The organism is Rhodoferax sp. GW821-FHT02C08 (assembly GCF_059421805.1).
The window spans coordinates 110,720-341,405 of record NZ_JBWKVR010000001.1 but is presented as its reverse complement, the minus strand read 5'-3'; the positions used below and the strand labels follow the sequence as shown (position 1 = coordinate 341,405).

The following is a 230,686-nucleotide window of genomic DNA, read 5'->3' as shown; positions in this document are numbered from 1 at the left end:
ATGCAAGAGATAACACCATGAACGCTGCAACACCAAGCCCGCTTGTACAGGCGCGCGCGCCAGGCACCTTGGGCCTCGGCCTGCTGGTGGCGCTGGTGGTGGGCTCCATCATTGGCAGTGGCATCTTCGGGTTGCCGCAGAACATGGCGGCGGGCGCCGGTGCAGGAGCCATCCTGTTGGGCTGGATCATCACCGGTGTAGGCATGCTGACCCTGGCCCGCGTGTACCAAATCCTGTCGCTGCGCAAGCCGGAGCTGGACAACGGCGTCTACGCCTATGCCCGGGCCTTGTCGGGCGAATACGTGGGTTTCAATTCGGCCTGGGGCTACTGGATCAGCGCCTGGATTGGCAACGTGGGCTATCTGGTAGCGGCCTTTGGCGCGCTGGGCTATTTCTTCCCGGTACTGGGCGAAGGCAACACACCCGCCGCGGTGCTGGGCGCTTCGGTCGCGCTGTGGGTCATCCATGCACTGGTGCTGCGCGGCATACAAGGTGCAGCGGTGCTGAACGCCGTGGTCACGTTGGCCAAGGTGGTGCCGCTGCTGCTGTTCATCGTGCTGGTGGCCATGGCCTTCCAGGTGGATACCTTCCGGCTGGACTTCTGGGGCGATGCCAAGCTGGGCTCGGTGCTGGACCAGGTCAAAAGCACCATGCTGGTCACCGTGTGGGTGTTCATCGGCATCGAAGGGGCCAGCGTCTATTCAGCGCGTGCGAGCGACCGCAAAGATGTGGGTCGCGCCACCGTCATCGGCTTTTTGCTGTGTTTGCTGCTGCTGATGGCGGTATCGCTGCTGTCGCTGGGCATCACCACCCAGCCTGAATTGGCCGCGCTGAAAAACCCGTCCATGGCCGGCGTGCTGGAGAAAGCGGTAGGCACCTGGGGCGCGGTGGCCATCACCCTGGGCTTGATCGTTTCGGTTGGCGGTGGCTTCCTGGCCTGGACGCTGCTGGCGGCGGAGTCGTTGTTCACCCCTGCAGGTGGCGGTGTCATGCCATCCTGGCTGTCCCAACAAAACCGCAAAGGTGTGCCCGCCAACGCGCTGTGGCTGACCAACGGCATGGTGCAGGTGTTTTTGCTGGTCACGCTGTTCTGGAAGGCGTCCTACCTGGCGTTGATCTCGCTGTCCACCGCGATGATTCTGGTGCCGTATCTGTTCAGTGCGGTCTACGGCCTGGTGCTGACCTGGCGCGGCGAAGGTCCGCGTGCCGCGCAGCACCGCAGCGACATCGCCGTCACCGGCTTGGCCATGGTGTATTGCCTGTGGCTGCTGTACGCCGCCGGGCTGAAGTATCTGCTGCTCAGCGCCCTGCTCTACACCCCCGGTGCGCTGCTGTACATCGTGGCCAAACGCCAGCGCGCTGAAAAAGCCTTCACCCCTTGGGAATGGCTGGTGCTGGCGCTGCTGGTGGCGCTGGCCCTGGTCGCCGCCTACCTGCTCAGCATGGGCCAACTCAGCTTATAGAACCGGACGCATCACCATGACAACCCTTCCCAAAGGCCTGTACTCCGAAGTCGGCCGCCTGCGCAAGGTGCTGGTTTGCCGCCCTGGCCTGGCGCAAAAGCGCCTGACCCCCGCCAACTGCCACGAGCTGCTGTTTGACGATGTGCTGTGGGTGGCACAGGCCCGCAACGACCATGACGCCTTCACCTCGGCCATGGCCGAGCGCGACGTGGAAGTGCTGGAACTGCACGACCTACTGGCCGATACAGTCGCCATCCCCGCCGCACGCACCTGGCTGCTGGACCGCAAGCTCGGCCCCAACTTCGTAGACGCAGAAACTGCCGCGCAGCTGCGCCCCTGGCTGGAGACATTGCCGCCCGTTCTGCTGGCCCAACACCTGATCGGCGGTGTGGCCCGGGCCGAGCTGCCGTTTGAAATGGACGGCCTGCTGGCCCGCTGCGCCAGCCCCGCCGACCTGCTGCTGCCACCGCTGCCCAACACCTTGTTCACTCGGGACAACAGCTGCTGGATCGGCTCCGGCGTGGTGCTCAGCCCCATGTACTGGCCAGCCCGGCGCCAGGAAACGCTGCTGATGGCGGCGGTGTACCGCTTCCATCCCACATTTGCAGGCAGCGTCACCGAATGGTGGGGCGACCCGGATACAGACCACGGCCTGGCCACGCTGGAAGGCGGTGACGTGATGCCGGTGGGCCACGGCGTGGTACTGGTCGGCATGGGCGAACGCAGCTCGCCACAGGGCGTCAGCCAATTGGCCCGGCGCCTATTCGCACAGGGTGCGGCCACCCATGTGCTGGCCGCGCAGTTGCCCAAATCGCGCGGCGCCATGCATCTGGATACCGTGTTCAGTTTTTGCGATGTGGACTTGGTGACGGTGTTCCCCGACGTGGTGGATGCCATCCGCGTGCACAGCCTGCGCCCCGGCAAAACCGAAGGTACGCTGGACGTGCGCACCGAAACACAGCCCTTCCTGGATGTGGTCGCCGCAGCCATCGGCCTGCCCCGGCTTCGCAGCGTAGCCACCGGCGGCGACAGCTATGAGGCCGAGCGCGAACAGTGGGACGACGGCAACAACCTGCTGGCGCTGGCCCCCGGTGTGGTCATGGCCTACAACCGCAACACCTACACCAACACCTTGCTACGCAAGGCCGGGGTAGAGGTCATCACTGTGCCCAGCGGCGAGCTGGGGCGCGGGCGGGGCGGCAGCCACTGCATGTCCTGCCCGATCGAACGCGACCCCCTCTAACCAGAGAACCCCCCATGGCCTTCAACCTCCGCAACCGCAGCCTGCTGACGCTGCAAGACTTCAGCCCCGACGACATCCGCTATCTGCTGGACCTGGCCGCCGACCTGAAACGTGCCAAGACAGCCGGCACAGAACACCCTAGGCTGCAGGGCAAGAACATCGCGCTGATCTTTGAAAAAGCCTCCACCCGCACCCGTTGCGCCTTCGAGGTAGCCGTGCACGATCAGGGCGGCCATGTGACCTACATCGACTCGGTGGGCTCGCAAATGGGCCACAAAGAATCGCTGAAGGACACGGCCCGGGTGCTGGGCCGCATGTACGACGGCATCGAGTACCGCGGCTTTCACCAGAGCGTGGTGGAAGACCTGGCGCGCTTTTCCCACGTGCCGGTGTGGAATGGCTTGACCGACGAAGCCCACCCCACCCAGGTACTGGCCGATCTGCTGACCATGCAGGAGTTTGGCGAAAAGCCGCTGCACGAGCTGTCGTTCTGCTACCTTGGCGACGCACGCTTCAACATGGGCTGCTCGCTGCTGATTGGCGGCACGCAGATGGGCATGGACGTGCGTATCGCCGCTCCGCCAGAGCTGCAGCCACCGGTAGCACTGGTGGCACAGATGCGCGAGTTGGCCCTCAGCACCGGCGCCCGCATCACCCTGGAGAGCGACCCGCTCAAAGCCGTGGCGCTGGCCGACTTTGTCTACACCGATGTGTGGGTTTCCATGGGCGAGCCGGACGAGGTGTGGAAGAAGCGCATCGACCAGCTGCTGCCCTACCAGGTCAACGCCGCGCTGATGCAGGCCACCCATAAGCCGCGCTCGCGCTTCATGCACTGTCTGCCCGCCTTCCACAACCTGGACACCGAGGTGGGCCGCCAGGTCCACGAGCGCTATGGACTGAGCGAGATCGAGGTGACCGACGAAGTCTTCGAGTCCGATGCCTCCATCGTCTTCAGCCAGGCCGAAAACCGCTTGCACACCATCAAGGCGGCCCTGGTGGCCACGCTGGCATGAAGATCGTCGTCGCTTTGGGCGGTAATGCGCTGCTGCGGCGCGGCCAGGCGCTGAGCGCCGACAACCAGTTGACCAATATCCGCCGCGCCGCCACCCAGCTGGCACGCATCGCCCACACCCACACGCTGGTGCTGACCCATGGCAACGGGCCGCAAGTGGGGTTACTTGCACTGCAGTCCGCCGCCTATACCGCACTGGACACCGCCGTGGAAAGCTACCCACTAGACGTGCTGGGGGCCGAGACCGAGGGCATGATTGGCTACCTGCTGGAGCAGGAACTGGCCAACCTGCTGCCCGCCACGCGTGCCATCACCACGCTGCTGACGCGGGTGGAGGTCGATCCGTTGGACCCGGCCTTTGCCCACCCCAGCAAACCCATAGGTCCGATATACACCGCCAGCCAGGCGGCGCAGCTGGCAGCCGACAAGGGCTGGAAGATGGCCGCTGACGGCGACAGCATGCGGCGCGTGGTCGCCTCACCCCAGCCGCTGCGCGTGCTGGGCCTGGATGCCATCCGCTGGCTGCTGGAGCACGACGCGCTGGTGATTGCAGCCGGGGGCGGCGGCATTCCTGTTGCCAGGGGCGCCGACGGCCGCAGCCTGCAGGGCGTGGAAGCGGTCATTGACAAAGACTTGTGCAGCAGCCTGCTGGCCCGCGAGCTCCAGGCCGACTGCCTGGTGATCGCCACCGATGTGGCCGCCATCTATCTGGACTGGGGCCAGCCCAGCCAGCGTGCCCTGGGCAAAGTCACGCCCAAAGAGCTGAGGCAACACAGCTGGCCTGCCGGCTCAATGGGGCCCAAGGTCGCTGCCGCCTGCGCCTTCGTCATCGCTACCGGCCGCCGCGCCGTCATCGGGTCGCTGGACGACATCGAAGCCCTGCTGGCCGGCACCGCTGGCACCCAGGTTCGCCCTGATCCCATAGGTAGACCCGTCGCACGATGATTTATAAAGAAAAGACCTCTAGCGCAATCTCTACCTGCGCTAGCAGCTATAAAAACCATAGTAAACACGGGCTGCGCAAAAGCGCAATGCTGGTGGCGGCCTTGCTTCTGGCGGGCTGCGCGTCAATGGCGCCGCCCTACGAGGCCCCCGCGCTGCCAGTCGCAAACCAATACGCACCCGAGACCAACCAGGACGGCGCCTCAGCCGCCGCCATCGGCTGGCGCGACTACTTTCGCGAGCCCGCGCTGCAAAGCCTGATCGCCCAGGCGCTGGCGAACAACCGCGACCTGCGCACCGCAGTGCTACGGGTCGATGAAGCCCGCGCCGCCTACGGCATCCAGCGCGCAGAGTCCTACCCCACTTTGGCAGCCCAGGCTGGCGCCACCCGCTCGCGCACCCCGGCGGACCTGAGCTTTACCGGCAAGCCGCTGCTGGGCAGCCAATACCAGGTGGGGCTGGGCATGGCCAGTTGGGAGATTGACTTCTGGGGCCGGGTCCGCAGCCTGCAAGACGCCGCGCTACAGAGCTACCTGGCCACCGATGCGGCCCGCCAGGCGGCCACCGTGGCCCTGGTCGCCCAGGTGGCGAACAGCTACTTTGCGCTGCGCGAGCTGGACGAGCGCATCGCACTCGCCCAGCAAACCACCACCAGCCGGGCCGAGAGCCTGCGCATCTTCCAGCGCCGGGTGGCGGTGGGCGCCACCTCGCGGCTGAACCTGACGCAGGTCGAAACACTGTTCACCCAGGCCCAGGCGCTGGCGGTCCAGTTGCAACAGGCCCGCGCCAGCCAGATGCACGCGCTCACGCTGCTGGTGGGCACGCCCGGCGATGTCGAATCCACCGCCGGCTCACCCGGCGTGGCGCTGGAACTGCGCGCCGGCCTGCCGTCCGACCTGTTGCTGTTGCGCCCCGACATCCGGGCCGCCGAGTACCAGCTCCAGGCTGCCAACGCCAATATCGGTGCCGCACGCGCCGCCTTCTTTCCCCGCGTGGCTTTGACCAGCAGCTGGGGCACGGCCAGCGCCGAGCTGGACGGCCTGTTTGCCGGCGGCAGCCAGGCCTGGAGCTTCGCGCCCAGCATCACGCTGCCGATATTCGATGCCGGCCGCCGCCGCAACAACCTGGCGCTGACTGAGACCCGCCGCGACATCGCATTGGCCCAGTACGACAAAGCCGTACAAAGCGCCTTCCGCGACGTGTCCGATGCCCTGTCGGCCCGCCGCTGGCTGACCGAGCAGACCGCCATCGCCCAGACCACCCTGGCCACCCAGACCGAACGCGCCCGCCTATCGCAAATGCGCTTTGACAACGGCGCCGCCGCCTACCTGGATGTGCTGGACGCCCAGCGCGACCTGCTGGCCGCCCAGCAGCAGCTGGTGCAAACGCGCTATGCCTTGTTGGCCAGCCGCGTCAGCCTGTATGCCGCCCTGGGCGGCGGCGCGCTGGAACCAACCCCTCTTTCCCTCAACGGCACCCCATGACGAACGAACTCACCGTGGCCGCCCCACCGGCGCCCCCCACCCCAGCCCCTCCGTCGCCATCGCCTGGCCCGAAATGGAAGCCCTGGCTGGTGGCTGCGGCCCTTGCGGGCGCGCTGGCGGCAACCGGCTACTTTGCCTGGCATCTGCTGCGGCCGCAGGGTCCGGGCCCGGGCTTTGTCAGCAGCAATGGGCGTATCGAGGCCACCGAAATCAATGTGGCGGCCAAGCTTGGCGGCCGTGTGCAAGACCTGCTGGTGGACGAGGGCGAGCTGGTGCAGGCCGGGCAGGTGCTGGGCCACATGCAGGTGCAAACGCTGGAAGCCCAGCGCGATGAAGCCCGTGCGCGTGCACAGCAGGCCGTGACCGGCATAGACACGGCAGTGGCCCAGGTGGCCATGCGCGCCAGCGACCGCCTGGCCGCACAGGCCGTGGTGGCGCAGCGTATGAGCGAGTTCGATGCAGCGCAACTGCGTCTGCAACGCTCGCAAATCCTGGCCCGCGAAGGTGCCTCGTCCGAGCAGGAGCTGGACGACGACCGCGCCCGTGTCCGCAGCGTGCAAGCGGCGGTGGATGCTGCCCGCGCCCAGGTGGCCGCCGCCAGCGCCGCTATCGCTGCCGCCGAAACCCAGGTGACTGCCGCCCGCTCTGCAGTGCTGGCCGCCAACGCCACCGTGGTACGCATCCAGGCCGATATGGACGACAGCGCCTTGACCGCACCGCGTGCTGGCCGGGTGCAGTACCGCATTGCCCAGCCCGGTGAGGTGGTCGCAGCCGGCGGCAAAGTGCTGAGCCTGGTGGACCTGGCCGATGTGTACATGACCTTCTTTGTGCCCGAGGCCAACGCCGGCCGGCTGGCGCTGGGCAGCGAGGTGCACCTGGTGCTGGATGCCGCACCGCAGTATGTGATTCCCAGCAAGATTTCGTTTGTGGCCAGCACCGCGCAGTTCACACCCAAGACGGTGGAGACCGCCAGCGAACGGCAAAAACTGATGTTCCGCGTGAAGGCGCAAATCGACCCCGCCTTGCTGCAAAAACACCTGCAACAAGTGAAGACCGGCGTGCCAGGCATGGCCTGGATCAAAACCGACGCACAAAGCGCGTGGCCTGCGGAGTTGACCGTCAAGGTGCCGCAGTGACCGCAACCCCGGTTGCGCAGCTGGCAAGCGTCCATCTGCACTACGGCAAGACGCAGGCGCTGATCGACATCACGCTGGACCTGCCCGCCGGGTGCATGGTGGGCCTGATCGGGCCGGACGGCGTGGGCAAATCCAGCCTACTGTCTTTGCTGGCCGGCGCCCGGGCGGTGCAGCAGGGCCAGGTGCAGGTACTGGGTGGCGACATGGCCAGCACCGCACACCGCAACAGCGTGTGCCCGCGCATTGCCTACATGCCGCAAGGCCTGGGCAAGAACCTTTACCCGACCTTGTCGATAGAGGAAAACCTGCAGTTTTTTGGCCGCCTGTTTGGCCACAACAGCGCCGAGCGCCGCCGCCGCATCGACAGCCTGACGCGCAGCACCGGGCTGCAAGAGTTTCTGTCGCGGCCAGCAGGCAAGCTGTCTGGCGGCATGAAGCAGAAGCTGGGCCTGTGCTGCGCACTGATCCACGACCCCGACCTGCTGGTTCTGGACGAGCCCACCACCGGCGTGGACCCGCTATCGCGCCGCCAGTTCTGGGATCTGATCGACAGCATCCGCAGCGAGCGCCCCGGCATGAGCGTGGTGGTAGCCACCGCCTATATGGAAGAGGCCGACCGTTTTGACTGGCTGGTAGCCATGGACGCCGGCCGCATACTGGCCCAGGGCACGCCCGCCGAACTGCGCGCGCGCACCGGCACCGAGACACTGGAAGCCGCCTTTATCGCCCTGTTGCCCGAGGCCCAGCGGCACGACCACCATGCCATCCACGTACCGCCGCTGGTGGAAACAGCCCAGCCCGAAATCGCCATTGAAGCCCAGGGCTTGAGCATGCGCTTTGGCGACTTCCTGGCCGTGGACAGGGTGGACTTCCGCATCCGGCGCGGGGAGATTTTTGGCTTTCTGGGCTCCAACGGCTGCGGCAAATCCACCACCATGAAGATGCTGACCGGCCTGCTGCCCGCCACCGAAGGCCAGGCCCTGCTGTTTGGCAGCAAGGTGAACCCCAAGGACATCGCCACCCGCAGGCGCGTGGGCTATATGTCGCAGGCGTTCTCGCTGTATGGCGAGCTGACGGTGCAGCAAAACCTGGTGCTGCACGCGCGCCTGTTCCAGGTGCCCGAGGCCGAGATTCCCGGCCGCGTGGACGCCATGGTGCAGCGCTTCAATCTGCGCGAGGTCTTGGACAGCCTGCCGGAAAGCCTGCCACTGGGCATACGCCAGCGCCTGTCGCTGGCGGTGGCCATGGTGCACAAACCTGAGCTGCTGATTCTGGACGAGCCGACTTCCGGCGTGGACCCGGTGGCGCGCGACATGTTCTGGCAGCTGATGATCGACCTGGCCCGCAACGACCTGGTGACGATCTTCATCTCCACCCACTTCATGAACGAGGCCGAGCGCTGTGACCGCATCTCGCTAATGCACGCCGGCCGCGTGCTGGTGACCGACAGCCCGGCCAGCCTGGTGCAAAAGCGTGGCGCGGAAAATCTGGAGCAGGCCTTCATCGCCTATCTGGAAGAGGCCGCACCTCCCGCACCCAAGGCCGATGTCGCACCTGTAGCGGGCAAAAGCACCGAAGCGGCCCCCCGCACACGCGGCTTCAGCTTTGCGCGCGCCTGGAGCTATACGCTGCGCGAGGCGCTGGAGTTGCAGCGCGACCCGGTGCGGGCCGCACTGGCGCTGCTGGGCACGGCATTCTTGATGTGCATCATGGGCTATGGCATCAATCTGGATGTAGAGAACCTCTCCTACGCCGTGATGGACCAGGACCAAACGGCACTGAGCCAGAACTACGTGCTCAACCTCTCCGGTTCGCGCTACTTCATCGAGAAACCAGCCATCACCAGCTACGCCGATCTGGACCAGCGCATGCGCAGCGGCGAGCTGTCGCTGGCCATCGAAATACCCCATGGCTTCGGCCGCGACATAGAACGCGGCACGCCGGTGCAAATGGGGGCCTGGGTCGATGGCGCCATGCCCGCCCGGGCCGAAACCGTGCGCGGCTATGTGCAGGCCATGCACGCAACCTGGCTGGCCGACATGGCCGCCCACAGGCTGGGCCAGTCGGTGGCAGCACCCGCCAGCATCGAGACGCGCTACCGCTACAACCCCGATGTCCGAAGCCTGCCCGCCATGGTGCCGGCTGTCATCCCCATGCTGTTGATGATGATCCCGGCCATGCTGACGGCACTGTCGGTGGTGCGCGAGAAAGAGATGGGCTCCATCATCAACCTGTACGTCACCCCGGTCACCCGCAGCGAGTTCCTGCTGGGCAAACAGCTGCCGTACATCGCGCTGGCCATGTTCAATTTTTTCTTGATGGCGGCGTTGGCCGTGACCGTGTTTGACGTGCCCATCAAGGGCAGCTTTGCCACGCTGACACTGGCCGCCCTGGTGTTTGTGCTCAGCTCTACCGGCATTGGCCTGCTGGCGTCCACCTTCACCAAGAGCCAGATCGCTGCGATATTTGTCACCATGATCGGCACCATCATCCCCTGCGTGCAGTTTGCGGGCCTGACGAATCCCGTGTCCTCACTCGAAGGCATGGGTGCGGTGGTTGGACACATCTATCCCGCCACGCACTTCTTGACGATCTGCCGCGGCGTGTTCAACAAGGCGCTGGATTTCTCCAACCTGGGTGCATCGTTCTGGCCTCTGCTGATCGCCGCCCCCGTGATCCTGCTCATGTCCATATGGCTGCTGAAAAAGCAGGCCCGCTGAATGCGCATCCCCAACATCTACCGCTTGGGCGTCAAGGAATTGTGGAGTCTGGTGCGCGACCCGATGATGCTGGTGCTGATCGCCTATACCTTCACCCTGTCGATCTATGTGGCGGCCACGGCCATGCCGGAGAGTCTGCACAACGCACCGATTGCCATCGTGGACGAAGACGGATCGCCGCTGTCGGCGCGCATCATTTCCAGCTTGTACCCCCCGCACTTCAAGCCCCCCACCATGGTGTCGCTAGCCGAAGTGGATGCGGGCATGGACAGTGGCCAATACACCTTTGTGCTGGACATTCCACCCAACTTCCAGCGTGATGTGCTGGCAGGCCGCACGCCCATCTTGCAGCTGAATGTGGATGCCACGCTAATGAGCCAGGCGTTTACCGGCAATGGCTACATCCAGCAGATCGTGACCAGCGAAATCAACGAATTTGTGCAACGCTACCGCAGCACTGCGGTAGCGCCGGTAGACCTGGTGCTGCACATGCGCTTCAACCCAAATCTGGAGCAAGCCTGGTTCGGCTCACTGATGGAGATCATCAACAACGTCACCATGCTGTCCATCATCCTCACCGGCGCTGCACTGATACGCGAGCGCGAACACGGCACGTTGGAGCATCTGCTGGTGATGCCGGTGACGCCCATCGAGATCATGCTGGCCAAGGTGTGGTCCATGGGTCTGGTGGTGCTGTTGGCTGCGCTAACAGCCTTGGTGTTTGTGGTGCAGGGCGCTTTAGGCGTGCCGATCGAAGGGTCGGTGGCGCTGTTCATGCTGGCGGCTGCGCTGCACCTGTTTGCCACGACATCCCTGGGTATCTTCTTGGCCACCCTGGCGCGCTCCATGCCGCAGTTCGGCATGCTGCTGGTATTGGTGCTGCTGCCGCTGCAGATGCTGTCGGGCGGGGCCACCCCGCGTGAAAGTATGCCGGCCCTGGTACAAAACGTGATGCTGGTGGCCCCCACCACCCACTTTGTGTCCGCTGGTCAGGCGATTTTGTACCGGGGCGCCGGCCTGGCGGTGGTATGGCCGCAGCTGCTGGCCATTCTGGTGATTGGCACTGTATTTTTCTTTGCCTCCCTGGCCCGCTTTCGCAAGACGATCAGCCAGATGGCCTGAGTGTGTCCCCAGGGGCTGCAATGGATGGCTTGACCTGCATCAACAACAGAAAACAAGCTGGCGTCAGACTAAACAGCACAGCAAAAATCTGAAGTGCTGCGGAAGCCTCGTGCGCGAACGACCTCAATCCAGCGAAAGCCCCTATGACAACTTCAATTGTTCGCAGCGCCCTGGCTGCCCTGCTGGTGGCGAGCGTCATCATCTCCGCTTGGTCGGCAGATTCCGCCAGGCCAACATAGTGGCGGACCGTATCCCGCCAAGCCTGAACACCACCGGCCTGACCCAGGCCGAAGCGCAACAGCGCCTGGCGCAAGACGGCCCCAATGCGCTGCCCACCTCCAGGCCGCGCAGCCTGTTGCGCCTGGTGGTTGATGTGGTACTGGAGCCCATGTTCCTGCTGCTGGTGGCCTGCGGCGCGCTCTACATGCTGCTGGGCGACCACCAGGAAGCACTGATGCTGCTGGGCTTTGTGTGCGTGGTGATGGGCATCAGCTTTGTGCAGCAGCGGCGCACCGAACGCTCGCTGGACGCGCTACGCGACCTGTCCAGCCCACTGGCGCTGGTGCTGCGTGGCGACCAGCCCCTGAAAATCTCAGCCTGCGACCTTGTCTGCGGCGACGCGGTGCTGCTGGACGAGGGCGACCGCGTGCCTGCCGATCTGCAACTGACCCACACCGCCAACCTCGCACTGGACGAATCCCTGCTCACCGGCGAATCCGTGCCGGTGCAGAAGCAGGCCGGTGGCGCTGCAGCAGCGCAGGCCTTCTCAGGCACGCTGGTCACGCAGGGCAGCGGGCAAGGCCTGGTGGTGGCCACCGGCGAACGCAGCACGCTGGGCCGCATAGGCAAGTCACTGGAAGGCATCGCCAGCGAGACCACGCCCATCCAGCAGGAAACCAAACACGTCGTCAAAGCCGTGGCCATCGTGGGTATTGCCCTGGCGGCTGCGCTGGCCGTGGCCTACGGCCTGCTGCGCGGCGACTGGCTGGGCGGGCTGCTGGCCGGACTGACGCTGTCCATGGCAGTGCTGCCCGAGGAACTGCCGGTGATCCTGACGCTATTCCTCGGCCTGGGCGCCTGGCGCCTATCGCGCCAGCAAGTGCTGGCCCGTAACATCCCCGCCGTGGAGCTGCTGGGCGCCACCACCGTGTTGTGTGTGGACAAGACCGGTACGCTCACGGCCAACCGCATGGCGGTACGGCGGCTGTGCGCCGGCGCAGAGACCTATGACAGCCTGCAGGCTGGCAATGCGCCGCTGGCCGAGGGCCTGCATGGCGTGCTGGAATATGCGGTGCTGGCCAGCCACCGCCGCGCCTTCGACCCCATGGAAACCGCGATCGTTGACGCAGGCGCGCGCCTGCTGGCGCATACCGAACACCTGCACGCCAACTGGACATTGGTGGACGACTACCCACTGTCGCCAGAAATGCTGGCCATGTCGCGTGTATGGCAGTCGCCCGATCTGCGCGAACGCATGATTGCAGCCAAGGGCGCGCCCGAGGCCATCGTGGACCTGTGCCACCTACCCGAGGCACAACGCCAGCAGATTGCCGCCCAGGTCGCCACCATGGCTGGCGACGGCCTGCGCGTACTGGGCGTGGCCAGTGCCATGTTCCCCGCCCAGCCCCTGCCAGACAACCAGCACGACTTCGACTTCGTATTCCTGGGCCTTGTGGCGCTGGAAGACCCGGTACGGCCCGATGTGCCCCAGGCCATCGCCGAATGCCACGCCGCCGGCATCCGCGTGGTGATGATGACCGGCGACCACCCGGCCACCGCCTTGTCCATCGCCCGCCAGGTCGGCCTGCCCAGCGGTGCAGCGCCCATGACCGGGCAGGAGCTCGCCGCCCTCAGCGACACGGAATTACAGGCCCGCCTGGCGAACACCAACGTGTTTTGCCGCGTGCAGCCCGAGCACAAGCTGAGGCTGGTGCAGGCCTTCCGCGCGCGCGGTGACGTGGTGGCGATGACCGGCGACGGCGTGAACGACGCGCCGGCCCTCAAGGCCGCCCACATCGGCGTGGCCATGGGCGCGCGCGGCACCGAGGTGGCCCGCCAGGCAGCCGACCTGGTGCTGCTGAACGACGACTTTGCCTCCATCGTCACCGCCGTGCGCTATGGCCGCCGCGTGTTTGCCAACCTGCGCAAGGCGATTGTGTTCGTGGTGGGTGTGCACCTGCCCATCGTCGGCCTGTCGCTGCTGCCCGTGCTGCTGAGCTGGCCCCTGCTGCTGATGCCGGTGCACATCTTGTTTCTGCAGCTGATCATCGACCCGGCCTGCTCGGTGGTGTTCGAGGCCGAGCCGCTGGAGGCTGACGCCATGGCCGTGCCACCGCGCCCGGCCAGCGCCCATTTGTTCGACCGCAGCGTGCTGCTGCGCGGCCTGTGGCAGGGCCTGGGCCTGCTGGTACTGCTGCTGGCCGTATATGCCACCTCCCGGATGCACTCAGAGGGCGTGGCCCGGGCCCTGGTGTTCAGCGTGCTGGTTTTGTCCAACCTGGGCCTGATCTACGCCAACCGCAGCTGGACCCGCCCCTCGTGGCGTAAGGACGCCGCACGCAACCGCTACTTTGGCTGGACCTGCGCCGCCACCGTGCTACTGCTGGGCGCGGTGCTCGGCTTCGCCCCGATCCGCCGCCTGTTTGCATTCGAGCAGCCCGCGCCGTGGATGCTGCTGGCCGCGCTGGGCCTGGCCGCCGCCAGCCTGCTGTGGTTCGAGGCGGTGAAGTGGGCCATGGGGCGGCAGATTGAGCTCCCTCCAACACCCCTCAAATCCTCCAACTGAATATGTCTACACCTTCACCGCAACCCATGGCATTCCTGGCCCATGCCACACGGCACCTGTTCTTCACCGGCAAGGGCGGTGTCGGCAAGACCTCGCTCTCCACCGCCGCCGCGCTGGCACTGGCCGATGCCGGCAAACATGTGTTGCTGGTCAGCACCGATGCGGCCTCTAACCTCGACGAGATGCTGGGTGTTGAACTGCGCAACACGCCGACGGTTGTGCCAGGCGCGCCCGGCCTGTGGGTCTTGAACATCGACCCCGACACGGCAGCAGAGGCCTACCGCCAGCGCGTATTGGCACAGATGGGCGTGGCGGCCAGCGTCGCCGAACTTGCCACCGTGCGCGAGCAGCTGTCTGGCGCCTGCACCACCGAAATAGCCTCTTTCGACGAGTTCGCCACGCTGCTGTCCGAGCACGATGCGCGCTTCGACCACATCGTGTTCGACACCGCACCCACCGGCCACACCCTGCGGCTGCTGAGCCTGCCCCAGGCCTGGAGCGGCTTCCTCGCAGGTAACGACCGAGGTGCCTCTTGCCTGGGCCCGCACTCGGGTTTGAAGATGCAGGAAGAACGCTTCAAGGCAGCGCTGGCGACGCTGAGCGATCCAAGGCAAACCACGGTGGTCCTGGTCACCCGGGCGGACAAGGGCGCCATCGCCGAGGCAGCCCGCAGCGCTGAAGAGCTGAAGGGGCTGGGCCTGCGCAACCAACGCCTGGCGATCAACGGTGTGTTCCATGCCAGACAACGCGACGATGCCGTCGCCAACGCCATCGAGGCGCTGGGCCTGCAGGCCTTGCAAGACATGCCCGCGTCCTTGCGCACCTTGCCCCAGGACACGATCCCGCTGCGCGCCTTTGACACCATTGGACTGCCCGCTCTGCGCGCCTTGCTGTCATCCGGGCAAGCACTGCCCATCGCGCCCCCGCCCTCGCCGATGGAACCCGCTACCGCTGGCCACGACCTGGCGGCATTGGCCGACGCGCTGGCCGCCACAGACCATGGCCTGGTGATGGTGATGGTGATGGGCAAAGGCGGCGTGGGCAAAACCACCATTGCCGCAGCACTTGCCCTCGGTTTGGTGCAGCGCGGCAAAACCGTGCACCTGAGCACCACCGACCCGGCCGCACACCTGGCCGGCACGCTTGGCGGTGCGCTGCTAGGCCTGCGCGTGGACCGCATCGACCCCAAGACGGAGACACAGCGCTATATCGACAAGGTCATGGCAGCCAAGTCGCCCGGACTGGACGCGCAGGAGCAAGCCCTGCTACTGGAAGACCTGCGCTCACCCTGCACCGAAGAGGTGGCCGTGTTCCATGCCTTCTCGCGCATAGTCAGCGAAGCACGCAGCGCCTTTGTGGTGCTGGATACCGCTCCCACCGGGCACTCCCTGCTGCTGATGGACGCCACCGGCGCCTACCACCGGCAGATGCTGCGCGAATTCGAGGGCAAAAATGCCGGCCACGTCGTGACGCCGCTGATGCGGCTACAAGACGGCAGCTACACCAAGATCATCCTGGTGACCTTGCCCGAAGCGACTCCGGTGTCGCAGGCCGCTGCGTTGCAGGACGATCTGCGCCGCGCCCACATCGAACCGTATGCCTGGGTACTCAACAAAAGCGTTCTGGCCGCCGGCACCCACGACCCATTGCTCGCGGCAAGGCTGGTGGGCGAACGCAAGCAGATAGAGCGCATGGCGGCTGGGCTGGCAAAGCGCAGCTTCGTGGTGCCATGGCTGAGCCAGCCGCCGATTGGCATCGCCCCGCTGAGCCGCATGGTGAGCAAGCGCATGGTGAGCAAGCCTTAGCTACCGGCTTACCGCATGGGCGCATGCCGCTGGAACACTGCATTCTTCCCCCCGTGCTGCCTGCGCCGTCAGACGGCCAGCGCGGTGCGCCGGGCCTTGCGCACATTGAAGGCGCTGGCAATCAACACCGCCTGTACCAGCGCCAAGCCCACGAATACGCTGGTGTAGCGCTGGTGGTCCATCAAAGTACCAAACACCAGGGGCGACAGCGCCTGGCCAATATCCAGACCTGAATACACCACGCCATAGACACGCCCGGTGGAATTGGGCGGCGTGGCCCGCTTGACGATGAGGTCCCGCGAAGGCCCGCCGGTGCCGGCGGCAAAACCCATCAGGCCGAACAGCACGGGCACGCTCCAGGCCGGCACATCCACCAGGGCCAGCACCAGGGCGAAGCTGGCCGCGACGCCAAAGCCCACGCCCACAATCCGCTCGCAGCGCGTGGGGTCGGCCGCCAGAAAGCCGCCCAGCACCATGCCTCCAGAGCTGCACACCATGTAAATGGTTAGGCACATGGCGACCATGCCCAGCGGCACAGCATGCAGCTGGCGCGCGGCTTCGGGCGCAAAAGCCTGGACCACGCTCAGCGCGATGGCATAGAAAAAGAAGAAGGCAAAGCACATCCACACCGCCGGTATACGCATAAAGCCCATGCTGCCGCCCTCCAATACAGGCGCGCCGGCTTTCACCGCCGGCAACACAGACAAAGCCAGCTTGTCGCGGTTCACCCACAGCACGGCCAGTACGGCGAAGGCCAGGGTGCCAGCCGCGGCCAGAGCCGTGCGCCAGGAGAACGCCAGCGCAATCGGCACCAGCATGGCCGGCGCCAAGGCCCAGCCCAGGCTGCCGGTAATGCCGTGCACGCTATAGGCATGACCCAGGCGCGGTGCGCTGATCTTGCGGTTCAGCAAGGTGTAGTCGACCGGGTGGAACACGCCATTGCCAATGCCGGCCAACACAGAGAAAGCCGCCAGCATGGCGTAGCTGGTGCTGGCCGAGAAGCCAAAAGCCGCCAAACCCAGCAGCCCCAGGCCTGCAAACAAAATAGGGCGCGGGCCGAACCGGTCCACCACAAAGCCCGAAGCCATCTGCACCGCGCAGGAAACGACGAAGAAGATGGTCATCAAGAAACCCAGTTCCGCGTAGCTGACATTGAAGTCCTGCTTCAACCAGGGGAACAGAGGCGCCAACAGCAGCTGGCTGAAATGGCTGATCATGTGGGCCGTGCCCACCAGCCCGATCACGGAGGCCTCGTGGCGCAGGCTGGCAGTGGGAGGCAAGGGTAAGGAGGTACTGGAGGTAGACATGCGGCTATCGTAGTATTCGCCTGCATCTTCTGGAATGCATTAAATAGACAGTTTTCATCGAATTTACGCCAAACCCACCATGCTGCGCAGAGGCCCGCTCACATCCGCCGACCTGGGAGACTTCCAGAACTTCACGCCCAGCCCTGGCCGGCCGGTGCGCAGCCGCACCCAGATGCAGCCAGCGGACGCGCATTTCGAGCCGCACCAGCACGCCTGGGTGCAGCTGGCGTATTGCGACCAGGGCTTGATCCAGGTGACCGCCATGGAGCAGCAAGGCCACACCAGCTTCGTGGTGCCGCCGTCGCGCGCAGTCTGGATACCGGCCAACACCTTGCACGCCGTGACCATGTTGGAAAACGCCCATCTGCGCACGGTGTACATGCACGCATCGGCCACGCCTGCCGGCTGGACCCAGGCGCGTGCGCTGGTGGTGTCGCCGCTGCTGCGAGAACTCATACAGGCCCTGGAAGGTATGCAGCCCGGCCCGCGCGAGGACGCCCTGACGCTGCTGACCCTGCAGGAAATCAGCCAGGCCGCGCCGCACCACCTGGCCATTCGCCTACCCCAGGACAAGCGCCTGCGCGCCCTGTGCGACGCCGTGTTGCGCGACCTGGCCCGCCAGGCCACGCTGGCCGAATGGGCCTCGCATATCGGCGCCAGCGAACGTACCATTGCCCGCCTGTTCCGTGATGAGTTGGGCACCAGCTATCTGCAATGGCGCCAGCAGGCGGTGCTGGCCCATGCCCTGCCCTTGCTGGCGCGCAGCATGCCGGTAAGCCAGGTGGCCCAGGCCTGCGGCTATACCAGCGACAGCGCCTTCGCCGCCATGTTCAAGACCGCCATGGGCCATACCCCCAGCCAGTTCCAGGCCTGGCAATCCTGAGTTCGTGGTTACTATGCTTTTGATAGCTGCCTGCGCAGAAGATACCTGCGCCAGCGGCCTATTTCATTCAAAAGTTTAGGACTGCAAAGCCCACACTGCCGCGCTGCGCGCATGGATGGCCGTGGTGTCCAGCAGGGGCACACTGGCATCGGCCACGCCCACCAGCAGCGAAATTTCGGTACAGCCCAGGATGATGGCCTGCGCACCCTGCGCCACCAGCTGGGCCATCACCTTTTGGTAAGCCTCGCGGGATGCGGGCTCTATGCGGCCCAGGCACAGCTCTTCGTAGATCACGCGGTGCACGGTGTCACGCTCTGCCGCTTCAGGCACCAGGACACGCAGGCCGTGGCGCTCGCGCAAGCGGTCGCGGTAGAAATCCTGCTCCATGGTGAAGCGGGTTCCGATCAGGCCCACGGTGTGCCAGCCCGCCTGCTGTATCTGGGCGCCAGTCGGGTCGGCGATGTGCAGCAGCGGAATCGAGACGGCCGACTCGATCGCCGCCGCCACCTTGTGCATGGTGTTGGTACACAGCACCAGGCAGTCGGCCCCGGCGGCCGCTAGCGCGCGGGCGGCGCCCGCCAGCAGCAGCCCGGCGGCATCCCAGTCACCCGCATGCTGCAGTCGCTCGACCTCATGGAAGTCCACGCTGTACAACACCACCTTGGCCGAATGCAAGCCGCCCAGCTGCTGCTTCACGGTTTCGTTCAGGATGCGGTAGTAGGGAATGGTGGACTCCCAGCTCATGCCGCCGATCAAGCCTATGGTTTTCATACAAATTCCGCCAGACAAAGGGCTGGAGATACTAGGCATTTCAGGCCGCCAGCGCAATATTTATCTGCGCAAGCAGCTACACAATCAATAGCAATTTCGCCATAAAAAAAGGCCAGACAAAGCTGGCCTTTCGGTGCACGCCAGCAGCCCCCAGGGCTGCAGCGGCTTAGACGATGGGGTTGCGCAGGCGGATGTGCAGTTCGCGCAGTTGCTTCTCGTCCACGGTCGAAGGCGCTTGCGTCAGCAAGTCCTGCGCACGCTGGGTCTTGGGGAAGGCAATCACGTCGCGGATCGACTCGGCGCCGGTCATCAAGGTCACGATGCGGTCCAGGCCGAAAGCCAGGCCGCCGTGCGGGGGCGCGCCGTATTGCAGCGCATCCAGCAGGAAGCCGAACTTGTCTTGCGCTTCTTCGGGCGTGATCTTCAGCGCGTCGAACACCTTTTGCTGCACGTCGGCACGGTGGATACGCACCGAGCCGCCCCCCATTTCCCAGCCGTTCAGCACCATGTCGTAGCCCTTAGAGATGCACTTCTCGGGCGCGGTGACCATCCAGTCTTCGTGGCCGTCCTTGGGCGCAGTGAACGGGTGGTGTGTGGCGGTGTAGCGCTGTGCGTCTTCGTCGAATTCGAACATCGGGAAGTCGACCACCCACATCGGGCGCCAGCCTTTTTCGAACAGGCCGTTCTTCTTGCCGAATTCGCTGTGGCCGATCTTGATGCGCAGCGCGCCGATGGCGTCGTTGACGATCTTCGCCTTGTCGGCACCGAAGAAAATCAGGTCGCCGTCTTGCGCGCCGGTGCGGGCCAGCACTTCGGCCAGGGCCTTGTCGTGGATGTTCTTGACGATCGGGCTTTGCAGGCCGTCGCGGCCCTTGGCCAGCTCGTTGACCTTGATGTAGGCCAGGCCCTTGGCGCCGTAGATCTTGACGAACTCGGTATAGCCATCGATGTCGCTGCGGCTCAGGCCGCCGACTTCCTTGGCGCCGCCGGGCACGCGCAGGCCGACTACACGGCCGTTCTTCATCGTCGCCGCACCCGAGAACACCTTGAAGTCCACGTCGGCCATCACGTCGGTGAGTTCGGTGAATTCGAGCTTGACGCGCAGGTCAGGCTTGTCCGAGCCATAGCGGGCCGCCGCTTCCTGGAAGGTCATCACCGGGAACTCGCCCAGGTCCACACCCAGCGTGTTCTTGAACACGGTGGTGATCATGCCCTGGAACATATCGCGGATTTCCTGTTCGGTGAGGAACGAGGTTTCGATATCGATCTGGGTGAATTCTGGCTGGCGGTCAGCGCGCAGGTCTTCGTCGCGGAAGCACTTGGTGATCTGGTAGTAACGGTCGTAGCCGGCCACCATCAGCAACTGCTTGAACAGCTGAGGGCTTTGCGGCAGCGCGAAGAACATGCCTTCGTGCACGCGGCTGGGCACCAGGTAGTCGCGCGCGCCTTCAGGCGTGGACTTGCCCAACATGGGCGTTTCGATGTCCACAAAACCATGGGCGTCCAGGAACTTGCGCACTTCCATCGACACGCGGTAGCGCAGCATCAGGTTGTTCTGCATGTACGGGCGGCGCAGGTCCAGCACGCGGTGGGTCAGACGGGTGGTTTCCGACAGGTTGTCGTCGTCCAGCTGGAACGGGGGCGTAACCGAGGGGTTCAGCACCGTCAGCTCGTGGCACAGGATTTCGATCTTGCCGCTCTTCAGGTTGTCGTTGACCGTGCCTTCGGGACGCGCACGCACCAGGCCCTTGATCTGCACGCAGAACTCGTTGCGCAGGGTTTCAGACACGGCGAACATCTCGGCACGGTCCGGGTCGCACACCACTTGCACATAGCCTTCACGGTCGCGCAGGTCAACGAAGATCACGCCACCGTGGTCGCGGCGACGGTTCACCCAGCCGCACAGGGTGACGGTTTGGCCCAGCAGGGCTTCGGTCACGAGACCGCAGTAGGTGGTACGCATTTGAGATTGCATGGCTATCGATTTCTGGCGCCCCGCGGGGCGCAATGGTTACAAAGAAGGCAGGCCACCAGGGCCTGCCACGCCCATCACGTCTTAATGGGGCTTGGCGAGGTGGGGTGCAACGACGTTAGGCACAACCACCCCCATGGAAACAATGTATTTCAGCGCCTCGTCCACGCTCATTTTCAGCTCAATGCAGTCGCTGCTCTTGAGCATGATGAAGTAGCCGCCTGTCGGGTTGGGCGTGGTGGGCACGTACACGCTGAGGTAGTCGCCCTGCAGGTAGTTCGCTGCATCGCCACCTGGCACACCGGTCACGAAGGCAATGGTCCAGGCACCGTCGCGCGGCCATTGGATCAGCACAGCCTTGCGAAAAGCATTGCCGGTTTCCGAAAACAAGGTGTCCGACACCTGCTTCACACCCGAATAGATGGAGCGCACGATGGGAATGCGGTGCAGCAGGTTGTCCCACCAGCCGACCAGCTTCTTGCCGATGAAATTGCTGGCAACGCCGCCCACCAGCAACAGCATGGCCAGGGCCAGCAAGACGCCGAAACCCGGAATATGGAAGCCCAGCAATTTGTCGGGCTGCCAGCTGTCCGGCAGGATCAGCAGGGTCTGGTCCAAAGTGCTGATGATGGACTCCAGCACCCACACAGTGATCGCCAGCGGCACGATCACCAGCAGGCCAGAGAGCAACCATTTACGGATCGCGGCCATCATGGCTCTCAGCTACCCGATCCCGTGCCACCGGACGCAGTAGGCGCCGGTGCAGGCGCCGCCACCGGGGCTGCGGCTGCCGGGGTGTCGGCGGACTTGGTGGCGCTGGTCGGCTCGGTGGCTGCAGGCTTGCTGTCGTCTACCTTGGGCGCTGGCGTGGACGTGGCGCCGCCGCTCTTGAAATCGGTTACATACCAGCCCGAACCCTTGAGCTGGAAACCCGCGGCGGTGACCTGCTTGGTCAGCGCAGGAGCGCCGCAGCTGGGGCAGTCGGTCAGCGGAGCGTCGGACATTTTTTGCAGCACGTCTAATGCGTGCCCGCAAGACTCGCATTTGTAAGCGTAGATAGGCATGGCGTAGAAGGCTCGGGTTGAAGTCGCAAAACCTATGATTATAGTTTGCCCGGGTGAAAACCCGGACTCAGAAGAGGAAGGGCGACAGCAATGCCACACGCATCACCAGCAGGCCCAGGCCAAAGCCGATGGCGCCAAAAATCAGGCCTTGCAACAAACGGTTGGTACGCTTGTGCTCGGCAAGCAGCTCTTCGATCTGCTTGCGCTGGTCGCCGCCCCGGTCTGCGGCGCCCTGCTTCAGGTAGTCCACCAGCAGGCGTGGCAGCTCCGGCAGCAACTTGGCGTAGCGCGGGGCTTCGTTTTTCAGCTGCTCGAAGAAAGCCTTGGGGCCTACCTGGTCCAGCATCCACTTTTCCAGGAAGGGCTTGGCGGTGTTCCACAAATCCAACTCAGGGTCCAGCTCGCGGCCCAGGCCTTCGATATTGAGCAGGGTTTTCTGCAACAGCACCAGTTGAGGCTGGATTTCCACCTGGAAGCGACGCGAGGTCTGGAACAGGCGCATCAGCACCATGCCCAGCGAGATTTCCTTCAAGGGCCGATCGAAGTAAGGCTCGCACACCGCACGGATAGCGGCCTCCAACTCGTCCACCCGGGTGTTCGCAGGCACCCAGCCGGACTCGATATGCAGTTCGGCCACGCGCTTGTAGTCGCGGCGGAAGAAAGCCGTGAAGTTCTGCGCCAGGTATTCTTTGTCGAACTCGGTCAGCGTGCCGACGATGCCGAAGTCCAGCGAGATATAGCGCCCGAAGGTTGCCGGCTCTACCGACACCTGGATATTGCCCGGATGCATGTCAGCGTGGAAAAAGCCGTCGCGAAACACCTGGGTGAAAAAGATGGTCACGCCGTCGCGCGCCAGCTGCTTGAAGTCCACGCCCGCAGCCCGCAGGCGCTCGGTATGGCTGATGGGGATGCCCGTCATGCGCTCCATCACGATGACCTCGGTGGCGCAGAAGTCCCAGAACATCTCTGGAATCAGTACCAGGTTCAGGCCTTCCATGTTGCGGCGCAGTTGCGCGGCACTCGACGCCTCACGTACCAGATCCAGCTCGTCATGCAGGTATTTGTCGAACTCGGCCACCACCTCCAGCGGCTTCAGACGCTTGCCGTCGGCAGACAGGCCATTGATCCAGCCAGCCATGGTGCGCATCAGCCCCAGATCGCTCTCGATCGCGGGCAGCATACCGGGGCGCAGCACCTTCACCGCCACCTCGCGCAGCCGGCCGTTGCGGTCCTTCAGCACCGCAAAGTGCACCTGGGCGATCGACGCACTGGCCACCGGTGTGTGGTCAAAGCTTTCAAAAATAGCGTCCAGGGGCTTGCGGAAGGAGCGCTCTATGGTCGCCACCGCAATTTCCGAGGGGAACGGCGGCACGCGGTCCTGCAAACGGGCCAGCTCGTCGGCCAGATCCGGCGGCAACAGGTCGCGCCGGGTGGACAGCACCTGGCCAAACTTCACGAAGATGGGACCCAGGCGCTCCAGCGCTTCACGCAGACGCTCACCGCGCGGCGCCTGCAGATTGCGGCCAATCGACAACACACGGGCCAGCACGGCCAGCCAGGGCTTTTGCAAACTGGTCAGTACCAGCTCGTCCAGGCCGTAACGGAATACGATCCAGACGATATAGGCGCCGCGAAAAATCCGGCTCATGTGTGCGCCTTGTCGGCGCTGGCGGCCATGCGCTGGCCCAGGAATTGGTGCAAAGCCCCCACGACACGGCGTGCCACCTGGCCGGCCGTATGGGCCGCGGTATCACCGATGATGCGGGACAGATCTTCCTCCAGGTCCCAGCGCACATGGTCTACCAGCCAGTTGACCTCGGCCGCCAGTTGCACATCGCCTTCGATGCGCACACCCGGCTTATCGGCATTCAGCGCCTGCTGCAGCAGGGACAAAGGCGAAGATTCGGTCACGGTCAGCGTCAGGCTGGGCTGCAAACCGGGCTCGGCCCGGTCCAGCAAACCGGCCGGGGTGGCCCGCAAAGCCATGTGGAAATGGCGCCACTGCACCAGCACCACCTGCCCTTTTTGCCGCGTGAGCCGGGCCATGGCCTCGGGCTCCTGCTGCAGCACGTGGTTGAGCAGCAGGACAACGCGGTTCTGCACCTCGTCCACCACCCAGGCGGGTGGCTGCAAGCTCTCAGTGACACGGTTGAAAAGGTTTTCGAACAAAGAAAAAGGGGACTGTGTTGCCATAGTCCCCCATTATCCCGGATAGAAACAAGCTGCTCTTACTGCAGGGCCTGTACCCCGGCAACGAGCCAGCCACTGGCGCCGCTCTTGGGCTTGGTCATATTCCAGACCTCGCGGAACGGGCTGGGGCCGGCGGATGGTTCTTCACGGATCATGCCGGAGAACTCAACGCTGGCCATGTAGTCGTTGCCCAGATCTTCGATGCCCAGCAGCTTGGCATCCAGCATGACCACGTCGGTCTTGTTGATCTGGGCACCGATGTGCAGCTCGCGCTCGTTCAGCTGGGACTGGATCTCACCCAGCATGGTGTCGGTCATCATGGCCCGCAGCGACGCGATGTCGGAACGATCCCAGGCCGACTGCAAGGTGATGAAGTTGTTCTTGGCGGAGCGCAAAAATCCCTCAGCATCGAAGCCCGCCGGCACACCCCAGCCCTGCGGACCGGCCAGCGCCGAGCCGATCATCGAGGTAGAACCACCCGCAGCCTCCAGCGGCAGCACGTTGCTGCGCTCGAATGGGCGTGCAGATGCATCGTTGCCCACGTTTTCAGGGCGATACACGCTGGGTGCCATGGGCGCAGCAGCACCCTGGAAGGCATACGGGCTGGCCGAAGCGGCCGCACTCGCACTCTTGCGCGCCCGGAAAACACCCCACAGCACCATGCCCGCCAAAACCAGCAAGGCGATCATCAGAAACTGGCCCATCTCGGCACCCAGACCCAAGGAATGGGCCAGCCATGCCAAACCCAAACCTGCCGCCAAACCACCCAGCATGGCACCCCAGGGACGGCGTGGCGCTGCCGCAGTTGCGGGCGCTGCCGTTGGCGCGGGGCGGGTTGCGTTGGTGGTGCTTTGCATCGGTGCGACGGGCGCCGCAGGCGTGGCTTCACGCTGGATGACATTGCTGGACTGCTTGCCAACCGACCTGCCGCCGCCCAAACGCGCGGCCTCGGCATCCACGACCGACGTCAACGCCACGGTCACAGCCAAAACCAATGCCCACACTTTCATACCATCTCCATTTGAATTATTCAGACGCCACTGCCAAGCAACGCAAGGTATACGGCCGAGTTATACGGGAACACGGCTAGCACTTGATACCCACGTGTAAAGCCACCATGCCACCGGTAAGGTTGTGGTAATCCACATGGCCAAAGCCGGCGCCCTGCATCAGGGTCTTCAGTTCCTGCTGGCCCGGGTGCATACGGATGGACTCGGCCAGGTAACGGTAGCTGGCGTCGTCACCCGCCACCAGCTTGCCCAAACGGGGCAGCACCTTGAAGGAATACCAGTCGTACGCCTTCTCCAGAGGTTGGGCCACTTTCGAAAATTCCAACACCAGCAGCTTGCCGCCGGGCTTGAGCACGCGGCACATCTCGGCCAGGGCCACATCCTTGTGGGTCATATTGCGCAGGCCAAAGGCCACGCTGACACGGTCAAAGCTGGCATCTTCGAACGGCAGCTTTTCCGCATCGCAGACCATGGTGGGCAGCACGATGCCCTTGTCGATCAGCCGGTCGCGGCCGGTACGCAGCATGGCTTCGTTGATGTCGGTATGCACCACGCGCCCGGTCTTGCCGACCTTCTTGGCAAACGCCATGGACAGATCACCCGTGCCGCCGGCGATATCCAACACCTGGTGGCCTTCGCGGATGTCGGCCACCAGCACGGTGTAGGCCTTCCAGGCGCGGTGCAGCCCGGCGGACATCAAGTCGTTCATCAAGTCGTACTTGCTGGCCACCGAGTCGAACACGCCGCGCACATGGCGGGCCTTTTCGCTCTCGTCCACCGACTGAAAACCAAAATGGGTAGAAGTCATCTCAGCGCACCGTTTCAATAAAATAGGGCTGTAGCGCAGGTAATTCCTGCGCAAGCAGCTATCAAAAGTATAGCCGCCAGCAACTCAGTGGCTGGCGCAGCCATGGCCCTTATTGTCGACCATGGGCGCATCGCGATCCAGCCCGGCGGCGGCCAGGCGCTGGTCGTATTCGGCCCAAAGCCTTTCTTGTTCCGCCCCCAGGAAATACAAGTAGTCCCAGGTGAAGATACCGGTGCTGTGGCCGTCGGAAAACGTGGGCTGCACTCCGTAGTTGCCTACCGGCTCCAACCCCACCAGGGTGACTTCGCGCTTGCCGGTCTGCAGGGTTTCCTGGCCTGGGCCATGGCCTTGCACCTCGGCGGAGGGCGAATACACGCGCATCAACTCGAACGGAATGCGGAAGCTGGCGCCATCGGAGAAGCTCACTTCCAGTACCTTGGACTGGCCGTGCACGGTGATGTCTTGTGGGGTCGGCGATCCCGCCGTCAAGCCGGCCATCAGACCAACACCCGCTCAATGCCACCGTTGTTGGCTTGCGCCACATAGGTCGGCAGCCACTGGTCGCCCAGGATCTGGTTGGCCATTTCGACCACGATGTAGTCGGCTTCCAGCAGGCCGTTCTGCAAGTCGTTACCGTAGCGGCTCAGGCCTTGCAGGCAGCTGGGGCAGCTGGTCAATATCTTCAAATTCTCTTGCGGACCCACCTGGCCGGATTCGCGCAGCGCGGTTTCGGACTTGCGCAGCTCTTCTTCCTTGCGGAAGCGAATCTGTGTGGAGATGTCGGGCCGGGTCACGCCCAGGGTGCCGGACTCGCCGCAGCAACGCTTGCTCTCGGTCACTTGGTCGCCCAGCAGCGCCTTCACCGTCTTCATCGGCTCCTGCAGCTTCATCGGCGTGTGGCAGGGGTCGTGGTACAGATAGGTGCCGCCGTTGCCCAGGGTGATGCCCTTCTCCAGCAGGTATTCGTGGATATCGATGATGCGGCAGCCGGGGAAAATCTTGTCGAATTCATACCCCTGCAGCTGGTCGTAGCAGGTTCCGCACGACACCACCACGGTCTTGATGTCCAGGTAGTTCAGCGTATTCGCCACACGGTGGAACAGCACCCGGTTGTCGGTGATGATCTTGTCGGCCTTGTCGAACTGGCCGCTGCCCTTTTGCGGGTAGCCACAGCACAGGTAGCCAGGCGGTAGCACGGTCTGCACGCCGGCATGCCAGAGCATGGCCTGGGTGGCCAGGCCGACCTGGCTGAACAGTCGCTCCGAGCCGCAGCCGGGAAAGTAGAACACCGCTTCCGATTCGCTGGTGGTTGCCACCGGATTGCGGATGATGGGCACGTAGTCCTTGTCCTCGATATCCAGCAGCGCGCGCGCCGTCTTCTTGGGCAGATTGCCCGGCATCTTCTTGTTGATGAAGTGGATCACCTGCTCTTTGATCGGCGCGGTGCCCAGGCTGGCACGCGGTGCGGCGGTCTGCTTCTTGGCCGCAGGACGCAGCAGGTCATTGGCCAGGCGCTGCACCTTGAAGCCCACGTCCACCATGGCCGAGCGCACGAACTTGATGGTCTCGGGATTCGTCGCGTTCAGGAAGAACATGGCTGCGGCATTGCCGGGGCGGAAGCTCTTCTTACCCATCTTGCGCAACAGGTTGCGCATGTTCATGGTCACATCGCCGAAGTCGATCTTCACCGGGCAAGGCGACAGGCATTTGTGGCACACCGTGCAGTGGTCGGCCACGTCTTCGAACTGCTCCCAATGCTTGATGCTGACGCCGCGCCGGGTCTGCTCTTCGTACAAGAAGGCCTCGACCAGCAGCGAGGTGGCCAGAATCTTGTTGCGCGGGCTGTACAGCAGGTTGGCGCGCGGCACGTGGGTGGCGCAGACGGGCTTGCATTTGCCGCAGCGCAGGCAGTCCTTCATGCTGTCGGCAATCGCGCCGATATCGCTCTGCTGCATGATCAGCGACTCGTGGCCCATCAGCCCGAAGCTCGGGGTGTAGGCATTGGTCAAATCGGCCTCTAGCGCAACACCTGCCTGCGCGTGCAGCTGCGAATTTCGTAGCAGCTTGCCTTTGTTGAAGCGGCCTTCGGGGTCCACGCGCTGCTTGTAGTCGGTGAACGGCTGCATCTCGGCGTCGCTCAGAAACTCCAGCTTGGTGATGCCGATGCCGTGCTCGCCGGAGATCACGCCGTCCAGGCTGCGGGCCAGCGCCATGATGCGTTTGACGGCCTCGTGGGCGGTCTGCAGCATCTCGTAGTTGTCGCTGTTGACCGGCAGATTGGTGTGCACATTGCCGTCGCCGGCGTGCATGTGCAGGGCCACCCAGACCCGGCCCTTGAGCACGGTCTTGTGGATGGCGGTGCATTCGTCCAGGATGCCCTTGAAGCCAGCACCGGTGAAGATGTTTTGCAGCTGGGCGCGGATCTGCGTCTTCCAGCTGGCGCGCAGGCTGTGGTCTTGCAGCTGCGGAAACAGGGTTTCCACGCCGTCCAGCCAACCCTGCCACAGGGCACGGGTCTCGGCCACCAGGCTCTGGGCCTGCACCACGCGTTCTTCCAGCAGCTCGGGGGACGGCACATCGCCATCCTCGTCGCCCTTGCTCAGGGGCAAATTGCCGCGGCTGAAGAACTCCTGCAATGCGTCGCACAGCTCCAGCTTGTTCTTCAGGCTGAGCTCGATGTTGATGCGCTCGATGCCGTCGGTGTACTCGGCCATGCGCGGCAGCGGGATCACCACGTCTTCGTTGATCTTGAAGGCGTTGGTGTGCCGGCTGATGGCGGCGGTCTTCTTGCGGTCCAGCCAGAACTTTTTGCGCGCCTCGGGGCTGATGGCGATGAAGCCTTCGCCGCTGCGCGAATTGGCGATGCGCACCACTTCGCTGGTCGCACGGGCCACGTCGTCGGCGTTGTCGCCGGCAATGTCGCCAAACAAGGCCATTTTCGGCAGGCCGCCGCGCTTGGATTTGGTGGTGTAGCCCACAGCCTTCAGGTAGCGGTCGTCCAGATGCTCCAGGCCGGCCAGCAGCACGCCGGTGCGCTTTTGCTCGGCGAACATGAAGTCCTTGATCTCGACGATGCTGGGCACGGCGTTCTTGGCATCGCCAAAAAACTCCAGGCAGACGGTGCGGGTGTGCGCCGGCATGCGGTGCACCACCCAGCGGCCGCTGGTGATCAGGCCGTCGCAGCCTTCTTTCTGGATACCGGGCAAGCCGGCCAGAAACTTGTCGGTCACGTCCTTGCCCAGGCCTTCCTTGCGGAAGGTCTTGCCGGGGATATCCAGGCGCTCGGTGCGTATCTTGGTTTTGCCGTCGGCCTCGAAATATTGCAGCTCGTAGCTGGCCACTTCCACGTCGTGGATCTTGCCCAGGTTGTGGTTCAGGCGGGTGACTTCCAGCCACTGCGCGTCGGGCGTCACCATGCGCCAGGAGGCCAGGTTGTCCAGCGCCGTGCCCCACAGCACAGCCTTCTTGCCGCCCGCATTCATGGCGATATTGCCGCCTATGCAGGAGGCCTCGGCTGAGGTCGGGTCGACCGCGAACACATAGCCGCCGCGCTCGGCCGCATCGGCCACGCGTTGGGTCACCACACCGGCTTCGCTGTAGATGGTGGCCACCGGGTGGTCGACGCCGGGCAGAGTCACCATTTCCACCTCAGTCATGGCTTCGAGCTTTTCGGTGTTGATCACCGCGCTGTTCCAGGTCAGCGGGATCGCGCCGCCGGTGTAGCCGGTGCCGCCGCCGCGAGGGATGATGGTCAGGCCGAGTTCGATGCAGCCCTTGACCAGGCCGGCCATCTCAAACTCCGAGTCCGGGGTCAGCACCACGAACGGGTATTCAACGCGCCAGTCGGTGGCGTCGGTCACGTGGCTCACGCGGCTCAGGCCGTCAAACTTGATGTTGTCCTTGGCGGTCAGCTTGCCCAGCACGCGCGCGGTCTTGCGGCGCAGATCCGCCACCTGGGTAAAGGTAGCTCCAAACTGGGTGACGGCCGCAGTGGCGGCCACCAGCAGCTCGCCCACCAAGGCATCGCGCTCACTGTCGACATCAGGCTTACGGCGCTTGCCCACCTCGTCCAGGCGGTGGTGCAAGGCATCGACCAGCTGCTTGCGGCGCTTGGGGCTGTCCAGCAGATCGTCTTGCAAATAAGGATTGCGCTGCACCACCCAGATGTCGCCCAGTACCTCGTACAGCATGCGGGCCGAACGACCGGTGCGGCGCTCCTGGCGCAACGAGTTCAGCACATCCCAGGCACGTGCGCCGAGCAGGCGAATCACGATCTCACGGTCGGAAAACGAGGTGTAGTTATACGGAATTTCGCGCAGGCGCACGGCCTCGGGCGCTTGCGACAACAGGGTGGACAAGGCGGTGGGAGCATTCATGGAGATAACCTGGGTGGGCTGCAGCGCCCATGGGCCTGGGATGACAGTTCGGGTAGCAATTTTAGGGCAGCGCTCTATCACCCCGCCGACAGCAGGTTGTCCAGAGGCGACAAACGAATTAAAAGAGGACGCGGCTGCGGATGGTGCCGGGCACGTGGGCCAGCTTCTCCAAGGCCAAATCACTGGACGCAGCGTCTATATCTATCACCACATAGCCAATCTTCTCGTTGGTCTGCAGGAACTGGGCGGCAATGTTGATGCGGTTGTCGCTGAACACCTGGTTTACCGCCGATAGCACGCCGGGCACGTTGTGGTGGATGTGCAGCAAACGGTGCTTGCCGGAATGGCTGCTGAGCGCCACCTCGGGGAAGTTGACCGACGAGGTGGAGGTGCCGTTGTCGCTGTACTTGACCAGCTTTTCCGCCACTTCCAGGCCGATATTGGCCTGCGCCTCCATGGTGGAGCCGCCGACATGCGGGGTCAGTATCACGTTGTCCAGCCCTCGCAAGGGCGACTGGAACTCGTCCTTGTTGCTGCGTGGCTCTTCGGGGAATACGTCGATGGCGGCACCCAGCAGCTTCTGGGCTTTCAGGGCCGTGGCCAGGGCATCGATATCCACCACTGTGCCGCGCGCGGCGTTGATCAAAATGCCGCCCTGCTTCATCGCGGCAATCTCGGCCGGGCCAATCATCCACTGGGTGGCCGCGGTTTCAGGCACATGCAGGGTGACGATGTCGCTCTGGCCCAACAGCTCGTGCAGATTCGCCACCTGGCGCGCATTGCCCAGCGGCAGCTTGGTCACCACGTCATAAAAACAGACCTGCATGCCCAGGGCCTCGGCCAGCACCGACAGCTGGGTGCCGATGGAGCCGTAGCCGACGATGCCCAGGGTCTTGCCGCGGATCTCGAACGAATTCTCGGCCGACTTGAGCCAGCCGCCGCGGTGCGCGACCGCGCTTTTCTCTGGGATGCCGCGCAGCAACAGGATCGCCTCGGCCAGCACCAGTTCGGCGACCGAGCGGGTATTGGAAAACGGCGCATTGAACACCGCAATGCCGCGCTCGCGCGCAGCCTCCAAGTCCACCTGGTTGGTGCCTATGCAGAAGCAGCCCACGGCAACCAACTTGCCGGCATGGGCAAACACGTCCGCCGTCAGCTGGGTGCGCGAGCGGATGCCGATGAAATGCGCATCGGCAATCTTCTCCTTCAGTTGCTCTTCTGGCAAAGCACCGGGCAAGCTCTCGATCTGGGAATAGCCAGCACTGCGCAGTACCTCCAGCGCGGAAGGGTGCACGCCCTCCAGTAAAAGAAACTTGATCTTGCTTTTGTCCAGAGAGGTCTTGCGCATGCGTTGCCCGGCGTCAGGTAGAGAGGAAGGGGCGATGATCCTAGCATGCTGCACCGCAGCAAACGCACCCGCCGAAAGGCGGCATTGCTGGCACCAGGGCTATGCGCGCTTGGGGCAAAAACTCCAGAAAAACGCAAACAAACGCAATGAAACGCAGCCATACGAACGGGTTTTCCCGCTATAGATTTCGTCAGTTACGCGCCAAAATTTCACTGTTTTGTCATAAGCGGCACCTAGCATCGACCCCTTTGACGCTCTTACCGTTCCCCCAGGAGACTCCATGCAATTCAACCGTTTAGCGCTGGCCGCAGTGGCTGCCACCGCTGTTCTTTCCGCGCAGGCACAGACCGAGATCCAGTGGTGGCACTCCATGAACTCGGTCAATGGCGAATGGGTCAACGACCTCGCAAAAGACTTCAATGCGAGCCAAAAGGAATACAAGATCGTGCCGACCTACAAGGGCCAGTACGACGAATCCATGACTGCCGCGATTGCCGCCTTCCGCGCCGGCAACGCGCCGCACATCCTGCAGGTATTTGAAGTGGGCACCGCCACCATGATGGCCAGCAAGAAGGCCATCGTGCCGGTCGGCCAGGTCATGAAGGACGCCGGCGAGAAGTTCGACCCCAGCGTCTACATCCCCGCCGTGGCCAGCTACTACACCGCAGCCAACGGCCAGATGATGAGCTTCCCGTTCAACAGCTCGACCACCGTGTTCTATTACAACAAGGACGCGTTCAAGGCCGCCGGCCTGGACCCTAACAAAGCCCCCAGCACCTGGCCCGAAGTGGCGCTGGCGGCCGCCAAGCTCAAGGCCAGCGGCCACAAATGCCCACTGACCATCGCCTGGCAGGGCTGGACCCAGCTGGAAAGCTTCTCCACCTGGCATAACGTCGAGTTCGCCACCAAGGCCAACGGCCTGGGCGGCATGGACGCCCGCATGAAGATCAACTCGCCGCTGCATGTGCGCCACATCGAGAACCTGGGCAATATGGCCAAGCAAGGCCTGTTCGTCTACAAGGGCCGCGGCAACATCCCTGAAGCCAGCTTTGTGTCCGGCGAATGCGCCATGACCACCACCTCCAGCGGCTTCTACGGCAACGTGAAGAAGAACGCCAAGTTCGCCTTTGGCGAGTCCGCCTTGCCCTACTACCCCGATGTGCCCGGCGCACCGCAAAACACGGTGATCGGCGGCGCCAGCCTGTGGGTACTGGCCGGCAAGAAGTCGGATGAATACAAGGGCGTGGCCAAGTTCTTCACCTATCTGTCGAACGCAGAAGTGCAGTCCGCCAGCCACAAGCGCACCGGCTACCTGCCCGTGACCACGGCCTCATTCGCACTGACCGAAAAGTCGGGCTTCTACCAAGAGAACCCCGGCACCGATGTCGCACCGACCCAGATGATCCGCAAGACCACCACCAACTCGCGTGGTATCCGCCTGGGCAACTACCTGCAGGTGCGTGCGATCGAGGACGAAGAACTGGAACAAGTCTGGGCCGGCAAGAAGTCCGCCAAGGAAGCCCTGGACTCCATCGTGCTGCGCGGCAACGAGCAACTGGAACGCTTCGAAAAAGCAAATAAACAGTAACACCCCCAGGCTACACGCTGCGCGTTTTCGCCACCCCCCTTGAAGGGGGCGAACCCAGTGGCCCGGCAGAGCCGGTTCCACGGGTTCCTGGGCTGAAAACCGTTGCGCTCAACACGCGTGGTAGTGAACAACAAAAACAAAGCTAGCTGAACATCCATGGAAAAACGCGTCGTCTTTAAATCGGCCTGGCTGCCCTGGGTGCTGATCGCGCCCCAGATGGTGGTGATCTGCATCTTCTTTTTCTGGCCCGCGGGCCAGGCCATGCTGCAATCGCTGCAGCAGTCTGACGCGTTTGGCACCTCGGTGGACTGGGTCGGGCTGGACAACTTCCGCAACCTGTGGAACGACGCCAGCTACATGGCCTCGTTCCAGACCACCGCCGTGTTCTCCATCCTGGTAGCGGTGCTGGGCATAGGCCTGTCGCTACTACTGGCCGTGTTTGCCGACCGCGTGGTGCGCGGCAGCAGCATCTACAAAACCTTGCTGATCTGGCCCTATGCGGTTGCACCTGCAGTCGCTGGCGTGCTGTGGCTATTCATGTTCTCGCCCAGCATCGGCATCGTGGCCTACTGGCTGGGCCTGTTGGGCATCGACTGGAACCACCTGATGAACAGCCGCCACGCCATGGCCCTGGTGGTGATGGCGGCGGTGTGGAAGCAGCTGTCGTACAACTTTCTGTTCTTCCTGGCGGGCTTGCAGTCGATTCCCAAGTCGCTGATCGAAGCCGCGGCCATGGACGGGGCGCGGCCCTGGCGCCGCTTCTGGACCATCCAGTTTCCGCTGCTCACCCCCACCAGCTTCTTTCTGCTGGTGATCAACATCGTGTATGCCTTCTTCGACACCTTCGCCATCATCGACTCCACCACCCAGGGCGGACCGGGCAAGGACACGGCCATCCTGGTCTACAAGGTGTACTTCGACGGCTTCAAGGCCATGGACCTAGGCGGCTCGGCCGCGCAGTCGGTAGTGCTGATGGTGATCGTGGTCGCCATGACCGTGGTGCAGTTCAAGTTTGTCGAAAAGAAAGTGAATTATTGATGGCTGCTTATTCCATGACTCAACGGAACGGGGCAGACACACCTAGCGTGGGATACCACGGAACCGGCTTTGCCGGGCCGTCGGTATCGCCCCCTGCAGGGGGTTGGAGTAGCGACCTGCGTGCTCGGCTTTTCCAGCCGACTCCGGGGCAGTGCGCGCAGCCTGGGGGGGTGCTTTAGCATGGTTGAGCGCCGCACCACCATGGGCATGCTGGCCCATGTGATTCTGATTCTGGGCGTGCTGATCGTGGCCTTTCCGGTCTACATCACCTTTGTCGCCTCTACCCACACCGCATCCGAGATGGTGCAGCGCCCCATCCCCGTGCTGCCCGGCTCCCACCTGGTTGAAAACTACACAGCCGCATTGCAAGGCACAGGCGCCCACGGCGGCTCCAACGCGGCAGTGGGCCGCATGATGGTGGTCAGCCTGGTCACCGCCCTGGTGATTGCCATAGGCAAGATCGCCATTTCGCTGCTGTCGGCATTTGCGCTGGTGTACTTCCGCTTTCCGTTCAAGCAGTTCTTCTTCTGGATGATCTTTGTCACCCTGATGCTGCCGGTCGAAGTGCGCATAGGCCCGACCTACAAGGTGGTGGCCGACTTGGGGATGCTGGACAGCTACGCCGGCCTGACGATTCCGCTGATTGCCTCGGCCACCGCCACCTTTTTATTCCGCCAGTTCTTCATGGGTGTGCCGGACGAGCTGGTGGAGGCCGCACGCATGGACGGCGCGGGCCCCATGCGCTTCTTCTGGGACATCCTGCTGCCGCTGTCACGCACCAGCATGGCCGCGCTGTTCGTGATCCAGTTCATCTACGGGTGGAACCAGTACCTGTGGCCGCTGCTGGTGACCACCAACGAGAACATGTACCCGGTGGTGATCGGCATCAAACGCATGATCTCCGGCGGCGACGGCCAGACTGAGTGGAACCTGGTGATGGCCACGGCCATTCTGGCGATGTTGCCACCTGCCTTAGTGGTGATGCTGATGCAAAAGTGGTTCGTTAAAGGCCTGGTGGATACAGAAAAGTAATTTAAAAGAAATTGGGCTCTAGCGCAGGTAACACCTGCGCCAGCAGCTATTAAAAGACTAGCAGAACAATTTATGGCCGCCATCACACTCAAGAACGTCATCAAGCGCTACGGCAAAGGCGCCAGCGCCAACCAGGTGATCCACGGCGTCAACGCCGAGATTGCAGACGGCGAATTCATCGTCATCGTCGGCCCCTCGGGCTGTGGCAAATCCACCCTGTTGCGCATGGTTGCCGGGCTGGAGGAAGTCAGCGACGGCACCATCTCCATCGGCGGGCGCGTGGTCAACAACCTGGAACCCAGCGAACGCGACATCGCCATGGTGTTCCAGAACTATGCGCTGTACCCGCACATGACGGTGTTCGACAACATGGCCTACGGCCTGAAGATCGCCAAAGTATCCGAGGCCGACATCAAGACCCGCGTAGACAAGGCCGCCAAGATATTGGAGCTGGGCCAGTTCCTGGCACGCAAGCCGCGTGAGCTGTCCGGCGGCCAGCGCCAACGCGTCGCCATGGGCCGTGCCATCGTTCGCCAGCCGCAGGTGTTTCTGTTCGACGAGCCACTCTCCAACCTGGATGCCAAGCTGCGCGCCCAGACCCGGCTGGAAATCCAGAAGCTGCACCGCGAACTGGGCATCACCAGCCTGTTCGTCACCCACGACCAGGTCGAGGCCATGACGCTGGCGCAGCGCATGATCGTGATGAACGGCGGCGTGATGGAACAGTTTGGCACGCCCGAAGAGGTCTACACCCGGCCCGCCAGCACCTTTGTCGCCAGCTTCATAGGCAGTCCGCCCATGAACCTGCTGAAGACTGCCCCCAACACCAGCCTGGGCGGCCCGGCCGACGCCATCCTGGGCATACGCCCCGAGCATCTGCAGCTCAGCGCCGACGGCTGGCCGCTGACCGTGGAAACCACCGAAATGCTGGGCGCGGAACGCCTGACCTACGCGCGTCTGGGCGCCGGCCCCAGCAGCGAGCTGCTGATCATCCGCACCGAAGAAAGCGAAGCCGCACCCGCCATCGGCAGCACCATCCACGCCACGCCGCGCACAGATAAGCTGCACTGGTTTAATAGCGACACCGGAAAACGCTTAACCCCCTGAATTCCATGCAAATCACCGCAAGCAACTGGCCCTACCCCCGCTGGGTCGCCCACCGTGGCGCGGGCAAACTGGCTCCTGAAAACACCCTCGCCGCATTTCGCCTGGGAGCACAACACGGCTACCGCATGTTTGAGTGCGACGTCAAACTCAGCGCCGACGGCGTGCCGTTTTTGCTGCACGATGACACGCTGGAGCGCACCAGCACCGGCAAAGGCCTGGGCGGCGACCATGCCTGGAGTGCACTGGCCCAGCTAGACGCTGGCAGCTGGCATTCGCGCAACTATGCGGGCGAAACCCTGCCCACGCTGGACAACATCGCCGCCTTCTGCCTGCGCAACAGCTACTTTTTGAACATCGAGATCAAACCCACGCCTGGTGTGGAACGCCTCACCGGCGAAGCCGTGGCGCACCACGCGTCCCGCCTGTGGCGCGGCCATGCCGTGCCACCGCTGCTCAGCTCTTTCAGCACCGAGTCGCTAGAAGGCGCCAAAGCCGCCCAGCCCGCTCTACCACGCGGCCTGCTGCTGGATGAACTCTGGGACGGCTGGCTGGAAGCCGCACTGGAGCTGGGTTGCGTCGCCATCATCTGCAACCACACGCTGTGGAATGCCGACACCGTGGCCCGCGTCAAAGCTGCTGGTCTGCGCACCTCCAGCTACACCGTCAACGACGCCGAGTCCGTGCAGCGCCTGCTGGCCCTGGAAACCGACGGCGTCATCACCGACCGCGTGGACCTGTTCTCGCCCGCGGATTGAGGCGCACACCCTGCTGCGGCAGTGTTTGCTAGCATTGCAGCGCATGCCAGCACGCTCCACTTCCCGTTCAGCCGCTCCCGCTTTGACACCGCTACTGCAGCGCTGTTCACGGGCAGTCGTGCGGCTGGGTGTGTGGCGCACCACGTTGCTGTTCAGTGCCAGCATTTCCCTGATGTCGCTGGCGCTCACCTGGCTCTATATCCGCCTGATGGGTTACGGCGAAATGGGCGAAGCCTTCTACATCTCGCTGCTGGTGCCACTGCCCATGACACTGCTGCCCGGCAGCCTGATCTTCGCGCTGGTGGCCGCATTGGAACAGGCCCGACACACAGCACACACCCTGTCCATGACCGATGTGCTGACCGGCCTGCACAACCGACGCCACTTCATGCAAACCGCCCAGCGTGAGCTGGACCTGGCCCAGCGCCACGACCTGCCCTTGGCCCTGCTGATACTGGATATCGACCACTTCAAACGCGTCAACGACCAGCACGGCCATGACGTGGGTGACCAGGTACTGGTGGAAGTAGGCCGGCGCTGCGCCCAGGTGCTGCGCACCACCGATTTGCTGGCGCGCTGGGGCGGTGAAGAATTTGTGGTGCTGCTGCCCAATACCGGCTACGAACAGGCCCACCAACTGGCCGAGCGCATGCGCGAAACCGTGGCCTACTCGGCCCAGCTCTACGCCGCGCAAGGCGCTGTAAGGGTGACAATCAGCATAGGCGCGGCCGGCACCGTGACCCAGTCTTCCACCACGCTGGACACCCTGGTACAACAGGCCGACCGTGCGCTGTACGACGCCAAACGCGCGGGCCGCAACCAGGTCTGGCTGGCCACACCGCCCAGCGGTTTTATGCCTAGCCCGCTAGCGGCCGGTCAATAACCACTGGCTGCTGGCGCAGGCCAGCACCAGCGCGGCATAGGTCGCCATCTTGCCGTCATGGCCGAAAAACCAGAGCCCGCCCAGCAGCACCAGCAGGCACACTACAAAATTGATAGCTGCTTGCGCAAGTAATCCCTGCGCTACAGCCCTTTTTTTCATAAATATGCGGGCGAGCAGCGCCGTCAGCAGCCCTACAACCAGGGCAGGTGCGGCGAAGTTCAGCAGGTGAATCAATGAATCTATGGGTCCCATAGCGGCAATTTTGAGGCTTTGGCCGCGAACTGGCGAATTCGGGCCGCACAAATTTTATAATCTGGTAATGGCAGTCTGGGCATTAGGCATTAACCACACCACCGCACCCTTGGATTTGCGCGGTCGGTTTGCGTTCGCCCTGGACCAGATCGCGCCCACGCTGCAAGGCTTGCGCGCCGCCCTGGCCGGCCCGGAAGCCGCCATCATCTCCACCTGCAACCGCACCGAAATCTACTGTGCGGGCAACCAACAGGCCTTGGACCACACGGTGGACTGGCTGGCCCACAGCGGTGGCGTATCGCCCGCCTTGCTGCGTTCGCACTCCTACACCTTGCAAGACGGCCCCGTGGCGCGCCACGCCTTCCGCGTGGCCAGCGGGCTGGATTCCATGGTGCTGGGCGAGCCGCAAATCCTGGGCCAGATGAAGGACGCAGTCCGCGTGGCCGAACAAGCCGGCGCCCTGGGCACCACCCTGAATCAGCTGTTCCAGCGCTCGTTCGCCGTGGCCAAGGAAGTACGCACCTCCACCGAGATCGGCGCGCACTCCATCAGCATGGCGGCGGCTGCGGTGCGCCTGGCCAGCCAGTTGTTTGAAGACCTGGGCCAGGTCCGGGTGCTGTTTGTCGGCGCCGGTGAAATGATCGAACTGGCGGCCACCCACTTTGCCGCCAAGAACCCCAAATCCATTGCCATCGCCAACCGCACGCTGGAACGCGGCGAAAAACTCGCCACCCGTTTCGGCGGCGAAGTCATGCGTCTGGCCGATCTGCCCAGCCGCCTGCATGAATTCGACGCCGTCGTCAGCTGCACCGCCAGCACCCTGCCCATCATCGGCCTGGGTGCGGTTGAGCGCGCCTTGAAACTGCGCAAACACCGCCCCATCTTCATGGTGGACCTGGCCGTGCCGCGCGATATCGAACCCGAAGTCAAGGCGCTGGAAGACGTGTACCTCTACACCGTGGACGACTTGGCCCACGTGGTGCAGAACGGCCAGGCGAATCGCCAAGCTGCGGTAGCGCAGGCCGAGGTCATCATTGACGCCGGCGTGCAAAGCTTTCTGCACTGGATGGACCAGCGCGATCCGGTGCACGGCGTGGTGCCGCTGATCCAGCAGCTGAACGCCCAGGCCGACGAATGGCGCGCCGCCGAACTGGCCCGCGCGCGGCGCCTGCTGGCCAAGGGCGACGACATCGAAGCCGTGCTGGACATGCTCAGCAAAGGCCTGACGCAGAAGATGCTGCACGGCGCCATGGCCGAGCTACGCGCCGGCGATGCCCACAGCCGCGAGCACACAGTGCAGGCCATCCACAAACTGTTTTTGCGCAAAGAGCGTTAGCGACGCTGTCGCTTGCGCTTCCGGCCCTGGCTTTTCAGGGGCCTTCATCTCCCTCCATTTAAGTTACCTCGTCACGCCCCACCCCAGACTGCATAAACGCCCTGCCCAGGGATACCGTGGAACCGGCTTTGCCGGGCCACTGGTATCGCCCCCTGCAAGAGGGTTGGCGAAGCGCAGCGTAGCCTGGGGGTGAGCCACAATTTTTATGAAACCCTTTCTCCGCCAACAGCTTGAGCGCTACGCCTTTCGCCTTGCCGAACTCGACTTTCTGCTGTCCCGCGAGGACATCATGGGCGACATGAAGCAGTTTTTGCTGCTGTCACGCGAACACACCGAGGTGGGCCAGGTGGCGGCCCGTTTTGCCCGCTACACCCAGCGCGAGTCCGACCTTGCCGCCGCGCAGGAAATGAAGAGCGACCCCGACATGGCCGAGATGGCCGAGGAAGAAATCACCTCGGCCCAGGCCGAGCTGACCCGACTGGAAGCCGAACTGCAGCGCATGCTGCTACCCAAAGACCCGGACGACGCGCGCAATGCCTTCATGGAAATCCGCGCCGGCACCGGTGGTGATGAATCTGCCCTGTTCGCCGCCGACCTGCTGCGCATGTACACCCGCTACGCCGAGCGCCAGGGCTGGAAGACCGAGATCGTCAGCGAGTCGCCGAGTGAGCTTGGCGGCTACAAGGAAGTAGTGCTGCGCATCGAGGGTGACGGCGTCTACGGCCAGCTGAAATTCGAGTCCGGTGGCCACCGCGTGCAGCGCGTGCCCGCGACCGAAACCCAGGGCCGCATCCACACCAGCGCCTGCACCGTGGCGGTGCTGGCCGAGCCGGACGAGCAGGAAGCGATCAAGATCAACCCGGCCGACCTGCGCATCGACACTTACCGCGCCAGCGGCGCCGGCGGCCAGCACATCAACAAGACCGACTCGGCTGTACGCATCACCCACATCCCCACCGGCATCGTCGCCGAATGCCAGGATGGCCGCAGCCAGCACAGCAACAAGGCGCAAGCGCTCAAGGTACTGACGGCGCGCATCCATGAAAAGGACCGCTCAGAACGCGCCGCCAAGGACGCCGCCGAACGCAAGGGCCTGATCGGCAGCGGCGACCGCAGCGACCGCATCCGCACCTACAACTTCCCGCAAGGCCGCTGGACCGACCACCGCATCAACCTCACGCTGTACAAGCTGCTGTTCATCATGGAAGGCGACCTGGCCGAACCGCTGGGCGCGCTGCGCGCTGCACAAGAAGCCGAACAACTGGCCGAACTCGAAGTCGGCACTTAAACCCCAAGGACCCCATGGCACGCTCCATCAATAAAGGCCCCAAGCCCAGCGGCGGCTACGCCAAGGTCTCCAGCAAATCGCTGAAAGACGCGCAGGAAAAAAGCGCCAAGCGCATGGCCCCACGGCCCGAACACCCCGGCCTGGGCAAAGTGGCACGCGCTGTCAAGCGCCCACCAGCCTCGGTGTATGGAGATACCGTCGCCACACTGCAAACCGCCCTGCTGGGCGCACAAAAGCACGGCATCGACAAGCTGGATGCACGCATGCTGCTGCTGCATGTATTGGGCAAAAATCCCTCCGATTCCGCCTGGCTGATGGCCCACAACAACGACGCCTTGAATCCACTGCAGGCCGCAGTCTTTGGCACGGCTTGTACCCGCCGCCGCGCAGGCGAACCCGTGGCCTATATCACCGGCCAGCGCGAATTCTTTGGCCTAGCGCTACAGGTGGATGCACGGGTACTGGTACCGCGCCCCGACACCGAAACCCTGGTGGACTGGGCGCTGGAACGCCTCCAGGGCCAGGCCACGCCCCAGGTACTGGACCTGGGCACGGGAAGCGGCGCCATCGCCCTGGCCATCCGCCACGCCACGCCACAGGCGCAGGTCACGGCGGTGGATGTCAGCGCCGATGCCTTGGCCGTGGCCCAGGCCAATGCACAGCGACTGGCGCTGCCGGTGCAGTTTCTGCACAGCAGCTGGCTGGCGCAGGTGTCCGGCAGCTTCGATCTGATCGTCTCCAACCCACCTTATATTGCCGATGCAGACCCGCATCTGCCCGCCCTGGTACACGAGCCGCTAGGCGCCTTGACCGCCGGCACCGACGGGCTGGACGACATCCGCCAGATCGTCCGCCAGGCGCCCGCGCATTTGCAGGCCGGTGGCTGGCTGCTGCTGGAGCACGGCTACGACCAAGCCGCCGCTGTGCGCGCTTTGCTGGAACAAGAGGGCTTCACGCAGGTGCAATCCAGGCAGGACCTCGCCGGCATAGAGCGCTGCAGCGGTGGCCAGCGACCCATCTGAAATTTATAAGATATTGGCCGCTGGCGCAGATAGAACCTACGCCAGCAGCTACATAAAACATAGCAACCAGCCCTAGCCCATGTGGGGGCACAGCAGCGTACGCATTCCGCCGCAACGTGCGCAGTGAAATAATAGCGGTTTGATTTTCAAGGAGCCCCGCCATGAGCGACGCACAACAACGTATTGATGCACTGGTCAAATCCAACGACGTACTGCTATTCATGAAGGGCAATGCCAGCTTCCCGCAATGCGGTTTCTCGGGCCGCGCGATCCAGCTGCTGAAAGCCTGTGGCGTGGATGCCAAAACGGTCAAGACCGTGAACGTGCTGGAAGACGACGAAATTCGCCAAGGCATCAAGGAATACAGCAACTGGCCCACCATCCCCCAGCTCTACGTCAAGGGCGAATTCGTGGGCGGATCGGACATCATGATGGAAATGTACGAATCCGGTGAACTGCACCAGGTGCTGGGCACCAAGGCCGCCTGAAGCCCAGCCAACCGCCTATGTGGTGCTGAATCCACATAGGCTGTAATAAACGGTACTTTTCCACGGGTTCCACCATGGTGTGCTGGCACGGCTTATGCTGAAATGAAGCTGTGCCAGCAACCAAGGAGTCTTTCATGGAATCCCGCAGTCTTGTTCCGCATGTACCGCAGTTTCAACTGCCCGTCGCCAATGTGCGCAGCGTCTTCCAGACGCAAGAAGTCGAACGCAAACTGGCCAAACTCCCCAGCCGAGAGCACGAAAACCTGCGCAGCACCTACGAGCGCATGCTGGAGCGCGGCCCCGAACGCTTCCAGGTCAAGCCCTCAGGCGTGCCGGAGATGTCGGCCCTGTACCAGGCCCTGCCGAACTTCACCGACGTGCTGGACGACGTCAAACGCCATGTGGCCCTGAGCCAGGACAGCCGCGATGGGCTAGAGGTCACGCCCATTCTGCTGCTGGGCCTGCCGGGCATAGGCAAAACCCATTTCGCCAAGAAGCTGGCCGACCTGCTGGGCACCGGCATGAACCTAGTCCCCATGAGCTCCATGACGGCGGGCTGGCTGCTGTCCGGATCGTCATCCCAATGGAAAGGCGCCAAACCCGGTAAGGTATTCGAAGCACTGATAGACGGTGAATATGCCAACCCGGTGATCGTGGTGGACGAAATCGACAAAGCCAGTGCCGATGCCCAATACGATCCCTTGGGCGCACTCTACAGCTTGCTGGAACACGACACGGCGCAGAACTTCATGGACGAGTTCGCCGAAGTCGCAATCGACGCCAGCCAGGTGATCTGGATCACCACGGCCAACGACCCGCGCGGCATTCCAGAGCCGATTCTGAACCGGATGAACGTGTTTGAAATCGAGCCGCCCTCACCCGAGGCCGCGAGGCAGATTGCCAATAACCTCTACCAATCCATCCGCTCGGAGCATGGTTGGGGTGAGCGGTTTGCACCCGAACCGAACAGCGATCTGCTGGACGCCCTGGCAGAACTTGCCCCGCGTGAAATGCGCCGTGCGCTGATGACCGGTTTTGGTAATGCCCGCCTGGATGGACGCGATGCCATCAAGGTAGACGACCTACCCCGTGCCTCGCAACACAAAAGCCGCATGGGCTTTATCCAGTAAGGCCCCAGGCCACTTAGTTGGCCTTTTGCCGCTGTAGCAGCTGCGCGACAAAGTTGGACGGAATCGCATAGCTGATGCCAGAGGGTTGGCTGATCGCCGACTCTTTGGTACCTTTGACAAACACCATATTGACGATGCCCACCACTTCGCCGGTCTCGGCATCAAACAGCGGGCCACCACTGTTGCCCGGATAGGCCGTGCCATCCAGCTGAAAAATATCAAAGCTGCCGTCACGCAAACTACGGATAGAACGCTCGGTCAGCTGCGCACCCGTGGCCGCTGGCAACACGATCGCTGTAATCGATGACACCATGGCGCGATGGGTCACCGAAGAAAAACCCAGCGCCCCTCCAATGGGAAAGCCCATGAACGCCACGGACTGCCCTTCACGCACACTCTTGGAGTCACGTAAATTCAGTGCGGCAACCGGCGCGCCTTCAAACCGTAGCAAAGCCAGATCGTGGACGCGGTCCACTTCCAACACCGATGCGGCGCGCATCTGCAGCTCCCCTTTGGAATCTCGTATCTGCAACGCCAAACTGGCTCCTGCAGGATCCTCTGCCGGCCCCATCAGTACGTGGGCATTGGTGACAGCAAGATTGCCGTTCTCAACCACAAACCCCGTTCCGCGCAAAGAAAATCGGGGACTGTTGGTACTCTTGTAATAGCCCACGATAACAACCGAGGGCTTTACGCGGGGAATCACATCAGCCAGTTCCGCCTGAGCGGTGCCCTGAACAAAAAGTGCAAGCAAAACCACATAACGAAAATATGTGCATATTTTCATGCGATTTACTATTCGTATATGCCGAGAAGCTGATTACACATCAAAGTGTCTTGAGTGCAGACTCGACCTCTTCATGCGAAGCAAAATCCTTACCCAATTTATTCAAGTCTTCCAACAAGGATTTGGCTTTTTGTTTATCACCTGATTTGATATATATTTTTGCCAAATTCAGCTTAAGCACTGCATTACCAGGCTGCAGCGATAAAGCCTTGTTTTCTATCTCAATTGCTTTGGCGTAATCACCCTTATCAGCCCACAACATGGCCAAGGTATCCATGAAGGAGGGTTGATTTGGTATCAAATTGATAGCCTTTTCGGCAAAACCTATAGCCGAATCTTTTTTCAGCTGCCCCGAAACCCACGCCAAATTATTGTACGCAAGAGCATTAGAGGGCTGCAATTGCACAACATTGGTGTAATATTTTTCAGCAACCGTATAGTCTTTTTTTGCCAAAGCATCATCAGCCATATACAACATAAAAGCTGTATCTTTTGGATGCTCCTTGAGCCAAGTTGCTATAAATTTATCAGCATCTTGTTTGTTGCCGGAAGCCACCAGAGCTGCGTGTATTTTTATAGCAGCTCCCAGCGAGTTGGTTTGCTTCAATCCCAATCGGTAAGCTGCAAGCGCTTCATCCCACTTCTTTTGCTCGGAAAATATGTCACCCTCCAAGATATATCCGATATTTTCTTTGGGGCGTTGTCGCTGTATCGTTCTCGCAGTAGTAATTGCATTTTGATAGCGATCAGAGGTCGCATCCAAGAACGCCAGAGCACGCTGAGCATCCAATAGGTCAGGCTTCAACTCCAATGCCTTCTGTAAATTTTGAACTGCTGCTTCTTTGTTTTTGGCAGCCAGATTCACATTCGCCAAACGCATTTGAGGCAAAGGAGACAAAGGTTGCAAGGTTGCTAATTTATTGAAGGTTGCAATCGCCTGGTTTGTATCTCCAGATGCCTGCAAGGCACGCCCAAAGGCGTCTAACAACTCAGGACTTTCCGGCAATGCCGTTGTTGCGTCCTGGGCTGTTGATAAAGCCGCTTTGGCATCCTTGTTTGCCAGATAATAATCCACCAACAAAACACGTGGTGCTGGATTTGATGTATCAGCAGAAATAGCATTCGCAATCAATTTGGAGACTTCCTCCTTGCTGCCTCCGGCTTCTTTGCGGACCTCGGCCAGAGCTAGCAAAGCCTGCATATTCTTTGGATCCTTCGCAAGAATCGCGTTAAATCGCTTAGATGCCTCATCCGGCTTTTTTTCCGCAATATCCAGAGCGGCAAGACTTGCTACAGCGGGAAAATAATTGGGATTTAATTTGGAAGAAGCCTCAAAACTTTTTCTTGCCGCAGCCACATTACCCTGTGCAAATAGTATTTTGCCGCGTAAATTTTGTGAAATAGGGTTTTCGGGAACCTTTTTCTCCATCGCAGAAATCGCAGCCAAGGCTTTATCGTAATCCTGCTTGCGTAAATACTCTCCAATCAACGCCATATCGGCACTAATTCCCCTATCAGATGCAGAAATATCACGCAACTCCACAAATGCAATGTCGCCTTCGCCGGCAGCCATATGCGCCAAAGCCAGCGATGTTCTCTTCATTGCATTTTTAGGATCGACCTTGGAAGCCTTTGCAAAATAATCAACCGCCTTCTTGACATCTCCATTTTGCATATAGGCTTCACCAGCCACAGAGTACAGCGTGACATCCACAGGCTCCTGACTTAATGCTGGCTCCAATGTAGCGATCGCCTTGGATACCTGCCCCGTGCGCAGATAGACCATAGTCAACATACGACGCGCCAAAGAAAGCTCTGGCGCGGCAGTCAAGGCCTTGTTTAAATAGATTTCCGCCTGCAACATTGAATTCAACTGAAATTCAATAGCCCCGGCTAATTGCAGGCCACGCGTATATGTAGGAGCAACCTTCAGCAGTTGCTGAGAAAACTCTCTTGCCGCCTTATAGTCTTTCTTCTGATAAGCCAACTGGGTTTCAAAATATTTGACTTGTGGACTATTGGGGGCGATCGCTTTCATCGCCTCCAATTTCTTAGCAGCCTCGTCTAATTTTTCCTGCTGCATCAGCAGCACCAGCATACCCATATAGCCAGGCAAATAACCGGGCTTGGCCTGCACCGACTTCTCATATAAAGCCAGAGCTGCATCCTGATCATTGGATGCACTCAACACCAAATCACCCTTCAGCTTCAAAGCATCGGCATTACTGGGGGATTTTTTAATAACCGCATCAATCGATGCCAGAGCGCCCGGCATATTATTTTTAGCGGCCTGCCGACGGACGCTCATGATCAAAGCATCGACATTTTCAGGATCTTCGGCCAAAGCAGCATCCAACGCCGCCTGCCCGGCCCCCGCCATTCCTTGCTCAAAAAATGCCGTGCTCAACGCTAGCTGCAACTCAACTTTTGCAGCAGCAGTTTCAAGCTGGGTTTTCGCAAAACTGTCGGTTACTTTCTTGAATTTGCCCTGGGCTAACGAAGCTTTCGCAAGCTCCGGCACAACCAGATCGTCGGAATATTTCAAAGCCCGTGCCTTATCCAACTCCACCTCGGCTGCTGCCGAATCGCCCAAATTCAACAGTGTTTTACCCAATAAAAATCGAGCCTCAGGTAAATTGGGGTTAATTTGCAATGCATTTTTAATTTGAATGATTGCAGCTTTTTTCTCGTTTTTCTCCAGGCTTTGCTTCGCAGAGGCCAGATAACTCTCAGGCTTGTCATTGCCACAGGCAGTCAAAAATGCAGCCACGGCCACTGCACACAAAATACCACGAGAATTTTTATATCGCTGAATCATTATTACATCCAAACAAAATCAAAATGCATGCACTTTTACTTCAGACCTAGCCGATGCATAATATCGTACAAGGTTGGTCGACTTACGCCCAACAACTCCGCAGCCTTCACGATATTTCCATTTACACGCCCTAGTGCTGAAATAATTGCATTTTTTTCTGCACTCTCACGCACGGTACGTAAATCCAAAGAATCATCAGCTGCTTCAGAAACAACAGATTCCAACCCCACGTCTTCCGGAGTAATCTTGTTTCCATCCGCCATAATTACTGCACGCTTGATGCAGTTTTCCAACTCCCGGATATTGCCTGGCCATGTATGGTTCTCTATAACCCGTACACACTCCTCGCTCAAATTCAACGAGCCGCGATTTTGCTCACGCGCAAACCTGCGTACAAAAGAATAAGCCAACAAAGCTGCATCACCATTGCGGGCGCGCAATGGTGGAATATTGATGACAATTTCAGCCAAGCGGTAATACAAATCCTCTCTGAACCGGGACTCTTTGCTCAAGGCTTTCAAATCCTGGTGGGTCGCACAAACAATCCGTACGTCAACTGGAATCTCTTGACGCCCCCCCACCCGTTCAATGGTCCGCTCCTGGATAAAACGCAGCAGCTTGGCCTGCAGAGAAAATGGCAAGTCCCCGATTTCGTCCAGCATCAAGGTGCCGCCGTTGGCCATCTCGATCTTGCCGAGCGTGGTCTTGGCCGCACCGGTGAACGCACCTTTCTCGTAGCCAAATAACTCGCTCTCCAGCAGGTTCTCCGGGATGGCCGCGCAGTTGATGGCAACAAACTTTTCGCCCTTGCGCTGCGATGCCTGGTGCAGTCCCCGCGCCAGTACCTCCTTGCCGGTACCACTTTCACCCAGCAACATGACGGTAGCCGTGGTGTTGGCGACCTTCTCAATCGTGCGGCATACGCGCAGCATCTCGGGGTCACGCGTCACCAAGCCCGCCAAGGCGTCTGGCTGGTACATCTCCTGCAAACGGCGATTTTCTTTTTGCAGTTCGAACATGCGAAACGCACGGTCAATCGTCAAATTGAGCAACTCCGGCTCAAACGGTTTGGCAAAGAAATCATAAGCGCCCAATGCAACCGCCCGCAAGGCGTTGGCCTGGTCATTCTGCCCCGTCAAAACGATGACCTTGGTATCGGGTTCCACCGCCAGAATCTGCTCCAGCAATTTAAAGCCCTCGCTCACGCCGTCAGCATCCGGCGGCAGCCCCAGATCCATGGTGACCACGGCCGGGCTGTGCCTGCGCAGTTGCACCAGAGCACTGTCTCGGTCGTTGGCGGTCACCGACTCAAATTTGTCCACGGACCACTTGATCTGCTTTTGCAGCGCGAGGTCGTCCTCCACAATCAACAGGGAACGGGCGTTATCACTGCTCATATCGCCCCCATCTCATGCAGGTCAGAACCTTGATGTACCTCGAACAACGGCAACAAAATTGTCACAAGCGTTCCTTTGTTTTGCGCGCTGCTTACCAAAATCTTCCCCCCCAATTCCTGCACATACTGAAAGCTTTCATAGGCGCCAATGCCCATACCCGCCTGTTTGGTTGTTTGAAATGGCTTGAAGAGCCGTTCTTGCACAAACTCTTCCGACATACCGTGCCCTGTATCGCCTATTTCCACCCGGGCCTGGCCGCTGGCGCGGTCCAGTTTGACCCATACTCGGCCTGATGGATCTGTGGCATCGAAAGCGTTCTGCACCACGTGACCGATGATGCGCTCAAGGCGCTCCTCGTGCCCACGCGTAAGAACCTTATCGATCAATTCCACCTCCAACTGCCGACCTCGTTTGAGGGCCACAGAGGCAATGCGCTGAACAATGATAGCCAGATCGACCCCGACAACGGTTCCCGGCGGTGTGGCACCTTCGCGCAATTGGAGCATCAGCTGGCGCATTCTGTCTAATGAATTCTCTACCGTCATCAGCATGTCCTGCTGAAACTCCGGGTTGTCGTGCAGACGCTTGGCATTCTTCAACATCAAGGACAGCTGGGTGACAATATTCTTGAGGTCGTGAACCACAAAAGCCGACATGCGGTTGAAGGCGTCAAACTTGCGCACCTCCAGCAAGGCCTCCGTAGCCCGCATCTGGGCCAGGTAGCTGGCCGCCTGGCGACCAGCGGTTTTCAGCAAATCGTTGACCTCCCAGTTGACGTCTATATTGGTGCGCGCACTGGCCAGCACCACAAAACCGATCATCTCCCCCCCTGCTGTCAAGGGCACAATCAGCCAGGCTTGCGGTAATTCCTGCAACCAGGTTGGCAATTTCAAATCGCCATAGCGTTTGGAATAAGTACGAAACTCTTCCAGATTGATCACCCAACCGCTGCTGGCCAGGAACTGGCAAAAAGAAGACTCCGCCTCTTCCTTGACCGGGCTGGATGCCAGGTTCCAGCAGGCCGTCTGGCGGAATGCAGCTTCGCTGCCGCTCTTCATCCATAGGCTGCCGCCCGGGCTTTCCAGCATGTCCGCAAGTGCCCGCACAACCTGTTGGCCCATGTCATTCGGCGATTGGTTGCTAGACAAGGTTTGGGTGAACTTGAGCCATTCTTCCCGATAGTCATAGCGGTAGCGAAAGAAGTGCTTGCCCACAAACACTCTCAGCTTGGCCCGGAACGCGCCCGACAGGGTCAGCACCAGAAGTGCAATCAGCGCAGAAAAAACCAGCCCCTGCTGCAAGGCGCGCCCCCATTCGCCACCAAAGTAGCGTACGTAATAGCCCACCGCTGAAATGAAGATCAGATAAGCCCCCGCCACCAGCAAAGTAGCGGAATGGAAAGCGGCCTTTTGCGAAACCCGGATATTCGCGATCCAGTCGCTGCGCCGCAGGGTGGACAGCAGCAACAACACCACCATCAGACCATGGACCGCCCCCCGAATACTGAGCGCATCGAGGTCAATCCGTTTGAACAGCACGGCCTGGGAATACAGGTACAGGTCGAACAGGAAGATGCCTGCAATCCCAAGACTCAGCGGCTTGATGTTCCAGCGCGAATCCTCGCTGACATTGCTATAGACCTGCTCCAGCAAGACCAGCCCCATCACCGGCAAAGCGGTTGCAGCCATCAGATACAACCAAACCGCATCTCCGAAATAAGTGACCTGGAATACCAGCAATAGCGGAGCGGCCACAGCAAAACATAAGGCCGCCAAAGTCACCCATGGCAACCAGCCCATGCCGGGGGGATATTGACCTTCACGGTTGGCACGGCATAGCGACAGCATGAAGCCAAACCAGCAAGCGTAACGCGCCACATCCGCCAACCCGCCCAATAGCTGCCACACCGCTTGCGGGTGCGAGCCAAATACAAACTGCAGCCAGCCCCACACGGCCGTGAAGCCTACCGCCGCCATCAGATAGACCGAGGATGCATTGCGGGGTGCACGCCAGTAGCCAAGGCCCAACAGCCGCATGCCGAAAGCGGTGTACACCACCGCAGCCAGTGCATAACCCAGAGAGGTCAACGTAGTGGTTTGGCTATCCATGCAACAGAACGCGGGGTACGGTGGATAAGCGCGACAGCAGGCGCTTATGGTTCAGCGGGCGCCTTTTGCCAGCAACACCACGCCCACGGTTTCAAAAAGAATGACGATGTCCAGAAACAGCGAGTGGTTCTTGACGTAATACAGGTCGTACTGCAGCTTCTCAGCCGAATCTTCCAGTGTGGAACCATAGTGATAGCGGACCTGGGCCCAACCCGTCACGCCGGGTTTCACGCTTTGACGCACGGCATAGTAAGGAATCTGACGCGTCAACTGGTCCACAAAGTAAGGCCGCTCCGGCCTGGGGCCGACCATGCTCATGTCACCGTTCAGCACGCAGAACAGCTGCGGCAGCTCGTCAATACGCACCTTGCGAATGAATTTGCCGACCTTGGTCACACGGTCATCCTGGGCAGCGGCCCAGCGCGGGGTGCCGTCCTTCTCGGCATCGGTACGCATGCTGCGGAACTTGATGACATTGAACAAGCGGCCATTGAAGCCCACGCGTTCCTGCCGGTAGAAAATCGGCCCGGGACTCTCCAGCATCACCAACAACATGGTGACCAACATGATCGGCAAGGTCAGCAAAATCAGCACCACGGCACTGAAAATATCAAACAGGCGCTTTACCGCCGAGCGTAAGCCGCCTTGACTGAAACCATCGCCAAAAATCAGCCAACCGGCGTTAACGGAATCCAGCCGAATCTGGCCCTTGGTCTTCTCAAAGTGCGTGGCCACGTCCACCACCCGCACACCATGCAACTTGCAGTCCAACAGCTCACGCAAAGGCATGCTGCCACCGCGGCGCTCCACCAGGGCCACCACGATCTCGTCCACCTCCAGCTCCAGCGCCGTATCGGTCAAGGATTTGTGCTTGGACAAAATCCCCCAGGCCGACACCTCGGACTCCGCCTCATTCGGGCTGGCGTAATAGCCCACCACGTCCACATGGGGGTCTTCATTCTTCAGCGTCTTACCCACCAATGCCGCACGCGGTCCCGTGCCGAATACCAGCACACGGTGGCGCATCATGGACTGGGGTGTGGAATGGGCTACATAGACCCGGTGCAAGAGCACGAAAACGAAACCGGCCATGGCCGCCATGGCCAGGTTTTCCCGGCTCGCCAGGCTGCCCGGAAACAAGGAAAACACCGCAAAAGTCAACGGTACGGCGAACACCAGCGACAGCATGGCCCGTGCACGTGATTGGTTCAAGGACCGGTTATGGATACGCTGGTAAAACCCCAGAGCCGAATTGATAACCAGCATGCCCAGTGACAGCAGACTGGCCTGCCCCAGCAGAGCCACCACCGAGGTCAAATCCTCACCCCGCCAAACCACCACGACCAAAACTGCAGCAATGACCAAACCCAGGTCAAGAAATATCTGCAAAAGTGTTTGTTTATGCAGGTAATGGTTAAAAAGTTTAATCACGACCGCCCCCTAGTAACAACACGCAGCTACCCCCTGGTCTGTGACGGGACACGCTATTTTGCGAAGGGGATACCGAAGCCAGCGCAAACGTGGTCCGCGGGCCATTCTGCAGGGGAAAATTCATCGAATGTCTTGAACTACGGAGTTATTCTTATTCGCTTTACAGCATACTTTCATCGATTTTTCGGTGATCACAAAGCTGTCCTCTCTTGCTGCGTATTCTCCATTATGGGCTGTTTTTGATACATATCGATTCAATGCCGGATGTAACAGGCGGCACATCGCAGCATTCAAACGCCCTCACTCCGTCCAACAGGCGGAATGCCCACGCGCACACGGCAAAATCCAGCCGTATGGATACACATGTACTGGTCGCCGGTGGCGGCATCGGAGGAATGGCGGCGGCACTGGCTTGCAGCCTTGCGGGCCAAAAAATCACCTTGTTTGAGCGTGCCAGCACCTTCAGCGAAGTTGGTGCAGGCATACAGATAGGCCCCAACGTCGTGCGCCAGCTATACCAATGGGGACTGGACGAGGCCTTGCAGGGAGTGGTCGCTTTTCCACACCGGCTGCAGGCCCGCGATGCACGCAATGGCGCGGAGCTAGGCGTTCTGCCTCTAGGGCAGACCATGCAGCAGCGCTACGGCGCCCCTTACGCCACGGTGCACCGTGCTGACCTCCACACCCTGCTGCACACGGCAGTGCAACAGCGAACCGACGCACAGCTGCACACGCAGCGCACCCTAAAGCAGTTCCAGCAAAATGACGGCGGCGTACAGGTAGGCTGGACAGAGCACGCCGGCACTGCCACCAACGACCATGCCGGTCATGTGCTGGTCGGAGCTGATGGCCTGTGGAGCCCCGTGCGCCAGTGGCTGCTGCATGGCGGCCCACCGCGCGCCACCGGCCACCTGGCCTACCGCGCCCTGGTGCCCCAGGCCCAGCTGCCGGCACATCTGCGCTCCCAGCAGGTCACGGCCTGGCTGGGCGACAAGCTACACGTGGTGCAGTACCCCGTACGCCGGGGTGAATGGCTGAATGTGGTGGCGATTGTGCAAAGCCTCTGGCCCGGGCCCGCCGACAGTCTGGAGCAATGGGACCACAGCGCCAACGCCGCCGACCTGCGTGCCAAGCTGATCCAGGCCTGCGCGCCACTGCAAGACCTGGTGCAAGCCATAGACAGCTGGGGCCTGTGGGTGCTGTGCGACCGCCCGCCCATGGCCGGCGCGCACCAGCATGCGCAAGGCCGGGTGGCGCTGCTGGGCGATGCGGCCCACCCCATGCGCCCCTACCTGGCCCAGGGCGCGGGCATGGCGATTGAAGATGCGGCCGCGCTGGCCGCCGCGCTGGGCTCGGGCCAGCCTATCCCCGCTGCGCTGCAACACTATGCGCAACAGCGCTGGCAGCGCAATGCCCAGGTCCAGGCCCGGGCCGTGCGCAACGGCCAGATATTCCACGCCACCGGCTTGGTACGCTGGGGCCGGAACCGAGCCATGCAGCTGGGGGGAGAACGGCTGATGGACCAACCCTGGCTGTACGGCTACACGCCACCTGCACCGTAATTGCTACAAACTTCATAGCTTCCAGCGCAGGTAATATCTGCGCCAGCGGCCTGCAAAGCTTACAAATTGGTACGTAGCGTCCAGATCTCCGGGAACAGCACCACGTCCAGCATCTTGCGCAGATAGCTCACGCCGCCCGTGCCACCCGTGCCGCGCTTGAAGCCAATCACCCGCTCCACCGTGGTGACGTGGCGGAAGCGCCAGAGGCGGAACGCGTCTTCCAGATCGGTCAGCTTCTCACCCAGTTGGTAAATGTCCCAGTGCTCGCGCGGATCGCGGTAGGCCACCAGCCAGGCCTGCTCCACGGCGGCGTCGGCCACATAGGGCTGGGTCCAGTCGCGCTGCAAGTGGCCGGCCGGAATGGCCAGTCCACGCCGCGCCATCAGGCGCAGCGACTCGTCGTACAGCGAAGGTACCTCGTACGCGGCCTGCACCAGCGCCAGCAAATCCGGCCGGTGCGCATGCGGCTTGAGCATGGCCGCATTCTTGTTGCCCAGCGCAAATTCGATGCAGCGGTACTGCGCACTCTGGAAGCCGCTGGAGCTGGCCAGGTAGGGCCGCATGGCGCTGTACTCGGGCGGCGTCATGGTGGCCAGCACGTCCCAGGCATGGACCAGCTGGGCCATGATCTTGGACACACGGGCCAGCATCTTGAAGGCGCTGTGCAGATCGTCCGCCGCCACACAGCGCATGGCCGCGTGCAGCTCGTGCAGCATCAGCTTCATCCACAGCTCGCTGGTCTGGTGCTGGACGATGAACAGCAGCTCGTCGTGCGCGGGCGACAAGGGCTTTTGCGCGCCCAACAAGGCGTCCAACTGCAGGTAGTCGCCGTAGCTCATGGACTGGCTGAAGTCCAGCTGGGCTCCCTCCTGGCGAACGATGTCTATAGGTTTTGTCATGGTATTCAATCAGTTGAGGACAGAGCAACGCGCTTCACCGCGTGAAGGTGCGTTGCTCTGTCCCGCAATGCTTCAGGTAACCGCGTGCTTCTGGTTGAACTCGGGCCGGCGCCATTCTTCGCTTTCCAGCACCTGCTGCAGCTGGTCCACCGCATTCCATACGTCTTCATAGCCCAGGTACAGCGGCGTAAAACCAAAGCGCAGGATGTCCGGGTGCTGGGCGCCATTGCCAGCACGGTAGTCGCCAATCACGCCACGGGCGATCAGCGCCTGCACGATGGCGTAGGCACCTTCGGCCTTGCTCAGGCAGACCTGCGAGCCACGTTGGGCGTGTTCGCGCGGAGTTGCCAGGCCGAGCCCGTGGCCGGCGCAGCGCTGCTCGACCAGTTCAATGAACAAATCGGTCAGGGCCAGCGACTTCTGGCGCAAGGTCTGCATGGCGCTCTGGTTGGGCACGATGCGGCCGGCCGCGTCGAACACATCCAGCCCGCATTCCAGCGCCGCCAGGCTGATCATGGGCTGGGTGCCGCACAGATAGCGCGTCACGCCGGGGGCCGGCCGGTAGTCGGGGGTGAACTCGAACGGCGTGGCGTGGCCCCACCAGCCGGCCAGCGGTTGCCAGAAGCGCTCGGCATGCGCAGTGTTCACCCACACAAAGGCCGGCGCGCCGGGCCCCCCGTTCAGGTATTTGTAGCCGCAGCCGACCGCGAAATCGGCCTTGGCAGCCGTCAAATCCACCGGCACGGCGCCGGCACTGTGCGCCAGGTCCCATAGCATCAGCGCACCGGCCTCGTGCGCCGCTTGCGTGACGGCCGGCATGTCGTGCATGGCGCCGGTGCGGTAGTTCACGTGGGTCAGCATCAGCACCGCGACCTGCGGAGTCAAAGCGGTAGCGATCTTTTCGGGCTCAACCAGCTGCAGCGTGAAGCCATGCTGGCGGCACAGCGATTCGGCGATGTACAGATCGGTAGGGAAGTTGCTGCGCTCGCTGACCACCAGCTTGCGCTGCGGCGCATCAGCAGCCGCCATGTTCAGCGCGGCGGTCAGCACCTTGAACAGGTTCACCGAGGTGCTGTCGGTGGCCACCACCTCGCCCTGGCCCGCACCGATCAGCGGAGCAATCTGGTTGCCCAGGCGCTGCGGCAGGTCGAACCAGCCGGCGCTGTTCCAGGACTTGATCAGGTCGGTGCCCCACTCCTGCGTCACCACCTGGGCAACGCGGGCGGCGGTGGCCGCGGGCAGCACGCCCAGCGAGTTGCCGTCCAGGTAAATCACGCCGGGTGGCAGGCTGAAATGGGCGCGCAGCGGCGCCAGGGGGTCCAGCGCGTCCAGGCGCAGGCAGTCATGCAAAGTCGTCACGGTTCTTCCTTCTCAGATTCAAAGTGAGCGCAAAACAGCGCGTACGGGGGATGCGTCGGCGGTCATCAGCTTCAGCGGCAGGGCGATGAGTTCGTAGTCGCCCTCGGGCACGTCATCGAGCACCAGGTTTTCCAGCACCCGCAGGTTCAGGCGGCGGATGGTCTGGTGGCTGTCCAGGGTCTTGCTGTCAGCCGGGTCGATGCTGGCGGTGTCGATGCCGATCAGCGTCACGCCCAGCGCAGCCAGGCGCTCTACGGTGTCGGGGGCATAGGCGGCCAGGTCGCCATCCCAGCGGTCCACCGGCATGTGCTGGTAGGTGCGCACCAGTACACGGGGCGGCAGATCCTGCACGGCATGGGCCAGGTGCTCCCACAGCACCAGCGGACCACGGCCTATGCAGTGGATGACGCGGCAGGGGCCTAGATACGGTGCAAGGTCGACCGCGCCAATCGCCTGGCCTTGCGGGTCGTAGTGCAGCGGCGCATCGGCGTGGGCGCCGACATGCGGCGACAAGGTCAGCGCACTGACGTTGACCGGGCAGGCCGGCGAGATGCTTGCCGTCCACTGCTGTTGGTACGGCGTATCACCCGGAAACACCGGGCTGCCAGGGGCGACGGGGGGTGAAATATCCCAGAGGTTTTGCATAGTGCGGCGAAGGTATCACCGCTAAAAACCGCGTGGTGTCGGTTATTTCCAACAGCCGGTAAATTCTGAAACCCGGCCCGCATCGGCAAGCCGTGGTGCGCGAACGCTACTGTGCCGCCAGGGCATTTCATATACAAAAATAGCTTCTAGCGCAGGTATTACCTGCGCTAGAAGCTATTAAATAGATAGCACCCAGCCTGCCGGCCAGGTGGCTTGCAACTTATGCCACCCGTCCGAGCAGCAGGTATTCCATCAACGCCTTCTGCACGTGCATGCGGTTCTCGGCCTCGTCCCATACCACCGACTGCGGGCCATCGATTACATCGGCCTCGACCTCTTCGCCCCGGTGGGCGGGCAGGCAGTGCATGAACAGCGCGTCCGGCTTGGCGGCGCGCATCATTTCGGTATCCACGCACCAGTCGGCAAAAGCTAGTCTGCGCGCCTCGTTCTCGGCCTCGTAGCCCATGCTGGTCCACACATCGGTGGTCACCAGGTCGGCGCCGGCGCAGGCCTGCATAGGGTCCTTGAAGACCTTGTAGCTATCGCCGGAACGCAGGCCGGCCACCGACTGGTCCACCTCGTAGCCGCTGGGCGTGCTGACGTGCACGGTAAAGCCCAGGATCTCGCTGGCCTGCAGCCAGGTATTGGCCATGTTGTTGCCATCGCCCACCCAGGCCACGGTCTTGCCCGCGATGCTTCCGCGTTGTTCGATGTAGGTGAAGATGTCGGCCAGGATCTGGCAGGGGTGGAACTCGTTGGTCAGGCCGTTGATGACCGGCACGCGCGAATGCTCGGCAAAGCGCTCGATCTTGGTCTGCTCAAAAGTGCGGATCATCACCAGATCGACCATGCGGCTGATGACCTTGGCGCTGTCTTCGATGGGCTCGGCCCGGCCCAGCTGGCTGTCGCCGGTGGTCAGGTGCACCACGCTGCCACCCAGCTGGTACATGCCGGCCTCGAAGCTCACGCGGGTGCGGGTGGATGCCTTTTCAAAGATCATGGCCAGCGTACGGTCCACCAGGGAATGGTGTTTTTCGTAGGACTTGAACTTCTTCTTGATCAGCGCCGCACGCTCAAACAGGTAGGCGTATTCCTCGGCGCTGAAGTCGCTGAATTGCAGGTAGTGCTTCATACGGGTTCTGCCAAAAATTGCTTGACCAAGGGGCACAGAATGCTGACCAGTTCATCGGCCTCGGCGGCCGTCATGATCAGCGGCGGCACCAGGCGGATCACGCTGTCAGCGGTGACGCTGATCAGCAGGCCGGCATCCACCGCACGCTGCGCCAGTACGCCGCAGGGGCGTGCCAGCTGCACGCCAATCATCAGGCCCTGGCCACGCACTTCCACGAAGCCTTCCACGCCTGCCAATTCACGGCGCAACGCGGCTTGCAAGTGTGCCCCCACCGTGGCCGCGTTCTCCAGCAGGCCCTCTTCTTCCATGATGCGTATGGTTTCCACACCGGCGCGCATGGCCAGCGGATTGCCGCCGAAGGTGGTGCCGTGGTTGCCCGGCTGGAAAATGTGGGCGGCCTTGGGGCCTGCGACCACCGCGCCCACCGGCACGCCCGAGCCCAAGCCCTTGGCCAGCGGCATCACATCGGGCTTGATACCCGCCCACTGGTGGGCAAACCATTTGCCGGTACGGCCCATGCCGCATTGCACTTCATCGATCATCAGCAGCCAGTCGCGCTCATCGCAGAGCTTGCGCACCTGCTGCAGGTATTCGATGCGCATGGGGTTCACGCCGCCCTCGCCCTGGATGGTCTCGAAGAACACCGCCGTCACATTGGGGTTGCCCTCGGTGGCCTTCTTCAAGGCCTCGATATCGTTCAGCGGCACGCGGATGAAGCCTTCGACCATGGGGCCAAAGCCCTTCTGGATCTTCTCGTTGCCGGTGGCGCTGAGCGTGGCAATGCTGCGGCCGTGGAAGGCTTTTTCATAGACCACGATCTCGGGGCGCTCGATACCCTTGTCATGGCCAAACTTGCGCGCCAGCTTCAAGGCGGCTTCGTTGGCTTCCAGGCCGGTGCAGCAGAAGAACACATTCGTCAGGCCCGACAGCTCGACCAGCTTGGCGGCCAGCTTTTCCTGGTTGGGCACATGGTAGTAGTTGCAGCTGTGGATGATCTTGCCGATCTGGTCCTGCAAGGCGGGCACCAGCTTGGGGTGGTTGTGGCCCAGCGTGTTGACCGCAATGCCGCCCAGACCGTCCAGGTAAGACTTGCCATTCACGTCCCACACGCGCACGCCTTGGCCATGCGACAGCGCAATCGGCAGTCGGCCATAGGTGTTCATGGTGTGGGGTGAGGAAGCCTCAATGAAAGCGGTCATGCAGTTCTCCAAAATAAACGGGGATTCAGGGTCAACAGAACCGCTGAAACGCAATTTTAGGCGTAGAGATTGCACGGTTTTTTGACAATTGCGCATTACTGCAATGCCTGACGGACTGGAAAGCCCCCACAGAAAAGCCCCAAGTCTTATATAAGATACAATTCTTGTGCAGTGCAACAGAGCACCGCAAACAGGCCTATTGCCGCTATGATTCGGTCCATTGCTGCCTCGCAGAACTCCCATCTGGGATGCACCAAACCCCTACTCAAAAGCCCCACCTGATGGTTTCCAACGCTGCCAAAGAAGTCTTTATCCAAGGTGTCACGAGCAACGGAAAAACCTTCCGCCCCAGTGACTGGGCCGAGCGCCTAGCCGGCGTGTTGAGCCAGTTTCGCCCCGGTGGTGCCCAGCCCGGCAGCCACCTCAGCTACTCCCCCTGGTGCGTGCCCACCACCATCAACGGCATCAAGTGCGTGATCTTGAACCACGAACTGCGCGACTACGACGTAATGGCCTGGGACTTCGCCATCAACTTCGCCCGCGACAACGGCCTGCAAGTGGCCGAGGCCTGCCTGATCCCCGACGCCACGTCCAAATAAAGCGCGGACAGCCCCTCATCGGGGCATGCAACACAAAACCCAAATTCCATAACGAAAAAACCGCCAGAGCTTGCGCTCTGGCGGTTTTTTGCTGTGCTGGCAGCGCACCCACAAAACGGCGGACTAACTAGCTCACGCTCAGCAGTCCGGGCGGTTTGCTTAAAAAATTAAGCGGCTACAGGTGCGGCGCCCAGCGCCTTCACCTTGGTGCTCAGACGGCTCTTATCGCGAGCTGCCTTGTTCTTGTGGAAGATGCCCTTGTCGGCAACCGTGTCCACCACAGCTTGCATCTTGGCAAACAGTTCGGTGGCTTTGGTCTTGTCGCCAGCGAGAACGGCTTTTTCAACGTTCTTCACAGCGGTACGGTATTTGGAACGCAGCGAGGTGTTCGCGGCATTGATCTTGATGTCCTGGCGGACGCGCTTGCGGCCGGAGGCCAGGCGGGGGTTCTTTTTCTTAGGCTTGGTTGCCATAATATATTCCTTAGGTGTTAGAGGATGTTGCCAGCAAAGCTCACGATTATAGCAGGCAGCAGCGCCCCTGGCGGCCTGGCCCATCTGGCGGGCTACACTCGCCGGGTGAGTCTCTTCAAATCTGCATCCACCATCTCTCTGTTGACCCTGGCCTCCCGCGTGGGCGGCCTGGTCCGCGACCAGCTATTTGCCGCCACCTTTGGCGCCAACGCCATGACCGACGCGTTCTACGTGGCGTTCCGCATACCTAACCTATTCCGCCGCCTGTTTGGCGAAGGCGCGTTCAGCCAGGCCTTTGTGCCGGTGCTGGCGGCCAGCAAGGCCATCCATGGGCAGGACGCCACCAAGCAGCTGATAGACCACGTGGCCACCTTACTCACCTGGGTGCTGGCCCTCACCTGTGTGCTGGGAGTAATAGGGGCGCCGCTGCTGGTCTGGGGCATGGCTGGCGGCCTGCAACAGGAACCACAGGCCTATGCGGCAGCCACCGTGATGACGCGCTGGATGTTCCCCTACATCCTGTTCATCTCGCTGGTGTCCATGGCCTCCGGCATTCTGAATACCTGGCGCATCTTCGCCGTGCCGGCCGCCACGCCGGTGCTGCTGAACATCGCCATGATCGCCGCGACCTTCTGGGGCACGCCCTGGTTCCGCAACCACGGCATAGAACCTATTTACGCGCAAATCATCGGTGTGATGCTGGGCGGCCTGCTGCAGCTGGGAGTACAGATTCCCGCCCTGAAACGCCTGGGCCTGTTTCCAAGCATAGGCATCAGCTGGACTGCCGTGCGCACTGCCTGGGCGGATGAAGCTACCAAAAATGTAGCAAAATTGATGGTCCCTGCGCTGCTGGGCGTGGGTGTGGCGCAGATTTCCATCTTCATCAACACCCAAATCGCTTCCCGCCTAGCGCCCGGCAGCGTGAGCTGGATCAGCGGCGCCGACCGCTTGATGGAATTCCCCACAGCCATGCTGGGCGTGGCCCTGGGCGTGGTGCTGATGCCCCAGCTGGCCGGTGCTCGCGCGGCCAACGACCCCAAGCAATATTCCGCCATGCTGGACTGGGGCCTGCGCCTGGTGGTGCTGCTGGCCGTGCCCTGCTCGGTGGCGCTGCTGACCTTTGCCACGCCGCTGGTGGCCGTCATCTTCCATTACGGTGTGTTTGCCGAAAGCGATGTGGAACAGACCGCCCGCGCCCTGATGGGCTGGGGCGTAGGCCTGCTGGGCGTGGTGGCCATCAAAGTGCTGGCCCCCGGCTTTTATGCCAGCCACAATATGAAGACGCCAGCCCGCATTGCGGTGGCTGTGTTGGTGATCACCCAGCTCTTCAACTTTGCGCTGGTACCGGTATTCCAGCACGCGGCGCTGACCTTGTCGGTCGGCCTGGGCGCGATGGTGAACGCCAGCTGGCTGCTGATTGGGCTGCGCCAGCGCGGCAGCTACCAGCCTCTGCCGGGCTGGTGGAAGTTCATTCTGCAGGTGCTGGCGTCCAGCGCCTTGCTGGCAATCTTCCTGCTGTGGGCGGCAAATGCCGTGCCCTGGACCCACTACCAGCACGCAAAATTGGAACGAATTGGGCTTCTAGCGCTGGTATTACTTGCGTCAGCAGCTATTTATTTCGTAGCACTATGGGCATCCGGCTTAAAGATACGTAAACTTCTGCGGCATTGAGTCCGGTAGCTTGACGACGCCCCCACGCTCCACTACAAAGACGTTATGCAGATCCGCTTCGAAGCACCCACCGCACTTGAATACTTTGCCTCGTTGGTGCAAAGCGACGAACAACTGCCCTTGCTGGAGGCCGCGGCCAGTCTGGCGCAAGACGAATACCCCGAATTGGACATGGAACAGGTGCTGGGCGATATGGACCAGCTGCTGGCCCGGCTGAAGCGCCGCCTGCCGCCCGACTCCGCCCCGTTGCAGCGCCTGCGCTCGCTGAACCAATTCTTCTACCGCGATCTGAACTTTGGCGGCAACGTCAACGACTACTACGACCCCGACAACAGCTACCTGAACGCGGTGCTACGCACCCGGCGGGGCATCCCCATCTCGCTGGCCGTGCTGTGGATGGAGCTGGCCCAGGGCATAGGCCTGGCGGTGCGTGGCGTGGCCTTCCCCGGCCACTTCATGGTCAAGGTCAACCTGCCCAAGGGCCAGGTGGTGATGGACCCATTCACCGGCCAGTCGCTGAGCCGCGAAGAACTGTCCGAGCGGCTGGAGCCCTTTATCCGCCACAACGGCCTGGTGGACGACTTCGAAGCCCCGCTGGGCCTGTACCTGCAGGCCGCACCGTCGCGCGACATCCTGGCCCGCATGCTGCGCAACCTGAAGGACATCCACACCTCGCAAAGCGACTGGGTCCGCGCGCTGGCCGTACAAAACCGCCTGATCGTGCTGCTTCCCGAAGCCTGGAGCGAATACCGCGACCGGGGCCTCGCCCACGCTGCGCTGGGAAATAGCGCCCAGGCGGTACTGGACCTGGAGAAATACCTGATCTGCTCGCAGGACGCGCTGGACCTGGACAGCATCTCCGAGCGCTTGAGCAGCCTGCGCCGCGCCCGCAACTAGGCGTAACTCCAGTACGCCGGTCCATGCCTCACGCCGCCAGCGCCTGGCCTCACCGTGGGCTACGTCGGCTGGACCTTTGGCTGCAGCGCACCACCCAGGCCGCCTCCCTACTCGTGCTGCCGCTGGCCGTGCTGCTATGCCTGCAATGGCCTTTGCGCGATGCCATCCACGCCTATTCACGCGAAGCCAATGACATGGCCCAGCTGCTGTTTGGCATCTACGTCAGCATCGCCATGACGGCCGCCACCCGCAGCCACGCCCATTTGACACCCGAGGTGCTAGCCCAGCACTACCCTGCCCGGCTTCGCCAACGGCTGCTGCGCTGGGCCAGTGCAGGCCTGGTGCTGCCCTGGGCCGGCTTCATCATCTACACCGCCGCTCCCATGGTGTGGCAGTCGCTGCGCCAACTGGAAGCCTTTCCGGACAGCTTCACGCCCGGCTACTTCATCCTGAAAATTGGTGTGCTGCTGCTCGCCGGGCTGCTGGTGCTGCAAACCATCGTGGACCTGTGCCTGCCCCCAACGGCGCAGCCCACCGATTGATGGGCAATACCGGTCTGTGGATGCTGCTGGCCACGGCCATCGCCATGGCGACCAGCGGCCTGCCGGCCTGGGTGGTGCTGGTCGGCACCGCCACCCTGTTCTCGCTAGGCGGCCTGCTGACGGGCGCCCTGGCACTACCCCTGTTGTACGCCCTGCCCTTGCGTCTGCTAGGCCTGCTGGAGCACGACCTGCTGCAAGCTCTGCCACTGTACGTGCTGGCAGGCGCCCTGCTGAACCGCCTGCCGCTGATGGACATCCTGTTCCGCGTGGCCTTGCGTTTGCTGCACCGCACACCGGCCGCGCCGTATCTGGCCGGCATGGGCCTGGGCGCATTGCTGGCCCCCATGAACGGCTCGGTAGGCGCCAGCATCAGCATGCTGTCGCGCGCCGTGGGCCAGCGCCTGGCGGCGCAGGGCGTAGCGGCCGAGCGCAGCGCGGCCCTGGTCTGCAGCGCCAGCACCTTGGGCGTGGTGATACCGCCATCCTTGGTGCTGATACTGCTGGGCGACGCCATGATGCGCGCCCATACCGAAGCCGTGAACAGCACCGGACAGATGGTGCGCATTCTGAACACGCAGGACGTATTCCACGGTGCGCTGGGCCCGGCCGTAGCCCTGGCACTGCTGTTTGGCGCCGTGACCTGGTGGCGCAACCGAGGTGCTGCGCCTGAGCCAATCGGCCCAGCGCCCGCCGTGAGCCGCAAGGACTGGCTGCTGGCGATGGCCAGCGTGGCCGGCATCCTGGCGCTGCTGGTATCTGTAACGCTGGGCTATCTGTATGCGGTAGAAGGCGCGGCCACCGGCACCCTGGTGTTGCTGCTGGGCGGTCTGGCATCGGGCAGTCTGACGCGGCCAGTGTTCAAGGCCATTCTGCAAGACACACTGGCCATCAGCGGCTCGCTGTTTGCGCTGCTGGTAGCAGCCACCAGCTATACCCTGGTACTGCGCGGCTTTGGCACAGATGTATGGATGGCCGATGCGCTGCAGCACCTGCCCGGCGGCGCCTGGGCTGCTACCTGCGTCAGCCTGCTGATGCTGCTGCTCAGCGCCTTCATCCTGGATGCATTCGAGATCATCTTCGTCATCATCCCCATCACCATGCCGCCGCTGCTGGTGTTGGTGCCGGATGCCACCTGGGTCGCCGTGCTGGCGCTGCTGGTGCTGCAGATGGGCTTTTTGCTGCCGCCGTTTGGCTACGCCATCCTGATGGCCGGCAGCGTGCTGCGCCAGCGCCTGTCCATGCGCGCGCTCAGCCGGGCCTTGTGGCCGTACCTGCTGGTGCAGGCCGCAGTGATCGCGGCCGTGCTGCTATGGCCACAGCTGGTGTGGCATGCCGATAACGCCAGCACCGAACCCCAGCTGTCCGAGCAGGAAGTCCAGCAACTGCTGGAACAACAGCGGCTGGACAGCGAAAAGGAATAGGTTGGATCAGTGCGCCAGCGCCATAACCGCGCGCTTGCGGTACAGCACCAGGGTGGCAATCAGCCCGCACACGGCCGCAAACGACATCCACATGGCCGGCGCGGCCTTATTGCCAGTGGCCTCAATCAGGCCTGTGGCGATGGCCGGGGTAAAGCCACCAAAGATCGCCGTCGCCAGGCTGTAGGCCAGCGAGAAGCCCACGGTACGCACCTCCACCGGCATCACCTCGGTCAGCGCCACCACCATCGCGCCGTTATAGCTGGCGTACAGGAAGGACAGCCACAGCTCCACCGACAGCATCTTGGAGAAGCTGGGGTCGGCCGTCAGCCAGGCCATGGCCGGGTAGGCGCTGACGATGGTCAGCACAGTAAAGAAGATCAGAATCGGGCGCCGGCCAATCCGGTCCGACAGCGCGCCCATCACAGGCAGCCAGATGAAGTTGGAAATACCCACACACAGGGTCACCACCAGCGCGTCGGTGGTGCTCAGGTGCAGCACGCTTTTGCCAAACGTGGGTGTATAGACCGTGATCAAGTAGAACGACACCGTGGTCATGGCCACCAGCATCATGCCGGCGATCACCAGGCCCCAGTTGTCCAGCATGGAACGGAAGATGGCGCGCGTGTCAGGCCGGTGCTTGCGCTGCTTGAACTCCTCGGTTTCCTGCAGCGAGCGGCGCAGCACAAACAGCACCGGCACGATCAGGCAGCCGATGAAGAAAGGTACGCGCCAACCCCAGTCGCCAATCTGCAGCGGCGTCAGCCAGATGTTCAGCGCATAGCCCAGCGCAGCGGCGACGATGATGGCCACCTGCTGGCTGGCAGACTGCCAGCTCACATAAAAGCCCTTGTGGCCCGGCGTGGCCATTTCGGCCAGGTAGACCGATACGCCGCCCAGCTCTACGCCCGCCGAGAAGCCCTGCAGCAAGCGCCCTGTCAGCACCAGGGCCGGCGCCAGATAGCCGATGCTGGCATAGCCGGGCACACAGGCGATCAGCACCGTGCCAGTGGCCATCAACGCCAGGGTCACGATCAGGCCTTGGCGCCGCCCCACGCGGTCCACATAAGCGCCCAGAAAGATGGCGCCCAGCGGCCGCATCAAAAAGCCCGCGCCAAAGGTCATGAAGGTGAACATCAGCGACGCAAACTCATCCGCCGCGGGGAAGAAGGTCTTGGCAATGTAGGTTGCGTAAAAGCCGAACAGGAAGAAGTCGAACATCTCCATGAAGTTGCCACTGGTCACCCGTAAAACGGTGCCGAACTTCGATGCAGAGGGAGCGGTGGAGGTACTCATGCGGGGCTCTCGAACGGTGGCGGTATGCACCATCCGTAGCGGGGAGGCGACATTACAGCGCGATTAATTGTCTAGACAATTTTATCGGCGCACCCGCCAAACTACCCGGCCGTTACCCCAAGTACACAAGACTTTACCTACTCCCGGACCGGGGGCGTATCGGCCAGAAACAGCGCCTGCAAATCGCTCAAAAAGTCGAAACCACGCTCGGTGGGCCGTACGCGTACACCGTCGCGCTGCAGCAGGCCCTTGCTCTCGCCCTCGGCCAGCCCCTTCTGAATGCGCGTGAGTGGCAGACCGGTACGCTCGGTGAACTGCGGCAGCTCGAAGCCTTCGCGCAAACGCAAGGCGTTCAGCATGAATTCGAACGGAAGCTCGGCGCGCGCAATGTCTTCGTCCTGGGTCACGGCATTGCCGGCCAGGGCGTTGTCCATGTATAGCTTGGGTTCGCGAAAGCGCACCTGGCGCACGATGCGGTGGGCAAAGCTGAGCTTGCTGTGCGCGCCCGCGCCAATCCCCAGGTAGTCGCCAAACTGCCAGTAGTTCTGGTTGTGCACGCAGGCGTGGCCGGGCAGCGCGTAGGCAGACACCTCGTAACGCTGCATGCCGGCGGCCGTGGTCATCTCGGTGATCTTGTCCAGCATGTCGTAGCCCAGGTCGTCCTCGGGCACCTGCGGCGGGAACTTGGCGAAATAGGTGTTGGGCTCGATGGTCAGCTGGTAGATGGAGATATGTTTGGGCCCCAGCGCAAGCGCTGTCTGCATATCCCGCTCTAAATCTTGTAGCGTCTGACCGGGCAGCGCGTACATGATGTCGAGGTTGAAAGTGTCGAATGACTGGGCCGCCTCCTGTACAGCCGCCAGCGCCTGGGCGCTGTCGTGCACGCGGCCCAGGGCCTTGAGGTGTTGGTCGTTGAAGCTCTGCACGCCGACCGACAAGCGCGTCACGCCGGCGCCACGGTAGGCGCGGAAGCGATCTTTCTCGAAGGTGCCGGGGTTGGCCTCCATGGTGATTTCGCAGTCCGGCTCCAGCCGCAGCCGGGCGCGGATGTCGCCAATCAGCCGGTCTATCGCCTGCGGCGAAAACAGGCTGGGCGTGCCGCCGCCGATGAAGATGCTGTGCACCGTACGGCCCCAGACCAGCGGCAGCGCGGCCTCCAGGTCGGCCATCAGCGCGTCGATGTAGCGCTGCTCGGGCACTTCGCTGGTCGGTACAGGAGCCGCCAGGCTGGCGGCAGGGTGCAGGGTCTGTGCGCCATCAGCCCGCAACTCATGCGAGTTGAAATCGCAGTACGGGCATTTCTTCAGGCACCAGGGCAGGTGCACGTACAGCGACAGCGGCGGCAGCGCGGCCAGCTGCAGCAGGCCGGGGCGCATGTAGTGCTGCAGGTCTTTCATCACATCCAACGCTCACGTATCAGGGCCAGCATGGCGCGGGACGACTGGCCGCGGTGGCTGTTGGCGTTTTTCACCTCAGGGCTAAGCTCGGCAAAGGTCTTGCCGAACTGCGGCAGAAACATCACCGGGTCGAAGCCAAAGCCATTCTCGCCCTGCGGTGCACGGGTGATCTCGCCCACGGCACGGCCCACGGCGATCAGCGGCTCGGGGTCCTGCGGGCTGCGCACCGCTACCAGGGTGCTGACCAGTGCGGCACGGCGGTTGTCTATGCCCTGCATCTGCTCCAGCAACGCGCGCACATTGTTGTCGTCGCCCTTGGGGTAGCCAAACTGGGTGGCGTAGTAGGCGGTCTGCACACCCGGCAGGCCACCGAATGCATCGACGCACAGGCCCGCATCGTCGGCCACCGCCGGCAGGCCGCTGTGCTCGGCTGCATGCCGGGCCTTGGCCAGGGCATTCTCGACGAAGGTGTGGAAGGGCTCAGCGGCTTCGGGAATGCCCAAGGCACCCTGCGCCACCAACTCCACACCCAGCGGGGCGAACAGGGCTTGCAGTTCAAACAGCTTGCCCGCGTTATTCGATGCCAATACGATTTTCATAAAAATATGCCTTCAGCGCAGGCAGTACCTGCGCAAGCAGCTATTACTTCGATAGCGCCTGCTGTTGCAGAGCCATCAGTTCCAGAATGCCTTTTTCCGCCAGGCCCAGCAGCGCGTCCATCTCGGCGCGGGTGAAGGCCACGCCCTCGGCCGTGCCCTGCACTTCGACGAAATGGCCGGCGCCGGTCATCACCACGTTCATGTCGGTGTCGCAGGCGGCATCTTCGGTGTATTCCAGGTCCAGCAGCGGCGTGCGATCCACGATGCCGACCGAGATGGCGGCCACGCTATGGGTAATGGGTGTGACCTTGATCTTGCCGGCCTGCAGCAAGGTGCTGACCGCGTCCTGCGCCGCCACAAAGGCGCCGGTGATGGCAGCGGTACGCGTGCCGCCGTCGGCCTGCAGCACGTCGCAGTCCAGGTGGATGGTGCGCTCGCCCAGCAGCTTCAGGTCGAACACAGCCCGCAGGGACCGGCCGATCAGGCGCTGGATCTCCTGGGTGCGACCGGTCTGCTTGCCGCGCGCGGCCTCGCGGTCGCTGCGGCTGTGGGTGGCGCGCGGCAGCATGCCGTACTCGGCGGTCACCCAGCCCTCGCCGCTGCCCTTCTTGTGGCCGGGCACTTTCTCTTCCACGGAGGCAGTGCACAGCACCTTGGTGTTGCCGAACTCGATCAGCACCGAACCTTCGGCGTGGATGGTGTAGCCCCGGGTGATGCGCACCGGGCGCAGCTGGTCGGCGGTACGGCCGCCATTACGGACAAATTCGGTCATGGTCTGGTTCCAAAATGGGTGATAAGTGTGCCAACCCCTCTCCAAGGCGCAGAAAAACCGGCTGCGCCGGGCTCCTGGCCCCGCCCTATGAGGGGTATCAACCTCGCTTGATCGCAGAGCGGCGGATGGCTTCGTTGATCTCGGCAATCGAGCGTTCTATGGCAGCGTCATCCAGCTCATCCAGCCCACTGCCGGGTCCGCTGGCCTGGATGGACGAAGCAAACACGCCGTCCTGTATGGATTCGGTGGAAATGCCCCGCGTGGACTCAAAGGGGTCCGGGGTTTCCCACTCGATCGCCATTACGGTAACGTTGTCGCTGGTGGCGCCCGCCTTGCGCAGCGCCTGCTCCACCAGATCGGGCACAGCCTCAGACACCGGTGACTGGCTGAGAACGCGCACGATGTCTTCGTCCGGCAAGCTATCCCACAGCCCATCCGAGCACAGCATGATCTTGTCACCCTGGTGCAGCACGATAGGCCCGGTGATATCGAACACCGGCCGCACCGACGCGCCCAGACAGGTATAGAGCACGTTGCGGTTCACCGGCCCAGGGGGCGTGCGTCCATCGGAACGACTTTGCTCGGCGTAGGAGTGGTCGCGGGTGCGGGTGAGCAAAAGGCCGTCGCGCACCACATACAGGCGCGAATCGCCGCAGTGCACCCAGGTCGCCGTGCTGCCCTGCACCACCGCCGCCACAAAAGTGGTGCGTGGCGAATCCAGCATGCCGGTACGGCCCGCGTAACGCAATATCTGCTCGTGCGCGGCCAGAATGGCAGCGGTCAAAAATTCGGTGACATTGGGCAGCGAAGGCTGGGCCTGCTTCTGGTACAGCGCGGAGGCGGACTGCAAGGCCAGCTGTGCCGCCACCTCGCCCTCCGGGTGGCCTCCCATGCCGTCGGCCAGCAGGAACAGACCGGATTCACGGGTGTAGCAATAGCCCATGCGGTCTTCGTTTTTGGCGCGGCCGCCCTTGCGGCTGACCTGGAATACAGAAAACTTCACTTGGGTGTGGCCCCGATGCCGGTGGCATCACGCACGTTCTTTTTGGTGTCCGACACCAGGGTGTCGAACTGCAGGCGCAGCTTTTCAGCCACGGACAATTTGGTATAGCGACGCTCGCCTTCACGGCTGAGCTCTTTTTGCAGCGCAAATACCGACTGCGGGCGCGACAGCGGGTCTACTGACATGCACCACTCCACCACTTCTATCAGGTTGTCGGAGTAGATGCCACGCAGGCGCGACAAGGCCAGGGCCAGGCGGTCTTTCTCCAGGCGCTGCGGCGCCTCGTTCGGCGGATAGCCCTGCATGCAGGCGTAGATGCAGGCGCCGATGGCGTAGATATCGGTCCACGGGCCCATGGAGGCATCGCGCCGGTACATCTCTGGAGCGGCGAAGCCGGGGGTATACATGGGACGGATGAAGTTGCCTTCCTTGTTCAGCACTTCGCGGGCCGCACCAAAATCGATCAGCACCGCCTTGTTGTCGTCGGTGATGAAGATGTTGGCCGGCTTGATGTCCAGGTGCAGCATCTTGTGCTGGTGCACGATGCGCAGGCCGCGCAGGATCTCGTCGAACAGGCTGCGGATGGTGGATTCGCGGAACACCTTCTGCTTGCGCAAGTCACGCGAGGTGATGATGAAGTCCTGCAGGGTCGCGCCCTCCAGGTAGTTCATCACCATGTAAACGGTTTCGTTCTCGCGGAAGAAATTCAGCACGCTGACCACCGAGGGGTGGGAAATCTGCGCCAGCGAGCGGCCTTCTTCGAAAAAGCTCTTCAGGCCCAGGCGGTACAGCGACAGCTTTTCGGGTGGCACCTGGGGCAGCAGCTCGCCAGCGGCACGGGTCGCCAAAGACGAAGGCAGGTACTCCTTCAGGGCCACCTGCCCGCCTTCGTTATCGCCGGCCAGATACACCACGCCGAAGCCGCCGGAGGACAGGCGCCGGACAATGCGGTAACCCCCTACAACAGTGCCTGGCGGTAGCGTGGCCGGTTTGATCTTGGACATAAATTTGGTGGGGAGAGCGGCTCTGCAACGTAACCCAGTTATTCTCGGGCCATTGCAACGATAAGTACCATCTAATGCCAGTTTACAGCATGACCGGCTATGCCAGTGCCCAGCACAGCAGCGCCGCCAACACCCCGGAATCCGAATCCAAAAGCAACTCTGCGCGCCGCCTGGGGCTGGAAATCCGCTCAGTCAACAGCCGCTTCCTGGACCTGACCTTCAAGCTGCCCGACGAGCTACGCAGCCACGAACCCGCGCTGCGTGAGCGCGTCATGGCCAAGCTCAAGCGCGGCAAGGTGGAAGTGCGCGCCGCTATCGAAAACACCGCCAGCGGCAGCCTGCCCGACCCATCGCCGCGCCTGATGCAACGCGTAAATTCATTGCAGGACTCAGTCAAGGCCTGGTTGCCCCAGGCCGCGCCGCTCAGCGTGGCTGACGTGATCCGCCTGGCGTCCAGCGAACAAGGTCCGGCCCACGACTGGGCCGACGACCTGCTGAACCTGTCCGACACGGTGCTGGCTGCGCTGGTGGAAGCCCGTCAGCGCGAAGGCGACCGGCTCGCCACCATGCTCAAAGGCCATATCACCCAGCTGCGCGCCCTGGCCCAGAAGGCCGTACCCCTGGTGCCCCAGTTGGTAGAGCAGCAGCGCCAGCGTTTCCTGGAACGCTGGAAGGAAGCCATGGCGCTGACCGATGGCGCCACCTTGCCCGAAGCCGCGCAAGACCGCGCGCTGACCGAAGCGACATCCTTCGCCATCCGCATCGACGTGGCCGAGGAACTGACCCGCCTGCACTCGCATCTGGACGAGATGGAACGCATCCTGAAGAAGGGCGGCGAAGTCGGCAAGCGCATGGACTTCCTGATCCAGGAACTGCACCGCGAAGCCAACACCATGGGCAGCAAGTCCGCCGCGCTGGAGCTGACCAAGATTTCCGTGGATATGAAGGTGCTGATCGAGCAGATGCGCGAGCAGGTGCAGAACGTCGAATAACAACGAGGCATGGCCCGCCTGCCCGTCAGGGTGGCTGCCATGCCCCAAGCCAACGCTGGTTTTTAGAAGTTGATTTCCGCGCTGGCGTGCAGGGTGCGTGGCGCGCCCTGGATCAGGCCGTAGCCCCAGCTGCCCAACCAATATTTGGTGTTGGTGAGGTTGGCTACGTTGGCCCGGAAGGTCACGTCCTTGCCGTCCAGCTTGGTCACGTAGCGGGCACCCACGTCATACAACTTGTAGCTGCCCAGCATATGGGTGTTGCTGCTCTCCAGCGCCTGTTGGCCCACATGGCGAACGCCGCCCGACAGCACCATGCCCCGCATCTGCGGCACCTTGTATTCCACTTGCAGGCTGGCCGTGACATCCGCCACATTTTGGGCACGCTTGCCATTGACCGCCGAGTCATCGCTCTTGTTGCGGCTATTCATCAGCACCGTGCTGCCCATCAAGGCCCAGTCGTGGGCCAGCTCCGTACGGCCGGACAAGTCCAGGCCCTGGTAGACCAGACCACCTTCCTGCACATAGACATTGCTGCTGTTGGTGTACTCAAGCCCGCGTTCAATACGGAACAGCGCCGCCTCGGTAGACCAACCCTTGCCCTCTTTCTTCACGCCGATTTCGTACTGTTTGCTCTTCAGCGGGCCAAAGGTTGCGTTGGCGTTGGTGGTGGTCAGCGGAGCCGTGCCGCCCTGTTCCAGGGATTCAACATAGCTGGCGTAATACGACAGGGTGGCGTCCGGCTTCCAGATCAAGGCCAGCGTGGGAGACCACGCAGACTTGGCATAGTGGTTTGCCAGAGAGCCATCGGTATCGTAGTTGTAGGCATTCTGGGTGTAGTTGCTGTGGCGCACGCCAATGATGCTGTTCCACTGCGGAGTCCACTGGATGGTGTCACTGGCGAACACGCCCACGTCGCGGGTGTTGGAGGCCTCTCCCAGGGTCTGGTCCACCGCATTACCTGGGTTGGCCAGCGCCACAACGTGGTACAGGTTGTTGGTGCCCAGGGTGTCGTCGCCAAAGTTCACGCCGTTGATGCGCTTGCCGCGCTGGATGCTGGTGCCAAACGTCAGGTCGTGGCCGATGGAGCCGGTTTGCACTTTGCCGGTAAACATCAGGTTCGCCGCATCGCTTTGCTGTTTGCTGTACCAACGGTACAGATCATCGGTGTAGTTGCCCGCGTTGTCGGTCACCGTGAGGAAGCTGTCGTAATTGGTGCGCGTCTGGCGCATGCCACGGTAGCCTACGCTCATGTCCCAGTCCTTGGCGAAGTTCCAATGCAGCTCGGTGCCGATGGTGCCCATCACGGTCTGGTGGTAAGTGAAGTCCTGGCTCAAAGCCTGGCTGCCGTCCACCGGCGTGGGTGTAGACACACCGTCGGCCAGGGAGATGGCAAACAAGGAACTGCTCACCTTACGCTTTTGGTACAGGCCGTCGATGGACCACTGCAAAGTAGGCGTCAGGCGCACGTCGAAAGCCGCCGAGACCGAATCCCGTTTGATGGGGGAATTCAAATAGGTGTCGCCACCTTCATGCACGGCGTTCACACGCAGACCCATGCGCTCGTCTTCACCAAAGCGGCGGCCAATATCGGCCTGCAGCACGTACTGAGACTCGGTGCTGTAGCCCAGCTTGACCGACGACACCGGATTTTTGCCCGCGCGCTTGGTTTGGTAGTCGGCAATACCGCCGGGCGAGCCAAAGCCATACATAAAGCCCGACAGGCCTTTGAGCAGGCTGATCTGCTCGAAGTGCTCCAGCGGCAGATCCATGTTCCAGACCACCGTGTTCAGGCCGTTGATCTTGATTCCGTTCAGCATGTCCAATGGCAGGCCACGTATGGCGATCTGCGAGTTCTCGCCCGAAATACTGTTGTTCAGCGCGGATACGGCGGCATCCGCCTTGAACGCCTCGGCCAACGTGGTGGCCTGCTGGTTGGCGATGAACTCCTTGGTGGCCACACTGGTGGAAAAGGGGGTGTCCAGCAACTCCTTCGTCCCCAAGGCCCCTGCACTGCCTACCGAAGCGCGGTAGCTAGGAATAGCCGTCTCGCCCTCTTGCACCGACTTCACCACCACCGCGGGCAGCGTACCTTCCTGCGCATACGAGGAGGCCGACAAGCTCAGCAAAGCCAGGGCCAAGGGCGTCAAGCAGGCCCGCCCAGCGGGTTGGCGGACATCCAACAAGGGGTTCATAGTTCCATTTCTCCTGATTCAAATAAATAAACAAACAAACAACAAAAAGTGAGCGCCTGAACCAGGCACTCACAATGCGAAAAAAGAGGAAAGCGGCTAGAGCCGCATCACACGGCGACCGGCAGCGCCGCTTTAGCGCCTGGCACCATGCGGCTGCGCTCCGGCCGGTCTGCCAGCATCGATTCCAGAATTTCCACGGAACGCACGGCCAGCACCGACAACAAGGTATCGCTCAAGCCGTGGCTGTCTTCACAGCAACCTTGCAGGTAAATCCGGGGCAAGAAGTTCTTCGTGGTATGCAGGCGGTAGTCACGCCCCACGGTGTAGCCGTCGATGTATTCGGCCAAGCCGCCCAGCAGGCGTTTATGGTCATCGCGCCGGTAGCCGGTGGCCAGCACCACGGCATCGAATTCGGCTTGCTCCGTCGCCCCGCTGGTCTGGTGGCGTAAAGCCAGCTGGATGCCCGTACCGGTGGCACGCGCCTGCGTCACCTCTTTGCCAGACCACAGCTGGCAGCGCTGCACACCGCGCACCCGCTGTTCGTACAGCAGCTTGTAGATATGCTGGATCAAGTCCAGGTCCACAACCGAGTAATTGGTGCTGCGAAAGCGCTCCAGCGTGGCACGGCGCACATCCTGCGGCTGGTGGTAGATAACGTCGGTAAATTGCGGATGGAAGATCTCATTCACGAACGGGCTGTCGTCCGCCGGCATCAGCACATCGCCACGGGTGATCAAGGTCACCTCCGCATCGCCAAAGCGCCCTACCAGGTCCAGGTACACCTCGGCCGCGCTCTGCGCACCGCCCAGCACCGCAATGCGCCGCGGCGTGCCCTGGCTGTGCACCAGGGCATCCAGCCGCTCCAGATAGTGCGCGGCATGGAACACGCGGGCGTCTTGCAGCGCTTCAAAAGCGGCCGGAACCGCCGGCACGCCGCCAATGCCAAACACCATATTGCCCGCCGTGCGCGCGTAGCTGCGACCGTCCAGACCGCGTGAATGCACGCGCAAACGGGTGATCTGCTCGCCTTCACGCACCGGCTCCACATCCACCACTTCTTCGCCGTAGTGGCAGAGATGGTCGAAGTGCCCGGCCACCCACTGCAGATAGTCGTTGTACTCAATGCGCGAGGGGAAGAAGCTCTTGAGGTTGATGAACTCCTTGAGCCGCCCTTTTTCATGCAAGTAGTTGATGAAGGTGAAGTGGCTGGTTGGATCGCGCAGCGTGGCCAGATCCTTGAGGAAGGACACCTGCATATCGCTGCCCTCCAGCAGCATGCTGCCGTGCCAGACGAACTCCGGCTTCTTTTCAATAAAGCAGCAGTCCAGCGCCTTCTTGCGCGGATGGGCCGACTCTTCCATCGCCAGGGCGATGGCCAGGTTGGACGGACCAAAACCAATACCAATGAAATCGTGCTCGACGCTAGAAATACCCATGTTCATCCTTTTGCCAAAAATAGGCAGGAATGCACGCCGGGCTGCGTGCACCTTGCTGCTAGCAAATACATGAACATGACGAACGGCCTGGGCAAATATTTAATGCCAAATGCAAATAATTCGCAGGCAGCGTTTACCGGGTTACGCGCCATTCACTACAAAAACAATAGCTGCTTGCGCAGTTGTTATCTGCGCTAGAGGCCTAAAAAGCTTGAAGTTTTTGTGTCTAAGGCTAAGCCCGCACCGTCTGCCCATGCGGACCCGCTAACCACTGCCCCTGCGCATGCACCTCGCGCTCCAGCACCAGCAGCGCGGCCCGCTTGTGCGGAAAGTCAAACTGCCGCAGGTAGGCAAAACCGTATTGCTGCAAATAACCAACCATGCGGACGTTGTCGGCACGCGGCTCGCACACCACGGCCTGGGTGCGCGGATCGTCCAGCATCAGGTAATGCGTCAACGAGGGCAGCCAGGCGGCCACGTACTGCGGACCACGGGCCCAGTCCTCGCCCACCAGCATGTGGATGCCGCGGTCATGGTCGCCCACCGGGTAGAACGGCGCGATGCGGTCCTCCTTGGCCCAATAGGCCTCGTAGTAAGCGAACGGCCGGCCGTCCAGGCATGCCACCAGCGGGTGCACATGCGGGTCAGCCAAGGCATTGGCGATGAAGGCGCGGTGCTTGTCCAGGTCGCCCTGCTCCTCCCAGAAATACGCCACGCGCGGGTGGTTCATCCAGCGGTGGAAAGGCTCCAGGTCCGTTTGCGCATCCAGCGTACGCAGGCTCAGCCACTGGTTCAGCCAGGGGATGAAGCGCTGGTACACGGTGCCCGTAGTTTGTGGCGGGCGGCGTGGGTGGCGCTTGCCCTGGCTCATCACATAGTCCAAGGGGTAGGCCGCACTGCTGCTGCCGTGCAGCCACAGCTCGGGCTGCTGCAGCAGGCTGGTGCGCGGCATCTGCACCGTTCCGTTGGCCGCAGCCACAGCAAGGCCCTGGCGCAGCAGGGCGGGCAGCGCCTCCGCGTAATCCGAAAAATCCAGCTCCAGCGCCGCCACGGCCGCGTCCGCGGCAAACACGGCGTGCAGCGCGGCCAGCAGAGCCCAACGACGCTGTGCCGCATCTGTGGGCTGCCAAGCCAGGATGGCGGCGCGGCGGAGGGACCCTTCGCGCACACCCAGCGCCAGAACCATGGCAGCCTGCCCGTCGAGTTGCACCTCCACCGTGGAGGCATGCAGCAGGGTGCGGATGCGCGTGCCGCCGTCCAGAGCGAAGTGGTATTCCAGTGAGAGGTTTTCTTGCATGTTTTTCCTTGGGTGTGATCAGGCCCATGCCGGGCTGGCGGTGGCAGTGCGTGCCCCCAGCGCAGCGGCAAGTTCGGCCACGGTTTGGTGATGGAATACGTCAGCCAGTCCCAGCGCAATACCCTGCTTGCGCGCTTGCGCGACCAGTTGCACACAGCGCAGCGAGCTCGCCCCTTGGGCAAAAAAGTTGTCCTGCGGCTGCAGCAAAGGCAAACCCAGCACCTCCGCCACCAGGGCGGTCAAACTGGCTTCCAGCGCTGGCTGCCGTGGCAAGTGGGCCGTAGCTTTGGGCGAGCGGCTTGTGCGCACTGGTGCCACCGGCCCCAGGCTGGCGTGCAATGCCTGGTCCGGGGTGGCCACCAATGTTGCGAGCAGGCGCGGATAGTCGCTCCAGAGGCTCTGCGCAAAGCTGGCATCCACCCGCTCCACTGCATAGGAGAAGGCGCCGCGCACCTGGCCACCTGCGTCTTCGGCAACATCGAGCTCCAGGTCGAACACCACATTGCGCCGGGGCACGGGGAAGTCCTCCAGCCGCAAGCCCGGCAGGGTGGACAGGCTTTCCACGCGGGGCCGCAAATAGTTGTAGAGCACCTGGAATACCGGGTTGCGCCCCGGCACGCGCTCTGCCCGCAGGGCCTGCACCAGCTGTGCAAATGGCAGGCCGGCATGGGCTTGCGCGCCCAGCAAGCTGTCTTGCACGGCCCGTACCAACACGGCAAAGCTCTGGCTTGGATCGACGCGGGCACGGACGGGCTGGGCATTAAGAAACAGGCCTACCAAGGCCTCGGTTTCCACCCGGTCGCGGTTGGACGCCAGAATGCCGATGCAATGGTCGGCCTGCCCGGTATGCCGGTACAACAAGGCATGGAAGACAGCTTGCAGCAGCATGGACAGGCTCACGCCCCAACTCTGCGCCAGGCTGCGCGCTTGTTGCACCAGCACAGCATCCAGCGCAAACAACAGCTGTTCAGCCCGCATGCCGGGCTGGGCGGGTGCATCCGGCGGCGCGGGCAACACCAAGGCTGGCAAGGCCACCAACTGGGCACGCCAGTACGCCAGATCGGCAACCGGAACGCGGTCCTCCTGCTGCTGCCAGACACAGTAGTCGGCGTAGTCCAGCGTCGGCTCGGGCAGCGCGGCGGCATGGCCTTGCAGCTCGGCGCGGTACAGCGCCATCAGGGTGTCAAACACCAGGCCCATGGACCAGCCATCGGCCACGATGTGGTGGATGGTCAGCAGCAGCACATGGTCTTCGGCGCCCAGACACAACAGCCGCGCACGCAGCAACGGCCCTCGCTCCAGATCAAAAGGCTGCAACGCCTCCTCCTCCGCCAGACGCCGCGCCTCCGCCTCGCGCGCAACGGCCGGCCACTGCGATACATCCACCTGGGCCAGTGCCACCGCTGCAGGTGGGGCAATGCACTGCACCGGCCGGCCGTCGCGGCCCGCCGGAAAGCTGCTGCGCAGCGCGCCATGCCGTGCCACCAACGCATTCAGGCTTGAATGCAAAACAGACCGCTGCAGCACACCACTACAGCGCAATGCGCTATGAATGTTATAGCTTGCATCGCTAGGATCGCTACGCCACAAAAACCACAAGCCTTGCTGCGCATGGGACAGCGGCACCGGCCCACCGGGCATGCGGCGCGGGATAGGTGCCAGCACCTCGCTGTGGCATTCGGTGGCCACGCGCTGCGCGAAGTCGCCCAGTGTCGGCGCCTGGAACAGCAGCTTCAAGGGCACGGGCAGGCCCATATTGCGCTGCACGCGGGCACAAACCTGGGTAGCCAGCAAGGAATGCCCCCCCAGCGCAAAGAAATGCTCGTCCAGCCCCACACGCGGCAGCTGCAGCACCTCGGCCCAGATCGCCGCCAAGGCCTGCTCCATCGGCGTGCCCGGCGCCCGGTACGCCCTCTCCTGCGCTCGCGGCTGCGGCGCCGGCAACGAGCGCCTATCCAGCTTGCCGTTGGCCGTCACCGGCAAGGCGTCCAGCTGTATCAGCTGCGCCGGCACCATGTATTCGGGTAGTTGCTGCGCCAGTTGCTGGCGCAGCTGTTCTTCTTGCAGTGGTTCTTGCTGCTGCTCTTGCTGCTGGGCCACCCAGTAGCCCAGCAGCTGCGCACTGGCGCCCTCCCCGTGCACCACCACTGCGGCTTCACGTACGCCCACACAGGCCAGCAGCCGGGCTTCGATCTCGCCCAGTTCGATGCGCAGGCCGCGCAGCTTGACTTGGTGGTCCAGTCGGCCCAGGTAGTCCATGCCGCCGTCGGCTCTCCAGCGGACCTGGTCGCCGGTGCGGTACAGGCGGCTGCCGTGGCCCCAGGGGTCGGGGATGAAGCGTTCGGCGCTCAGGCCAGGGCGCTGGTGGTAGCCGCGGGCCAGTTCGGGGCCACCCAGGTAGAGCTCTCCGGCTACGCCCACGGGCAAGGGGTTGAGGCTGTCGTCCAGCACCCAGGCGCTGCGGTTGCCCACGGCCGTGCCTATGGGCAGATAGGGGCTGTGCTGCCACTGTGCCGGATCGCTGTCCGGGGTGGTGGTCCACAGCATGGGGGAGATCACGGTTTCGGTGGGGCCGTAGCCGTTGATCAGGGTGGCCGGGGCGAAGACCTGGCGCACGCGTTCGAAGTGTTCGCGTGACAGGGCTTCACCACCAAAGGCGAGAACGCGCAGGGCCGGGGCCGGGGTATCCGGCGCAGGATGCTGCAGCAAGCTGTGGGCGGCTTCGGCCAGCTGGACCAGGTAGCTGGGGGGGAAGGCGGCAACGGTGGTGCCGTGGCGGGCCATCTGGGTGCAGGCCTGGGCCGGGCTCCACAGGCTGGGGTCGCTGATGAGGAGCTCGGCTCCGAACAGCAGGGGCATGAGCCAGTATTCATGGGCCAGGTCGAAGTTGATGGAGGCGAAGTGCAGGACTTTGTCCTGCGGCCCCAGCTGGTAGCGCTGGCCTATGGCCTGGCAGTGCCGGGCCAGGGGGCCGTGTTCGACGCAGACGCCTTTGGGCTGGCCGGTGGAGCCGGAGGTGTAGATGAGGTAGGCGCGTTGGGCGGGGTGGATGGCCACGGCGGGTGCGGTGGCGGGCCATGCCCCTTCCGTGTCTTCGGTGTCTTCGATGTAGAGGATGTCCAACTGTTCTGGCGAGAACTTCAACCAGGGGGCGTCCAGGCTGCGCTGGGTGAGCAGGTGGCGGATGCCGGCGTCCTGGCACATATAGGCCAGGCGCTCCGATGGGTAGCCGGGGTCCAGGGGGACGAAGGCGCCGCCGGCTTTGAGGATGGCCAGGAGGGCGATGACCATGTCCGGGCTGCGCTGCATGCTGAGGCCGACGCGGACTTCGGCGCCTACGCCGTGGGCGAGGAGGCGGTGGGCCAGGCGGTTGGAGCGTTCTTCCAGGTCGTGCCAGCTGACGACGGTGTCGCCCTGGCGCAGGGCAACTCGGGGGCCCAGGGTGTGGGCCTGGGTACCCAGGGCCTGGGGGAGTGGGATGAAGGCTGACGGCTTTGGGTGCAGGGCTGCGGTGTTCCAGTGCTGCTGTTGGTGCAGCTCCGCGGGGCTGAGCAGGCGCAGTTGGTCCAGCCGGGTGTGGGGGGCCTGGATGGCGTGTGCCAGCAGCACGCCCAGGTGTGCGCCCAGGCGCTCTACTGTCGCTGCTTCGAATAGCTCGCAGGCGTAGACCAATGTGCACGTTAGCTTGCCGTCAGCATATTCCTCACTGGACAGCGTGAGGTCGAACTTGGCCACCGGGTTGCCTTCGGACACCTCTTCCACCTGCAGGCCGGGCCACTGGGGTGTCTGTCCATGGCTTTGGTGGTTGGCCATGACCTGGAACAGCGGGTGGTGGCTACCGCTGCGTGCGCCGGGCAGGGCTTCGACCAGCTGTTCAAAAGGCAAGTCCTGGTGCGCCTCTGCGCCCAGCAGGGCATTCTTGACATCGGCCAGCAGGGCTGCAAATGTCTGTCGCCCCGCAGGCTGGGTGCGCAGCACCAGGGTGTTGATGAAGAAACCTATCAGGCCCTCGGTTTCGATCCGGTTGCGCCCGGCCACCGGCACACCCACCCGCACATCCATGGCGCCGCTGTAGCGGTACAGCACGGCCTTGAAACCGGCCAGCAAAACCATAAACAGCGTAGCGCCCTGCGCCTGGGCCAAAGCCCGCAAAGCACCGACCACATCACCGGGCACGACAAACCGGTGGCGCGCACCCGTCAGCAAAGGCGCGGCGGGCCGGGGCCGGTCTTGCGGCAGAGCCAGCACAGGATGCGTGTCACCCAGCGTCTTGCGCCACCATTCCAGCTGGCGCGCGCCCTCGCCCGCTTCCAGCCAATGGCGTTGCCACAGCGCAAAGTCGGGGTATTGGATAGGCAAACACGGCAGATCTGCTGGGCGGCCAAGACCCGCTGCCGCATAGCCCTGGGCCAGCTCTGCCAACATCAGCTGCGCGGACCAGCCGTCGGAAACGATGTGATGCAGCGTCAACAGCAGCAGGTGCTCCTGCGGGCCGCAGCGTAGCAAAACCACACGCCACAACGGCCCACTGGCCAGATCAAACGGACGCATGGCCTCCGCCTCGGCCTCGGCTTGTATCTGCTCCGGCGTGGCCCCCACCATGTCCAGATGGCGGACAGGTAACGGCGCAACCCGATGCACGGTCTGCAGTGCCTCACCTCCCGGCCCCATAGAGAAACTGGTGCGCAAGGCCTCGTGGCGCGCGGCCAATGCATTCAGGCTGGCGGCCAATGCGGCAGTATCCAGAGCACCGCTGAGCTTCAGCCGGCCCGCCATGTTGTAGGCCGGGCTCAACGGGTCCATGCGCCACAAGAACCACAGCCGGGCCTGCGCGTACGAGGCGGGCAGCGGCGCGCCACCGTCGATGTGCGGTGGAATGGGCAACAGGCTGAAGTCGATATGCTGCTCCGCCAGGCGTTGCAGGAAAATCTGGCGCTGTGCCGGTGCCAGCTCGGCAAATCGGTGTGCCAGTTGCAGCAAGCGGGGCTGGCTCATGCCTCCTCCATGGCGCCGAACAAGGCATCCAGTGCATCCAGTTGGGTGTCGTTCAAAGCGCTGCTGCGCGCCTCGTCCACTGCCACGGAAAATCCGGCCAAAGTGGCTGCTTCAAACAGCCGGCGCAATGGCACACTGACCTGCAGCTCGGCCTTCAGGCGTGACACCACCCGCGTCGCCAGCAGCGAATGCCCCCCCAAGGCAAAGAAGTTGTCGCCACGGCCAATGGCATCCAGCCCCAGCAGCTCGCACCATAGGGCCGCCACGCGTTGCTCGGTATCGCCCACCGGGACATCGCTGTCGCGGCTGCTCCATACCGGGTCCGGCAGGGCTTTGCGGTCCAGCTTGCCACTGGGCGTGAGTGGCATGCGCTCCAGCACAAGCAGCTGCGCGGGCACCATAAAAGCCGGCAGTTGCGTAGCCAGAAATTCCAGCAGTGTGGCCGGAGCCACATCTTGCTGCAGCACGACATAGCCGATCAAGCTGTCGCCACCATGCGCGACCACCACGGCCTCGCGTACGGCGGGGTGCTCCTGCAGCCGGGCTTCGATCTCGCCCAGCTCGATGCGTAAGCCACGCAGCTTGACCTGATGGTCCAAGCGGCCCAAGTACTCGACTACGCCATCATCGCGCCATAGCGCCAGGTCGCCCGTACGGTATAGCCGCGCGCCACTGCGAAACGGGTCTGGCACAAAGCGCTCGGCCGTGAGCGCGGGCCGCGCATGGTAGCCACGGGCCAAGCCTGCGCCGCCAATGTACAGCTCGCCCGCCACGCCCGGCGGCAGAGGATTGAGCGCGTCGTCCAGGATGTGGATCTGGGTATTGGCGATGGGTTTGCCGATGGGCACGGTACTGCCATCGTCGCCCTGGCAGGTCCAATGGGTCACGTCGATGGCGGCCTCGGTCGGGCCATACAGATTGTGCAGACCCGCCTGTGGCAGGCTGTGCCGCACCCGCGCGGCCAGCTCGGCGGGCAAGGCCTCACCGCTGGCCACGATATGGCGCAGGCTGCTGCAAGCCGTACAGCCCTCATAGGCCATGAAGGCCTGCAGCATAGAAGGCACAAAGTGCAGGGTGGTCACGCCGTGCTGTTTGACCAGGTCTACCAGGCGCGCCGGGTCGCGGTGTGCCCCTGGCTCCGCAATCGCCAGGCGCGCGCCCACCATCAAGGGCCAGAAGAACTCCCACACCGATACATCGAAGCTGAACGGTGTTTTCTGCAGCACCGTGTCCGATGCATCCAGGCAGTACGCCTCTTGCATCCACTGCAGGCGGTTGCGCAAAGCGCCGTGGGTATTGCCCGCGCCCTTGGGCCGGCCGGTGGAGCCCGAGGTATAGATCAAGTAAGCCAGTTGCTCGGCATGTACCTCGCGCGCAGGCCGCTCCACGGGCTGTGTGGACAAGTCCTCCTGGTCCAGACACAGCACGGGGGCCACGCCGGCTGCCAGGCTGGCGCGCAAGGCGCTATGCGTCAGCACCAGGGCGGGTTGGGCATCTTGCAGCATGTAGGCCCGGCGCTCTGCCGGATAGTCCGGGTCCAGCGGCACATAGGCTGCACCCGCCTTGAGCACGGCCAACAAGCTGACCACCAGATCCAGCGAACGCTCCATGCAGATAGCCACGCAGGCGTCAGGCTGTACGCCCAGGTCCAACAGTCGGTGCGCCAGCTGGTTGGCACGCTGGTCCAGGCTGCGGTAGCTCATGCGCATATCGCCGAACAGCAGCGCGATGGTTTCGGGCTGCCGCTGCGCCTGGCGTTCGAAACAGCGGTGCACCGCACTGTCGTCCGCATAGCGGGTGTCGGTGGCGTTCCACGCAGCCAGTTGCAAGAGTTCCGCAGCAGCGGGCAGTGCCAGCGTGCCCACGGGACGCTGCACGTCTTGCACCAATCCGCTCAGCAAAACGACAAGATGGGCATGCAGGCGCTGCACCTCCGCCAGGCTGAAGTGCGCCTGGTCAAAGCCATACTCGATGGACAAGCTATCTGACTGGGTAACCACCAGGGTCAGCGGATAGCTGGTGGATTCGGTATTCACCAGGTCCGAGAAGTGCAGAGAAGTTGCGTCACGCTCGGTCCACTCACGGCCCACCGGGTAGTTTTCAAACACGATCAGGCTGTCGAACAGCGCCTGGCCGCCCTGCCCGGCCCAGCGCTGGATCTCGAACAAGGGTGTATGTTCATGCTCACGCAAAGCCAGGTTTTCGGCCTGCACACTGCGCAGCCAATCGCCAGCCGATTGCGCGGACTGCGGCGTCAAAACCACGGGCAATGTGTTGATGAACAGACCCAGAACTTGCTCCACGTCAGGCAGCTCGGCCGGGCGCCCCGCAACGGTTGCGCCAAACACCACGGTTTTCTTGCCGGTATAACGCTGCAGCAGCAAAGCCCAGGCCCCCTGGACCAGGGTATTGAGGGTCACGCGGGTGGCACGGGCACAGCGCTGCAGGTCTGCTGTTTCGGCAATGCTCCAGCCGGCGTGCCAGCGGCCATAGCCGGTGCCGCTATGCCGCGGTGCCGCCATGGCACCGGCCAGGAGCACTGGTTCATCCAGGTGGGCAAGACGGCTTTGCCAGAAGCCACGGCTGGCCTGCATATCTTGGCGCGCCAGCCAGGCGATGTAGTCACGGTAGCGCAGCCGGGATACCCGCTGCACCGGCACACCGGCATAGTGGTTCAGCACCTCGGTCCACAGCTGGGCTGTACTCCAGCCGTCCAACAGCAAATGGTGCCGGGTCCAGACCAGGCGGTACAGGCTGTCGCTCAAACGCACCAGGGCCAGGCGCATCAGCGGCGGCGCGGTAAGCACAAACGGGCGTTGGCGCTCTGCCAGCCCCAGGTCTTGCAGCGCCGTGGCCTGGTCGGCTCGGTCGCGCCAGTCGTAGAGCGCCATCTCCAGACGGGCGCTGCGGTGCACCACCTGCTGCGGTTGCGCCAGGCCTTCATGCCAGAAGGCTGTGCGCAAAATATCGTGTTGCTCCACTGCCGCCTGCCAGGCTAAGGCCAGACGCCGCACATCGGGATTGGTCAAGCTCATCGCCAGCTGGTTGACATAGGCACCCTGCTGCGGTTCCAGCAAGCTGTGGAACAAGAAGCCTTGCTGCAGCGCAGTGGCGGGGTAGATGTCCTGCACTTCGCGCGCGTTGGCGGGCAACTGCTGCAGCTCGGCAGACTGCAGGGCAGCCAATGGAAAGTCGGAGGGCGTCAAGCCGCCGGACTGGGGCGCGCAGCAATGCGCAACCAACTCTGTCAACGCAGCACCATAGGCATCTGCCAGTGCTTGCACGGTATGCGGGTGGTACATGGCACGGCTGTACACCCAGGTCAGCGACAGCACACCATCTGCAACCTGGCCATGGATCGCCAGCCAGTTCGACAAGGGGCCACTGCCATCCCGCTCGGCACCCGACTGGCCGAACGCTGGGCGCAACCACACGCCGCCTGACACGGTGGAATCAAACTGGCCCAGGTAGTTGAAGATGACCCTCGGCTGGGGCAGCCCAGCCAATTGCTCGCGCAGCGCCGGCAGCGCCAGCGATTGCAGCAGGCCAAAGCCAATGCCCTTGTTTGGCACGCCACGCAGGGTTTCCTTGACGCTGCAAATGGCTACGCCATCATCTTCCTCCACCGCCAGGCGTACCGGGAAATGGCTGGAGAACCAGCCCACGCTGCGCGAGAGATCCGCCGAATCGAACAGCGCCTCACGGCCATGGCCTTCCAGCTCCAGTAACACCTCGGGCACGTTCATCCAACGGCCCAGCACGCGTGCCAGAGCAGTGAGCAACAGGTCGTTGACCTGGGTGCGGTAGGCCGCAGGCGCCAGCTTCAGTAGACGCTGGGTGGTGTCGCGGTCCAGGTGCACTACGGCCTGGGCGGCATCGCGCACCAGCCCGGTCGTGGCAGACATATCGCGGGGTGGCTCGGTACCCCGGTAGTCGGCAAGGGTCCGCCAGTAAGGCAATTCGGCGGCCATGGCATCGGTCTGGGCATGGCGCTCCAGCAATGCCGCCCAGGCTGCACAAGAAGTGCCCGGCGCAGCCAAATTTACGGGGGCGCCCACCTGTGTTTGGCGGTAGGCGGTTTCCAGATCCTCCAGCAGCACGCGCCAGGACACGCCGTCCACGGCCAGGTGGTGGATGGCCATGAACAAGCCTTGTGTGCCATTGGCCTGGTTCGCCAACACTGCGCGCATAAGCACACCGCCATGAATATCCAGACTGCGCTGCGCCTGGTCACACAGCTGGTCGAACGCAGCAGCATCCGCTACGTCGCGCACCCACAGGATTTCATCGGTGCCATGCGGTGTGTCTGCATGTGCTTGCCACTGCCCGTCCGCCGCTTGCCGATAGCGGCAACGCAAAGCCTCGTGTTGGGCGCGCAGCGCGGCAAGGGCCTGGCCCAGGCAACGCGCATCCAGGTACTCGCGTACTTCGAAGCGCAGGGCTTGGTTCCAGTGGCTCCGCTGTGCGATGTCCAAGGCCAGGAAATTCTTTTGTGCAGGCGTCAGCACAAGCGTGCCTAGCGACGGGGTCGCAGCGGGCACAAAAGTAGGTGCCGACACCGGTTGCGCCACGCGCGCCAAGGCTGCCACGGTCTGGTTTTCAAACAGCTGCTTGGGCGTGAGCTTCAAGCCCTGCTTGCGGGCGCGGGCAATGATTTGCAGACTGAGTATGGAGTCGCCGCCGAGCTCGAAGAAGTTATCGCTCAGGCCCACCTCTTCCAGGCCCAGCACTGCTTTCCAGATGCCCGCCAAAATCTGCTCTGTATCCGACATGGGTGCATGGCTGCTGCTGGCAGACTGCTGCGGCAGGGGCAAGGCCTTACGGTCCAGCTTGCCGTTCACCGTCAGCGGCATGCGCTCCAGGGCCAACCAATAGCTGGGCAACATGTAGTCGGGCAGCCGACGTGCCAACACGCTCTTCAGCGCAGCCATATCCAGGTTGCAGCCGTTGGCGGGCACCAGATAGGCCAACAACTGGCGGTGGTTGGCGTCACCATGCAAAGCCACGGCCTGCACTTCGGCTGTAGCCACGCCGGGCAAGGCCCGCAGCGCCACGGCCACCTCGGACAGCTCCACCCGGTAGCCGCGTATCTTGACCTGCTCGTCGGCACGGCCCAAGAACTCGACCGCCCCGCTGGGCAGCAAACGCACCCGGTCGCCGGTGCGGTACACACGCTCACCCTGCGCATAAGGGTGGGGAATGAACCGCTCAGCAGTCAACCCAGGCCGCCCCAGGTAACCACGCGCCAGGCCGGGGCCACCCAGATACAGCTCACCCGCACTGCCCAAGGGCACGGGGTTCAGGTCGGCATCCAGCACATATGCCTGCCCATTGGGCAGCGGCGCTCCCACCGGTACGCTGGCCGAGCCGCTGCGGTCCGCCAAAGCAGCATCCTGGGTGAGGATGCCGACCGTGGTTTCGGTGGGGCCATAGTGGTTGAAAACGCGGCAGTCGGGGCGCAGTTGCACCAGCTTGTCGTACAGCTCCCAGGGCAGGGCCTCACCGCCCAGCACCAAAGCATGGCGCGGCAGCACATCCGCAGGGCGGGCCGCCTGCAGCAGGCCTTGCAAATGGCTGGGTACGATCTTCAACACGCCCACCTGGTGCTGGACCATATAGGCGGCAAAACTGTCCGGGTCGAAAGCCCGCTCCGCAGAAACCAGGTGCAGCAAACGCCCGGAACACAAGGCACCAAACAGTACCGTGTGGCCAAGATCGGCCGCGACGGTGGACACCATCGCCATACTTTCGCCCGGTGCCAGCTCCAGCCGGGCCAGCATGCCCACCACATAGTCGGCCAAGGCGCCGTGGCTGACCACCACGCCCTTGGGCTGACCGGTGGAACCCGAGGTGTAGATGAGGTAGGCCGCCGTGCCCGGCTCCGGGCGCAAAGCCAGCGGACTGGCATCCAAAGTGTTCCATGCCGCCTCGGCCCCCAGGGAAATCGCAGTTGCACCCGCAGCCTGCGTGGCCAACATACCGGCACTATCGGCCAGTACGCACTGCACATCCGCGTCCCGCAGCAAAAATGCCGTGCGCTCGACAGGTAGCAAGGGGTCCAATGGCAAGCAGGCCGCCCCTGCCTTCAGCACCGCCAACAAGCCCAGCACCAGCGCGGGACAACGCGGCGCGCACACGGCGACCCGCTGCTCCGCGCCCACGCCGCGGGCCCGTAGGTAGCGGGCCAAACGGTTGGAGGCAGCATCCAGTTCAGCAAAGCTGATTGTTTGATCTTCAAAGCGCACAGCCGCAGCATCCGGATGGGCAGCCACGCTCTGTGCCCAGGCACCCAGCACGCTGAAGTCCGCGCAATCCAAGGTTTCCGCACGCAGCATGAAGTCAGCAGGCGCAAGTGGTAGCGTCAACGCGGCCAAACAGGCTTGCGGCCCGGCTGCGATTTCCGCCAGCAAATGGGTATAGGCCTGCGCAAAGCCGGCAACGCGCGCAGAGTCAAACAAGGCCGTGGCGTAGCTGAAAACCGCCTCGATGCCCTGCGGGCTATCGGTCACATCCAGCGACAGATCAAACCGCGCGGCATGGTCTGGCAATGGCAACAACTGCAGCCGCAGGCCGGGCAATTCGATCCCTTGGGGCAACGCGATCTGCTGGGTGAACTTGGCCTGCACCAGCGGGTTGTGGCTCAGGCTGCGCTCTACCTGCAAAGCGTCCACCAGCACGTCGAAGGGAAGGTCCTGGTGCGCCTGCGCACCCAGAACTGCCGTCTTCACCTGCGCCAAGAAATCTTCGAAGCGCAGCGCTCCGTTCAGTTGTGCACGCAATACCTGGGTATTGACGAAGAAGCCCACCAGCCCCTGCGTTTCAGGCCGTGACCGGCCGGCGACCGACACGCCCACACGCACATCTTTCTGGCCGCACAAGCGCGACAGCAGCAATTGGTAGGTCGCCAGCAGCAGCATGAAAAGAGTGGCGCCATTGCGCTGCGCCAAGGCGCGCAGCGCGTCGGACAAAGCTGTGTCCAGTGCAAACACATGGCGCGCACCTTGCAAGCTGCGCACCGCAGGCCGAGGCCGGTCCAGCGGCAAGGCCAACAACGGATGCTCGTCGCCCAGCGCATCACGCCACCATGCAAGCTGGCGCTCTCTTTCGCCCGCCTCCAACCAATGCCGCTGCCAGAGTGCGTAGTCGGCGTACTGTATGGGCAGATCGGGCAGGGCCGGCTGCCCACCTTCGCAAAACGCCCGGTAGCAGGCCGCAAACTCACGCAACAACAACTCGACCGACCAGCCGTCGGAAACGATATGGTGCTGAACCAGCAGCAGGCGGTGTTCCGTCGCGCTAAGACGTAGCAAACGTGCACGCAGTAGCGGCCCGGTGGACAAATCAAAAGCTTGGCCCGTCTCCAGCGCGGCCCAGCGTTCCATTTCCCGCTGTTGGGCAGTTGCGTCCAAGTCCGACAGGTCCGTGTGAGCCAAAATCAATGGCAACGGCGCGTGGATGCGCTGCTGCGCCTGCCCATCAACACTGGCGTGGAAGGTGGTGCGCAAAGCCGCATGCCGAGCCACCAAGGCATCCAGACTGGCTTGCAATGCGGCATGGTTGAGCTGGCCCGTCAGGCGCAGCATCGCGGGAATATGGTAAGCCGCGTTACCTGGCTCCATCTGCTCCAGAAACCACACCCGCTGCTGCGCAAACGACAAAGGCAATACCGTGCCTGCACCGGTGGGCACGATGGGAAGACGAGAAAAGTCGACGCCTTTCTGTGCCAGGGCTTGCAGAAAGCTTTGCCGCGCGGCCGCCGGCAATGCCATGAAGCGGCGGGCCATTTCAGCTTTCATGTTGTGCTGCACATCGGTTGGCTGGCCAAGTTGGGAATCAGTGGGCACGGGGGTTTGGATGGGGGTCATGGGTTCAACTCTCCAGGGCTTCTAGCAGTGCTTGCATATCCAGCAGGTCTTGCGCTTCGCTTTGCTGCGCAGCACCTGCTTCACGCGCCAGTACGGCGGCCATATCTGCAAGGACGGGGTGTTCAAAAAATACGGCGAGAGACAGGTCCACGACAAGCTGGGTACGGACCCTGGCACAGACCTGAGTAGCCAGCAGGGAATGCCCACCCAGCGCAAAGAAATGCTCGTCCAGCCCCACACGCGGCAGCTGCAACACCTCGGCCCAGATCGCCGCCAAGGCCTGCTCCATCGGCGTGCCCGGCGCCCGGTACGCCCTCTCCTGCGCTCGCGGCTGCGGCGCCGGCAACGAGCGCCTATCCAGCTTGCCGTTGGCCGTCACCGGCAAGGCGTCCAGCTGTATCAGCTGCGCCGGCACCATGTATTCGGGTAGTTGCTGCGCCAGTTGCTGGCGCAGCTGTTCTTCTTGCAGTGGTTCTTGCTGCTGCTCTTGCTGCTGGGCCACCCAGTAGCCCAGCAGCTGCGCACTGGCGCCCTCCCCGTGCACCACCACTGCGGCTTCACGTACGCCCACACAGGCCAGCAGCCGGGCTTCGATCTCGCCCAGTTCGATGCGCAGGCCGCGCAGCTTGACTTGGTGGTCCAGTCGGCCCAGGTAGTCCATGCCGCCGTCGGCTCTCCAGCGGACCTGGTCGCCGGTGCGGTACAGGCGGCTGCCGTGGCCCCAGGGGTCGGGGATGAAGCGTTCGGCGCTCAGGCCAGGGCGCTGGTGGTAGCCGCGGGCCAGTTCGGGGCCACCCAGGTAGAGCTCTCCGGCTACGCCCACGGGCAAGGGGTTGAGGCTGTCGTCCAGCACCCAGGCGCTGCGGTTGCCCACGGCCGTGCCTATGGGCAGATAGGGGCTGTGCTGCCACTGTGCCGGATCGCTGTCCGGGGTGGTGGTCCACAGCATGGGGGAGATCACGGTTTCGGTGGGGCCGTAGCCGTTGATCAGGGTGGCCGGGGCGAAGACCTGGCGCACGCGTTCGAAGTGTTCGCGTGACAGGGCTTCACCACCAAAGGCGAGAACGCGCAGGGCCGGGGCCGGGGTATCCGGCGCAGGATGCTGCAGCAAGCTGTGGGCGGCTTCGGCCAGCTGGACCAGGTAGCTGGGGGGGAAGGCGGCAACGGTGGTGCCGTGGCGGGCCATCTGGGTGCAGGCCTGGGCCGGGCTCCACAGGCTGGGGTCGCTGATGAGGAGCTCGGCTCCGAACAGCAGGGGCATGAGCCAGTATTCATGGGCCAGGTCGAAGTTGATGGAGGCGAAGTGCAGGACTTTGTCCTGCGGCCCCATCTGGTAGCGCTGGCCTATGGCCTGGCAGTGCCGGGCCAGGGGGCCGTGTTCGACGCAGACGCCTTTGGGCTGGCCGGTGGAGCCGGAGGTGTAGATGAGGTAGGCGCTTTGGGCGGGGTGGATGGCCACGGCGGGTGCGGTGGCGGGCCATGCCCCTTCCGTGTCTTCGGTGTCTTCGATGTAGAGGATGTCCAACTGTTCTGGCGAGAACTTCAACCAGGGGGCGTCCAGGCTGCGCTGGGTGAGCAGGTGGCGGATGCCGGCGTCCTGGCACATATAGGCCAGGCGCTCCGATGGGTAGCCGGGGTCCAGGGGGACGAAGGCGCCGCCGGCTTTGAGGATGGCCAGGAGGGCGATGACCATGTCCGGGCTGCGCTGCATGCTGAGGCCGACGCGGACTTCGGCGCCTACGCCGTGGGCGAGGAGGCGGTGGGCCAGGCGGTTGGAGCGTTCTTCCAGGTCGTGCCAGCTGACGACGGTGTCGCCCTGGCGCAGGGCAACTCGGGGGCCCAGGGTGTGGGCCTGGGTACCCAGGGCCTGGGGGAGTGGGATGAAGGCTGACGGCTTTGGGTGCAGGGCTGCGGTGTTCCAGTGCTGCTGTTGGTGCAGCTCCGCGGGGCTGAGCAGGCGCAGTTGGTCCAGCCGGGTGTGGGGGGCCTGGATGGCGTGTGCCAGCAGCACGCCCAGGTGTGCGCCCAGGCGCTCTACTGTCGCCGCTTCGAATAGCTCGGACGCGTAGACCAATGTGCACGTTAGCTTGCCGTCGGCACGTACTTCGGTCTGTAGCACCCAGTCAAACATTTCCAAAGCAGACAAAGGCCATTCAGATGGACAAAAAGCCACGCGCACCGCAGCGGCCTGCCGATCGCCTTCCATGGCTCGCCAAAGCACGTCCAAGGGTATGTGGTGGCCGCGACTTGCCGCCAAGGCAAGGCCTACCGCTTGCCGAAGATCTGCAAAAGATTGCTGCGCTACAGGAGAGGCCTGCAACAGCAAGAAGGCCTTCTCACCGGGCACCGCGATACGAATATTCGCCTGGCCGCTGTAGCGGTGCAATACCGCTAAAAATGCTGCGAGCAAGGTCAGCTCCCCGCCCTGCCCCACCTGCACATCTGGCGTTAAAACATGGCGCCGCATCAGGCGCGATGGCACTACCGGACGAGGCCGGGCGTAGGGCAAAACCAATTCGGGATGCCCGTGTTTCCAATGCGCACGCCAATAGGCAAGGTGCTGCTCAAACTCGCTCGCAATCATGGTGTCGTCTCATGTATCGCAGCCCAAATGACGGCCGCACAGTGTGAAGACGAACCAAGCAAACACATTTTTAGTGCACGGCTGCGCCACGGCCTAATGATTTGCGGCGCTCAATCGTCTATAGGCTGATGCCCACTCTCGTGAATTCCATGAAAAACTCCCCATCCCAGAAGAGCCGGCCGGCGACCCGACTGCTGCTCTCCTTACTCCATCTTTCACGCTGGCCTTTGGTCGTAGCCATGCTGGCGTGCATCGTCAATGGGCTGTCCAGCGTCTCGCTGGTAGCGCTGATCAACCAGGCCATCACCGCCCCGTCCGAAGGCCTTTCCGCGCTGGCTTGGCGTTTCGCCGCATTGGCAGTACTCACCTTGGTGAGTCGCATCGTCAGCGGCGTGCTGTTTGCCCGCCTCAGCCAAACCACGATGGGCAAGATGCGTGAACATATTTCGCAACGCGTGGCCCATGCCGCATTCAGAGACCTGGAAACACTGGGCGCGGCACGTGCACAGTCCATCGTGACCGAAGACGCCACCAATGTCTCCATGCTGTTCTTTGCGCTACCCAATCTGTTGATCCACGGCTCCATCGTTGCCGGTTGCCTCGCCTATCTGGCCTGGTTGTCCTGGCCGGTATTTCTGTTGGCCAGCGCGGTAGTGGTGGTAGGTTCGCTGGGCTACCGGATGGGTGATGTGCGGGCCATCCGGGCACTGGAAGCCGCCGGCCTGGCCCAGGACCGATTGTTCGGTTACTTCAATGCCTTGTTCACCGGCGCCAAAGAGCTCAAGCTGCACCACGAGCGGGTCAACAGCTTCATGCGGGAGTCACTTAACCCGGAAATCGATGCAGTCCGCCAGCACCGCACAAAAGCGTTTGCCTCCTACGCAGTCGGGGTGGGCTGGATCCTTTTCTTGTTCTATGTGTTCTTGGGCGTGGTGATCTTCCTGCCCAACCAGTTTGCCGCGATGGACGCCACAGTGCTGGCCGGCTATGTGATCGTGTTCCTGTTCATGCTGATCCCGCTGGACGGCCTACTGAACAACCTCCCCACGCTGAATGCGGCCCGCGTCTCGCTGGACCGCATTGAAGACGTTCTGCTGGAATTACCCGAGGCTCAAAACGAAACCCCAGCGGTTGCCATTTCCCACTTCCAGAGCCTGAGCATCCAAGGGCTGACACACCGCTACTACCGTGAGAAAGAAGACGGCGTATTCCAATTCGGCCCCATCGATCTGGAATTCAAGCCTGGAGAACTGACCTTTCTGGTGGGTGGCAATGGCAGCGGAAAAACCACGTTGGCCAAACTCCTGGTGGGTCTGTATGCGCCAGAAAGCGCCGACATCCGCCTGGACGGGAAGACCGTTACCGACGCCAACCGCGCGCAGTATCGGCAGCTGTTTTCAGCGGTCTTCTCAGACTTTCATTTGTTCGAGTCGCTGTTGGGCATTGGCACGGGTCAACACGATCTGGATGCGCGTGCCAATGCCCTGCTGACCAAGCTGCATCTGGACCACAAAGTGCGCATCACTAACGGTGCCTTCTCAACCCGCGAACTCTCCCAAGGCCAGCGCAAACGGTTGGCTCTGGTGGTGGCGTATCTGGAAGATCGGCCGTTCTACCTGTTCGACGAATGGGCTGCAGACCAGGACCCGGTGTTCAAGGCCGTTTTCTACCAGGAGTTGTTACCGGAACTGGCTGCTCGCGGCAAAGCTGTTCTGGCCATAACCCACGACGACCGCTACTTCCACCTGGCAGACCGTTGCATCAAACTGGAAAACGGTAGGGTGATGGAAACCACCACACACCAGGAAGCGATCCCTGTTGCCGCCTGAGCGGTCAAGAACTTGTCGGCAGATGCAGATCACTGCGCTGGGATGGAAACACCCCTTGCTGCCTGCAACATCGCATCCCTCATTTGGTGGGACAGCTGCACCGCCGACATGGGGCCTGCAAAGCCCCAGATGTTGCGCGGCATCAGCGCCATATGCCCCAAGGTACGTGCCGGTACAAAGCGCCAAATGGGAGATGTCAGCTTTTGCGCGATACCGACCTCCGGGCCGGTCGCACTGATCAAGAGTACGGACAAATCGCTCTGCTTCAGCAGATCTTCGGAGGACACAAAAGTCGTGCCCTCTTTGGTAGGCCAATGCGGCCACAGCTTGACGCCCAAGGCCTGGGCCACACCACCCGCCATGCTGTTGGCGGTGTAGCTCCAATACATGTCCTGCAAGCCCAGCTCCTGCAATACAGCCAGGCGCTGGCCACCCAAGCCGGCATCCAACAGGCGCGCGCGGTCACTGGCCAAGGCCGCTTGCACCGCCTGCCGCACCTTCTTGCCTTCCTCGACACGGCCAACAAGCTCCGCAAAGCGGTCGAATATGTTTAAAGCGTGGTCTAGCTGGTTCACCTGCATATCGTTGGCGTAGAAATTGAACAGCACCGTGGGTGCGATACGCTGCAAGGCATCAAACAAAGCCGCGTGCCGAAAGGTAAGCCCCACAATCAGGTCCGGCTTGAGGCGCGCAATGGCCTCCAGGCTGGGCTGCTGGCGCGTACCGATATCGGGCACATGGATAAATCGGGCCTTGTCATAGCCCACCCATTCGCGGTAGCGGTTGGGGTCCACCATGCCGACCGGTGTGACATCCAGCGCTGCCAGCGACTCCGCAAACATGAACTCCAGCACCACGATGCGTTGTGGCTGCTGTGGCAGTGTGGCACTGCGCATGCCCACCACGTCCGCAGCAAGCGCAGTGCCTGCCCACCAACACAGCAATGTCAGAAAAAACGCCCGCATCATGTACGCAGCAAACGCATCTGTTCTGCGACAGCAGGTGCGGGAAGAGTCAACAACATGGGACAGCTGGAACACAGCATTTTTTCTCCGGGTAACAAATAGCGCAGGCAGCACGTGCGCCGCACCCGCAAGGGGTCGGGCAGCTCAGGGTTATCGGGTTTGAGGTAACGGATCACCTGCCACAAAGGGTTAGGCAGCCCAGTATCGAAAAACTCTGCTCGATTCAGCAAGAAGCTCTGATCCAGCTGGGCTTGTGAACTTTCCAGGGCGGTGGATAAAGCGTATTCCAAGGTATGGCCTACGTTGCTCCACAGTACACGCGGAGCCATGCGTACCGCGCCGGCCAAGGCCTCCACCAATGGCGCAAGGTGCTCTACAAACAACGAAGCGTAGCGCACGGCCGGTTCATCAGACACGCCCCCCAAGGCATCGGTCGGCAGATACAAGGCCTGTGGCATGCCATTGCGCAGCAACAGCACGCTGTCCTCCCAGGGCATGTACAGGGGCCGCTTCAACACCAACGCTGCCGCAACGGCCGCAGGCACTACCAGGCTGAAATAGTATTTGCTCCACTGAGACAGCAGCGCACGCGCATTGTCACCGTCGTAGTGCTGTCGCATCGCCGCCAACAGCAAAGGTAGATGCTCAACCAAGTGGCTAACGGGTACCCGCAGGCCTGGGCCTGGGTCGGCCCGGTCGTCCCTCAGATGGACGGCCCGGCCAGCGGATGCACATGCTGGCGGCAGCAAGGTTGCCAGACACGTCACGCACGTGCTCCCTGGCTACGCGAGCGGTTACCGAAAGCCAGCATACCCAGCAGATACGGCGCCCCCATCAAAGCCGTCATTGCCCCTGCGGGTACCTCGGTCGGTGCCAGCAAGGTTCGACCTAAAACATCCGCCAAACCCAACAAAATAGCCCCCAACAGCATGGCCGCCGGCACACGCTGGCGATGGGCATGGAAACCCAACAAGTTCGCAAAATGGGGCGTTACCAGACCCACGAAGACAACCGGCCCCACACTGGCCACCGCGGCGCTGGCCAGCATGGTTGCCAACACCAGCGCCACCAGGCGCAGCCTGGCCACAGGTACACCGAGCGCCGCCGCACTCTGCTCGCCCAGCATGAGCAAATCCAATGGCCGCACGAGCAAATACACCAATGGAATCGCCAGCACCAGCCAGGGCAGCAGGGCCGCGGCATCGGCAGCGCTGCGCCCATAGGTGCCACCCACCAGCCACACCAGAAGACGCGCTTGCTCCACGCTGTTTTCCACCATCAGCCACTGCGAAAGCGCCACACAGAGTCCCCCAAGCGCAATGCCGGTCAAGGCCACCGGCAATGCCGCCAGCCGATGGCGGCGATTCAACAGCAGCGTGATGGTCAGAACCACTCCCCCGCCCGATAGCGCTGCAGCCAGCATCAACGGGCGCGACAACATCGGCGTGGCCACCAGTGCCAACAGCACCGCCAAACCCGCCCCCTGTGTCACGCCCAGAACCTCGGGGCCAGCCAGCGGGTTGCGCACCACGCTTTGCAATAAGGCCCCGCTCGCTGCCAGCAAAGCCCCTGCCATCATCGCCGTCAACAGGCGGAATAGACGCAAGTCCACCAACATCGCCGCAACCGCGTCCTGACCGGAGAAAGCATCCCACCAGCGTGCCGGACTCAACCAAGTCTCACCATAGGCCACAGCACATCCGGCAATGGCCAGTAGCAGGACAAGGCACAGCCCCACAAAGCCCGCAAAGGACGGTTTGAACCGTAGTGCACGCGGGCGCTCTACCTGGGCCCCAGCCAGGACACGGTTGCGGTGGATCAGCACCAACAGCAGCGGAGTCCCCACAACAGCCACCATCACTCCGGTAGATACGGTGGCATCCAGGTGCAGCGCCAGCACCGCACTGTCTGCAGCCAACAAAATCACACCACCCCACAGCGCAGCCAATGGCAGCAAACGCTGCAGCCGGTGAATGCCCGCGGCCCGCAGCATATTGGGCGCGATCAAGCCTATGAAGCCCATGGGACCGGCCACACTGATCGCGCCCGCAACGAACAGCGTGGCAACCACCATGGTGATGAAGCGCAGCGGCTGCAGCGGCACACCAACCATGCGGGCACCGTCGTCGCCCAATGCGGTCACTTCCAGCGAACGCAGCAGCAGTGGCGCTACTGCCAGCGGCACGCACAGCCACCACAGCACCGTCAGCAAACCCTGGGCACCAGGCTGGTACAGCACACCATTGCTCCAGAGGGCCACACTGGCAATGTCATCCTCAAAAATGGTCAGCAACACCGTGGACACCGCGGCGAACATCAAGGAACAGGCCGTACCCGCCAGTACCAGGCGCAGAGGGGATGCCTGCCAACCGCCCGCCGTCAGCATCGCCAGAGTGGCCCCCAGCAAACCACTGGCAAACAGCAGCGGCACGGAAGCCACGCCGCCCAGGGCGGGCAGCATGATGGCGGCAAACACCCCCAGTTGCGCACCGCCGGTGACGCCCAATAAATCCGGCGCCGCCAAAGGATTGCGCGTCAACGCCTGGAACAACACCCCGGATAAGGCCAGCGCAGCCCCTGCCAGCAAGGCCGCCAGCACACGGGGCAGCCTCAGATCAAACAGCAGCAAATGCGCAATCTGCCCCACAGGCGCCGCCGTATCGGACTGCAGCCAGGCCATCACATCCGGCCCCAAGCGCAAACCGGAAAGCAGCAGCGTGCACAACACGCCCAGCATCCCCAGCAGGCTGGGGCAGCCCAAACCCAAACGGGGGTAGGACAGAGTTTGCGCGGTCATGCAGCACGCTGAAGCGCCTGCGCCACAGCGGACCCGCCGTACGAGGGCAAGCACACGGGCTCACCACTCTCAGGGTGGTCCAGCCGCATCATCGGCAAACCAAAGGTTTCTGATAGACAGGCCGGGCGGATCATGGCGTCTGGCGTGCCCTGGTGCAATATCTGCCCGGCACGCATCAGCACGATATGGTCGCTAAAGGCGGCAGCCTGGTTCAGCTCGTGCAGCACCCACACAATCGTCAGGCCTCGCTCGCGGTTGAGCCGGCGCAGCTCCCGCAGCACTTCGATCTGGTGGTGGATGTCCAGATAGGTCGTGGGTTCGTCCAGCAGCAGAATGCTGCACTCCTGGGCCAAGGCCATGGCAATCCAGGCGCGCTGCCTCTCGCCACCTGACAAGGCCGCCACCTGGCGGTCGGCATATGCCTGCAAGCCCGTGGCCGCCAAGGCGTCCGCCACGCTGGCACGGTCCGCGCTGCTGGGGCCTGAAAACATGGAGCCGAAGGCATAACGCCCGTAGGCGACCAGTTCTGCCACCGTCAGCCCTTCGGGAATCTGGTTGAACTGGGCCAGCATGGTCAGCGTCTGCGCCAGCGCCCGGCGTTTGAAGCTGACCAGTGGCCGTCCCCGCACCCGAACCTCTCCCTGCTGCAGAGCCTGCAGGCCTGCCAGACTGCGCAACAAGGTACTTTTGCCACATCCATTGGGGCCGCACAGCGCAGTAATCTTGCCCGGCGCAATATCCAGGCTCAACCCGGCCAGCACTGGCTGATCCTGGTATGCCACGTGGACGTGGTGTGCCGACAAGGCCGGCACGATGGACGCCATGCCAGTCCTATGGCTCATAAAAAATCACCGATGTTGCAAGGCATGCTGTCACGCCGCCTGCCCATGCCCTTGGGCCATGGCCACCAGCACCTTGCGCGGCCCCTTGAAGGGTGCGCGCGCATGGGCTGCCAGCATGTTGTCCAACATCAACACATCCCCTTGCTGCCATGGAAAGACCACCTTGTGCTGCTCCAGTACGGCGCGCACGCGGTCCAAGTCCTGGTCGGGAATCGGACTGCCATCGCCGTAATACACGTTGCGCGGCAGGTTCTCCTCGCCCACGCTGTCCACCAGCACCTCACGCGTATCGGGCTCCAATGCGGAGATATGGAATAGATGCGCCTGGTTGAACCACACTGCATCCCCTGTCACCGGATGCCGGGCCACCCCCTGGCAACGCTGCCGGGTGCGCAACTCGCCGTCGTCGGTCCATTCAAATGCGATGTGCTGTTTGGCGCAATAGACCTCCACCTCAGCCCGGCTATCGGTGTTGAATACCCGCTGCCATGGCAAGTCCAGACCGTTGCCGTAGTTGCGCACGTACATCAAGCCTTTTTCCGCGAACCGCTGGCGGATGTCCGGGTCCATGGCGCGGTAGACCGCACGGCTGTCGGCAATCGGAGTCTGCCCTCCCTCCTGGGCTGCGAGGTCGCAGTAGAACCATATCTTCATGGGCCATTCGCGGGTGTAGGCCTGCTCGTTGTGCAGGGGAATATGCTGGTGCGCGGGATACTCCGTCGAGGTATACACGCCGCCATGCACCTTGCTGCGGGGCGTGGAGCCAAACTCGTAGTTCAGCAACGGATGCCCAAACGACGCCGCAAAAGCGCGAAAAGCCTCGGGACCGCCCACCTCAAAGCCGCTGAACAAAACCCCGCCCACATGCTGTAGATGCTGATCCACCACCTCTTGCAGTTGCGGCTGCACCTGCGCCAAAGCAAGGCCGGGCCGCGCGGGACTGACACGCATAGGAAAACCGGCTTCAATGCGGAGCTCAAACGTTTCAATAACGGGTACTTGCATCTTCAGATGAATCCTTCAAATAAGTGGAAGACAGGGCCACGGCAGCGCAGTAGCCATCAAAGAAGGGCAGCATTTCCACCCGGATCCGGTTGGCATCAAAAGGCAGCACGGCCTGGCTCTGCACGCACCCGCTCGCCAACAGGGATAGCAAAGGCATGTGCTCACCCGCAATGCCTACGCCCACAGCTTTGAGGGCGGCCTCCTTGCCGACCCACAGGCGTAGCAGTTCCGCATGCTGGGCCGCTGGCTCCAGGCTCGCCAAGCGAACTCTCTCCAAAGGCGTGCAGATGTATTCGGCCAGGCCGTCTGTCGCCATCGGCGCTCTTTCTTCAACGTCTACCCCAACCTGCCCGGCCTGGGTCACGGCAATCAGACCCCAGGCGCCTGCATGCGACAGATTGAAATCCAGCCCTCGGATGCCCTGCAGCACGGGCTTTCCAAATGGCGTTCGCACAATTTCTTGCATGGGAGCGCAGCCATATTCCTGCGCCAACACCTGGCGCAAGGCAGCCCGTGCACACGCATAGCGCGCGCGGTCATTGCGCTGCTGCAGGCGCTGCAACTCCTGGTGCTCGGAGGATGCAAGCATGCGCAGCACCGTCGCATCCGGCTCACAACCCAGACGCACATATACCGGCCAGCAACGCACCCGCCCCTGGAATGCAGTTTGAACATCCTCCAAAACATAGCCGCGCTCCACCACCTCCATCACACCCCCTCCGCTACACGGTGCAGCACGCAGGTTTGCAGCCTTTGCAGCAAAACGCGTTGATGCCGGCGCAGGTAAAAATGGTCACCGTCGAACATCTCCAGGCTGAAGTGCCCCACGGTCTGTTGCTCCCAGGCGGCCAGCGCAGACTCGCTCACACAGGGATCGCTCTTGCCGCCAAACACATGGATTGGGCAGGCCAACGGCCTGCGAGGAGCATCTTTCCAATCGGCACACAAACGGAAGTCCGCCGCCAGTACGGGCAGCACCAGATCCATGAGTTCCTGGTTGTCCAGCAATTCCTCTGGCATGCCGTTCAAGTGGCGTAATTCATCTTTCAGCTGTACTGGCTCCCGCAAGGCACGGTAACGATGCACGTCTCGCCAGCCAGGCGCGGCAGTACCGGAAATACACAGAACGACCGGAGCAGCGGCTCCCATGCCGACCAATGCATGGGCCAGCGCATAGGCGACCAACCCACCCATGCTGTGACCGAACAGTGCGTAGGGTGGCGCTACCTGCCCACACAACTCCAGCGCCAGTTGCTCCGCCAAGGCATCCAGACTCTGCGCAAAAGACTCGCCCATGCGGCTTCCACGGCCAGGCAACTCCACCGGTCGGATGTCCAGACCCGCTGGCGGGTTATGGCACCAGGGCGCGTACATGCTGGCGCCCGCCCCAGCACAGGGAAAGCACAGCAACTGCATGGGCACTTAGGCCTGGCCTTGGGCTGCCAGATGCTGGCGCAGACTCAAAGGACGCATGTCCACCCACACCTGCTCGATATGGGCCAGGCAATCCTGCTTGTTGCCGGCAAAGCCGGTGTCTTGCCACCCCGCCGGCAAATCCTTGTAATCTGGCCAGATGGAATACTGCTCTTCGTGGTTGACCACCACGCGGAAATTCGTGTCTTTGCTGTCAAAACCCATGTGCGTTCTTTCTAAACCTGCTCGGCCACATTGGCCGCGGTATGTTGGGTAGACGAACGGCTGCGCGATTTTTTTACACCGTCCCGACTGGCACGGTCTGGCGACGGCATGCCCAGCACACAGGTCTGGCAATGCTCGGTGACTTCACGCACCATGAAGTGCACCAAGGTCTGAGATACACCCAACTCTGCGGCCGCGTCTTTGAGCGAATGCTCGTCAATGCGCACCATTTCAAAGGCCTTGCGGGTACGCTGCGGAAAGCGGTCCAGGGCCTTGGAAACCTGCCGTAGCAAATCGCGGTGCATGGCTATTGCCTCCGGCCCAGCAGCCGGACACGGCACCTCCAAACCATCCTCCGCGTCGATGTAGTGGTAGCACTCGAATGTGCGACGCCGGTAGTGGTCTATGGCCAGGTTGCGCACCACGCGGATCAGATAGGCCAAAGGCTGGCGCAAAGATTCGGGGGGCGCCGCCTCCGCTATCTTGATGAAAACATCGTGCACCACGTCCTCGGCACGGCAACGGCAAGCCGTGATGGCGTTTGCAACATTGATCAACAAGTTCCGATTTTCAATGAGTACGGCTCCGAGCTCGCCTGCCTGTACCAATGCTTCCTGACGCTGTATGTGTTCCATGTCTGTCCAATAAGTGGTTTATCACCTGGACACGCAGTGTATTTTAAATACGAATCATTATTATTTATATTTGTATTATTTGGTAATCTTTCATCCCTAGAAAGATGCATGGACCATCACCAACGTATGTAGACAAGGAGAGTCCATGCATGCACCCCAAACAGATCTTGGTGCACAAGGACAATTGACGGGCATGCGCGCCCTACGCCACGGGCCTCAACGAAAAGCGGTTTTTGGAATACCTGGCGTCAGCGCAGGCAAGGCATCAATTGAGGGTATACAGCTGGCCGGCACACCGCATCCACGAGCGATCGAGAAGGCTCAAGCAAAAGCCGCGTCCGAGCAGTTTCCACACGGGAATTGCTATCATAAACGCAGCTTACAACGCAGATATTACCTGCGCCAGCGGCTCTTTTGTTTAAGAAATCCGCACTGGAATTCCGCGCTCCGCCATGCGCGCCTTGGCCTGGCCTACGGTGTATTCACCGTAGTGGAAGATGCTGGCGGCCAGCACGGCATCGGCACCGCCCAGGCTCACACCGTCGGCCAAATGGTCCAGGTTGCCCACGCCGCCAGAGGCGATCACCGGCACGCTGACTGCGTCGGCCACGGCACGCGTCAAGGCCAGGTCGAAACCGGACTTGGTGCCGTCGCGGTCCATGCTGGTGAGCAGGATTTCACCCGCGCCGCGGCGCGCCATCTCGGCGGCCCAGGCCACGGCGTCTAGGCCGATGTTCTTGCGGCCGCCATGGCTGTACACGTCCCAGCCCGGGCCGCGGATGGCTGCGTCCTCGGCGCTGCGGCGCTTGGCGTCGATGGCCACCACGATGGCCTGGGCGCCGTACTTGGCCGAGGCCGCGTCAATCACATCCGGGTTGCTGATGGCAGCAGAGTTGAAGCTGACCTTGTCGGCACCGGAATTCAGCAGCCGGCGCACATCTTCCACGGTGCGCACGCCGCCGCCCACGGTCAAGGGGATGAAGACTTGTGAAGCCACGGCCTCGATGATGTGCAGTATCAAATCGCGACCGTCGCTGGTGGCGGTGATATCCAAAAAAGTCAATTCATCCGCGCCCTGTTCGTTGTAGCGCGCGGCGATTTCCACCGGGTCCCCGGCATCGCGCAGCTCCACGAAATTGACGCCTTTAACGACGCGGCCGCCGGTCACGTCCAGGCAAGGGATGATGCGTTTGGCCAGCATGGCGACTCCAACAGAACAACAAAAACAGGTTAATCGAGGCTTAGGCGTTGCCAGCCGGCCCACTCGGCACCGGGCTCCAGCTGCACCGGCGTGTTGACTTCGGCAGCCTCCACGCACACCATGTGTAGATAACCGTCGGCCGGCATATCGGCCATAGTGGCGCACTTGGCAGCGCCCGGGTTCCAGACCACGGTGTCACCCAGGTTTTCACTCTGGGCGATGCGCAGCTGCTGCGCGCCATCTACCAGAACCAGGGGTTCTGCCGGGGTTTGGTAAACGCGGTCCACCTCGCCGTCGAAACTAACCACTCCTGGCTCCAGCCGATTGGTTTTAGCCACATCGTCCCAGTAGGGCTGGGCGGCCAGGCCGTGCAGACGCAAACCTGCCAGGTCTTGCACGTTGAGGTAGGTATGCAGGGCCAGGGCAAAGTCCAGTGGCGTGCTGCCCAGGTTCTGCAAGCTAAAGCCGAACTCCACCACGCCCGGCGCCAGATCGACGCGCAGCGTGGCACGGAAGGCATAGGGCCAAATAGCCAGCGTGTCCGCATCGCTGTGCAGCTCGAACTCCAGAGCGTCCACAGTCTGTGCAACAGGCGTCCAGGATGTGTTGCGGGCAAAGCCGTGCTTGGGCAGCGGGCCGCGCATATTGAACTGGGGGAAGCACACAGGCACACCGCCACGGATGGCGGTCTTGCCATCGAACACCGAACGCGGGCTGAGGTACAGGCGCTCTACGCCACCACTAGTCCACGACAGCACGTGCGCACCGTGCAAGGCGACCAGCACGCTGTCGCCACTGCTGTGGCGCAGACGTAGGCAGGGCTGGTTGTGGAAGGTCTCGGCGCTGATCTGCAGATCAGACATCGCCGTAGAAGGTGTCGGCGCGCTCTTGGGCGGATGCGAAATCCAGGTCGCCGGTGTAAATGGCGCGGCCACAGATCACGCCTTCAATGCCTTCGTCTTCGACTTCGCACAGACGCTCAATGTCAGCGATGTTGCTCAGGCCACCGGATGCGATCACGGGCGTGTTCAATGCCTGGGCCAACTTGACCGTGGCATCAATGTTGATGCCGGCCAGCATGCCGTCGCGGCCGATGTCGGTGTAGATGAAGGATTCGACGCCGTAGTCCTGGAACTTCTTGGCCAGGTCCACAACCTCGTGGCCGGTGAGCTTGCTCCAGCCGTCGGTGGCAACCTTGCCGTCCTTTGCGTCCAGACCCACGATGATGTGGCCGCCGAACGCGGTGCAGGCGTCCTGCAGGAAACCGGGGTTCTTGACCGCGGCCGTGCCGATGATGACGTAGCGCAGGCCCGCGTCCAGGTAGCGCTCGATGGTGTCCAGGTCACGGATACCGCCACCCAACTGCACGTCAATCTCGCCACCCACTTCTTTCAGAATCTTGCGTATGGCCATTTCGTTCTTGGGCTTGCCCGCGAACGCGCCATTCAGATCCACCAGGTGCAGGCGCCGGGCGCCCTTGTCCACCCAGCTACGGGCCATTGCGGCGGGGTCTTCGCCGAATGTGGTGGTTTGGTCCATGTCGCCTTGTTTGAGGCGCACGCAATGGCCGTCTTTCAGATCTATCGCAGGAATGAGAAGCATGGTGCCGTGAACAGCAAGTGGAGAAAGAGAGATTAAGGGACCCAGTGCAGGAAGTTGCGGTACAAGGCTAAGCCGTGCTCAGCACTTTTCTCTGGGTGGAATTGGGTTGCGAAAATATTATCACGTGCGACGGCCGCAGTGAACGGCTCGCCATACTCCGCCAGGCCTGCGCTGTGGTGCGCATCCGACGGTTTAACATAAAAACTGTGGACAAAGTAGAAGTAGCTATTGTCCGGTACTTCGCCCCAGACTGGGTGGCGCTTGCCACCAGGGCTTTGCTGCCGTACCTGGTTCCAGCCCATTTGCGGCACCTTGAAGCGGCTGCCATCGGCCTGCAGGCGGCCGGCCAAGTCAAAGCGCAACACGCGCCCGGGTATCAAACCCAGGCCGGGAGTGTCTTGTTCTTCGCTATGGTCCAGCAGCATTTGCATGCCCACGCACACGCCCATCAGCGGCTTGTTGCGAGCGGCGTCCAGCACGGCTTCCTTCAGGCCTGAATCATGCAACTCGCGCATGCAGTCGCGCATCGCGCCCTGGCCGGGCAGGACCACACGCTCAGCGGCGAAAACTTCTTCCGGTTTGGAGGTGACCACCACCTGGTAGCCACTGGCGGCCGCCACGTGCATCACGGCCTGGGAGACGGAGAACAGGTTGCCCATGCCGTAGTCAACCACGGCAACCGTTTTATTTGCTATCAATGTCATAGCTGCTTGCGCAGAAGGAATGTGCGGTAGAAGCCGATTCTACTTTTAAATTTACAAAGAGCCCTTGGTGGACGGGATCATGCCCACGGAACGCGGGTCCAGCTCCAGCGCGGAGCGCAGCGCGCGGGCAAAGGCCTTGAATACAGTTTCCGCTTGGTGGTGGGCGTTCACGCCCTTCAGGTTGTCGATGTGCAGGGTCACAAAAGCATGGTTCGCAAAGCCCTGGAAGAACTCGTAGGTGAGCTGGCTGTCGAACGTGCCGATCATGCCGCTGGTGAACGGCACGTGCATTTCCAGGCCGGGCCGACCCGAGAAATCGATGACCACACGGCTCAGTGCCTCGTCCAGTGGCACATAGGCATGGCCGTAGCGGCGGATACCCTTTTTGTCGCCAACCGCCTTGTGCACAGCCTGGCCCAGGGTGATGCCCACGTCTTCCACTGTGTGGTGGCCGTCGATGTGCAGGTCGCCCACGCAGGCGATGTCCAGGTCGATCAGGCCGTGGCGGGCGATCTGGTCCAGCATGTGGTCGAAGAAGCCGATGCCGGTGCTAAGCGACGCCTTGCCGGTGCCGTCCAGGTTCAGCTTGACGGTGATTTTGGTTTCGGCCGTGTTGCGGGTGACTTCGGCGGTGCGTTGCAAAACAGGTGCGGTGGGGGTAGTCATAGGGATTTTTGAAAGGCTGCCAACAAGCGTTCGTTCTCTTCGGCGGTACCCACCGTGAAGCGCAAACAATTGGCCAGCAATGGGTGCATTTTAGAAACGTTCTTGACCAGCACGCCCTGGGCCTTCATGGCGTCAAAGGTTTTAGCGGCATCGGGGACGCGCAGCAGCAGCATATTCGCCTCGCTGGGCCAGACCTTGACGCCGGGCAAAACGCCCAACGCTGCGAAAAGAATAGCACGCTGCGTACGAATATCCTGCGCCTGCGCCGCAAACACCTCGGTGTGCTCCAAGGCGAACAAGGCACACTCGCAATTCAGCAGGCTGACGTTGTAGGGCGGCCGCACCTTGTCGATTTCGGTCACCAGCGCCTGCGGGCCTACCAGATAGCCCAGGCGCACGCCGGCCAGGCCGAACTTGCTCAGCGTGCGCATCAGCAACACGTGGCTGTGGCGCGCCGGGTTGCGGCGGATCACGTCCAGATAGCTTTTGCTGGAAAACGGTTGGTAGGCCTCATCGATCACCACCAGGCCGGGCGCGGCCTCGATGATCTGCGCCATGGCGGCCTCGTCCCAAAGATTGGCGCTAGGGTTGTTCGGATAGGCCAGATAAATGATGGCCGGCTGGTGCGTGTCGATGGCGGCCAGCATGGCAGGCATATCCAGCTCGAAGTCGGCTGTCAGCGGCACGCCGACGAATTCCAGGCCTTGCAACTGGGCGCTCATGGCGTACATCACAAAGCCGGGTAACGGAGCCAGCACCTTGGCGCCCGGCTGGTCGCAGACGATAGACAGCAGGGAAATCAGCTCATCCGAGCCGTTACCCAGCAACAGGCCGTAGCCCTCGGGCAGGCCGGTGTAGGCAGCCAGCACCTGGCGCAGATAGTCCACCCGACCATCGGGGTAGCGGTTCAGCGCGACAGCGCCCAGGCGCTCGCCGAGTTCGGCCTGCAGGGCGGGCGACAGGCGGTGCGGGTTCTCCATGGCGTCGAGCTTGACCATGCCGGAGGCGTCTTGCACCAGGTAGGAATGCATGGCCCGGATGTCGGGGCGAATGGTATTCAAAGGGTTTCTCATGCGGCTCTCTTGGCGTAACGCTGCGCCAATACTGCGCAAACCATCAACTGGATCTGGTGGAACAACATCAAAGGCAGCAGCATCACGCCCACGGTGTGTGCGGCAAACAGCACCTTGGCCATGGGCACACCGCTGGCCAGGCTTTTCTTGGAGCCGCAGAACACGATCGTCACCTCGTCTTCGGTGCTGAAGCCCAGCATGCGGCTGGACCATGTGGTCATGGACAGGGACAGCGACAGCAGCAGGCAGCAGGCGGCCACCAGGCCCAGCAGGATGGGCAAAGGCACCTGCTTCCACAGGCCCTCGATCACGGCCGCGCTGAAGGCGGTATAGACCACCAGCAGGATGGAGCCCTGGTCGACAAACTTCAGCCCGGCAGCGTGCTTTTTCACAAAACCGCCTACCCAGGGCTGCAGCAGTTGCCCGGCCACAAAAGGCAGCATCAGCTGCAACATGATGCGGCCCACGGCCTCCAGCTCACCCGAACCCGACACCCCGCCCGGCACCACCAGCCAGCCGACCAGCAGCGGCGTGATGAACACCCCTATCAGGCTGGACGCCGAGGCGCTGCAGACGGCCGCCGACACATTGCCGCGCGCCATGGCGGTAAAGGCAATGGCGGACTGCACTGTGGCCGGCAAGGTGCATAAAAACAGCATACCCACCGCCAGGTCCGGCGTCAGCATGGTGGAGAAGGCCGGCTTGAGCAGCAGGCCCAATACCGGGAGCAGCGCAAATGTGCAGGTCAGCACCAGTAAATGCAGGCGCCAATGGCTCAGCCCGGCAACGACGGCGGCGCGCGACAGCTTGGCACCGTGCAGAAAGAACAGCAGCGCAATGGCCGCAGTCGTCAACATCTCGAATCCCTGGGCCACCGCGCCTTGAGCCGGCCAGAGGCTGGCCAGTGTCACGGTCGCAAGCAGGCACAAGGTGAAGTTATCGGGGAGAAAGCGCGGGCGTTTCATGGTACGGGGATGGCGACTCGCCATGCCGCTACGCATTTTGTAGCTACAAGCGATGGAAGGATATGCGGTGGCTGGGCATTTTATGTCGATGCCCAAAAGTCCATGGTTTGTCGGATGTTTTTCAGTGAGGTGCTACTTGCATGGCAATTGCTTGCAATCACTGGATATTTTGATTTTCTTTAAAAATGGGATATATTCCCATTTAACAAAACCACCCATACCAACATGCTCTTCACCACCCCGGAGCCCGGCCAGGCCAGCATGTACACGGCGGCGACCAATGCAGCGCCCACACCGCCTATGGTGGTATTAACGGCCACGGAATCCGCCGGCCCGTCCTCCCTGTTGAACATTCTGGACAACCGGGCACTGCAGCGCTGGGACATCACAGAGGGCCGTATAGGCATTCCCGTCACGCTGGCAATGCAGCTGATCGACCTGGACAACCACGGCACGGCCATCAGCGGCGCGGAGGTGTATTTGCGCCACGGCAGCAGTGACGACGCGGCCAAAGCCACCAGCGCGCTGCACGGCGTGCAGTGCACCACGGCGGCCGGCAAGGTCACATTCAAAACCTTGTACCCGGGCAGCAACCCGACGCAACAGCAATTGCACATGCAGGTACTGCTGCCAAATACCGTGCCTTCGTCGCGCACGCTGACTTCGGCCAGCACCCAGCTGCACTTTCCTCCGGCAGCCGGTGAGGCCACGCAGATCCAGCTCCTGGCACCAGCTAGCGAAACCCTGAGCATGAGCGGCGATGCCCATGCCGGCTTCTTCGCCAGCATCGTGATTGGCATCACCAGTACCGAGACTTAACGCAAATCCGCTGTCGCCACAAAGCTGCCGCTGGCCGCACTCTGCTCGCCCCGGCCCAGCATGGCCATGACCTGGAACACCTGGCGGGGCGTCACAGGCGCACTGCCGGTGGCGCCGCTCAGGTAGTCGCGCAAACCGGCGTAGTACAGCAGGTAGTTGCCTGCCACGTCGGGTGTGGTCTCGCCTACCTCTTCGCCGTCCAAATGGCGCGTCAGTTGGCCGGGAAGGCGGTCAAAGCCCCAGTCACCCAGCAACTCCAGCTGGGGGCGGCCACCGGCCTTCAGCGCATCCTCCTGCGGGTCCAGGCCGAACTTGGTAAATGAGCCGCCGGTGCCATGCACGGCAAAACGCGGCCCGGGCGTGGTGACGCAGGAGCTGGCGTGCAGCACCACGCGCAGGCCGGGGTGCACAGACTCGTAGCGCAACTGGGCATGGAAGTAGTCGTTCGTCTCGGTGTGCTCGCGCTGGCGCGCCACATCCAACGAGATATCGTCGGGCACGCCGAACAACTGCAACGCCTGATCCACCAGGTGCGCACCCAGGTCCAGCCAAAGGTCGGAGCCGGGAATGTTCTGCTCGCGCCATTTGCCAGGCACTACATGGCGGAAGCGGTCAAAGTGCGATTCGAAATGCGTGATCCGCCCCAGCTGGCCGCCGGCCAACACCTGCTGCAGCAGCAGGAAGTCGCCGTCAAAGCGCCGGTTCTGGTAGACCGTCAGCACGCGCTGCTGCTGCGCCGCCACGGCCAGCAGGTCCTCGGTTTCCGCCAGGGTCACGGTGCAGGGCTTGTCCACCACCACATGCTTGCCCGCCAGCAACGCAGCGCGCGCCAGCGGGTGGTGGCTGGTGTTACTGGTGGCGATGACAACCAGATCAATGTCCGGGTCGGCAAACGCCGCCTCGGGCGTGGGCACCACCTTGACGCCCGGCCAGTCGGCCAGCACCTGCTCGGGCCGGCTGGAACAGATGCAGGCCAGCTCCAGCCCCGGCACGCCGGCAATCAGCGGTGCATGGAAAACCTTGCCGGCCAGGCCATAGCCAATAACGGCCGCGCGGATGGGGCCGGACAAAGGAGTGAAAAGTGCTTGGGTCATAGGTCTCCGTTTCTATAAGTAGTTCAAGGGCTGGGCGGGCGATAACCCAGCCGGGTTCCGGGCAACAAACCACCTTTGGCCGAGTAGACCACCGGGCAGTTGGCCACAATCCGCAAAGGGGTGAGCGTGACATCGCCACGCTCCACCGCATCCAATATCTGCTCTTCCGAGCGCAGCTCGCGGTGCGTGCGCCCGGCCTGCCAGGCCACGGCATGCAAATGCCAGAGCGGCGAGTACGACTTGTCGGTACTGGCATAGCCCACCGGATCGGGCATGGACGGCAGCACATTGCGCTGGCTACCGTCAGGGAACACGTAGATGCGCTCCACTAGCGAGGGCTGGCCGGGCTTCAAGGCCAGGGCCAGCCCGGGCACGAAATTCATATCCTTGGCCCGGGCCATGGCGGCATCCGACACATCGGTGCTGATGTACTGCACCAGGCCGCCCTCGTACCAGGCACTCACCAGAGGCAGGGTCACCTCGGTGGCCAGCGCCGGTGCCGCAGGGGCAAGGGGCGCAACAGGCGAGGTGGCACATCCAGCCAGCAGGGAAGCGAGCAGCACGGCAGACACGAGGGATGGACGAAGGGACGCAATAGGCATGGTGGGCGCCATCATAGAGCGGGCCAGCATCCGCTGCCGACCGGCAGCACTACGTCAGCGGGCATGTAAGACAAAGCCGCGAGCTACTGCACCACCTTGCCAAAACTCTTAATATGAAGCTTGCGCCCCTGGGGCAAAGCACAGCTGTATCCATCCCACGAAGTGAGGTCTCACCATGTCGATCCCCCAAAACATCGCCCGCCTGGCCATCGCCAGCGCCACACTCCTTGGTGGCAGCTTGCTGCTGGCATCTGCAGCCACGGGTACGACCGTCGCCACCCATGCCAGTACGGCAGACACCCAGTTGGTGGCCAGCTTCAGCATCTTCGCCGGCTCGCCGGAAAACGCCCAATCGCTGGTGTCTGGTTTGCGCACCGGTAACCTCATCACCCTGGAGCCCAGCCCGAGCGGCCCCAACGCCATGGCGCCGTCAGCCAGCCTTACCCCGGCGACCGGCAAGCTGGGCTACGGCAATGTCCGTATCGCCCTGTCGCTCGCCAAGGCACAGCTGGCCAAGGACGGCATTAGCAACCCCACGCCCCTGCAGCTGTCCACCGCGCTGAACGGCGTGCTGACGCAAAGAGCCGACGGCATGGGCTGGGGCAATATCGCCCACAGCATGGGGACGACGCTGGGCTCGGTAATGGGCAACTCGCATGCCAACAAGAGTGGCCAACACGCCAGCCTCCATGCCAAGGCCAAGACCGAGGACATCGGGCTGGACAATGGCGCAGGCCAAGGGTCTGGCTCAGGCAAGAGCGGTAACGCGGGTGGACATGGCAACGCCGGCGGCAATGGAAACGGAGGCAATGGAGGCAACGGCGGCGGAAAGAAATAAAACAGCTGCGTATCTGCAACCTACCGGCTTCACACGCCCTGGTTACGCATCCAATCGGCGGTCTGGAAAAAGCTGTCGCGCAGGCGGGCGCGCAAGGCCTCGTCCACACCCGTCTCGCCCATGGCCTGGTCCATGCAGGCCAGCCACTGGTCGCGCTCCAGGATGCCGATCTTGAACGGCATGTGCCGCGCGCGCAGCCGCGGGTGGCCAAACTGCTCGGTGTAATACTGCGGCCCGCCCAGCCAGCCGCACAAGAACATAAACAGCCGCTGCCGCGCGTTGTACAGGGTGGCGCCGTGCGAGGCCCGCAACGCGGCATAGCCGGGCTCCAGGTCCATCAGGTCATAGAAGCGCTCGGTCAGCGCTTTAACCCGCTCTTCGCCGCCAATCCATTCGAACGGGGTGGCGGCAGGTGGCTTTTCTTGGATTTGCATGGACTCAGAACAAAAAAGGGCCGCAGCGCAGATAAACCGTGCGCTGGCAGCTATTAAAAATGCAGCATAGCGCCACTGTGCGGGGCCAAGCCATGGCGGGTATTTTCGACCACCCGGGCTATTGCATCGATGTTTTAAAAAAACTATCGACTACATACATTTGATTGACTTAACAGATAACCAGGCTCTCCCTACCATTTCAACCTAGACATCCCCTCACCACCCCACAGGAGAAAGCACCATGAAAGAGTTGAAAACCACCGCCGGAATTTTGATCAACACCTCGGGCCTGGTGATTCTGTTGTCCAACCTCGCACTGTGGCACGCGGGCTGAAGCCCGGCGCAGCCGAGATATCTTGGCTGCCTTTTTCTGCATGTATGAAATAGGGCACTAGCGCAATTGCCACCTGTGCCAGGCGCTATCAGCAGCATAGCAATCAGGTGACTGAAAAGGCACGGCTATCATCCAGGGCCGCCCTACTCTCACGCCACCCATGGACTTTCTTGCGCCACTGACCCAGCCTCTTTTCTCCCTCGCCGGCATGCCCATGTCCTTTGGCGATATCTTGGGGTTCATCACGGGCGTGCTGTGCGTATGGCTGACGGCGCGGGCGCATATCTGGAACTTCCCGGTGGGGATTCTCAGCAGCGCCATCCTCGGCCTGGTGTTCTTGCAGCAACGCCTGTTTGCCGACGCCTCGCTACAAGTCGTGTTCATCGTGCTGTCGGCACAAGGTTGGTGGCAATGGCTGCGCCCCCAGCACACATCGCACGCCCCCCAGTTTGTCGGCACCAGCCTGCGCGAGCAGTTGCTGCTGCTGGCGGTAGCAGCCGCCACGACGTTGCTTTTGTGGCAGGTGCTGTTGTGGCTCAAGGGCGCGGCACCGCCCATTGACGCGCTGATCACCGCGCTCAGCCTGTGCGCGCAGTGGCAGTTGAATCGGCGCCAAACCTCCAGCTGGGCCTGGTGGATTGCGGTGGACCTGATCTCCATCCCGCTGTATTGGAGCCGCGAGCTGCCGCTGATCTCGGGCCTGTCCGTGGTGTTCTTGCTGATCTGCCTGCGCGGCTGGTGGAACTGGCGCGGCCAGACCCCTCGCCTGGCGACCACCAAGGCCTACGCATGAGCCGCATGGACTACCAACACGGCCTGGTGATAGGCAAGTTCTACCCGCCGCACCTGGGCCACGTGTACCTCATACGTACGGCAGCGGCGCACTGCCAACACGTCACCGTGGGCGTTCTGGGCTCCAGCGTGGAGTCGATCAGCATCGCCCAGCGCGTAAGCTGGCTGCGCGATACCTTTGCAGACGCACCCCATGTGCGCATCGTCGGCGCGCTGGACGATGTACCGGTGGACTACACCAGTCCGGCCATCTGGGCGGCCCACGTGGCCATCATGCGCCGGGCCGTGCAGGAGGCGGACCGCACATTCGGCAGCGGAGCAACACCTGCCGTGCCGGTGGACGCAGTATTCACCTCCGAGCGTTATGGCGACGAGCTGGCACGGCAGTTCAGCGGTGCCCAAGCCTGCGCCCATATTTGCCTGGACCAGGCCCGCGCGCTCTACCCCGTCTCGGGCACCGCCGCACGCGCCGACCCAGCCGCACAGTGGGACATGCTGCCGCCCGCCGTGCAGGCCGGGCTGGCCCTGCGCGTGGTGGTCTTGGGGGCCGAATCCACCGGCACCACCACCTTGTCACAAGACCTGGCCGCCAGCCTGCGCCAGCGCGGCGGCGTGTGGGCGCGCACGGCCTGGGTAGCCGAGTACGGCCGCGAATACAGCGTGAACCTGTTGGCCCTGGCACGGGCACGCAATCCATCGGCCGGTGTGGCCGACATCGCCTGGCAGTCCAGCGACTTCAGCCACGTCGCAGCCGAGCAGTGCCACCGGGAAGAACAGGCCGCCCGCCATGGCAGCCCGGTGCTGGTGTGCGACACCGACGCCTTCGCCACCCGCCTGTGGCACAAGCGTTACATGGGCCGGCCCAGCACCAGCGTGGCGGCCATCGCCCAGGCCATGCCGCCGCGCGCCGTGTACCTGCTGACCAGCGACGCCGGCGTGACCTTTGAAGACGACGGCCTGCGCGACGGCGCCCACCTGCGCCAGTGGATGACCGGCCGCTTCCGCAGTATGCTGGCCGAGCAAAGCGTGCCCTGGGTAGAGCTCACCGGCTCCAGCGCCGAACGCTGCCGCCATGCACTGGACGTGGTGGACACCTGCCTAGCCAAAGCCTGGCAGTTTGCCGCGCCGCTGTAGATTTGTAAGAAATCAGGCGCTGGCGCAGGTAGCACCTGCGCTAGCAGCTACTAAAGATATAGCAACTACGCCGCCGCCCGGCGCAGCGTCTCCACCACCGGCCGACGCAGCACTTCGCGCAGGCCCCACCAGCCAGCCGCCAATGCCAGCACGGCACCGGCCAGCGCGCCGAACAAGGGCACCCACAGCGAGCCGCTCCAGGCGAAGTCGAACACGTAGCGGCTCAGGGCCCAGCCCACGGCCACGGCGACCAGGCTGGCCAGGAAGCCGGCCAGCAGGCCCACGCCGGCCAGCTCGGCCCGCTGCACCTGGCGCAGCAGGCTGCTAGGCGCACCCAGCGCGCGCATGATGGCGAACTCGCGGGCGCGCTCCTCGCGGGTGGCGGTGATGGCGGCAAACAGCACCACCAGGCCGGCGGCCAGGGTGAAGCCGAACAGGAACTCCACCGCACGCACCACCTGGTCCAGCACGCGCTGCAGCTGGCCCAGCGTGATACTCAGGTCCACCGCCGTGATATTGGGAAACTGGCGCACCAGCTGGTTGTCAAAACCCTTGGCTGTAGGCGCCTTGAAGGCCGCGAGGTAGGTGACGGGGATGTCTGGCGGCATCTGCGCCAGCGGGTAGATCACGAAGAAGTTGGCGCGCATGGAGCCCCAGTCCACCTTGCGCAGCGAGGTGATCTTGGCCTCGCTGGGCTGGCCGCCAATGTCGAAGCGCAGGGTGTCGCCCAGGTGCAGGCCCAGGGTCTTGGCAATGCCCTCCTCCACGCTGATGGCGCCGGCTTCCTGGTCTGCCCAGTTGCCGGCAGCCAGGGGGTTATGGGCTGGCCGTTCAGCCGTGTTGGACAGGTTGAATTCACGGTCCACCAGGCGCTTGGCGCGGTCTTCCACGTAGTCGTCCGGGCTGACGGGCTTGCCGTTAATGGCCACCAGGCGGCCACGGAACATGGGGAACCAGTCGTAATCCTTCACCCCGGCATCATTCAGGTTCTTGCGGAAATCGGCAGCCTGGTCGGGCATGATGTTGATGACGAAGCGATTCGGCGCATCGGGCGGCGTGGCCTTGCGCCAGCTCTGGATCAGGTCGGTGCGCAGCAGCACCAGCAGCACCAGGGCCAGCAGGCCCACGGCCAGCGCGCTGACCTGCACCACGGCATAGGCCGGGCGGGCCGACACCTGCCGCGTGGCCAGCACCAGCCAGCGCGGCGCGGTGGCCTCGTTCACACTGCGGCGCAGCAGCTTCACCGCCACCCAGCCCAGGCCGGCAAACACCAGCACCGCGCCGGCGAAACCGCCCACGGCGATCAGGCCCAGAGTGATGTCGCTGCTGGCCGCCAGCAGCAGCGCGGCAAAGCCCAGCACACCCAGGCCCAGCACGCCCACGGAAGCCGGCTTGAGCCCGCCCACATCGCGACGTATTACCCGCAGCGGCGGCACCGAGGCCAGCTGTAGCACTGGTGGCAGGCCAAAGGCGAACAGCAGGGTCATGCCCATACCCAGCCCCAAGGCCGCGGGCCACCAGGTGGCAGCGGGCAGACTGGCATCCACCAGGCCGCTCAGCAACAACACGAACAGGTAGTGCACACCAAAGCCAATGGCCACGCCCAGCAGGCTGGCAAAAAGGCCCACCAGCGCGAACTCGAAGGCATAGCTCAGCGCAATGGTGCGCTGGCTCTGGCCCAGCACGCGCAGCATGGCACAGTCGTCCAGGTGGTTGGCGGCAAAGCCGCGCGCAGCCAGGGCCACGGCCACTGCGCTGAGCAGGGCCGAAAGCAGGGCCACCAGGTTGAGGAATTTATTCGCGCGGTCCAGCGTCTGGCGCATCTCGGGCCGGCCGGTTTCCAGCGACTCGATACGCACGCCGTGGATGTCCGGCTTCTTGACCTCGGCCGTGGCCCAGTCCACATAGCGCTGCACGGCCGAGTCCGGTCCGGCCACGGCAAAACGGTAGGTGATGCGGCTAGCAGGCTGGACCAGGCCGGTAGCGGCCAGGTCGGCCTCGTTCAGCATCACGCGCGGTGAAAACGACATGAAGCCGCTGCCCCGGTCGGGCTCGATGGCGATGGTCTTGGTGACACGCAGGCGGGCGTCACCCAGCAGCAGGCTGTCGCCCAGCTTCAGCTCCAGCGCCTCCAGCAGGGACGCATCCACCCAGGCCGTGCCCGGCGCCGGGATCTCGCGCGTGGTGTGCAGGGGGCCATCGGCGCTGTCCGCCACCGTCAGGCTGCCGCGCAGCGGGTAGCCGGCGGCCACGGATTTGAGCGCCACCAGCTTGCTGGCGCCGCCCTGCGCGTCCTCGGCCCGGGCCATCGTGGCCAGGGTCAGGGTGCCTACGGACTGCAGGCCCTGGGCCTGCGCCTGGGCCAGAAAGCTAGCCGGCATGGTGTTGTCACTGACCACCACCGCGTCACCACCCAGCAGCTGGCGCGCATCGCGCTGCAAGCCGCCCTGCAAGCGGTCGGCAAAAAAGCCCACGGCGCTGAGTGCGGCTACAGCCAAGGTCACGGCCACGATCAACAGGCGAAGTTCACCCGAGCGCAGATCGCGCCACAGCGTACGCCAGCCTAAAGCGATAAAGGGGGATTTCAACGGAGAGCTCCTAAACAATGCGCCATTATTCACGCGGGCCCTGACCCACGCAGCGCCAAGGGCTCTACGCCACCGCACCGGACATGGCCTCAGCATTGGCACATAGGTGACATGTAGAGCGGGATAACCCGCTGAAAAAGCAACGAACGTTCGTTCTAAATTGCATGGACTGCAAACAACTTCCAGGCGTCTATTGCAGTGCTCACACCAACTAGAAAGAGACTATCCATGCATTTTTCAACCAAGACTCCGATAGCGCTGGCGCTCTGCGCCCTCCTCCTCAGCCCCTCTCTATGCGCAGCCGACACCTATACCCAGACCACCTACCCGGTGGTGCTGGTGCACGGTATATTGAATTTCAATGCCAGCGACAGCAACACCTTCTGGTACGGCATACCCGCATCGCTGCGCAGCAGCGGCGCCACGGTATACGTTACCCAGCAATCGGCGGTGAATTCTGCGGTCACACGGGGCGAGCAGTTGATATCGCAGCTCAAAGCCCTGCAAGCTACCTACGGCTATACCAAGTTCAATCTGGTCGGCCACAGCCAGGGCGGGCTGGTGGCCCGCTATGTGGCTTCGGTCGCGCCAGAGCTGGTGGCATCGGTCACCACCGCTGGCACGCCACACCAGGGATCGGATGTGGCTACCGCAGTGAACTCGACCAATAGCGTCACCAAGACCGCCATTGCCGCGGTGGTCACTGCGCTGGCCAAGTTTGTGGCCTGGATCAACGGCGACAGTAACCTGCCGCAAAACGCAATGGCCATGCTGGGTTCGCTGACCAGCAGCGGTGCCGCCACCTTCAACGCAAGCTACCCGGAAGGAGCCCCCACCACCAGCTGCGGCAGCGGCAGTGCCAAGGTCAATGGCATTTACTACTACTCGATGGGCGGCACTTCATCTTTCACCAACGCGCTGGACTATGTGGATTACGCGCTGGCGTTGACCTCGGCTTTCTTCAATGGCGGCGCCAACGATGGCGTGGTGGGCCGTTGCTCCAACCACTGGGGCACTGTGCTCAAAGACAACTACGCCTGGAACCACCTTGACCTGGTAAACCAGAGCTATGGTCTGCGCGGCCTGTTCTCGCCCGATCCGAAGGCCTTCTACCGCAGCCAGGCCAACCGTTTACAAGGTCTCGGGCTTTGAATCGAGGGCGCTGGCTCTGGCTGGTCGCCGGGCTGGTGGTTGCGGCTCTGTTGGCGCTACTGTGGCAACCCGCCAATACCTCTAAAACCCACCAAGCCGTAGAGCTAACACCCTGGGCCAGCCACCCGGCCGCGCGTCCCGTCCCGGAGGCCGAAACCACCACTTCAACCGAGCGCTCCACCGCTGAATTCGTCACCTGGCTGGCGGAGGAAAGCTCGCTGCGCGGCGCCCAGCTGGACGGCGACTGGGGGCTAGACGCCCAGGGCAAGCTGCACCCGACCCTGGCGCTCAGACGGCGCTTCGACCAATTGCTGACCCTGCTGGGCGAAACCACGCTGGAACAGCTGCGACAGTACATCGAAGCCACGGTACGCGCCCAAGCCGGACCACAGGCCGCCGCCGAGGTGTTGGACATCTGGCGGCGCTATGTACAGTTGGTGGGCACCCCATTCCAACAGGTGGTGGACCCACGGGACTGGCGCACTTGGCAGGCGGCCCTGACCGAGCAGCACCGCATACGCTATGCGTTACTGGGACCAGCGTGGGCCGACGCCTTCTACCGCGACGAGGAGCAGCAACTGGCGCAACAGATCCAAGTCGCACAGTCCAACAACAGTACCACCCCTGTCACCGAACCGCCGCTGATCCGCCGCGCGGAGCTAACCCCTCAGCAAAGCCAGAACCTGCAAGCCGCCGAGGCCGAATGGGACCGCTGGAAAACCCGCGTCAACGAAGCCAAGCAGGCCGTCGCCCAGATACAGCTGGCTCCCGAACTCTCGACACCGCAGCGCGAAGCCGCAGTCAACCGCTGGCTGGCCGAGCGTTTTGATGCCAAAGAACAGCGCCGGGTGCGCGCGCTGATAGAGGCCAACGAGGCACTGCCCTAGAGGCTGTTTGCAATTTATTTGAAACCCGAGTCCGTACCGCCGTGGACCGCAGGGAGTTATGCAGAGCGTCCCTAACGACCTCGCACACAAGCCAGCACCGCCAAGGCTGACACCGCAAACCCGGCCAACGCCAGCGGCGATAGATGCTCGCCCAACAGCGCAAAGCCGAGCAGCGCTGTCACGCCCGGAATCAAATAAAACAAACTGGCCACCTGTGCGGCTTGGCCCCGACGCACCATCACAAACAGCAGGCTGAACGCGCCAATCGAATTCACCAGCCCCAGCCACAGCACGGCAGCCACCAACTCGCCATGCCAGTGCACAGCAAAACCTTCGACAGGCCCTGCCAGCGCAGCGGCGGCGATGGTGGCCACGGCCATCTGCACACAGGCGCCACTGCGCAAGTCCATGTCGGCGCAAAAGCGCTTTTGGTATAGCGTGCCAGCCACCAGGCCCAGCAGCCCGAACAGGGTGACAGCCACCGCCGCCGCACTGGTACCGCCGCCCGGCGCCTTGCCGGCCACCACCAGCGCCACTCCCAGTACCCCACCGGCGAGCCCCAGCAGTTGCTGGCGACCCACCCGCTCACCCAGCCAAACATGCGCGCCCAGCGCCGTGGCCAGCGGCATCATGCCGATCAGCAAACCAGCTACCCCGGCCGGCAAGCCCAGCCGCAGTCCGCAGTACACACCCGAAAAATGCAACGCCTGCATCAGTAGACCGACCACGGCCAGATGCCCCCAGTCGCGTGCCCGCTGGGGCCAATGCGCGCGGCCCACCCAGGACACCAGTCCCAATACCAGGGCCGCCAGGCCAAACCGCAGCACCAACAGGGTGAACGGCCCTACATGCGGCAGCGCCAGCTTGCCGGCCACATAGCCCGTGCTCCACAGCAGGATGAAAGTCAGCGGCAGGCTCGCGTCGGCCAGCCCCTGCATGCGCGGTGCCAGGCCAGAGGTAGAAATCGTAGAGAAAGTGCTGGATACAGCCATGGTCAACTCCTTGCGGCGCCACAGAAAGGCCGCCCTGCTAATGTAGAAACTGGAGTCGCTGGACACAATCCACCACAATGGCGCATCAGAGTTTCCAAAAGTAGAACAACCATGGGCCGCTTGGAAGACCTTGCCACCTTTAGCCGCGTGATCGAAACGCGCAGCCTCTCGGGTGCCGCGCGCCGCCTGGGCAGCACCAAGTCGGCCGTCAGCAAACAGGTGAACCGCCTGGAAGCCCAGCTCGGCACCCGGCTGCTGCACCGCACCACCCGCAGCGTGAGCCCTACGGACGACGGCCACCGCGTCTACGAACGCGCGCAACGCATGCTGGAGGACGCCCAGGCGCTGGAAGCCGAAGTCGCTGGCGGGCAGGCGCTGCCCCAGGGCACGCTACGGCTGAGCACCTCCACAGCCTTTGGCAACCAGCAGTTGACGGCGCTGATGACGCAGTTCTGCGCGCGCTACCCGCAGTTGCGCGTGGTGGTAGGCCTGAACGACCGCTATGTGGACCTGGCCGAAGAAGGCTTCGACGTAGTGCTGCGCCTGACCGCCAGCCCCAGTCCCGGGCTGGTGGCACGGCGGCTCGCGCCCATCCTGTACCGGCTATGCGCTACACCGGCCTACCTGGAGCAGCACGGCACACCCACCACGCTGGAGGCGCTGGCCCAACACCGCTGCCTCACCTTCGGCTACCTGCATACGCCCACGCAATGGCGCTTTCGCCACACCACGCAAGGACACGAAGAGCTGGTGGACGTGCAATCGGCGCTGCGGTTTGAAAGCGGCCTCACCACCAATAGCAGCGAAGCTCTGCGCGTGGCGGCCCTGGCTGGCATGGGCTTGGCGGTACTTCCTACCTACGCCGCCGGTGCCGATCTTCGCGCCGGCCGCCTGGTCCACCTGCTGGAGGAGTGGCAACCCGTGGGCCGTCCGGCCGATGCCGACACGCTGTATGCCGTCTACCTACCCAGCCGCTTTCCCAGCCCCAAAGTGCGCGCGTTGATCGACTTTCTGCTGGAGATGCTGGGCGACGTGCCACCCTGGGACCGACCCGACCCGGCATGACGGCCTGCGGCACGGGCATACTGGCCGCTTTGCTTTTCTGGAAGCTCCCCATGTGGCAACCCAGCCCCCACTATCCCGACCCAGCCATCCAAACGCTGGACCCGCGCTTTGAACCCTACCGTCTGTATGCCGCCGCCGTGGAGCGCCTGGCCACCGGCATGCGCTGGGCCGAGGGGCCTGTGTGGTTCGGCGATGGGCGCTATCTTTTGTGGAGCGACATCCCGAACAACCGCGTCATGAAGTGGGAGGAGCAGACCGGCGCGGTCAGCGTGTTCCAGCAGCCGTCCCACTTTGCCAACGGCCATACCCGCGACCGCCAGGGCCGGCTGGTCCGCTGTGAACACGGTGGGCGCCGCGTGGTGCGCACCGAGTACGACGGCAGCACCACGGTGCTGGTGGACAGCTTCAATGGCAAGCCGCTGAATTCGCCCAATGACGTGGTGGTGAAGTCCGACGGCACGGTGTGGTTTACCGACCCGCCCTTCGGCATCCTCGGCCACTACGAGGGGCATGACGCCACACCCGAGCTGCCCACCTGCGTTTACCGTTTCGACCCAGCCACTGGCCTGTGCACGGTGGTGACGGATGCGGTGGCGCGCCCCAATGGACTGTGCTTTTCACCGGATGAGCGGCTGCTGTATGTGGTGGAGTCCGGTGCCTCGCCCCGGCGCATCCGGGTATTTGACCTGGCGGCCAATGGCAGCCAGTTGGTGAACGACCGCGTGTTCTTCACCTGCGAAGAGGGCGTCAGCCCCGACGGCTTTCGCTGCGATGTGGACGGCAATCTGTGGGCCGGCTGGGGTGGCGGCCCTGAACACGACGGCGTGATGGTGTTCGCCCCCGACGCTACACCAATAGGCCACATCGCCCTGCCCGAGCGCTGCGCCAACCTGTGTTTTGGTGGATTAAAGCGCAACCGCCTGTTTATGGCGGCCAGCCAGTCGGTCTACGCCCTGTATGTGAACACCCAGGGTGTGGCCGGCGGGTAATTTATAAGGAATATGCCTGTAGCGCAGATAAAACCTGCGCCAGTAGCTATGGTATCAATAGCAATTCAATTCAGGCTTCAGCGCCATCGGCCAGCTTGACTTTCACCTGGGTCAACAGTGAAATGCGCTGCTGGCCCGGTTTGCCTGGTCACGTGCCGGCAGCGCAATGTTCAACGGCCAGGTGCTATTTGGAGACACCACAATGGCCGCAACAGCCCCCTCGCAGACGATCCACCCCAGCCTTGCATCCCTGTTCGACAACCGCAGCCAGACCGATCTGGCGCTGATCGGCAGCGCCTACCTGGCGGGGCTGAAAACCGGGCTGGAACAGGCCGGCAGCCGCACCGGCGATGACCGCAGCGAGCCGGCCACGCCGACCTGCATCCACAAGATTCCGCTGTTGCCGGTAGCCATAGATGGCAAACGGGCCGCGGCAGAATCGGTGAAAGACTTCGACGGCAAACCGCTGATCTACCTGCTGGACGAAGCCGCCCGCGACGGCGAGCTGCTGCGGGTGTTCTCGCAGACCGGCAAAGCCATGCGCCACCTGGAAGACAACCCTGGCAACCCCAAACCGGCGAAGAAATCCAAGGCGCCACCGGTAACGCTGGACACGTCCTCATCTCCGCAACAGATCGCCAATGCCATCGGCGGCGCGGTGTTCCTGTGGGAGAACATCAACTTCTCGGGTTGGCTATGGCGCTTTGGCGCAGGCACCACCAGCAGCCCCGGCGGACGCCAGGCGGGCAATGGCAATATCAGCGACTTTCGTACCGCGGTGTTTTTGCAGAACATCAACGACAAAGTGTCTTCGGTGTCGAACCAGAGCGAGGTCTGGGCCAATCTGCGGCCGCAGCGCTCGTTTGTAGTGCTGCACCAGCACATCAACTTCGCGGGAGCCCAGCTGTGGGTGCCGGAGCGGCAAGGTTTCAGCGACCTGCGCCAGTTCGGCTGGAACGACGTGGCCTCGTCGCTCTCCTACGCGCTGACGCCGAACTAAGCCGGCTCAGGCCGGCACGTAGCGCACTGCGCGGGGGTCGCGGCACAGGCCCCAAAGCTGCAGGCCGGCGGTTTCGGCGATCTGGATGGCCAGCGCCGTGGGAGCCGAGATGGTGGCCAGCGCCGCCACATTCAGGCGCGCGCATTTACGCACCAGCTCGTAGCTGGCCCGGCTGGACATCAACACAAAGCCTGGCTCGCCCAGGCGCCCGGCGCGTGCCAGTTGGCCCAGCAGCTTGTCCAGCGCGTTGTGCCGGCCCACGTCTTCCAGCACATCGGTCAGCACGCCTTCAGGTGTGGCCCAGCCTGCCGCGTGCAAGGAGCCGCAGGCAAGGTTCAGCACCTGCAGGGGCGGCATGGCTTGCAGCGCCTGCAGCACGGTTGTAGCCTGCAACTGAGCGGCCCAGGCCTGTGGCGGCATGGGCCTGGGCTCCAGGTCCAGCGCGGCCAGGCTGTCGATACCACAGGTTCCGCAACCGGTGCGACCGGCCAGGCTGCGGCGGCGTTCCTTCAGGCGCTGGAAGCAGCGGGAGGACACATCCAGCTGCACTTCACAGGCGTCGGCACCGGCCTGCACCTCGATGCCATAGCAGTCGGCCACGCTGTCCAGAATGCCTTCGCTCAGCGCAAAGCCGAGTGCAAACGCTTCCAGATCTTGCGGCGTGGCCATCATCACCGCGTGCGAGATGCCATTGAACACCAGGGCCACGGGTACTTCGGCAGCCACCTGGTCGGCCTGCTCCAGGTCGGCAGGAAAGCGCCGTACGGCCACGGACACCAGGGGTGGTGGCAGCTCAGCCATGCAAGGCCTCCACACAAAAGCGCCGGCCAGCCTCGGTCAGCCCGGCCATCCAGCGTTCATCTTCCAGGCGCAGCGTGACCCAGCCCGGGCCGGGCTGGCCGCCCAGGCTGGCCTCGCCCATCAGCGTGAGCGCACGCATCAGCACGCTGGCACCCAGGCCCAGGCGCTTGCCCAGGCGGGGCAGGGAAATGGGCTCAGGCTCGGGCAGCAAAGCCAGCAGAATGGCCTGGTGCAGCGCGTCCACGGATTCAGACCGCAGCCGCGTGAGGTATGGCGGGCTGGCCCAGCTTTTGAGCCGCAGGCGCAGCCGGTTTCTGGTGCGGCAGCATCAGCACCGGAATGCACTTGGAGGTGGGCGTACCGGCATTCGCCGCCACAGAAGATAGCGGCACCAGCGGATTTGTCTCGGGATAGTAGGCCGCCACGCAGCCGCGTGGGATGTTGTAGGCCACCAGCTTGAAGCCATCGGCCCGGCGTTCCTGGCCGTCATCCCAGACGGTGTGGAAGTCGATCCAGTCGCCGTCTTTCATACCCAGCGCGCGGATGTCATCTACGTTGGCAAACACCACGCGGCGTTGGCCGTAAACGCCACGGTAGCGGTCGTCCGCGCCATAGATGGTGGTGTTGTACTGGTCGTGCGAACGGGTGGTCATCAGCGCGAACACGATGGCGTCGCCCTTGCGCTCGCGGGCGCGTTGCAGCGGCGTGCCGGTGGGCACGGCATGGGTTTTGAACACGGCCTTTTTGGAGGCGGTGTTCCAGACCCGCTCGCTGGCCGTATTGCGCAGCCGGAAGCCCCCGGGCACCTGGATGCGCTGGTTGAAGTCCTTGAAGTCGGGGAACACAGCCTCGATCTTGTCGCGGATACGGCTGTAATCTTCCAGCAGCCACAGCCAGGGTGTCTTGCTACGCCCAGCCAGAGTCGTGGCGGCCAGCCGGGCCACGATGGCCGGCTCGGACAGCAAATGTGCAGACGCGGGCGGGTTGATGCCCATGGAGATATGCACCATGCTCATCGAGTCTTCCACCGTCACGCCCTGCGCGCCGCCGGCCTGCATGTCGATCTCGGTACGGCCCAGGCAGGGCAGGATCAGCGCGGCCTTGCCATGCACGATGTGGCTGCGGTTCAGCTTGGTGGTGACATGCACCGTCAAGTCACACTTGCGCAGCGCCTTCCAGGTCTGCACGGTGTCGGGCGTGGCCGTGGCGAAATTGCCGCCAAGCGCAAAAAACACCTTGCCCTTGCCGTCCAGCATGGCCTGGATGGATTCCACCGTATCAAAGCCATGTTCACGCGGTGGTGTGAAACCAAAGACCTTCTGCAGATTGTCCAGCAGGGCCACGGGTGGCTTCTCCCAGATGCCCATGGTGCGATCGCCCTGCACATTGCTGTGGCCGCGCACTGGGCATAGGCCCGCGCCAGGGCGGCCGATGTTGCCGCGCATGAGCAGCAGGTTGGTGATCATCTGGATGGTGGCCACCGAGTTCTGGTGCTGGGTGATGCCCATGCCCCAGCAGGCGATCACGCTCTTGGCCTGGCGATACACCTCGGCCGCAGCGCGGATGTGCTCTGCGCCCAGGCCGCATTCGGACTCCAGCAGCGCCCAGGACTCGGCGCGCAGATCGGCCAGCAGGGACTCGAAGCCGGTGGTGTGCTCGGCAATAAAGGCATGGTCCAGCACATCCTCACCTGCATCCTGCAGTTCCACCAGGTGCTTCATCATGCCTTTGACAAAGGCGAAGTCGCCGCCTATGCGCAGCTGGAAGTAATGGGTGCTGATGGGCGTGTCGCCCAGGGTGGCCATTTGCAGCTTGTCCTGCGGGTCGGCAAAGCGCTCCAGGCCGCGCTCGCGCAGCGGGTTCAGGCTGACGATGCGCGCACCTCGCTTGGCGGCGTGGCGCAGTTCGCCCAGCATGCGCGGATGGTTGGTGCCGGGGTTCTGGCCGAAGATGAAGATGGCATCGGCTTGTTCAAAGTCGTCCAGCGTAACCGTGCCCTTGCCTATGCCCACGCTTTCACGCATGCCGCTGCCACTAGGCTCGTGGCACATGTTCGAGCAGTCGGGGAAGTTGTTGGTGCCGTACTCGCGTACGAACAGCTGGTACAAAAAGGCAGCTTCGTTGCTGGCCCGGCCCGATGTATAGAAGATGGCCTGGTTCGGGTCAGGCAAGGCATTCAGGTGCCGGGCGATCAGCGCAAAAGCGTCGTCCCAGGCGATAGGCTTGTATTTGTCGTCGGCCGGATCAAAAACCATGGGCTCGGTCAGCCGGCCCTGGTCTTCCAGATAGAAGTCGCTCTGGGTGGCGAGCTCGGTGACGGTGTGCTGCGCGAAGAAGTCTGCCGTCACGCGCCGGGCCGTGGCCTCGGCCGCCACGGCCTTGGCGCCGTTTTCACAAAATTCGAAAGTGGATGCGTGGTTGCGGTCCGGCCAGGCACAGCCCGGGCAGTCAAAACCGTCGGGCTGGTTGGCATGCAGCAAGGTCTTGGCGCCTTTCAGGGCCACGTCCTGGTAAACCAAGGCCTTGCCCACGCTCTTCAGCGCGCCCCAGCCGCCTGCGGGGCCGGTATAAAACTCAATTTTTTGTTCGCTCATGGGAGATTCTTTCGTCTCGTTTTATACGGCCTTGCGCCCTACCCTGGTAGCTAAGGGGTTTTAAAGCTGTTCACCGCCGCGCCCAACGCGGTGGCTTGCTCGCGCATTTTCATGGCCGCAGCGGCGGACTCTTCTACCAGCGCGGCATTTTGTTGTGTCATTTCGTCAATCTCGGCCACGCTGCGGTTGACATCGGCAATGCCGGCGCGCTGCTCGTTGCTGGCCAGCGCAATTTCATCGACATAGCCCACCACCTGCTGGATGGAACCGGTGATGTCGGTCATGGACCGCTGGGCTTTCTCCACCAGCTCCCCCCCGGTATCGGCGGTTTGCACCGATGCAGCAATCAGGTTGCGGATCTCCTTGGCGGCGGTGGCGGACCGCTGCGCCAGGCTGCGCACTTCCGAGGCCACCACCGCGAAGCCACGCCCCTGCTCGCCCGCACGGGCCGCCTCTACGGCCGCGTTCAGGGCCAGGATATTGGTCTGGAAGGCGATCCCGTCGATCAGGCCGATGATGTCGTTGATGCGGTGCGCGCTGGACTTGATCTGCCCCATGGTGTCCACCACCTGGCCCACAATACCGCCACTGGTCAACGCCAGTTGGGCCACGGAGCCGACCAGAGCGTTCACCTGGTTGGCCTTGTCGGCCGTTTGGCTCACCGTGGCGGTGAGTTCAACGATGGCCGAGGCGGCGGAGTTGATCTCGCTGGCCTGCTTTTCGGTACGCGATGCCAGGTCGTTGTTCCCATCGGCGATCTCGCTCGTGCCGCTGGCCACCATGGACGCCGCCTGGCGCACATTACCCACCAAGCCGGTCAGGCCGATGCTGATGCCGTTGATAGCTAGCAGCAACTTGCCCACATCGTCACGGTCGCGCACGTCCACCTGGTTGGTCAGATCGCCGCTAGCCAGCCGCAACGCGGCCTGGCGCCCCTGGTTCATGGGCTCGGTGACGTGGCGCTGTATCAAGAAATAGGTCAACCCCCACAGCATGGCCATGGAAAGCAACGTGAAACCGATGCTGAGCGGGTCCAACAATTTGTCGGTGGCCGCATGAAAGGCACAGGCCAACACCCCATAGGCCAGCGCCAGGGTGGTCGCCATGCGGGGCGCCACATGGACCGGCGCCATATCGCTCACATCCAGGCCCACGTACAAAATACCCACCACCTGGCCGGAGGCATCGCGCACCGGGTCGTAGCGGGTCATGCACTGCTTGCCAAAAATCGTGGCGTAGCCCACATAGGACTTACCGACCAGCGCCGCCCGGTAGGCCGGTTGGGAGCGGTCCAGCGGGGTGCCGATAGCACGCTCGCCGTCCTGCTTGCGCACGGAGGTCGTGATGCGGATGAAGTCTTCCCCCGTGCGCACAAAGATCGTGGCCCGCATACCGGTTCTTTGGGTAAAGCCGTCGGGCACGGAGAAATCCAGATTCAAAACCCGGTTTCCACAGCGCAGTACCGGCGTCTTCTTGCCCTGTACATCGATCTGCTGCGATGCGTCCACTACAAATCTCTCGGGCAACGTAGCCGCGAATGCCCTGGCTGCAGATTCGATACGCTGCTTCAATGTTTTGAATGGCTGCATTGCGTAAACCTCGTCTCGTCTGAAAAGTGAAAAAGCCTGCCAGGCGCTGTTTAACACAGCAACCGGCAGGCTTTGGGCAAAGTAGCTTCAGTGGAAGAACTTGGCTACGCTTTGCAGGGTGCGGTAAATACCCCAGATCAATGGCACGCCTACGGCCACCCACGCCAAAGCCACCAGCACCGGACTCACGGCATGGTCGTTGACCACGCCGCTGGAGCCGACTTCGGAGGCAGCAGCTTTTTCGTGCGCCAGGCGTTTTTCATGGGCCAGCTCTTCCGGCGTCATGAAATGCTTGTCGGCCACCGGCTTGACCAGCAGATTGCAAATCAAACCAATGACCAGCATACCGACCAGGATGTACATGGTCTGGTTGTAAACCTGCTCGCGGGGAATGCCCAAGCCCAGTTGGTATTCGCGCATGTAGTTCACGACCACTGGCCCCAGGATGCCCGCCGTAGCCCAGGCGGTCAGCAGGCGACCATGGATGGCCCCCACCATTTGCGTACCGAACAGGTCGGCCAGATAGGCTGGCACGGTGGCAAAGCCACCGCCGTACATGCTCAGAATGACGCAGAAGGCACCCACGAACAACACGATATTGCCGGCGGCCGCGCTGCCGGGTACGCTGAAATACATCACGCCGCCCAGCACGAAGAACACCACATAGGTCAGCTTGCGGCCCAACTTGTCGGACAGGCTGGCCCAGAAGAAGCGGCCACCGATGTTGAACAAGCTCAGCAGCGCGGTGAAGCCGGCCGCCACGGCAGCAATTGCCGCCAGCTGGGTTTTGTCCAGCTCGCCAAACTTCTGGCTCACGCCAATCAAAGTCCCGCCAAATACCTCTTGCAACATCGGCGACGCCATACCGATCACGCCAATGCCGGCGCTCACGTTCATGCACAGCACCATCCAGACCAGCCAGAACTGGGGAATGCCCCAGACCTTCTTCACGTGCACGTGGCGCTGGGTGATCATGGCGTTGTTGACCTGGGCGGGCGGCGGCGTCCAGCCTGCGGGTTTCCAGCCGGTTTCAGGCACGCGGTAGGTCAGGGCGCCGCCCATCATGAACACGAAATAGACCACGGCCATCACCACGAAGGTCTGGGCCACGCCTACGTTCGTGGGGGTGGCGAAATATTTCATCAGATCAGCGGCCAGTGGCGAACCGATCATGGCGCCACCACCAAAGCCCATGATGGCCATGCCGGTGGCCATGCCACGGCGGTCCGGGAACCACTTGATCAAGGTCGATACCGGCGAGATGTAGCCCAAACCCAGGCCCACGCCACCGATCACGCCCGAGCCCACAATCATGAGCCAGAACTGGTGCAGGTACACCCCAATTGCCGATAGCAGCATGCCGCCACACCAGCAAACGGCCGACACCACGCCCGCCTTGCGCGGACCTACGCGCTCCAGCCAGCCACCCCACAGCGCGGCCGACGAACCCAGCAGCACGAAGAACAAGGTATACATCCAGCCCAGGGTGGAAATCTTCCAGTCACAGTTGGTGGTAAACAGCTCTGCCCAAAAACCCACTTCGGGGCCGCACTTGATGGCCTCCTTGATGCCCAAAGCCTTGGACAAAGGCAGCCAAAACACCGAAAAGCCATAGGCCATGCCGATGCATAGATGGATCGCCAACGCAGCCGGCGGCACCAACCAACGGTTGAAACCGGGGCCCGCAATAATGCGTTCCTTGTCTAAAAATCCTGCCATTCAGTCCTCCATTGCAGAAAAAGCCCGAAGCGGGCCGCAACAGTCTACACAATCAGTTACACAAAGAACGAATAAGGCGGTACAAGAATCATTCCTATCTGAAGGGTTATTCAGGCGCCAGAAACAAAACCGCCCCCAAACGGGGGCGGCAAAATGAGCGGCAAAGCTCAGGTGTTCTTGGAGATCGTAATCGACGGGAACTTGGACGAAAAGTCCTTGTTCTTGCCGGCAATCGACACCGCGACCTGGCGGGCAATGCGCTTGTAAATCGCTGCAATTTCGCCTTCTGGATCAGCAACCACCGTAGGCTTGCCACCGTCTGCCTGTATGCGGATCTGCATGTTCAAGGGCAAGGCCCCCAGGTAGTCCATGCCGTTGTCGGCCGCCATCTTCTTGCCACCATCGGCGCCAAAAATATGCTCCTGGTGGCCGCAGTTGCTGCATACGTGGACAGCCATGTTTTCCACGATGCCCAAAATGGGCACACCGACTTTTTCAAACATCTTGATGCCCTTGCGCGCGTCCAGCAGCGCAATGTCCTGCGGCGTAGTGACGATGACCGCGCCGGTCATGGGCACGCGCTGGCTCAGCGTCAACTGGATGTCGCCAGTGCCAGGGGGCATGTCCACCACCAGGTAATCCAAGTCCTTCCAGTTGGTCTGGCGCAGCAGCTGCTCCAGCGCCTGGGTAGCCATGGGGCCGCGCCAGACCATGGCCTGGTCCTGGTCCACCAGAAAGCCGATCGACATAGCCTGCACGCCGTAATGCTCCATGGGCTCCATGGTCTTGCCATCGGCGCTTTCGGGCTTGCCTGCTATGCCCAGCATCATGGGCAGGCTGGGGCCGTAAATATCGGCATCCAGCAGGCCGACCTTGGCGCCCTCGGCGGCCAGTGCCAGCGCCAGGTTAACCGCCGTGGTGCTCTTGCCCACGCCGCCCTTGCCCGAGGCCACGGCAACGATGTTCTTCACGCCCGGCAGCAGCTGCACACCGCGCTGCACCGCATGTGCGGCGACTTTGGTGGTGACGGTAATGTTGACGCTGCCCACACCGTCCAGACCCTGCACCGCTGCGGCCAGGGCCGCCTGCAAGGCTGCTTCCTGGCTTTTCGCGGGGTAACCCAGCTCCACGCCGAACACCACCGCACCGCCAGTGACGGTCAGATGGCGGATGGCTTTGGTGGAGACGAAATCGGTGCCGGTATTGGGGTCCACCACGGTTTTGATGGCATCCAGCACCTGCTGTTCTGAGAGAGGCATGCATAACTCCTAAGGGGCGCGTAGTCTATTTCAAACCAGCGCGCCCCTGCCCCGTAGGGGCTTACCGCTCTTGCCCGTAGGGGCCTGCCACGCTTATTCGTCGCTGCCGATGCCAAACAAACTCAACAGACTGCTGAACAGGTTGAAGATCGACAGGTACAGACCCACCGTAGCCAGCACATAGTTGGTTTCACCGCCGTTCACGATACGGCTGGTATCCATCAGGATGAAGCCCGCCGACAGCAAAGCCACCATGGCCGACACCGCCAGGCCCAGCGCGGGTACTTCCATGAACACGGCCGCCAAGCCGGCCAGCAGCGCAATCACCATGCCGGCAAACAGGAAGCCGCCCAGGAAACTGAAGTCGCGCCGCGTTGTCACCACCCAGGCCGACAGTGCCAGGAAGGTGACGCCCGTGGCCGCCAGTGCCATCGCCACGACTTCTCCGCCGCCAGGCAAGGCCAACGAGCGTGCCAGCACCGGCCCCAGCGTGTAGCCCATGAAGCCGGTAAAAGCGAACACCGCCGGCAAGGCCCAGCCGCTATTTTGCAACTTGTACACCGCAAACAGCAGGCCGAAACTACCCGCCAGGCTGATCAGCAAACCGGGCGACGGCGCCTGCAGCACCAGGCTGGCCGTGGCAATCACGGCGCTGAACAGCAGTGTCATCGCCAGCAAGGCATAGGTATTGCGCAGCACGCGGTTGACGGGCACGGTCTGTGCCACCGCCGTGGTGACCAGTCCGCGGCCCGGGTGGGTGCGAACGGTTGAGTTGAGGTTTTCCATGGTCTTTCTCCAAAAAAGGAAACAAGCCTCAACCATACGCCGCTCATTACTTCTTAAAAAGCAGATAATTTAGAACAAACTATTCATAAATACCTGAATATGGAACAAAGCTTCAGCTACCGGCACCTGCACTATTTCTGGGTTGTTGCGCACGAGGGCGGCATGTCGCGCGCTGCCGATCGTCTGGGCATGGCGGTGCAAACCATCAGTACCCAGGTACGTGAGCTGGAGCGTTCGCTGGGCGTAACCCTGCTCAAACCCGACGGCCGCGGCCTGGCGCTGACCGAAGCCGGCGTGGCCGCACTGCGCCAGGCCGACTTGATCTTCCAACTGGGCGAGCAGTTACCCGCCACGGTGCGCGATGCCGTCAGCGCGCCGTCCGTGCGGCTGGCCGTGGGCATCTCCGACGGCCTGCCCAAGCTGGTCGCCCGGCGCCTGCTGCAGCCGGTGATGCAGGAGCCGCGCCTGCACCTGATCTGCCATGAAGATGAATTCGAGGACCTGCTGGGCGACCTGGCCCTGCACCGGCTGGACGTGGTGCTGGCCGACCGCGCCGCGCCGCCCAACCCCAACCTCAAGGTCTACAGCCACCGGCTGGGCGCGTCCGACATGGCCTGGTACGCGCCGCCGCATCTGCTGGACGCAGCTACGCAGGACTTCCCCCGCAGCCTGGCCAAAGTACCGGTATTGCTGCCCACCACGCATGCCGCCGTGCGCCCCCGGCTGGACCACTGGTTCGAGCACCTGGGCATCAAGCCGCATATCACCGGGGAATTTGAAGACAGTGCCTTGCTGGCCACCTTCGGAGCCGAAGGCATGGGCGTATTCGCGGCGGCCGAATGGGTCCATGAAGACCTGACCACCCGCTATGGCGTACAGCGCATAGGGGCGTGCCAAGGGGTAGAAGAACAGTTTTACGCCATCGGAACCGAGAAGAAGGTGCAACACCCGCTGGTGCAGCGCCTGCTACCGGCCAAGAAACCCGCCTCTTGAATAAATAAGACCGCCAGCGCAGATAAAACCTGCGCCAACAGCTACACATTCAATAGCACGCAAGGCGCATGCGCCAGCCCCCTAAACCCTAATCAGGCCGCGCCGATGGCACCGGCGATGTCCAGCCTCGTCCGCGCCATGCGGATGCGCGGAGCACGCCACACCGCCGCTGGCCGTGCAATCTGAAAGTCCACCGACGGCTCGGCACTCAGCCGCACGTTGACCGCGTGCGGCGCAGTCCAACTGGCGGGGGCTTGCAGCCACACGTCTTCGCTGCGGCCATCCTGCGTCAACCACAAACGACCGGTGCTGACACGGAGCACCATGCCTGCGGCCAAACGCAGCGCCACCACATCGGGTGTGCGCAGTTCGAAGTGTTCAATTTTGACCATTGCCGTCTCCTGAAGAATCACCCACCACGGCTTGCGGTGGAGTGGCATTCACTGTAATCTTGGCACCTATACAGTACCGGTACAGTTCACCGAATAACTACCGCCACTGGCCTGCTCAAATTACCAATACAGTCCATGCCCACGTCCTCCACCGATCACAGCGCAACCCTGGGAGCGCAGACCACCCTGGTAGACCAACTGGTGCAGTGGGCCGAGCAGCGCATCCAGCAGCACGTGTTTCGCCCCGGCATGCGCATGCCTTCGGTGCGAGAGCTGGCGCAGGAACGGGGGGTGTCGCGTTTTACGGTGGTGGCAGCCTACGAGCGGCTGGTGGCGCGTGGGCACCTGCTGGCACGGCGCGGGGCGGGTTTTTTTGTGCGCGAAGCCGCGCCGCCGCCCAGCACGCGCGCCAGGTCGGCTCCTGCCCGCGCCAAACCGCAGCAGGCCATCAACATGGGTTGGATGGTGCGCAACATGACCAGTGGCATTCCGGCCCACCTGTCGCCAGGCTCGGGCTACCTGCCGCCCGATATGTGCGGTGGCGACCTGCTCAAAATGGGCCTGCGGGCGATGGCCAACCACAGCACCAGCCAGCAGTTGGCGCAGGGGGCTTCGGCCCAGGGCTATGCCCCGCTGCGTACGCAAATCCAGCGTACGCTGGCGGAGCGCGACATCGAAGCCCATCCATCGCAAATACTCACCACCACCGGCGCAGCCCAGGCCATAGACCTGGTATTTCGCATGATGCTACGCCCAGGCGACACTGTGCTGGTGGGCGAACCCGGCTGGTGCAATCCGCTGCTGTGGCTGCAAGGCGTGGAGGTGGTGGGTGTCCCCTATACGCCGCAAGGACTTGACGTGCAGGCCCTCACCACGCTGGTAGAAAAGCACAAACCAAAGTTGATGTTCCTCAACCCCGTGCTGCACAACCCCACCGGCACATTGCTGAGTGCCGCCACGGCCTACCAGATTCTGCGGTTGGCCGAGGCCCACAACATCCTGGTCATCGAAGACGATATTTATTCCGACTTTCTGCCCCAGGGCATGGCCGTGACGCGCTTGGCCAGCCTGGACCAGTTACGCCGCGTGGTGTATGTGAACAGCTTTTCAAAAATGCTTGCGCCCAACATCCGCGTGGGCTATCTGGCCGGCCCGGCTGAACTGGTGGACACCTTGACCACACACAAGCTGTTGACCGCGCTGACCACCCCCGAGATCAATGAGCGCATTGTCTACAAGGCGCTGACCGAGGGCAGCTACCGCAAGCACTGCCAGCGGGTGCACGCAGCTCTGGACAGCTTGCGCGAGCCTGCGTTCAAGCGTATGCAAGACCTGGGACTAAAGGCTTTTTGCCAGCCGCAGGCCGGTTTTCTGGGCTGGTTCGATACCGGGGTGGACACCAACCACCTGGCCGCCTTGGGGCTGGACGCGGGTTACCTACTGCGTCCAGGCGCACTGTTTTCGCTACAGCAAACTCCCAGCCCATGGATGGGCGTCAACATCGCCACCAGCCAGGACCTCGGCATGCTGGCCTGGCTGGAAAAAACCCTGGAACAACTACGCAGCCGTGGACAAAAATAAAGCGAAACCAGCCTGCTGCGCAGATGACATAAGCATGTTCCGCTACACATTCAATAGCATGCAAAGCAAGCACGCCAGCCCGATAAACCCTGATTGACGGCGGCCTGCGTGGCGCCGTCCAATGCAGCCATGTCCTCCACACTCCCCCACACACCTGCGGGTTTATTGCTCACCGGCGGCGGCGCCCGCGCAGCCTACCAGGTGGGCGTGCTGGAGGCCATCGCCGACCTGCGCCTGGCCTGCGGCGCGGGCGACCAGGGCAATCCCTTTCCCATCATCACCGGCACCTCGGCCGGTGCCATCAATGCCGCCGCGCTAGCCTGCGGCGCGGACAACTTCGACAGCATCGTGCGCCAGATGGTGGGCATCTGGAAGAACTTCACAGCCGACCAGGTCTACCGCACCGATGCCATTGGCGTGATGCGCAGCGGCGCGCGCTGGCTGACGCTGCTGTCGGTGGGCTGGATGTTGGCCAAGTGGCGCAAGGTCCACCCGCGCTCGCTGCTGGACAACAGCCCTTTGCACGAACTGCTGAAGCACCTGGTGCCGCTGGAGCGTCTGCCGCGCCTGGTGCGCCAGGGCCATGTGCGGGCACTGGCCGTCACTGCGTCCAGCTACAGCTCGGGCGAGCATCTGACCTTCTTCCAGGGCAGCACCGACCTCAAGCCTTGGGTGCGCTCGCAGCGCCAGGGCGTGCGCGGGCGCCTGCGGCTGAACCACCTGCTGGCCTCCTCGGCGATTCCCTTTGTGTTTCCGGCCACTCCGCTACAGATCCACGGCCATACAGAATACTTTGGCGACGGCTCCATGCGCCAGTCGGCACCGGTGGGTGCGGCCATCCACCTGGGGGCCGAGCGCGTACTGGTCATCGGCGCGGGCCGCATGCACGAACCGCGCGAAGACGCCTCGCTCAAGCCCAATGACAGCTACCCCTCGCTGGCGCAGATCGCCGGCCACGCGCTGGCAAATATCTTCCTGGACGCCCTGGCGGTGGACGTGGAGCGGGTACGGCGCATCAACCATACCCTGTCGCTGATACCCGCCGAGCTACGCCACAACAGCGCCCTGCGCCCGGTGGAGTTGCTGCTGATCGCGCCGTCGCAGCGCATCGACCAGATCGCCGCACGCCATCTGCACGACCTACCCCCCGCCATTCGCACCATGCTGGGCGGCCTGGGCATGCGCTCTCAGCCGGAAGACGCCAAAGGCTCGGCCCTGGCCAGCTATCTGCTGTTCGAATCCAACTTCACCCGCGAGCTGATGGCGCTGGGCTATGCCGACGCGCAGCGCCAGCGCGCCGAAATATGCCGATTCTTCCGCTGGACCGATCCCCTGGCCGACCCCGCAACACCCCGGGTCGAGCGGCGCAAACACGCATTCCGCTGAACCGCCCCGGCCCGCTGGCAACGGCCCCACCCGAAGCGATAGCCCCCGACTAAAATCAAAGGCTGTTCTGAAAGCTAGTCTGTCCATGCCACGCCAACTCTTCGTCACCACCGCCCTACCCTACGCCAACGGCAACTTCCACATCGGCCACATCATGGAATACATCCAGGCCGACATCTGGGTGCGGTTCCAGCGCATGCAGGGCAATGCGGTGAACTTCGTCGGTGCCGACGACACCCATGGCGCGCCCATCATGATCGCCGCCGAAAAAGCCGGCAAGACGCCGCAACAGTTCGTCGCCGACATCGCCGCCGGCCGCAAGCCGTATCTGGACGGCTTCCACATTGCTTTTGACAACTGGCACAGCACCGACGCGCCGGAAAACCACGCCATGGCGCAGCAGATCTACCGCGAGCTGAAGGCCAACGGCCTGATCTCCAGCAAGGTGATCGAGCAGTTCTTCGACCCCGAGAAGAACATGTTCCTGCCGGATCGCTTCATCAAGGGCGAATGCCCCAAGTGCCACGCCAAAGACCAGTACGGTGACAACTGCGAAGTCTGCGGCTCGGTCTACGCGCCCACCGACCTCATCAAGCCGTACTCGGCCCTGTCCGGCGCTACGCCCGAGCTGAAAAGCTCGGAGCATTTGTTCTTCCAGCTGTCCGACCCGCGCTGCGTGGCGTTTCTGGAGCAGTGGACGCAAGACGGCCGCCTGCAGCCCGAGGTAGCCAACAAGGTGAAGGAATGGTTCACCGTGCGCACCAACCCCGACGGCAGCACCAGCGAAGGCCTGGGCGACTGGGACATTAGCCGCGACGCGCCCTACTTCGGCATCGAGATCCCGGACTCGCCCGGCAAGTACTTCTACGTCTGGCTGGACGCACCCGTGGGCTACCTGGCCAGCCTGAAGAACCTGCTGGACAAGCGCGGCGAGAGCTATGACGCCTACATGGCCAACCGCGCGCTGGAGCAGTACCACTTCATCGGCAAGGACATCGTCACCTTCCACACCCTGTTCTGGCCGGCGATGCTGAAGTTCAGCGGCCGCAAGACGCCGGACTCGGTGTTTGTGCACGGCTTCCTTACCGTCAACAACGGCGAGAAGATGAGCAAGAGCCGCGGCACCGGCCTGGACCCGCTGAAGTACCTGGGCCTGGGCATGAACCCCGAATGGCTGCGCTACTACATCGCCGCCAAGCTGAGCGCCCGCAACGAAGACATCGACTTCAACGCCGACGACTTCATGGCCCGCGTGAACAGCGACTTGATTGGCAAGTACGTCAATATTGCATCTCGTGCGGCCGGTTTCCTGAGCAAACGCTTCGGCGGCAAATTGGGCACGATTTCGGCCGATGGCGCAGATTTGATCAGCACCATCAGCTCTCAAAAAGAGAGCATTACCACAATGTATGAGCAGCGCGAATACGCCAAGGCGCTGCGCGAAACCATGCTGCTGACGGACCGCGTGAACTCCTATGTGGACGCCAACAAGCCCTGGGAACTGGCCAAGCAAGAAGGCATGGACACCCGCCTGCAGGACGTGTGCAGCACCTGCATCGAAGCCTTCCGCCTACTGACCATCTACCTGAAGCCCGTGCTGCCCGCGCTGGCCGCACAGGTGGAAGCGTTCCTGAACGTGGCTCCACTCGGCTTTGCCGATGCCGCCACACAGCTGGGCGCAGCCCATGCGATTGGCGACTACAAGCATTTGATGCAGCGCGTGGACATCAAGCAACTTGATGCATTGTTTGAGCCTCCAGCGCAGGCAGAACCTGCGCAAGCAGCTACAGAAACTGTAGTACCTGGTGGCGAGGAGATTGCACCGACCATCACCATCGACGACTTCGCCAAGGTCGATCTGCGCATCGCAAGAATAGTGAACTGCGAGCCGGTGGACGGCTCCACCAAGCTGCTGCGCCTGACCCTAGACGCCGGCGAAGGCCGCATGCGCGATGTATTCAGCGGCATTGCCGCCCATTACACGCCGGACCAGCTGATCGGCAAGCTCACCGTGCTGGTGGCCAACCTGGCGCCGCGCAAGATGAAGTTTGGCATCAGCGAAGGCATGGTGCTGGCCGCCAGCCATGCGGATGAAAAAGCCCAGCCCGGCGTCTACGTGCTGGAGCCCTTCCCCGGAGCGCAACCCGGTATGCGCATCGGCTAAGCATGGCCTCCCCGCTTGCCCGCTTCCGCCCGCGTCTGTGGGACGCGTTGCGCGGCTATAGCGGGGAGCGTTTCGCCAAGGACGTGGGCTCGGGCATCACGGTCGGCATCGTGGCCCTGCCGCTGGCCATGGCGTTTGCGATTGCCAGCGGCCTCACGCCCCAGGCGGGGCTGTGGACGGCCATCATCGCCGGCTTCATCATCTCCGCGCTCGGTGGCACCACGGTGCAGATTGGCGGGCCGGCGGGCGCCTTCATCGTCATCGTCTACGGCATCGTCGAGCGCTACGGCGTGGCCAACCTGCTGATCTCCACCGCCTGCGCGGGCGTGCTGCTGTTCGGCCTGGGCCTGTTCAAGCTGGGCACGCTGGTGCGCTATGTGCCGGTGAGCATCGTCATCGGCTTCACCAATGGCATTGCGGTGCTGATTGCGCTATCGCAGCTGAAGGACTTGCTGGGGCTGGACATTGCCAAGATGCCGGGCGACTTCTTCTCGCAGATCAAAACCATTGCCGCCCACCTGGGCAGCGCCAACCCATATGCCTTCGCGCTGGGCGCACTATGCATCCTGGGGCTGGTGGTCTGGCCGCGCATATTCGTGCAGGGTTCGCCGGTGATACGCCTGCTGGAGGGGCGCACGGTGCGCACCTTCGCCCGCGTGCCAGGGCCCATCATGGCGCTGGTCAGCCTGTCGCTGCTGGCCTGGGGTCTGGACCTGCCGGTAGAGACGCTGGGCAGCCGCTTTGGCCAGATTCCGGGCGGCCTGCCGGCGTTTGCGCTGCCCGACTTCAGCTGGGCCACGGTGCGCCTGCTGGTGACGCCCACCATCACCATCGCTCTGCTGGGCGCCATCGAGTCGCTGCTGTGCGCCCGCGTGGCCGACCAGTTGGCCACCGACCCACACCATGTGAAGCACGACCCCAACCAGGAGCTGATGGCCCAGGGCGTGGCCAATTTCGTGGTGGCTTTCTTTGGCGGCATGCCGGCCACCGGCACGATTGCGCGCACGGTCACCAATATCCGCTCCGGCGCCACATCACCCATCGCGGGCATCGTGCACGCCCTGGTGCTGGCCGTAGTGGTGCTGGTGGCCGCGCCGCTGGCCCTGTACATCCCGCTGGCGGTGCTGGCAGGCATATTGCTGTTCGTGGCCTGGAACATGGGCGAATGGCATGAGTTTGTGCGACTACGCAACTTCAGCAGCCACTACCGCACGCTGTTGCTGGGCACCTTCTTTCTGACCGTGGTGTTCGACCTGACCGTGGCCGTGGAGGTGGGCATGGTGCTGGCCTGCATTCTTTTCATACGCCGCATGAGTTCGCTGTTCCGCGTTGCACCGCTGCCGTCCAAACCGGAGGTGTTGGCATTCAAGCTGTATGGCGCGCTGTTTTTTGGTGCGGTGGCCAAGATCGACCCCATTGTGCGGGCGGTGGAAAAACACCCTACGGGCATGCGGGTGGAGCTGGACGCATCGCAGCTGATCTCGCTGGACGCAACCGGCCTGGACGCGCTGGAGCAGCTGTTCAAGGTGGTGCTGCAGCACGGTGGCCAGCTGCACATCCGCCATGTGAACCCCCAGCCACGCGGGCTGATGGAGCGCTCGGGCTTTGCGGCGCGGCTGAACGGCTTCCAGCCGGCGCCGGCCACTCGGTACTGAGATTGCGTTAACGCCGCTCGGTGTCCGGGTCGGTGACGGACAAGGTGCGCAGCACCCGCATGTCCGGGTCAAACACCACGGTGAACACCATGGACTGGTTGGGCGGCAACAGGTAGCGCCAGTCGTAGTCGGTCTCGTGCTTGAGCACAAAGGGCGTGATCTTCATGGGCTTGCCCAGCATCCGGCGCACCTCTTCCATGGCCATGCCGGGCTGCACCTTGGCGAAGTTTTCCGGCGTCAGCACCTGGCGCAGCGCGGCCATCTTGCCGTCCGGGGCTATGGTGACCATGAAGTTACGGTGGCCGGCGGGTTGGCGGTTGTATTCAAAGATACGGGCGCCACCGGGCGCGTCCCAGATGTTCTCGGGCGTGCCGAACTGGGCGCGCACATCGGCCTCGGTGGCCACACCTTCTTCGAGCTGGTCTATACGCTGCGCATCACAGCCCAGCAGGCCCACCACGGCGGCCCAGATCGTCGCCATCAACGCCATTCGCCAAATCCTTTGCACCACACTCGCCCCCGGTAAAATCACGCCCATCCATGCCCGTTCTGCGGCATGCCAGAGCCAACACTGAGGTTTAGTTTATGCCCTTCTTCCGCCGCGCCGACTACACGTCCGAAACCACGGATTTCATCGAACAGCTGAAAGCCCAAAAGCCCCAGCTGGAGGCCCAGCAACTCGCAGGCCGTGCCCTGCTGTGGGACAAAAAAGTGGACCGCGACGCGCAGGCCGAATTCCGCGCCGGCCGGGTCGAGCAGAAGCCCTACGTCTACCAAACCAATAGCTAAATAGAAAAAAGCTTGCAGCGCAGGTAGTACCTGCGCAAGCAGCTATTTATTCCATAGCAGCAATGGCATCCGCCAAGCCCGCACACGCGGACGCAGAAGCATTGCCCGCAGGCAGTGTCGCCGCCCTGGAAAGCATGCCCGCAGTGGTTGACCAGGTGGCCTTGGCGCGCCTGTACGGCGAGCCGCTGTTTGCCATGCCGTTGGACCTGTACATCCCGCCCGACGCGTTGGAGGTGTTTCTGGAGGCCTTCGAAGGCCCGCTGGACTTGCTGCTGTACCTGATACGCAAGCAGAACTTCAACATCCTCGACATTCCCATGGCGCCGCTGACGCGCCAGTACCTGGCCTATGTGGACGAGATCCGCAGCCGCAACCTGGAGCTTGCAGCCGACTATCTGCTGATGGCGGCCATGCTGATCGAGATCAAGTCGCGCATGCTGCTACCACCCAAGAAGGTGGCCGAGGGTGAAGAGGCCGAAGACCCGCGTGCCGCCCTGGTGCGCCGCCTGCTGGAGTACGAGCAGATCAAACTGGCCGCCGCCCGGCTCAACGCCCTGCCGCAGTTCGGCCGCGACTTCCTGAAGGCCCAGGTCTACATCGAACAGGCTCTGCAGCCCCGCCTGCCCGAGGTCCACATCGCCGATCTGCAAGAGGCCTGGCGCGACATCCTGCGCCGAGCCAAGCTGGTGCAGCACCACAAGATCAGCCGCGAGGAACTGTCGGTGCGCGAGCACATGAGCTTTGTGCTGAAAGTGCTGCAGGGCCGCAAGTTCGTCGAGTTTGAAGAACTGTTCGACCCCGCCAAGGGCATGTCGGTGCTGGTTGTGACCTTCATCGCCCTGCTGGAGCTGGGGAAGGAAACCCTGGTGGAAATCGTCCAGGCCGAGGCCTTTGCGCCGATCTACGTGCGCCTAGCCTACGTATCTGTGTAACACCCCCAGGCTCCAGTGCGTAGCACTTTCCGCCAACCCCCTTGCAGGGGGCAGTACCAGCGGCCTGGCAAAGCCAGTTCCGCGGTACTTCTGGAACGGCGGCTTCGCGAAGCTTGCCTAAAAGGCTTTCAACCCTTGAACTGTTTGCGGTAGCGGCCTGGCAAGTCGGCCACGCGCATCAGCATGGGCAGGTCGGCGGTGTTGAAGTCCGGGTCCCAGGCCGGTGCGCCCAGCACCTTGGCGCCCAAGCGCAAGTAGCCGCGGATCAGAGCCGGTGGCTCGATGTCCAGGCTGCTGTCGAACTGGTGCAAAGGCAGCGGCAAGCGGGGTTGCACATGGTATTCAATCGGTGCCATATGGCTGGCCTGCAGCTGGCGCCAGATGCTGGCTGCCGCGTCGCCGCTGACCAGGCCGTTGTGCAGCATGGGGATGCTGGCACAGCCCACCATGGTGTCGAGCTGGTTGCGCTGCATGAACTCGGCCAAGGCACCCCACAGGGCCAGGATCACGCCACCATGGCGGTGCGCGGGATGCACGCAGCTGCGGCCCAGCTCCACCATGCGGCTGCGCAGGCTGCGCAAGCGCACCAGGTCAAATTCGGTATCGCTGTAGGTGCTGCCCACGCGCTTGGCCTGAACCGGGGTGAGCACGCGGTAGGTGCCAATCACTTCCTGGGTGGCCACATCCCGCACCAGCAGATGCTCGCAAAAGTCATCGAACAGGTCCACATCGTGGCCCGGTACGCGGCTGGACAGGCGTGCGCCCATTTCCACCGCAAAAACCTGGTACCTCAGGCGCTGGGCTTCGCGGACTTCGTCCTGCTGCCGCGCCCAGGAAACCACGAACCCCGCCCCAGGCTGCGCATCCGCACTGCGGCCCGGTGCTTCCAACCGTTCTGAGGGTCGATGAAGTGACCCCCGAAGCAAAGACGCAGGCGTCAACGGCGAGAGTGCAAAGGTGGGGGTAGGCAGTTCTTTCATGGACTTCTCCTGTGTTGGAGAGAGTCTGAAAGAGCGTCATGACAACACCGTGTAGGTTTTATGGCGTCAGCGTGACATTACAACTGATACATCTCGCAGTGGCGCCGAGCAGGCTAAAAACGAAGGGCCGCAACATGGCGGCCCTTGCTTAGCTGTAGAGACTCTCAGCGCAAGGTCGCCGCGATCCGCTCGGCGCAGGCCTGGGCCTGCTGCGCGTCGCGGGCTTCCACCATGACGCGCACCAGGGGTTCGGTGCCGCTGGCGCGTATCAGCACGCGGCCGTTCTTGCCCAGCTCGGCCTCCACCGCCTTGGTGGCAATTGGCAGCTGGGTATTAGCCTTCCAGTCCTGGCCAGGCTGCAGACGTACATTCACCAGGGTTTGTGGGAACAGGGTCAGGTCGGCCAGAAGTTCAGACAGGCTTTGACCGGCGCGCACGCAGGCTTGCAGCACTTGTAGCGCACTGACCAGGCCGTCGCCCGTGGTGTGCTTGTCCAGCGCCAGCAAATGGCCGGAGCCCTCGCCGCCCAGCAACCAGCCACGCTTTTCCAGTTCTTCCAGCACATAGCGGTCGCCCACCTTGGCGCGCACCAATTCCACGCCCTGTTCCTGCAAAGCCAGCTCCACGGCCATATTGGTCATCAAGGTGCCCACCACACCGGGCACGGCATCGCCCGCGCGCTTGCTGGCGGCCTTGCCGCCCCGCGACAGGCGCTCTTTCACCATCAGGTACAGGATCTCGTCGCCGTTGAACAGCCTGCCCTGGCTGTCCACCATTTGCAGACGGTCGGCATCGCCATCCAAGGCCACACCGAAGTGGGCCTGGTGGGCTTTGACGGCCTCTACCAGGGCTTGGGGATGGGTCGCACCCACCTTGTGGTTGATGTTCAGACCATCGGGTGCGCAGCCGATGGCGATAACCTCGGCGCCCAGCTCGTGGAAGACCTTGGGCGCAATGTGGTACGCCGCGCCGTGGGCGGCATCCACCACGATGCGTAAGCCTTTCAGCGTCAGCGCGTTGGAGAAGGTACTTTTGCAGAATTCGATATAACGGCCAGCGGCATCGTCCAGGCGGCGGGTCTTGCCCAGCGAGGCGGAATCGGCCCACACCGGAGGTTTATCCAAGGCCTCTTCGACCGCCATTTCCCAGGCGTCGGGCAGCTTGGTGCCTTCGGCGCTGAAGAACTTGATACCGTTGTCCGGAAAGGGGTTGTGGCTGGCACTAATGACGACACCCAGGCTGGCACGCTGCGCGCGCGTCAAATAAGCCACGCCCGGCGTGGGCAGCGGTCCCAGCAAGACCACGTCGACACCGGCAGAGTTGAAGCCGGACTCCAACGCGGACTCCAGCATATAACCGGAGATACGGGTGTCCTTGCCAATCAGCACGGTGGGACGGGCCTCGGTCTGCTTCAGCACGCGCCCCACGGCATGGGCCAGGCGCAGTACAAAATCAGGGGTGATGGGAGCTTGGCCGACGGTGCCTCGGATGCCGTCGGTGCCGAAATAGGTACGGGTCATTTTTTTCCTGTTCTTATGAAATGCGTGCGATTACATCGCAGTTTTGCTAGTTTTCTAATAGCTGTCTCAACCAGCGCTCGCCGCCCGCCAAACCTTGAGAGCCTGTACCGTCTGGGCCACGTCGTGCACGCGCACGATACGGGCACCACGCTCCACCGCCAGCAAGGCGGCCGCTATGCTGGGCACCAGCCGCTCCTGCGGGGGCAAAGCGCCACCACCAGCTCCCATCAGAGCCAAAGAAGATTTGCGAGACCAACCCACCAAGAGCGGATACCCCAAGGCCAGCAGTTCAGACTGGCGCGCCAGCAAGGCAAAGTTCTGCTCCACGGTTTTGCCAAAGCCAACACCAGGGTCGAGTGTAATACGAGCCTTTTCAACCCCCAGCGCAGACAAACCCTGCGCTGAGCGCTTCAAAAACAATAGCACCTGCTGCACCACATCGCCTTGCATGGGTGCGGCCTGCATGGTCAGAGGTTCACGGTGCATATGCATCAGGCAGATCCCGCATGACGGATGGCTGGCCACGATGTCAGGGCCTCGGTACTGCGGCGCGGCGGGGTCCGTCCAACGCAGCGCCCAGATATCGTTGACGATGTCCGCTCCGGCATCCAACGCGGCCTGCATGACCTGCGGCTTGTAGGTATCTACCGAAATAGGCACGCCCAAGGTGGCTGCCGCACGCAACACGGGCAGCAGGCGTGCCAACTCCTGCTCTACCGGCACCGGCTGGGCGCCAGGGCGGGTGGACTCCGCGCCCAGGTCCAGAATCTGGGCCCCGTCGCGCAGCAACTGCTCACAATGCGCCAAGGCAGCCGAGGTGACTGCATGCTGGCCACCGTCTGAAAACGAGTCAGGGGTGAGGTTGACGATGCCCATGACCTGGGGCTGATCCAAATTAACCTGAAAGCGGGAGGTTTGCCAATACATGAGCGCTCAATACCGAGAAGGACTACTTCAAAAACAGAAAAGGGCCCTTAGAGGGCCCTTTTCAACCGGCGCAGCGCTCAGGCTGCGGTAGGTGCTGGGTCAGTAGTGACAGCAGGTGCTCCGCCGCTGCCACCATTGCTGCCGCCACCCGTTGGTGTGCGCGGCGTCCAGTCCTTGGGAGGACGCGGCTCACGGCCGGCCATGATGTCATCAATCTGGTCGATATCGATGGTTTCCCATTCCAGCAAGGCCTTGGCCATGGCGTGCATTTTGTCGGCGTTGTCTTCGATCAGCTTGCGCGCCAAGGAGTATTGCTGATCGATGATGCGGCGGACTTCGCTGTCCACCTTTTGCATCGTCTGTTCGCTCATATTGGTGGTCTTGGTCACCGAGCGGCCCAGAAACACTTCGCCTTCGTTTTCGGCGTACACCATCGGACCCAGTGCATCGGTCATGCCGTAACGGGTCACCATATCGCGGGCGATGGAGGTGGCACGCTCGAAATCGTTGCTGGCACCGGTGGTCATCTGGTTCATGAACACTTCTTCGGCAATACGACCACCGAACAACATGCTGATCTGGCTCAGCATGTATTCGCTGTCGTAGCTGTAGCGGTCTTGGGCCGGCAAGCTCATGGTCACACCAAGCGCGCGGCCACGGGGGATGACGGTAACTTTGTGCACTGGGTCGCACTTGGGCAGCAGCTTGCCGATCAGGGCGTGGCCAGACTCGTGGTAGGCCGTGTTGCGGCGCTCTTCCTCGGGCATGACCATGCTCTTGCGTTCCGGGCCCATCAGGATCTTGTCCTTCGCCTTCTCGAAGTCCTGCATTTCCACTACACGGGCATTGCGGCGAGCAGCCATCAGCGCAGCTTCATTGCACAGGTTGGCGAGGTCCGCACCCGACATGCCGGGCGTGCCGCGAGCGATGATGCTGGCATTCACGTCCTGGCTAACCGGTACCTTGCGCATGTGCACATGCAGGATCTGCTCACGACCACGGATGTCCGGCAGGGTTACGTAGACCTGGCGGTCGAAGCGGCCTGGGCGCAGCAAGGCCGCATCCAGAATGTCAGGGCGGTTGGTAGCAGCCACTACGATCACGCCGAGGTTGGTTTCAAAACCGTCCATCTCGACCAGCATCTGGTTCAAGGTTTGTTCACGTTCGTCGTTACCGCCGCCCAAGCCGGCGCCACGTTGGCGGCCAACTGCGTCGATTTCATCAATGAAGATGATGCAGGGTGCATTCTTTTTTGCGTTCTCGAACATGTCGCGAACACGGGCTGCGCCCACGCCGACGAACATTTCGACGAAATCAGAACCGGAAATCGAGAAGAAAGGCACCTTGGCTTCACCAGCAATGCCCTTGGCCAACAGCGTCTTACCAGTACCGGGAGGGCCTACCAGCAGCAACCCACGCGGAATACGGCCACCCAGTTTTTGAAATTTTTGCGGGTCTTTCAGGAAGTCCACGACTTCCTTGACCTCTTCCTTGGCCTCGTCGCAACCCGCCACATCGGCAAAGGTCACAACGTTGTTGTTTTCGTCCAGCATGCGGGCCTTACTCTTGCCGAAGCTGAACGCACCACCCTTGCCGCCACCTTGCATCTGGCGCATGAAGTACACCCAGACGCCAATCAACAGCAACATGGGGCCCCAGCTGACCAGTAGCGTGGTGAGCAAGGAACCTTCTTCGCGGGGCTTGACGTCGAATTTGACATTGTTGGCGATCAGATCGCCCACCAAGCCACGGTCCAGATAAGTGGCATTGGTGCGGATACGGCGGTCATCATTGGTGATGGCCACAATCTCGGTACCGCCCTGGCCTTCCTGTATGGTTGCTGTCTTGATGTGCTTGTTACGCACTTCGTCCAGAAACTCGGAATAGCCAAGATAGCCAGACCCCACGCTAGCGCGGGTGTCGAACTGTTTGAAAACCGTGAATAGCACCATCGCAATGACGAGCCAGACGGCAATTTTGGAAAACCACGGATTTTTCAAGCAAGGCTCCGGTAGAAAGACTTCAACGTAAGTGCGTACTATTTTAGGCGTTTCAAGGCCACGCACCGTATATCTTGACTATGGCAGCCATAGGCGTAACAAGGGTTTAACGGCACAACTACGCAATCCACCGTACTGTTACGAAACTGTTACGAAACTACTGTTGGGCTTTGGCCACTGATTTCAAGCCCAAACCCACCAAGAACGTCTCCGTGGACTTGTCACGCGAAGCTTTGGGTTTCATGGGTTTCACCGTATGGAAAGACTGTTTGAACAGCTTCACCAGCGGGTCGTAAGCGCCTCCATGGAACAACTTCACCACCAAAGCCCCCTGGGGTTTCAAATGGCTTTGGCAGAAATCCACGGCCAACTCTACTAAGCCCTCTACCCGCGCCGCATCCGCCGAATGGATGCCCGACAGATTCGGCGCCATATCGGACACCACCACGTCCGCCAGACGGCCACCCAGCTCCTGGGCCAGCTTGTCCAGCATGCCCTGCTCGCAGAAATCGCCCTGGAAAAACACCACGCCCTCGATAGGCTCCATGGGTAGCAGGTCGATGGCAATGATGCTGCCATTGAGCTCCCCCACCGCAGCACCACCACCCACCGCCGTCTTGGGCGACAGCTTGCGGCGCACATACTGGCTCCAGGCACCCGGACTGGACCCCAGATCGACCACCACATGCCCCGGCTTGATCAACTGGAAGGTCTCGTCAATTTCCTTCAATTTGTAGGCCGCACGGGCCCGGTAGCCTTCTCTTTTGGCCAATATCACGTAGGGGTCATTGACGTGATCATTCAACCAAGCCTTGTTGACTTTTTTACTTTGTGTTTTAACTTTCATCTTGGCCTTGATAATACGGAAATGTCTCAAATACAACTTACCCCTGCCCAGCGCAAGGTTCATCGCGCTGAAGCCCACCATTTAAACCCGGTGGTGATGGTTGGCAGCGACGGCTTGACCCCCGCTGTCATCAAAGAAGTCAACCTGGCGCTGAACGCCCACGGCCTGATCAAGGTGCGTATTTTCTCGGACGACCGTGTCGCCCGCGAAACCATGTACCAAACTCTGGCGGATGAACTCGGCGCAGCCCCCATCCAGCACATCGGCAAGCTGCTGATACTCTGGCGCCCGCAGCCGGAAATCACCAAGGAACGCAAGATCGACGAAGACCGCATGCCCGGCCCGCGCGATTTCAAGGTGCTGAAACATAGCACGCGCGGTGGCCAGCGTCCTGAAGTAAAAACTTTGCGGGTTCTGGGCAACCAGCGTCTGACGGCTGGCGGTACGGTGAAACGCGCCAAGCCGAAGCCAAAAACCAGCCTCAAAAAGCGCAGCCAGACCTGATCTAGGTCCGCGGGGCCGACACCTTCCAGAGTGTCGCGCCCGCTGCCAGCCACTGCAGCAGATACAAGCCTGTACCCAGGCTATGCCAAAGCTTCAAGTTCTCCCGCGCCACGATGTGCGGGGATACGGCAAACTCCACCAGTACCGCGGCAAGCAGCCCAAAAGCTATAAAAATAGTAGCTACTGGCGCATGCTTTACCTGCGCCAGAGCCTCATTTGACCTGGAAATCAACAGAAGCAACAAGGTACAGGCCATCGACAGCCAGGTTTGCGCCGTAAACAGCTTGGCTGCCGTACTGCCGGCCAGGGCCGGGGTCGGCAGCACCATGAACAGCAGCGGCACCACCATGAAACCCAGCGTGGTCAGGCTGCCCCACCACAGGGCCGCCAAACCGATGGGCAAACGCTGGCGCATGGCTTAGATGTAGCTGACCGCCATCACTTCATAGCGCTTGATACCGCCAGGCGCATTCACCTCGGCGGTATCGCCGACTTCCTTGCCGATCAGGGCGCGGGCAATCGGGCTGGACACGTTGATGCGGCCCAGCTTCAGGTCGGCCTCGTCTTCGCCGACGATCTGGTATTGCACGGCCTGGCCGGAATCTTCGTCTTCCAGATCGACCGTGGCGCCGAACACGACGCGGCCACCGGCATCCAGTGCTGCGGGATCAATGATCTGGGCGGCGGACAACTTGCCTTCCACTTCCTGGATACGACCTTCGATAAAGCCCTGGCGGTCCTTCGCGGCTTCGTATTCGGCGTTTTCGCTCAAGTCGCCCTGGGCCCGTGCCTCGGAGATGGCCGCGATCACCGATGGCCGCTCCACGGTCTTGAGCTTGTGCAGCTCGGCTTTCAGCGTCTCAGCGCCGCGCTTGGTAATAGGGATAGTAGACATAGAAAAATCCGGGTTCTGTTTTAAGCCACCAATCAAGCAAGCAGTTGGGCGTGCATTTCCTGTACCGAGATCACATCCAGATCGTCCAGGTACTGCATGCCTTCCACCGCCGCTTCGGCACCAAAAATGGTGGTGAAGGTGGTGACGCGGGCCAGCAAGGCCGAGGTGCGGATATGGCGGGAATCGGCGATCGCATTGCGGCGCTCTTCCACGGTGTTGATGACCAGGGCAATCTCGTTGTTCTTGATCATGTCCACGATGTTGGGCCGGCCCTCGGTGACCTTGTTCACCACGTTGCAGGCAATGCCCGCCGCCTGGATCGCCGCCGCCGTGCCCTTGGTGGCCAGCAGGCTGAAGCCCAGAGCTGCCAAACCGCGCGCGACTTCCACGGCACGGGCCTTGTCGTTGTTCTTCACCGACACAAAGGCCACGCCGGAGCGCGGCAGCTTGGTGCCCGCACCGATCTGCGACTTCACAAAGGCTTCGCCAAAGGTCTTGCCCACACCCATCACCTCGCCGGTGGACTTCATCTCGGGGCCGAGAATCGTGTCCACACCGGGGAACTTGACGAAGGGGAATACGGCTTCCTTGACGCTGAAATACGGCGGCGTCACTTCCTTGTGGATGCCTTGCGCGTCCAGCGACTGGCCGACCATGCAGCGGGCCGCCACCTTGGCCAGCTGGATGCCGGTGGCCTTGCTGACAAAGGGCACGGTACGGGATGCACGCGGGTTCACTTCCAGCACATAGATCACGTCCTTGCCATCCACGTTCTGGATGGCGAACTGCACGTTCATCAGGCCGACCACCTTCAGCGCATGCGCCATGGCCGTGGTCTGGCGCTTGATCTCGGTCACCGTCTCGGCCGACAGGTAGTACGGCGGCAGCGAACAGGCCGAGTCGCCGCTGTGCACGCCGGCTTGTTCGATGTGTTCCATCACACCGCCGATGAACACGCGCTGGCCGTCGCAGATCGCGTCCACATCGCATTCGATGGCGTCGTTCAGGAAGCGGTCCAGCAGCACCGGAGAGTCATGGCTGACCTTGACGGCTTCGCGCATGTAACGCTCCAGATCGCGCTGCTCGTGGACGATTTCCATGGCGCGGCCACCCAGCACATAGCTGGGGCGCACCACCAGGGGATAACCCAGGGCAGCAGCCTTTTCCAGCGCTTCCGGCTCGGTACGGGCCGTGGCATTCGGTGGCTGGCGCAGGTCCAGCGCATGCAGCAGCTTCTGGAAGCGTTCACGGTCTTCGGCCGCGTCGATCATGTCGGGGCTGGTGCCGATGATGGGCACGCCGTTGGCTTCCAGGTCCAGCGCCAGCTTCAGGGGCGTCTGGCCGCCGTACTGCACGATCACGCCGAAAGGCTTTTCCTTGTCGACGATTTCCAGCACGTCTTCCAGCGTCAGCGGTTCGAAGTACAGGCGGTCGCTGGTGTCGTAGTCGGTGGACACGGTTTCGGGGTTGCAGTTGACCATGATGGTCTCGTAGCCGTCTTCGCGCATGGCCAGCGCGGCGTGCACGCAGCAGTAGTCGAACTCGATGCCCTGGCCAATGCGGTTCGGTCCGCCGCCCAGCACCATGATCTTCTTCTTGTCCGTCGGCGCGGCTTCGCACTCGCCACCTTCGGCCTCGTAGGTCGAATACAGGTAGGCGGTGTCGGTAGCGAACTCGGCCGCGCAGGTGTCCACGCGCTTGTAGACGGGGCGCACGCCCAGCGCACGGCGGGCGTTGCGCACCGCAGTGTCGGTGGTCTTCAGCTGCTTGGCCAGGCGGCGATCGGAGAAGCCTTTTTGCTTCAGGGCGCGCAACGTGGCAGCGCTGATGTCGGCCAGCGACTTGGTTTCCAGCTCCAGCTCAATCTTCACGATCTGCTCGATCTGCACCAGGAACCAGGGGTCGATCTTGGTCAGCGCAAACACTTCGTCCACGCTCATGCCCTGGGCAAACGCGTCGCCCACGTACCAGATGCGCTCGGGGCCGGGCTCACCCAGCTCTTTTTCCAAGACTTCACGGTCCTGGGTTTTCTCGTTCATGCCATCCACGCCGACTTCCAGGCCGCGCAGGGCTTTCTGGAAGGATTCCTGGAAGGTCCGGCCCATAGCCATGACTTCGCCGACCGACTTCATTTGCGTGGTCAGGCGCGCATCGGCGGTGGGGAATTTTTCGAACGCGAAACGCGGAATCTTGGTGACCACGTAGTCGATGCTGGGCTCGAAGCTGGCGGGCGTAGCGCCGCCCGTGATGTCGTTGCGCAGCTCGTCCAACGTGTAGCCGACCGCCAGCTTGGCCGCCACCTTGGCAATCGGGAAACCCGTCGCCTTGGAAGCCAGGGCCGAGGAACGCGAGACGCGCGGATTCATCTCGATCACCACCATGCGCCCGTCCTTGGGGTTGATGGAGAACTGCACGTTGGAGCCGCCGGTGTCCACACCGATTTCACGCAGCACCGCCAGGCTGGCGTTGCGCAGCAGCTGGTATTCCTTGTCGGTCAGGGTCTGGGCTGGTGCCACGGTGATGGAGTCACCGGTGTGCACGCCCATGGGGTCCAGGTTTTCGATCGAGCAGACGATGATGCAGTTATCGGCGGTGTCGCGCACCACTTCCATCTCGTACTCTTTCCAGCCCAGCAGCGACTCTTCTATCAGCAGCTCGTTGGTCGGCGAGGCTTCCAGGCCGCGCTTGCAAATCGTCTCGAACTCTTCGGCGTTGTAGGCGATGCCGCCACCGGTGCCGCCCAGCGTGAAGCTGGGGCGGATGACGGTGGGGAAGCCCAGGGTCTTCTGCACATCCCAGGCTTCCTGCATGCTGTGGGCGATGCCGGAACGGGCCGAGCCCAGGCCGATCTTGGTCATCGCGTCCTTGAACTTCAGGCGGTCTTCGGCCTTGTCGATGGCTTCGGGCTTGGCACCGATCAGCTCGACTTTGTACTTCTCCAGCACGCCGTTGTGCCACAGGTCCAGCGCGCAGTTCAACGCGGTCTGGCCGCCCATGGTGGGCAGGATCGCGTCCGGACGCTCCTTGGCGATGATCTTCTCGACCGTCTGCCAGGTGATGGGCTCGATGTAGGTGACGTCGGCCGTGGCCGGGTCGGTCATGATCGTTGCCGGGTTGCTATTGATCAGAATGACTTTGTAGCCTTCTTCGCGCAGCGCCTTGCAGGCTTGCACACCCGAGTAGTCGAACTCGCAGGCCTGGCCGATGATGATCGGGCCAGCGCCAATGATCAGAATGGATTTAAGGTCGGTCCGCTTAGGCATTTTTTGTTTTCTCCATCAGTGCGGTAAAGCGGTCAAACAGGTACGAGATATCGTGCGGGCCGGGCGAGGCTTCGGGGTGTCCCTGGAAGCAGAACGCCGGCTTGTCGGTACGGGCCAGGCCTTGCAGCGTGCCGTCGAACAAGGACACGTGGGTGGCACGCAGATTGGCCGGCAGGCTGGCCTGGTCCACGGCAAAACCGTGGTTCTGGCTGGTGATGCTGACGCGGCCATCGTCCAGGTCTTTCACCGGGTGGTTGGCGCCATGGTGGCCGAACTTCATCTTGAAGGTCTTGGCGCCACTGGCCAGGGCCATGATCTGGTGGCCCAGGCAGATGCCGAAGGTGGGGATGCCGGTTTCGATCAGCTCGCGGGTCGCGGCAATCGCGTAGTCGCAGGGCTCCGGGTCGCCAGGGCCGTTGGACAGGAATACGCCATCGGGCTTCAAGGCCAGCACGTCTTTGGCGCTGGTCTGGGCCGGCACCACGGTGATGCGGCAGCCGCGGCTGGCCAGCATGCGCAGGATGTTGAACTTGACGCCAAAGTCATACGCCACCACGTGGAAGCGCGGCGCGGTCTGGTCACCATAGCCTTGGTGCAGCTGCCATTCGGTCTGGGTCCAGGCGTAGGACTCCTTGGCCGACACCACCTTGGCCAGGTCCAGGCCGGCCATGCTGGGCGCAATCTTGGCGGCAGCCACGGCTTGGGCAATCGCCTCGGGCGTGACGTCGTGGCCCGCGGGCAGTGCCAGGATGCAGCCGTTCTGCGCGCCATGGGTACGCAGGTGGCGGGTCAGCTTGCGAGTGTCGAGGTTGGCGATGGCGACCGTCTTCTGCTGGACCAGGTAGTCCGACAAAGTCATGTGGCTACGGAAGTTGGAGGCGACCAACGGCAGATCTTTGATGACCAGACCGGCGGCGTGCACTCCGGAAGCTTCAACGTCTTCCACATTGACACCGTAGTTGCCGATGTGGGGGTACGTCAGGGTGACGATCTGCTGGCAGTAGCTGGGGTCGGTGAGGATTTCCTGGTAGCCGGTCATGGCGGTGTTGAACACCACCTCGCCCACGGTGGAGCCTGCGGCTCCAATGGAATTGCCAACAAAGACCGTGCCGTCTGCGAGCGCCAGGATGGCGGATGGGAAGGTTCCCTGAAGAGACAAAAGCACTGGGTTCTCCGAAATAGTTACGGGTACGCCCAAGCGGTCCAAGAGAAAACTCTTGCAAATGCTCTGAAAGGGGGTTCGGTGAGACCGGCGCTAGGCGTACGTGGATGCGGGAAAGCCCATCATTATAGCTCACCCCCAAGCTGCGCCCACTAGTTCCAGATGCGCCAACCCCCTTCCCTAAGGCCCGGCAAAGCCGCCTTCATGGGTTACTGCGAAGGGCAGTTATCGCCGGTCAACGGCCGATAGATGACGCATGCAGGCAAATTGCCGCCGCCGCCGCCACGTTCAGCGACTCCTCTCCGCCCGGCTGGCCTATGCGCACCGCAATCTGGGCGCGCGCCTGCAAGGCTGGCCCCACGCCCTGCCCTTCGTGGCCCATGGCCCAGGCGCAGGGAAAGGGCAGCTTCTGCTCTTGCAAAAGCGCGCCCTGGTGCGAACTGGTGACCACCAGGGGCACGGCCAGCGCATCCAGCGCCTCGGGCTCCAGGCCTTCGATCAGCCGCAGGCCGAAATGCGCACCCATGCCGGCGCGCAGCACCTTGGGGCTCCACAGCGCCGCCGTGCCCTTGAGCGCAATGATCTGCTTGAAACCAAAGGCGCCGGCGCTGCGCAGGATGGAGCCGACGTTGCCAGCGTCCTGCACCCGGTCGAGGATGACGCTGGCCGCAGTCGGATCCAGCGCGGTGGCGCTGGGCAGGTCGATGACAAAACCCATGGGCGCCGGCGATTCCAGGCTGCTCAGGTCGGCCAGCAGTTTATCGACCATTACTATGGTTTTAGTAGCTGCCTGCGCATATTGCGCCTGCGCCTGCGGCCAAAAAGACTCTGCAAAAATCGCCAGTGCGGGTTTCCATCCACGGGCCAGCGCGGCGCGGCACAGATGGTCACCTTCGAGCCAGACGCGGCCCTGCTTGCGGTAGGCCGTGCTGTCCTGCGACAGGCGGCGCAGCTCTTTCAGCAGCGGGTTGTCACGCGACTGGATGTAGGTAATAGGGTCAGAGCTCATCGCAGTACCTGGGTCACGGGGGCAAATGTTTTTCGGTGCAGTGGACAGGCGCCGTGGGCCTGCAGCGCCGCCAGATGCGCGGCCGTGCCATAGCCCTTGTGCCCGGCAAAGCCGTACTCCGGGTAGGTGAGATCCACCTGGGCGCACCAACGGTCGCGCGTCACCTTGGCCAGGATTGAGGCCGCAGAGATCGCCGGCACCAGGGAGTCGCCTTTGACGATGGCCTCGCTGGTCATGCGCAACGTAGGCAGGCGGTTGCCGTCCACCAGCACATGGCCAGGCTTGAGGCGCAGGCCCTCTACCGCGCGCTGCATGGCCAGCATGGTGGCTTGCAGAATGTTCAGGCGCTCGATCTCCTCCACGCTGGCTTCGGCAATCGAGCAGCACAAGGCCTTGGCCAGGATTTCGTCGAACAGCTGCTCGCGCCGCTTGGCGGTGAGCTTCTTGGAGTCGGCCAGGCCACGAATCGGGTGCAGATCGTCCAGGATCACGGCCGCAGCCACGACCGGCCCGGCCAGCGGGCCGCGCCCGGCCTCGTCCACGCCCGCAACCAGACCGCGCGGACTCCAGGCCAGCGGAACTTGCTCAGGCGCTGATGATTTCTTCGATGGCATGGGTGGCAAGCTGTGCGGTGTCGCGCTGCAGCAAGTGGTGCAGCGCGGTGAATTTTTCTTCAAGGGCAGCGATTTTCGCAGAGCCCTTGGCGTCCAGCCACTGCAGCGTAGCCTCGGCCAGAGCCTGGGGCGTGGCGGCGTCCTGCAGCAGCTCAGGCACCACGAAGTCGGCGCACAGGATGTTCGGCAGGCCGACCCAGGGCTGCAGCTGCTTGCGCTGCATCAGCTTCCAGGACAGCCAGTGCATGTTGTAGGCGATGACCATGGGCCGCTTGAACAGCGCGGCCTCCAGCGTGGCCGTGCCGCTGGCGATCAGGGTCACGTCGCAGGCAGCCAGCACGGTGTGCGACTGGCCGGCGACGATCTGCACGCGCCCGGCCAGGCCGGCCTGGGCGGCGATGGCTTCGATCCGCTCTTTCAACGAGGGGATCGCCGGCACTACAAATTTAATAGCTGGCCGCGCAAGCAGCATCTGCGCTGCAGCCTGAAAGAACCGCAAAGCCAGGTATTTGATTTCGGACTGCCGGCTGCCGGGCAGGATGGCGACCACATCGTCACCATCGCCCAAGCCCAGCTTCTGCCGTGCGGCTGCGCGGTCGGGGTTGAGCGGAATGACGCTGGCCAACGGGTGGCCAACATAGGTGGCGGCAATGCCGTGCTCGGCCAACAGCGCCGGCTCGAAGGGGAAGATGCACAGCACATGGTCGGCCGCGCGGCGGATCTTTTCCACCCGGTCGGCCCGCCAGGCCCAGATCGACGGGCAGACGAAATGCACGGTGGGTACACCCTGGGCCTTCAGCGCGGCTTCCAGGCCCAGATTGAAGTCAGGCGCATCCACGCCAATGAACACAGCCGGGCGCTCTTGCAGCAGGCGTTCGCGCAACTGCTTGCGGATGTTGATAAGCTCGTACAGGCGCAGGAACACATCCATGTTGTAGCCGTGCACGGCCAGTTTGTCACTGGGCCAGGCCGCCTGGAAGCCACGCTTGACCATCTGCGGACCGCCGATACCGATGGATTGCAAATCGGGCCAGCGGGCGCGCAAGCCATCCAGAACCAGGCCCGCCAGCAAGTCGCCAGAGGCCTCGCCGGCCACCATGGCGATACGGGGAGCAGACATCAGCGGGCGATGCCGCTGACGGAAGAGCCGAGGAAGTCGTCCATCAGCGCGATGTCCTCCGCGGCTTCGGGCATCTGGGCCGTCAGGGCCTGGATCGCTGCACGGGCTTCGTCCAGAGTTTTGCCCTGGCGGTAGATCAGCTTATGCATCTCGCGGATGGCCTTCAAGCGTGCATCCGAAAAATCACGCCGCTTCAGGCCCACCAAATTTACGGCGCGCACCTCCAGCGGATGGCCATCCACCACCATAAAGGGCGGCACATCCTTGTTCACGTGGCTGGCAAAACCCACCATGGTGTGGGCACCGATGCGCATGCGCTGCAGCACGCCGGTCAGGCCGCCAATCGTGGCCCAATCGCCTATCTGCACATGGCCAGCCAAGGTGGTGTTGTTGGCCATGGTGATCTGGTTGCCCAACTGGCAGTCGTGCGCGATGTGCACATAGGCCATGATCCAGTTGTCATCGCCGATGCGCGTGGCGCCCGCATCCTGCACCGTACCCAAATTGAAGGTGCAGAACTCTCGGATCACGTTGCGGTCGCCAATCACCAGTTCGGTGGGCTCGCCGGCATACTTCTTGTCCTGCGGTATTGCTCCCAGGGAGTTGAACTGGAAGATACGGTTGTCACGGCCTATCGTGGTGTGGCCCTCGATCACGCAGTGTGGGCCTATCGTGGTGCCAGCACTGACTTTGACATGCGGGCCGATCACCGTGTAGGGGCCGACGCTGACCGTAGGGTCCAGCTGGGCCTGCGGATCGACGACAGCGGTGGCGTGGATAAGGGTCACACGCAGTCCTTAGGCGATGGTACGCATGGCGCAGGTCAGCTCGGCTTCGACTGCCAGCTCGTCACCCACAGTGCCCTTGCCCTTGAACTTGAAAATGCCGGACTTCATGCGCACCAGCTCCACGTCCAGCATCAGCTGGTCGCCGGGTTCGACAGGGCGCTTGAAACGCGCGTTGTCGATAGCCGCAAAGTAGTACACGGTGTCGTCCTCTGGCGATTTGCCAAGTGCATCGAAAGCCAGCAGGGCCGCGGCCTGGGCCAGCGCCTCCAGCATAAGCACACCAGGCATGACCGGGCGGCGCGGGAAATGACCCTGGAAAAACGGTTCGTTGATGGTAACGTTCTTGAACGCACGAATGGACTTGGATTTGTCGATGCTCACCACCCGGTCCACCATCAGGAAGGGGTAACGGTGGGGCAGCTGCTTGAGGATTTGGTGGATGTCCATCATGGTGTTTCTAGGCTCTTCAAATGTTGTTCTAGTGATTTTTCGACCGCCTTCAGGCGGTCACGCAAACTGTGCAGCTGTTTCAGCGAAGCGGCGTTCTTTTCCCACTTGCTGTTTTCATCGATCGGGAACATGCCTGTGTAGTGGCCCGGCTGCGAGATCGAGCGGGTCACCACGGTGGCCGCTGAGATGTTGACGCGGTCGGCCAGTGTCAAATGGCCCAGCACAATCGCCCCGCCGCCCACGGTGCAGTGGGCGCCAATGTGGGCGCTGCCCGCCACGCCGACGCAACCCGCCATGGCAGTGTGCTCGCCGATCTGCACGTTGTGGCCGATCTGGATCAGATTGTCGAGCTTGACGCCATTGCCAATCACGGTGTCGTCCAGCGCGCCACGGTCTATGCAGGTATTGGCGCCAATTTCCACATCATCGCCAATGCGCACCGCACCCAGCTGCTCAATCTTCTCCCAGGCGCCAGCGTTCGGAGCAAAGCCAAAGCCGTCGGCACCGATCACCACGCCCGCATGCAACAGACAACGCGCCCCCACGCTGCAGTCCTCACCCACGGTAACCCGGGATTTGAGTACCGAACCGGCGCCTATATGCGCACCACGCTCGACCACGCACAGCGGACCTATGGTGGCTGTCGCGTCGATGTAGGCACTTGGATCCACCACCGCGCTGGGATGTACGCCCTGCGCCTGTGCGGCAGCTCGCTGGCGCTTCCACAACTGGGTGAGTTTGGCGAAATACAGATAGGGCGCATCGGCCACGATGCAGGCGCCACGCGCCACCGCCAGCTCTCGCTGGGCCGGGCCGACGATCACGCAACCAGCCTGGGAATGCGCCAGCTGCTGCTGGTATTTGGGATTGCTGAGAAAAGCGATCTGGGCAGCCGTCGCCGACTCCAGGGGTGCAATGCCGGTGATGGCCAGAAGGGCATCACCATGCAACTCGCCCCCCAGGGCCTCCACGATCGCGCCAAGGCGCAACACCACGCTGGAAGCCCCCGTCATCACTTCAATTATTTAGCGCCCGTCGTCGCGTTCAAGGCCTTGATGACCTTGTCAGTGATGTCGTACTTGGGGTTGATATAGACGGCCTCTTGCAGCACAGCATCATACTTTTCAGTCTCTGCCACTTGCTTGATGACCTTGTTGGCCTTTTCCAGCACTTGCTGCAGCTCTTCGTTCTTACGAGAATTCAGGTCTTCCTGGAATTCACGGCGCTTGCGCTGAAACTCGCGGTCTTGGTCGACCAACTGCTTCTGGCGCGACGTACGCTGGCTTTCGGCCAGGGTCGTAGCTTCACGCTCGAACTTGTCTGAAGCGGCTTTGAGCACCGAACCCGCATCGGTCAGCTCTTTTTCGCGCTTGGAGAACTCTTGCTCCAGCTTGGACTGGGCGGCTTTGGCGGCCGCAGACTCGCGGAAGATGCGGTCCGTGTTGACAAATCCAACGCGGAACTCGTCTGCCTGCGCGTGTGCTGACAGAAGCATGGCTCCCAGAACAATGCCGGAGCCCCAGTTGCGTAGAAATTTCTTCATTAGAAAGACGTGCCTATTTGGAATTGCAAGGACTGGATTCTATCGCCAGCGAATTTACGTATCGGTTTGGCATAAGCCAGACGAAGCGGACCGACCGGAGAAATCCAGCTCAGGCCCACACCAGTGGATGCCCGCATGTCGCTGAAGCTCATTTTCTGGTCTTCACCGTAGACATTGCCAACGTCGGCAAATGCAAACAAGCGCAGGGTACGGTCGTTACCAGCACCGGGGAACGGCGACTGGATTTCGGTGTTCAGGGTGAACTTCTTGGGGCCACCAATGACCGAGCCAGTCACGTCACGTGGCCCCAGCGTGCCCTGCTCGAACCCCCGCACCGAACCCAGGCCACCGCCGTAGAAGTTCTTGAACACCGGGAATGGCTCACCGCCCAAGCCCTTGCCATAGCCCAGCTCACCGTTGAAGGCAAAGGTGAACTGCTTGGTCAAAGGCACATACTGCTGGTACTGGTAGTTGCTGCGCAGATAGCGGGCATCGCCGAACAAGCCAGCTTCGGTGTTGAAGCGCTGGTAGATACCGGAACTGGGCGCCAAGGTACTGTCGCGATTGTCACGCGACCAACCCACGGTCAAGGGGAAAGCCGAACTGGTGTAGCCAAATTTCTCGGCGTACGCCAAATAGGCAGCCGGGATATTGGTACCCGGCTTGATGGTGGTGCGCTCCAGGCTGGCGCCGAAGTAAATGGTGTCCAGCTCACTGAACGGCACGCCGAAACGCAAGCCCGCGCCCTGGGTCACCAGTTGGTAGTTACCGCCCTGGTCGTTATAGGGCTTGGTGGCGCGGTGGAACACGTCGATCGAGCGTGAAATACCGCTGTTGGTGAAATACGGATCGACCGTGCTGACCACCACCACCTGATTGTATTTGCTGGTGTTGACTTCCAGGCCCAGGTAATTGCCCGAGCCGAAGGCGTTTTCCTGCTTGATGCTGAACGACAACGCCAGCTTTTCAGCGCTGGAGAAGCCTGCACCCAGCTGGATGCTGCCGGAGGATTTCTCTTCCACATTGATCTGCAGGTCCACCTGGTCGGGCGAACCGGCCACGTCCTGCGTCTCTACGCCAACTTCCTTGAAATAACCCAGACGGTCCACGCGGTCGCGCGATAGCTTGATCTTGTCACCGTCGTACCAGGACGATTCGAACTGGCGGAACTCTCGGCGGATAACTTCGTCACGCGTGCGGCTGTTGCCGGCCACATTCACCTTGCGCACATAGGCGCGGCGCGAAGGCTCGGCCTGCAGCACCAGCACCACGCGGTTGGTCGCACGGTCGATTTCTGGACGGGCCTCAACCTGGGCAAAGGCAAAGCCGAAGCTGCCAAAGTTATCCTTGAACGCCTTGGTGGTCTTGGCGACCAGGTCGGCGTTGTAAGCTTCACCGGGCTTGATACTGACCAGAGATTTGAACTCGTCTTCCTTGCCCAGGTAGTTGCCTTCCAGGCGCACGGCGGACACCACAAAACGCTCACCTTCGGTGATGTTGATGGTGATAGACATGTCCTGCTTGTCGGGCGAAATAGCTACCTGGGTCGAGTCCACCTTGAACTCCAGGAAACCGCGCGACAAGTAGTAGGAACGCAGGGTCTCGATATCGGCGTTGAGCTTGGCACGGGTATAGCGATCCGACTTGGTATACCAGCTGAGCCAGCCGCCGGTGTCCAGTTCAAACAGGCCGCGCAGGGTGGACTCCTCGATGGCTTTGGCGCCTACGATATGGATGTCCTTGATCTTGGCCGGCTCGCCTTCGGTGATCGTGAAGGTCAGGTTGACGCGGTTGCGCTCCACCGGCGTGACGGTAGTCACCACGGTAGCCGCATACAGGCTCTTGTTGATGTACTGGCGCTTGAGCTCTTGCTCAGCGCGGTCGGCCAGGGCCTTGTCGAAAGGACGGCCATCGGTCAAGCCCACATCGCGCATGGACTTCTTCAGTGCATCCTTGTCAAACTCTTTGGAGCCGACAAACTCCACGTCGGCGATCGTCGGGCGCTCTTCCACCACTACCACCAGCACATCGCCATTCACTTCCAGGCGCACATCCTTGAACAGCCCCAAAGCAAACAAGGTGCGAATGGCCGCCGAGCCCTGTTCGTCGTTGTAGGTATCACCCACACGGAAAGGTAAAGATGCGAAAACAGTACCGGGCTCTACACGTTGCAGGCCTTCGATGCGAATGTCGCGCACGGCAAACGGTGTCACGGCCCAAGCCGTATTGGCGACAAAAATCAAAGCCGCAGCAGCCGACAAAGACCGCAGGCGAAAGCTATTAAAGTGGTTTTTCATGGATAAGGGTCTTGCCAAACCTGCAGAGCAGCTCAGCGATTGAATGTTAGCCAAAGAGGCGGTTGACATCGTTAAACAGCGCAATGGACATCATGAGCAAAAGCACCGCACCACCTCCGCGTTGCAAGCGCTCCATCCAGGCGTCAGATACGGATTTGCCTGTCACGGCCTCCCAAAGATAATACAACAGGTGCCCACCATCGAGGATGGGCACGGGCAGCAGGTTCAGCACACCCAGGCTCACGCTGATCAGCGCCAGGAACACCAGATACTGTGTAAAGCCCAGGCTGGCCGACTTGCCCGCATACTCCGCAACCGACAAGGGGCCACTCAGATTCTTGATGGAGGCGTCACCCACCAGCATGCGTCCCATCATGCGCAAGGTCAGGCCGGACACCTCCCAGGTGCGCTCCACGCCGCGCCACAGACCATCGACCAATCCATAACGTATGGTCACCATTTCAGGAGGGGCGCCCACATAGGCACCGATACGCCCCACCGACTGCAAACCCTCGGGCTTGATATCCGGTGTAACGGTCACGTCCAGCATCTGACCGGCACGCTCGACACGCCAGGTCTGCGCCAGCGGCTGACCATCCACCAAGGAGCCACGAATCACCGCGCGCAACTGCTGGCCATCCACAATCGGCGTGGCACCGACCTGCACGACCAGGTCACCGCGTTGCAAACCGGATCGGGCCCCAGCGCCATCGGCGGCCACATCTCCCAGCAACGGGCGCGTCCAGGGGCCCACCACACCTATGGTGCGGAACAGTTGGGCATCCGCATCCTGGGCATGCAGGCTGGCCAGGCCCATGACGACTTCGCGGCGGGCGCCATGTTCGTTTGAAGCCAATTCCAGACGCACATCGCGGCCATCCAGCGCGCCGCGCGTCAGCAGCCAACGCAGGTCGTCAAAGGACTGGACGTCGTCCAGCTCTTCACCGTCCCAGCCGGCACGGGTGACAACTTCGCCGCCCTGCACGCCAGCCTTTTCCGCCACCGAGCCTATGCCCGGGCTGGCCAGCACTGCTCGGGCTTCGTCCACACCACTCCAATTGACGACGCCGTACAGCAATACCGCCAACAACAAATTGGCCAAGGGCCCAGCCGCCACGATGGCCGCCCGCTTGGCCAGGGTCTGGGTATTGAAAGCCAGGTGACGCTCTGCCGGCGCCACGGGCGCTTCGCGCTCGTCCAGCATCTTCACGTAACCGCCCAGGGGAAATGCCCCCAGCACGAATTCGGTCGGTGAACCCTTGGGCTGCCAGCGTAACAAGGGCTGGCCAAAGCCCACGGAAAAGCGCAGCACCTTGACGCCACAGGCCACAGCCATGCGGTAGTGGCCGTACTCGTGCACGGCAATCAACAAGCCCAGCGCCACGATAAAAGCCACTATGGTCAGCATGGCAGTCCTTTACAAGGGCCTGTTCACACTATGGATGCAAGTGCGAACGTGGTTGGAAAAGCGCCAATGAAGACGCGGGACGACGGCCAGGCTGGCCGCCTGGCCTAGGACTGCAACGCGCAGTGGCGCTTTTCCAGCCACGTTCCCTTCGGGTTGCAGCCCAAAGGACCAGCCGCAGCATTGCAAAGCCTTGCCGGGGTACACCCCGGCTGCGTTTTGCGCCTCGCCTCTGGCCCTTTGAACAGCAACGCATCTTGTATCCATAGTGTGAACAGGCCCTAAATTTGCAGACGCGATACGGTCTGATGTGCGGCGGCGCGCGATTGCGCGTCCAACGCCAATAAATCTTCCAGCGTCTGCGGCTTGGAGGGGCTGACCGCTGCCAAAGTTGCAAGATTGATGGAATGGATCTGGTCGAAGCGGATACGCCGGTCTAAAAACGCAGCCACGGCCACCTCGTTTGCTGCATTCAGCACCGCGCAGGTACCAGAAGGCGCACGCAAACTCTCCCAGGCCAGTTGCAGGCACGGGAAGCGCTGGAAATCTGGCAGCTCAAAAGTCATCGCCGCCATCTTGGCGAAGTCCAGCCGCGCCGTGCCGCTCTCGATGCGCTCCGGCCAGGACAGGCCGTAGGCAATCGGTACCCGCATATCCGGCGTGCCCAGCTGGGCCATTACCGAGGCATCATGGAACTGCACCATGGAATGGATGATTTGCTGCGGATGGATGACCACCTCGATCTGCTCAGGCGTGACGCCGAACAGGTACTTGGCCTCGATCACCTCCAGCGCCTTGTTCATCATCGTGGCCGAGTCCACCGAGATCTTGCGGCCCATGGCAAAGTTGGGATGGGCGCAGGCTTGCTCGGGGGTAACATCGCGCAGCGTGGCCGGATCACGGGTACGGAAGGGGCCGCCCGACGATGTCAGCATGATCTTCTCGATGCGCCGTGGCCAGACCGCCGGGTCTTCGGGCAGCGACTGGAACACCGCGGAATGTTCGCTGTCGATCGGCAGCAGCAGCGCACCGCCCTGCTTGACTGCGGCCAGAAACACTTCACCGCCGACCACCAACGCCTCTTTATTCGCCAACAGCAAACGCTTGCCGGCGCGGGCCGCCGCCAGACAAGGGGCCAAGCCAGCAGCCCCGACGATGGCCGCCATCACCGCGTTCACATCTTCATGCGACGCTACCATTTCAATAGCTGCTGGCGCAGACAATACCTGCGTTGGAAGGCTTATTTCCTTAAATTTTCGGGCCAGCAGTTCGGCATGCGGTACGCTGGCCATCACGGCAAAACGGGGTTTGAACTGCACGCATTGCTGCAGCATCAAATCCACCTGGGTCGCCGCCGTCAGAGCGAAAACCTCAAAGCGCTCGGGATGGCGGGCCACCACATCCAGCGTGCTGGTACCCACCGAGCCGGTGGAACCCAAAATCGTCAAAACCTGTTTCATACCCTGCTTCATGGGTTCATTAGCCTACAGCGGAGGCCAACATCATCACCAGCGGCAGGATTGGCAGCAAGGCATCCACCCGGTCCAGCACACCGCCGTGACCGGGCAACAAACCACTGCTGTCTTTCACACCGGCGCTGCGCTTGACCAGAGACTCGATCAAATCCCCCGCCACACTCATGGCGGCAAGGAACAAGGCCGCCAACAGCAACAGCACATTGCTGCGCTCTGCCAGGCGGGTGTACAGACTGGCCACCGTGGCGTGGTTCGCACTATCGGCGGCCACCCAGGCAAACGCCAACACCACAACCCCCAACATACCACCGCACACACCTTCCCAACTCTTGCCGGGGCTGATGGCGGGAGCCAGTTTGTTCTTGAAAAATTTGGTGCCGAAGGCACGCCCTGCAAAGTAGGCAAAGATGTCGGCCACCCAAACCAGCACCAGCGCCGACAGCAGAAAGTTAATGCCCACCACGCGGGCTTGGCACATAGCCAGCCAAGCGGCCCACAGGGCGGCAAACCCCACCGTGCCACGCACGACGCCAGGGATGCGTCCCCACCCATCCACGCCGCCACGCAGCAGCCAGGCACCCACCAGCACCCAGGCTGCACCGACCACGGTCCACAGCATCGGCGTATGCGCGGTCAGCAAACCCATCAACCAGGACACGGCGCAGGCCAGTGCCATCAGCAGGCCCAAGCCCAAAGATTTGGCCTGGCTCAAGCCATTCATGCGACCCCACTCCCAGGCGGCTGCGACTATCGCAACAACGGCCAGCAGACACAGCGGCTCGGGTGCTGGATAAAACAGCGCAGGCAAAAGAATCGCCAACAGAACGATGGCCGTGATGACACGTTGCAGCAGCATGGAAGGTGATCAGGTGGCCGTAGCCACCTGCTCCGAGGTTTTGCCAAAGCGGCGTTCACGGCGGCTGTAAACGGCAATCGCCTCGTCCAGCGCGGCTTCATCGAATTCGGGCCACAGCTTGTCGCTGAAGACCAGCTCGGAATATGCGGCCTGCCAGATCAGGAAGTTGCTGATGCGGAACTCACCGCCGGTGCGTATCAGCAGATCCGGGTCCGGCGAATGCGCCAGGGCCATGGCGCGGTCCAGACTTTTCTCGGTGATGGCCTCGCCCGCTGCAGCAAGTTTGCGCGCGGCCTGAGCAATATCCCAGCGACCACCGTAGTTGAAACAGATGTTGAGCACCAGCCGGGTGTTGTCGGCCGTCGCCTTCTCGGCTTCCAGCAGGCCATTGCGGACCTTTTCCGACAAGGCGCCAAGGTCGCCCACGAAGTGCAACTGCACACCATTGGCCTTGAGCTTGGCGACTTCCTTGGCCAGCACACCAACCATCAAGGACATCAACCCCGAAACCTCTTCTGCCGGACGGTCCCAGTTCTCGGAGGAAAACGCAAACACGGTCAGCACGCCGACACCACGGTCCAGGCAAGCCTGCACGCAGCGACGCAAAGAATCCACACCCTGGTGGTGACCGGCAATGCGCGGCATGAAGCGCCGCGTGGCCCAGCGGCCATTGCCATCCATGACGATGGCGATATGGCCGGGAACCGAAGATAAAGAAGTAGCCATGTTAAAAATCAACCCCTGTCAAAAACACCGTGGAACCGACTGCATAAAGACCGGGGATGCTCCACATGCTAGACGGCCATGATGTCCTGCTCTTTGGCAACCACCAGTTGGTCAATTTCGGCGATGTGGCGGTCGGTGATCTTTTGCACATCGGCTTCAGCGCGCTTCTGGTCGTCTTCGGAGGCAAGCTTGTCCTTGACCAGCTTCTTCACGGCTTCGTTGGCATCGCGGCGCACACTGCGCACCACGATCTTGGCGCTTTCACCTTCGGTGCGTGCCAGCTTGGTGAGTTCCTTGCGGCGCTCTTCGCTCATGGCCGGCATGGGCACGCGGATCAGGTCACCCAACGAAGCGGGGTTCAAACCCAGATGGCTGTCACGGATGGCCTTTTCGACCTTGGACGCCATGTTCTTTTCCCAGGGCTGAACGCCGATGGTGCGCGAATCGATCAGCGACACATTGGCGACCTGGCTGATAGGCACCATGGAGCCGTAATACTCCACTTGCACGGTATCCAGCAAAGCGGGATTGGCGCGACCCGTACGGATCTTGGCCAGGTTGTTCTTGAAGGCCACGATGGACTGGTCCATCTTGGCTTGCAGATTGGTTTTAACGTCGGCGATAGTCATGCTTTTCTCCTCAGGGGCCTGCACACAGGGTCAGGCATGGACCAGGGTGCCCTCATCTTCACCCATCACCACACGCTTGAGCGCGCCGTGCTTGAAGATGGAAAACACCTTGATCGGCAACTTCTGGTCACGGCACAAGGCAAAGGCCGTTGCGTCCATGATGCCCAGGTTTTGCGACATGGCTTCATCGAAGGACAGGCTGGCGTAACGGGTTGCCGAGGGGTCTTTCTTGGGGTCGGCGGTGTACACACCGTCCACCTTGGTGGCCTTGAGCACCACCTGCGCACCGATCTCCGCGCCGCGCAAAGCTGCAGCCGTATCGGTGGTGAAAAATGGGTTGCCAGTACCGGCGGCAAACACCACGACCTTGCCCTCTTCCAGGTACTGCAAGGCCTTGGGCCGCACATAGGGCTCGACCACCTGGTCGATGGCGATGGCAGACATCACACGCGCTGTCAGGCCGGCCTTGTTCATCGCATCGGCCAATGCCAATGCGTTCATCACCGTGGCCAACATGCCCATGTAATCGGCGGTGGCGCGGTCCATACCGACCGAGCCGCCCGCGACACCACGGAAAATATTGCCACCACCAATCACCACCGCAACCTCCACACCCAAGCGGGTGACTTCGGCGACCTCTTCCACCATACGCACGATGGTGTCACGGTTAATACCGAATTGGTCGTCTCCCATGAGTGCCTCCCCCGACAGCTTGAGCAAGATACGCTTGTAGGCTGGTTGGGCTTGGGTCATGGAAACTCCTTGGATGGTTGGATGAAAAATGGTAGGGGCAAAGTGTTTCGCGTAGATGTCTGGAACAGGACTTAGGCCGTAGCCTTGGCCGCAGCCACTTGCGCCGCTACTTCGGCAGCAAAGTCGTCAACTTTCTTTTCAATGCCTTCACCCACCACGTACAGGGTGAATGATTTGACATTGGTCGAAGCCGCCTTGAGCATTTGCTCCACAGTTTGCTTGTCGTTCTTAACGAAGCTCTGGTTGAACAACGAGACTTCCTTCAGGTACTTCTGCACGCCGCCTTCGATGCGCTTGGCAACGATTTCGTCGGACTGCACAGGCTTGCCGGCGGCCACTGCCACAGCAGCGTCCTCAGCAGCCTTGGCTGCTGCCACGGAACGCTCTTTAGCGATCAGGTCTGCAGGCACGTCAGCGCTGGTCAGGGCCACGGGCTTCATGGCGGCGATGTGCATCGCGACATCCTTGGCCGCCACTTCGTCGCCTTCGAACTCAACCACCACGCCGATGCGCGTGCCGTGCAGGTAACCCGCCAGCTTGGAGCCGGAGAATTGCTTGAAGCGGCGGAAGGTCATGTTTTCGCCGATCTTGCCGATCAGACCCTTGCGCACATCTTCCAGCGTGGGGCCGAAACCGTCTTGCTCGTAAGCCAGGGCGCTCAGGGCAGCCACATCGGCTGGGTTGTGCTTGGCGATCAATTGCACCGCACCTTGGGCCAGAGCCAGGAAGCTGTCGTTCTTGGTCACGAAGTCGGTTTCGCAGTTCACTTCCAGCAGAGCGCCCACAGATGCCGATCCGGTGCCTTCGAAGTAGCTGGTCACCACGCCTTCAGCGGTCACGCGCGATGCGGCCTTGCCAGCCTTGCTGCCGAGCTTGACGCGCAGCAGTTCTTCAGCCTTGGCCATGTCGCCTTCGGCTTCGGTCAGGGCCTTCTTGCATTCCATCATGGGAGCATCGGTCTTGCCACGCAGTTCAGCGACCATGCTTGCGGTAATTGCAGCCATATTTCTCTCCGTCTTAAATCAAAAAAATTAGTAAAAAAAAGGGGGCTTGCGCCCCTCTTTCATGGCGGCGAACCGCGCAATGGAGAAGCGCTTAGGCAGCGGCTTCGCTCACTTCCACGAATTCGTCGGCAGTTTCAGCAGCCACGGCCTTGACCACATCGCTGGCGGCGTTGTTACGGCCTTCGATGATGGCGTCAGCGATACCACGGGCGTACAAAGTGACAGCCTTGGAGGAGTCATCGTTGCCTGGGATTACGTAGTCAATGCCTTCGGGCGAGTGGTTGGTATCGACCACGCCGATCAGCGGAATGCCCAGCTTGCGGGCTTCAGCGATGGCAATCTTGTGGTAGCCAACGTCGATCACGAAGATCGCGTCTGGCAGGGTGGTCATGTCCTGGATGCCACCGATGTCTTTTTCCAGCTTGGCCATTTCGCGGGCAAACATCAGCTGTTCTTTCTTGCTCATGCTGTCCAAACCGGCTTCTTGCTGGATCTTCATGTCCTTCAGACGCTTGATCGAGGTCTTGACCGTCTTGAAGTTGGTCAGCATGCCGCCCAACCAGCGTTGGTCAACGAAAGGCACGCCAGCACGGGCTGCTTCACCGGCGACAATTTCGCGGGCTTGGCGCTTGGTGCCGACCATCAGGATGGTGCCACGGTTGGCGGTCAGTTGCTTAGCGAACTTGGCCGCGTCCTGGAACATCGGCAGCGATTTTTCCAGGTTGATGATGTGAATTTTGTTGCGGTGACCGAAGATGAACGGGGCCATCTTGGGGTTCCAGAAGCGGGTTTGGTGACCAAAATGGACGCCGGCTTCTAACATTTCGCGCATGGTGACAGACATGGAGTTCTCCGTAAGGTTGTGTCTAAAATTCAGTCCGATTTGCAACTGTTTTGAGATACTCAAAGTCAGCGCAACACCTTGAATGGACTGGTTTGCGATTAGTTTTACTGCAACAGTCAAACAATTCTGACCGATCAGCAAAACCCAAGGAGTGTAGCACGCTCCACGCCACACCATGTTTACAGACCTTGTCGCCACCCGCCTGAAGCTGCAATCGCAGCAGTCCACCCCCCTGGAAGAGCTGGAACGGTCGATCGCCATCGCCCAGTCGGATGCATGCAAAAGCGCTTTTCTGCATACCCGCTTTGATACCGCCCGCAGCGTGGCCGCACAGCCCCGCATCATAGAAACACCGCTGGCCGGCCTGGCGGTGTCGGTCAAAGACCTGTTCGATGTGGCTGGCGAAGTCAGCAGCGCCGGCTCCACGGTGCTGGCCGACCGACCCGCTGCCGCAGCCGACAGCCCCGCCGTGGCGCGCCTGCAGGCCGCTGGCGGCGCCATCCTGGGCCGCACCCACATGGTGGAGTTCGCTTTTTCCGGCGTGGGTACCAACCCGCACTTCGACACACCGGCCGCCTGGGATGGCCGCTACAACCAGCCTGCGGGCGCCCGTACCGTAGGCCCCGTGGCGCGGGTGCCGGGCGGCTCATCGTCGGGCGCTGCGGTGTCGGTGGCCACCGGTGCGGCTTTCATCGGGCTGGGCTCGGACACCGGCGGCTCGATCCGCATCCCGGCCGCGCTGAACGGCATCGTGGGCTTCAAAAGCACGACCCGGCTGGTACCTACGACCGGCGCCATCCCCTTGTCCAGTACGCTGGACACGGTCTGCGCGCTGACCCGCAGCACGCGTGACGCCGTGCTGGCCCATGAAATCCTGGCCCAGCGCAGCGTGGCGCTCAGCGACGCACCGCTGTCGCAATACCGCATTGCCGTGGCCAACAACATTCTGCTGGACAACCTGGACTCCACCGTGGCCCGCGCCTTCGAGCGCGCGCTGCAGCGCCTGCGTGATACCGGCGCCACACTGGTGGAGCTCCCTCTGGAGCCAGTCAACGAGTTGGCCCGCATCCAGCAAACCGGTGGCTTCTCGGCGGTAGAGTCGTATATGTGGCACCGCCCTCTGCTGGGCCGTGGCCCGCTCACGCGCGCCGCCTACGACCCCCGGGTACTGGTGCGCATAGAACGCGGTGCGCAGATGCGGGCCTTCGAGTATTTCGAGCTGGTAGAGGCACGCGCCGCCTGGATCACACAGATGGAGGCCGCCTTGCGCGGCTTCGACGCCGTGGTCTCGCCCACCGTGCCCATCGTGGCGCCACCCATCTCGCATATGGCACCGGGCACGGCGCGCGACGACGCCTTCTTCCACGCCAACGGCCTGTTGTTGCGCAATACCAGCGTGGTGAACATGCTGGACGGCTGCGCCATCTCCCTGCCCTGCCATACGCGCGATGAACTACCAACCGGCCTGATGCTGTGGAGTACCGCGATGCGCGATGATGCCCTGCTCAGCCTGGCATTGCAGGCCGAGCAAGCACTACAGTTTTAATAGCTACCTGCGCAGACGATACCTGCGCAAGAGCCACTTTTCTTATAAAAACAAGGTCCCCATGCATGTCGTGAAGATGCGGATGTTTTCCGCATGAAAGTTGCCATCATTGGCGCCGGAGTCATCGGCGTCAGCACAGCCTATGAGTTGGCCGCCGACGGCCACGAAGTCACCGTTTTCGAACGCCGCAGCGCCGCCGCCGAAGAAACCAGCTTTGCCAACGCCGGCATCATCGCGCCCGGCTACGTCACCCCCTGGGCGGCCCCAGGCATGCCGGGCAAGATGTTCAAAAGTCTGTTCCAGCGCCACGCCCCGCTGCAGCTGGGTCTGCGCCTGTCCACCGGCGACTTGGCCTGGATGTGGAAGTGGCGTCGCGCCTGCAAGCTCGACATCTACCTGGCCAACCGCAGCCGCCTGCAGCGCCTGGCCTTCTACAGCCGCGAACGCCTGCACGCGCTGGCCCACACGCTGCACCTGGAATACGACCGCAGCGACGGCTATATGGTGCTGCTGCGTACGGCGCAGGACGCCGCCATGGCCGAACCCGGCCTGCAGCTGCTGCGCGATGCGGGTGTACGCTTCCAGCAGATCGACGTGGCGGCGGCACGCAGCATCGAGCCCGCGCTGTGCGCCGAGACCGACTTCTTCGGTGCCATCCACCTGCCGGACGACGAGGTGGGCAACTGCCGCCAATTCACCATGCTGCTCAAGGCCGCGGCCCAGCAGCTGGGTGCAAAATTTGAGTTCAATCGCACGGTAGCGCAGATAAATCCTGCGCCAGCAGCTACGGTTTCCATAGCAAACGAGACCACGCCCCGGCGCTTCGATGCCGTGGTGGTGTGCGCCGGCATGGCCTCGGCCGCCCTGCTCAAGCCGCTGGGTCTGCACATACCGCTGGCGGCGGTGTACGGCTATTCGCTCACCGCCAATATCCGCGAGCCGCTGAACGCCCCCGTCAGCGCCGTGATGGACGAACACTACAAAGTCGCCATCTCACGCATGGGCCAGCGCGTGCGCGTGGCCGGCAGCGCCGAGCTCGGCGGCCAGTCCGACACCAAGAACCCCGCCGCCATCGCCACCCTGTACAAAGTGCTGCACGACTGGTTCCCCGGTGCGGCCCAGCTGGCCAGCAATGTGCAGATATGGAAAGGCGCCCGCGCTATGCTGCCCGACGGCCCACCCCTGATCGGTGCCAGCGGCCTGCCCGGCGTCTGGCTCAACCTGGGCCACGGCTCCAGCGGCTGGGCCCTGGCCTGCGGCAGTGCCCGCGCCACGGCTGACCTAGTAGCCGGCCACAGCCCGGCCATCGACATGGAAGGCCTGGGCCTGGAACGCCTGAGGAACTGAGTATGCAACGCATCAACGCCGACCAATCGCAGCCCCTGTTCGATACCGCCGCCTCGCGCCGCATCGAAGAGGCCGCCTTGGCCGGCCTGCCCGACAACACCTTGATGCCCCGCGCCGGCCTGGCCGTGGCCCGTCTGGCCCGCGCCCTGGCACCGCATGCACGCCGCATCTGGATCGCCTGCGGCCCCGGCAACAACGGCGGCGACGGCCTGGAAGCCGCGGCCCAGCTACAACAGCACGGCGTCCAGGTCGTGGTGACTTGGTTGGGACAGGAAGCCCGAGCCTCCAGCGACACCCTGGCCGCCCTGGGGCGCGCCCGGGCGGCCGGCGTGCAATTTGCCGACACCCCACCCACCGACCTGGACGCCCAGGACCTGTGCATAGACGCCCTGCTCGGCCTGGGCCAAAGCCGTGCCCCCAGCGGTAGCATGGCCAGCTGGATCGTCACCATGAACGCCAGCCCTGCCCCCACGCTGGCAGTGGACCTACCCACCGGCCTGCAAACAGACACCGGCGCACTTGCTACAAATTCAGTAGCTGCCCGCGCAGATGAAACAAGCGCTGCAGCCATCATTTATGCAGACCACACACTCAGCCTGCTGACGCTCAAACCCGGTTTGTTCACCGCCCATGGCCGGGACAGCGCAGGCCAGGTCTGGCTGGACGCACTGGGCGTCACGCCCGGTATCGCGGCCAGCGCCCGGCTGCTGGGTGCGCCGCAGCCCCCACAGCGCAGCCACGCCAGCCACAAGGGCAGCTACGGCGACGTGGCCGTTATCGGCGGCGCGCCCGGCATGACCGGTGCCGCGCTACTGGCGGCCACGGCCGCCCTGCACCACGGCGCGGGCCGGGTCTTCGTCGGCTTGTTGGACGGCGGCAGCATGCAGGTCCACCCACAGCAGCCCGAGCTGATGTTCCGCGCCCCGGGCGCGCTCAAACTGCATGCACTGGCCCTGGTCTGCGGATGTGGCGGCGGCGAGGCCGTGCGCCCCTTGCTGCCGCGCGTGCTGGGCGAAGCTGCCCGCCTGGTGCTGGACGCCGACGCCCTGAACGCCATCGCCAGCGACACCGCCCTGCAAGCCCTGCTGCGCCACCGCGCGGCCCAAGGCCTGCCCACGGTGCTGACGCCGCACCCCCTGGAGGCCGCACGCCTGCTGGGCTGCACCACGCTGCAGATCCAGGCCGACCGCCTGGCCGCCGCCCAACAACTGGCCGACCGCTTTGCCTGCGTGGCCGTGCTGAAAGGTTCGGGCACAGTAATCGCGGCCCCACTGCGAACACCGGCCATCAACCCCACGGGCAACGCCCGGCTGGCCACTGCGGGAACGGGGGACGTGCTGGCAGGCATGGTGGGCGCACGGCTGGCGGCGGGCCAGTACGCCATGGATGCGGCCTGTGACGCGGTCTATGCCCACGGACTGGCAGCAGACCGCTGGCCCGAGGGCAAGCCTTTAACGGCCAGCGCATTGGCGCAGTTCTAGCCGCCCGGCACAATACGACAGAGTAAAAGCGGCCTAGCCCCGGCCCACGAACGGCATCTTGGTCGCCATCACGGTGTGGAACAGCACATTGGCATCAAGCGGCAGGCTGTCCATATAGAGCACCGACTTACCGACGATGTTGACGTCCATCACCGGCTCCACCACCATCTCGCCATGGGCTTGCAAGATGCCGGTGGTCATGCGCTGGGTCATATTGGTGGCGGCGTTACCGATGTCGATCTGGCCCACCGCAATATCGTATTTACGCCCGTCCAGCGCGGCCGACTTGGTCATGCCGCGTACCGCGTGCTTGGTGGCGGTGTAGGCAATCGAATTCGGCCGCGGCGTGGTGCTGGAGATGGAGCCGTTGTTGATGATGCGCCCGCCGCGCGGTGTCTGCGCCTTCATCACCCGGAAGGCCTGCTGTATGCACAAAAACATGCCGGTGAAGTTCACATCCACCACGCCCTGCCACTGTGCCAGGCTCAGGTCTTCCAGCAACACGCCTGGCGCACTGGTGCCGGCATTGTTGAACAACAGATCGACGCGGCCAAAAGTCTGCACCGTGGCCTCGAACAAGGCCTGGACGGCCGCAGGATCGGTCACGTCGGTAGGCACTACCAGCGCATTCTGCGCGGCACCGGATTCGGCCTGCACAGCCAACAAGGCTTCGCTGCGCCGCCCGGCGAGCGCGACACGGTAGCCATCGGCCAGCAGGGCCAAGGCCACAGCCCGGCCGATGCCGCTGCCGGCGCCGGTCACCACGGCGACTTTGGAATGGTGAACCATAGCCTTCCTTCGCCTATCTGCGGGTACGCGGTTTCTGGGTTTTCTTCTTGGCCGCACCGCCCTTGGCGGAAGCCGAACCCGAGGACTTGGCCGCAGACTTGGCTGCCTGCACGGGCGTGCGCGGCGCGTGATCACGTGACTGCGACTCCTTACGGCCAGAGCGCTTGGAAGGCGCAGCCTCGGATTTGGAGCGGTTAGGGCCCTCGCGCTGCACGCCCTTGTCTTTCATGGCGCGGTTCACCAGATCTTCCCCTTCCCGTATCAGGCGGAAGTCGATCTTGCGTCCGTCCAGATCGACGCGGCTGACCTGGACCTGCACCCGCGTGCCGATGGAATAACGGATGCCAGTACGCTCGCCACGCAGCTCCTGGCGGGCCTCGTCGAACTTGAAGTATTCGCCACCCAGCTCGGTGATGTGCACCAGGCCTTCCACGTACATGGCGTCCAAGGTGACGAAGATGCCGAAACCGGTGGCCGAGGTGACCACGCCGCCGAACTCCTCGCCCAGATGCTCGCGCATGTACTTGCATTTGAGCCAGGCTTCCACATCGCGGCTGGCCTCGTCGGCGCGGCGCTCGTTGGCGCTGCAATGCAGGCCGGCAGCCTGCCAGGCCAGGGTTTCAGGGCTGACTTTCTTGGGCTTCTGATCGGGCTCGGCCACCTTGCCCTGGAGGCGTGCGTGGTTGTTCTTGCTCAGGCGCTTGGCCAGCTTGGCATGGGCTTCGCCCGGCGTGGGCAGCGTCGGCAGCTGGTACTTGCGGTGCGCCAGGATCGCCTTGATCACGCGGTGCACCAACAGGTCCGGGTAGCGCCGGATGGGGCTAGTGAAGTGGGTGTACGCGTCAAATGCCAGGCCGAAGTGCCCGCTGTTGCTGGGCGTGTAGATGGCTTGCTGCATGGAGCGCAGCAGCATCGAATGGATTTGCTGGGCGTCAGGCCGGTCCTTGGTGGCCGCCGCGATGGCTTGGAACTCGCCCGGCTTGGGATCGTCGCTGATCGACATGCCGACGCCAGTAGCCTTCAGGTAGTTGCGCAGAATCTCGATCTTCTCGGGCGTAGGGCCTTCGTGCACGCGGAACAGACCGGGGTGCTTGCCCTGGGCGATGAAGTCGGCGCTGCAGACGTTGGCAGCCAGCATGGCCTCTTCGATCAGCTTGTGCGCCTCGTTGCGGGTACGCGGCACGATTTTCTCAATCCGGCCGTTTTCATCGCAAACGATCTGGGTTTCGGTGGTTTCAAAGTCCACCGCACCACGCGCCTGGCGGGCCACCAGCAGCGCCCGGTAGACATCGTGCAGATTCAGCAGGTCGTTGACACGATCCTTGCGGCGCAGCGCCTCAGGGCCACGGGTATTGCCCAGAATGGCCGCCACCTCGGTATAAGTGAAGCGCGCATGGCTGTACATCACCGCAGGGTAAAACTGGTAGGCGTGCACCTCCCCCTTGGTCGTCACCAACATGTCGCAAACCATGCACAGGCGTTCTACCTCAGGGTTCAGGGAACACAGGCCGTTGGACAGCTTCTCGGGCAACATGGGAATGACGCGGCGTGGGAAATACACGCTTGTTGCACGGTCATACGCATCCACGTCGATAGCCGAGCCGGTTTCCACATAGTTGCTGACATCGGCAATCGCAACCAGCAAACGCCAGCCCTTGCTGCGCCCGACCTTGGCCGGTTCACAGTACACGGCGTCGTCGAAGTCGCGGGCGTCTTCGCCATCGATAGTGACCAGGGGCACATCGGTCAGATCGACGCGATTCTTCTTGTCTTGCGGCCGCACCTTGTCTGGCAAGGTGCGCGCCAGGGCAATACACGCATCGGAGAACACATGCGGCACGTCGTATTTGCGCACTGCGATTTCGATCTCCATGCCGGGGTCGTCCACCTCGCCCAGCACTTCCTTGACGCGACCCACCGGCTGGCCGAACAATGCAGGCGGCTCAGTGAGTTCAACCACGACCACCTGGCCTGGCTTGGCGCTGCCAATGGCCGCCTTGGGGATCAATACATCCTGTCCATAACGCTTGTCTTCGGGAGCCACCAGCCAAATGCCGCTTTCCTGCAGCAGGCGACCAATGATGGGTTGGACCGGGCGTTCAATGATCTCGACAACCCGACCCTCGGGGCGACCCTTGCGGTCGCTGCGCACGATACGGGCCTTGACCCTGTCCTTGTGCAGCACGGCGCGCATTTCATTGGAGGGCAGATAGATATCCGACTCACCATCATCGCGCAGTACAAACCCGTGTCCATCGCGGTGTCCCTGGATGGTGCCTTCGATCTCGTCCAGCAAGCCGCTGGTATGACTGGTCGTTTTGATAAGGATTCTCTCTTTCTGGTTTGCCCAAAGGGTAGCAGAGCGCGGCAGGCAGTGGAAAAAACAGCGGATTTCATCAAGCCTTCAGCCCGCGAGTCAAAAACGCTGTTTTTCCCATGTTATACTTTAACTCGTGGGCCCAGATGGCGAAATTGGTAGACGCACTGTGTTCAGGTCGCAGCGCCGCAAGGCGTGCTGGTTCGAGTCCAGTTCTGGGCACCACACCTTATCTCGAACAAAAACCGCTAATCAGTTAGCGGTTTTTTTCTGGTTAAAAATCTGCAAGCTACCAATTGCAGATGGTTAGAGTTTAGTGGGCCCAGATGGCGAAATTGGTAGACGCACTGTGTTCAGGTCGCAGCGCCGCAAGGCGTGCTGGTTCGAGTCCAGGTTCTGGGCACCACACCTTACTCGAAAAAAAGCCGCTAAAAAGTTAGCGGCTTTTTTTTTGCTCCTTTGCCCCCGCACTGCATATGCAATGCGGGGAAATCGAACTTAGCTTAGATAGGTAGTGCCACCAGGTCGTGGCCTTGCGTACCCACAATGCGCGCCTTGGTGAACTCACCCACCTTCAAGGTCTTGCTGATCTTCTCGGGCGGCAGCAAACGCACAATACCGTCAATCTCTGGCGCATCTGCATAGCTTCGGCCGACTCCACCCTTTTTACCAAGGCCCGGCGCCGAATCCACCAGTACCTGCATGGTGCTGCCGACGCGCTTGAGCAGCTTGTTCGCAGAGACCTCTTCCGCCACCGCCATGAAGCGCGCGCGACGCTCTTCGCGTAACTCCAATGGCAGCATGCCAGGGATGTCATTAGCCGCAGCGCCGTCTACCGGGCTATACGCAAAACAACCCGCGCGGTCAATCTGGGCTTCACGCATGAAGTCCAACAAATGGGAAAACTCTTCTTCCGTCTCGCCCGGGAATCCAGCAATGAAAGTACTACGAATGACCAGCTCAGGACAAACCTCGCGCCAGCGCTGGATGCGCTCCAGATTCTTTTCACCGCTGGCGGGGCGTTTCATGCGCTTGAGCACGTCCGGATGGCTGTGCTGCAAAGGCACATCCAGATAGGGCAGCACGCGACCAGTCGCCATCAAAGGCAGGATGTCGTCCACGCTGGGGTACGGATAAACATAGTGCAAGCGCACCCAGGCACCATAGGGCTCAGCAATATCCGCCAAGGTTTGCACCAGTTCCAACATGCGGGTCTTGACCGGCTTGCCATCCCAGAAACCGGTACGGTATTTCACATCCACGCCATAGGCCGAAGTGTCCTGGCTGATCACCAGCAACTCCTTCACGCCGCCTTCAAACAAGGCTTTCGCATCGCTCAGCACGTCACCAATCGAACGCGAAACCAGGTCGCCACGCATGGACGGAATGATGCAAAAAGTACAACGGTGGTTGCAGCCTTCGCTGATCTTCAAATATGCGTAGTGGCGGGGCGTGAGCTTGACGCCCGCGCTGCCGAACGCATTGGGCACCAGATCCAGAAACGGGTCGTGCGGCTTGGGCAGATTGGCATGCACGGCATCCATCACTTCTTGCGTGGCATGGGGCCCAGTTACGGCCAACACGCTGGGGTGCATTTCACGCACCAAGTTGCCACCGGAACCACCTGCCTTGGCGCCCAAACAACCCGTCACGATCACCCGGCCGTTGGCAGCCAAGGCCTCGCCGATAGTGTCCAGACTCTCCTTCACGGCATCGTCGATAAAGCCACAGGTGTTGACGATCACCAGATCGGCACCCTCGAAGGTCTTGGAGGTTTGGTAACCCTCGGCGCTCAGCTGGGTGAGGATCAACTCGGAGTCCGTCAGCGCCTTGGGGCAGCCCAGGCTGACAAATCCAACTTTGGGTGTGTGGGTGGGGGAAATTACTTCAGTCATCCCCCTATTGTCGCCGCGTCGGAGAAATTCAGGGTTTCAAGCCAAAGCTGCCCAGCATTTGCTCGGTTTGCCGCTGCATCTGCTCCTGCATCTGCACGAAGATATTTTTGGACTGCTCTACGTAAGCACCCATCATGCCCTGCATCACGGGAGACGGCATTTTCAACATCTGCGCCCAGGCCTCCGGGGTGACACCCTTGGCCTGCTCGCCCATCTTGGACTGCAAATCCATAAAGGTTTGCACATTTTTTTCCAAATAGGGCCCCAAAAAACCCTGCATGGTGTTGCCGTAAAAACGAATGATGTTGGCCAGCACCTGCTCGGTTAACAAGGGCGCACCACCCGCCTCTTCTTCCAGAATGATCTGCAGAAAAATAGCGCGTGTCAGGTCCTCACCGGTTTTGGCATCGCGCACCTGCACCGGCGCGTGCTGCATCACCAGCTTTTTGACTTCTGCCAGCGTGATATAGGTAGAAGTATCGGTGTCATAGAGACGCCGGTTGGGGTATTTCTTGATGACGCGATGCGCCGTTTTGTCGCTATCGGGAGGGTTGCTCGGCACTGCAGTCCTTGGTGGTCGGTGGTGTTGCTATGTGCACTGTACTGCACCGCAACATATTGTAAAAAACCACCTCGCAATCAGTGTCAAGGATTACCCTGAACAGACTGCACCGCGCAATTTACGGCGGCACAAATAAAAAAGGCCTAGCGGTTAAGCTAGGCCTTTTTTACTACCAAATTATTGGTAGGCGCGATTGGACTCGAACCAACGACCCCCACCATGTCAAGGTGGTGCTCTAACCAGCTGAGCTACGCGCCTAAGGATGCATTCGAGACCACGAGTATAGCACGGGTTTTTTACGATTCCTTGCGGTCGCCATTATTTGCGTCGTGCAGAGCGCACGCCCACAACCTCTGACACCACGCCCAACACCTTGTTGAGCCGCGCCGCGTCGGCTACCTCCACGGTGAACGTCATCCATGCCGTGCCCTTGACAGACTGGGTCTGCACGCCAATCACATTCATCTTCTCCTTGGTGAAGACTTCGGAAATATCGCGCAGCAGACCCTGGCGGTCGGCAGCCTGCACCGCCACATCCACCGGGTAGACCGCGGCATGCTCCTTCTTGTCACTGCCCCACTCCACCGGGATCACGCGTTCGCCATTGCGGGCAGACATTTCGCGGAAATTGCTGCAGTCGGCGCGGTGGATACTGACGCCCTTGCCGCGCGTGACAAAACCCAGAATCGGGTCCGGCGGCGCGGGCTTGCAGCATTTGGCCAACTGGGTCATCAGCGAATCCACGCCGACCACCAACACACCGCCCTTGGGTGACCTCTCGGTGTTGCGGGACTTTTTGAGCAGCAGGAAATCGTCCTGCGGCAGCACCGGCTCGGGCGGACGCAGCAGGGTCTCGATGCTGCGCAGCGAAAACTCATCCTTGCCCACCACCTCGAACAAATCGTCGGCCGACTTGAAGCCCAGGCGAGCAGCCAGATCATCCAGCTTGATGGCCGTCTTGCCCTCGCGCTGCAGCAGCTTTTCCACCGCCTCGCGGCCCCGCGCCACGGTGGTGTGGATGGCCATGGCATTGAACCAGGCCCGGGCCTTGGCCCGGGCACGGTGGCTGACCAAGTAGCCCAGCTCGGCATTCAGCCAATCGCGCGACGGGCCGCCTTCCTTGGCGGCCGTGATCTCCACGGTCTGGCCGTTTTGCAAGGGCGTGTTCAAGGGGACTTGCACGCCGTCCACCTTGGCACCACGGCAGCGATGCCCCAGGCTGGTGTGCAAGCTGTAGGCAAAGTCCACCGCCGTGGCGCCCGCAGGCAGCTCGACCACCGCAGCATCGGGCGTCAACACATAGATACGGTCGCTCAGCACATGCACGTCACCAGCATTCGGCGCCGCGCCAGACAGATCACGCTCCCAGGCCAACAGTTGGCGCAGCACGGCGATCTTGGCGTCGTATTCACCGCTGGCGGACACGCCCGCATAGCCCTTGGTACCGGCCTCTTTGTATGCCCAGTGCGCGGCCACTCCGTACTCGGCATGCTCGTGCATGGCCTGGGTACGGATCTGTATCTCAATCGGCAAACAGGCCACACCGTCCACCATCTGCTGCACCACGGTGTGCAGCGACTGGTAGCCATTGCCCTTGGGTTTGGCGATGTAGTCGTCAAACTCATCGGCCATGGGCACAAAGCGGCTGTGCACCCAGCCCAGCACGGCGTAACAATCGTCCACGCTGGGTACCACCACGCGCAGGGCACGGATGTCGAATAGCTGGTCAAAGCCCAGCGACTTGCCGCGCATCTTCTTGACGATGCTATAGATGTGCTTGGGTCGGCCCTGCACCGTGGCCTGCAGACCCTGGGCGATCAGCTCGGCCTCGAGGGTGGAGCGCAGTTGCTCCATGTTGGCCTCGCGCTCCACGCGCTTTTCGTCCAGCAAGCGCGCCACCTGTTTGTAGGTATCGGGCTCGATGAAACGGAAAGACAGGTCCTCCATCTCCCACTTGATCTGCCAGATACCCAGGCGGTTGGCCAGCGGAGCGAAGACCTGTAGCGACTCGCGCGCCAAGCGCGGCGATACCGGTGTCTTGCTGGCTGCACAAAAGCGCAAAGTCTGCAGGCGCGAAGCCAGGCGCAACATGACCACGCGCAGATCGCGCGAGAAGGCCAGCAGCATCTTGCGCACATTTTCGGTCTGCGCCGCCGGGTCATCCGCCGGGTTGGCGGCGCTGTCGGAGCCGCGCGACAGGCGCTGCACCCGCATCAGTTGGGTGGTCTCCACCGCCAGCGCGGCGAAGTTTGCACCGAAGGCCTTGGCAATCACCTCCTGCGGCTTATTCAGATGGACGCAGGCATAGACCAGGTAGCTGGCCGCCTGCATGGCCTCGGAGCCGCCCACCGAACGCAGGATGGCGGCCACGGCATCGGCGTGCTCCAGCGTGTTCTCTCCGGTGTCCAGCAGCTCGCCGGAGATCAGCGGCTCGGCAAAAGCCCGAGCCCGCGCCAGCGCATTCACCTGCTCGGGCAAGGTCTCGGAAGTAACCGCCACCACATCTGCCAGGCGCTCTTCGGGCGGGCTCGCGGTGGCTTGCACAGTCGGTGCACTTTTCATCCCTAGCTGGTCCTCAGGTAAGTAAAAAACCAACGACTTCGGCAAGCTGCGCATCGGCAATCAAGGTCGGTGCATGCCCAACACCCGCAAACTCCACCAGGCGCGCTTTCGGGCCGCGCTGGGTCATGGCCTTGGCCGTGACGGCCGACAATAAATCGGACTGCGCTCCCCGCAGCAGCAAGGTCTGTGCCGTGATGTTGTCGTACAGCTTCCACAGCGCGGCCTCACCCTCGGCCGCCGATGCAGCGCTGAAGCTGCGAAACGACTCGGCCAACGCCGGGTCATAGTGCAGGGTCAGCGCCGGCTCGCCCGGCACCAGGGGTTTAACCATATGGCGCGACAGCTCCAGCCACTGGGCCGGTGTGTGCGGCCCAAAGCTGGCCGAGATGGCCCACATCGCATCGGCCGCCTGCTGCAGCGATTCGAACCTGCCGGTATTGCCCAGGTAGGTGCCGATGCGCTGCAGGGCCGTCCATTCCAGCGCCGGGCCTACGTCGTTCAGCACCAGGCGGCGCACCGGTACCGGCAAGGGCAGGCCGGGCGTGCCCAGCACCCCCATGCCGATCAGCCCGCCCATGCTGGTGCCCAGCCAGTCCAGGGTCTGCACTGGTGACTGCTGGTGCAGCTGGGCCAGCAGCGCCAGCATGTCGGCGGCGTAAGTGGGCATCTGGTAGGCCTGTGGGTCTTGCAGCCAGTCGCTTTGGCCGCGACCCACTATATCCGGGCAGACCACGCGGGCGCCACGGCTCAAGGCCTGGGCCAGCACGTCGAAGTCTCGGCCCTGGCGCGTCAGCCCATGCACGCACAGCACGAGATGGGGGTTGGTCGGGTCGCCCCATTCCCAGTACGCCATGCGGTGGCCGCTGGCGTCAGGTGCGCTGCGGACGGCTGCGGGGCCGGGGCAAGAAACGTAATGGAGGCGGGGCTCGGTCATGGCAGGCAAACGGTAAAAAGATGGGGCCATCCTAATCCATAGCGACGCCGCCGCAGCATAGCGTTGCGCATCACCCCATCACTTAATGACATATACACAAATGGCCGCCAGCGCATATAAATTAAGCGCTGATAGCTACTATTTATATAGCACTCAAACCGCACACGAGCGGAAACCAACAAAACGCACATCATCACCAGGGAGGGCAAACCCCCGGTGCTTGGGGTGCTTCATGCGTGCACGCGTGGCGAACGACGCGCCCCGCATCACCTTGGCGTGACCAAACCAGGGCACAGAATAGGCCATCCACGGGTCAGCACTGAAGCCGGGCCAAGGCCGGAAGGTGCTGGCCGTCCATTCGTGCACATCACCCCAGTGGAAGCCCCTGCGGGCCGCATGGATGGCCGCATATTCCCACTCTGCCTCGCTGGGCAGTCGACGCCCGGCCCAGCGGCACCAGGCATCGGCCTCCCACCAGCTCATATGCATGGCCGGCTGTTGGCCCGCAGCGCGCAGGCGCACGCCAAACCGGTTCTGCAGCACGGCACCGCTGGCCACGCCAATCTGGTCCACATAGCGCGGTGCGCGCCGGCCTTCTTTCTTGTCCATGGTCTGCAGCCATGTCCAGGCCTCGGGCTGCCACCAGGCGGAATTGTCGTAACCGCCGTCGTCCACAAACTCCACATACTGGGCCCAGCTGACCGGCTGGGCGTCGATCTCAAACGCAGGCAGCGCGACCTCATGCGCCCATTTTTCGTTGTCAAACACAAAGCCCCCCGGCTGCGAACCCAGCTGCCACTGACAGGCCGGCAGCTGCAGCGGTGGCCGCGCGGCCATACCCGCGGGCGGAGCCAGTTGCAGCGGCACGCCGTGCACCTGGGCCAGGGTGATCAATTGCTCGCCACGCAGGTCTTCATGGAACAGGGCCAGGCGGTAGAAGTACAGCGCCGCGTCGTTATCGGGCGTTTTCTCCAGCAGCTCCAGCGTGCTCTCCAGCGTTTGCAGCAAGAAGTTCTTGGTGGTGGCCAAATCTGGCGCGAATGCGGCGCCACGGCCCTCCATCTGCTCCTGGTTCCACCAGATGTCGGCATGGGGTTCGATAGAGGCCAGCCGGGTGGGCTGGAAGGCGCATTCGGTACCACGGCTGCGCTGGGTATTGCGGCCCAGCCAGGCCTCGGCCATCCAGCCGATATGGCCGGCCAGCCAACGCGGCTGCAGGCCGGGAGGCAAGCCCATCTGGGCCGACTCAAACTGGTCCAGCAAATGCAGGGTGTGGTTGCGCGCATCCATCAGCGCCAGCGACAGCAGGTCGTGGCCCGCGCTGCGCATGGACGGCGCATCGATAGAGCCCGGCAAGGCCCGTGGCAGGGTGGAGGACATGGGCCATTATTCACCCAAATACCCGGCTTTGTAACGCCCCGCTGGCGGACGGACCCCAGCTTTACGCCAGCAGCCGCGCGCAATGCTCGCGCGAGTTGAAAGCGTACTCGCGCGGACCGGGCACCCAGTGCGCCATGGCGGGCGAACGGTTGACGATGTCACCCCAGGTGTCGCGCATGATGTCGGAGTCCTGCTCCTCGGCAATCAGCTTGTGCAAGCTGCGGATTCTGCGCGCATCCGCGTCGCACAAGGGTTGTTGCAGCATGCGTTCCACCAAGCGGTTAAACCACTTGCGCGCCGGCATCCACTCGCCAACTGCGGGGTTGAACAGGTGGGCATCCATACCGTCACGACAAGCCATGAAACGGCTGACACGCTCTGTGTTGTAGGGAATCGGAGCGGCGGCATAGCCCAGCTCGCCCTGCAAGGCCAGGGCCGCACAGGCGCGGGTGAAGGCCGCCAGCGACACGGCCTTGCGCACGCTCAGCGGTGTGTCAAACACGCGGACTTCCACCGTACCGAACTCGGGCTTGGGCCGTACGTCCCAGTAAATATCCTTCAGGCTTTTGGCCAGGCCGGAGTCGAAGATTTCCTGGGCCACTTTTTCAAACGCGGCCCAGTTATCCAAACGCGGCATCGGACCTCCGTAGGGGTAGACCAACGGCTCCAGCGGGCGTGCCGCGCAAAAGCCGGTGTCCACGCCCTGCTGGAATGGCGAGGCGGCAGACAGGGCAATGAACAGCGGGCACAGGCTTTGCATCACGTTCGCGAGCTGGATGGCCTCCTCCTTGCCGGGTACACCGATGTGCACGTGCATGCCATAGGTAGAGAAGCGTTTGGGCAGGAAGCCATACTTGGCATGCAGCTCGGCAGCTCGTTCGGTTTCGGTGAACTCGTGCTCGTTCCAGAATTGCAGGATGTGCGTGCCGCCACCGCGCAGGTCGGCACTCTGGCGGCGGGCAATCTGCTTCACGGTACGCACCAGTTCTCGCGCCTCGTCCTCCATGGTGTCGGCATCTTCATGCACCGAAGTGGTCACTTCAATAGTGGATTGGGTCGCCTCCAGAGAGAAGCGTTCATGCTCCGGCAGCACTTCCAGTTCGCGCCAGAGCGCGGCACTGCTAGGGGACAGACGCCCGGTGGCGTCGTCCACGATCTGCAGTTCCAGCTCCATGCCGAAAGTAAGTGCTTTTGAATGTTGGAAATGCATGTGTTGGCTCCTTTTGGGGTGAGTCACTTGAAGGCCAGGCAGCAGTACTGCAACTGGGCATCTTGAGTTATGGGGGCCAGAATGCCGGTGTGCAAGCAAACCGGGCTCGCAACTTGGTAAGCAATCTGCACAAATTACCCCTGCTGCATCGCCAAACACCCCAGACTGCAATATCTAAAAATGCTTACAGCGCTTACAAACTAAGCATATGCAGCTATTTTTTAAATAGCACGACCAAGCCCTACATTTAGAAACAACAAATGCCGTTTCCGTAAGCCTGAACGACGTCTAGGCGTAAACCCGGACCCTGCCGCGGCATCGGGTGCACGTTACAAAGTTATCATCGTGCGCTGCAAAAAGCGGCGTCCATCGCCGTGGCCATGGGGCCAGCGCCCCACCTCTTTTCCCTATCGGAGTGACACCATGTCCGGATTACTCAAGCTTGCCCTCGGCATGGACTGGATCAGCCAGCAAATGGGCCGCCTGGCTGCCTGGGCGGTGCTGGCCGCCGCCTTTATCTCTGCCGGCAACGCCTTCGTGCGCTATGGGCTGGACATCAGCTCCAACGGTTGGCTGGAGATCCAGTGGTATATGTTTGCCGTCACCGTGATGCTGGGTGCGCCGGTGGTGCTCAAGATGAACGAGCATGTACGCGTGGACATCTTCTACGGCCGGCTCAAGGGCCATGGCCCGGTGTATGTGGACCTGTTTGGCCTGGTGTTCTTTCTGCTGCCGGTGATGGCCACCATCGCCTGGCTGAGCTGGCCGCTATTCATAGGCATGCTGCGCTCGGGCGAAATGTCGAACAACGCCGGCGGCCTGATCCGCTGGCCCGCCATGATGCTGTTGCCACTGGGCTTCGCGCTGATGTTTCTGCAGGGCCTGTCGGAAGTGGTGAAACGCATCGCCTACCTGCAAGGCAAATTCGAGATGGACACGCACTACGAGAAGCCGGTGCAGTGAGCACCCCAGCCTCCAAGATTTAACGCTTTTCGGAATACAACATGCAGATGGAAAATTTCGCGCCGATGATGTTCGGTGGGCTGGTGCTGATCATGCTGATCGGCTTCCCAGTGGCCTTTTCGCTGTCGGCGCTGGGCATGGCCTCGGGCCTGTTTGCGATCCAGATGGGCTGGTTCCCGGCGGTGTTCATGGAAAACCTGCCGATCAACATCTTCGGCATCCTGAGCAACGACCTGCTGCTGGCCATCCCCTTCTTCACCTTCATGGGCGCCGTGCTGGAGAAATGCGGTCTGGCCGAAGACATGCTGGACTCCATGGGCCAGCTGTTCGGCACGGTCAAGGGGGGCCTGGGCTATTCGGTCATCATCGTCGGCTTCATCCTCGGCGCCATCACCGGCACGGTGGCCGGCCAGGTAATTGCCATGGCGCTGATCTCGCTGCCCGTGATGATCCGCTACGGCTACAACATGCGCTATGCCACCGGCGTGCTGGCGGCCTCCGGCACCATCACCCAGCTGGTGCCGCCTTCGCTGGTGCTGATCGTGATGGCCGACCAACTGGGCCGTTCGGTGGGCGATATGTACCGTGGCGCCTGGGGCCCATCCATCCTGCAGGTACTGATCTTCGCCGGCTATACCTTTTTGCTGGGCGTATTCCGCCCGCAGGACATTCCCGGCATTCCCAAGACCGCCCGTACGCTGAGCGGCGCCAAGCTGTGGGCCAAGTGCCTGCGCGGCATCATCCCCTCGGCCGTGCTGATCTTTGCCGTGCTGGGCTCTATGGGTGGCCTGCCGGGTATTGATACCGCCATTGCCACGCCCACCGAGGCCGGCGCCATGGGCGTGGTCGGCGCGCTGCTGCTGGCCGCTCTGCACCGGCGGCTGACGCTGCCGCTGATCTGGGAGTCCATGGTCAGCACCATGCGGCTGACGGCCATGGTGGTGTTCATCTTGATCGGGGCACGTGTGTTCTCCATGGTGTTCCAGGGCGTGGACGGCGCCAAGTGGGTGGAACACATGCTGACCGGCCTGCCGGGCGGACAGATCGGCTTCCTGATCGCTGTCAACGTGTTCATCTTCTTCCTGGCCTTCTTCCTGGACTTCTTCGAGATCGCCTTCATCATCCTGCCCATGCTGGGCCCGGTGGCGGCCAAGCTGGGCATCGACCTGGTGTGGTTTGGCGTGCTGCTGTGCGTGAACATGCAGACCAGCTTCATGCACCCGCCGTTTGGCTTCGCGCTGTTCTATCTGCGCGGCATTGCCGATACGCTGTTCAAGGAAAAGCGCATCGAGAAGCCCATCCAGTCGAACGACATCTACATGGGCGCCATCCCCTGGGTGCTGATGCAGCTGATCCTGGTGGCCATCGTGATCTTTGTACCGCAGACCGTCACCGTCTTCCTGCCCAAGGAAGAAAAGATCGACACCGACAAGATCCAGATCGAGGTACCCGTGGACGATTTGCAAAAGTCGGACAGCACGGGTGAGAACCCGTTTGGTGACGCGCCCGCAGCCGAGCCCCCTGCCGCAGACGCCTCGGCGCCTGCCTCCGAACCCGCGAAGCCCTGAGCTATTTATGGGCCCCACTCCTTTCCGTTTTGCACCGGGCAGCGGCAGCGCTGTGGAAGACGCAGCGTTTTCGCCGCTGTTCAAGCTGCTGGCCACGGCCATAGTTGGCGGCTGCGCCGTCTGGCTGGCGCAGCTGTTTACCAGCGGGGCGCTGGGCACCGGGCGCACCACCGGCGTGGTGTGGTTCATTGCCGGGCTGGTGCTGATGGCCTGGACCTGGTGGAGCATCCTACGCAGCCGCACCTGCATCAGCAGCGAGGGCCTGCACCAGAGCTGGATCTGGAACAAGCAGCTGGCCTTTGACGACCTGGCTTATGGCAAGCTGATACGCGTACCCGGCCTGGACTGGCTGATCGCCCCACGCCTGTATGTGCGCACGCTGATGGGCAAGTTCGACGTGTTCTACGGCGCCACGCCGGTACTGATCCACGAGTTCGAACGCCTGGTGCGCGAGCTGCGCGAATTCCGCAAGCCCTGATCTAGCCCCTAGGAAAAAACCGCGCCTCAGCGCGGTTTTTTGTTGCTGCAGTCGCTACCGCGATTACAGCTTGATGCTTTGCATATAGCTGTCAAAGCGGCCTTCGGCTACGCGGAACCAGGCCACCTGGTTGCGCTGGAAGGCGCGGAAGTCGGCAAAAATCTTCTTCCACTCAGGGCTCTTGGCATCGTTTTCTTCGTACACGGCCTGGGCCGCCTTGAAGGACGCGTCCAGAATGTCCTTGGAGAACGGCAGCAGCTTGATCTTGGAGCCCAGCAACTGCTTTAGCGCTTCCGGGTTACGTGCGTCGTACTTGGCCAGCATGTCGACTGCGGCAACGGTGGTGGCAGCTTCCACGATGGCCTTGTTCTCGGGCGACAGCGCGTCCAAGGCCTTCTTGTTGATGAAGAAGTCCACCTCGGGGCCGCCCTCCCACCAACCGGGGTAGTAGTAGTTGGGCGCCACTTTGGCGAAGCCCAGCTTCTGGTCGTCGTAGGGGCCCACCCACTCCGCCGCGTCGATCGTGCCTTTTTCCAGCGCCTGGTAGATCTCGCCACCGGGCAGGCTTTGGGGCACCACGCCCATCTTGGCCATCACCTCGCCGACCAGGCCGCCGCCCAGGCGCATCTTCAGGCCCTTCAGGTCGGCCACGGTCTTCACTTCCTTGCGGAACCAGCCGCCCATCTGGGTACCGGTGTTGCCGCCGGCATAGCTGACCATGCCGTAGTTGGCGTAGAACTCGTTCATCAGCTTGCGGCCGTTGCCGTGCATCATCCAGGCGTTCATCTGGCGCGCATTCATGCCGAAAGGAATGGCGGCACCGATGGCAAAGGCCGGGTTCTTGCCGTAAAAGTAGTACGGCACGGTGTGGCACATCTCCACCGAGCCCTGCTGCACGCCGTCCACCACGCCGAACGGAGGCATCAACTCGCCACCGGCATGCACCGAGATTTCAAACTTGCCACCCGACATGGCTTTCACCGCATTGGCGAACACCTCAGCCCCGCCGTAAATCGTATCCAGCGGCTTGGGAAAGCTGGAGGCCAGACGCCAACGCACGGCAGCCTGAGCGTGTGCCGCAGGCGCCATGCCAGCAGCCAGTACACCCGCAATACCGGAATGTTTGATAAGAGAACGACGATCCATGAAAAATCTCCCTCCGATGAATAAGTGCAGCCCCGCAGACGCAGGGGGTAGACGGTAGTCTGCGCAGATTGTAGGGAAGCGCGACAGCCGATTTGGCACGGGTTTTCCCCTGCGCAGATCAACCAAGCATGCTACATATTTAATAGCACTTTACACAGATAAAACCTGCGCCAGCAGCCTTTTTCTCTTATGAAGTGCAATGCCGGCACCGCCCCCTTCAGCCGAGCCTCATATGTTTTGGTAGTTAGCAAACGCAGAATCAATCGTTCTCTTTCCGGCGCAGCCGTCCTACATTCGCCCACACATTCGGCACCCCTGGTGCCCATCTGACAAGGCATACGATGACCGCGACCCTGGAACGCACCCCGTCCCTCACCACTACAGCGCAAAAACTAGAAATACGCCCCTTTGACGCCCCACTGGGCGCCGAGGTGCTCGGCCTGGATCTGAACCAGTCCCTGACGGCCGAGAACTTCAAGCGCATCCACCTCGCCCACCTCACGCACCACGTGCTGGTGTTCCGCGACCAGCGCATCAGGCCGCAACAGCAGGTGGACTTCAGCGCCCGCTTCGGCCCGCTGCAAATCCATGTGCTGAAGGGCTTTCAGCTGCAAAACCACCCGGAAATCCTGATCGTCTCCAACATCAAGGAAAACGGCCAGCCCATAGGCCTGGGCGACGCGGGTGCCTACTGGCATTCCGACCTGTCGTACAAAGAAAAGCCCAGCCTGGGCTCGTTGCTGCACGCGCAGGAGCTGCCCAGCGAAGGCGGCGACACCTTGTTCGCCAACCAGCACACTGCCTGGGACACCCTGCCCGCCGCGCTGCAAAACGCCGTGGCTGGCCTGCGTGCCGAGCATTCTTACCTGGCCAAATACGAAGAGCTGCGCGCCCGCAATCCCTGGCGCCCCAAGCTCACGCAAGCCCAGCTCGACGAGGTGCTGCCTGCTGTGCATCCCGTCGTGCGCACCCACCCGGAGAACGGCCGCAAGGCACTGTTCGTCAGCGAGCATTTCACCACCCGCATCGTCGGCATTCCCGAAGACGAAAGCCGCGCGCTGCTGGACGAACTGTTCGCCCATACCTCCCGCGCCGAGCTGGTGTACCGCCACGCCTGGCAGCCGCACGATATGGTGTTCTGGGACAACCGCTCCGTCACCCACTTGGCCGCCGGCACGCCGGACCACCTGCGCCGCAAGCTATTCCGCACCACCATCGAAGGCAATGAGCCTTTCTAAGAACACCATGCCATTCACTCTCACCCGCCTCGTAGCCGGCCTGGCACTGGCCACAGCTACCCTGCTGGCCCAGGCCGAAGGCCGCATCAGCATCGCCCAGCAATTCGGTATCGGCTACCTGGTACTCGACGTGGTGCAGGACCAGAAGCTGATCGAAAAACACGGCAAGGCCCAGGGCCTGAATATTGACGTGGACTGGACGCAAATATCCGGCGCCACCGCCATGAACGAAGCCCTGCTCGCCAACGCGCTGGACGTGGTTTCGGCCGGCGTACCGCCGATGCTCACACTGTGGGACCGCACCAAGGGCCGGCAGAACGTGAAGGCCGTGGCCGCACTCGGCTCGCTGCCCAACTACCTGATCAGCAACAACCCCAAGGTCAAAACGCTGAAGGACCTGAGCGACAAGGACCGCATCGCCGTGCCCGCTGCCGGCACCGGCTTCCAGTCGCGTACCCTGCAGATCGAGACCGCCAAGCTCTACGGCAAGGACGACTTCAAACGCTTCGACAATATCTCGGTGAGCCTGGCCCACCCCGATGCCACCGCCGCGCTGATGGCCGGCGGCTCGGAGATCAACACGCATTTCTCCAGCGCGCCGTTCTACTACCAGGCGCTGGAAAACAAAGCCGTGCACAAGGTCATCAGCTCGTATGACATCCTGGGCGGCCCGGCCACCTTCAACGTGCTGTACACCACGCAGAAATTCCACGACGAGAACCCCAAGACCTACAAGGCTTTCTACGCCGCGCTGGTCGAGGCCTCGCAGTGGATCAAGGCCAATAAGCCCAAGGCGGCCGAGACCTTCATCCGCGTGCAGAAGTCCAAGCTGCCGCTGGACTTTGTGCGCAAGATCGTGGAAGACCCGGAAAACGACTTCACCATCTCGCCATTCCGCACCTATGTGTACGCCGACGAGCTGAACAAACTGGGCGTGCTGAAGAACCGCGCCGCTTCGTGGAAGGACTATTTCTTCGAAGAAGCCTACGCCCAGCCAGGAAGCTGAAATGGCCACCGTGACCGCCTTGAAACCCTCTGCCGATACGCCGCTGCTGGAAGTCGACGGCGTCAGCCTCGAATACCGCACGCCGGCCCGGGTGGTGCGCGCCACCCACCAGGTCAGCCTGAACGTGTACGAGGCCGACCGCTTCGTGCTGCTGGGCGCCTCCGGCTGCGGCAAATCAACCTTGCTGAAAGCCATGGCCGGCTTCATCGCACCGGTGGAAGGCGAGATCCGCATCGCCGGCCGCAAGGTAACCCAGCCCGGGCCGGACCGCATCGTCGTGTTCCAGGAATTCGACCAATTGCCGCCGTGGAAAACCGTGCTCGACAACGTGGCGTTTCCGCTGCTGGCATCGCGCACGCTGGGCAAGCAGGAAGCGCATGAGCGCGCGCTGCACTACCTGGACAAGGTCGGTCTCTCGGCCTTCGCCAAGGCCTATCCAAACACCTTGTCGGGCGGCATGAAGCAGCGCGTGGCGATTGCCCGTGCGCTGGCCATGCAGCCCAAGGTCTTGCTGATGGACGAGCCCTTTGCCGCGCTGGACGCGCTGACGCGCCGCAAGATGCAGGAAGAGCTGCTGGCGCTGTGGGACGAAGTGCGCTTCACCCTAGTCTTCGTCACCCACTCGATCGAGGAAGCGCTGGTCGTCGGGAATCGCATCGGCCTGCTGTCGCCCCACCCAGGCCGGGTCCGCGCCGAAATCAACAGCCACGACTTCGGCATGCACAGCCAGGGCGGCGCCGAGTTCCAGGCCGCGGCGCAGCGCATCCACCGCCTGCTGTTCAATGAAGAATCCGACGGCAGCCCGACCCCTGCCAACGAACTACCGCGAAAGATTGCATGAGCGTTTTGAACCCACCCATCCGGGCCGAATACGAACGCGTGCTCGAGGCCCTGCCCGACACCCATGTGGAGCGCCTGCTGCCCTGGACGGCCCGCGTCTGGGAGCAGGCCTGGCTGCGCCGCGGCCTGATCCTGCTGGCGCTGCTGATCGTCTGGGAAATCGTGGCCCGCATCCAGAACAACGACCTGCTGCTGCCCACCGCGCTACAGACCGCCCACGCGCTGGTCGACGGCCTGGCCAGCGGTGAACTGGTCACCAAGACCCGCATCTCGTTGAGCCTGCTGCTGCAAGGCTATATCGGCGGCGTCATCGCCGCCTTTGTGCTGACCACGCTGGCAGTATCGACCCAACTCGGCCGTGACTTGCTGGCGACGCTGACGGCCATGCTGAACCCGCTGCCGGCCATCGCACTGCTGCCGCTGGCCCTGCTGTGGTTCGGCCTGGGCCAAGGCAGCCTGGTGTTCGTGCTGATCCATTCGGTGCTCTGGCCGCTGGCCTTGAACACCTACGCTGGCTTCCAGGCCGTGCCCGAAACCCTGCGCATGGCCGGGCGCAACTACGGCCTGAAGGGCTTGCGCTATGTGCTGCAGATCCTGGTGCCGGCCGCCCTGCCGTCCATCCTGGCCGGGCTGAAGATCAGTTGGGCGTTTGCCTGGCGCACCTTGATCGCGGCCGAGCTGGTGTTCGGCGCATCCTCGGGCAAGGGCGGCCTGGGTTGGTACATCTTCCAGAACCGCAACGAGCTGTTCACCGACCGCGTATTCGCCGGCCTGGTGATGGTCATCGTGATCGGCCTGCTGGTGGAAAGCCTGGTGTTCCAGACGCTGGAGCGCTTCACCGTGCGCCGTTGGGGCATGCAGCGCTAAGCGTTGCTATCAAATAAGTAGCTACTAGCGCAGAGAATACCTGCGCCAAAGGCCCGAAACGTTTAAATTTCCACATGGCGCCTAGCCAGCACAGCAGCGGTTTACCCAAGCCCGACACTCAGTACATATGCAGCTGACAAAGCCAGCCTACAGTGGTCGCAGCACATCGCTTGAGGGAATTGAACCGTGAAGAAAACCAGCACACATCTGGCCTGGGCCGCCGCCCTGGGCCTGGCCTACGCCGCGAGCTGCAGCGCCCAAAACGCACCACCCAATGGGAATGGGGGAAAGAACGCTGCCCTGGATGCAGCCATACAGGCCTGCTCTACCAGCGTCGCCAAAGACGCGGGAGGCCACCCGGACCGTACGGCCATGGATGCCTGCATGACGGCCAAGGGTTTCACCAAGCCCAGCGGCCCACCGCCTGGTGGCGCCGCTCAATAGCAATTACGCTACCAATTTAAGAGCAGACTTCGCAGTACTTACCTGCGCTGGAAAGCGTTTTTCTATAGAGGCCTCGATGCCGGCGGCATCCAGGCCCTGTAGGGACATGAGCTTGACCGGGTCGCCGTGTTCAATGAATTCATCGGACAGGCCCAGCTGGAGCACTGGCACGGTCACGCCCGCGGCCTGCAACGCTTCCAGCACCGCGCTGCCGGCACCGCCCATGACGGCACCGTCTTCCACGGTCACCAAGGCCGCGTGGCTGGCGGCGATCTGCAGCAGCAGTTCCACGTCCAGCGGTTTGGCCCAGCGCATATTCACTACGGTGGCGTCCAGCTTCTCGGCCACGGCCAGCGCCGGGTACAGCAGGGTGCCGAAGGCCAGGATAGCGATGCCCGAAGTCTGTTTGCTCTGGCGGCGCACCTCGCCCTTGCCATAGGGCAGCGGCTGCAGACCGGCTTCCATGGCCGCACCAGCACCGGCGCCACGCGGGTAGCGCACGGCCACCGGGTTGTCTTGCGCAAACGCGCTGCTCAGCAGGCGCCGGCATTCGTTCTCATCGGCCGGGCAGGCCACGCCCATGTTCGGGATGCAGCGCAGGAAGGGGATGTCGTAAGCCCCCGCATGGGTGGCGCCGTCGGCACCGACCAGGCCGGCGCGGTCGAGTGCGAACACCACCGGCAGGTTCTGCAAAGCCACGTCGTGGATCAATTGGTCGTAGGCGCGCTGCAGGAAGGTGGAATAGATCGCCACCACCGGCTTCAAGCCTTCGCAGGCCAGGCCGGCGGCGAAGGTCACTGCGTGCTGTTCGGCAATGCCCACGTCGAAGTAGCGGTCTGGAAACAGCTTCTCAAACTCCACCAAACCCGAGCCTTCGCGCATCGCCGGGGTGATGCCGACCAGTCGGCTGTCCTGCGCCGCGGTGTCGCACAGCCAGCGGCCAAACACCTGGGTAAAGGTGGGCTTGCTGGCGCCGCTGGCTTTTTGCAGGCCCACGGCCGGGTCGAACTTGCCGGGGCCGTGGTAGGCCACGGGGTCGGCCTCGGCCAGCTTGTAGCCCTGGCCTTTCTTGGTGACCACGTGCAGGAACTGCGGGCCGGTCAGGTGCTTGATGTTTTCCAGCGTGGGGATCAGCGAGTCCAGGTCGTGCCCGTCGATGGGGCCGATGTAGTTGAAGCCAAATTGCTCGAACAGGGTGGCCGGCACCACCATGCCCTTGGCATGCTGCTCGAAGCGCTTGGCCAGCTCGAACAGCGGCGGCGCACCCTTGAGCACCTGCTTGCCCACGCTCTTGGCGGCGGCGTAGAACTGCCCGCTCATCAGCTGGGCCAGGTAACGGTTCAGCGCGCCCACGGGCGGACTGATGCTCATGTCGTTGTCGTTCAGGATGACCAGCAGATTGCAATCGCTGACGCCGGCATTGTTCAGCGCCTCGAAGGCCATGCCGGCGCTCATGGCGCCGTCGCCGATGATGGCCACACTGCGGCGGTTCTCACCCTTTTGCTTGGCCGCCAGGGCCATGCCCAGCGCGGCAGAGATGGAGGTGCTGGAATGCGCCGTGCCAAATGCGTCGAATAGGCTCTCGGAGCGGGTCGGGAAGCCCGACAAGCCGCCCAGCTGGCGCAGCGAGGCCATGCGCTCACGCCGGCCGGTGAGTATCTTGTGCGGATAGGTCTGGTGGCCCACGTCCCACACCAGCCGGTCTTCCGGTGTGTTGAAGACATAGTGCAACGCCACCGTCAACTCCACCGTGCCCAGGTTCGAGCTGAGGTGGCCGCCGGTTTTGGACACGCTGTCGATCACGAACGCGCGCAGCTCATCGGCCAGCGGCTTCAGCTCGGTGCGGGGCAACAAGCGCAGATCCGCCGGGTCGTTAATGGTTTCCAGCAGCGGAAAGGTCGATGATTTCGCGGTAGGCATAGTTTCAATTCTTGTGGAGGCGTAAACAACGGACCTCGCCAGAACACCCCAGAACCGGCTCTGCCGGGCTGGCGGTGTTGCCCCCTGCAAGGGGGTTGGCGTAACGACACATAGTGCGCGAAGACTGGGGGTGTGCCATATCAGCTGGACCGGTTCACCACCATATCGGCCAGGGCACGCAGCGCCTGGGTGTTGGGCAGGTCGCTGGCGTCCAGCGCGGCCAGGGCCTGGGCCAGCAGCTCCTGGGCGTAGACGGTGGAGCGCTCCAGGCCCAGCAGGGACACATAGGTGGGTTTGTCCTGGGCAGCGTCCTTGCCCACGGTTTTGCCCAGGGTGGCGGCGTCGGAGGTGACGTCCAGGATATCGTCCACCACCTGGAAAGCCAGGCCCAGCGCGGCACCATAGTCGCGCAGCGCCGCATGGGCGGTGGCGGGCAGCGCACCCTGCTTGCAGGCCGCGCCCATCATCACGCTGCCCTGCAACAAGGCGCCGGTCTTCAGGCGGTGCATGCAGCGCAGTTGGTCTTCGCTCAGCGCCAGGCCGATGCTCGCCAGATCGATGGCCTGGCCGCCGGCCATGCCCTGGTAACCCGCGGCCTGGGCCAGCAGGCGGCACAGTGTGGCCTGCACGCTGGCCGGGGCTTCGCTGCCTTCGGGCGTGAGCAATTCAAACGCCAGGGCCTGCAGCGCGTCGCCAGCCAGCAGGGCCTGGGCCTCGCCAAACTGCACATGCACCGTGGGCTTGCCGCGGCGCAGGATGTCGTTGTCCATGCAGGGCATGTCGTCGTGCACCAGCGAATAGGCGTGGATCAGCTCGGCCGCGCAGGCGGCACGCATGGCAGCGTCGTCCAGGCCGGCCGTGGCGGTGGCGGCCTCGCCGGTGGCCACGGCTTCGCGGGCGGCCAGCACCAACAGGGGCCGCAGGCGCTTGCCTCCGTCCAGCACGGCATAGCGCATGCCCTCGCGTAGTGCGGCGGGGGCGGGGTGTTCATCGTCCACCACGCCGCCAGCGGCCACCCAGTCGCTCAGGGCCTGTTCTACACGGGCCAGTTGCTGGCTGCTCCAGCGGGATAAATCAAATGCGGTGGTATTCATTCTTGCGTCCATGGCTTCAGCACACCCTGGTCAAGCACCTTGATCTGCTGTTCTACCGCGTCCAGCCGGTCACGGCAGAACTGCAGCAGCTGGGCACCGCGCTGGTAGCCGGACAGTAGCTGTTCCAGGGGCAATTGGCCCGATTCAAGGCGGCTGACCAATTGCTCCAGCTCCTGCTGGGCGGCCTCGTAGCTGGCAGGCAAGGCCTCTTGCGGGGCGTCGGGTACGGTTTTGGCGGCGGCCTTGGGCATGGGTGGGGCAAAGAATGGAATCGGCAAAGAGGAGTGATTTTACGGGCTGGCACAGGCGGCTGCGGCAGAGCTGCCAGCCGAAAACACCCTGGCGGGTACAATCGGCCCTCTTTTCGCCACCGGTGACCGTGCTTTTGCTGCACCGCCGGAGCTTCTTCCCGCGCAAAATCCCTGGATTAGCGCCTAACCTGCCCCTTCATAGGGGGAGTCTCTAGGTCAGGACAACCATGTCTGATTTAAGTCTTCAACTGCAGCAGGCCTCAAGCCAACTACCAGTTTCAAGCTATTTTGACGAAGCGCTGTTTCAGCGCGAGATCGAAACCATCTTCCAGCGAGGGCCACGCTACGTCGGCCACAACCTGGCCGTGCCCGAGGTGGGCGACTACTACGCCCTGCCCCAGGAGGGCGAAGGCCGCGCGCTGGTGCGTACGCCGAACGGCGTGGAACTGGTCTCCAATGTATGCCGGCACCGCCAGGCGGTGATGCTCAAGGGCCGGGGTTCGCTGAATACCACCCAGCAGGGCAGCGCCGGCGGCAACATCGTCTGCCCGCTGCACCGCTGGACCTACAGCGGTGGTGGTGGAGGCGTGCATGGCAGCCCCACAGGCACGCTGCTGGGCGCGCCGCATTTTGCGCAAGACCCCTGCCTGAACCTGAAGCAGTACCCGCTACAGGAGTGGAATGGCCTGCTGTTCGAAGGCAGCAGAAATGTCCAAGCCGACCTGGCGGGCATGGGGCCGCTGGCCGACCTGGACTTCACCGGCCATGTACTCGACCACGTAGAGCTGCATGAGTGCGACTACAACTGGAAGACCTTCATCGAGGTCTATCTGGAGGACTACCACGTCGGCCCCTTCCACCCCGGACTGGGCGGCTTCGTCACCTGCGACGACCTGCAGTGGGAGTTCAAGGACCAGTATTCGGTGCAGACCGTGGGCCTGGCGCAACGCCTGGGCGCCGCCGGCAGCCCTGCCTACCAGCGCTGGCAGGACGCCCTGAAAGACTACAACCAGGGCGCGGCCCCCAAGCACGGCGCCATCTGGCTGACCTACTACCCGAACGTGATGGTCGAGTGGTATCCGCACGTGCTCACCGTGTCCACGCTGCACCCCATCAGCCCGAACAAGACGCTGAACATGGTGGAGTTCTACTACCCCGAGGAAATCGCCGCCTTCGAGCGCGACTTCGTCGAGGCCCAGCAGGCCGCCTATATGGAAACCTGCGTGGAGGACGACGAAATCGCCCTGCGCATGGATGCCGGGCGCAAGGCCTTGCTGCAGCGCGGTGACAACGAGGTCGGACCCTACCAAAGCCCGATGGAAGACGGCATGCAGCACTTCCATGAGTGGTACCGAAATGCTATTAAATAAGTAGCTGCTAGCGCAGGATCTATTTGCGCTAGCGGCCTATTTTTCATAGATATAGAAAGCGGAGCGATGCAGGCTTTATGGATGGTGCTGGCGGCTTTTGTATTTGCCAGCATGGGGGTTTGCGTCAAGTTCGCCTCGGCGCACTTCAATCCGGCGGAACTGGTGTTCTACCGTGGCCTGATCGGCATGGCCTTCCTGGCCACCCTGGCGCGCGCCCAGGGCGTCAGCCTGAAAACCCGCTACCCCGGCATGCACGCCTGGCGCAGCACGATTGGCGTGGCCTCGCTGGGGGCCTGGTTCTACGCCATCGCCCACCTGCCCCTGGCCACGGCCATGACGCTGAACTACATGAGCAGCATCTGGATCGCCGCCTTCCTGATCGGCGGCGCGCTGCTGACCTGGCGCCCGGGCCAAAGCCAATCGGCCCTGCAGCAAGGCCCGCTGGTACTGACCGTGATGGCCGGCTTCATTGGCGTGGTGATGGTGCTGCGCCCCAGCCTGGACCAGAACGAAATGTTCGCCGGGCTGATTGGTCTGCTGTCGGGCATGGCGGCCGCATTCGCCTATATGCAGGTGATGGCGCTGTCGCGCATGGGCGAGCCCGAAGCACGTACCGTGTTTTATTTCGCTGTGGGCTCGGCCGTGGCGGGTAGCCTGGGCATGCTGCTGACCGGCGCATCCACGTGGCACTGGCCTACGGCCTTGTGGCTACTGCCCATAGGCGTGTTCGCCGCGCTCGGCCAGCTGTTCATGACGCGGGCCTACGCCTCCGCCAAGACCCAGGGCGCCATGCTGACGGTGGCCAGCCTGCAGTATTCAGGCATTGTGTTTGGTGCGGTCTACAGCCTGCTCTTGTTTGGCGACAAAATCTCATCCCTGGGCTGGCTGGGCATGGGCCTGATCATGGCCAGTGGCATCGCCGCCACTGTGCTGCGTGGCCAGGCCGCGCCGAATGCCCCCGCCGAAGAACACTGAAAGGTAAGCACCGATGTACAGCACCCTTATCTCCGTAGCAGAGCTCCAGGCCCTGCAAGCCAGCGGCCAGCCCTATATGGTGTTCGACTGCACATTTGATTTAGCCCAGCCCGACGCAGGCCAACAGCAGTACCGCGCGGCCCACATCCCCGGCGCGGTGTATGCGCATCTGGACCACGCCCTCAGCGCCAAGACTGGCCCGGCGGAATCGGGCGGCCGGCATCCGCTGCCCACCCAGGAAGCCTTTGCCACCTGGCTGTCCAGCGTGGGTTTCAGCAACGACATGCAGGCTGTGGTGTACGACCGCAACGGCATGAACTACTGCGGCCGCCTGTGGTGGATGCTGAAGTGGATGGGACACGCTGCCGTGGCCGTGCTGGACGGCGGGCTGCAAGCCTGGCAGGCCGCTGGCGGCGCCGTCACCGACGCGGAAGAGCCTCATAAATTCACGACAAACTTCGCTCCAACGCAGAGTCTATCTACGCTGGTAGCTACAGAAACTGTAGTGAGCAACCTGGGCCGCCCGGGCCAGACCATCATCGATGCCCGCGCCACGCCGCGCTTCAAGGGCGAGGTCGAGCCACTGGACCCGGTGGCTGGCCACATCCCCGGCGCGCTGAACCGCCCGTTCAGCCTGAACCTGGGGCCGGACGGCAAGTTCAAGCCCGCCAGCCAGCTGCGTGCCGAATTTGAAGCCCTGTTGGGGAACCGCGACCCCGCCAGCGTGGTCCACCACTGTGGCAGCGGCGTCAGCGCCAACCCGAATCTGATCGCCATGGAAATCGCCGGCCTGGGCACGACCGGCCTGTACGCCGGCAGCTGGAGCGACTGGTGCAGCGACCCGTCCCGGCCCGTGGCCCAAGGTTAAAACTGGGTGACAGGGGCAAACTAATGTAAAGCCGGTCATCGCCAGCTGCCCGGGGCTCGTTGCACATGCTGTGTGCTACACAACACAGGAGACGCATGATGGGTATCCCACCGTTCCGATGTATTACCCCCGCGCTGCTGGCCAGCCTGCTGCTGGGTGCTTGCGCCACCCATGATCCAGCCAAACCCTCCGCCAATACAGCCAGCACATCTCGCCCCGCCCCGGTAGACGCCTACAAGCTGACCAACCGCCTGACCTGGGGTGCCACGACGGCCACGCTGGAGCAGGCCGAATCCAAGGGACTACAGGCCTATATCAACCAGCAACTGCATCCCGGCCCCGCCAGCCTGCCCCCGGTCGTCCAGCAGCAAATAGCGGCCATGACCATCAGCCAGCAGCCGCTGGTACAGCTGGCCACCGACATGGAAAAGCAGCAGAAGGAGGTCAACGCCACCTTCGCCAATGACGACGACAAAAAGGCCGCCCAACAGGCCTACCAGCAGGAGATGAACCGCCTGGGCCGCGAGGCCGCCACCCGGCACCTGCTGCGCGCCCTGTACTCCAGCAACCAGGTGCAGGAACAAATGACCTGGTTCTGGCTGAACCACTTCAATGTGCACCTGTACAAGGCCAATCTGCGCGCCATGGTGGGCGACTACGAAGACACCGCCCTGCGCCCTTACGCTTTAGGCAAGTTTCGTGACCTGCTGGGCGCCGTGGCCCACCACCCGGCCATGCTGCGCTACCTGGACAACGAACAGAACGCCGCCGGCCGCATCAACGAAAACTACGCCCGCGAGCTGATGGAGCTGCACACCCTGGGCGTAGGCTCGGGCTACAGCCAGCAAGACGTGCAAGAAATGGCGCGCATCCTCACCGGCGTGGGCTATAGCTTCAACCCCGACGCCCCCAAGCTGCGCAAGGAGCTGCAGGGCGACTATGTGCGCAAGGGCCTGTTCGAATTCAACCCCAACCGGCACGACTACGGCCCCAAAACCCTGCTGGGCCAACCCATCCGCAGCCGCGGCCTGGCCGAGCTGGACGAGGCCCTGGACCGCCTGGCCAAACACCCGGCCACCGCACACTTCATCAGCCGCAAGCTGGCCCAGTACTGGCTGAGCGACGAGCCGCCACCGGCCCTGGTGGAACGCATGGCGCAAAGCTTCTTGCGTAGCGACGGCGACATTGCCGTGACCCTGCAGACCCTGCTGACCTCACCCGAATTCGCCCAGGGCGCGGGCGAGAAATTCAAGGACCCGATGCATTACGTGGTGTCTGCCGTACGCCTGGCCTATGACAACAAACCCATCTTGAACGTAGGCCCCATGCTGAACTGGCTAAACCGCATGGGCGAGCCGCTGTACGGCCATCAGACGCCCGACGGTTACGCCCTGGACACCGCCGCCTGGGCCAGCCCCGGCCAGATGGCCACACGCTTTGAAATCGCCAAGGCCATAGGCTCGGGCAACGCCGGCCTGTTCAAGACCGACGGCCCGCAGCCGGTGGACAAACCTGCCTTCCCACAAATGGCCAACGCCCTGTACTACCGCGCGCTGGGCCAGACCCTGGGGCCGAACACGCAAAAAGCATTGGCAGAAGCCACCTCGCCCCAGGAATGGAACAGCTTTCTGCTGTCCTCCCCCGAGCTGATGCACCGTTAGGAGAGAAAAATGCAACGTCGCCAATTGCTCCAGACTGCCACTGCCCTGCCCTTTGCGCTGAATGCCGGCCAACTGTTTGCCGCGCCCGCCGCGCCCAACACGGCCACGCCACGCCTGCTGTTCGTATTCCTGCGCGGCGCCTACGACGCGGCCAACCTGTTGGTGCCCACCAGCAGCGACTTCTACTACGCCTCCCGGCCCGAAATCGCCATCCCCCGCCCCGGCACCGACCTGAATACCGCCATCGCGTTGAACGCGGACTGGGGCCTGCACCCGGCGCTGCGCGACACGGTGTACCCGCTATTCCAGAAGGGCGAGGCCAGCTTCATTCCGTTCGCCGGCACCGACGATGTGTCGCGCAGCCACTTTGAGACCCAGGACAGCATTGAGCTCGGCCAGCCCCTGAACGGTCCGAAAAACTTCCGCTCCGGCTTTCTGAACCGGCTGTCGAATGTGGTCAACGGTGCCGCGCCCATGGCCTTTACCGACAGCTTGCCGCTGTCCATGCAGGGCTCGATGCAGGTACCCAACACGGGGCTCAAGTCGGTTGCCAAACCCGCCGTGGACCCGCGCCAGACGGCCATCATTGCCGCCATGTACCAGGGCACCAGACTCGCCAGCCCGGTGAGCGACGGCTTTGCAGTACGCGACGAAGTCACGCGTGAACTCAGCGGCGAGATGCTGGCCGCCAGCCGCGGCGCCATCAGCGCCAAGGGTTTCGAGCTGGAGGCCCAGCGCATCGCCCGGCTGATGAAAGAGCGCTACAACATCGGCTTTGTGGACGTGGGCGGCTGGGACACCCACGTGAACCAGGGCGGCGCCACCGGCTACCTGGCCTCGCGCCTGGACGAGTTGGGCCGCGGCCTGGCCGCCTTTGCCCAAGAGATGGGCCCGGCCTGGCGCAACACCACGGTGGTGGTGGCCAGCGAGTTCGGCCGCACCTTCCGGCAAAACGGCAACCGTGGCACCGACCACGGCCATGGCTCGGTCTACTGGGTTTTGGGCGGCGGCCTACGAAGTGGCCCCAACGCCGGCGGCCAGATCGCTGGCGAACAGGTACGCGTCGAGCAGGCCACCCTGTTCCAGAACCGCGACTATCCGGTACTCAACGAATACCGTGCGGTGCTGGCAGGCTTGTTTGCACGGCAGTTTGGCTTGAACAGCAAGCAATTGGACCAGGTGTTTGCGGGCGTGAAGACCCAGGACATCGGGCTGGTGTAGCCGTACCAGACACCGCGAGGCAACTCAGCCCAGCAGCTTGCGGTACTGCACAAAGCCGCTCTTGTCTGCAATGCGGTCGTACAGCTGCATGGCCTGCAGATTGCTCTCGTGGGTCAGCCACCAGACACGGGATGCATGGTCATGCTCGGCGCTGGCGTAGACGTGCTCGATCAGCGCCCGGCCCACACCCTTGCCGCGCAAGCCGGGCTGGGTGAACAGGTCCTGCAGGTAGACATAGTCGCCCTCCGTCCAGCAGCTACGGTGGAAGATATAGTGCACCATGCCCACCAGTTCGCCATTGATCTCGGCCACGGCGCAGTGCATAGGCTCGCTGGCGTCCAGAAAGCGCGCCCAGGTGCGCTCGGTCACCGCCTCGGCGATATCGACCTTGTAAAAGGCTTGGTAACCCTTCCACAGGGGCAACCACTGCGCATGGTCGGCAGGCTGGGCCATTCGGATGTTCATTCGGCAACTCCATTCATTGAAGCGCCAAGGGTACGCACAAGCTGGCTCCTTCGCCAGCGCCACAATGCAAGAAAAAATTAGAGCCACACTGCTGGCACCATCGCGGCATCAAGCCCCCGCCGCCGCCCGAATCCAGTCCCGAAACGCCCGTACCAGCGGCGCCTCGGCCCGCGACTCGGGGTAGACCAGGTAGTAGGCGTCGCTGCTGTCCAGCGCCTGCGGAAACAGCTGAACCAGCGCGCCGGACGCGATTTCGGCCTCGACCAGAAAACGCGGCAGCAGCGCAGCCCCCAGGCCCGACACCGCCGCCTGCGCAATCATGGCGAACTGCTCGTAGCGCGGGCCGCGCAGGGCGTGCACGCCGTCGGCGCCTACCTGATCGAACCAGTCAGCCCATTGGGTCGGGCGGGTGGTTTGCTGCAGCAAGACCACGGTGGACAAATCCTGCACCTGGTTCACGCCGTGCTGGCGCTGGTAGGCGGGGCTGCAGACGGGCACGACCTGCTCGTGCATCAGGTATTCGCACACCGCGCCGGCCCACAGCGGCGCCCCGAAGTGGATGGCGGCATCCAGCGGCTCCTGGGCAAAGTCGAAGGGCTCGCTGCGGGCGGCGATGTTGACAGTGACGTCCGGGTGGTGCGCCGCAAAGTCGCCCAGCCGAGGGATCAGCCAGCGGGTGCCGAAGGTGGGCAGCACAGCCAGGTTCAGCAGGCCACCGCCGTCGGAATAGGCCATGGCCTTCTGCGTGGCGCCAGCCAATTGCTGCAGCACGGCGCGCACGTCGGCCGCGTAGACCCGGCCCGCGTCGGTGAGCACCACGCGCTGGCGCACCCGGTGGAACAAGGCCATGCCCAGCTGCAGCTCCAGCTGGCGGATCTGGCGCGACACCGCGCTTTGCGTCAGGTGCAGCTCTTCGGCCGCGCGCGAGATGCTGGTGTGGCGGGCCGCAGCCTCGAAGGCCAGCAAATCCGCCACCGGCGGTAGAAAGGTTTTGCGAAACATGGTTATGCCCCTGGGGAATGAAGCACGGCTGTTGCTTTCAATTAATTTCAGGCTCTAGCGCAGATTTCTCCTGCGCAAGCAGCTAGCATCTTTGCAAGCACTTGATTCCATTTTCGCATCAAGTCCTTCGAATTTGTCGCTATGCAAGCGGGCGGTATTGGAGGATATTGGGGCCACTTTTCCATACCCGTCCATCGCACCATGTCCGAAGCCATTACCCCCCTCCCTTCTGAAGTCGACCAGCTGCTGCAACGCCTGGGTGTGCCGCGCGCCGCCTATACCGGCGGCACCCTGGCCGTGCGCTCGCCGATCTCGGGCGAGACGATTGCCAACTTGCCACAAACCTCGGCCGCCGACGCCACAGCCGCCATCGCCCGCGCCCACGCCGCCTACCAGGCTTGGCGCAACGTGCCCGCGCCGCGCCGCGGCGAGCTGGTGCGCCTGCTGGGCGAAGAGCTGCGCGCCGCCAAGGCCGACCTGGGCCTGCTGGTGACGCTGGAAGTCGGCAAGGTGCCGAGCGAAGGCGCGGGCGAAGTGCAGGAGATGATCGACATCTGCGACTTCGCCGTCGGCCTGTCGCGCCAGCTGTATGGCCTGACGATTGCCACCGAGCGCGCCGAGCACCGCATGATGGAAACCTGGCATCCCATGGGCGTGGTGGGCGTGATCTCGGCCTTCAACTTCCCGGTCGCCGTGTGGTGCTGGAACGCCGCGCTGGCCCTGGTCTGCGGCGACTCGGTGGTGTGGAAGCCTTCGGAGAAAACCCCGCTCACCGCCCTGGCCACCACGGCGATTGCCCAACGCGCGCTGGCCCGCTTCGGCGATGCGCCCGCAGGCCTGCTGGAGCTGCTGATCGGCCAGCGCGACATCGGCGAAGTGCTGGTCGACAACGAGCATGTCAAAGTGCTGTCGGCCACCGGCTCCACCGCCATGGGCAAGGCCGTGGCGCCGCGCCTGGCAGGCCGCTTTGCGCGCGCGATCCTGGAGCTGGGTGGCAACAACGCCGCCATCGTCACCCCCTCGGCCGACCTCGACCTGGCGCTGCGCGGCATTGCCTTTGCCGCCATGGGCACGGCCGGCCAGCGCTGCACCACACTGCGCCGCTTGTTCGTACACGACAGCGTCTACGACACACTGGTGCCGCAGCTGGCCAAGGTCTACGCCAAGGTGCAGGTGGGCGACCCGCGCACGGCCGGCACCCTGGTCGGTCCGCTGATCGACTGCGCAGCCTATGACGGCATGCAAAAAGCCCTGGCAGAAAGCCGCGCCCTGGGCGCCACGGTGCACGGCGGTACGCGGGTAGACGGCATTGCCGGTGACGCGGCCTTTTATGTGCGGCCGGCCCTGGTGGAGCTGGACGCGCACGCCGGCCCGGTGCTGCGCGAGACCTTTGCACCCATCCTGTATGTGCTGCGCTACCAGTCGCTGGACCAGGCGATCGACTGGCACAACGCCGTGGGCGCGGGCCTGTCCTCGTCGATCTTCACGCTGAACATGCGCGAGGCCGAGCGCTTCATGGCCAGCAATGGCTCGGACTGCGGTATTGCCAACGTCAACATCGGCCCGAGTGGTGCTGAAATTGGCGGTGCCTTTGGCGGCGAGAAGGAAACCGGCGGCGGCCGCGAATCGGGCTCGGACAGCTGGAAGGCCTATATGCGCCGCGCCACCAACACCATCAACTACTCGACGGCACTGCCACTGGCCCAGGGCGTGAAGTTCGACATTTAGCGCGCAGTTCAACCAGCATGGCTCCCATGCCCATCGTGGTCATCGGCGGCGGCGTGATCGGCAGCGCCATTGCGTACTTCCTCACACTGCAGCAACCGGGCTGTCCGGTGGTGGTGTTGGAGCGCGACCCGACGTATGCGCAAGCGTCGTCGGCGCTGTCGGCCAGCTCCATACGCCAGCAGTTCTCCACCGACATCAACATCCGCATCTCGGCCTACGGCATCGACTTTTTGCGCCAGGTGGGCACACTGCTGGCCTGCCATGGCGACACGCCGGACATCGGCCTGCACGAAGGCGGCTACCTGTACCTGGCCACCGCCGCGGGCGAGGCCACGCTGCGCGAAAACCACGCACTGCAAACGCAGCATGGCGCCGACATCGCGTTGCTCAGCCCGGCTCAATTGCAAGAGCACTTTCCGTGGCTGGCGCTGCACGACGTGGTGCTGGGCTCGCTGGGCCTGTCGGGCGAGGGCTGGTTCGACGGCTACCTGCTGCTCACCGCGCTGCGCAAAAAGGCGCAAAGCCAGGGCGTACGCTACATCGCCGACGAAGCCGTGGGGCTGGATATGGCCCGCAGCGACGGCGTGCAGCATGTATCTGCCGTGCGGCTGAAAAGTGGCGGCACGCTGCCCTGCCGCTTTGCCGTGAATGCGGGCGGCCCCTGGGCAGCGGCCATTGCCGGCTGGGCGGGCATTGCGCTGCCCGTGGTGGGCAAGCGCCGCACGGTATTCAACCTCTCCAGCCCCGCGCAACTACCCAACTGCCCGCTGCTCATAGATACCAGCGGCATCTGGTTGCGCCCCGAAGGCAAGGGCTTCATCGCCGGCTTTGCGCCGCCCGCCGACCAGGACGCCGACTTCGCGCCGCTGGAGCCCGACTACCACGCATTTGAAGACCATGTCTGGCCCGCACTGGCCGAACGCATACCGGGCTTCGAAGCGCTGCGCCTGCAAAGCGCCTGGGCCGGCTACTACGAGATGAACACCTTCGACCACAACGCCATCGTCGGCCTGCACCCCCGCTGCGACAACCTGGTGTTCGCCAACGGCTTTTCCGGCCACGGCCTGCAGCAGTGCCCGGCCGTGGGCCGCGGCCTGGCCGAGCTGATGCTCACTGGCAGCTACCAGAGCCTGGACCTGTCACCCATTTCCATCCAGCGCATCGTCGACCAGCGCCCGCTGCTGGAAAAGAACGTAATCTAAGCGCTGCTGCGCCCCCGACCTACCCTCTTGCCCTGTACTGCCATGACCACACCCCACAGCCGCACCGGCGGCCAAATCCTTGTTGACCAACTGCTGGTCCACGGCGTACAGCAGCTATTCTGCGTGCCCGGCGAAAGCTTTCTGGCCGTGCTGGATGCGCTGCACGACGCATCGATTGCGGTATCCGTCTGCCGCCAGGAAGGCGGCGCGGCCATGATGGCCGAAGCCCAGGGCAAGCTGACCGGGCGGCCCGGCATCTGCTTTGTGACGCGCGGCCCGGGCGCCACCAATGCAGCGGCCGGTGTGCACATCGCCCACCAGGACTCGACACCGCTGCTGCTGTTCGTCGGCCAGGTGGCGCGCGAGGCGCTGGGACGCGAGGCTTTTCAGGAGCTGGACTACGGCGCGGTGTTCGGCAGCATGGCCAAATGGGTGGTGCAGATCGACGACCCCAAACGCCTGCCCGAGCTGGTGTCGCGCGCCTTCCACGTCGCCACCTCGGGCCGGCCCGGACCGGTGGTGATCGCGCTGCCCGAAGACATGCTGACCGAGGCCGCCAGCGTAGCCGATGCCCTGCCCTATGCGGTGACCGAAACCTACCCCGGTCCCAGCCAACTGGCCGAACTGCAGCAGCGCCTGGCGATGGCACAGCGGCCGGTAGTGATCCTCGGTGGCAGCCGCTGGTCGGACGCGGCCGTGCAGCAGTTCAAAACCTTCGCTGAAGCGTTCTCGCTGCCGGTGTTCTGTTCGTTCCGCCGCCAGATGCTGTTTGACCACGGCCACCGCTGCTACGGCGGCGACCTGGGCCTGGGCGCAAACCCGCGCCTGCTGGAGCGCATACGCCAGTCGGATCTGGTGCTGCTGGTCGGCGGACGCCTGTCCGAGGTGCCATCCCAAGGCTATGAACTGCTGGGCATTCCCACGCCGCAGCAAGCCCTGGTGCATGTGCATGCCGACGCCGATGAGCTGGGCAAGCTGTACCGTGCCACCCAATCCATCCACGCCACGCCGCAGGCCTTTGCCGAGGCTGTCGGCGGGCTGCGTCCCGCATCGCCACCAGCCTGGCTGGCCGAAACCGAAATCGCCCATGCGGACTACCTGCGCTGGAGCGACCCCGCGCCCATCCGCATCCCCGGCCCGCTGCAAATGGGCGAGGTGATGCAACACCTGCGCGCCGTGCTGCCGTCCGACACCATCTTCTGCAACGGCGCAGGCAACTTCGCCACCTGGGTGCACCGCTTCTGGCCGTTCACCACCTATGCGAGCCAGCTGGCGCCCACCAGCGGCTCCATGGGCTACGGCCTGCCAGCCGGCGTGGGGGCCAAGCGCCTGTGGCCGCAGCGCGAAGTGGTGGTGTTTGCCGGCGACGGCGATTTCATGATGCACGGCCAGGAGTTCGCCACCGCCGTGCAATACGGCCTGCCCATCATCGTTGTGCTGCTGGACAACGCCATGTTTGGGACCATCCGCATGCACCAGGAGCGGCACTACCCAGGCCGCGTCAGCGCCACCCAGCTGAAAAACCCCGACTTCTGCGCCTATGCCCAGGTGTTTGGCGGCCATGGCGAAAAGATCACCAGCACCGAAAAGTTCGCCCCGGCGCTGGCCCGCGCCCGGGCCAGCGGCAAGCCGGCCATACTGCACTGCCTGCTGGACCCGGAGGCCATTACGCCGAGCAGCACGCTGCAGAGCATACGCAGCGCCGCCCAGGGCGGCTGAATCACTTTGCGACACTGCTTTACACCCGCGTCGCATAGTCCGCCTACACTGCCGGTTCTGCATTTTTTGCCATCGGAATCCTATGCATCTGTTGAAACTGGCCCCGGCCGCCCTGTGCCTGGCGGCATCCGCACTGTTGTACACCCCTCTGGCATCGGCCCAGGCCGCTGCGCCGTCCGCTACCACCGACAAGGAACAAGCCGCCAAGGAGGCCGACGGCCAACTGGCCGCCGCCGGCTGGCTGTTGATGCTAGACCAGCAAAACTGGGGCGGCGCCTACGAGGCGGCGAGCCAGTCCTTCCGCAATCTGGTGCAGATTGGCCAGTGGATGGACAGCATCCCAGGCGTGCGCGCGCCCTTTGGCACATTCGAGAACCGCACCCTGGCGCGTGTGGTCTACAAAACCACCATGCCGGGACGGCCTGACGGTGAGTACGTCACCGCGATCTTCAATACCGACTTTGCCAACAAAAAAGGTGTGGAAGAAATCGTCGCCACCGTGCGGGACACCGACGGCAAGTGGCGTGTCATGGGCTATGCCCCGCGCTAAAAAGGCATAGCCCATGCTGCAGGTCCTGGGTAAACCCACATCCATCAACGTACGCAAAGTGTTGTGGCTGTGCGTGGAAATGGACTTGCCCTATGCACTGGAGCCCTGGGGTACGGGCTTCCAGTCCACTGACACTGCAGCATTCCGGGCACTGAACCCGAACGCCCTGGTGCCCGTGATCCGCGACGGTGATTTTGTGCTGTGGGAATCCAACGCCATCTGCCGCTACCTGGCGACCAAACAAGGTCGCACGGACCTGCTGCCAGCCGGGCCTGCAGCACGCGCGAAGGTAGAGCAATGGATGGACTGGCAGGCTACCGAATTGAACAACGCCTGGCGCTACGCCTTCATGGGCCTGGTGCGGCACAGCCCGGACCACCAGGACCCGGCCCTGTGTGCCGCCAGCGTACACAGCTGGAGCCGCCATATGCAGATCCTGGAAAACCAGCTGCAAAACACGGGCGCCTATATCCTCGGCGAGGACTTCACGCTAGCCGACATCGTGCTGGGCCTGGCGGCCCAGCGCTGGTACATGGCACCAATTGAGCGGCCCGCGCTGCCAGCGGTGCAGGCCTATTACGAACGGCTGAACCTGCGCCCGGGCTACCGCCTGCACGGCCGCAACGGCATGCCCTGAATTCGACCCCCTACAGCTGCTGGAGAAAAGCCTCCAGCGCAGGACCGGGCACCGGCCGAGAGAACAAATAGCCCTGACCGTAGTCGCAACCCGCGCTCTGCAGGAACTGGCGCTGGAACGGCGTTTCTATGCCTTCTGCCACCACCTGCAAGTCCAGCTTGTGCGCCATCACAATGATAGCTTCGCACAGCGCGCGGTCGCTGGCGTCCTCCTCCAGGTCGCGCACAAAAGACTGGTCTATTTTCAGAAAGTCGATGTCCAGACTCTTCAGATAGGACAGTGATGAATAGCCGGTACCGAAGTCGTCCAGCGATATCTGCATGCCAGCATCGCGCATGGCCAGCAGGCGGCTTCGGGTGCCATCTTCCAGCTGCATCAGCAGGTTTTCGGTGATCTCAAACGCCACCGCGTCACCGGGCAAGCCCATGCTGGCCAGATGCTCCACCCACTCCGCAACCTGGTTGCGTGGGCCACGGAACTGAACCGGCGACTTGTTCACGCTGATCTGGAAGTCGGTATAGCCCTGTGCGCGCAATTGCTGTACCAACACGGCCGCCGCACGGAACACAAAGTCACCGATATGCAGAATGGCTCCGGTGTCTTCCGCCAGCGGGATGAAGTCCGCCGGACTGATGAAACCCAGCACCGGGTGCTGCCAGCGCACCAGGGCCTCGGCCTTGTGTACCGCGCCGGTCTGCAGGTCCACAATCGGCTGGTAATGCACCTGGAACTGCTGCGCCTCCACCGCTGCGGGCAGATCGCGCATCAGCTGGCGGCGCTTGGTGGCGGTTTCCTGCAAGACCGGGGTGAACAGGCTGTAGCGGTTGCGCCCGCTGGCCTTGGCGAAGTACATGGCCTGGTCGGCGTTCTTCAGCAGGGTCTGCGCATCTGCGCCGTTTTCCGGGTAGATGGTGATGCCTATGCTGCCCGAGATCAGCGCCATTTCTTCGCCCAGCGTGAAGGACGCGGCCAGGCTTTCCAGCAGCTTACAGGCCACGGTCTCGATCTGCTGCAAATGCAGATTGCCCAACAGGGACACAATGAATTCGTCGCCGCCCAGGCGCGCCACCATATCGGTCTCGCGCACACAGGCCGTGATGCGACGGGCCACCTGCGCCAGCAGCTGGTCACCGGCAAAATGGCCCAACAGGTCATTCACCTGCTTGAAGTTGTCCAGGTCGATCAGCACCAGCACCAGCGGGTGGCCGGATCGCTTGGCCTGCTTCATCTCATGCTCCAGGCGCTCCTGGAAGTAACGGCGGTTGGGCAGCTCGGTCAGCGCGTCGTAATTTGCCTGGCGCTGAATGGTTTCGTCCGACAGCTTACGCTCGGTGATGTCGCGCCCGATGCCGATCAGGCCCAGCAGCTGCCCATCGGCGTCGTAGTACGGCGTGCGCATCACCTCCAGACAGACGCGCGGGCGCTTGCCCCAGCTGTCAAACCAGCGCTCGGTCAGATGGCGACGGCCGCTGCGCAAAACCTCTTCATCCAATGCCAGCAGTTCGGTCGCCAGGGGATCACCCAGTACATCAAAATCGGTCTTACCCAGCACCTCCGACTCCTGCACGCGCATATAGCGCTCATAGGCCTTGTTGCAGCCCAGGTACTCGCCATTCTGTGCCTTGAAAAAAATCAGATCGGGGATCGAATCCATCACGCTACGCAGCAGAGCATGATCGCTGCGCGCCTTGGCGATGTTTTCCGACAGCTCCTGCGAACTGACCGTCATCGCGCCCTCCAGCATGCGGCACTCCTGGTCAGCCTCCTGGTAATAGCTGTCCACAGCATGCAGGAAAGCCCGCAGCGCAGGCTCGCCGCCCCATTCAGACGGCAGGTGGCGGCGCATTTGACGCGCCAGCAAGGGATGCATGGGCAATGTCATTCGTGCAACGTGGTCAATACCAAAGTCTGGTTATGCAATTGGCATTCCATCCTGGCACCGAACGGCGCCAGCTCACCATAAGAATAAAAACCGGCCAACCGCATGCCCGGGCCCAGCCGGTCTTGCACCGCCTCCAGTTCGGCCTCGACCATCTGGCTCAGCACCAGCCTGCGCCCTATACAGCTCACCACCAGACACAGGCCTTGCTGCTGGCCCAGGTTGGCCGCTGTGGCCTCTGCCGCTTTGAACGCTGTATCCACCAAGCCATCGCGATGGCTGCGCATCAGACGGCAGATGCTGCCCTCTGGCACATAGCCCGCAAAAGACAGGCTTTGCGTCGCCTCGTCCACCCCCGTCACCGAGCGGAGCAGCATATCGCCGCCGGCGCGCAGCTTGAAGCCCAGCGGAAAACGCTGGCCACTGCGAGGCAGATCCTGCGCCAGTTCGCCCAGGTATTTTTTGTACAGCGCCAACGCAGGCTGACCATCGATCTCCATGACCAAGTTGCCGCGCGAACGGGTCACACGGCGCTCCGGGCCAAACTCCTGCCAGCCGCCAAAGCAAGTGCTACTGGCCGACACATCGCCATAAAAACCCACGGCAGCAATACAGGACTGGCGGGCGCACGCATCGGCCATCACCCAGTTCGCGCCAAAACGCTCACCATCACCGGCAATGCCGCCGGTAATGGCGCCTTGCTGACTGCGCAGGCCGACCATGAGTTCGCTGCCGTCCACCTGCTCGCCGTCCAGCAGCACAAAGACATGGCGCAAATCATCGGCCTGCAGCTGGGCGATCAGCCCGGCCGTGGTCTGCGCCACGTCTTTGCCAAACTCGGCAGACACCAAGCGCACACGGCTACGCGCAAAACGCAGCGCCGTCACCGTTACATCACCATCGCTAATAAGAGTGCCCTGCACATTGCCCGCTGTGGAGCAACCCAGCAGGCAGGCCTGCGGAAAGCGTTGTCGCAGGGCTTCGAAACAAGCAGGGGTCTGAAAATACGGGTGATCGGCAAAAACGAAGACCAGCTGGGCGTCAACCATGCTGTGGCCGGCATCATCCCAACCCTGCGCCGGTGTCCAACGAAATTGCAGTGTTTCCATGGTGTACTCCGCTTTTTTGGCGGCTATGGGCCACCCACATCGGTGCTCCAAAACCTCTTTTACCCTGCAGCGCTAACGCTGTGTGCTGGTGAAATCGCCTAGTCAGATATTCTGACCGGCCCGGGGGTCAATGTGCATGGCCATGCGCCAGGCCGCTGACCACCGTCACCAAACCTATGCCCAACAAGAGCCAGGCGATTTGTGCCGCAGTTTGCGCCGCACTCAGGCGCTTTTGCAACTGAGGAATCAGGTCCGCCAACGCTACATAGATAAAGCTGCTGGAGGCCACCACCAGAAAATACGGCAGCCATTCGTGCAGCAGGTCCACCAGGGCAAAGCCCACCACACCACCCAGTGCCGTTACCGCGCCCGCCAGCGACACCTTGACCAGCGCCGCACGCCGGTTGCTGGAAGTGCCACGCAACACCACCAGGTCGCCCATATGGTGTGGCACCTCGTGCACCAGCACGGCCAGCGCCGCCACCCAGCCCAGGCGTGCATCGGCCATGAAGGCCGAGGCAATCAAAATGCCGTCGCCGAAGGCATGCACGCTATCGCCCGTGAGCACGGCCCAGCCGCCGGTACGCAACGGTGCAGCATGGTGGTGGTCATGCGAGTGCCCGTGGTCATGGGCATGTGCATGGCCATGACCATCGGCCTGCGGGCCCTGGTGATGCTCATGGCCGTGGTGCCACAGCTCTGCCTTGTCGAGCAGAAAAAAGAACACCAGACCCACCAGCAGCGTGCCAAACAGCTCTTGCGCGCCGGCCTGGCTCTCGAAGGCTTCAGGCAACAGGTGCATGAATGCCGTGGCCAGCAAGGCACCCGCCGCCAGGCTGAGCATGTGCTGCGTATAGCGCGCCAGCACGCCGAAACTGAGCGCAGCCGCCAGCCACACACTGCCTATACCGGCACACAGGGTGCCCACCAGAATTGCGAGAAGAGTCATGGGGTCCATCAAACAAAAAACCACCCTCGGCGGGGCGATGTACACATATATGTGTCACCTGATGTTAGCAAGCCAGCCAACCCGGCTGGACGCAGGCAGGGTCTGGCCGTAAAAAGAATTGCAAGCTGCACATCACCCATCCAGAATGCCTCTACGGCCAGCATGCAACGGGTTCTTATCTCGAGAAAACATTTGTGAACATAGTTGTCTCGACCAAACCAATGCAGCTGATTCAGACCCTACACTGGTTGTAGTTATTTGTAACTAGCGGGATTGTATAAATGAGCACGAGACAGCCTACCCACGACGCCGGATTCGGCTCCTTCTTTCGCTACCACGGTTGGCTGGCTCCTGGTGTCAAACTTTTCCGGTCGATCAGCTTTCCTGCAAAAGCCGCCTGGATATCCATCATGCTGGTGATACCGCTGGCATTGCTGGTCTGGTTGTTCTGGCAACAGACCCGTGACCAGATCAACGTCACCCTCAGCGAACAGCAAGGCATTGCCTATGTGACACCCGTCACCGAATACATCGCTGCAGCACAGAACCTGCGCCGCGCGGCCAGCGCGAAGTCCGCTGATATGGCCGAAATGCAAACCAAGGCCAATGCCGCATTCGAGAAAGTGGCTGCGCAACAAAAGCTGTTCAACCCGGCGGCAAGCGGCACCCAAAATAGATTCGAAGCACTGAGCAAGGCGCACAACGCCATTGCCCAGACGCCCGTGGCGGCCACCCCTGACGCCACGTTTGCAGCCCACTCTGCTGTGATCCATGAAGCGCTCGGGCTGATCAGTGACGTCGCGGACGATTCGCAGCTCTCGCTGGACCCGGAATTGGAGAGCTACCACGTGATGAATGTGGGTGTGCTGCTGGGGCCCAAATACTCAGAACAATTGGCGCGACTGCGTGGTCTGGCCTATGCAACTTTGGCAAGCAAGGAAGCGTTGACGCCCAAATCATCCGAGCTTCTGCACGAAAGCATCGCCTTGATTGAATTCATTGACGAGCAGTTTGATAACTCCTTCCGACTGGGCGTAGAAGACTTTCCCGAAGTCGCCAAGAAATTCGACATGAAGAGCCTAGACGACTCCCGAAAAGCCTTGCTCAAGACTATCGAAACAGACATTCTGGGCGAGTCCGTCAAAGGCGACCCGGCTGCATTCCTGGCCCTGGCGACAACGGCAGTGGACAAGCAACGCGCCATGGACCTGCAGCTGCGCGAACGCTTGAACGGGCTGCTGGATGAACGTATGAGCCGGCTGCAACGTGCATTCTTCAGCCAACTGGGCATTTGCATTTTCTTCATCGCCCTGGCCATCTATCTGATGCTGGCCTTCTACAAGGTCATGATGGGCGGCCTGCAGGAAGTGTCCGGACATTTGACCGAGATCACCCAGGGCAACCTCACCACCGCTCCCAAGCCCTGGGGTTCGGACGAAGTGGCGCAGCTGATGCTCACCATGGGCACGATGCAGCTCAGTTTGCGAAAAATCGCCTCCAGTGTGCGAGAAGGAGCCGGCAGCGTGCAGACCGCCAGCGACGAGATCGCCTCGGCCTCTCTGGACCTGTCGCAACGCACAGAGTCCAATGCCGCCAGCCTGGAGAAGACGGCCGCCAGCATGGAACAAATCACCTCCACCGTGAAACACACGGCCGACTCGGTACAGGGCGCCACCAGCATCGTGCGTGAAAACGCAGCCGCAGCCACCCGGGGCGGCCAGGTGATCAGCCAGGTGGTGAAAACCATGGACGGCATCCGTGCCTCGTCCAACCAGATCGGTGAAATCATTGGCGTGATCGACGGCATTGCCTTCCAGACCAACATCCTGGCGCTGAATGCCGCAGTAGAAGCCGCGCGTGCCGGAGAGCAAGGCCGGGGCTTTGCCGTGGTGGCGTCAGAAGTGCGCTCGCTGGCCGGCCGCTCGGCCGCCGCAGCCAAAGAAATCAAGGCCCTGATCTCTGCCAGCATCGAGCAGGTGGAAGTTGGCACACGGGTGGTGGCCGAAGCCGGCACCACCATTGGCGAAATCGTGGCCAACGCCAGCAAGATCGATACCCTCATGGGCGAAATCTCCACTGCCACCCGTGAACAGACCCAGGGCGTTGCCGAAGTCGCCACTGCAGTACAAGACCTGGACCAATCCACCCAGCAAAACGCCGCGCTGGTGGAGCAAACCGCATCGGCCGCCAGCAGCCTTGCCGAGCAGGCACAGCGCCTGACCGACGACGTCGCTTTCTTCAAGTTTAAATAAGACCGGCCTGGCTACGCGCCCCATCCGCCGGGAGCGTTGGTAGCAGAAGTTTTTAGCCGCCAGAGCACATAAAACCTGCGCTGTCAGCTATCAACTTAATAGCAATATCATGGCAATCAGTGGGCCTTGTCCCAGTTCGGGCCCACACCCACCTCGGCCAACAGCGGCACCTTCAGGTCGGCCACGCCGGCCATCAGGCGCGGGATTTCGCTGCGCAGCCAATCGACCTCGCCCTCGGGCACTTCGAACACCAGTTCATCGTGCACCTGCATGACCATCTTCGTACCGCGCTTTTCATCGTCCAGCGCTTTCTGCACGGCCACCATGCTGAGCTTGATCAGGTCGGCGGCCGTGCCCTGCATGGGCGCGTTGATGGCGGCACGCTCGGCACCGGCGCGGCGCGGGCCGTTGGGGGAGTTGATCTCCGGCAGGTACAGGCGCCGGCCCAACACGGTTTCCACATAGCCCTGCTCTTTGGCCAAGGCCTTGGTTTCGTCCATATAGGTTTTGACGCCGGGGTAGCGCTGGAAGTAGCGGTCGATGTAGTTCTTGGCCGCTGTGTTGTCTATGCCCAGGTTGCGCGCCAGGCCATAGGCGCTCATGCCGTAGATCAGGCCGAAGTTGATCACCTTGGCGTAGCGGCGCTGCTCGCTGCTGACCTGCGCCACCTCCACGCCGAACACCTCGGCGGCGGTGGCGCGGTGCACGTCTATGCCTTCGTGGAAGGCGCGTAACAGCGACGCATCGCCGCTGATGTGGGCCATGATGCGCAGCTCGATCTGCGAGTAGTCGGCGCTGGCGATCACGCTGCCGGCGGGCGCCACAAAGGCCTCGCGCACGCGCCGGCCTTCGGGCGTGCGGATGGGGATGTTCTGCAGGTTGGGGTCGTTGCTGCTGAGCCGCCCGGTCACCGCCACCGCCTGCGCGTAGTGGGTATGCACCCGACCACTGCGCGGCAGGGTCAGCAGGGCCAGCTTGTCGGTGTAGGTGCCCTTGAGCTTGCTCAAACCGCGGTGCTCCAGGATCTTGGCCGGCAGCGGGTAGTCTTCGGCCAGCTTTTCCAGCACTTCTTCGTCGGTGCTGGGTGCGCCGGTCGCGGTTTTCTTGACCACCGGCAGGCCGAGCTTGGTGAAGAAGATTTCGCCGATCTGCTTCGGGCTGCTGAGGTTGAACGGCTGGTCGGCCAGCACATGGGCTTCAGCCTCCAGTTGCAGGATGCGCGCGCCGAGTTCGCCGCTCTGCTTGGCCAGGGTGGGTGCGTCGATCAGCACGCCGTTGCGCTCTATGCGGTACAGGGCTTCGCTGGAGGCAATCTCCAGCTCGTAGATGCCGCGCAACTTGGCGTCGGCCTCCAGCTGCGGCCACAGGAAGCGGTGCACGTCCAGCGTCATGTCCGCGTCTTCGCAGGCGTATTCGGCGGTCTTTTCCACGTCCACCTGGTTGATGGTCAGCTGATGCACGCCCTTGCCGCACAGGTCTTCGAAGCTGATACCGCTGCGGCCCAGGTGCCGCTCGGCCAGGCTGCTCAGGCCATGCGGCTTGTGCACTTCCAGCACATAGCTTTGCAGCATGGTGTCGTGCGCATAGCCCTGCACTTCGATGCCGTGGTTGGCGAACACATGGCGGTCGTACTTGATGTGCTGGCCCAGCTTGAGCTTGGCCGGGTTTTCCAGCCAGGGCTTGAGGCGCGCCAGCACCTCGTCGCGCGGCAGCTGGGTGGGCGCGTCAGGGTAGTTGTGCGCCACCGGCACATAGGCGGCCTCGCCCAGCGTCACGCTGAAGCTGATGCCGACGATCTCGGCCACCATCTCGTCGATGGAGTTGGTTTCGGTGTCCAACGCCACCAACTCGGCGGCTTCCAGCTTGGCCAGCCAGGCGTCAAAGGCCTCCCAGGTCAGCACATTCTCGAAGCCTGGCGTGCGGCCAGGCGCTGCGGCGGGTTCGGCTGGTTCGGCCGGCTCGTCGAACAAGCCAGGCTCGGCGGGTGCGGCGGCCTTGGGTGTTTTGGCCGGCTTAGCGGGTGCCGGCTCGGCGGCGGCGCCGTCCAGCTTGCTGGCCAGGCCCTTGAAACCGTATTGCTCATAAAAAGCCTTGAGCGCGCCCGTATCCTGTGCGGTGTACGCTAGCAAATCGAGAGCAGGTAGGCCGTCGATGTGCTCCACCAAATCGCAGTCGGTCTTGATGGTCACCAGGCGGCGGCCCTGCGGCAGCCAGTCCACGGCAGCGCGCAGGTTCTCGCCGGCCACGCCCTTGATCTCGGTGGCGCGCTCCATCAGCGCGTCCAGCGAGCCGTATTCCATCAGCCACTTGGCGGCTGTTTTGGGACCCACTTTGGCCACGCCGGGCACGTTGTCCACGGTGTCGCCCACCAGGGTCTGGTAGTCGATCATCAGGCTGGGCGGTACACCGAATTCACTGGTCACGCCGGCCACGTCGCGGCGCTTGCCGTTCATGGTGTCGATGATGGTCACATGCTCGTTCACCAGCTGGCTCAAGTCCTTGTCGCCGCTGGAGACGATGACCTCGATGCCCTGGTCGCCGGCCACCCGGGCCAGCGTGCCGATCACGTCATCGGCCTCCACGCCCGGCACGGCCACCACCTTCCAGCCCAGCAGGCGCACCACTTCGTGCACCGGCTCGATCTGCGTGCGCAAGTCGTCCGGCATGGGGCTGCGCGTGGCCTTGTAGGCGGGGTACCACTCGTCGCGGAAGGTCGGGCCCTTGGCGTCGAAGATGCACACCGCGTAGTCGGCGCGCACTTCCTTGCGCAGGCTGGTCATCATGTTGACCATGCCGCGGATGGCGCCGGTGGCCGGGCTTTTCGGGTCGCCGGGTACGGCGCGCAGGTCGGGCATGGCGTGGAATGCGCGGTACAGGTAGCTGGAGCCATCGACCAGCAGCAGGGTTTTCTTGTTCGTCATGGCGGGCATTTTGCCTGCGGGTGGCGCAGATCGGCAGACGGGTCAAGGCCATTGCGCCAGATGCTATGCAAACCATAGCTGCCTACGCAGGTATTACCTGCGCCAGAAGCCGAAATAACCCCAAACCTCTGAAGGTCTACGCATGGCTAACGGGTCGATGAACTCTCCGGCAGCCAGCGCCTGCGCGTCTGGTTCGCCATGGTGCTGGCGCAGGACACGCAGTTGCTGCTGCTCGACGAGCCCTCCACCTACCTGGACCTGGCGCACCAGATCGACCTGCTGGAACTGTTCCGCGACCTGAACCGGCAGCAAGGCCGCACCCTGGTCGCTGTGCTGCACGACCTGACCATGCCTGTCGCTACGCAGATCATTTGGTGGTGCTGCGCCAGGGCCAGCTGGTGGCCCAAGGTGCACCGAAAGAGATCATCACGGCGGCACTGGTGGATCAGGTGTTTGATCTGCCGTGTCGGATCATCGAAGACCCGGTGTCGGGGACGCCGCTGGTGATACCGGAAGGGCGTACGCGGGGGTAGGCGACTACTCTCAAATTGATAGCTGGCTGCGCAGGTGATTCCTGTGCTGGCGGGCGATTGGGCTTGAACCTTTGTCTTGGGTTGTTTCTGCCAGCATCCCCGGCCGGGGAATGCGCCCGGCGGCGCAGACTGCCTAGACGTAAGGTGCCATCTTCACTACTGTGCCGGTTTCGCTCACACCGTGCACGGCAAAGACGTTCTTTGCCAGATCGATTCCTACGGTTACGATGGACATGATTTCCCCTCTCAAAACAAGTTGATGAAAAGATTCACCTCTCCATCGTGGCACTTAGTTGCCGTAAACCACAACCCTGACGGGACGTGGCTTGCTTGGGACGGGGAAGTCCCTTTCATTCGTTAGGCGTCAGAATGCATCAAGACCTTGTTCAGCGAATCTACGACTACGTTGAGCAAGGCGAAGTTGACAAAGCCGTCCGCGCGTCACTTCGCCTGTCGCGCCACATCGGTGATCATATGAATACCGCTCTGTTCCTCCGCGAGCTGGTGGACGACAAGCACGAGATCGCTCGGGTGATGTTTGACGATACAAGCCACCTCAAGGAAGAAGCGCAAAAGTATCTGTTCACCAGTTCCTTCGAACGCTGGCTGAAGTCCAGAACGCTTCCGTACTCTCTCGGTAGTGATGAAACCGACGAGAATCCAAAGAACGTGCTGGTCATCTCGGTTGGCGAGTTCCCCGAAGAACTGCGCCAGTGCGAAAAATCTATCTCCGACCTCGTAGTGCCTCCAACGATGGGGGAGTACGACAGCGCAGCCTTCACTGACCGTTACGACCAAATCAAAAGCCAACTCCGGATGCGAATAAAGGGCATAAACGCGATCAAGGATCGAGTACTCAATAGGTGCCTAAACTTTGCTATCGGTGTAGAACGTCAGTTGCTTTCCCAACAGAAGTCAGTGCAGTTTCTTCAGCATGCCCAGAACGAGGTTCAAAACTACTTCAAGGCTCGGTCGGATGATGTCTACGAGAAGCTACAGAAGGCCAATCAGCTCATTGATTCGTCCTCTTTAGAGGATCTTTCCCTTCTGCTCACACAAGTTCGCCGAGCTATCAAAGCTGCTGCAGATCACTTCTTCCCGCCGGAACTCACCCCCAGGCGCTGCGTCGATGGCGAAGAGAGACTTTTGGGGGACGAGCAGTACCTGAATCGCTTGCACGAGTTCATCTATACGCGCTTTCCCAAATCCACATCAACGGAACTCCTGCGTGCTGAACTTCAGTACCTTCTTGTATTCGCCAAGCGTCTTAATGACGTTGCGTCAAAGGGCGTACATGCGACGGTGTCTGTACCAGAGGCTAAACAGGGCTTCCTCGGCCTATACCTCTTCCTGTACAACGTCTGCCAGCGGCTGGAGGGAGCTGCCGCCTGACCATCATTGAAACGGCCCCGTCTATGGCGGTCCACTTAAGGCAAGCATTAAACGATATATGGCACTCCACCAACAACTCGACGAACTGATAGACCGCGTTCTTCCGGTGGTTCAGGATTTCCATCGAAAGAGCATGTTTGCACCCCATGCCGCCACTATTGATGCAGCAGGATCTGTTGCTGGGCACGCCCTCACCACGGACGGAACAGCACAGTTGTCCGTATCGCAAGCTATCGAGCATTTCGAGCGAAAATTTGCCGAACGGGCAAACATGAACCAGATTCAAGGGACCGGCATCTTCTATCACTCGCCGGGCATTGATTCATCAACCGGATCGGTGTCATTGCCTCCCGCGATGACCAGGGATGAATGCAGAACCCTTGTAGCTCTGCTGGAGCATGCCTCAGGCAACTCTGTCTATCTGCTTATTCCATACAGCGGCGAGCCTCCTGCGGTCGAATACGCCGTGGGAAAGCTCATAGACAAGCCATCAAAGATATTCGTAGCCAAGCCCCGCCAAGAAATCAAGCCATGGTGGAAGTTGTGGCGACGCTGAACCCTTTGCTGCAGCGGACGTTCGGCGCCGTTGCAATCAGACTCTCGCGACCACCCTTCAGTGACAAAACGTCACCCCACCCGCTGCACAAACCGTAGCTGCTCCCGCAGATAAATCAAGCGCCACAGCCCGATTCCACAGGTAAACGCGCGGGCTGGCCGTGACGCATTAGTTACGCGAGCGCGTCCAGGGCCATGGATAATTCGCTAGCTTTTCCATCCCCCCTCTCTCTACGCCCCCATGTCCAACCTCATCGTCCACGGCGGTACGCCTTTGCGCGGTCGCATCACCCCTTCTGCCAACAAGAACGCCGTGCTGCCGGTTCTCTGCGCCACGCTGCTGACCTACGAGCCGCTGCGGCTGCTGGGCGTGCCGGACATCACCGATGTACGCAAGATCCTGGACATCTTCCGGCTGCTGGGCAGCGAGGTACAGATGGACTACGCCACGGGCACGCTGGAACTGCACCACCGCGAAACCGTGTTCGACGCGGCGCGGCACCGGCTGCCGGAGGAGATGCGCTCGTCCATCATGCTGGTGCCGCCGCTGCTGGCGCGCTTTGGCGTGGCGCGGCTGGAAGACAACGTCAAGGGTTGCACGCTGGGCGTGCGTGAGATCGACCCGCACATCGATGTGTTCCGCCAGTTTGGCGGCCTGGTGGAGCGCAGCGAAGGCTCGCTGCTGGTGCGCTGCCGTGGCCCGCTGACGCCGACCGACCACTGGCTGGACTACGCGTCCGTCACCACCACCGAGAACTTTGTGCTGTGCGCGGCCTCGGCCAGCGGTGTCTCCACGCTGACGAATGCCGCGTCCGAACCGCATGTGCAGGAGTTCTGCCGCTTCATGCAGATGATTGGCGTGAAGATCGACGGCATGGGCACCTCGCGCGTGACGGTGCATGGCGGCGGCACGCTGGGCGGCGGCGAGTACCGCTTTGACGAAGACTTCCACGAGATCACCACCTTTCTGGCGCTGGGCGCGATCACCGGCGGCGACGTGGTGGTGCGCAACAGCGCGCCCGAGAACTTTCCGCTGATCGACCGCACGTTTGCCAAGTTCGGCGTGCACATCACGCATGAAAACGGCTGGTCGCGCGCCGACTGCCCGGGCGCGCTGAAGGTGCAGACGCCGTTCACCAGCAATGTGCTGACCAAGGTGGAGGCCGCGCCCTGGCCCTATTTCCCGGTGGACCTGCTGCCGATCTTCGTCGCGCTGGGCGTGCAGGCCCAGGGCAACGCGATGTTCTGGAACAAGGTGTACGACGGCGCCATGGGCTGGACCACCGAGCTGTCGAAGTTCGGCGCCCACGTGTACCAGTCGGACCCGCACCGCATCGTCAGCTTTGGCGGCAGCCCGCTGACGCCGGCAGTGGTGGAGAGCCCCTACATCATCCGCGTGGCAATTGCGCTGTTCATGGTGGCTGCCAGCGTGAATGGCCGATCCGAGATCCGCAACGCCACGCCGATCCGCCGCGCGCACCCGGGCTTTGTGGAGAACCTGCGCAGCCTGGGCGCGCAGGTGGAGTGGACCAGCGAGGAGTAAGCCCCCTCTGAACCCCTAATTGCCTGTGGCTCCGAGCTGCACGGGGGCAAAAAGTAGATGGTTTTGCAAGATATGAACCAGCCATGTAGCTGGTCTTGGCCCCCATTTCCATTCGTATGCGCCTCCCAGGCATCCCTCAAAAGAGGGAAATGTCCAGTACGTCCCAGAGTGAAACGCCTTAGCCAACAGTAGCATTCCCTTGTTTTCATTTTGAAACATTTAGATACAGGGAATACACAATGTACAAGTTCACCACGTCAATCATTACGCTCGCGACAGCCCTTACTCTGACAGCCTGCGGAGGTGGCTCAGATCCAGCAACGGATAGCAGCTCTACCACCAATTCCTTTTCTGCCATGGTTGGCACCTATTCCAGCGGCTGTGTAGACACAACGAAGAACGGCTCCAATGGACAATCCGAATCGTGGACGTTGACACTGACAACCCCCTCAGGTACGAGCAGCGTAGCGGTTAGTGGCCGTTCCAAGATCTATCGTGGAAGTGCAACCTGCCAAGACGCCAACCTGTTTGGCGACATATCGGTCAACGGGCTGCTCACGGCTCTTACTACCACAAAGAGCATTACCGGCAACTCAAGATACCCTAAGTCAGGGACCGCCAGCACTGCGACCTTCCGCCTAGATGGTTTCCAGCTCACCCAAGGCTCACTCACCATCCCTGGCCTGGGCACCACCACCACGGTAGGGTACTTATTAGAAGGCAACAAGCTCTATGCAGTGATGGGCGTTCAAGACAGCGATGGCCTGGGTTCCAATTTTTCAAACCTCAGCTTAACGAAACAATAAGCGCCGCGCGCACCCGGGCTTTGTGGAGAACCCGCGCAGCCTGGGCGCGCAGGTGGAGTGGACCAGCGAGGAGTAAATCCTTCGAATACTCCTGAATTTATAGCTGCCAGCGCAGGTAGTACCAGCGCCAGAGGCCGATTCTCTCCAGAACTTCACGAACCTGCACGCGATGCTGCCACCGCTGGGCCACAATGCTGCGCCATGCATACACCCCAGCCCACAATCCACACCACAAGCGCTAGCCCCGCGCCGCTGACGGCCATCCTCCAGCAGATCCACAGCGAAGCCCAGGCCTTGTTTGGCAGTGGCCAAGTCGCCAGCTACATTCCTGCGCTGGCTGAAGTGCCGCCACACCAGTTCGGTATGGCGATAGCTATGGTGGACGGCTCCACCTATGCGGTGGGCAGCGCGCGCACACCGTTCTCACTACAGAGCATCACCAAACTGTTTGCTTTCGTGCTGGCGCTTAAAACGGTGGGCGAGGACCTGTGGCTGCGGGTGGGCCGCGAGCCCTCGGGTGCTCCATTCAACTCCATGGTGCAGTTGGAGACCGAAAAAGGCATCCCGCGCAACCCGTTCATCAACGCAGGCGCGCTGGTCGTGACAGACATCCTGACCTCACGCTTTGCCCATTTGGACACAGCCCTGCTGGGCATGCTGCGCCGCCTGACGGATGATCCCACGCTGAACCGCAACGACCGCATCGCCAAGTCGGAACGCGACACCGCCAACCGCAACATGGCCATGGCGTATTTCATGAAAAGCTACGGCAACTTTGTGAATCCACCCGAACTGGTGCTGGACAACTACTGCCGCCAGTGCGCCATTGAGATGAATTGTGCCCAGTTGGCCCAGGCCACCATGTTCTTGGCCAACGGCGGGCTGGACATAGGCACCGATGTCCACCCCGGAGAACAGTTCCTGGCCGCCGAAGCGACCCGTCGGGTAAATGCACTGCTGCTAACCTGCGGCGCCTACGACGCGGCGGGTGACTTTGCCTACCGCATCGGCCTGCCCGTCAAGACCGGCGTGGGCGGCGGCATCGTCGCCATCGTGCCGGGCAAAGCCACGGTCAGCGTCTGGGCGCCGGAGCTGGATGCCAAAGGCAACTCGGTGCTAGGTGCTTTTGCGCTGGAACGCCTGCTGGCGCTGACCAGTTGGCACCACCACTGAGAACGTGTTCAAGGTCTTAGTTCAGATCACTCCACTAGATACGATTGCCCTGGGAAAATCACTCGCCCGCTCCTGAATTAATAGCTTCTGGTGTAGGCAGCACCTGCACCAGCGGCCTGTTTCTTATAAATCCAGCTTGAACGTCAGTTTGGCTGTGCGCGGCGCACCGGCAGCCCAGTATTCCTTGTCGGCCACGTTGTCCACGTTCAGCTGCCATATAGTTGCCCGCATCGACATAAGCAGATCACCTCCCATGCGCCGTACCGCGATTGCCCTCAGCTGCTGCCTTGCCCTGGCGGTTTTCATCGTAGGCGCAGCGGGAGAGGTGCTTAGCCACCCGGCACTGCATACCGTAGCGACGAATCCGCACGGGCTCCCGGTTGAGCCGGTCGCGCTACGAACCGCCAACAACAGCCCAGTCGCAGCGTGGGTCGCACGTGGGCGGGCTGGCGGCGGGGTTGTTCTGCTGCTGCATGGCGTCCGTGCAGACCGGCAATCCATGCTCGGCCGCGCCGCATTCCTCCAGCAGCTGGGCTACTCGGTGGTACTCATCGACCTGCCCGGGCACGGCGAGAGCACTGCCGACCACATCACCTTCGGCGTGAACGAAGCCACAGGCGTAACCGCAGCACTGGCTTACATCAAACAGGAATTTCCGGCAGAGAAGATCGGCGTGATCGGCGTATCACTGGGCGCCGCATCATTGGTGCTATCCAAGCCAACACCAGCACCCAACGCGGTCGTGCTGGAATCCATGTACCCCACCATCACAGACGCGGTACAAGACCGGCTCAATATGTATGGGGGCAGCTGGGCTGGCTTCTTCGCCCCCGTTCTTCTCTGGCAACTGCCAATACGGCTCGGAATTTCAGTCGAGCAACTACGTCCGATTGATGATCTGCCGTCTCTGCATGCGCCTGTGTTGATCGTGTCAGGCACAGAAGACCAGCACACAAGGACAATTGAAATTCAGAAGCTCTACAAAGTCGCAGCAGAACCCAAAGAACTATGGCTGGTGGATGGAGCCGCCCATGTTGACCTGCATGCATTCAACCCGCCAGCCTACGAATCCCGAGTGGCGACCTTTCTTGCCAAACACTTGCGTTCTTGAGATGGGATCCAAACGGCTCACAAAAAAGTTTGCTGTACGCTATTGAAGTAATAGCTGTCAGCGCAGATTACACCTGCGCCAGAAGCCTTTCTTATAAATCCTGGCAACGGGTCAGCCCCTCACCGTTCGGGCTGAGCCTGTCGAAGCCCATATACGTCAAACCATGCCCTTCGACCTCAGGGCGAACGGTGTTAGTGGTGACCTGGGAAGTTACAAATCCAGCTTGAACGTCAGCTTGGCCGTACGCGGTGCGCCGGCGGTCAGGCGGATGGCGTAGCAGGCGCCCAGGCTGTACAGGGTTCAGGCAAAAGCTGGAAAGGGAAAACTCTGCATTGCAATCATGCAGATGACAATAATTTGCATTTAATAACAACCGCCTGCACCGCTGACTTACGCGCCCGTCTGCCATGGACGGTTAGACTGCATCCGCCATGTCGGCATGCCACTGGGAGTAATAAATGGGCTTTATTTGGTTTCTGGTTGTCGGCATCGTCGCCGGCTGGTTGGCGGGTACCTTGGTCAAGGGCGGCGGCTTCGGCCTGGTCGGTGACCTGGTAGTGGGCATCGTCGGCGCCTTTCTGGGCGGCTTCCTGTTCAACACATTCGGCGTCTCGATGGGCGGCGGCATTCTGGGCAGCATTCTTGTGGCGACCATTGGTGCTGTCGTGCTGCTCTTCCTCATCCGCTTGATCAAACGCGCATAGCGGAATAGGCTAGCGAAGAAGAAATCAACTCTTCGCTACCAAATGCATAGCTGCCAGCGCAAATAGTACCTGCGCTGGCAGCTATTTTTTCTTAGAACTTTTCACGATCAGCAGCAGCGCCCGATGCGCCCCTTGCCGCCGTAGCGGGCCTCCTGCCGTTCGCGGAAAAAGGCCTCGTAGCCCATGACTGGCTGGTCCGGGTGCTCACGCTTCTGGTGGGCCACATAGGTGTCGTAGTTCGGCACGCCGACCATCAGCCGGGCAGTCTGGCCCAGGTAGCTGCCGACCGATTGGCCCAGGCTGGCGAGGTCTTTCAGCATGGCAAGCTCAGGCCGTCAGCAAGGAGCCACCGGCTTCCTGCACCGTGGGCCGGCTGGAGCGCCGGGCCACCAGGCAGGCGCGGATGCCGAACACCAGCACGCTGATCACCACGAACATGAAGAACACGCACAGGCCGGCATCCAGGTAGTCGTTGAATACCACGCGCTGCATCTGCAGCAGCGACTTGGCGGGCGCCAGCAGCTCGCCCTTGTCCAGTGCGGCCTGGTACTTGTTGGCGTGGGCCAGGAAGCCGATCTTCGGGTTGTCGTGGAACACCTTTTGCCAGCCGGCCGTCATGGTGCAGGCCAGCAGCCAGGCGGTGGGCAGCAGGGTCACCCAGGCAAAGCGCTCGCGCTTCATCTTGAACAGCACCACCGTACCCAGGATCAGCGCCACACTGGCCAGCATCTGGTTGGAGATGCCGAACAGCGGCCACAGCGTGTTGATGCCGCCCAGCGGATCAACCACGCCCTGGTACAGAAAGTAGCCCCAGGCCGCCACACACAGGCCGGTGGCCAGGCCGTTGCTGATCCACGAGTCGGTCTTCTTCAACGAGGGCACAAAAGTGCCCAGCAGGTCCTGCAGCATGAAGCGGCCGGCACGCGTGCCCGCGTCCACAGCAGTCAGAATGAACAGGGCTTCGAACAGAATAGCGAAGTGGTACCAAAAGCCCATCATGGCCTTGCCGCCCAGCATCTCGGAGAAGATGTGGGCCATGCCGACGGCCAGGGTCGGTGCGCCACCGGCGCGGGCGATGATGGTGTGCTCGCCCACGTCCTTGGCGGTCTGCAGCAGCATGTCGGGCGTGACCACAAAGCCCCATTGCGAGATCACTTGCGCCGCGCTTTCGGCCGTGGGGCCGAGCACGGCCAGCGGACTGTTCATCGCGAAGTACACGCCGGGCTCGATGATGGACGCGGCCACCAGCGCCATGATGGCGACGAAGGATTCGACCAGCATGGCGCCGTAGCCGATGAAGCGCGCATGCGCTTCGTTCTCGATCAGCTTGGGCGTGGTGCCCGACGAGATCAGAGCATGGAAGCCCGACACCGCACCGCAGGCGATGGTGATGAACAAAAAGGGGAACAGGCCGCCGGCCCACACCGGGCCGCTGCCGTCAATGAAACGCGTGGTCGATGGCATCTTCAAATCGGGCGCCACCAGCACGATACCGATGGCCAGCGCCACGATGGCGCCGATCTTCAAAAAGGTGGACAGGTAGTCGCGCGGCGCCAGCAGCAGCCACACCGGCAGCACGGAGGCCACAAAGCCGTAGCCAATCAGCATCCAGGTCAGCTGCTTGCCATCAAACGTGAACGTCGGCGCCCATTCGGCGCTCTGCGCCACCTGGCCGCCGACCACGATGGCGGCGATCAGGAACACGATACCGATGACGGACACCTCGCCGATCTTGCCGGGGCGGATGTAGCGGGTGTAGATGCCCATGAACAGCGCCAGCGGAATGGTGGCCGCCACGGTGAAGGTACCCCAGGGGCTGTCGGCCAGCGCTTTGACCACGATCAGCGCCAGCACCGCCAGGATGATGACCATGATCATGAAGGTGCCGAACAAGGCGATCACGCCGGGAATCGGCCCGAGTTCGGACTTGATCAGATCGCCCAGCGAGCGCCCATCGCGCCGCGTTGAGATGAACAGCACGATGAAGTCCTGCACCGCGCCGGCAAACACCACGCCGGCCAAGATCCACAGCATGCCCGGCAGGTAGCCCATCTGCGCGGCCAGCACCGGGCCGACCAGCGGGCCAGCACCGGCAATCGCCGCGAAGTGGTGGCCGAACAGCACGAACTTGTTGGTCGGCACATAGTCCAGTCCGTCGTTGTGGCGCATGGCGGGCGTGGCGCGGTTCGCGTCCAGCGACAGCACATGCTTGGCGATGAACTGGCTGTAGAAGCGGTAGGCGATGAGGTAGACCGCCAGCGCAGCCACTACCACCCATAGGGCGTTGATGGTTTCGCCGCGGTGCAGCGCGATGGTGGCCAGGGCGCCGGCGCCGCCGAGGGCGATCAGCGCCCATAGCGCTGTGCGGGCGAGGGGATTTTTGGTGAGGGTGTCCATTGTCTCTGCTCTTGTTAGGTGGATGGATGTGCGAACGCACAGTGTCGAACGCAGGGCCAAGCACCGCATTGGTGTGCTTGCGGGGCCGCTGCGGAGTGATTACGTAATGGTTTTCCCCAGGCGGGGCTGGTTCAAAATCGGCCCATGGGTGAACTCCGCTTCCGCTTGCATTTACGCGCCATGGTGCTGCTGCTGGCCGCCGTGCCGCTGGTGCTGGCGATTGCCGCCGTGGTGTGGGTGGTGCGCCAGCAGTTGGACCAGTTGGCGCAAGACCAGATTGCCGCCATGCAACCCATCCTGCTGCAGGCGCGCAAGGACGAGCTGAAGCACTTTGTGCAGGCCGGGCGACGGGCCGTGGCGCATTTGTCCGAGCGCGCTGGCGACACGCCGCAGGCCCGGCAGCAGGCACTGGACCTGCTGCGCCGCATGGACTTTGGCAACGACAACTACTTCTTCGTCTACGACCTGCAGGGCAAGAGCCTGATGCACCCGCGCCTGCCCGATCTGGAGGGCCGCCCCCAGTGGGAGCTGCACGACGGCGCGGGCGCCCCCATCATCCAGCAGCTGGTGCGCCAGGCCCAGGCCGGCGGCGGCTTTGTGGACTATCTGTGGAACCGCCCGTCCACCGGGCGCGAAGAACGCAAGCTAGGCTATGTGGAGCTGGTGCCCGAATGGGGCTGGGTGGTGGGCACCGGCCTGTACCTGGACCATCTGCAGGAAACCCAGGCGCTGATCACCCACTCCACCGCGCTGGCGGTGCAGAAGACACGCAACCAGATCCTACTGATTGCCTCTGCGGCACTGCTGCTGGTGGCTGGCGGCGGCCTGGCATTGAACATCTACGAACAACGTGCCGCCGATGACAAGCTGCGCGCCATGGCCCAGCAGGTGGTGCACTCGCAGGAAGACGAGCGCGCCCGCGTGGCGCGTGAGCTGCACGATGGCATCAGCCAGCAGCTGGTGTCGGTGAAGTTTGTTGCCGAGTCGGCCCTGCTGCAGCTGGAGCGCGCCGACAGCGACGCAGCCCCCACGCTGCGCCAGGGCGTGGGCCTGCTGCAGGCCGTGATGCGCGACGTGCGCCGCATATCCCATGACCTGCGCCCCACCCTGCTGGACGACCTGGGCCTGGCCAGCGCGCTGGAGCAAACCGCCCGCGAATTTGGCGAGCGCAGCGGCATCCAGGTGAGCACCCAAGTGGCCACGCTGCCGCCCATCCCCGAGGCCGTGGCCACCGCCCTGTTTCGCGTGGCGCAGGAAGCGCTGGGCAATATCGAAAAGCACGCCGGCGCCCAGCATGTGGACCTGCAGCTGAGCTACGGCGCCGCCGGCCTGGGCCTGCAACTGCGCGACGATGGCGCTGGCTTCGACGTACAGGCCACGCTGCGCCAAGTACGCGCCGGCCTCGGCCTGACGAATATGCGCGAGCGCATCGAAATGCTGGGCGGCACGTTCAGCCTGGCGTCCGCCCCCGGTGCCACCGTGCTGACGGCCCAGCTGCCCGCCG

At 62.7% G+C, this 230,686-nt stretch carries 190 protein-coding genes and 3 tRNA genes (1 of these 193 only partly in view); 80 read left to right on the top strand and 113 right to left on the bottom strand.

The window, feature by feature from the left end; all coding sequences use genetic code 11:
• The first annotated feature begins 17 nt into the window (after window positions 1–17).
• The 10 genes from arcD (at window position 18) to arsA (ending at window position 15,712) form a co-directional block, all read left to right on the top strand.
• A complete protein-coding gene (gene arcD, locus AC07VY_RS01540; protein ID WP_495095852.1) occupies window positions 18–1,463 on the top strand; it encodes an arginine-ornithine antiporter in 1,446 nt (481 codons plus the stop codon).
• A gap of 16 nt (window positions 1,464–1,479) precedes the next feature.
• On the top strand, window positions 1,480–2,706 hold the full coding sequence (locus AC07VY_RS01535) for an arginine deiminase (RefSeq protein WP_495095853.1): 1,227 nt from the start codon (window positions 1,480–1,482) through the stop codon (window positions 2,704–2,706).
• Window positions 2,707–2,720: 14 nt separating this feature from the next.
• A complete protein-coding gene (gene argF, locus AC07VY_RS01530; RefSeq protein WP_495095854.1) occupies window positions 2,721–3,719 on the top strand; it encodes an ornithine carbamoyltransferase in 999 nt (332 codons plus the stop codon).
• Window positions 3,716–4,663 carry a carbamate kinase gene (gene arcC, locus AC07VY_RS01525; RefSeq protein ID WP_495095855.1) on the top strand — a complete coding sequence of 316 codons (948 nt, stop codon included), beginning with the start codon at window positions 3,716–3,718 and terminating at the stop codon, window positions 4,661–4,663. The genes argF (AC07VY_RS01530) and arcC overlap by 4 nt, the downstream gene beginning before the upstream one ends.
• 86 nt (window positions 4,664–4,749) lie before the next feature.
• The gene (locus tag AC07VY_RS01520) at window positions 4,750–6,144 is read left to right on the top strand and encodes an efflux transporter outer membrane subunit (protein WP_495095856.1); all 1,395 of its coding nucleotides are present in this window, start codon (window positions 4,750–4,752) and stop codon (window positions 6,142–6,144) included.
• Window positions 6,141–7,280 (top strand): HlyD family secretion protein, encoded by a 1,140-nt coding sequence (locus AC07VY_RS01515; RefSeq protein ID WP_495095857.1) that lies wholly within the window; start codon window positions 6,141–6,143, stop codon window positions 7,278–7,280. The genes AC07VY_RS01520 and AC07VY_RS01515 overlap by 4 nt, the downstream gene beginning before the upstream one ends.
• On the top strand, window positions 7,277–10,000 hold the full coding sequence (gene rbbA, locus AC07VY_RS01510; RefSeq protein ID WP_495095858.1) for a ribosome-associated ATPase/putative transporter RbbA: 2,724 nt from the start codon (window positions 7,277–7,279) through the stop codon (window positions 9,998–10,000). Before AC07VY_RS01515 ends, rbbA begins: the two co-directional genes overlap by 4 nt.
• The gene (locus AC07VY_RS01505) at window positions 10,001–11,122 is read left to right on the top strand and encodes an ABC transporter permease (protein ID WP_495095859.1); all 1,122 of its coding nucleotides are present in this window, start codon (window positions 10,001–10,003) and stop codon (window positions 11,120–11,122) included.
• 238 nt (window positions 11,123–11,360) lie between these two features.
• Window positions 11,361–13,907, top strand: a complete 2,547-nt coding sequence (locus AC07VY_RS01500) for a cation-translocating P-type ATPase (protein WP_495095860.1) — start codon at window positions 11,361–11,363, stop codon at window positions 13,905–13,907.
• A gap of 2 nt (window positions 13,908–13,909) precedes the next feature.
• Window positions 13,910–15,712, top strand: coding sequence for an arsenical pump-driving ATPase (arsA, locus tag AC07VY_RS01495; RefSeq protein ID WP_495095861.1), 1,803 nt, complete (start codon window positions 13,910–13,912; stop codon window positions 15,710–15,712).
• Window positions 15,713–15,780: 68 nt separating this feature from the next.
• Here the strand turns inward: arsA and AC07VY_RS01490 are convergent, their stop codons facing one another.
• Complete coding sequence (locus AC07VY_RS01490; RefSeq protein ID WP_495095862.1) at window positions 15,781–17,019, bottom strand: MFS transporter; 1,239 nt, start codon at window positions 17,017–17,019, stop codon at window positions 15,781–15,783.
• Window positions 17,020–17,098: 79 nt separating this feature from the next.
• Between AC07VY_RS01490 and AC07VY_RS01485 the strand changes: the two genes are divergently transcribed.
• Window positions 17,099–17,902, top strand: a complete 804-nt coding sequence (locus AC07VY_RS01485) for an AraC family transcriptional regulator (protein ID WP_495095863.1) — start codon at window positions 17,099–17,101, stop codon at window positions 17,900–17,902.
• Window positions 17,903–17,977: 75 nt separating this feature from the next.
• On the opposite strand, the gene AC07VY_RS01480 is transcribed toward AC07VY_RS01485, so the two are convergent.
• The 11 genes from AC07VY_RS01480 to serA form a co-directional block, all read right to left on the bottom strand.
• A complete protein-coding gene (locus AC07VY_RS01480; RefSeq protein ID WP_495075033.1) occupies window positions 17,978–18,673 on the bottom strand; it encodes an aspartate/glutamate racemase family protein in 696 nt (231 codons plus the stop codon).
• A gap of 166 nt (window positions 18,674–18,839) precedes the next feature.
• Window positions 18,840–20,648, bottom strand: a complete 1,809-nt coding sequence (aspS, locus tag AC07VY_RS01475; protein WP_495075034.1) for an aspartate--tRNA ligase — start codon at window positions 20,646–20,648, stop codon at window positions 18,840–18,842.
• Between the two features lie 81 nt (window positions 20,649–20,729).
• Entirely contained in the window at window positions 20,730–21,356 is a 627-nt protein-coding gene (locus AC07VY_RS01470) for a DUF502 domain-containing protein (RefSeq protein WP_495075035.1), read from the bottom strand.
• 8 nt (window positions 21,357–21,364) lie between these two features.
• The gene (locus AC07VY_RS01465) at window positions 21,365–21,709 is read right to left on the bottom strand and encodes an FmdB family zinc ribbon protein (RefSeq protein WP_495075036.1); all 345 of its coding nucleotides are present in this window, start codon (window positions 21,707–21,709) and stop codon (window positions 21,365–21,367) included.
• Between the two features lie 67 nt (window positions 21,710–21,776).
• Complete coding sequence (gene ubiB, locus AC07VY_RS01460; RefSeq protein WP_495075037.1) at window positions 21,777–23,357, bottom strand: ubiquinone biosynthesis regulatory protein kinase UbiB; 1,581 nt, start codon at window positions 23,355–23,357, stop codon at window positions 21,777–21,779.
• Window positions 23,354–23,902, bottom strand: coding sequence for a hypothetical protein (locus AC07VY_RS01455; RefSeq protein ID WP_495075038.1), 549 nt, complete (start codon window positions 23,900–23,902; stop codon window positions 23,354–23,356). The genes ubiB and AC07VY_RS01455 overlap by 4 nt, the downstream gene beginning before the upstream one ends.
• A gap of 35 nt (window positions 23,903–23,937) precedes the next feature.
• Window positions 23,938–24,909 carry a Tim44 domain-containing protein gene (locus AC07VY_RS01450; RefSeq protein ID WP_495095864.1) on the bottom strand — a complete coding sequence of 324 codons (972 nt, stop codon included), beginning with the start codon at window positions 24,907–24,909 and terminating at the stop codon, window positions 23,938–23,940.
• A gap of 76 nt (window positions 24,910–24,985) precedes the next feature.
• On the bottom strand, window positions 24,986–25,717 hold the full coding sequence (ubiE, locus tag AC07VY_RS01445) for a bifunctional demethylmenaquinone methyltransferase/2-methoxy-6-polyprenyl-1,4-benzoquinol methylase UbiE (RefSeq protein WP_495075040.1): 732 nt from the start codon (window positions 25,715–25,717) through the stop codon (window positions 24,986–24,988).
• A gap of 84 nt (window positions 25,718–25,801) precedes the next feature.
• The gene (locus AC07VY_RS01440; protein WP_495075041.1) at window positions 25,802–26,215 is read right to left on the bottom strand and encodes a gamma-butyrobetaine hydroxylase family protein; all 414 of its coding nucleotides are present in this window, start codon (window positions 26,213–26,215) and stop codon (window positions 25,802–25,804) included.
• Window positions 26,215–30,093 (bottom strand): DUF3683 domain-containing protein, encoded by a 3,879-nt coding sequence (locus tag AC07VY_RS01435; protein ID WP_495095865.1) that lies wholly within the window; start codon window positions 30,091–30,093, stop codon window positions 26,215–26,217. Before AC07VY_RS01435 ends, AC07VY_RS01440 begins: the two co-directional genes overlap by 1 nt.
• Before the next feature lie 118 nt (window positions 30,094–30,211).
• Complete coding sequence (serA, locus tag AC07VY_RS01430) at window positions 30,212–31,441, bottom strand: phosphoglycerate dehydrogenase (protein WP_495095866.1); 1,230 nt, start codon at window positions 31,439–31,441, stop codon at window positions 30,212–30,214.
• Window positions 31,442–31,721: 280 nt separating this feature from the next.
• On the opposite strand from serA, the gene ugpB reads away from it, so the two are divergent.
• The 6 genes from ugpB to AC07VY_RS01400 all read left to right on the top strand — a co-directional run bounded on the left by ugpB (window position 31,722) and on the right by AC07VY_RS01400 (window position 37,844).
• Window positions 31,722–33,029 (top strand): sn-glycerol-3-phosphate ABC transporter substrate-binding protein UgpB, encoded by a 1,308-nt coding sequence (gene ugpB, locus AC07VY_RS01425; protein ID WP_495075044.1) that lies wholly within the window; start codon window positions 31,722–31,724, stop codon window positions 33,027–33,029.
• A 156-nt stretch (window positions 33,030–33,185) separates the two neighbouring features.
• Window positions 33,186–34,067, top strand: coding sequence for a sn-glycerol-3-phosphate ABC transporter permease UgpA (ugpA, locus tag AC07VY_RS01420; RefSeq protein ID WP_495075045.1), 882 nt, complete (start codon window positions 33,186–33,188; stop codon window positions 34,065–34,067).
• A 180-nt stretch (window positions 34,068–34,247) separates the two neighbouring features.
• Window positions 34,248–35,099, top strand: a complete 852-nt coding sequence (ugpE, locus tag AC07VY_RS01415; RefSeq protein ID WP_495095867.1) for a sn-glycerol-3-phosphate ABC transporter permease UgpE — start codon at window positions 34,248–34,250, stop codon at window positions 35,097–35,099.
• A gap of 72 nt (window positions 35,100–35,171) precedes the next feature.
• Window positions 35,172–36,206 (top strand): sn-glycerol-3-phosphate import ATP-binding protein UgpC, encoded by a 1,035-nt coding sequence (locus AC07VY_RS01410; RefSeq protein ID WP_495095868.1) that lies wholly within the window; start codon window positions 35,172–35,174, stop codon window positions 36,204–36,206.
• A gap of 5 nt (window positions 36,207–36,211) precedes the next feature.
• A complete protein-coding gene (ugpQ, locus tag AC07VY_RS01405) occupies window positions 36,212–36,961 on the top strand; it encodes a glycerophosphodiester phosphodiesterase (protein ID WP_495095869.1) in 750 nt (249 codons plus the stop codon).
• A 43-nt stretch (window positions 36,962–37,004) separates the two neighbouring features.
• Window positions 37,005–37,844 carry a GGDEF domain-containing protein gene (locus AC07VY_RS01400; protein WP_495095870.1) on the top strand — a complete coding sequence of 280 codons (840 nt, stop codon included), beginning with the start codon at window positions 37,005–37,007 and terminating at the stop codon, window positions 37,842–37,844.
• Here AC07VY_RS01400 and AC07VY_RS01395 read toward each other — a convergent pair.
• Window positions 37,827–38,096: a hypothetical protein gene (locus tag AC07VY_RS01395; RefSeq protein ID WP_495096101.1), complete on the bottom strand. Its 270-nt coding sequence runs from the start codon at window positions 38,094–38,096 to the stop codon at window positions 37,827–37,829. The two genes, AC07VY_RS01400 and AC07VY_RS01395, sit on opposite strands and share 18 nt — an antisense overlap.
• 67 nt (window positions 38,097–38,163) lie before the next feature.
• Here AC07VY_RS01395 and hemA point away from each other — a divergent pair, with 67 nt between their 5' ends.
• The 5 genes from hemA to AC07VY_RS01370 all read left to right on the top strand — a co-directional run bounded on the left by hemA (window position 38,164) and on the right by AC07VY_RS01370 (window position 43,360).
• Window positions 38,164–39,432 carry a glutamyl-tRNA reductase gene (hemA, locus tag AC07VY_RS01390; protein WP_495075051.1) on the top strand — a complete coding sequence of 423 codons (1,269 nt, stop codon included), beginning with the start codon at window positions 38,164–38,166 and terminating at the stop codon, window positions 39,430–39,432.
• A 205-nt stretch (window positions 39,433–39,637) separates the two neighbouring features.
• Window positions 39,638–40,720 (top strand): peptide chain release factor 1, encoded by a 1,083-nt coding sequence (gene prfA / locus AC07VY_RS01385; RefSeq protein ID WP_490592721.1) that lies wholly within the window; start codon window positions 39,638–39,640, stop codon window positions 40,718–40,720.
• 14 nt (window positions 40,721–40,734) lie between these two features.
• Window positions 40,735–41,742 carry a peptide chain release factor N(5)-glutamine methyltransferase gene (gene prmC, locus AC07VY_RS01380; protein ID WP_495095871.1) on the top strand — a complete coding sequence of 336 codons (1,008 nt, stop codon included), beginning with the start codon at window positions 40,735–40,737 and terminating at the stop codon, window positions 41,740–41,742.
• A 161-nt stretch (window positions 41,743–41,903) separates the two neighbouring features.
• Window positions 41,904–42,230 carry a Grx4 family monothiol glutaredoxin gene (gene grxD / locus AC07VY_RS01375; RefSeq protein WP_495075054.1) on the top strand — a complete coding sequence of 109 codons (327 nt, stop codon included), beginning with the start codon at window positions 41,904–41,906 and terminating at the stop codon, window positions 42,228–42,230.
• A gap of 134 nt (window positions 42,231–42,364) precedes the next feature.
• Entirely contained in the window at window positions 42,365–43,360 is a 996-nt protein-coding gene (locus AC07VY_RS01370) for an AAA family ATPase (protein WP_495075055.1), read from the top strand.
• A 13-nt stretch (window positions 43,361–43,373) separates the two neighbouring features.
• Here AC07VY_RS01370 and AC07VY_RS01365 read toward each other — a convergent pair whose 3' ends face one another.
• The 5 genes from AC07VY_RS01365 to AC07VY_RS01345 are packed head-to-tail and all read right to left on the bottom strand — an operon-like array spanning window position 43,374 to window position 51,859.
• On the bottom strand, window positions 43,374–44,147 hold the full coding sequence (locus AC07VY_RS01365; RefSeq protein WP_495095872.1) for a S1C family serine protease: 774 nt from the start codon (window positions 44,145–44,147) through the stop codon (window positions 43,374–43,376).
• A gap of 40 nt (window positions 44,148–44,187) precedes the next feature.
• Window positions 44,188–46,965, bottom strand: a complete 2,778-nt coding sequence (gene prsT, locus AC07VY_RS01360; RefSeq protein WP_495095873.1) for an XrtA/PEP-CTERM system TPR-repeat protein PrsT — start codon at window positions 46,963–46,965, stop codon at window positions 44,188–44,190.
• Window positions 46,966–47,000: 35 nt separating this feature from the next.
• Complete coding sequence (gene prsR, locus AC07VY_RS01355; protein WP_495075058.1) at window positions 47,001–48,362, bottom strand: PEP-CTERM-box response regulator transcription factor; 1,362 nt, start codon at window positions 48,360–48,362, stop codon at window positions 47,001–47,003.
• Window positions 48,359–50,470: an XrtA/PEP-CTERM system histidine kinase PrsK gene (prsK, locus tag AC07VY_RS01350; RefSeq protein ID WP_495095874.1), complete on the bottom strand. Its 2,112-nt coding sequence runs from the start codon at window positions 50,468–50,470 to the stop codon at window positions 48,359–48,361. The genes prsR and prsK overlap by 4 nt, the downstream gene beginning before the upstream one ends.
• A 51-nt stretch (window positions 50,471–50,521) precedes the next feature.
• Complete coding sequence (locus AC07VY_RS01345) at window positions 50,522–51,859, bottom strand: TIGR03013 family XrtA/PEP-CTERM system glycosyltransferase (protein WP_495075060.1); 1,338 nt, start codon at window positions 51,857–51,859, stop codon at window positions 50,522–50,524.
• 395 nt (window positions 51,860–52,254) lie between these two features.
• Between AC07VY_RS01345 and AC07VY_RS01340 the strand changes: the two genes are divergently transcribed.
• A complete protein-coding gene (locus tag AC07VY_RS01340) occupies window positions 52,255–53,463 on the top strand; it encodes an FAD-dependent monooxygenase (protein ID WP_495095875.1) in 1,209 nt (402 codons plus the stop codon).
• A 59-nt stretch (window positions 53,464–53,522) separates the two neighbouring features.
• Here AC07VY_RS01340 and kynA read toward each other — a convergent pair whose 3' ends face one another.
• From kynA to AC07VY_RS01315, 5 genes are all read right to left on the bottom strand, one after another.
• Window positions 53,523–54,362, bottom strand: a complete 840-nt coding sequence (gene kynA, locus AC07VY_RS01335; protein ID WP_495095876.1) for a tryptophan 2,3-dioxygenase — start codon at window positions 54,360–54,362, stop codon at window positions 53,523–53,525.
• 72 nt (window positions 54,363–54,434) lie between these two features.
• Complete coding sequence (gene kynU / locus AC07VY_RS01330) at window positions 54,435–55,721, bottom strand: kynureninase (protein ID WP_495095877.1); 1,287 nt, start codon at window positions 55,719–55,721, stop codon at window positions 54,435–54,437.
• 18 nt (window positions 55,722–55,739) lie between these two features.
• Window positions 55,740–56,366, bottom strand: a complete 627-nt coding sequence (gene kynB / locus AC07VY_RS01325; protein WP_495095878.1) for an arylformamidase — start codon at window positions 56,364–56,366, stop codon at window positions 55,740–55,742.
• Window positions 56,367–56,586: 220 nt separating this feature from the next.
• Window positions 56,587–57,498: an ornithine carbamoyltransferase gene (argF, locus tag AC07VY_RS01320; protein WP_495095879.1), complete on the bottom strand. Its 912-nt coding sequence runs from the start codon at window positions 57,496–57,498 to the stop codon at window positions 56,587–56,589.
• Window positions 57,495–58,697 carry an aspartate aminotransferase family protein gene (locus tag AC07VY_RS01315; protein ID WP_495095880.1) on the bottom strand — a complete coding sequence of 401 codons (1,203 nt, stop codon included), beginning with the start codon at window positions 58,695–58,697 and terminating at the stop codon, window positions 57,495–57,497. Before AC07VY_RS01315 ends, argF (AC07VY_RS01320) begins: the two co-directional genes overlap by 4 nt.
• A 281-nt stretch (window positions 58,698–58,978) precedes the next feature.
• Between AC07VY_RS01315 and AC07VY_RS01310 the strand changes: the two genes are divergently transcribed.
• Window positions 58,979–59,296, top strand: a complete 318-nt coding sequence (locus AC07VY_RS01310; protein ID WP_495095881.1) for a DUF3579 domain-containing protein — start codon at window positions 58,979–58,981, stop codon at window positions 59,294–59,296.
• A 167-nt stretch (window positions 59,297–59,463) separates the two neighbouring features.
• On the opposite strand, the gene rpsT is transcribed toward AC07VY_RS01310, so the two are convergent.
• Window positions 59,464–59,769, bottom strand: a complete 306-nt coding sequence (gene rpsT / locus AC07VY_RS01305) for a 30S ribosomal protein S20 (RefSeq protein ID WP_490592706.1) — start codon at window positions 59,767–59,769, stop codon at window positions 59,464–59,466.
• 105 nt (window positions 59,770–59,874) lie between these two features.
• Between rpsT and murJ the strand changes: the two genes are divergently transcribed.
• The 4 genes from murJ to AC07VY_RS01285 are packed head-to-tail and all read left to right on the top strand — an operon-like array spanning window position 59,875 to window position 64,300.
• Window positions 59,875–61,440, top strand: a complete 1,566-nt coding sequence (murJ, locus tag AC07VY_RS01300) for a murein biosynthesis integral membrane protein MurJ (protein WP_495095882.1) — start codon at window positions 59,875–59,877, stop codon at window positions 61,438–61,440.
• A gap of 45 nt (window positions 61,441–61,485) precedes the next feature.
• Window positions 61,486–62,337, top strand: a complete 852-nt coding sequence (locus AC07VY_RS01295; protein WP_495075069.1) for a SirB1 family protein — start codon at window positions 61,486–61,488, stop codon at window positions 62,335–62,337.
• A 23-nt stretch (window positions 62,338–62,360) separates the two neighbouring features.
• Window positions 62,361–62,879: a TRAP transporter small permease subunit gene (locus AC07VY_RS01290; protein ID WP_495095883.1), complete on the top strand. Its 519-nt coding sequence runs from the start codon at window positions 62,361–62,363 to the stop codon at window positions 62,877–62,879.
• Window positions 62,846–64,300: a TRAP transporter large permease subunit gene (locus AC07VY_RS01285; protein WP_495095884.1), complete on the top strand. Its 1,455-nt coding sequence runs from the start codon at window positions 62,846–62,848 to the stop codon at window positions 64,298–64,300. Before AC07VY_RS01290 ends, AC07VY_RS01285 begins: the two co-directional genes overlap by 34 nt.
• Before the next feature lie 6 nt (window positions 64,301–64,306).
• On the opposite strand, the gene AC07VY_RS01280 is transcribed toward AC07VY_RS01285, so the two are convergent.
• From AC07VY_RS01280 to AC07VY_RS01255, 6 genes are all read right to left on the bottom strand, one after another.
• Entirely contained in the window at window positions 64,307–65,593 is a 1,287-nt protein-coding gene (locus AC07VY_RS01280) for an MFS transporter (RefSeq protein WP_495075072.1), read from the bottom strand.
• A gap of 137 nt (window positions 65,594–65,730) precedes the next feature.
• Window positions 65,731–66,990 carry a radical SAM family heme chaperone HemW gene (hemW, locus tag AC07VY_RS01275; RefSeq protein WP_495095885.1) on the bottom strand — a complete coding sequence of 420 codons (1,260 nt, stop codon included), beginning with the start codon at window positions 66,988–66,990 and terminating at the stop codon, window positions 65,731–65,733.
• A complete protein-coding gene (gene rdgB, locus AC07VY_RS01270) occupies window positions 66,990–67,589 on the bottom strand; it encodes an RdgB/HAM1 family non-canonical purine NTP pyrophosphatase (RefSeq protein WP_495095886.1) in 600 nt (199 codons plus the stop codon). The genes hemW and rdgB overlap by 1 nt, the downstream gene beginning before the upstream one ends.
• 43 nt (window positions 67,590–67,632) lie before the next feature.
• A complete protein-coding gene (gene rph, locus AC07VY_RS01265; RefSeq protein WP_495095887.1) occupies window positions 67,633–68,361 on the bottom strand; it encodes a ribonuclease PH in 729 nt (242 codons plus the stop codon).
• A 97-nt stretch (window positions 68,362–68,458) separates the two neighbouring features.
• Entirely contained in the window at window positions 68,459–69,364 is a 906-nt protein-coding gene (locus AC07VY_RS01260) for a PP2C family protein-serine/threonine phosphatase (protein ID WP_495075076.1), read from the bottom strand.
• The gene (locus AC07VY_RS01255) at window positions 69,361–70,368 is read right to left on the bottom strand and encodes a serine/threonine protein kinase (RefSeq protein ID WP_495075077.1); all 1,008 of its coding nucleotides are present in this window, start codon (window positions 70,366–70,368) and stop codon (window positions 69,361–69,363) included. Before AC07VY_RS01255 ends, AC07VY_RS01260 begins: the two co-directional genes overlap by 4 nt.
• Before the next feature lie 74 nt (window positions 70,369–70,442).
• On the opposite strand from AC07VY_RS01255, the gene AC07VY_RS01250 reads away from it, so the two are divergent.
• Window positions 70,443–71,360, top strand: coding sequence for a YicC/YloC family endoribonuclease (locus AC07VY_RS01250; protein WP_495095888.1), 918 nt, complete (start codon window positions 70,443–70,445; stop codon window positions 71,358–71,360).
• A gap of 62 nt (window positions 71,361–71,422) precedes the next feature.
• Here AC07VY_RS01250 and AC07VY_RS01245 read toward each other — a convergent pair whose 3' ends face one another.
• From AC07VY_RS01245 to AC07VY_RS01220, 6 genes are all read right to left on the bottom strand, one after another.
• On the bottom strand, window positions 71,423–73,552 hold the full coding sequence (locus AC07VY_RS01245; RefSeq protein ID WP_495095889.1) for a TonB-dependent siderophore receptor: 2,130 nt from the start codon (window positions 73,550–73,552) through the stop codon (window positions 71,423–71,425).
• Between the two features lie 107 nt (window positions 73,553–73,659).
• Entirely contained in the window at window positions 73,660–74,988 is a 1,329-nt protein-coding gene (locus AC07VY_RS01240; protein ID WP_495095890.1) for a lysine N(6)-hydroxylase/L-ornithine N(5)-oxygenase family protein, read from the bottom strand.
• Window positions 74,989–75,220: 232 nt separating this feature from the next.
• On the bottom strand, window positions 75,221–76,285 hold the full coding sequence (locus AC07VY_RS01235) for a GNAT family N-acetyltransferase (protein WP_495095891.1): 1,065 nt from the start codon (window positions 76,283–76,285) through the stop codon (window positions 75,221–75,223).
• A gap of 18 nt (window positions 76,286–76,303) precedes the next feature.
• Window positions 76,304–81,280, bottom strand: coding sequence for an amino acid adenylation domain-containing protein (locus tag AC07VY_RS01230; RefSeq protein WP_495119471.1), 4,977 nt, complete (start codon window positions 81,278–81,280; stop codon window positions 76,304–76,306).
• Window positions 81,277–89,145, bottom strand: coding sequence for an amino acid adenylation domain-containing protein (locus tag AC07VY_RS01225; RefSeq protein ID WP_495095893.1), 7,869 nt, complete (start codon window positions 89,143–89,145; stop codon window positions 81,277–81,279). The genes AC07VY_RS01230 and AC07VY_RS01225 overlap by 4 nt, the downstream gene beginning before the upstream one ends.
• Before the next feature lie 4 nt (window positions 89,146–89,149).
• Complete coding sequence (locus AC07VY_RS01220) at window positions 89,150–91,729, bottom strand: amino acid adenylation domain-containing protein (protein WP_495095894.1); 2,580 nt, start codon at window positions 91,727–91,729, stop codon at window positions 89,150–89,152.
• A gap of 149 nt (window positions 91,730–91,878) precedes the next feature.
• Here AC07VY_RS01220 and AC07VY_RS01215 point away from each other — a divergent pair, with 149 nt between their 5' ends.
• Window positions 91,879–93,558, top strand: a complete 1,680-nt coding sequence (locus AC07VY_RS01215) for a cyclic peptide export ABC transporter (protein ID WP_495095895.1) — start codon at window positions 91,879–91,881, stop codon at window positions 93,556–93,558.
• Window positions 93,559–93,587: 29 nt separating this feature from the next.
• Here AC07VY_RS01215 and AC07VY_RS01210 read toward each other — a convergent pair whose 3' ends face one another.
• From AC07VY_RS01210 to AC07VY_RS01135, 16 genes are all read right to left on the bottom strand, one after another.
• Window positions 93,588–94,454, bottom strand: coding sequence for an ABC transporter substrate-binding protein (locus AC07VY_RS01210; RefSeq protein WP_495095896.1), 867 nt, complete (start codon window positions 94,452–94,454; stop codon window positions 93,588–93,590).
• A gap of 68 nt (window positions 94,455–94,522) precedes the next feature.
• Window positions 94,523–95,290, bottom strand: coding sequence for a siderophore-iron reductase FhuF (fhuF, locus tag AC07VY_RS01205; RefSeq protein WP_495095897.1), 768 nt, complete (start codon window positions 95,288–95,290; stop codon window positions 94,523–94,525).
• Window positions 95,287–97,320: an iron ABC transporter permease gene (locus AC07VY_RS01200; RefSeq protein ID WP_495095898.1), complete on the bottom strand. Its 2,034-nt coding sequence runs from the start codon at window positions 97,318–97,320 to the stop codon at window positions 95,287–95,289. The genes fhuF and AC07VY_RS01200 overlap by 4 nt, the downstream gene beginning before the upstream one ends.
• On the bottom strand, window positions 97,317–98,162 hold the full coding sequence (locus AC07VY_RS01195; RefSeq protein ID WP_495095899.1) for an ABC transporter ATP-binding protein: 846 nt from the start codon (window positions 98,160–98,162) through the stop codon (window positions 97,317–97,319). Before AC07VY_RS01195 ends, AC07VY_RS01200 begins: the two co-directional genes overlap by 4 nt.
• A 30-nt stretch (window positions 98,163–98,192) precedes the next feature.
• Window positions 98,193–99,167 (bottom strand): TauD/TfdA family dioxygenase, encoded by a 975-nt coding sequence (locus AC07VY_RS01190; protein WP_495095900.1) that lies wholly within the window; start codon window positions 99,165–99,167, stop codon window positions 98,193–98,195.
• The gene (locus AC07VY_RS01185) at window positions 99,148–99,756 is read right to left on the bottom strand and encodes a 4'-phosphopantetheinyl transferase family protein (protein ID WP_495095901.1); all 609 of its coding nucleotides are present in this window, start codon (window positions 99,754–99,756) and stop codon (window positions 99,148–99,150) included. The genes AC07VY_RS01190 and AC07VY_RS01185 overlap by 20 nt, the downstream gene beginning before the upstream one ends.
• A gap of 119 nt (window positions 99,757–99,875) precedes the next feature.
• Entirely contained in the window at window positions 99,876–100,583 is a 708-nt protein-coding gene (locus tag AC07VY_RS01180; protein ID WP_495095902.1) for a thioesterase II family protein, read from the bottom strand.
• A gap of 6 nt (window positions 100,584–100,589) precedes the next feature.
• Entirely contained in the window at window positions 100,590–100,805 is a 216-nt protein-coding gene (locus AC07VY_RS01175; RefSeq protein ID WP_495077318.1) for an MbtH family protein, read from the bottom strand.
• An 11-nt stretch (window positions 100,806–100,816) separates the two neighbouring features.
• On the bottom strand, window positions 100,817–101,440 hold the full coding sequence (locus AC07VY_RS01170) for an RNA polymerase factor sigma-70 (RefSeq protein ID WP_495095903.1): 624 nt from the start codon (window positions 101,438–101,440) through the stop codon (window positions 100,817–100,819).
• Window positions 101,441–101,858: 418 nt separating this feature from the next.
• Window positions 101,859–102,641, bottom strand: a complete 783-nt coding sequence (gene hisF, locus AC07VY_RS01165; protein WP_495077315.1) for an imidazole glycerol phosphate synthase subunit HisF — start codon at window positions 102,639–102,641, stop codon at window positions 101,859–101,861.
• Between the two features lie 29 nt (window positions 102,642–102,670).
• Entirely contained in the window at window positions 102,671–103,504 is an 834-nt protein-coding gene (locus tag AC07VY_RS01160) for a D-hexose-6-phosphate mutarotase (protein ID WP_495095904.1), read from the bottom strand.
• The gene (gene hisA / locus AC07VY_RS01155) at window positions 103,497–104,243 is read right to left on the bottom strand and encodes a 1-(5-phosphoribosyl)-5-[(5-phosphoribosylamino)methylideneamino]imidazole-4-carboxamide isomerase (RefSeq protein WP_495095905.1); all 747 of its coding nucleotides are present in this window, start codon (window positions 104,241–104,243) and stop codon (window positions 103,497–103,499) included. The genes AC07VY_RS01160 and hisA overlap by 8 nt, the downstream gene beginning before the upstream one ends.
• Before the next feature lie 32 nt (window positions 104,244–104,275).
• Entirely contained in the window at window positions 104,276–104,947 is a 672-nt protein-coding gene (gene hisH, locus AC07VY_RS01150) for an imidazole glycerol phosphate synthase subunit HisH (protein ID WP_495095906.1), read from the bottom strand.
• A gap of 51 nt (window positions 104,948–104,998) precedes the next feature.
• Window positions 104,999–105,613, bottom strand: a complete 615-nt coding sequence (gene hisB, locus AC07VY_RS01145; protein ID WP_495095907.1) for an imidazoleglycerol-phosphate dehydratase HisB — start codon at window positions 105,611–105,613, stop codon at window positions 104,999–105,001.
• Window positions 105,610–106,686, bottom strand: a complete 1,077-nt coding sequence (gene hisC, locus AC07VY_RS01140; protein ID WP_495095908.1) for a histidinol-phosphate transaminase — start codon at window positions 106,684–106,686, stop codon at window positions 105,610–105,612. The genes hisB and hisC overlap by 4 nt, the downstream gene beginning before the upstream one ends.
• On the bottom strand, window positions 106,683–107,651 hold the full coding sequence (locus tag AC07VY_RS01135; RefSeq protein ID WP_495095909.1) for a bile acid:sodium symporter family protein: 969 nt from the start codon (window positions 107,649–107,651) through the stop codon (window positions 106,683–106,685). The genes hisC and AC07VY_RS01135 overlap by 4 nt, the downstream gene beginning before the upstream one ends.
• A 225-nt stretch (window positions 107,652–107,876) precedes the next feature.
• Here AC07VY_RS01135 and AC07VY_RS01130 point away from each other — a divergent pair, with 225 nt between their 5' ends.
• The gene (locus tag AC07VY_RS01130; RefSeq protein WP_495095910.1) at window positions 107,877–108,470 is read left to right on the top strand and encodes a peptidase associated/transthyretin-like domain-containing protein; all 594 of its coding nucleotides are present in this window, start codon (window positions 107,877–107,879) and stop codon (window positions 108,468–108,470) included.
• Here AC07VY_RS01130 and AC07VY_RS01125 read toward each other — a convergent pair.
• Window positions 108,467–109,564, bottom strand: coding sequence for an oxidoreductase (locus AC07VY_RS01125; RefSeq protein WP_495077307.1), 1,098 nt, complete (start codon window positions 109,562–109,564; stop codon window positions 108,467–108,469). The two genes, AC07VY_RS01130 and AC07VY_RS01125, sit on opposite strands and share 4 nt — an antisense overlap.
• A gap of 23 nt (window positions 109,565–109,587) precedes the next feature.
• Window positions 109,588–110,127 (bottom strand): DUF7482 domain-containing protein, encoded by a 540-nt coding sequence (locus AC07VY_RS01120; RefSeq protein ID WP_495095911.1) that lies wholly within the window; start codon window positions 110,125–110,127, stop codon window positions 109,588–109,590.
• A 214-nt stretch (window positions 110,128–110,341) separates the two neighbouring features.
• On the opposite strand from AC07VY_RS01120, the gene AC07VY_RS01115 reads away from it, so the two are divergent.
• Window positions 110,342–111,004: a hypothetical protein gene (locus tag AC07VY_RS01115; RefSeq protein WP_495095912.1), complete on the top strand. Its 663-nt coding sequence runs from the start codon at window positions 110,342–110,344 to the stop codon at window positions 111,002–111,004.
• Between the two features lie 29 nt (window positions 111,005–111,033).
• On the opposite strand, the gene AC07VY_RS01110 is transcribed toward AC07VY_RS01115, so the two are convergent.
• Entirely contained in the window at window positions 111,034–111,438 is a 405-nt protein-coding gene (locus tag AC07VY_RS01110; RefSeq protein ID WP_495095913.1) for a group II truncated hemoglobin, read from the bottom strand.
• Window positions 111,439–111,932: 494 nt separating this feature from the next.
• Between AC07VY_RS01110 and pnuC the strand changes: the two genes are divergently transcribed.
• Together pnuC and AC07VY_RS01100 are read left to right on the top strand one after the other, a co-directional pair.
• On the top strand, window positions 111,933–112,565 hold the full coding sequence (pnuC, locus tag AC07VY_RS01105) for a nicotinamide riboside transporter PnuC (RefSeq protein ID WP_495095914.1): 633 nt from the start codon (window positions 111,933–111,935) through the stop codon (window positions 112,563–112,565).
• The gene (locus AC07VY_RS01100; RefSeq protein WP_495095915.1) at window positions 112,562–113,698 is read left to right on the top strand and encodes an AAA family ATPase; all 1,137 of its coding nucleotides are present in this window, start codon (window positions 112,562–112,564) and stop codon (window positions 113,696–113,698) included. The genes pnuC and AC07VY_RS01100 overlap by 4 nt, the downstream gene beginning before the upstream one ends.
• A 65-nt stretch (window positions 113,699–113,763) precedes the next feature.
• Here the strand turns inward: AC07VY_RS01100 and AC07VY_RS01095 are convergent, their stop codons facing one another.
• Window positions 113,764–116,286 carry an ABC transporter permease gene (locus AC07VY_RS01095; protein ID WP_495095916.1) on the bottom strand — a complete coding sequence of 841 codons (2,523 nt, stop codon included), beginning with the start codon at window positions 116,284–116,286 and terminating at the stop codon, window positions 113,764–113,766.
• Window positions 116,287–116,514: 228 nt separating this feature from the next.
• Here AC07VY_RS01095 and AC07VY_RS01090 point away from each other — a divergent pair, with 228 nt between their 5' ends.
• Window positions 116,515–117,438 carry an esterase/lipase family protein gene (locus AC07VY_RS01090; RefSeq protein WP_495077300.1) on the top strand — a complete coding sequence of 308 codons (924 nt, stop codon included), beginning with the start codon at window positions 116,515–116,517 and terminating at the stop codon, window positions 117,436–117,438.
• On the top strand, window positions 117,435–118,325 hold the full coding sequence (locus tag AC07VY_RS01085) for a hypothetical protein (protein ID WP_495077299.1): 891 nt from the start codon (window positions 117,435–117,437) through the stop codon (window positions 118,323–118,325). The genes AC07VY_RS01090 and AC07VY_RS01085 overlap by 4 nt, the downstream gene beginning before the upstream one ends.
• Window positions 118,326–118,396: 71 nt before the next feature.
• Here AC07VY_RS01085 and AC07VY_RS01080 read toward each other — a convergent pair whose 3' ends face one another.
• Window positions 118,397–119,317: a DMT family transporter gene (locus AC07VY_RS01080; RefSeq protein WP_495095917.1), complete on the bottom strand. Its 921-nt coding sequence runs from the start codon at window positions 119,315–119,317 to the stop codon at window positions 118,397–118,399.
• Between the two features lie 111 nt (window positions 119,318–119,428).
• Here AC07VY_RS01080 and AC07VY_RS01075 point away from each other — a divergent pair, with 111 nt between their 5' ends.
• The 3 genes from AC07VY_RS01075 (at window position 119,429) to AC07VY_RS01065 (ending at window position 122,371) form a co-directional block, all read left to right on the top strand.
• Window positions 119,429–120,382, top strand: coding sequence for a LysR family transcriptional regulator (locus AC07VY_RS01075; protein WP_495095918.1), 954 nt, complete (start codon window positions 119,429–119,431; stop codon window positions 120,380–120,382).
• A gap of 50 nt (window positions 120,383–120,432) precedes the next feature.
• Window positions 120,433–121,371 carry an SMP-30/gluconolactonase/LRE family protein gene (locus AC07VY_RS01070; RefSeq protein ID WP_495095919.1) on the top strand — a complete coding sequence of 313 codons (939 nt, stop codon included), beginning with the start codon at window positions 120,433–120,435 and terminating at the stop codon, window positions 121,369–121,371.
• Between the two features lie 202 nt (window positions 121,372–121,573).
• Window positions 121,574–122,371 carry a hypothetical protein gene (locus tag AC07VY_RS01065; protein ID WP_495095920.1) on the top strand — a complete coding sequence of 266 codons (798 nt, stop codon included), beginning with the start codon at window positions 121,574–121,576 and terminating at the stop codon, window positions 122,369–122,371.
• 6 nt (window positions 122,372–122,377) lie between these two features.
• Here AC07VY_RS01065 and fdhD read toward each other — a convergent pair whose 3' ends face one another.
• The 7 genes from fdhD to AC07VY_RS01030 all read right to left on the bottom strand — a co-directional run bounded on the left by fdhD (window position 122,378) and on the right by AC07VY_RS01030 (window position 131,119).
• Window positions 122,378–123,172, bottom strand: coding sequence for a formate dehydrogenase accessory sulfurtransferase FdhD (fdhD, locus tag AC07VY_RS01060; RefSeq protein WP_495095921.1), 795 nt, complete (start codon window positions 123,170–123,172; stop codon window positions 122,378–122,380).
• Window positions 123,165–123,416 (bottom strand): hypothetical protein, encoded by a 252-nt coding sequence (locus AC07VY_RS01055; protein WP_495077293.1) that lies wholly within the window; start codon window positions 123,414–123,416, stop codon window positions 123,165–123,167. The genes fdhD and AC07VY_RS01055 overlap by 8 nt, the downstream gene beginning before the upstream one ends.
• 4 nt (window positions 123,417–123,420) lie before the next feature.
• Entirely contained in the window at window positions 123,421–125,766 is a 2,346-nt protein-coding gene (locus AC07VY_RS01050; RefSeq protein WP_495095922.1) for an FdhF/YdeP family oxidoreductase, read from the bottom strand.
• A 50-nt stretch (window positions 125,767–125,816) separates the two neighbouring features.
• Window positions 125,817–127,355 carry a methyl-accepting chemotaxis protein gene (locus tag AC07VY_RS01045; RefSeq protein ID WP_495095923.1) on the bottom strand — a complete coding sequence of 513 codons (1,539 nt, stop codon included), beginning with the start codon at window positions 127,353–127,355 and terminating at the stop codon, window positions 125,817–125,819.
• An 87-nt stretch (window positions 127,356–127,442) separates the two neighbouring features.
• Complete coding sequence (locus AC07VY_RS01040) at window positions 127,443–129,074, bottom strand: OFA family MFS transporter (protein WP_495077290.1); 1,632 nt, start codon at window positions 129,072–129,074, stop codon at window positions 127,443–127,445.
• 167 nt (window positions 129,075–129,241) lie between these two features.
• Entirely contained in the window at window positions 129,242–130,333 is a 1,092-nt protein-coding gene (apbC, locus tag AC07VY_RS01035; RefSeq protein ID WP_495095924.1) for an iron-sulfur cluster carrier protein ApbC, read from the bottom strand.
• Between the two features lie 93 nt (window positions 130,334–130,426).
• Window positions 130,427–131,119 (bottom strand): Bax inhibitor-1/YccA family protein, encoded by a 693-nt coding sequence (locus AC07VY_RS01030; protein ID WP_495095925.1) that lies wholly within the window; start codon window positions 131,117–131,119, stop codon window positions 130,427–130,429.
• 99 nt (window positions 131,120–131,218) lie between these two features.
• Between AC07VY_RS01030 and AC07VY_RS01025 the strand changes: the two genes are divergently transcribed.
• On the top strand, window positions 131,219–132,112 hold the full coding sequence (locus tag AC07VY_RS01025; RefSeq protein WP_495095926.1) for a LysR family transcriptional regulator: 894 nt from the start codon (window positions 131,219–131,221) through the stop codon (window positions 132,110–132,112).
• A gap of 92 nt (window positions 132,113–132,204) precedes the next feature.
• Here the strand turns inward: AC07VY_RS01025 and AC07VY_RS01020 are convergent, their stop codons facing one another.
• The gene (locus tag AC07VY_RS01020) at window positions 132,205–132,504 is read right to left on the bottom strand and encodes a DUF2917 domain-containing protein (protein ID WP_495095927.1); all 300 of its coding nucleotides are present in this window, start codon (window positions 132,502–132,504) and stop codon (window positions 132,205–132,207) included.
• A 111-nt stretch (window positions 132,505–132,615) separates the two neighbouring features.
• Between AC07VY_RS01020 and AC07VY_RS01015 the strand changes: the two genes are divergently transcribed.
• From AC07VY_RS01015 to AC07VY_RS01000, 4 genes are all read left to right on the top strand, one after another.
• Window positions 132,616–134,085, top strand: coding sequence for an aminotransferase-like domain-containing protein (locus AC07VY_RS01015; protein WP_495096102.1), 1,470 nt, complete (start codon window positions 132,616–132,618; stop codon window positions 134,083–134,085).
• A 129-nt stretch (window positions 134,086–134,214) separates the two neighbouring features.
• Window positions 134,215–135,471: a patatin-like phospholipase family protein gene (locus tag AC07VY_RS01010; RefSeq protein ID WP_495077284.1), complete on the top strand. Its 1,257-nt coding sequence runs from the start codon at window positions 134,215–134,217 to the stop codon at window positions 135,469–135,471.
• A gap of 85 nt (window positions 135,472–135,556) precedes the next feature.
• A complete protein-coding gene (metG, locus tag AC07VY_RS01005; RefSeq protein ID WP_495095928.1) occupies window positions 135,557–137,635 on the top strand; it encodes a methionine--tRNA ligase in 2,079 nt (692 codons plus the stop codon).
• A gap of 2 nt (window positions 137,636–137,637) precedes the next feature.
• Window positions 137,638–139,290, top strand: coding sequence for a SulP family inorganic anion transporter (locus AC07VY_RS01000; RefSeq protein ID WP_495095929.1), 1,653 nt, complete (start codon window positions 137,638–137,640; stop codon window positions 139,288–139,290).
• Between the two features lie 7 nt (window positions 139,291–139,297).
• On the opposite strand, the gene bamE is transcribed toward AC07VY_RS01000, so the two are convergent.
• Complete coding sequence (gene bamE, locus AC07VY_RS00995; protein ID WP_495111275.1) at window positions 139,298–139,780, bottom strand: outer membrane protein assembly factor BamE domain-containing protein; 483 nt, start codon at window positions 139,778–139,780, stop codon at window positions 139,298–139,300.
• Between the two features lie 95 nt (window positions 139,781–139,875).
• Between bamE and AC07VY_RS00990 the strand changes: the two genes are divergently transcribed.
• Window positions 139,876–140,079, top strand: coding sequence for a DUF3460 family protein (locus AC07VY_RS00990; protein ID WP_495077280.1), 204 nt, complete (start codon window positions 139,876–139,878; stop codon window positions 140,077–140,079).
• Between the two features lie 62 nt (window positions 140,080–140,141).
• Window positions 140,142–141,011, top strand: a complete 870-nt coding sequence (locus AC07VY_RS00985) for a segregation and condensation protein A (protein WP_495095931.1) — start codon at window positions 140,142–140,144, stop codon at window positions 141,009–141,011.
• Between the two features lie 128 nt (window positions 141,012–141,139).
• Here AC07VY_RS00985 and AC07VY_RS00980 read toward each other — a convergent pair whose 3' ends face one another.
• The 5 genes from AC07VY_RS00980 to AC07VY_RS00960 form a co-directional block, all read right to left on the bottom strand.
• Window positions 141,140–141,991, bottom strand: a complete 852-nt coding sequence (locus tag AC07VY_RS00980) for a GNAT family N-acetyltransferase (protein WP_495095932.1) — start codon at window positions 141,989–141,991, stop codon at window positions 141,140–141,142.
• 164 nt (window positions 141,992–142,155) lie between these two features.
• Window positions 142,156–143,511 carry a phosphoglucosamine mutase gene (gene glmM / locus AC07VY_RS00975; RefSeq protein ID WP_495095933.1) on the bottom strand — a complete coding sequence of 452 codons (1,356 nt, stop codon included), beginning with the start codon at window positions 143,509–143,511 and terminating at the stop codon, window positions 142,156–142,158.
• Between the two features lie 66 nt (window positions 143,512–143,577).
• Window positions 143,578–144,438 carry a dihydropteroate synthase gene (gene folP, locus AC07VY_RS00970; protein ID WP_495095934.1) on the bottom strand — a complete coding sequence of 287 codons (861 nt, stop codon included), beginning with the start codon at window positions 144,436–144,438 and terminating at the stop codon, window positions 143,578–143,580.
• Window positions 144,439–144,515: 77 nt separating this feature from the next.
• Window positions 144,516–146,438: an ATP-dependent zinc metalloprotease FtsH gene (ftsH, locus tag AC07VY_RS00965; protein ID WP_495077275.1), complete on the bottom strand. Its 1,923-nt coding sequence runs from the start codon at window positions 146,436–146,438 to the stop codon at window positions 144,516–144,518.
• Between the two features lie 157 nt (window positions 146,439–146,595).
• Entirely contained in the window at window positions 146,596–147,285 is a 690-nt protein-coding gene (locus tag AC07VY_RS00960) for an RlmE family RNA methyltransferase (protein WP_495077274.1), read from the bottom strand.
• A 21-nt stretch (window positions 147,286–147,306) separates the two neighbouring features.
• On the opposite strand from AC07VY_RS00960, the gene AC07VY_RS00955 reads away from it, so the two are divergent.
• Window positions 147,307–147,789 (top strand): YhbY family RNA-binding protein, encoded by a 483-nt coding sequence (locus AC07VY_RS00955; RefSeq protein ID WP_490592661.1) that lies wholly within the window; start codon window positions 147,307–147,309, stop codon window positions 147,787–147,789.
• Between the two features lies 1 nt (window position 147,790).
• Here AC07VY_RS00955 and AC07VY_RS00950 read toward each other — a convergent pair whose 3' ends face one another.
• From AC07VY_RS00950 to rpsB, 20 genes are all read right to left on the bottom strand, one after another.
• Window positions 147,791–148,204: a DUF4149 domain-containing protein gene (locus AC07VY_RS00950; protein ID WP_495095935.1), complete on the bottom strand. Its 414-nt coding sequence runs from the start codon at window positions 148,202–148,204 to the stop codon at window positions 147,791–147,793.
• Between the two features lie 3 nt (window positions 148,205–148,207).
• Entirely contained in the window at window positions 148,208–148,684 is a 477-nt protein-coding gene (gene greA / locus AC07VY_RS00945) for a transcription elongation factor GreA (RefSeq protein ID WP_495077271.1), read from the bottom strand.
• 32 nt (window positions 148,685–148,716) lie between these two features.
• Window positions 148,717–151,947 carry a carbamoyl-phosphate synthase large subunit gene (carB, locus tag AC07VY_RS00940; protein WP_495095936.1) on the bottom strand — a complete coding sequence of 1,077 codons (3,231 nt, stop codon included), beginning with the start codon at window positions 151,945–151,947 and terminating at the stop codon, window positions 148,717–148,719.
• Window positions 151,940–153,112, bottom strand: a complete 1,173-nt coding sequence (carA, locus tag AC07VY_RS00935) for a glutamine-hydrolyzing carbamoyl-phosphate synthase small subunit (RefSeq protein WP_495095937.1) — start codon at window positions 153,110–153,112, stop codon at window positions 151,940–151,942. Before carA ends, carB begins: the two co-directional genes overlap by 8 nt.
• A 232-nt stretch (window positions 153,113–153,344) precedes the next feature.
• Complete coding sequence (locus tag AC07VY_RS00930; protein WP_495095938.1) at window positions 153,345–154,118, bottom strand: TrmH family RNA methyltransferase; 774 nt, start codon at window positions 154,116–154,118, stop codon at window positions 153,345–153,347.
• Complete coding sequence (rnhB, locus tag AC07VY_RS00925; RefSeq protein ID WP_495095939.1) at window positions 154,115–154,732, bottom strand: ribonuclease HII; 618 nt, start codon at window positions 154,730–154,732, stop codon at window positions 154,115–154,117. The genes AC07VY_RS00930 and rnhB overlap by 4 nt, the downstream gene beginning before the upstream one ends.
• Complete coding sequence (lpxB, locus tag AC07VY_RS00920; RefSeq protein WP_495095940.1) at window positions 154,704–155,852, bottom strand: lipid-A-disaccharide synthase; 1,149 nt, start codon at window positions 155,850–155,852, stop codon at window positions 154,704–154,706. The genes rnhB and lpxB overlap by 29 nt, the downstream gene beginning before the upstream one ends.
• The gene (gene lpxA / locus AC07VY_RS00915; protein WP_495095941.1) at window positions 155,852–156,640 is read right to left on the bottom strand and encodes an acyl-ACP--UDP-N-acetylglucosamine O-acyltransferase; all 789 of its coding nucleotides are present in this window, start codon (window positions 156,638–156,640) and stop codon (window positions 155,852–155,854) included. The genes lpxB and lpxA overlap by 1 nt, the downstream gene beginning before the upstream one ends.
• A gap of 9 nt (window positions 156,641–156,649) precedes the next feature.
• Complete coding sequence (gene fabZ, locus AC07VY_RS00910; RefSeq protein ID WP_490592653.1) at window positions 156,650–157,090, bottom strand: 3-hydroxyacyl-ACP dehydratase FabZ; 441 nt, start codon at window positions 157,088–157,090, stop codon at window positions 156,650–156,652.
• Window positions 157,087–158,103 (bottom strand): UDP-3-O-(3-hydroxymyristoyl)glucosamine N-acyltransferase, encoded by a 1,017-nt coding sequence (gene lpxD / locus AC07VY_RS00905; RefSeq protein WP_495095942.1) that lies wholly within the window; start codon window positions 158,101–158,103, stop codon window positions 157,087–157,089. The genes fabZ and lpxD overlap by 4 nt, the downstream gene beginning before the upstream one ends.
• 8 nt (window positions 158,104–158,111) lie before the next feature.
• On the bottom strand, window positions 158,112–158,633 hold the full coding sequence (locus AC07VY_RS00900) for an OmpH/Skp family outer membrane protein (protein WP_495077263.1): 522 nt from the start codon (window positions 158,631–158,633) through the stop codon (window positions 158,112–158,114).
• On the bottom strand, window positions 158,633–160,930 hold the full coding sequence (bamA, locus tag AC07VY_RS00895) for an outer membrane protein assembly factor BamA (RefSeq protein WP_495077262.1): 2,298 nt from the start codon (window positions 160,928–160,930) through the stop codon (window positions 158,633–158,635). The genes AC07VY_RS00900 and bamA overlap by 1 nt, the downstream gene beginning before the upstream one ends.
• Window positions 160,931–160,976: 46 nt before the next feature.
• Window positions 160,977–162,338 (bottom strand): RIP metalloprotease RseP, encoded by a 1,362-nt coding sequence (gene rseP / locus AC07VY_RS00890; protein ID WP_495095943.1) that lies wholly within the window; start codon window positions 162,336–162,338, stop codon window positions 160,977–160,979.
• Between the two features lie 278 nt (window positions 162,339–162,616).
• The gene (gene ispC, locus AC07VY_RS00885; protein WP_495095944.1) at window positions 162,617–163,795 is read right to left on the bottom strand and encodes a 1-deoxy-D-xylulose-5-phosphate reductoisomerase; all 1,179 of its coding nucleotides are present in this window, start codon (window positions 163,793–163,795) and stop codon (window positions 162,617–162,619) included.
• A 19-nt stretch (window positions 163,796–163,814) separates the two neighbouring features.
• Complete coding sequence (locus AC07VY_RS00880) at window positions 163,815–164,666, bottom strand: phosphatidate cytidylyltransferase (RefSeq protein ID WP_495095945.1); 852 nt, start codon at window positions 164,664–164,666, stop codon at window positions 163,815–163,817.
• 9 nt (window positions 164,667–164,675) lie between these two features.
• A complete protein-coding gene (uppS, locus tag AC07VY_RS00875) occupies window positions 164,676–165,392 on the bottom strand; it encodes a polyprenyl diphosphate synthase (RefSeq protein ID WP_495077258.1) in 717 nt (238 codons plus the stop codon).
• Window positions 165,393–165,460: 68 nt separating this feature from the next.
• A complete protein-coding gene (gene frr, locus AC07VY_RS00870) occupies window positions 165,461–166,021 on the bottom strand; it encodes a ribosome recycling factor (protein ID WP_495077257.1) in 561 nt (186 codons plus the stop codon).
• Window positions 166,022–166,051: 30 nt separating this feature from the next.
• Window positions 166,052–166,774, bottom strand: a complete 723-nt coding sequence (gene pyrH / locus AC07VY_RS00865; protein ID WP_490592644.1) for a UMP kinase — start codon at window positions 166,772–166,774, stop codon at window positions 166,052–166,054.
• 71 nt (window positions 166,775–166,845) lie between these two features.
• Window positions 166,846–167,778, bottom strand: coding sequence for a translation elongation factor Ts (tsf, locus tag AC07VY_RS00860; protein WP_495077256.1), 933 nt, complete (start codon window positions 167,776–167,778; stop codon window positions 166,846–166,848).
• 91 nt (window positions 167,779–167,869) lie between these two features.
• Window positions 167,870–168,622 carry a 30S ribosomal protein S2 gene (rpsB, locus tag AC07VY_RS00855; protein ID WP_490592642.1) on the bottom strand — a complete coding sequence of 251 codons (753 nt, stop codon included), beginning with the start codon at window positions 168,620–168,622 and terminating at the stop codon, window positions 167,870–167,872.
• A 175-nt stretch (window positions 168,623–168,797) separates the two neighbouring features.
• Between rpsB and AC07VY_RS00850 the strand changes: the two genes are divergently transcribed.
• The 3 genes from AC07VY_RS00850 to AC07VY_RS00840 all read left to right on the top strand — a co-directional run bounded on the left by AC07VY_RS00850 (window position 168,798) and on the right by AC07VY_RS00840 (window position 172,996).
• A complete protein-coding gene (locus tag AC07VY_RS00850) occupies window positions 168,798–170,168 on the top strand; it encodes an amidase (protein WP_495095946.1) in 1,371 nt (456 codons plus the stop codon).
• A 93-nt stretch (window positions 170,169–170,261) separates the two neighbouring features.
• A complete protein-coding gene (locus tag AC07VY_RS00845; RefSeq protein WP_495095947.1) occupies window positions 170,262–171,515 on the top strand; it encodes a D-amino acid dehydrogenase in 1,254 nt (417 codons plus the stop codon).
• A gap of 2 nt (window positions 171,516–171,517) precedes the next feature.
• A complete protein-coding gene (locus AC07VY_RS00840) occupies window positions 171,518–172,996 on the top strand; it encodes an NAD(P)H-hydrate dehydratase (RefSeq protein ID WP_495095948.1) in 1,479 nt (492 codons plus the stop codon).
• A 33-nt stretch (window positions 172,997–173,029) separates the two neighbouring features.
• On the opposite strand, the gene AC07VY_RS00835 is transcribed toward AC07VY_RS00840, so the two are convergent.
• Both AC07VY_RS00835 and rnr read right to left on the bottom strand, forming a co-directional pair.
• Window positions 173,030–173,785, bottom strand: coding sequence for an SDR family oxidoreductase (locus tag AC07VY_RS00835; protein ID WP_495095949.1), 756 nt, complete (start codon window positions 173,783–173,785; stop codon window positions 173,030–173,032).
• Between the two features lie 13 nt (window positions 173,786–173,798).
• Window positions 173,799–176,081, bottom strand: a complete 2,283-nt coding sequence (gene rnr, locus AC07VY_RS00830) for a ribonuclease R (protein ID WP_495095950.1) — start codon at window positions 176,079–176,081, stop codon at window positions 173,799–173,801.
• A gap of 161 nt (window positions 176,082–176,242) precedes the next feature.
• Here rnr and AC07VY_RS00825 point away from each other — a divergent pair.
• Both AC07VY_RS00825 and AC07VY_RS00820 read left to right on the top strand, forming a co-directional pair.
• A tRNA-Leu gene (locus AC07VY_RS00825) sits at window positions 176,243–176,327 on the top strand.
• Window positions 176,328–176,422: 95 nt separating this feature from the next.
• Window positions 176,423–176,508 (top strand) — tRNA-Leu (locus AC07VY_RS00820).
• Window positions 176,509–176,605: 97 nt separating this feature from the next.
• Here the strand turns inward: AC07VY_RS00820 and rimO are convergent.
• The 7 genes from rimO to AC07VY_RS00785 all read right to left on the bottom strand — a co-directional run bounded on the left by rimO (window position 176,606) and on the right by AC07VY_RS00785 (window position 184,645).
• On the bottom strand, window positions 176,606–177,997 hold the full coding sequence (gene rimO, locus AC07VY_RS00815; RefSeq protein WP_495095951.1) for a 30S ribosomal protein S12 methylthiotransferase RimO: 1,392 nt from the start codon (window positions 177,995–177,997) through the stop codon (window positions 176,606–176,608).
• Between the two features lie 28 nt (window positions 177,998–178,025).
• Entirely contained in the window at window positions 178,026–178,559 is a 534-nt protein-coding gene (gene phaR, locus AC07VY_RS00810; RefSeq protein WP_495077249.1) for a polyhydroxyalkanoate synthesis repressor PhaR, read from the bottom strand.
• A 181-nt stretch (window positions 178,560–178,740) separates the two neighbouring features.
• Window positions 178,741–178,817: transfer RNA gene (locus AC07VY_RS00805), tRNA-Val, on the bottom strand.
• Window positions 178,818–178,877: 60 nt separating this feature from the next.
• Window positions 178,878–181,121 carry a RelA/SpoT family protein gene (locus tag AC07VY_RS00800; RefSeq protein WP_495077248.1) on the bottom strand — a complete coding sequence of 748 codons (2,244 nt, stop codon included), beginning with the start codon at window positions 181,119–181,121 and terminating at the stop codon, window positions 178,878–178,880.
• A 13-nt stretch (window positions 181,122–181,134) separates the two neighbouring features.
• Window positions 181,135–182,055 carry an alpha/beta fold hydrolase gene (locus tag AC07VY_RS00795; protein ID WP_495095952.1) on the bottom strand — a complete coding sequence of 307 codons (921 nt, stop codon included), beginning with the start codon at window positions 182,053–182,055 and terminating at the stop codon, window positions 181,135–181,137.
• Between the two features lie 153 nt (window positions 182,056–182,208).
• Window positions 182,209–183,435 (bottom strand): SUMF1/EgtB/PvdO family nonheme iron enzyme, encoded by a 1,227-nt coding sequence (locus tag AC07VY_RS00790; protein ID WP_495077246.1) that lies wholly within the window; start codon window positions 183,433–183,435, stop codon window positions 182,209–182,211.
• A gap of 61 nt (window positions 183,436–183,496) precedes the next feature.
• The gene (locus tag AC07VY_RS00785; protein WP_495095953.1) at window positions 183,497–184,645 is read right to left on the bottom strand and encodes a carboxylate-amine ligase; all 1,149 of its coding nucleotides are present in this window, start codon (window positions 184,643–184,645) and stop codon (window positions 183,497–183,499) included.
• A 423-nt stretch (window positions 184,646–185,068) separates the two neighbouring features.
• Here AC07VY_RS00785 and AC07VY_RS00780 point away from each other — a divergent pair, with 423 nt between their 5' ends.
• Genes AC07VY_RS00780 through AC07VY_RS00770 form a run of 3 tightly spaced genes read left to right on the top strand, consistent with a single transcriptional unit; the run spans window position 185,069 to window position 187,654 of the window.
• Window positions 185,069–185,608, top strand: coding sequence for a TRAP transporter small permease subunit (locus tag AC07VY_RS00780; RefSeq protein WP_495095954.1), 540 nt, complete (start codon window positions 185,069–185,071; stop codon window positions 185,606–185,608).
• Between the two features lie 41 nt (window positions 185,609–185,649).
• Window positions 185,650–187,176, top strand: a complete 1,527-nt coding sequence (locus tag AC07VY_RS00775) for a TRAP transporter large permease (protein ID WP_495095955.1) — start codon at window positions 185,650–185,652, stop codon at window positions 187,174–187,176.
• Window positions 187,177–187,183: 7 nt separating this feature from the next.
• Window positions 187,184–187,654: a hypothetical protein gene (locus AC07VY_RS00770; RefSeq protein ID WP_495095956.1), complete on the top strand. Its 471-nt coding sequence runs from the start codon at window positions 187,184–187,186 to the stop codon at window positions 187,652–187,654.
• A 63-nt stretch (window positions 187,655–187,717) separates the two neighbouring features.
• Here AC07VY_RS00770 and AC07VY_RS00765 read toward each other — a convergent pair whose 3' ends face one another.
• Window positions 187,718–188,800, bottom strand: a complete 1,083-nt coding sequence (locus tag AC07VY_RS00765) for a TRAP transporter substrate-binding protein (RefSeq protein WP_490592627.1) — start codon at window positions 188,798–188,800, stop codon at window positions 187,718–187,720.
• A 341-nt stretch (window positions 188,801–189,141) separates the two neighbouring features.
• On the opposite strand from AC07VY_RS00765, the gene AC07VY_RS00760 reads away from it, so the two are divergent.
• From AC07VY_RS00760 to AC07VY_RS00740, 5 genes are all read left to right on the top strand, one after another.
• Window positions 189,142–190,038 (top strand): TauD/TfdA dioxygenase family protein, encoded by an 897-nt coding sequence (locus AC07VY_RS00760; protein WP_495095957.1) that lies wholly within the window; start codon window positions 189,142–189,144, stop codon window positions 190,036–190,038.
• A gap of 7 nt (window positions 190,039–190,045) precedes the next feature.
• Window positions 190,046–191,044, top strand: a complete 999-nt coding sequence (locus AC07VY_RS00755; protein ID WP_495095958.1) for an ABC transporter substrate-binding protein — start codon at window positions 190,046–190,048, stop codon at window positions 191,042–191,044.
• A 1-nt stretch (window position 191,045) separates the two neighbouring features.
• Window positions 191,046–191,885 (top strand): ABC transporter ATP-binding protein, encoded by an 840-nt coding sequence (locus tag AC07VY_RS00750; RefSeq protein WP_495095959.1) that lies wholly within the window; start codon window positions 191,046–191,048, stop codon window positions 191,883–191,885.
• Window positions 191,882–192,751: an ABC transporter permease gene (locus AC07VY_RS00745; protein WP_495095960.1), complete on the top strand. Its 870-nt coding sequence runs from the start codon at window positions 191,882–191,884 to the stop codon at window positions 192,749–192,751. Before AC07VY_RS00750 ends, AC07VY_RS00745 begins: the two co-directional genes overlap by 4 nt.
• 186 nt (window positions 192,752–192,937) lie before the next feature.
• A complete protein-coding gene (locus AC07VY_RS00740; RefSeq protein WP_495095961.1) occupies window positions 192,938–193,195 on the top strand; it encodes a hypothetical protein in 258 nt (85 codons plus the stop codon).
• Between the two features lie 3 nt (window positions 193,196–193,198).
• On the opposite strand, the gene dxs is transcribed toward AC07VY_RS00740, so the two are convergent.
• The 3 genes from dxs to AC07VY_RS00725 form a co-directional block, all read right to left on the bottom strand.
• On the bottom strand, window positions 193,199–195,115 hold the full coding sequence (dxs, locus tag AC07VY_RS00735; protein ID WP_495095962.1) for a 1-deoxy-D-xylulose-5-phosphate synthase: 1,917 nt from the start codon (window positions 195,113–195,115) through the stop codon (window positions 193,199–193,201).
• Between the two features lie 140 nt (window positions 195,116–195,255).
• Window positions 195,256–196,209 (bottom strand): polyprenyl synthetase family protein, encoded by a 954-nt coding sequence (locus AC07VY_RS00730; RefSeq protein ID WP_495095963.1) that lies wholly within the window; start codon window positions 196,207–196,209, stop codon window positions 195,256–195,258.
• Window positions 196,206–196,460: an exodeoxyribonuclease VII small subunit gene (locus AC07VY_RS00725; RefSeq protein WP_495077234.1), complete on the bottom strand. Its 255-nt coding sequence runs from the start codon at window positions 196,458–196,460 to the stop codon at window positions 196,206–196,208. Before AC07VY_RS00725 ends, AC07VY_RS00730 begins: the two co-directional genes overlap by 4 nt.
• Window positions 196,461–196,687: 227 nt before the next feature.
• Here AC07VY_RS00725 and AC07VY_RS00720 point away from each other — a divergent pair, with 227 nt between their 5' ends.
• The 5 genes from AC07VY_RS00720 to AC07VY_RS00700 all read left to right on the top strand — a co-directional run bounded on the left by AC07VY_RS00720 (window position 196,688) and on the right by AC07VY_RS00700 (window position 202,555).
• The gene (locus AC07VY_RS00720; RefSeq protein WP_495095964.1) at window positions 196,688–197,830 is read left to right on the top strand and encodes an aromatic ring-hydroxylating oxygenase subunit alpha; all 1,143 of its coding nucleotides are present in this window, start codon (window positions 196,688–196,690) and stop codon (window positions 197,828–197,830) included.
• A gap of 66 nt (window positions 197,831–197,896) precedes the next feature.
• A complete protein-coding gene (locus tag AC07VY_RS00715) occupies window positions 197,897–198,805 on the top strand; it encodes a DMT family transporter (RefSeq protein ID WP_495077232.1) in 909 nt (302 codons plus the stop codon).
• Window positions 198,806–198,818: 13 nt separating this feature from the next.
• Window positions 198,819–199,673, top strand: a complete 855-nt coding sequence (locus tag AC07VY_RS00710) for a sulfurtransferase (protein ID WP_495095965.1) — start codon at window positions 198,819–198,821, stop codon at window positions 199,671–199,673.
• Between the two features lie 98 nt (window positions 199,674–199,771).
• Window positions 199,772–201,334, top strand: coding sequence for a DUF1800 domain-containing protein (locus tag AC07VY_RS00705; RefSeq protein WP_495095966.1), 1,563 nt, complete (start codon window positions 199,772–199,774; stop codon window positions 201,332–201,334).
• Window positions 201,335–201,343: 9 nt separating this feature from the next.
• Window positions 201,344–202,555 (top strand): DUF1501 domain-containing protein, encoded by a 1,212-nt coding sequence (locus tag AC07VY_RS00700; RefSeq protein WP_495095967.1) that lies wholly within the window; start codon window positions 201,344–201,346, stop codon window positions 202,553–202,555.
• Window positions 202,556–202,579: 24 nt separating this feature from the next.
• On the opposite strand, the gene AC07VY_RS00695 is transcribed toward AC07VY_RS00700, so the two are convergent.
• Together AC07VY_RS00695 and AC07VY_RS00690 are read right to left on the bottom strand one after the other, a co-directional pair.
• Window positions 202,580–203,020 carry a GNAT family N-acetyltransferase gene (locus AC07VY_RS00695; RefSeq protein WP_495095968.1) on the bottom strand — a complete coding sequence of 147 codons (441 nt, stop codon included), beginning with the start codon at window positions 203,018–203,020 and terminating at the stop codon, window positions 202,580–202,582.
• Window positions 203,021–203,128: 108 nt separating this feature from the next.
• Window positions 203,129–204,022 (bottom strand): LysR family transcriptional regulator, encoded by an 894-nt coding sequence (locus tag AC07VY_RS00690; protein WP_495095969.1) that lies wholly within the window; start codon window positions 204,020–204,022, stop codon window positions 203,129–203,131.
• A gap of 201 nt (window positions 204,023–204,223) precedes the next feature.
• Between AC07VY_RS00690 and amaB the strand changes: the two genes are divergently transcribed.
• The 5 genes from amaB to AC07VY_RS00665 all read left to right on the top strand — a co-directional run bounded on the left by amaB (window position 204,224) and on the right by AC07VY_RS00665 (window position 209,858).
• Window positions 204,224–205,750 (top strand): L-piperidine-6-carboxylate dehydrogenase, encoded by a 1,527-nt coding sequence (gene amaB / locus AC07VY_RS00685; protein WP_495095970.1) that lies wholly within the window; start codon window positions 204,224–204,226, stop codon window positions 205,748–205,750.
• Between the two features lie 26 nt (window positions 205,751–205,776).
• The gene (locus AC07VY_RS00680; RefSeq protein ID WP_495095971.1) at window positions 205,777–206,952 is read left to right on the top strand and encodes an NAD(P)/FAD-dependent oxidoreductase; all 1,176 of its coding nucleotides are present in this window, start codon (window positions 205,777–205,779) and stop codon (window positions 206,950–206,952) included.
• 42 nt (window positions 206,953–206,994) lie between these two features.
• Window positions 206,995–208,671 carry a thiamine pyrophosphate-binding protein gene (locus AC07VY_RS00675; RefSeq protein WP_495095972.1) on the top strand — a complete coding sequence of 559 codons (1,677 nt, stop codon included), beginning with the start codon at window positions 206,995–206,997 and terminating at the stop codon, window positions 208,669–208,671.
• Window positions 208,672–208,753: 82 nt separating this feature from the next.
• Entirely contained in the window at window positions 208,754–209,221 is a 468-nt protein-coding gene (locus AC07VY_RS00670) for a DUF4019 domain-containing protein (RefSeq protein WP_495095973.1), read from the top strand.
• 13 nt (window positions 209,222–209,234) lie between these two features.
• Entirely contained in the window at window positions 209,235–209,858 is a 624-nt protein-coding gene (locus tag AC07VY_RS00665; RefSeq protein WP_495095974.1) for a glutathione S-transferase family protein, read from the top strand.
• A gap of 10 nt (window positions 209,859–209,868) precedes the next feature.
• On the opposite strand, the gene AC07VY_RS00660 is transcribed toward AC07VY_RS00665, so the two are convergent.
• From AC07VY_RS00660 to AC07VY_RS00650, 3 genes are all read right to left on the bottom strand, one after another.
• A complete protein-coding gene (locus AC07VY_RS00660) occupies window positions 209,869–211,728 on the bottom strand; it encodes a putative bifunctional diguanylate cyclase/phosphodiesterase (protein WP_495119470.1) in 1,860 nt (619 codons plus the stop codon).
• Window positions 211,729–211,736: 8 nt separating this feature from the next.
• On the bottom strand, window positions 211,737–212,846 hold the full coding sequence (locus AC07VY_RS00655; protein ID WP_495095976.1) for an FIST signal transduction protein: 1,110 nt from the start codon (window positions 212,844–212,846) through the stop codon (window positions 211,737–211,739).
• 127 nt (window positions 212,847–212,973) lie between these two features.
• The gene (locus tag AC07VY_RS00650; RefSeq protein WP_495095977.1) at window positions 212,974–213,795 is read right to left on the bottom strand and encodes a ZIP family metal transporter; all 822 of its coding nucleotides are present in this window, start codon (window positions 213,793–213,795) and stop codon (window positions 212,974–212,976) included.
• A 281-nt stretch (window positions 213,796–214,076) separates the two neighbouring features.
• On the opposite strand from AC07VY_RS00650, the gene AC07VY_RS00645 reads away from it, so the two are divergent.
• Window positions 214,077–216,047 (top strand): methyl-accepting chemotaxis protein, encoded by a 1,971-nt coding sequence (locus AC07VY_RS00645; RefSeq protein ID WP_495095978.1) that lies wholly within the window; start codon window positions 214,077–214,079, stop codon window positions 216,045–216,047.
• A gap of 116 nt (window positions 216,048–216,163) precedes the next feature.
• Here the strand turns inward: AC07VY_RS00645 and polA are convergent, their stop codons facing one another.
• Both polA and AC07VY_RS00635 read right to left on the bottom strand, forming a co-directional pair.
• Window positions 216,164–218,968: a DNA polymerase I gene (polA, locus tag AC07VY_RS00640; RefSeq protein WP_495095979.1), complete on the bottom strand. Its 2,805-nt coding sequence runs from the start codon at window positions 218,966–218,968 to the stop codon at window positions 216,164–216,166.
• Window positions 218,969–219,061: 93 nt separating this feature from the next.
• Window positions 219,062–219,307, bottom strand: a complete 246-nt coding sequence (locus tag AC07VY_RS00635) for a hypothetical protein (RefSeq protein ID WP_495095980.1) — start codon at window positions 219,305–219,307, stop codon at window positions 219,062–219,064.
• Between the two features lie 32 nt (window positions 219,308–219,339).
• Here AC07VY_RS00635 and AC07VY_RS00630 point away from each other — a divergent pair, with 32 nt between their 5' ends.
• The 8 genes from AC07VY_RS00630 (at window position 219,340) to AC07VY_RS00595 (ending at window position 226,785) form a co-directional block, all read left to right on the top strand.
• Window positions 219,340–219,501: a hypothetical protein gene (locus AC07VY_RS00630; RefSeq protein WP_495095981.1), complete on the top strand. Its 162-nt coding sequence runs from the start codon at window positions 219,340–219,342 to the stop codon at window positions 219,499–219,501.
• A gap of 369 nt (window positions 219,502–219,870) precedes the next feature.
• Window positions 219,871–220,893 carry a hypothetical protein gene (locus AC07VY_RS00625; protein WP_495095982.1) on the top strand — a complete coding sequence of 341 codons (1,023 nt, stop codon included), beginning with the start codon at window positions 219,871–219,873 and terminating at the stop codon, window positions 220,891–220,893.
• Window positions 220,894–220,951: 58 nt separating this feature from the next.
• The gene (locus tag AC07VY_RS00620; protein ID WP_495095983.1) at window positions 220,952–221,449 is read left to right on the top strand and encodes a hypothetical protein; all 498 of its coding nucleotides are present in this window, start codon (window positions 220,952–220,954) and stop codon (window positions 221,447–221,449) included.
• A gap of 240 nt (window positions 221,450–221,689) precedes the next feature.
• Entirely contained in the window at window positions 221,690–222,991 is a 1,302-nt protein-coding gene (locus tag AC07VY_RS00615; RefSeq protein WP_495095984.1) for a UDP-N-acetylglucosamine 1-carboxyvinyltransferase, read from the top strand.
• Between the two features lie 239 nt (window positions 222,992–223,230).
• Window positions 223,231–223,797 carry a hypothetical protein gene (locus tag AC07VY_RS00610; RefSeq protein WP_495095985.1) on the top strand — a complete coding sequence of 189 codons (567 nt, stop codon included), beginning with the start codon at window positions 223,231–223,233 and terminating at the stop codon, window positions 223,795–223,797.
• 201 nt (window positions 223,798–223,998) lie between these two features.
• The gene (locus AC07VY_RS00605) at window positions 223,999–224,970 is read left to right on the top strand and encodes a glutaminase (protein WP_495095986.1); all 972 of its coding nucleotides are present in this window, start codon (window positions 223,999–224,001) and stop codon (window positions 224,968–224,970) included.
• A gap of 253 nt (window positions 224,971–225,223) precedes the next feature.
• Complete coding sequence (locus AC07VY_RS00600) at window positions 225,224–226,081, top strand: alpha/beta hydrolase (RefSeq protein ID WP_495095987.1); 858 nt, start codon at window positions 225,224–225,226, stop codon at window positions 226,079–226,081.
• A gap of 458 nt (window positions 226,082–226,539) precedes the next feature.
• A complete protein-coding gene (locus AC07VY_RS00595) occupies window positions 226,540–226,785 on the top strand; it encodes a GlsB/YeaQ/YmgE family stress response membrane protein (protein WP_495095988.1) in 246 nt (81 codons plus the stop codon).
• Window positions 226,786–226,892: 107 nt separating this feature from the next.
• On the opposite strand, the gene AC07VY_RS00590 is transcribed toward AC07VY_RS00595, so the two are convergent.
• Window positions 226,893–227,105 (bottom strand): YbdD/YjiX family protein, encoded by a 213-nt coding sequence (locus AC07VY_RS00590; protein WP_495095989.1) that lies wholly within the window; start codon window positions 227,103–227,105, stop codon window positions 226,893–226,895.
• A 7-nt stretch (window positions 227,106–227,112) separates the two neighbouring features.
• Window positions 227,113–229,182: a carbon starvation CstA family protein gene (locus AC07VY_RS00585; protein WP_495095990.1), complete on the bottom strand. Its 2,070-nt coding sequence runs from the start codon at window positions 229,180–229,182 to the stop codon at window positions 227,113–227,115.
• 144 nt (window positions 229,183–229,326) lie between these two features.
• Here AC07VY_RS00585 and AC07VY_RS00580 point away from each other — a divergent pair, with 144 nt between their 5' ends.
• Window positions 229,327–230,686 carry the 5' portion of a cache domain-containing protein gene (locus AC07VY_RS00580; RefSeq protein ID WP_495095991.1) on the top strand. 20 nt of this gene lie beyond the right edge of the window, so 1,360 of the gene's 1,380 nt are visible here — the first part of the coding sequence; it begins with the start codon at window positions 229,327–229,329; the stop codon falls past the right edge of the window.

Coding starts and splice junctions, on each gene's coding strand:
- arcD (WP_495095852.1), top strand. CDS start 18: ATGAACGCTGCAACACCAAGCCCGCTTGTACAGGCGCGCGCGCCAGGC.
- AC07VY_RS01535 (WP_495095853.1), top strand. CDS start 1,480: ATGACAACCCTTCCCAAAGGCCTGTACTCCGAAGTCGGCCGCCTGCGC.
- argF (WP_495095854.1), top strand. CDS start 2,721: ATGGCCTTCAACCTCCGCAACCGCAGCCTGCTGACGCTGCAAGACTTC.
- arcC (WP_495095855.1), top strand. CDS start 3,716: ATGAAGATCGTCGTCGCTTTGGGCGGTAATGCGCTGCTGCGGCGCGGC.
- AC07VY_RS01520 (WP_495095856.1), top strand. CDS start 4,750: ATGCTGGTGGCGGCCTTGCTTCTGGCGGGCTGCGCGTCAATGGCGCCG.
- AC07VY_RS01515 (WP_495095857.1), top strand. CDS start 6,141: ATGACGAACGAACTCACCGTGGCCGCCCCACCGGCGCCCCCCACCCCA.
- AC07VY_RS01505 (WP_495095859.1), top strand. CDS start 10,001: ATGCGCATCCCCAACATCTACCGCTTGGGCGTCAAGGAATTGTGGAGT.
- arsA (WP_495095861.1), top strand. CDS start 13,910: ATGTCTACACCTTCACCGCAACCCATGGCATTCCTGGCCCATGCCACA.
- AC07VY_RS01490 (WP_495095862.1), bottom strand. CDS start 17,019: ATGTCTACCTCCAGTACCTCCTTACCCTTGCCTCCCACTGCCAGCCTG.
- AC07VY_RS01485 (WP_495095863.1), top strand. CDS start 17,099: ATGCTGCGCAGAGGCCCGCTCACATCCGCCGACCTGGGAGACTTCCAG.
- AC07VY_RS01480 (WP_495075033.1), bottom strand. CDS start 18,673: ATGAAAACCATAGGCTTGATCGGCGGCATGAGCTGGGAGTCCACCATT.
- aspS (WP_495075034.1), bottom strand. CDS start 20,648: ATGCAATCTCAAATGCGTACCACCTACTGCGGTCTCGTGACCGAAGCC.
- AC07VY_RS01470 (WP_495075035.1), bottom strand. CDS start 21,356: ATGGCCGCGATCCGTAAATGGTTGCTCTCTGGCCTGCTGGTGATCGTG.
- AC07VY_RS01465 (WP_495075036.1), bottom strand. CDS start 21,709: ATGCCTATCTACGCTTACAAATGCGAGTCTTGCGGGCACGCATTAGAC.
- ubiB (WP_495075037.1), bottom strand. CDS start 23,357: ATGAGCCGGATTTTTCGCGGCGCCTATATCGTCTGGATCGTATTCCGT.
- AC07VY_RS01455 (WP_495075038.1), bottom strand. CDS start 23,902: ATGGCAACACAGTCCCCTTTTTCTTTGTTCGAAAACCTTTTCAACCGT.
- AC07VY_RS01450 (WP_495095864.1), bottom strand. CDS start 24,909: ATGAAAGTGTGGGCATTGGTTTTGGCTGTGACCGTGGCGTTGACGTCG.
- ubiE (WP_495075040.1), bottom strand. CDS start 25,717: ATGACTTCTACCCATTTTGGTTTTCAGTCGGTGGACGAGAGCGAAAAG.
- AC07VY_RS01440 (WP_495075041.1), bottom strand. CDS start 26,215: ATGGCCGGCTTGACGGCGGGATCGCCGACCCCACAAGACATCACCGTG.
- AC07VY_RS01435 (WP_495095865.1), bottom strand. CDS start 30,093: ATGAATGCTCCCACCGCCTTGTCCACCCTGTTGTCGCAAGCGCCCGAG.
- serA (WP_495095866.1), bottom strand. CDS start 31,441: ATGCGCAAGACCTCTCTGGACAAAAGCAAGATCAAGTTTCTTTTACTG.
- ugpB (WP_495075044.1), top strand. CDS start 31,722: ATGCAATTCAACCGTTTAGCGCTGGCCGCAGTGGCTGCCACCGCTGTT.
- ugpA (WP_495075045.1), top strand. CDS start 33,186: ATGGAAAAACGCGTCGTCTTTAAATCGGCCTGGCTGCCCTGGGTGCTG.
- ugpE (WP_495095867.1), top strand. CDS start 34,248: ATGGTTGAGCGCCGCACCACCATGGGCATGCTGGCCCATGTGATTCTG.
- AC07VY_RS01410 (WP_495095868.1), top strand. CDS start 35,172: ATGGCCGCCATCACACTCAAGAACGTCATCAAGCGCTACGGCAAAGGC.
- ugpQ (WP_495095869.1), top strand. CDS start 36,212: ATGCAAATCACCGCAAGCAACTGGCCCTACCCCCGCTGGGTCGCCCAC.
- AC07VY_RS01400 (WP_495095870.1), top strand. CDS start 37,005: ATGCCAGCACGCTCCACTTCCCGTTCAGCCGCTCCCGCTTTGACACCG.
- AC07VY_RS01395 (WP_495096101.1), bottom strand. CDS start 38,096: ATGGGACCCATAGATTCATTGATTCACCTGCTGAACTTCGCCGCACCT.
- hemA (WP_495075051.1), top strand. CDS start 38,164: ATGGCAGTCTGGGCATTAGGCATTAACCACACCACCGCACCCTTGGAT.
- prfA (WP_490592721.1), top strand. CDS start 39,638: ATGAAACCCTTTCTCCGCCAACAGCTTGAGCGCTACGCCTTTCGCCTT.
- prmC (WP_495095871.1), top strand. CDS start 40,735: ATGGCACGCTCCATCAATAAAGGCCCCAAGCCCAGCGGCGGCTACGCC.
- grxD (WP_495075054.1), top strand. CDS start 41,904: ATGAGCGACGCACAACAACGTATTGATGCACTGGTCAAATCCAACGAC.
- AC07VY_RS01370 (WP_495075055.1), top strand. CDS start 42,365: ATGGAATCCCGCAGTCTTGTTCCGCATGTACCGCAGTTTCAACTGCCC.
- AC07VY_RS01365 (WP_495095872.1), bottom strand. CDS start 44,147: ATGAAAATATGCACATATTTTCGTTATGTGGTTTTGCTTGCACTTTTT.
- prsT (WP_495095873.1), bottom strand. CDS start 46,965: ATGATTCAGCGATATAAAAATTCTCGTGGTATTTTGTGTGCAGTGGCC.
- prsR (WP_495075058.1), bottom strand. CDS start 48,362: ATGAGCAGTGATAACGCCCGTTCCCTGTTGATTGTGGAGGACGACCTC.
- prsK (WP_495095874.1), bottom strand. CDS start 50,470: ATGGATAGCCAAACCACTACGTTGACCTCTCTGGGTTATGCACTGGCT.
- AC07VY_RS01340 (WP_495095875.1), top strand. CDS start 52,255: ATGGATACACATGTACTGGTCGCCGGTGGCGGCATCGGAGGAATGGCG.
- kynA (WP_495095876.1), bottom strand. CDS start 54,362: ATGACAAAACCTATAGACATCGTTCGCCAGGAGGGAGCCCAGCTGGAC.
- kynB (WP_495095878.1), bottom strand. CDS start 56,366: ATGCAAAACCTCTGGGATATTTCACCCCCCGTCGCCCCTGGCAGCCCG.
- argF (WP_495095879.1), bottom strand. CDS start 57,498: ATGAAGCACTACCTGCAATTCAGCGACTTCAGCGCCGAGGAATACGCC.
- AC07VY_RS01315 (WP_495095880.1), bottom strand. CDS start 58,697: ATGACCGCTTTCATTGAGGCTTCCTCACCCCACACCATGAACACCTAT.
- AC07VY_RS01310 (WP_495095881.1), top strand. CDS start 58,979: ATGGTTTCCAACGCTGCCAAAGAAGTCTTTATCCAAGGTGTCACGAGC.
- rpsT (WP_490592706.1), bottom strand. CDS start 59,769: ATGGCAACCAAGCCTAAGAAAAAGAACCCCCGCCTGGCCTCCGGCCGC.
- AC07VY_RS01295 (WP_495075069.1), top strand. CDS start 61,486: ATGCAGATCCGCTTCGAAGCACCCACCGCACTTGAATACTTTGCCTCG.
- AC07VY_RS01290 (WP_495095883.1), top strand. CDS start 62,361: ATGCCTCACGCCGCCAGCGCCTGGCCTCACCGTGGGCTACGTCGGCTG.
- AC07VY_RS01280 (WP_495075072.1), bottom strand. CDS start 65,593: ATGAGTACCTCCACCGCTCCCTCTGCATCGAAGTTCGGCACCGTTTTA.
- hemW (WP_495095885.1), bottom strand. CDS start 66,990: ATGAAAGACCTGCAGCACTACATGCGCCCCGGCCTGCTGCAGCTGGCC.
- rdgB (WP_495095886.1), bottom strand. CDS start 67,589: ATGAAAATCGTATTGGCATCGAATAACGCGGGCAAGCTGTTTGAACTG.
- rph (WP_495095887.1), bottom strand. CDS start 68,361: ATGACCGAATTTGTCCGTAATGGCGGCCGTACCGCCGACCAGCTGCGC.
- AC07VY_RS01255 (WP_495075077.1), bottom strand. CDS start 70,368: ATGTCCAAGATCAAACCGGCCACGCTACCGCCAGGCACTGTTGTAGGG.
- AC07VY_RS01250 (WP_495095888.1), top strand. CDS start 70,443: ATGCCAGTTTACAGCATGACCGGCTATGCCAGTGCCCAGCACAGCAGC.
- AC07VY_RS01245 (WP_495095889.1), bottom strand. CDS start 73,552: ATGAACCCCTTGTTGGATGTCCGCCAACCCGCTGGGCGGGCCTGCTTG.
- AC07VY_RS01240 (WP_495095890.1), bottom strand. CDS start 74,988: ATGGGTATTTCTAGCGTCGAGCACGATTTCATTGGTATTGGTTTTGGT.
- AC07VY_RS01235 (WP_495095891.1), bottom strand. CDS start 76,285: ATGCAAGAAAACCTCTCACTGGAATACCACTTCGCTCTGGACGGCGGC.
- AC07VY_RS01230 (WP_495119471.1), bottom strand. CDS start 81,280: ATGAGCCAGCCCCGCTTGCTGCAACTGGCACACCGATTTGCCGAGCTG.
- AC07VY_RS01225 (WP_495095893.1), bottom strand. CDS start 89,145: ATGACCCCCATCCAAACCCCCGTGCCCACTGATTCCCAACTTGGCCAG.
- AC07VY_RS01220 (WP_495095894.1), bottom strand. CDS start 91,729: ATGATTGCGAGCGAGTTTGAGCAGCACCTTGCCTATTGGCGTGCGCAT.
- AC07VY_RS01215 (WP_495095895.1), top strand. CDS start 91,879: ATGAAAAACTCCCCATCCCAGAAGAGCCGGCCGGCGACCCGACTGCTG.
- AC07VY_RS01210 (WP_495095896.1), bottom strand. CDS start 94,454: ATGCGCAGTGCCACACTGCCACAGCAGCCACAACGCATCGTGGTGCTG.
- AC07VY_RS01200 (WP_495095898.1), bottom strand. CDS start 97,320: ATGACCGCGCAAACTCTGTCCTACCCCCGTTTGGGTTTGGGCTGCCCC.
- AC07VY_RS01195 (WP_495095899.1), bottom strand. CDS start 98,162: ATGAGCCATAGGACTGGCATGGCGTCCATCGTGCCGGCCTTGTCGGCA.
- AC07VY_RS01190 (WP_495095900.1), bottom strand. CDS start 99,167: ATGCAAGTACCCGTTATTGAAACGTTTGAGCTCCGCATTGAAGCCGGT.
- AC07VY_RS01185 (WP_495095901.1), bottom strand. CDS start 99,756: ATGCTTGCATCCTCCGAGCACCAGGAGTTGCAGCGCCTGCAGCAGCGC.
- AC07VY_RS01180 (WP_495095902.1), bottom strand. CDS start 100,583: ATGCAGTTGCTGTGCTTTCCCTGTGCTGGGGCGGGCGCCAGCATGTAC.
- AC07VY_RS01175 (WP_495077318.1), bottom strand. CDS start 100,805: ATGGGTTTTGACAGCAAAGACACGAATTTCCGCGTGGTGGTCAACCAC.
- AC07VY_RS01170 (WP_495095903.1), bottom strand. CDS start 101,440: ATGGAACACATACAGCGTCAGGAAGCATTGGTACAGGCAGGCGAGCTC.
- hisF (WP_495077315.1), bottom strand. CDS start 102,641: ATGCTGGCCAAACGCATCATCCCTTGCCTGGACGTGACCGGCGGCCGC.
- AC07VY_RS01160 (WP_495095904.1), bottom strand. CDS start 103,504: ATGTCTGATCTGCAGATCAGCGCCGAGACCTTCCACAACCAGCCCTGC.
- hisA (WP_495095905.1), bottom strand. CDS start 104,243: ATGCTTCTCATTCCTGCGATAGATCTGAAAGACGGCCATTGCGTGCGC.
- hisH (WP_495095906.1), bottom strand. CDS start 104,947: ATGACATTGATAGCAAATAAAACGGTTGCCGTGGTTGACTACGGCATG.
- hisB (WP_495095907.1), bottom strand. CDS start 105,613: ATGACTACCCCCACCGCACCTGTTTTGCAACGCACCGCCGAAGTCACC.
- hisC (WP_495095908.1), bottom strand. CDS start 106,686: ATGAGAAACCCTTTGAATACCATTCGCCCCGACATCCGGGCCATGCAT.
- AC07VY_RS01135 (WP_495095909.1), bottom strand. CDS start 107,651: ATGAAACGCCCGCGCTTTCTCCCCGATAACTTCACCTTGTGCCTGCTT.
- AC07VY_RS01130 (WP_495095910.1), top strand. CDS start 107,877: ATGCTCTTCACCACCCCGGAGCCCGGCCAGGCCAGCATGTACACGGCG.
- AC07VY_RS01125 (WP_495077307.1), bottom strand. CDS start 109,564: ATGACCCAAGCACTTTTCACTCCTTTGTCCGGCCCCATCCGCGCGGCC.
- AC07VY_RS01115 (WP_495095912.1), top strand. CDS start 110,342: ATGTCGATCCCCCAAAACATCGCCCGCCTGGCCATCGCCAGCGCCACA.
- AC07VY_RS01110 (WP_495095913.1), bottom strand. CDS start 111,438: ATGCAAATCCAAGAAAAGCCACCTGCCGCCACCCCGTTCGAATGGATT.
- pnuC (WP_495095914.1), top strand. CDS start 111,933: ATGGACTTTCTTGCGCCACTGACCCAGCCTCTTTTCTCCCTCGCCGGC.
- AC07VY_RS01100 (WP_495095915.1), top strand. CDS start 112,562: ATGAGCCGCATGGACTACCAACACGGCCTGGTGATAGGCAAGTTCTAC.
- AC07VY_RS01090 (WP_495077300.1), top strand. CDS start 116,515: ATGCATTTTTCAACCAAGACTCCGATAGCGCTGGCGCTCTGCGCCCTC.
- AC07VY_RS01080 (WP_495095917.1), bottom strand. CDS start 119,317: ATGGCTGTATCCAGCACTTTCTCTACGATTTCTACCTCTGGCCTGGCA.
- AC07VY_RS01075 (WP_495095918.1), top strand. CDS start 119,429: ATGGGCCGCTTGGAAGACCTTGCCACCTTTAGCCGCGTGATCGAAACG.
- AC07VY_RS01070 (WP_495095919.1), top strand. CDS start 120,433: ATGTGGCAACCCAGCCCCCACTATCCCGACCCAGCCATCCAAACGCTG.
- AC07VY_RS01065 (WP_495095920.1), top strand. CDS start 121,574: ATGGCCGCAACAGCCCCCTCGCAGACGATCCACCCCAGCCTTGCATCC.
- fdhD (WP_495095921.1), bottom strand. CDS start 123,172: ATGGCTGAGCTGCCACCACCCCTGGTGTCCGTGGCCGTACGGCGCTTT.
- AC07VY_RS01050 (WP_495095922.1), bottom strand. CDS start 125,766: ATGAGCGAACAAAAAATTGAGTTTTATACCGGCCCCGCAGGCGGCTGG.
- AC07VY_RS01045 (WP_495095923.1), bottom strand. CDS start 127,355: ATGCAGCCATTCAAAACATTGAAGCAGCGTATCGAATCTGCAGCCAGG.
- AC07VY_RS01040 (WP_495077290.1), bottom strand. CDS start 129,074: ATGGCAGGATTTTTAGACAAGGAACGCATTATTGCGGGCCCCGGTTTC.
- apbC (WP_495095924.1), bottom strand. CDS start 130,333: ATGCCTCTCTCAGAACAGCAGGTGCTGGATGCCATCAAAACCGTGGTG.
- AC07VY_RS01030 (WP_495095925.1), bottom strand. CDS start 131,119: ATGGAAAACCTCAACTCAACCGTTCGCACCCACCCGGGCCGCGGACTG.
- AC07VY_RS01025 (WP_495095926.1), top strand. CDS start 131,219: ATGGAACAAAGCTTCAGCTACCGGCACCTGCACTATTTCTGGGTTGTT.
- AC07VY_RS01020 (WP_495095927.1), bottom strand. CDS start 132,504: ATGGTCAAAATTGAACACTTCGAACTGCGCACACCCGATGTGGTGGCG.
- AC07VY_RS01010 (WP_495077284.1), top strand. CDS start 134,215: ATGTCCTCCACACTCCCCCACACACCTGCGGGTTTATTGCTCACCGGC.
- metG (WP_495095928.1), top strand. CDS start 135,557: ATGCCACGCCAACTCTTCGTCACCACCGCCCTACCCTACGCCAACGGC.
- AC07VY_RS01000 (WP_495095929.1), top strand. CDS start 137,638: ATGGCCTCCCCGCTTGCCCGCTTCCGCCCGCGTCTGTGGGACGCGTTG.
- bamE (WP_495111275.1), bottom strand. CDS start 139,780: ATGGCGTTGATGGCGACGATCTGGGCCGCCGTGGTGGGCCTGCTGGGC.
- AC07VY_RS00990 (WP_495077280.1), top strand. CDS start 139,876: ATGCCCTTCTTCCGCCGCGCCGACTACACGTCCGAAACCACGGATTTC.
- AC07VY_RS00985 (WP_495095931.1), top strand. CDS start 140,142: ATGGCATCCGCCAAGCCCGCACACGCGGACGCAGAAGCATTGCCCGCA.
- AC07VY_RS00980 (WP_495095932.1), bottom strand. CDS start 141,991: ATGAAAGAACTGCCTACCCCCACCTTTGCACTCTCGCCGTTGACGCCT.
- glmM (WP_495095933.1), bottom strand. CDS start 143,511: ATGACCCGTACCTATTTCGGCACCGACGGCATCCGAGGCACCGTCGGC.
- folP (WP_495095934.1), bottom strand. CDS start 144,438: ATGTATTGGCAAACCTCCCGCTTTCAGGTTAATTTGGATCAGCCCCAG.
- AC07VY_RS00960 (WP_495077274.1), bottom strand. CDS start 147,285: ATGAAAGTTAAAACACAAAGTAAAAAAGTCAACAAGGCTTGGTTGAAT.
- AC07VY_RS00955 (WP_490592661.1), top strand. CDS start 147,307: ATGTCTCAAATACAACTTACCCCTGCCCAGCGCAAGGTTCATCGCGCT.
- AC07VY_RS00950 (WP_495095935.1), bottom strand. CDS start 148,204: ATGCGCCAGCGTTTGCCCATCGGTTTGGCGGCCCTGTGGTGGGGCAGC.
- greA (WP_495077271.1), bottom strand. CDS start 148,684: ATGTCTACTATCCCTATTACCAAGCGCGGCGCTGAGACGCTGAAAGCC.
- carB (WP_495095936.1), bottom strand. CDS start 151,947: ATGCCTAAGCGGACCGACCTTAAATCCATTCTGATCATTGGCGCTGGC.
- AC07VY_RS00930 (WP_495095938.1), bottom strand. CDS start 154,118: ATGAGCTCTGACCCTATTACCTACATCCAGTCGCGTGACAACCCGCTG.
- rnhB (WP_495095939.1), bottom strand. CDS start 154,732: ATGCCATCGAAGAAATCATCAGCGCCTGAGCAAGTTCCGCTGGCCTGG.
- lpxB (WP_495095940.1), bottom strand. CDS start 155,852: ATGTCTGCTCCCCGTATCGCCATGGTGGCCGGCGAGGCCTCTGGCGAC.
- fabZ (WP_490592653.1), bottom strand. CDS start 157,090: ATGATGGACATCCACCAAATCCTCAAGCAGCTGCCCCACCGTTACCCC.
- lpxD (WP_495095942.1), bottom strand. CDS start 158,103: ATGACGGGGGCTTCCAGCGTGGTGTTGCGCCTTGGCGCGATCGTGGAG.
- AC07VY_RS00900 (WP_495077263.1), bottom strand. CDS start 158,633: ATGAAGAAATTTCTACGCAACTGGGGCTCCGGCATTGTTCTGGGAGCC.
- bamA (WP_495077262.1), bottom strand. CDS start 160,930: ATGAAAAACCACTTTAATAGCTTTCGCCTGCGGTCTTTGTCGGCTGCT.
- rseP (WP_495095943.1), bottom strand. CDS start 162,338: ATGCTGACCATAGTGGCTTTTATCGTGGCGCTGGGCTTGTTGATTGCC.
- ispC (WP_495095944.1), bottom strand. CDS start 163,795: ATGAAACAGGTTTTGACGATTTTGGGTTCCACCGGCTCGGTGGGTACC.
- AC07VY_RS00880 (WP_495095945.1), bottom strand. CDS start 164,666: ATGCTGCTGCAACGTGTCATCACGGCCATCGTTCTGTTGGCGATTCTT.
- uppS (WP_495077258.1), bottom strand. CDS start 165,392: ATGGCTACTTCTTTATCTTCGGTTCCCGGCCATATCGCCATCGTCATG.
- frr (WP_495077257.1), bottom strand. CDS start 166,021: ATGACTATCGCCGACGTTAAAACCAATCTGCAAGCCAAGATGGACCAG.
- pyrH (WP_490592644.1), bottom strand. CDS start 166,774: ATGACCCAAGCCCAACCAGCCTACAAGCGTATCTTGCTCAAGCTGTCG.
- tsf (WP_495077256.1), bottom strand. CDS start 167,778: ATGGCTGCAATTACCGCAAGCATGGTCGCTGAACTGCGTGGCAAGACC.
- rpsB (WP_490592642.1), bottom strand. CDS start 168,622: ATGTCTGTCACCATGCGCGAAATGTTAGAAGCCGGCGTCCATTTTGGT.
- AC07VY_RS00850 (WP_495095946.1), top strand. CDS start 168,798: ATGTTTACAGACCTTGTCGCCACCCGCCTGAAGCTGCAATCGCAGCAG.
- AC07VY_RS00845 (WP_495095947.1), top strand. CDS start 170,262: ATGAAAGTTGCCATCATTGGCGCCGGAGTCATCGGCGTCAGCACAGCC.
- AC07VY_RS00840 (WP_495095948.1), top strand. CDS start 171,518: ATGCAACGCATCAACGCCGACCAATCGCAGCCCCTGTTCGATACCGCC.
- AC07VY_RS00835 (WP_495095949.1), bottom strand. CDS start 173,785: ATGGTTCACCATTCCAAAGTCGCCGTGGTGACCGGCGCCGGCAGCGGC.
- rimO (WP_495095951.1), bottom strand. CDS start 177,997: ATGACTGAAGTAATTTCCCCCACCCACACACCCAAAGTTGGATTTGTC.
- AC07VY_RS00800 (WP_495077248.1), bottom strand. CDS start 181,121: ATGAAAAGTGCACCGACTGTGCAAGCCACCGCGAGCCCGCCCGAAGAG.
- AC07VY_RS00795 (WP_495095952.1), bottom strand. CDS start 182,055: ATGACCGAGCCCCGCCTCCATTACGTTTCTTGCCCCGGCCCCGCAGCC.
- AC07VY_RS00790 (WP_495077246.1), bottom strand. CDS start 183,435: ATGTCCTCCACCCTGCCACGGGCCTTGCCGGGCTCTATCGATGCGCCG.
- AC07VY_RS00785 (WP_495095953.1), bottom strand. CDS start 184,645: ATGCATTTCCAACATTCAAAAGCACTTACTTTCGGCATGGAGCTGGAA.
- AC07VY_RS00780 (WP_495095954.1), top strand. CDS start 185,069: ATGTCCGGATTACTCAAGCTTGCCCTCGGCATGGACTGGATCAGCCAG.
- AC07VY_RS00775 (WP_495095955.1), top strand. CDS start 185,650: ATGCAGATGGAAAATTTCGCGCCGATGATGTTCGGTGGGCTGGTGCTG.
- AC07VY_RS00770 (WP_495095956.1), top strand. CDS start 187,184: ATGGGCCCCACTCCTTTCCGTTTTGCACCGGGCAGCGGCAGCGCTGTG.
- AC07VY_RS00765 (WP_490592627.1), bottom strand. CDS start 188,800: ATGGATCGTCGTTCTCTTATCAAACATTCCGGTATTGCGGGTGTACTG.
- AC07VY_RS00760 (WP_495095957.1), top strand. CDS start 189,142: ATGACCGCGACCCTGGAACGCACCCCGTCCCTCACCACTACAGCGCAA.
- AC07VY_RS00755 (WP_495095958.1), top strand. CDS start 190,046: ATGCCATTCACTCTCACCCGCCTCGTAGCCGGCCTGGCACTGGCCACA.
- AC07VY_RS00750 (WP_495095959.1), top strand. CDS start 191,046: ATGGCCACCGTGACCGCCTTGAAACCCTCTGCCGATACGCCGCTGCTG.
- AC07VY_RS00745 (WP_495095960.1), top strand. CDS start 191,882: ATGAGCGTTTTGAACCCACCCATCCGGGCCGAATACGAACGCGTGCTC.
- dxs (WP_495095962.1), bottom strand. CDS start 195,115: ATGCCTACCGCGAAATCATCGACCTTTCCGCTGCTGGAAACCATTAAC.
- AC07VY_RS00730 (WP_495095963.1), bottom strand. CDS start 196,209: ATGAATACCACCGCATTTGATTTATCCCGCTGGAGCAGCCAGCAACTG.
- AC07VY_RS00725 (WP_495077234.1), bottom strand. CDS start 196,460: ATGCCCAAGGCCGCCGCCAAAACCGTACCCGACGCCCCGCAAGAGGCC.
- AC07VY_RS00720 (WP_495095964.1), top strand. CDS start 196,688: ATGTCTGATTTAAGTCTTCAACTGCAGCAGGCCTCAAGCCAACTACCA.
- AC07VY_RS00715 (WP_495077232.1), top strand. CDS start 197,897: ATGCAGGCTTTATGGATGGTGCTGGCGGCTTTTGTATTTGCCAGCATG.
- AC07VY_RS00710 (WP_495095965.1), top strand. CDS start 198,819: ATGTACAGCACCCTTATCTCCGTAGCAGAGCTCCAGGCCCTGCAAGCC.
- AC07VY_RS00705 (WP_495095966.1), top strand. CDS start 199,772: ATGGGTATCCCACCGTTCCGATGTATTACCCCCGCGCTGCTGGCCAGC.
- AC07VY_RS00700 (WP_495095967.1), top strand. CDS start 201,344: ATGCAACGTCGCCAATTGCTCCAGACTGCCACTGCCCTGCCCTTTGCG.
- AC07VY_RS00695 (WP_495095968.1), bottom strand. CDS start 203,020: ATGAACATCCGAATGGCCCAGCCTGCCGACCATGCGCAGTGGTTGCCC.
- AC07VY_RS00690 (WP_495095969.1), bottom strand. CDS start 204,022: ATGTTTCGCAAAACCTTTCTACCGCCGGTGGCGGATTTGCTGGCCTTC.
- amaB (WP_495095970.1), top strand. CDS start 204,224: ATGTCCGAAGCCATTACCCCCCTCCCTTCTGAAGTCGACCAGCTGCTG.
- AC07VY_RS00680 (WP_495095971.1), top strand. CDS start 205,777: ATGCCCATCGTGGTCATCGGCGGCGGCGTGATCGGCAGCGCCATTGCG.
- AC07VY_RS00675 (WP_495095972.1), top strand. CDS start 206,995: ATGACCACACCCCACAGCCGCACCGGCGGCCAAATCCTTGTTGACCAA.
- AC07VY_RS00670 (WP_495095973.1), top strand. CDS start 208,754: ATGCATCTGTTGAAACTGGCCCCGGCCGCCCTGTGCCTGGCGGCATCC.
- AC07VY_RS00665 (WP_495095974.1), top strand. CDS start 209,235: ATGCTGCAGGTCCTGGGTAAACCCACATCCATCAACGTACGCAAAGTG.
- AC07VY_RS00660 (WP_495119470.1), bottom strand. CDS start 211,728: ATGCATCCCTTGCTGGCGCGTCAAATGCGCCGCCACCTGCCGTCTGAA.
- AC07VY_RS00655 (WP_495095976.1), bottom strand. CDS start 212,846: ATGGAAACACTGCAATTTCGTTGGACACCGGCGCAGGGTTGGGATGAT.
- AC07VY_RS00650 (WP_495095977.1), bottom strand. CDS start 213,795: ATGACTCTTCTCGCAATTCTGGTGGGCACCCTGTGTGCCGGTATAGGC.
- AC07VY_RS00645 (WP_495095978.1), top strand. CDS start 214,077: ATGAGCACGAGACAGCCTACCCACGACGCCGGATTCGGCTCCTTCTTT.
- polA (WP_495095979.1), bottom strand. CDS start 218,968: ATGACGAACAAGAAAACCCTGCTGCTGGTCGATGGCTCCAGCTACCTG.
- AC07VY_RS00625 (WP_495095982.1), top strand. CDS start 219,871: ATGCATCAAGACCTTGTTCAGCGAATCTACGACTACGTTGAGCAAGGC.
- AC07VY_RS00620 (WP_495095983.1), top strand. CDS start 220,952: ATGGCACTCCACCAACAACTCGACGAACTGATAGACCGCGTTCTTCCG.
- AC07VY_RS00615 (WP_495095984.1), top strand. CDS start 221,690: ATGTCCAACCTCATCGTCCACGGCGGTACGCCTTTGCGCGGTCGCATC.
- AC07VY_RS00610 (WP_495095985.1), top strand. CDS start 223,231: ATGTACAAGTTCACCACGTCAATCATTACGCTCGCGACAGCCCTTACT.
- AC07VY_RS00605 (WP_495095986.1), top strand. CDS start 223,999: ATGCATACACCCCAGCCCACAATCCACACCACAAGCGCTAGCCCCGCG.
- AC07VY_RS00600 (WP_495095987.1), top strand. CDS start 225,224: ATGCGCCGTACCGCGATTGCCCTCAGCTGCTGCCTTGCCCTGGCGGTT.
- AC07VY_RS00595 (WP_495095988.1), top strand. CDS start 226,540: ATGGGCTTTATTTGGTTTCTGGTTGTCGGCATCGTCGCCGGCTGGTTG.
- AC07VY_RS00590 (WP_495095989.1), bottom strand. CDS start 227,105: ATGCTGAAAGACCTCGCCAGCCTGGGCCAATCGGTCGGCAGCTACCTG.
- AC07VY_RS00585 (WP_495095990.1), bottom strand. CDS start 229,182: ATGGACACCCTCACCAAAAATCCCCTCGCCCGCACAGCGCTATGGGCG.